General features: G+C 72.7%; 158 protein-coding genes and 1 pseudogene. 83 read left to right on the forward strand and 76 right to left on the reverse strand.

The features are described 5' to 3' along the window. Positions 1-126 precede the first annotated feature (126 nt). Complete coding sequence (gene rsgA / locus ACIBTU_RS31530) at positions 127-1266, reverse strand: ribosome small subunit-dependent GTPase A (protein WP_399130055.1); 1140 nt, start codon at positions 1264-1266, stop codon at positions 127-129. Positions 1267-1629: 363 nt separating this feature from the next. Between rsgA and ACIBTU_RS31535 the strand changes: the two genes are divergently transcribed. Continuing rightward, on the forward strand, positions 1630-2145 hold the full coding sequence (locus tag ACIBTU_RS31535; RefSeq protein ID WP_399130212.1) for a GTP-binding protein: 516 nt from the start codon (positions 1630-1632) through the stop codon (positions 2143-2145). Between the two features lie 21 nt (positions 2146-2166). Here ACIBTU_RS31535 and ACIBTU_RS31540 read toward each other — a convergent pair whose 3' ends face one another. Together ACIBTU_RS31540 and ACIBTU_RS31545 are read right to left on the reverse strand one after the other, a co-directional pair. Next, positions 2167-2544, reverse strand: coding sequence for a MerR family transcriptional regulator (locus ACIBTU_RS31540; protein WP_399130056.1), 378 nt, complete (start codon positions 2542-2544; stop codon positions 2167-2169). 36 nt (positions 2545-2580) lie between these two features. Beyond that, positions 2581-3603: an MDR family NADP-dependent oxidoreductase gene (locus ACIBTU_RS31545; protein ID WP_399130057.1), complete on the reverse strand. Its 1023-nt coding sequence runs from the start codon at positions 3601-3603 to the stop codon at positions 2581-2583. Between the two features lie 214 nt (positions 3604-3817). On the opposite strand from ACIBTU_RS31545, the gene ACIBTU_RS31550 reads away from it, so the two are divergent. The 8 genes from ACIBTU_RS31550 to ACIBTU_RS31585 all read left to right on the forward strand — a co-directional run bounded on the left by ACIBTU_RS31550 (position 3818) and on the right by ACIBTU_RS31585 (position 12544). Continuing rightward, entirely contained in the window at positions 3818-4444 is a 627-nt protein-coding gene (locus tag ACIBTU_RS31550; protein ID WP_399130058.1) for a helix-turn-helix domain-containing protein, read from the forward strand. Between the two features lie 67 nt (positions 4445-4511). After that, the gene (locus ACIBTU_RS31555; RefSeq protein WP_399130059.1) at positions 4512-5711 is read left to right on the forward strand and encodes an NAD(P)/FAD-dependent oxidoreductase; all 1200 of its coding nucleotides are present in this window, start codon (positions 4512-4514) and stop codon (positions 5709-5711) included. Then, a complete protein-coding gene (locus ACIBTU_RS31560; RefSeq protein WP_399130060.1) occupies positions 5708-6073 on the forward strand; it encodes a (2Fe-2S)-binding protein in 366 nt (121 codons plus the stop codon). Before ACIBTU_RS31555 ends, ACIBTU_RS31560 begins: the two co-directional genes overlap by 4 nt. Further along, on the forward strand, positions 6070-7539 hold the full coding sequence (locus ACIBTU_RS31565) for an FAD-dependent oxidoreductase (RefSeq protein WP_399130061.1): 1470 nt from the start codon (positions 6070-6072) through the stop codon (positions 7537-7539). The genes ACIBTU_RS31560 and ACIBTU_RS31565 overlap by 4 nt, the downstream gene beginning before the upstream one ends. A gap of 68 nt (positions 7540-7607) precedes the next feature. Next, complete coding sequence (locus tag ACIBTU_RS31570) at positions 7608-8543, forward strand: dihydrodipicolinate synthase family protein (RefSeq protein ID WP_399130062.1); 936 nt, start codon at positions 7608-7610, stop codon at positions 8541-8543. Then, on the forward strand, positions 8540-9541 hold the full coding sequence (locus tag ACIBTU_RS31575; protein WP_399130063.1) for a proline racemase family protein: 1002 nt from the start codon (positions 8540-8542) through the stop codon (positions 9539-9541). Before ACIBTU_RS31570 ends, ACIBTU_RS31575 begins: the two co-directional genes overlap by 4 nt. A 52-nt stretch (positions 9542-9593) precedes the next feature. Beyond that, positions 9594-11084, forward strand: a complete 1491-nt coding sequence (locus ACIBTU_RS31580; protein WP_399130064.1) for an amino acid permease — start codon at positions 9594-9596, stop codon at positions 11082-11084. Continuing rightward, positions 11081-12544, forward strand: a complete 1464-nt coding sequence (locus tag ACIBTU_RS31585) for an aldehyde dehydrogenase (NADP(+)) (protein WP_399130065.1) — start codon at positions 11081-11083, stop codon at positions 12542-12544. The genes ACIBTU_RS31580 and ACIBTU_RS31585 overlap by 4 nt, the downstream gene beginning before the upstream one ends. Here ACIBTU_RS31585 and ACIBTU_RS31590 read toward each other — a convergent pair. From ACIBTU_RS31590 to ACIBTU_RS31600, 3 genes are all read right to left on the reverse strand, one after another. Then, entirely contained in the window at positions 12534-12944 is a 411-nt protein-coding gene (locus ACIBTU_RS31590; protein ID WP_399130066.1) for an Imm7 family immunity protein, read from the reverse strand. The genes ACIBTU_RS31585 and ACIBTU_RS31590 overlap by 11 nt on opposite strands. Positions 12945-12978: 34 nt before the next feature. After that, the gene (locus tag ACIBTU_RS31595) at positions 12979-13917 is read right to left on the reverse strand and encodes a hypothetical protein (protein WP_399130067.1); all 939 of its coding nucleotides are present in this window, start codon (positions 13915-13917) and stop codon (positions 12979-12981) included. Between the two features lie 71 nt (positions 13918-13988). Then, positions 13989-15446 (reverse strand): APC family permease, encoded by a 1458-nt coding sequence (locus tag ACIBTU_RS31600; RefSeq protein WP_399130069.1) that lies wholly within the window; start codon positions 15444-15446, stop codon positions 13989-13991. Between the two features lie 360 nt (positions 15447-15806). Between ACIBTU_RS31600 and ACIBTU_RS31605 the strand changes: the two genes are divergently transcribed. After that, on the forward strand, positions 15807-16313 hold the full coding sequence (locus ACIBTU_RS31605) for a nuclear transport factor 2 family protein (protein ID WP_399130071.1): 507 nt from the start codon (positions 15807-15809) through the stop codon (positions 16311-16313). Then, complete coding sequence (locus tag ACIBTU_RS31610; protein WP_399130072.1) at positions 16310-17146, forward strand: SDR family NAD(P)-dependent oxidoreductase; 837 nt, start codon at positions 16310-16312, stop codon at positions 17144-17146. The genes ACIBTU_RS31605 and ACIBTU_RS31610 overlap by 4 nt, the downstream gene beginning before the upstream one ends. Positions 17147-17276: 130 nt before the next feature. Here ACIBTU_RS31610 and glyA read toward each other — a convergent pair whose 3' ends face one another. From glyA to ACIBTU_RS31625, 3 genes are all read right to left on the reverse strand, one after another. After that, the gene (gene glyA / locus ACIBTU_RS31615) at positions 17277-18530 is read right to left on the reverse strand and encodes a serine hydroxymethyltransferase (protein ID WP_399130073.1); all 1254 of its coding nucleotides are present in this window, start codon (positions 18528-18530) and stop codon (positions 17277-17279) included. Positions 18531-18604: 74 nt separating this feature from the next. Then, complete coding sequence (locus ACIBTU_RS31620) at positions 18605-19801, reverse strand: NAD(P)/FAD-dependent oxidoreductase (protein WP_399130074.1); 1197 nt, start codon at positions 19799-19801, stop codon at positions 18605-18607. A 134-nt stretch (positions 19802-19935) separates the two neighbouring features. Continuing rightward, positions 19936-20256: a bifunctional 3-phenylpropionate/cinnamic acid dioxygenase ferredoxin subunit gene (locus ACIBTU_RS31625; RefSeq protein ID WP_399130076.1), complete on the reverse strand. Its 321-nt coding sequence runs from the start codon at positions 20254-20256 to the stop codon at positions 19936-19938. Between the two features lie 313 nt (positions 20257-20569). Here ACIBTU_RS31625 and ACIBTU_RS31630 point away from each other — a divergent pair, with 313 nt between their 5' ends. The 9 genes from ACIBTU_RS31630 (at position 20570) to ACIBTU_RS31670 (ending at position 32881) form a co-directional block, all read left to right on the forward strand. Next, the gene (locus ACIBTU_RS31630; protein ID WP_399130213.1) at positions 20570-21313 is read left to right on the forward strand and encodes an IclR family transcriptional regulator; all 744 of its coding nucleotides are present in this window, start codon (positions 20570-20572) and stop codon (positions 21311-21313) included. A gap of 291 nt (positions 21314-21604) precedes the next feature. Then, a complete protein-coding gene (locus ACIBTU_RS31635) occupies positions 21605-22690 on the forward strand; it encodes an S-(hydroxymethyl)mycothiol dehydrogenase (RefSeq protein WP_399130077.1) in 1086 nt (361 codons plus the stop codon). Beyond that, positions 22687-23319, forward strand: a complete 633-nt coding sequence (locus ACIBTU_RS31640; protein WP_399130078.1) for an MBL fold metallo-hydrolase — start codon at positions 22687-22689, stop codon at positions 23317-23319. Before ACIBTU_RS31635 ends, ACIBTU_RS31640 begins: the two co-directional genes overlap by 4 nt. 74 nt (positions 23320-23393) lie before the next feature. Further along, complete coding sequence (locus ACIBTU_RS31645) at positions 23394-25865, forward strand: FAD-dependent oxidoreductase (RefSeq protein ID WP_399130079.1); 2472 nt, start codon at positions 23394-23396, stop codon at positions 25863-25865. Positions 25866-25915: 50 nt separating this feature from the next. Beyond that, complete coding sequence (gene solA / locus ACIBTU_RS31650; RefSeq protein WP_399130080.1) at positions 25916-27073, forward strand: N-methyl-L-tryptophan oxidase; 1158 nt, start codon at positions 25916-25918, stop codon at positions 27071-27073. A gap of 11 nt (positions 27074-27084) precedes the next feature. Further along, positions 27085-28215, forward strand: a complete 1131-nt coding sequence (locus tag ACIBTU_RS31655; protein ID WP_399130081.1) for an aromatic ring-hydroxylating dioxygenase subunit alpha — start codon at positions 27085-27087, stop codon at positions 28213-28215. Continuing rightward, complete coding sequence (locus tag ACIBTU_RS31660) at positions 28208-29674, forward strand: aldehyde dehydrogenase family protein (protein WP_399130082.1); 1467 nt, start codon at positions 28208-28210, stop codon at positions 29672-29674. Before ACIBTU_RS31655 ends, ACIBTU_RS31660 begins: the two co-directional genes overlap by 8 nt. Positions 29675-29708: 34 nt before the next feature. Continuing rightward, positions 29709-31298, forward strand: coding sequence for an APC family permease (locus ACIBTU_RS31665; protein ID WP_399130083.1), 1590 nt, complete (start codon positions 29709-29711; stop codon positions 31296-31298). Further along, entirely contained in the window at positions 31295-32881 is a 1587-nt protein-coding gene (locus tag ACIBTU_RS31670) for a GMC family oxidoreductase (protein WP_399130084.1), read from the forward strand. Before ACIBTU_RS31665 ends, ACIBTU_RS31670 begins: the two co-directional genes overlap by 4 nt. 652 nt (positions 32882-33533) lie before the next feature. On the opposite strand, the gene ACIBTU_RS31675 is transcribed toward ACIBTU_RS31670, so the two are convergent. Genes ACIBTU_RS31675 through ACIBTU_RS31685 form a run of 3 tightly spaced genes read right to left on the reverse strand, consistent with a single transcriptional unit; the run spans position 33534 to position 36319 of the window. Further along, positions 33534-34589 carry an ABC transporter substrate-binding protein gene (locus ACIBTU_RS31675; protein ID WP_399130086.1) on the reverse strand — a complete coding sequence of 352 codons (1056 nt, stop codon included), beginning with the start codon at positions 34587-34589 and terminating at the stop codon, positions 33534-33536. A 55-nt stretch (positions 34590-34644) separates the two neighbouring features. Next, positions 34645-35520 carry an ABC transporter permease gene (locus tag ACIBTU_RS31680; protein WP_399130087.1) on the reverse strand — a complete coding sequence of 292 codons (876 nt, stop codon included), beginning with the start codon at positions 35518-35520 and terminating at the stop codon, positions 34645-34647. Next, positions 35510-36319, reverse strand: coding sequence for an ABC transporter ATP-binding protein (locus ACIBTU_RS31685; RefSeq protein ID WP_399130088.1), 810 nt, complete (start codon positions 36317-36319; stop codon positions 35510-35512). Before ACIBTU_RS31685 ends, ACIBTU_RS31680 begins: the two co-directional genes overlap by 11 nt. A gap of 223 nt (positions 36320-36542) precedes the next feature. Here ACIBTU_RS31685 and ACIBTU_RS31690 point away from each other — a divergent pair, with 223 nt between their 5' ends. Both ACIBTU_RS31690 and ACIBTU_RS31695 read left to right on the forward strand, forming a co-directional pair. Next, complete coding sequence (locus ACIBTU_RS31690) at positions 36543-38186, forward strand: ATP-binding protein (protein ID WP_399130089.1); 1644 nt, start codon at positions 36543-36545, stop codon at positions 38184-38186. After that, the gene (locus ACIBTU_RS31695; RefSeq protein WP_399130090.1) at positions 38183-38875 is read left to right on the forward strand and encodes a response regulator; all 693 of its coding nucleotides are present in this window, start codon (positions 38183-38185) and stop codon (positions 38873-38875) included. Before ACIBTU_RS31690 ends, ACIBTU_RS31695 begins: the two co-directional genes overlap by 4 nt. 19 nt (positions 38876-38894) lie before the next feature. Here ACIBTU_RS31695 and ACIBTU_RS31700 read toward each other — a convergent pair whose 3' ends face one another. From ACIBTU_RS31700 to ACIBTU_RS31740, 9 genes are all read right to left on the reverse strand, one after another. Then, on the reverse strand, positions 38895-39122 hold the full coding sequence (locus ACIBTU_RS31700) for a hypothetical protein (RefSeq protein ID WP_399130091.1): 228 nt from the start codon (positions 39120-39122) through the stop codon (positions 38895-38897). A gap of 79 nt (positions 39123-39201) precedes the next feature. Continuing rightward, on the reverse strand, positions 39202-39675 hold the full coding sequence (locus ACIBTU_RS31705) for a hypothetical protein (RefSeq protein WP_399130092.1): 474 nt from the start codon (positions 39673-39675) through the stop codon (positions 39202-39204). A gap of 30 nt (positions 39676-39705) precedes the next feature. Next, a complete protein-coding gene (locus ACIBTU_RS31710; protein ID WP_399130093.1) occupies positions 39706-42072 on the reverse strand; it encodes a beta-N-acetylglucosaminidase domain-containing protein in 2367 nt (788 codons plus the stop codon). 239 nt (positions 42073-42311) lie between these two features. Continuing rightward, positions 42312-42995, reverse strand: coding sequence for an N-acetylmannosamine-6-phosphate 2-epimerase (locus ACIBTU_RS31715; RefSeq protein ID WP_399130094.1), 684 nt, complete (start codon positions 42993-42995; stop codon positions 42312-42314). Then, a complete protein-coding gene (locus tag ACIBTU_RS31720) occupies positions 42992-43927 on the reverse strand; it encodes an ROK family protein (RefSeq protein ID WP_399130095.1) in 936 nt (311 codons plus the stop codon). The genes ACIBTU_RS31715 and ACIBTU_RS31720 overlap by 4 nt, the downstream gene beginning before the upstream one ends. Next, positions 43924-44883 (reverse strand): dihydrodipicolinate synthase family protein, encoded by a 960-nt coding sequence (locus ACIBTU_RS31725; protein ID WP_399130097.1) that lies wholly within the window; start codon positions 44881-44883, stop codon positions 43924-43926. The genes ACIBTU_RS31720 and ACIBTU_RS31725 overlap by 4 nt, the downstream gene beginning before the upstream one ends. A 163-nt stretch (positions 44884-45046) precedes the next feature. Beyond that, entirely contained in the window at positions 45047-46507 is a 1461-nt protein-coding gene (locus tag ACIBTU_RS31730; protein WP_399130099.1) for an exo-alpha-sialidase, read from the reverse strand. 77 nt (positions 46508-46584) lie between these two features. After that, positions 46585-47574, reverse strand: coding sequence for an acetylxylan esterase (locus tag ACIBTU_RS31735; protein ID WP_399130100.1), 990 nt, complete (start codon positions 47572-47574; stop codon positions 46585-46587). 332 nt (positions 47575-47906) lie between these two features. After that, a complete protein-coding gene (locus ACIBTU_RS31740) occupies positions 47907-48659 on the reverse strand; it encodes a FadR/GntR family transcriptional regulator (RefSeq protein ID WP_399130101.1) in 753 nt (250 codons plus the stop codon). 162 nt (positions 48660-48821) lie between these two features. Here ACIBTU_RS31740 and ACIBTU_RS31745 point away from each other — a divergent pair, with 162 nt between their 5' ends. The 4 genes from ACIBTU_RS31745 to ACIBTU_RS31760 all read left to right on the forward strand — a co-directional run bounded on the left by ACIBTU_RS31745 (position 48822) and on the right by ACIBTU_RS31760 (position 54435). Then, complete coding sequence (locus ACIBTU_RS31745; protein ID WP_399130102.1) at positions 48822-50420, forward strand: ABC transporter substrate-binding protein; 1599 nt, start codon at positions 48822-48824, stop codon at positions 50418-50420. 84 nt (positions 50421-50504) lie between these two features. Next, positions 50505-51455, forward strand: a complete 951-nt coding sequence (locus tag ACIBTU_RS31750; protein ID WP_399130103.1) for an ABC transporter permease — start codon at positions 50505-50507, stop codon at positions 51453-51455. Continuing rightward, positions 51455-53425, forward strand: a complete 1971-nt coding sequence (locus ACIBTU_RS31755; protein ID WP_399130104.1) for a dipeptide/oligopeptide/nickel ABC transporter permease/ATP-binding protein — start codon at positions 51455-51457, stop codon at positions 53423-53425. Before ACIBTU_RS31750 ends, ACIBTU_RS31755 begins: the two co-directional genes overlap by 1 nt. A 47-nt stretch (positions 53426-53472) precedes the next feature. After that, positions 53473-54435, forward strand: a complete 963-nt coding sequence (locus tag ACIBTU_RS31760) for an oligopeptide/dipeptide ABC transporter ATP-binding protein (protein ID WP_399130214.1) — start codon at positions 53473-53475, stop codon at positions 54433-54435. A 5-nt stretch (positions 54436-54440) separates the two neighbouring features. On the opposite strand, the gene ACIBTU_RS31765 is transcribed toward ACIBTU_RS31760, so the two are convergent. Beyond that, entirely contained in the window at positions 54441-54902 is a 462-nt protein-coding gene (locus ACIBTU_RS31765; protein ID WP_399130105.1) for an Lrp/AsnC family transcriptional regulator, read from the reverse strand. Positions 54903-55035: 133 nt separating this feature from the next. On the opposite strand from ACIBTU_RS31765, the gene ACIBTU_RS31770 reads away from it, so the two are divergent. After that, positions 55036-56049 carry an asparaginase gene (locus tag ACIBTU_RS31770; protein WP_399130106.1) on the forward strand — a complete coding sequence of 338 codons (1014 nt, stop codon included), beginning with the start codon at positions 55036-55038 and terminating at the stop codon, positions 56047-56049. 232 nt (positions 56050-56281) lie between these two features. Here the strand turns inward: ACIBTU_RS31770 and ACIBTU_RS31775 are convergent, their stop codons facing one another. The 3 genes from ACIBTU_RS31775 to ACIBTU_RS31785 form a co-directional block, all read right to left on the reverse strand. Continuing rightward, positions 56282-57616 (reverse strand): radical SAM protein, encoded by a 1335-nt coding sequence (locus ACIBTU_RS31775; protein WP_399130215.1) that lies wholly within the window; start codon positions 57614-57616, stop codon positions 56282-56284. Positions 57617-57694: 78 nt separating this feature from the next. Then, positions 57695-58411 (reverse strand): pyridoxamine 5'-phosphate oxidase family protein, encoded by a 717-nt coding sequence (locus ACIBTU_RS31780; RefSeq protein ID WP_399130107.1) that lies wholly within the window; start codon positions 58409-58411, stop codon positions 57695-57697. Between the two features lie 227 nt (positions 58412-58638). Next, a complete protein-coding gene (locus ACIBTU_RS31785) occupies positions 58639-60102 on the reverse strand; it encodes an FAD-dependent oxidoreductase (protein ID WP_399130108.1) in 1464 nt (487 codons plus the stop codon). A gap of 195 nt (positions 60103-60297) precedes the next feature. Here ACIBTU_RS31785 and ACIBTU_RS31790 point away from each other — a divergent pair, with 195 nt between their 5' ends. Beyond that, on the forward strand, positions 60298-62364 hold the full coding sequence (locus tag ACIBTU_RS31790; protein WP_399130109.1) for an NAD(+) synthase: 2067 nt from the start codon (positions 60298-60300) through the stop codon (positions 62362-62364). 50 nt (positions 62365-62414) lie between these two features. On the opposite strand, the gene ACIBTU_RS31795 is transcribed toward ACIBTU_RS31790, so the two are convergent. Further along, positions 62415-63392 carry a GlxA family transcriptional regulator gene (locus tag ACIBTU_RS31795; protein ID WP_399130110.1) on the reverse strand — a complete coding sequence of 326 codons (978 nt, stop codon included), beginning with the start codon at positions 63390-63392 and terminating at the stop codon, positions 62415-62417. Between the two features lie 70 nt (positions 63393-63462). Here ACIBTU_RS31795 and ACIBTU_RS31800 point away from each other — a divergent pair, with 70 nt between their 5' ends. Both ACIBTU_RS31800 and ACIBTU_RS31805 read left to right on the forward strand, forming a co-directional pair. Next, complete coding sequence (locus ACIBTU_RS31800) at positions 63463-64416, forward strand: NADP-dependent oxidoreductase (RefSeq protein ID WP_399130111.1); 954 nt, start codon at positions 63463-63465, stop codon at positions 64414-64416. A gap of 100 nt (positions 64417-64516) precedes the next feature. Further along, positions 64517-65419 carry an SAM-dependent methyltransferase gene (locus tag ACIBTU_RS31805; RefSeq protein ID WP_399130112.1) on the forward strand — a complete coding sequence of 301 codons (903 nt, stop codon included), beginning with the start codon at positions 64517-64519 and terminating at the stop codon, positions 65417-65419. Here the strand turns inward: ACIBTU_RS31805 and ACIBTU_RS31810 are convergent. Continuing rightward, positions 65409-66089: a TetR/AcrR family transcriptional regulator gene (locus ACIBTU_RS31810; RefSeq protein ID WP_399130113.1), complete on the reverse strand. Its 681-nt coding sequence runs from the start codon at positions 66087-66089 to the stop codon at positions 65409-65411. The genes ACIBTU_RS31805 and ACIBTU_RS31810 overlap by 11 nt on opposite strands. A 135-nt stretch (positions 66090-66224) precedes the next feature. Here ACIBTU_RS31810 and ACIBTU_RS31815 point away from each other — a divergent pair, with 135 nt between their 5' ends. The 3 genes from ACIBTU_RS31815 to mmuM are packed head-to-tail and all read left to right on the forward strand — an operon-like array spanning position 66225 to position 69477. After that, a complete protein-coding gene (locus ACIBTU_RS31815; protein WP_399130114.1) occupies positions 66225-67175 on the forward strand; it encodes a carbon-nitrogen hydrolase family protein in 951 nt (316 codons plus the stop codon). Further along, entirely contained in the window at positions 67172-68563 is a 1392-nt protein-coding gene (locus ACIBTU_RS31820) for an APC family permease (RefSeq protein ID WP_399130115.1), read from the forward strand. Before ACIBTU_RS31815 ends, ACIBTU_RS31820 begins: the two co-directional genes overlap by 4 nt. Then, on the forward strand, positions 68560-69477 hold the full coding sequence (gene mmuM / locus ACIBTU_RS31825; protein WP_399130116.1) for a homocysteine S-methyltransferase: 918 nt from the start codon (positions 68560-68562) through the stop codon (positions 69475-69477). Before ACIBTU_RS31820 ends, mmuM begins: the two co-directional genes overlap by 4 nt. A gap of 25 nt (positions 69478-69502) precedes the next feature. Here mmuM and ACIBTU_RS31830 read toward each other — a convergent pair whose 3' ends face one another. After that, the gene (locus ACIBTU_RS31830; RefSeq protein WP_399130117.1) at positions 69503-70156 is read right to left on the reverse strand and encodes a ThuA domain-containing protein; all 654 of its coding nucleotides are present in this window, start codon (positions 70154-70156) and stop codon (positions 69503-69505) included. 88 nt (positions 70157-70244) lie between these two features. Here ACIBTU_RS31830 and ACIBTU_RS31835 point away from each other — a divergent pair, with 88 nt between their 5' ends. Beyond that, positions 70245-70625, forward strand: a complete 381-nt coding sequence (locus tag ACIBTU_RS31835) for a VOC family protein (RefSeq protein ID WP_399130118.1) — start codon at positions 70245-70247, stop codon at positions 70623-70625. Here ACIBTU_RS31835 and ACIBTU_RS31840 read toward each other — a convergent pair. Together ACIBTU_RS31840 and ACIBTU_RS31845 are read right to left on the reverse strand one after the other, a co-directional pair. Continuing rightward, positions 70598-71314, reverse strand: coding sequence for a helix-turn-helix domain-containing protein (locus ACIBTU_RS31840; RefSeq protein WP_399130119.1), 717 nt, complete (start codon positions 71312-71314; stop codon positions 70598-70600). The two genes, ACIBTU_RS31835 and ACIBTU_RS31840, sit on opposite strands and share 28 nt — an antisense overlap. Beyond that, entirely contained in the window at positions 71311-72240 is a 930-nt protein-coding gene (locus tag ACIBTU_RS31845; protein WP_399130120.1) for an AraC family transcriptional regulator, read from the reverse strand. Before ACIBTU_RS31845 ends, ACIBTU_RS31840 begins: the two co-directional genes overlap by 4 nt. 81 nt (positions 72241-72321) lie before the next feature. Here ACIBTU_RS31845 and ACIBTU_RS31850 point away from each other — a divergent pair, with 81 nt between their 5' ends. Beyond that, a complete protein-coding gene (locus ACIBTU_RS31850) occupies positions 72322-73173 on the forward strand; it encodes an SDR family oxidoreductase (protein WP_399130121.1) in 852 nt (283 codons plus the stop codon). Positions 73174-73185: 12 nt separating this feature from the next. On the opposite strand, the gene ACIBTU_RS31855 is transcribed toward ACIBTU_RS31850, so the two are convergent. Beyond that, a complete protein-coding gene (locus ACIBTU_RS31855) occupies positions 73186-74358 on the reverse strand; it encodes a YihY/virulence factor BrkB family protein (RefSeq protein WP_399130122.1) in 1173 nt (390 codons plus the stop codon). Positions 74359-74440: 82 nt separating this feature from the next. On the opposite strand from ACIBTU_RS31855, the gene ACIBTU_RS31860 reads away from it, so the two are divergent. From ACIBTU_RS31860 to ACIBTU_RS31870, 3 genes are all read left to right on the forward strand, one after another. Then, positions 74441-76087, forward strand: coding sequence for an acyl-CoA dehydrogenase family protein (locus ACIBTU_RS31860; protein ID WP_399130123.1), 1647 nt, complete (start codon positions 74441-74443; stop codon positions 76085-76087). A 250-nt stretch (positions 76088-76337) separates the two neighbouring features. Continuing rightward, entirely contained in the window at positions 76338-77627 is a 1290-nt protein-coding gene (locus ACIBTU_RS31865; protein WP_399130124.1) for a GAF domain-containing protein, read from the forward strand. 14 nt (positions 77628-77641) lie between these two features. Further along, positions 77642-78265 carry a DUF1266 domain-containing protein gene (locus tag ACIBTU_RS31870; protein WP_399130125.1) on the forward strand — a complete coding sequence of 208 codons (624 nt, stop codon included), beginning with the start codon at positions 77642-77644 and terminating at the stop codon, positions 78263-78265. Between the two features lies 1 nt (position 78266). On the opposite strand, the gene ACIBTU_RS31875 is transcribed toward ACIBTU_RS31870, so the two are convergent. Together ACIBTU_RS31875 and ACIBTU_RS31880 are read right to left on the reverse strand one after the other, a co-directional pair. Next, a complete protein-coding gene (locus tag ACIBTU_RS31875) occupies positions 78267-79808 on the reverse strand; it encodes a right-handed parallel beta-helix repeat-containing protein (protein ID WP_399130126.1) in 1542 nt (513 codons plus the stop codon). A 480-nt stretch (positions 79809-80288) separates the two neighbouring features. Beyond that, on the reverse strand, positions 80289-81320 hold the full coding sequence (locus ACIBTU_RS31880) for a M36 family metallopeptidase (RefSeq protein ID WP_399130127.1): 1032 nt from the start codon (positions 81318-81320) through the stop codon (positions 80289-80291). Positions 81321-81433: 113 nt separating this feature from the next. Between ACIBTU_RS31880 and ACIBTU_RS31885 the strand changes: the two genes are divergently transcribed. From ACIBTU_RS31885 to ACIBTU_RS31940, 12 genes are all read left to right on the forward strand, one after another. Next, positions 81434-82018 (forward strand): GNAT family N-acetyltransferase, encoded by a 585-nt coding sequence (locus ACIBTU_RS31885; protein ID WP_399130128.1) that lies wholly within the window; start codon positions 81434-81436, stop codon positions 82016-82018. A gap of 363 nt (positions 82019-82381) precedes the next feature. Next, on the forward strand, positions 82382-84079 hold the full coding sequence (locus ACIBTU_RS31890; protein WP_399130129.1) for a nitrite/sulfite reductase: 1698 nt from the start codon (positions 82382-82384) through the stop codon (positions 84077-84079). After that, positions 84076-84255, forward strand: a complete 180-nt coding sequence (locus ACIBTU_RS31895; RefSeq protein ID WP_399130130.1) for a hypothetical protein — start codon at positions 84076-84078, stop codon at positions 84253-84255. Before ACIBTU_RS31890 ends, ACIBTU_RS31895 begins: the two co-directional genes overlap by 4 nt. Continuing rightward, complete coding sequence (locus tag ACIBTU_RS31900; RefSeq protein ID WP_399130131.1) at positions 84252-84962, forward strand: phosphoadenylyl-sulfate reductase; 711 nt, start codon at positions 84252-84254, stop codon at positions 84960-84962. Before ACIBTU_RS31895 ends, ACIBTU_RS31900 begins: the two co-directional genes overlap by 4 nt. Beyond that, entirely contained in the window at positions 84962-85531 is a 570-nt protein-coding gene (gene cysC / locus ACIBTU_RS31905; protein WP_399130132.1) for an adenylyl-sulfate kinase, read from the forward strand. Before ACIBTU_RS31900 ends, cysC begins: the two co-directional genes overlap by 1 nt. Next, entirely contained in the window at positions 85528-86466 is a 939-nt protein-coding gene (cysD, locus tag ACIBTU_RS31910; protein WP_399130133.1) for a sulfate adenylyltransferase subunit CysD, read from the forward strand. Before cysC ends, cysD begins: the two co-directional genes overlap by 4 nt. A gap of 2 nt (positions 86467-86468) precedes the next feature. Then, positions 86469-87818, forward strand: coding sequence for a sulfate adenylyltransferase subunit 1 (locus ACIBTU_RS31915; protein WP_399130135.1), 1350 nt, complete (start codon positions 86469-86471; stop codon positions 87816-87818). A gap of 239 nt (positions 87819-88057) precedes the next feature. Beyond that, a complete protein-coding gene (locus tag ACIBTU_RS31920; RefSeq protein WP_399130136.1) occupies positions 88058-89167 on the forward strand; it encodes an aliphatic sulfonate ABC transporter substrate-binding protein in 1110 nt (369 codons plus the stop codon). 36 nt (positions 89168-89203) lie between these two features. Further along, a complete protein-coding gene (locus ACIBTU_RS31925; protein WP_399130137.1) occupies positions 89204-89995 on the forward strand; it encodes an ABC transporter ATP-binding protein in 792 nt (263 codons plus the stop codon). Continuing rightward, positions 89982-90902, forward strand: a complete 921-nt coding sequence (locus ACIBTU_RS31930; protein ID WP_399130138.1) for an ABC transporter permease — start codon at positions 89982-89984, stop codon at positions 90900-90902. Before ACIBTU_RS31925 ends, ACIBTU_RS31930 begins: the two co-directional genes overlap by 14 nt. 7 nt (positions 90903-90909) lie before the next feature. Beyond that, on the forward strand, positions 90910-91647 hold the full coding sequence (locus tag ACIBTU_RS31935) for a sirohydrochlorin chelatase (RefSeq protein WP_399130139.1): 738 nt from the start codon (positions 90910-90912) through the stop codon (positions 91645-91647). A gap of 34 nt (positions 91648-91681) precedes the next feature. After that, positions 91682-92665, forward strand: a complete 984-nt coding sequence (locus ACIBTU_RS31940; protein ID WP_399130140.1) for a tetratricopeptide repeat protein — start codon at positions 91682-91684, stop codon at positions 92663-92665. A gap of 6 nt (positions 92666-92671) precedes the next feature. On the opposite strand, the gene ACIBTU_RS31945 is transcribed toward ACIBTU_RS31940, so the two are convergent. Then, positions 92672-93661 carry a helix-turn-helix domain-containing protein gene (locus ACIBTU_RS31945; RefSeq protein WP_399130141.1) on the reverse strand — a complete coding sequence of 330 codons (990 nt, stop codon included), beginning with the start codon at positions 93659-93661 and terminating at the stop codon, positions 92672-92674. Between the two features lie 80 nt (positions 93662-93741). Here ACIBTU_RS31945 and ACIBTU_RS31950 point away from each other — a divergent pair, with 80 nt between their 5' ends. Beyond that, on the forward strand, positions 93742-95019 hold the full coding sequence (locus ACIBTU_RS31950; protein WP_399130142.1) for an MFS transporter: 1278 nt from the start codon (positions 93742-93744) through the stop codon (positions 95017-95019). Positions 95020-95021: 2 nt separating this feature from the next. On the opposite strand, the gene ACIBTU_RS31955 is transcribed toward ACIBTU_RS31950, so the two are convergent. Both ACIBTU_RS31955 and ACIBTU_RS31960 read right to left on the reverse strand, forming a co-directional pair. Next, on the reverse strand, positions 95022-95603 hold the full coding sequence (locus ACIBTU_RS31955; protein WP_399130144.1) for a TIGR03086 family metal-binding protein: 582 nt from the start codon (positions 95601-95603) through the stop codon (positions 95022-95024). Positions 95604-95658: 55 nt separating this feature from the next. After that, on the reverse strand, positions 95659-96669 hold the full coding sequence (locus ACIBTU_RS31960; protein ID WP_399130145.1) for a ketopantoate reductase family protein: 1011 nt from the start codon (positions 96667-96669) through the stop codon (positions 95659-95661). 62 nt (positions 96670-96731) lie between these two features. On the opposite strand from ACIBTU_RS31960, the gene ACIBTU_RS31965 reads away from it, so the two are divergent. Continuing rightward, entirely contained in the window at positions 96732-97640 is a 909-nt protein-coding gene (locus ACIBTU_RS31965; RefSeq protein WP_399130146.1) for an aldo/keto reductase, read from the forward strand. A gap of 16 nt (positions 97641-97656) precedes the next feature. Here the strand turns inward: ACIBTU_RS31965 and ACIBTU_RS31970 are convergent, their stop codons facing one another. The 6 genes from ACIBTU_RS31970 to ACIBTU_RS31995 form a co-directional block, all read right to left on the reverse strand. Continuing rightward, a complete protein-coding gene (locus ACIBTU_RS31970; protein ID WP_399130147.1) occupies positions 97657-98232 on the reverse strand; it encodes a DUF1697 domain-containing protein in 576 nt (191 codons plus the stop codon). 97 nt (positions 98233-98329) lie between these two features. Further along, a complete protein-coding gene (locus tag ACIBTU_RS31975) occupies positions 98330-99538 on the reverse strand; it encodes a S8 family peptidase (RefSeq protein WP_399130148.1) in 1209 nt (402 codons plus the stop codon). Between the two features lie 374 nt (positions 99539-99912). Next, the gene (locus tag ACIBTU_RS31980; protein ID WP_399130149.1) at positions 99913-101037 is read right to left on the reverse strand and encodes a CDP-alcohol phosphatidyltransferase family protein; all 1125 of its coding nucleotides are present in this window, start codon (positions 101035-101037) and stop codon (positions 99913-99915) included. Between the two features lie 206 nt (positions 101038-101243). Further along, a complete protein-coding gene (locus ACIBTU_RS31985) occupies positions 101244-102554 on the reverse strand; it encodes an ABC transporter substrate-binding protein (RefSeq protein WP_399130150.1) in 1311 nt (436 codons plus the stop codon). Next, positions 102554-103384, reverse strand: coding sequence for a carbohydrate ABC transporter permease (locus ACIBTU_RS31990; protein WP_399130151.1), 831 nt, complete (start codon positions 103382-103384; stop codon positions 102554-102556). The genes ACIBTU_RS31985 and ACIBTU_RS31990 overlap by 1 nt, the downstream gene beginning before the upstream one ends. Continuing rightward, positions 103384-104325 (reverse strand): carbohydrate ABC transporter permease, encoded by a 942-nt coding sequence (locus ACIBTU_RS31995; protein WP_399130152.1) that lies wholly within the window; start codon positions 104323-104325, stop codon positions 103384-103386. Before ACIBTU_RS31995 ends, ACIBTU_RS31990 begins: the two co-directional genes overlap by 1 nt. Before the next feature lie 187 nt (positions 104326-104512). Between ACIBTU_RS31995 and ACIBTU_RS32000 the strand changes: the two genes are divergently transcribed. Further along, a complete protein-coding gene (locus ACIBTU_RS32000) occupies positions 104513-105394 on the forward strand; it encodes a phosphotransferase enzyme family protein (protein ID WP_399130216.1) in 882 nt (293 codons plus the stop codon). A gap of 9 nt (positions 105395-105403) precedes the next feature. Here the strand turns inward: ACIBTU_RS32000 and ACIBTU_RS32005 are convergent, their stop codons facing one another. The 5 genes from ACIBTU_RS32005 to ACIBTU_RS32025 form a co-directional block, all read right to left on the reverse strand. Next, positions 105404-106129, reverse strand: a complete 726-nt coding sequence (locus ACIBTU_RS32005) for a 3'-5' exonuclease (RefSeq protein ID WP_399130153.1) — start codon at positions 106127-106129, stop codon at positions 105404-105406. A 91-nt stretch (positions 106130-106220) separates the two neighbouring features. After that, positions 106221-107489: an SAV2148 family HEPN domain-containing protein gene (locus ACIBTU_RS32010; RefSeq protein ID WP_399130154.1), complete on the reverse strand. Its 1269-nt coding sequence runs from the start codon at positions 107487-107489 to the stop codon at positions 106221-106223. Positions 107490-107603: 114 nt separating this feature from the next. Next, positions 107604-108941 carry a copper amine oxidase gene (locus ACIBTU_RS32015; RefSeq protein WP_399130155.1) on the reverse strand — a complete coding sequence of 446 codons (1338 nt, stop codon included), beginning with the start codon at positions 108939-108941 and terminating at the stop codon, positions 107604-107606. A gap of 61 nt (positions 108942-109002) precedes the next feature. Next, entirely contained in the window at positions 109003-109794 is a 792-nt protein-coding gene (locus ACIBTU_RS32020) for a Tat pathway signal sequence domain protein (RefSeq protein ID WP_399130156.1), read from the reverse strand. A gap of 46 nt (positions 109795-109840) precedes the next feature. Beyond that, positions 109841-111151, reverse strand: a complete 1311-nt coding sequence (locus tag ACIBTU_RS32025; RefSeq protein ID WP_399130157.1) for an MFS transporter — start codon at positions 111149-111151, stop codon at positions 109841-109843. 81 nt (positions 111152-111232) lie between these two features. Between ACIBTU_RS32025 and treY the strand changes: the two genes are divergently transcribed. Beyond that, entirely contained in the window at positions 111233-113626 is a 2394-nt protein-coding gene (treY, locus tag ACIBTU_RS32030; protein WP_399130158.1) for a malto-oligosyltrehalose synthase, read from the forward strand. A gap of 21 nt (positions 113627-113647) precedes the next feature. Here the strand turns inward: treY and ACIBTU_RS32035 are convergent, their stop codons facing one another. Continuing rightward, positions 113648-115456 (reverse strand): cytochrome P450, encoded by a 1809-nt coding sequence (locus ACIBTU_RS32035; protein ID WP_399130159.1) that lies wholly within the window; start codon positions 115454-115456, stop codon positions 113648-113650. A gap of 227 nt (positions 115457-115683) precedes the next feature. Between ACIBTU_RS32035 and ACIBTU_RS32040 the strand changes: the two genes are divergently transcribed. Beyond that, positions 115684-116937: a M14 family zinc carboxypeptidase gene (locus ACIBTU_RS32040; protein WP_399130160.1), complete on the forward strand. Its 1254-nt coding sequence runs from the start codon at positions 115684-115686 to the stop codon at positions 116935-116937. A 22-nt stretch (positions 116938-116959) separates the two neighbouring features. Here the strand turns inward: ACIBTU_RS32040 and ACIBTU_RS32045 are convergent, their stop codons facing one another. Next, complete coding sequence (locus ACIBTU_RS32045; protein ID WP_399130161.1) at positions 116960-117400, reverse strand: SSI family serine proteinase inhibitor; 441 nt, start codon at positions 117398-117400, stop codon at positions 116960-116962. Between the two features lie 128 nt (positions 117401-117528). Next, complete coding sequence (locus tag ACIBTU_RS32050; RefSeq protein WP_399130162.1) at positions 117529-118080, reverse strand: FHA domain-containing protein; 552 nt, start codon at positions 118078-118080, stop codon at positions 117529-117531. Between the two features lie 164 nt (positions 118081-118244). On the opposite strand from ACIBTU_RS32050, the gene treZ reads away from it, so the two are divergent. Continuing rightward, entirely contained in the window at positions 118245-119990 is a 1746-nt protein-coding gene (gene treZ, locus ACIBTU_RS32055) for a malto-oligosyltrehalose trehalohydrolase (RefSeq protein ID WP_399130163.1), read from the forward strand. 83 nt (positions 119991-120073) lie between these two features. Here treZ and ACIBTU_RS32060 read toward each other — a convergent pair whose 3' ends face one another. Next, a complete protein-coding gene (locus ACIBTU_RS32060; RefSeq protein WP_399130164.1) occupies positions 120074-120970 on the reverse strand; it encodes an aminoglycoside phosphotransferase family protein in 897 nt (298 codons plus the stop codon). A 6-nt stretch (positions 120971-120976) separates the two neighbouring features. Beyond that, entirely contained in the window at positions 120977-122104 is a 1128-nt protein-coding gene (locus ACIBTU_RS32065) for an aminopeptidase P family protein (RefSeq protein ID WP_399130217.1), read from the reverse strand. A 262-nt stretch (positions 122105-122366) separates the two neighbouring features. On the opposite strand from ACIBTU_RS32065, the gene ACIBTU_RS32070 reads away from it, so the two are divergent. Continuing rightward, positions 122367-123122 (forward strand): metallophosphoesterase, encoded by a 756-nt coding sequence (locus ACIBTU_RS32070; protein WP_399130165.1) that lies wholly within the window; start codon positions 122367-122369, stop codon positions 123120-123122. 25 nt (positions 123123-123147) lie between these two features. Here ACIBTU_RS32070 and ACIBTU_RS32075 read toward each other — a convergent pair whose 3' ends face one another. The 3 genes from ACIBTU_RS32075 to cyc2 all read right to left on the reverse strand — a co-directional run bounded on the left by ACIBTU_RS32075 (position 123148) and on the right by cyc2 (position 128241). Continuing rightward, entirely contained in the window at positions 123148-123399 is a 252-nt protein-coding gene (locus ACIBTU_RS32075; protein WP_399130166.1) for a PDZ domain-containing protein, read from the reverse strand. A 603-nt stretch (positions 123400-124002) separates the two neighbouring features. Further along, positions 124003-125916, reverse strand: a complete 1914-nt coding sequence (gene phsA, locus ACIBTU_RS32080) for an O-aminophenol oxidase PhsA (RefSeq protein ID WP_399130167.1) — start codon at positions 125914-125916, stop codon at positions 124003-124005. A 90-nt stretch (positions 125917-126006) separates the two neighbouring features. Next, entirely contained in the window at positions 126007-128241 is a 2235-nt protein-coding gene (cyc2, locus tag ACIBTU_RS32085) for a germacradienol/geosmin synthase Cyc2 (RefSeq protein ID WP_399130168.1), read from the reverse strand. 120 nt (positions 128242-128361) lie between these two features. Between cyc2 and ACIBTU_RS32090 the strand changes: the two genes are divergently transcribed. Further along, positions 128362-128982: a chorismate mutase gene (locus ACIBTU_RS32090; RefSeq protein WP_399130169.1), complete on the forward strand. Its 621-nt coding sequence runs from the start codon at positions 128362-128364 to the stop codon at positions 128980-128982. Positions 128983-128989: 7 nt separating this feature from the next. On the opposite strand, the gene ACIBTU_RS32095 is transcribed toward ACIBTU_RS32090, so the two are convergent. Continuing rightward, positions 128990-129778 (reverse strand): pentapeptide repeat-containing protein, encoded by a 789-nt coding sequence (locus ACIBTU_RS32095; RefSeq protein ID WP_399130218.1) that lies wholly within the window; start codon positions 129776-129778, stop codon positions 128990-128992. 185 nt (positions 129779-129963) lie between these two features. On the opposite strand from ACIBTU_RS32095, the gene ACIBTU_RS32100 reads away from it, so the two are divergent. Both ACIBTU_RS32100 and ACIBTU_RS32105 read left to right on the forward strand, forming a co-directional pair. Beyond that, entirely contained in the window at positions 129964-130740 is a 777-nt protein-coding gene (locus ACIBTU_RS32100; RefSeq protein WP_399130170.1) for an alpha/beta fold hydrolase, read from the forward strand. Next, positions 130737-131984 (forward strand): cytochrome P450, encoded by a 1248-nt coding sequence (locus ACIBTU_RS32105; RefSeq protein ID WP_399130171.1) that lies wholly within the window; start codon positions 130737-130739, stop codon positions 131982-131984. Before ACIBTU_RS32100 ends, ACIBTU_RS32105 begins: the two co-directional genes overlap by 4 nt. Positions 131985-132059: 75 nt before the next feature. Here ACIBTU_RS32105 and zapE read toward each other — a convergent pair whose 3' ends face one another. Next, positions 132060-133175, reverse strand: coding sequence for a cell division protein ZapE (zapE, locus tag ACIBTU_RS32110; RefSeq protein ID WP_399130172.1), 1116 nt, complete (start codon positions 133173-133175; stop codon positions 132060-132062). A gap of 36 nt (positions 133176-133211) precedes the next feature. Here zapE and ACIBTU_RS32115 point away from each other — a divergent pair, with 36 nt between their 5' ends. The 4 genes from ACIBTU_RS32115 (at position 133212) to msrB (ending at position 136777) form a co-directional block, all read left to right on the forward strand. Continuing rightward, on the forward strand, positions 133212-134024 hold the full coding sequence (locus tag ACIBTU_RS32115; protein ID WP_399130173.1) for a pyrimidine reductase family protein: 813 nt from the start codon (positions 133212-133214) through the stop codon (positions 134022-134024). Between the two features lie 133 nt (positions 134025-134157). Continuing rightward, the gene (locus tag ACIBTU_RS32120; protein WP_399130174.1) at positions 134158-134631 is read left to right on the forward strand and encodes an indole-3-glycerol phosphate synthase; all 474 of its coding nucleotides are present in this window, start codon (positions 134158-134160) and stop codon (positions 134629-134631) included. Between the two features lie 339 nt (positions 134632-134970). Next, positions 134971-136365 carry a UDP-N-acetylmuramate--L-alanine ligase gene (gene murC, locus ACIBTU_RS32125; protein ID WP_399130175.1) on the forward strand — a complete coding sequence of 465 codons (1395 nt, stop codon included), beginning with the start codon at positions 134971-134973 and terminating at the stop codon, positions 136363-136365. A 4-nt stretch (positions 136366-136369) separates the two neighbouring features. Continuing rightward, the gene (gene msrB, locus ACIBTU_RS32130; RefSeq protein WP_399130176.1) at positions 136370-136777 is read left to right on the forward strand and encodes a peptide-methionine (R)-S-oxide reductase MsrB; all 408 of its coding nucleotides are present in this window, start codon (positions 136370-136372) and stop codon (positions 136775-136777) included. Between the two features lie 13 nt (positions 136778-136790). Here msrB and ACIBTU_RS32135 read toward each other — a convergent pair whose 3' ends face one another. After that, positions 136791-137729, reverse strand: coding sequence for a hypothetical protein (locus ACIBTU_RS32135; protein ID WP_399130177.1), 939 nt, complete (start codon positions 137727-137729; stop codon positions 136791-136793). A gap of 252 nt (positions 137730-137981) precedes the next feature. On the opposite strand from ACIBTU_RS32135, the gene ACIBTU_RS32140 reads away from it, so the two are divergent. From ACIBTU_RS32140 to ACIBTU_RS32160, 5 genes are all read left to right on the forward strand, one after another. Beyond that, entirely contained in the window at positions 137982-139367 is a 1386-nt protein-coding gene (locus ACIBTU_RS32140) for an alkaline phosphatase PhoX (RefSeq protein ID WP_399130178.1), read from the forward strand. 58 nt (positions 139368-139425) lie between these two features. Further along, a complete protein-coding gene (locus ACIBTU_RS32145) occupies positions 139426-139815 on the forward strand; it encodes a VOC family protein (RefSeq protein WP_399130179.1) in 390 nt (129 codons plus the stop codon). Positions 139816-139993: 178 nt separating this feature from the next. After that, positions 139994-140830, forward strand: coding sequence for a PPK2 family polyphosphate kinase (locus ACIBTU_RS32150; RefSeq protein ID WP_399130219.1), 837 nt, complete (start codon positions 139994-139996; stop codon positions 140828-140830). Between the two features lie 77 nt (positions 140831-140907). Further along, on the forward strand, positions 140908-141792 hold the full coding sequence (locus tag ACIBTU_RS32155; RefSeq protein ID WP_399130180.1) for an ABC transporter substrate-binding protein: 885 nt from the start codon (positions 140908-140910) through the stop codon (positions 141790-141792). Between the two features lie 155 nt (positions 141793-141947). Further along, the gene (locus ACIBTU_RS32160; protein WP_399130181.1) at positions 141948-142814 is read left to right on the forward strand and encodes a polysaccharide deacetylase family protein; all 867 of its coding nucleotides are present in this window, start codon (positions 141948-141950) and stop codon (positions 142812-142814) included. 16 nt (positions 142815-142830) lie between these two features. Here the strand turns inward: ACIBTU_RS32160 and ACIBTU_RS32165 are convergent, their stop codons facing one another. Continuing rightward, on the reverse strand, positions 142831-143499 hold the full coding sequence (locus tag ACIBTU_RS32165; RefSeq protein ID WP_399130182.1) for an ABC transporter: 669 nt from the start codon (positions 143497-143499) through the stop codon (positions 142831-142833). 817 nt (positions 143500-144316) lie between these two features. Further along, positions 144317-144935 (reverse strand): annotated as a pseudogene (locus ACIBTU_RS32170) (ATP-binding cassette domain-containing protein); the annotation flags it as partial. Between the two features lie 59 nt (positions 144936-144994). Between ACIBTU_RS32170 and ACIBTU_RS32175 the strand changes: the two are divergent. The 4 genes from ACIBTU_RS32175 (at position 144995) to ACIBTU_RS32190 (ending at position 149893) form a co-directional block, all read left to right on the forward strand. After that, entirely contained in the window at positions 144995-145750 is a 756-nt protein-coding gene (locus tag ACIBTU_RS32175; RefSeq protein WP_399130183.1) for a peptidyl-tRNA hydrolase, read from the forward strand. A gap of 124 nt (positions 145751-145874) precedes the next feature. After that, the gene (locus tag ACIBTU_RS32180) at positions 145875-147200 is read left to right on the forward strand and encodes a DUF692 domain-containing protein (protein WP_399130184.1); all 1326 of its coding nucleotides are present in this window, start codon (positions 145875-145877) and stop codon (positions 147198-147200) included. A 159-nt stretch (positions 147201-147359) separates the two neighbouring features. Beyond that, positions 147360-148136: a TIGR04222 domain-containing membrane protein gene (locus ACIBTU_RS32185; protein ID WP_399130185.1), complete on the forward strand. Its 777-nt coding sequence runs from the start codon at positions 147360-147362 to the stop codon at positions 148134-148136. A gap of 122 nt (positions 148137-148258) precedes the next feature. Continuing rightward, a complete protein-coding gene (locus tag ACIBTU_RS32190) occupies positions 148259-149893 on the forward strand; it encodes an alpha/beta hydrolase (protein ID WP_399130186.1) in 1635 nt (544 codons plus the stop codon). 87 nt (positions 149894-149980) lie between these two features. Here the strand turns inward: ACIBTU_RS32190 and hemQ are convergent, their stop codons facing one another. Together hemQ and hemG are read right to left on the reverse strand one after the other, a co-directional pair. Beyond that, on the reverse strand, positions 149981-150715 hold the full coding sequence (gene hemQ, locus ACIBTU_RS32195; RefSeq protein ID WP_399130187.1) for a hydrogen peroxide-dependent heme synthase: 735 nt from the start codon (positions 150713-150715) through the stop codon (positions 149981-149983). Between the two features lie 4 nt (positions 150716-150719). Next, a complete protein-coding gene (gene hemG / locus ACIBTU_RS32200) occupies positions 150720-152258 on the reverse strand; it encodes a protoporphyrinogen oxidase (protein WP_399130188.1) in 1539 nt (512 codons plus the stop codon). A 148-nt stretch (positions 152259-152406) separates the two neighbouring features. On the opposite strand from hemG, the gene ACIBTU_RS32205 reads away from it, so the two are divergent. Then, complete coding sequence (locus ACIBTU_RS32205; protein ID WP_399130189.1) at positions 152407-153369, forward strand: DUF4349 domain-containing protein; 963 nt, start codon at positions 152407-152409, stop codon at positions 153367-153369. 37 nt (positions 153370-153406) lie between these two features. Then, complete coding sequence (locus ACIBTU_RS32210; RefSeq protein WP_399130190.1) at positions 153407-154795, forward strand: FAD-dependent oxidoreductase; 1389 nt, start codon at positions 153407-153409, stop codon at positions 154793-154795. 153 nt (positions 154796-154948) lie between these two features. On the opposite strand, the gene hemE is transcribed toward ACIBTU_RS32210, so the two are convergent. Continuing rightward, positions 154949-156028, reverse strand: a complete 1080-nt coding sequence (gene hemE / locus ACIBTU_RS32215) for a uroporphyrinogen decarboxylase (RefSeq protein WP_399130191.1) — start codon at positions 156026-156028, stop codon at positions 154949-154951. A gap of 188 nt (positions 156029-156216) precedes the next feature. Here hemE and ACIBTU_RS32220 point away from each other — a divergent pair, with 188 nt between their 5' ends. From ACIBTU_RS32220 to ACIBTU_RS32245, 6 genes are all read left to right on the forward strand, one after another. Next, complete coding sequence (locus ACIBTU_RS32220) at positions 156217-156840, forward strand: DUF3000 domain-containing protein (RefSeq protein ID WP_399130192.1); 624 nt, start codon at positions 156217-156219, stop codon at positions 156838-156840. A 295-nt stretch (positions 156841-157135) separates the two neighbouring features. Next, the gene (locus ACIBTU_RS32225; RefSeq protein WP_399130193.1) at positions 157136-157798 is read left to right on the forward strand and encodes a LuxR C-terminal-related transcriptional regulator; all 663 of its coding nucleotides are present in this window, start codon (positions 157136-157138) and stop codon (positions 157796-157798) included. Between the two features lie 99 nt (positions 157799-157897). After that, positions 157898-159142 (forward strand): HRDC domain-containing protein, encoded by a 1245-nt coding sequence (locus tag ACIBTU_RS32230; protein WP_399130194.1) that lies wholly within the window; start codon positions 157898-157900, stop codon positions 159140-159142. Between the two features lie 79 nt (positions 159143-159221). Next, the gene (locus tag ACIBTU_RS32235) at positions 159222-159959 is read left to right on the forward strand and encodes a ferritin-like domain-containing protein (protein WP_399130195.1); all 738 of its coding nucleotides are present in this window, start codon (positions 159222-159224) and stop codon (positions 159957-159959) included. A gap of 329 nt (positions 159960-160288) precedes the next feature. After that, positions 160289-161506: a thiolase family protein gene (locus ACIBTU_RS32240; RefSeq protein ID WP_399130196.1), complete on the forward strand. Its 1218-nt coding sequence runs from the start codon at positions 160289-160291 to the stop codon at positions 161504-161506. Further along, entirely contained in the window at positions 161503-163632 is a 2130-nt protein-coding gene (locus ACIBTU_RS32245; RefSeq protein ID WP_399130197.1) for a 3-hydroxyacyl-CoA dehydrogenase NAD-binding domain-containing protein, read from the forward strand. The genes ACIBTU_RS32240 and ACIBTU_RS32245 overlap by 4 nt, the downstream gene beginning before the upstream one ends. 108 nt (positions 163633-163740) lie before the next feature. On the opposite strand, the gene ACIBTU_RS32250 is transcribed toward ACIBTU_RS32245, so the two are convergent. The 5 genes from ACIBTU_RS32250 to ACIBTU_RS32270 form a co-directional block, all read right to left on the reverse strand. Beyond that, entirely contained in the window at positions 163741-164802 is a 1062-nt protein-coding gene (locus ACIBTU_RS32250; protein WP_399130198.1) for an NlpC/P60 family protein, read from the reverse strand. A 35-nt stretch (positions 164803-164837) separates the two neighbouring features. After that, complete coding sequence (locus tag ACIBTU_RS32255; RefSeq protein WP_399130199.1) at positions 164838-165320, reverse strand: poly-gamma-glutamate biosynthesis protein PgsC/CapC; 483 nt, start codon at positions 165318-165320, stop codon at positions 164838-164840. Next, on the reverse strand, positions 165317-166816 hold the full coding sequence (gene pgsB, locus ACIBTU_RS32260; RefSeq protein WP_399130200.1) for a poly-gamma-glutamate synthase PgsB: 1500 nt from the start codon (positions 166814-166816) through the stop codon (positions 165317-165319). The genes ACIBTU_RS32255 and pgsB overlap by 4 nt, the downstream gene beginning before the upstream one ends. Positions 166817-166820: 4 nt before the next feature. Further along, complete coding sequence (locus ACIBTU_RS32265; RefSeq protein WP_399130220.1) at positions 166821-169079, reverse strand: HAMP domain-containing protein; 2259 nt, start codon at positions 169077-169079, stop codon at positions 166821-166823. Positions 169080-169355: 276 nt separating this feature from the next. Then, complete coding sequence (locus ACIBTU_RS32270; protein ID WP_399130201.1) at positions 169356-170579, reverse strand: CapA family protein; 1224 nt, start codon at positions 170577-170579, stop codon at positions 169356-169358. A 20-nt stretch (positions 170580-170599) separates the two neighbouring features. On the opposite strand from ACIBTU_RS32270, the gene ACIBTU_RS32275 reads away from it, so the two are divergent. After that, positions 170600-171580, forward strand: coding sequence for a hypothetical protein (locus tag ACIBTU_RS32275; protein ID WP_399130202.1), 981 nt, complete (start codon positions 170600-170602; stop codon positions 171578-171580). After that, complete coding sequence (locus ACIBTU_RS32280) at positions 171577-171924, forward strand: NTP pyrophosphohydrolase (RefSeq protein ID WP_399130203.1); 348 nt, start codon at positions 171577-171579, stop codon at positions 171922-171924. The genes ACIBTU_RS32275 and ACIBTU_RS32280 overlap by 4 nt, the downstream gene beginning before the upstream one ends. A gap of 42 nt (positions 171925-171966) precedes the next feature. Here ACIBTU_RS32280 and ACIBTU_RS32285 read toward each other — a convergent pair whose 3' ends face one another. The 8 genes from ACIBTU_RS32285 to ACIBTU_RS32320 all read right to left on the reverse strand — a co-directional run bounded on the left by ACIBTU_RS32285 (position 171967) and on the right by ACIBTU_RS32320 (position 182409). Beyond that, positions 171967-173097 (reverse strand): hypothetical protein, encoded by a 1131-nt coding sequence (locus ACIBTU_RS32285; protein WP_399130204.1) that lies wholly within the window; start codon positions 173095-173097, stop codon positions 171967-171969. A gap of 92 nt (positions 173098-173189) precedes the next feature. Continuing rightward, a complete protein-coding gene (locus tag ACIBTU_RS32290; RefSeq protein WP_399130205.1) occupies positions 173190-174698 on the reverse strand; it encodes an amino acid permease in 1509 nt (502 codons plus the stop codon). A gap of 147 nt (positions 174699-174845) precedes the next feature. Then, positions 174846-176768, reverse strand: a complete 1923-nt coding sequence (gene dxs / locus ACIBTU_RS32295; RefSeq protein ID WP_399130206.1) for a 1-deoxy-D-xylulose-5-phosphate synthase — start codon at positions 176766-176768, stop codon at positions 174846-174848. Positions 176769-177037: 269 nt separating this feature from the next. Next, on the reverse strand, positions 177038-177415 hold the full coding sequence (locus tag ACIBTU_RS32300) for a hypothetical protein (protein WP_399130207.1): 378 nt from the start codon (positions 177413-177415) through the stop codon (positions 177038-177040). Positions 177416-177670: 255 nt separating this feature from the next. Then, the gene (locus tag ACIBTU_RS32305) at positions 177671-178960 is read right to left on the reverse strand and encodes a sugar ABC transporter permease (RefSeq protein WP_399130208.1); all 1290 of its coding nucleotides are present in this window, start codon (positions 178958-178960) and stop codon (positions 177671-177673) included. Next, entirely contained in the window at positions 178957-179748 is a 792-nt protein-coding gene (locus ACIBTU_RS32310; protein WP_399130209.1) for an ATP-binding cassette domain-containing protein, read from the reverse strand. The genes ACIBTU_RS32305 and ACIBTU_RS32310 overlap by 4 nt, the downstream gene beginning before the upstream one ends. Positions 179749-179963: 215 nt before the next feature. Beyond that, on the reverse strand, positions 179964-181088 hold the full coding sequence (locus tag ACIBTU_RS32315; RefSeq protein WP_399130210.1) for a sugar ABC transporter substrate-binding protein: 1125 nt from the start codon (positions 181086-181088) through the stop codon (positions 179964-179966). Between the two features lie 121 nt (positions 181089-181209). Further along, positions 181210-182409, reverse strand: coding sequence for an ROK family protein (locus ACIBTU_RS32320; RefSeq protein WP_399130211.1), 1200 nt, complete (start codon positions 182407-182409; stop codon positions 181210-181212). Positions 182410-182688 lie beyond the last annotated feature (279 nt).

Raw genomic sequence — 182688 nt, forward strand, 5'->3', positions numbered from 1 at the left:
CCGCGCCCCTGAGATGCACACCCTTCGGGTGGCATCTCCCCGATGAGGCGCAGCCTCATCAGGGGCGCGGGGAACTGCGCGAGAAGCCCCACCGGGCAGCACTCGGCGACGAGCCGAGAACCGCCCCTACAGAGGCCGGCCCTGCTTCAAGCGGACCGCGGCACGGCCCTGGGCCCCCCGCGCCTTCCACTCCCTGCGCAGCTCACCCCGGACCCGCGCATCGGCCCGAGCGACAAGCCGCCGGTTCTCCCGCAGCAGCTTGCGGTAACTGTCGAGCCGCCGCTGATGCAACCGCCCGTCGGCCAGCGCAGCGACCACCGCACAGCCGGGCTCCGCCTCGTGCGCGCAGTCGTGGAACCGGCACTGCTCCGCCAGCTCCGTGATCTCCGCGAAGACCTGCTCGACCCCGGCCTCGGCGTCGTAGAGCCCGACCCCGCGCAGCCCCGGCGTGTCGATGAGGACGCCGCCGCCGCTGAGCACGAACAGGTTCCGGGTGGTCGTGGTGTGCCGGCCCTTGCCGTCGATGTCCCGTACGGCCTGGACCTCCATGACGTCGGCGCCGACCAGCGCGTTGGCGAGGGTCGACTTCCCGGCGCCCGAGGCGCCGAGCAGCACGGACGTCCCGCCGGCCACGACGGAGCGCAGCACGTCCACGCCGTCGCCGTCGCGGGCGCTGACGGGGAGCACCTGGACGCCGGGCGCGGTGTTCTCGACGTCGGAGACGAGGTACGACAGGCCGAGGGGGTCGGGCACGAGGTCGGCCTTGCTGAGCACGACGACCGGCTGCGCCCCGCTCTCCCAGGCCAGCGCGAGGAACCGCTCGACGCGGCCCAGGTCGAGCTCGGCGGCGAGGGAGACGGCGATGATCGCGTGGTCGACGTTAGCGGCGAGGATCTGCCCCTCGGACCGCTTGGACGAGGTGGACCGCACGAAGGCCGTGCGGCGCGGCAGGTACGCCCGGACGTAGCGCGGGTCGGCGCCCTCGGGATCGACGACGGCCCAGTCCCCCGTGCAGATGACCTTCATCGGGTCACGGGGAACGACGAACTCGGTGTCGGCGCGGACGACGCCGTCGGCGGTGACGACATCGCACTGCCCGCGGTCGACGCGCACCACCCGCCCGGGCAGGAGCCCCTGCTCGGCGTACGGAGCGAACTCCGCGTCCCAGCCGGTGTCCCAGCCGTACGGAAGAAGGGACGACGAGAAATCAGAGGAAGACGAAGAAGACGAAGACGACGAAGAAGAGGTGGAGCTGGAGGAAGACAAGGGGTGACCCTTCACATGGGTGGCCCCGGCATCGCGCACGCACAGGCATGCACGGAAAGAAGAGGGTGAGGTCAGCCGGCGGCCACGGAGGTGGAGTTGACGAACTTCCGGATGCGGGCAACGCCCGTCGCAGCGACAGTCATCGGTCGACACCTCCCGGGTCACACATGGGTCAGAGGCAGCGGCAGCCGCCTGAACGACCACGACCATAACCACCCCCACCGACGGCGCGCCACTGATTTTCGACGGGGTGGCGGCCGGGCACGCCGGAGCGCACCAGTAGCCTGCAACGGCATTCGGCGGCGAAGGAAAGAGGCAGTTCTCATGTGGGGTAGGCGGCGGAGCAACGGAACGGGTCCCTTGGTGCGGGCGGCGGTCGTCGGCGCGCAGGGGCACGGGAAGAGCACGCTGGTGGGGGCGTTGCCCGCGGCGCTGTCCGAGGAGTTCGGCCCGTCGCCCGATCCGGAGGGGCAGTTCGTCACCTCGCGCGGCCCGTACCACCTGCACGACTGCCCCGGCCTGGACGACTTCAGGTCCCGACTCGCGGTCGGAGTCGACCAGTTCGCGGGCGTCCTCCTCGTCGTCTCCGCCGAGGACGGGCCGCTGCCGGAGACCCGTGCGTACGCGGCGGCGGCGCGGGAGGCGGGTGTGGCCCGGATCGCGGTGTACGTCAGCAAGTGCGACCTGGTCGAGGCCGAGGAGATCGCGGAGCTGATCGGCCTGGAGACCCTCGAGATGCTCGGCGAGGAGGGCTACCCGAAATACAAGGTCCCAATGATGTTCAGCTACGCGCTGGACGCCGCCCGCGACCCCAAGTCCAAGAAGGGCCGCCGCGGCCTGGTCCAGCTGGCCCAGACCCTGGACACCCCGTTCCGCTGACCTGCGTGGAGCGAGGCCGCGTCACCCCACGCTCTGCGGGGCCGCGATCTGCCGGACCAGGGTGTCGCGCAGTGCCGTCAGTCTGCTGATCTCCGCGTCGAGCGCGTCGATCCGGAGTTGGACGACACCCGGGGCCGCCCCGGGCGCGGGGGCGGTGCAGCGGCGGGTGGGGTCGGCGAGCAGGAGGTCGATGCGGTCGGCGCAGGCGCGGACGTCCTGCACGGTCAGGCCGAGGGAGAGCAGATGCCGGATGACGCGGATCCGGGCCACGTCCCGCTCGGCGTAGACCCGCTGGCCGGTCCCCGTGCGGCGCGGGGCGGGCAGCAGGCCCCGCTCCTCGTAGAACCGCAGCGCGCGCGGGGTGGTGCCGGCGGCGGCCGCCGCGTCTCCGATACGCATCCGAAGTCTCCCTCGCCCTCACCCGGTACCGCTGGTTCAGATCTCGACCACCAGGGTTCCGAAGTGCCGCCCCTGGTGCAGTTCCTGCAACGCTCCCGGGGCCCGATCGATGCCCGGCAGCGTCACGTACGGGTAGACGAGTTCCCCGGTCCGCAGCCAGGAAGTCAGCCGCTCCCGCCACTCCTCCTCCACTCCCGGGTGCTCGGAGTCCTGGTAGCCGGACAGCGACACCGCCCGCTTGACGATCCCGAACGTGTCGATCGACACCGGTGACGTGCCGCCCGCCAGGTTCGGGTCGAACTGGCCCGACAGCGCCCCGACCAGGCCCACCCGTGCGCCGTGCCGCGCCGACGCGAGGGCCGCGGTGAGCTGTTCGCCCCCGACGTTGTCGATGATCACGTCGTAGCCGTCCGGTGCGGCCTCGGCGAGCGCGTCGGCGAGGGGCCCGGCCCCGGGCACCACGACGGCGTCGTACCCGAGTTCCCGCCGCAGCCGTTCGGCCTTGCCGGGGCTGCGGGTCGTGCCCACGACCCGTCCGGCGCCGAGCAGCCGGGCCACCTGTCCGGCCAGCGAGCCGACGCCGCCCGCCGCGCCCGTCACCAGGACCGTCTCGCCCGCGCGCAGCCGGGTCAGCCGGGTCAGGGCCCCGTAGGCGGCGGACGCCGTGGACAGCAGCGCCACCGGGTCGGGATGCCCCTCGGGCACGACCCGCACCGTGTCCGCGCCGACCACCGCGTACTCCCGCCAGCCGAGCAGGTGCGTGACCAGGGTCCCGACCGGTACGCCGGTGGTGCCGGGCCCGGCGCCCACCACTTCGCCGAGCGCCGGGCCGAACAGGGGCTCGCCGGGCTTCAGGGCCGGCACCTGGAACCCTTCCGCCTCCTGCGACACGAGGGTGCGCAGCCCCGCGAACACGAGGAACTGCCGGTTGCGGACGAGGAGCTGACCGGCTCCGGGGCGGGGCACCGGCGCCTCGGCGACCCGGAAGTGCTCCGGGGCCGGCAGACCGGTGGGGTTGCTGACGAGCTGGACTTCGCGACCGAGGGACGGTGCGGACATGGGTGACCTCCGGGGCCGTGGCCGTAGTGCCTGAACGGGTGCCGGGACGCTAAACCCTGACGTACGGGTGAGAGGCAAGGAGAGGACCGTGTCGTCGCGTCGCCAGGACGTGGACATCCGCGCGCCCGACACCGCATCCTGCTCTGTAGACCGAACGAAGCACACTGCGGGCGTACGGTATATCGAACGCAGGCTGAAGAGAAGGGGGAGAGGCGTGAGCGACTCCGAGAACTCGATCCGGGGCATGCTGGCCACGAATCTGAGACGGGCCAGGACCGAGCGGGGACTGTCGATCTCCGAGCTGTCCCGGCGTTCGAAGATCGGCAAGGCGACGCTGTCGCAGCTGGAGTCCGGCACGGGGAACCCCACGATCGAGACGGTGTTCAGCCTCTCGCGCGTCCTGGAGGTGGCCGTCTCCGACCTCCTCGACGCCCGCCCGCCCGGGGGCCTGACCGTGGTCCGCGCCGAGGAGGTGGAGGTGCTCAGCGGCGAGGGGGTCGACCTGCGCCCGCTGCGCCGCATCGAGACCGGCGAGGCCGTCTTCGAGGTCTTCGACCAGCGCGTTCGCGCCAAGTGCCGTCAGGAGTCGCTCGGTCACGTCGGCACCGAGCACACCATCGTGCAAACCGGCCGGCTCGGCGTGCAGGTCGACGGGCACGAGGTGGAACTGGGGCCCGGGGACTACGTCGGCTTCGACGCCGCGTCCCCGCACAGCTACACGGCGCTCGACGACGACGTGCACTCGGTGCTGCTGCTCCAGTACCGCGCGGACCAGCGGCTGCACCTGTCCGACCCGACACTGGACTCCCCCTCCCCCTCCTCCGAAATCCGTCCGACGTGACCGTTGACACGTTCTGAACCCTCGCCGTACGTTCCCAGTGTTCGCTTTACCGAACACGGAGGGTTCGATGTACGGAACACGCGTGGCGGTGCTGGGCGCGGGCATCGTCGGCGCCGCCTGCGCTCGCGAGCTGGCTCTGGCCGGGCTCGAGGTCACCGTCGTGGACCGCGGCGGCGCGGCGTCGGCGACCACCTCGCACGGCGAGGGCAATGTGCTGGTCTCCGACAAGGGCCCGGGCCCCGAGCTCGAACTCGCCCAGCTCTCCCGGACGTTGTGGCCGCAGATCCTCGCCGCGGTCGCCGAACGCTCCGCCCGGGCGGCGCACGCCGTCGAGTGGGAGCCGAAGGGCGGCATCGTCGTCGCGACCACCGGCGCCGGGGCCGAAGGACTGGCCCGGTTCGCCGCCGAGCAGCGCGCGGCGGGCGTCCGCGCCGACGTCCTCGACGCGCGGCAGCTCGCCGAGGCCGAGCCGCAGGTGACCCGCGAGCAGACAGCCGCCCTGCACTACCCCGAGGACGCCCAGGTCCAGCCCGCCGGAGCGGCCGCCGCGCTGCTCGGCGACGCGCTCGCCGCGGGCGCGACCCTGCACACGGGCCGCGAGGTGCTCGGCGCGGTCGTCCGGGGCGGCCGGATCACCGGGGTCCGCACCTCGTCCGGCCTGCTGGAGGCCGACTGGTTCGTGAACGCGGCGGGCCCCTGGTCCGGCGAACTGTCCGCCCGGCTCGGCGCCCCCGTGGACGTCCGGCCCCGCCGCGGCGACGTCCTGGTGACGACGCCGCTGCCGCCGACGGTCTTCCACAAGGTCTACGACGCGGACTACGTGGGCGCGGTCGGCAGCAGCGCCGAGGACCTGCAGACCTCCGCGGTCGTGGAGTCCACCCGCGGCGGCAGCGTGCTCATCGGTTCCTCGCGCCGCCGGGTCGGCTTCGACGACCGGCTGCGTCCCGAGGTCCTGTCGGCCGTCGCCGCGAAGGCCCTGCGCCTGTTCCCGGCGCTGGCCGGGGTCCCGGTGATGCGCGCGTACGGCGGCTTCCGGCCCTACGTCCCCGATCACCTCCCGGTCATCGGCGCCGATCCGCGTCTCGACGGCCTGTGGCACGCGGGCGGCCACGAGGGTGCCGGAATCGGGCTGTCCGTGGGCACGGGTCGGCTGCTGCGGAACCTGATGCTGGGCGAGCCGACGGACCTGGACGCGTCCCCGTTCCGCGTGGACCGGCCGGCCGTGCTGGGTACCGGCGCCCGCCCCTTGAGTGAGGAGTCGATATGAGCCCCCGACGTGTCCGTGCCGGGTCCGACGCGGTGCGCCGGCGGGACCGGCCGCTGCGGATCACCGTCGACGGCGAGCCGGTCGACGGGATCGCCGGGCAGACCGTCGCGGGCGTCCTGCTCGCCGCCGACCGCCTGGCGTGGCGCGAGGGCCGCTCCGGCGCGCCGCGCGGGGTGTTCTGCGGGATCGGCGTCTGCTTCGACTGCCTGGTGACGGTCGGCGGGGAGCGGGACGTGCGGGCCTGCCGCCGCCGCGCCCGGGACGGCGACGTCGTCACGACCCAGAGCCGACGCGCCCCCGACCCGGAACGCGCCCCGGCCGACCCCGATACGCCCGACACCCTTGGAACGGAGGGCTCATGACGGTCCGTCATGTCGTGATCGTCGGCGCGGGCCCCGCGGGTCTCGCCGCCGCCGGGACCGCCCTGGCCGCCGGCGCCCGGGTCACCCTGATCGACGCCGCCGACCGGCCCGGCGGCCAGTACCACCGGATGCTGCCCGAGGCGTACGAAGCGGCCCGGCCCGAAGTGCTGCACCACGGCTGGCGGGCCTTCGACCGGAGCCGCCGCCGGGTGCTCGGCCACCCGCGGTGCGCCTGGTGGTCCGACACCTCGGTGTGGGCGCTCGAACGTCCGGACCCCGAGCGGCCCGGCCCGCCGCGCGTGCACGTCCTGTGCGGCCCGGCGGACTCCGGCGGCCGGCGCCGCCGCACGCTCGACCCCGACGCGCTGGTGCTCGCGGCCGGCGCCCACGACCGCGTACTCCCGTTCCCCGGCTGGGAGTTGCCCGGCGTGTTCACCGCCGGCGCCGCGCAGGCGCTCGCGAAGGGCGAGCGGGTCGTGGTCGGCGACCGGGTCGTCGTGGCGGGCACCGGGCCGTTCCTGCTGCCCGTGGCCGCCTCGCTCCTCGAAGCGGGCTCGCGGGTCCTCGAGGTCCTGGAGGCCAACACGCCGGGCACCGTCGCCCGCGGCTGGTCGCGACGGCCCTGGCAGCTCGCCGCGCAGGCCGCGAAAGGCGGTGAACTCGCCGAGTACGCCGCCCTGTTGCTCCGCGGCCGGGTGCCGTACCGCACCGGCCGCACCGTGGTCGAGGCGCGCGGCGACGGCCGGGTCGAGGAGGTCGTCACCGCGCGGCTGCGCGCCGACTGGTCGGTCGTCCCGGGCAGCGAGCGCACGCTGGCGGTGGACGCGGCGTGCGTGACGCACGGCTTCAGCCCCCAGCTGGAGCTGCCCGTGGCCGCCGGATGCGCGCTGCGCGGCGGGTCCGGCGGGGAGTTCGTGGAGGTCGACGCCGACCAGGCCACCACCGTCCCCGGCGTCTACGCGGCCGGGGAGATCACCGGTATCGCGGGCGCCCCGGCCGCGCGGGCCGAGGGCGCGCTCGCCGGGTGGCTGGCCGCCGGTGGCGATCCGGAGGCGGCCCCGCTGCGGCCGCTGCGGCGCGGCCGGGACCAGGGCCGCGCGTTCGCCGCGCGTCTGGCCCGCGCGCATCCGATCGGCGCGGCCTGGCCCGAGTGGCTGCGCCCCGACACGGTCGTCTGCCGCTGCGAGGAGGCCGACTACGCCTCCTTGTGCCGGGCGGCCGCGCGTCCGGAGAGCGGCTCGGCGCGGGTCGCGAAGCTGGAGACGCGCGCGGGGCTCGGCCCCTGCCAGGCCCGGATCTGCGGGCCCACGGTCGCGGAGCTCGACGCCCGGCTGTCCGGGGCGCCTTCGGAGTGCCCGGTCGAGGGCCTGCCGGCGCCCGCGTCGCACCGGCGCCCGATCGCCCAGCCCATCCGGCTCGGCGACCTGGCCGCGCCGCCCGAGCCGGCCGAGCCGCAGCACCCCTGAACCACCCCTGAGTCACCCCTGAACCACCTCTGAATCCCTATCAGTTCCCTTCATCAGGAGCAGAGTTCATGAGCGAAACCCAGAAGAAGTCACTGTCCCTCGGCGGCGTGATCGTGGCCACCGCTCTCCCCTACTACGAGGACGGCTCCGCCCCGGCCGGTCTCGCCGTGGACTACGACCGGTACGCCGACCACTGCCGCTGGCTCGTGGAGAACGGCTGCCGCGGCGTCGGCCCGAACGGCTCGCTCGGCGAGTACTCCTCGCTGACCGACGACGAGCGCCGCAAGGTCGCGCGGACCGCGAAGGAAGCGGTCGGCGACACGGGCGTCGTGGTCGTCGGCGTGCACGGCGTCGGCTCGCACCAGGCCAGGTACTGGGCCGAGATCGCCGCCGAGGACGGCGCGGACGGCCTGCTCTGTCTGCCGCCGACCATGTACCGCGCCAACCGGGGCGAGGTCCTCGCCCACTTCGAGGCGGTGGCCTCCGTCGGCCTGCCCGTCATGGTCTACAACAACCCGATCGACACCAAGGTCGACCTGACCCCGGACCTGATCGCGGAGATCGCGCGGATCGAGAACGTGGTCGCCGTCAAGGAGTTCTCCGGCGACGTCCGCCGCGTCCTGGAGATCAAGGAGCAGGCCCCCGGTCTGGAGATCGTCAGCGGCGCCGACGACGTCGTCCTGGAGAGCCTCCTCATGGGCGCCACCGGCTGGTTCGCCGGCTTCCCGAACGTGTTCCCCGCCGAGTCGGCCCGCCTGTACGAACTGGCCACCGCCGGCAAGCTGGAGGAGGCCCGCGCGCTGTACGAGCCGCTGGTCGCCGCGTTCCGCTGGGACTCGCGCACCGAGTTCGTGCAGGCCATCAAACTGGGCATGGAGCAGGTCGGCCGGTACGGCGGCCCGTGCCGTCCGCCGCGCGGCCCGCTCACCGCCCGGATGCGCGAGCAGGTCGAGGCCGACATGGCCCGCGCGATCGCCGCGCTGGAAGAGCGGTCCGCCCGATGAGGTCGGTCCGCACGATCAGTGCCGTCGACTCGCACACCGAGGGCATGCCCACCCGAGTCGTCACCGGCGGGGTGGGCCCGATCCCGGGCGGCACGATGGCCGAGCGCCGCCGGTACGCCGTGGAGCACCTGGACGGGCTGCGCCGGTTCCTGGTCGACGAGCCGCGCGGGCACTCCGCGATGAGCGGCGCGATCCTCCAGCCGCCGACCCGGCCGGACGCCGACTGGGGCGTGCTCTACATCGAGGTCAGCGGCTTCCTGCCGATGTGCGGGCACGGCACGATCGGCGTGGCCACGGTCCTCGTCGAGACGGGCATGGTCGAGGTCACCGAGCCGGAGACCCGGGTCCGCCTCGACACGCCCGCCGGGCTCGTCGAGGCACGGGTCACGGTGCGGGACGGCCGCGCCGAGAAGGTCACGCTGCGCAATGTGGACTCGTTCGCGCTCGAACTCGACGCGTCCGTCAAGGTGCCCGGTCTCGGTGAGGTCCGGTACGACATGGCGTACGGCGGGAATTTCTACGCGATCGCCGAACTCGCCCCGTTGGGGCTGCCGTTCGACCGGGCGCGCAAGGACGAGATCCTCGCCGCGGGCCTGGCCGTCATGAAGACGATCAACGAGCGGAACCGTCCGGTGCACCCGGCCGACCCGCTCATCGGCGGCTGCAAGCACGTGCAGTTCCTCGCCCCCGACTCCGACGCGCGGCACTCGCGCAACGCGATGGCGATCCACCCCGGCTGGTTCGACCGCTCCCCCTGCGGCACCGGCACCTCCGCGCGCATGGCCCAGCTCCACGCGCGCGGCGAACTGCCCCTGCGCACCGAGTTCGTGAACGAGTCGTTCATCGGCACGCGGTTCACCGGCCGGCTCCTGGAGACCGCCGAGATCGGCGGACTCCCCGGTGTCGTCCCCGAGTTCTCCGGCCGGTCCTGGATCACCGCCACCGCGAACTACCTGCTCGACCCGAGCGACCCGTTCCCCCACGGGTTCGTGCTCTAGCGCATCCCCCGCACCCCTACGCGCCCCTACGTATCCACGGAGGGAACCCCCCGTGTCCCGTTCGACACCCGTCATCCGCCCACCGAGAGCGGCCCCGAGCGGCGGCCTGTTCTCCCGGCAGGGCATCTTCCGACTCAAGCCCGTCTCCTCCTCCGAGGAGGAAGAGACGGGCGGCCTGCGCCGGACCATGGGACTGTGGCAGCTCGTCGCCCTCAGCCTCGGTGGCCTGGTCGGCGCCGGCGTCTTCTCCCTCGCCGGTGTCGTCGCCCACGAGGACGCCGGGCCCGGCGTCCTGATCTCGTTCCTCGTCGCCATCATCGCGAGCACGGCCGCCGCGCTCTGCTACGCCGAGTTCGCCGGCGTCATCCCGAAGGCCGGCTCCGCCTACACGTACTCGTACGCCGCGCTCGGCGAGGTCGTCGGCTGGCTCATCGGCTGGGACCTGCTCCTGGAGTACACGGCGATCGTCGCCGTGGTCGCCATCGCGGTGTCCGGCTACTTCTCGTACATCCTGGAGCGGGTCGGGATCGACCTGCCGTCCTGGATGCTCGGCGCGCCCGGCACCGGCCCCGGGCACAAGGTCGACCTGTTCGCCGCCGTGCTCTGTCTGCTTCTCGCCTTCGTGCTGTCGCGCGGCACCAAGGAATCGGCCCGCTTCGAGACGATCCTCGTCGTCGTCAAGCTCGGCATCGTCGCCCTGGTCGTGATCGCGGGCGCCTTCCACATCTCGGCCGGGAACTACACGCCGTTCCTGCCGTTCGGGCTCGGCGGCGCGTTCACCGGCGCCGCGACCGCGTTCTTCGCCGTGTACGGCTACGACGCGATGAGCGCGGCCGCGGAGGAGAGCGCCGAGGCGAAGAAGGTGCTGCCGAAGGCGATCGTGATCTCGCTGGCCATCGCCGCCGTCATCTACCTGCTGGTGTGCCTCGTGCTCCTCGGCATGCAGGACTACCGGGACATCGACACGCAGAGCCCGTTCTCCAGCGCGCTCGGTGCCGTCGGACTCGGCGGGCTCGGCATCGTCGTCGCGGTCGGCGCGATCATCGGCATCACCACCTCCGCGTTCGCCAACATGCTGGCCGTCTCCCGCGTCTGGTTCTCCATGAGCCGCGACGGGCTGCTGCCCCGCTACTTCGCGAAGAACCACGAGAAGCGGCACGTGCCGACGCGGGTGATCTGGCCCGTGGGCGTCGGCTCCGCGCTCATCGCCGGCCTCCTGCCCATCCGGGAGGCGGCCGACCTCACCAACATCGGCATCCTGGCGGCCTTCACGGTCGTCGCGATCGCCATCGTGGTCCTGCGCCGCACCCGCCCCGACCTCCCCCGCTCCTTCCGCACCCCGCTGGTCCCCCTGGTCCCGGCGATCGGCGTGGCCTTCTCCCTCTGGCTCATCGCCAACCTCGACTGGGTCACCTGGGTGCGCTTCGCCGTGTGGATGGTCCTCGGCCTGATCCTCTACTTCTCCTTCGGCGTCCGGCACTCGGAGGAGAACAAGCCCCGAGTCGCCACGCAGGAAGACCTGCCGGAAAGGACGGCGTCATGAACACGGACCGCGCCATGAACACCGTCGCGCGTGACCCCGACGAGGCCGTGACCGCCGCCGCCGGTGCGGTCGCCGGGTGGGCCGGGGCGGCACCCCGGGAGCGGGGGCGGGCCCTGGAGACGGTCGCCGACGCACTGGAGGCGGAGCGGGAGGAGCTGGTCGCGCTCGCCGACTCCGAGACGCACCTCGGCACAGCCCGGCTCACGGGCGAGCTGAAGCGAACCGCCTTCCAACTCCGCTTCTTCGCCGAGGAGTTGCGCGAGGGAAGGTTCCTCGACGTGCGGATCGACCACGCCGATCCGCAGTGGCCCACCGGGCCGCGTCCCGAACTGCGCCGGTTCCGCACCGCGATCGGCCCGGTCCTGGTGTTCGGAGCCAGCAACTTCCCGTTCGCGTTCAGCGTCGCCGGCGGCGACACCGCGTCGGCCCTGGCCGCGGGCTGCCCGGTCGTCGTCAAGGCACACCCGGGGCACCCCGGGCTCTCCCGCCGCACCGCCGAGATCGTCGGTGCGGCACTGAGCAAGGCCGGTGCGCCGGACAGCGTGTTCGGACTGGTCGAGGGCGAGCGGGCCGGCGTGGACGCGCTGCGCCACCCGCTGCTGCGCGCCGCCGCGTTCACCGGCTCCGAGCGCGGCGGTCTGGCGCTGGCCCGGATCGCCGCCGAACGACCCGAACCCGTCCCGTTCTACGGAGAGTTGGGCAGCGTCAACCCGGTGGTCGTCACCCCGGCGGCGGCCCGTGCCCGCGGTGCGGAGATCGCCGAGGGGTACGTCGGGTCGCTCACGCAGGGCGCGGGGCAGTTCTGCACGAACCCGGGTCTGCTGTTCGTGCCCGCCGACGGTCCGGTGGACGAGATCGTACGGCGGCTGCGGGCCGCCCCCGCCGCGCCGATGCTCGGCGACTGGATCAGTGACGCCTACGTCGCCGGGGCGGACCGGCTGGCCGCGCTGCCCGCGAGCAGCCGGCTGGTGTGGCCGAAGGACGGGGCGTCGGCGGCGCCGCGGCTGCTCGGCATGGATCTGGCGGACTTCGCCGGGGACGTGCGGGTCGCCGCCACGGAGTGCTTCGGCCCGCTGGGTCTGGTCGTCACGTACGAGCGGCTCGCGGACGTGGCGGCCGTGATCGCCTCGCTGCCCGGGCAGCTCACCGCCTCCCTCCACGGCGAGCCCGAAGAGGGCGACGCGCTCACGGAACTGACGGCCGCGCTGGCCGAACGCAGTGGCCGCGTGCTGTGGAACCAGTGGCCCACCGGGGTCTCGGTCACGCACGCGATGCAGCACGGCAGCCCGTTCCCCGCCACCACCGCGCCCACCACCACGTCCGTCGGCACCGCCGCGATCGAGCGGTTCCTGCGCCCGGTCGCCTACCAGGCGTGGCCGCAGGACCTGCTGCCACCGGCGCTGCGCGACGGCAACCCGTGGGGGGTGCCGCAGCGGATCGACGGACGCCTCACTCCGTGACGGGGCCCGGCGTGACGGGGTCCTCCAGCGTCGGGACGCACGGGGACAGCAGTGGCTCCGTGTGCTCGGTGACCGCGCCCCGGACGAGCCGGAACACCCGGACCGCGTTCGCGTGCTCGGGGTCCTCGTCGTCGAGCACGTGCAGGAGTCCGTAGGAACCGGGGGCGACCCGCCCCACGTGCCGGAAGAGGGCGACGACGTCCGGTGGGGAGCGGTGGTTGGAGTGGCCGCCGAGGTGGAGGAACGGCTCGCCGTTCATCCACCTCAGGTCGAGCAGATACGGACTGGCCAGCGCGTCGACGCGGGTGCGCAGTGCGTCGACGGTCCGGCGCAGCCGGCCCGCGTCCTCGTCCTCGCCCGCGCTCTCGCGGACCGTGATCCAGCCGTGGTACTCCAACACGCGCCGATCCTAAGGCGTGTCCGCTCAGCCGCCCTCAGCGCGAGAGCGTCTGGTCGCGCCAGCGGATGTACTGCTCGTCGGGGTCTCCGGTGTAGGACCAGGGGACGTCGGTGGCGCGGTTGTCGAGCAACTGGAAGACCTCGCCCAGGCGTTCGGTGAGGCCGGCCTTGGTCAGGCCGTGGGCCAGGTGGTTGAGGTCGGCGACGTCCTGGGCGCCGGGGACGCGGTGGGTGATCCACTTGTCCAGCGCCGTGGTCAGGTCGCGGCGCGCCTGTTCGTCGCTCCAGTGGTGGCTCAGGCCGAGCGAGCCGCGGCCCTCCTCGGCGACCCGGTGCCGGTAGTGCTCGGCGCGGGCCACCTGGGTGAGGACGGCGAGCGGGGACCCGTTCGGCGTGTAGGCGGCGGCGTCCCAGGCGAAGTTGAGGGCCTGCCCGTAGGAGCCGTGCCAGCGCGCGGACAGGAACCGCAGGGCCTGGTGGTGGCCCTCGCGGTGGTACGGGTCCCGGGCGAGCAGCTCCTTCCACCAGGCGTGCATGTCGGGATGCCCGCCCGGGTACAGCCGGCCCAGCGCGACCAGCGAGACCCAGGGGTAGGGGTCGGCGGGGGCGAGGGCGGCGGCCCGGTGGCAGAGCCAGGCGGCGCTGTCCAGGCGTGCGGCGCCCGTGTCCTCCCCGGCCCGCGCGGCGGCGAACATCCGCATCACCTCGGTCTCGGCCCGCAGCACGGCGGCGTCCGGGTTGTGCGGTTCCGAGGCCTGCCAGAGGTCGACGGTGCGCCGGCCGGCCGCCGCGTCGGCGAGCAGCCGGATGCGGTGGGCCCGCCGGTCCCAGTCGCCGGGCGTGCGGGCCAGCAGGTCCCGGGCGCCCTCCCACCGGCCGAGCAGCATGTCCTGCCGGCCGTCGGCCAGCGCCCGGTCGCCGAACGCCGGGTCGTAGTCCGGTGTGTGCCGCTCGCGGCGCAGCCAACCTGCCATGACGAGATCCCCCTGAATGCGTGGCGTTCGGAACGGTTCAGAAACCGGAGCGGTTCAGAAACCGGAACCGTTCAGAAGTCGGTGAGGACGCCGTCCCTGCGGCCCCCAACGGCGGCCGTGACCGGCTCCGCTCCCTCCAGCGCCTCCTCGGCGGCCTGGACGTCCCGCGGATTCAGCGGCCGCGGCCTGAAGTACGAGCGCCCGCCCTGGATCCGGGCGACGGTCACCGGGATCAGGCCCAGGGCCAGCGACCCGAGTCCGATGGCCAGTTGGGCGGTGTTCATGTCCGGGATCGACACGGCGAAGATCCATACGTTGAACAGCGCGCCGGCCAGCGGCCAGAGCCCGAGCAGCAGGAGCTTGCCGGCCGAGCGGAACAGCTCCCGGCGGTAGGCGACGACGACGGCGATGCCGGCGAGCGCGTAGTAGAAGGTGATCAGCAGGCCGATGCCGACGAGGGCGTCCTCGAGGATGCCGAATCCCGTGCCCAGCAGGGCGATCAGGCCGAGGACGAGCACGGAGAGCGCCGCGACGAGCAGCGTCGACATCATCGGCGTCTGGCGCTCGGGGTGGATCTGCCCGAGGAAGGACGGCACGGTGCGGTCGCGTCCCATGGCGAACAGCGTGCGGGTCGCCTGGAGCAGCGTCGTCTCCAGGGTCGCGACGGTGGACAGGAGCAGGGCGAGGACGAGCAGGTCTCCGCCGACGCCCGGCAGGGCCGCGTCGCCGAAGGCGGTGAGGAAACCGGCGCTGTCGGCCCCCGCGGCGGGTCCGAGCAGGACGTTCGCGCTGACCGCGACGAGGAGGAAGGAGGCGGCGGTGACGAGGAGGCCGATCAGTCCGCCGCGTCCGGCGCCGCCGCGCCCGCGCCGGGTCTCCTCGCTGAGGTTGGCCGTCACGTCCCAGCCCCAGAACAGCGCGCCGGCGATGAGCGCGCCCGCGGTGAAGCTGTGGGCGGCGTCGAAGTGCCCGAAGCCGAACCAGGAGAGGGAGAAGGACGCGGCGTGCCTGCTCTGCGTCAGCGCGGCCACGGACACGACGACGAGCAGGAGGAGCTGACCGCCGACGGCGACGGCCCGGGCGCGTGCGCCGAGCCGGGTGCCGAACGCGACCAGGGCCGCGATCAGCAGGAACCAGCCGAGTCCGACGCCGGTGGCGAGACCCTCGTTGCGGGCCAGGTCCTCGCCGAACAGGGACAGCGTGGCCGCGCCCGCCGGCTGCGTCGAGGAGATCATGAAGACGGTCGTCGCGACGACCACGGCCCAGCCGCACAGGAAGCCGAGGAACGGGTGGAGGGTGCGCGCCACCCAGGAGTAGGTGGCGCCGGAGTTCACGTCCAGGCGGCCGAGGTGGCGGAACGCGAGCGCGATGCCGAGGGTGGGCACCGCGCAGTAGAGCAGCACGGCGGGGGCGGCGAAGCCCACGGCGGCCATCAGCGCGGGGGCCATGGCCATCGCGGTGTAGGCGGGGCCGCAGCCCGCGATCGCGAGGACGATCGAGTCGAACGTCCCCAGACTCCCTGTTCTCAACCCGCTTTTGTTACTGGCCCCGTTGTGCACCGGTTGCGCCTCTCCTAGCCGTCCGCGGCCCTTGTCGGCCGTTCTCGGCCGATCTCGGCCGTGACGTGAGCCGGATCATGCCCATGACCGGTGAGTAGCACAAGACCAGATCTGCGCTTTCCCGCAGAACGAGTCCAATCCGACGCTCATTCCGTCGAGTTGATCATCGATGGCTACGGATTTCGTTGTGCCCCTGCATCGCTTTTCAGACGGCTCTGTTCGGCTCTGGACGGCTCTGGACGGCTCCCGCTGACCGGGAGCGGGCGTGGCCCGTGCGGCCGGCCGATGCCTAACGTCGCCGGACCACCACTCACCCCGAGGAGTCCGGCCATGTCGTCCGAGTCCACCGCCGGCCTCGCCGAGCGCGTCGCGCGCATCGAGGCGAGGCAGGAGATCGAGGAGCTCAAGTACCGCTATCTGCGGGCCTGCGACCAGAAGGACCTCGAGGGGTTCCGCGCCTGTTTCGTCCGCGAGGGCGCCGACATCGACTACGGCGAGCTGGGCGCGTTCGCGACCGTGGACCAACTGGTCGGCCTCTTCCGGCAGATCGCGCTGGCCCGCGACGAACAGGGCCACCAGGTCCTGGACATGCACCACGGCGTGCACCCGGAGATCACCTTCCGCTCCCCCACCGAGGCGACCGGCCGCTGGACCCTGCGGTTCCGGCAACTGAACCTCGTGGACCGCACGGAGCGGGTGCTGTGCGGCGAGTACGACGACCGGTACGTCGTGGAGGACGGGGCCTGGCGCCTGGCCAGGCACCACTTCCGCAGCCTCTGGTCGCTGACGCGCCCGCTGCCCGAGGGGTACGTCGTCGACGAGGGAGGACTACTGTGAGCGACACCGCCACACCACGCGTCGCACTGGTCACCGGCACCGGAAAGGGCGTCGGCCGGGGCATCGCCACCGCGCTCGGCGCGCAGGGCTGGACCGTGTACGTCACCGGCCGCGGGGAGCCGGACCCCGGCGGCCCGCAGGCGGAGACCGCGCGCCGGGTCACCGAGGCCGGCGGCGAGGGCGTCGGCCTGCGCTGCGACCACCGGGACGACGCCCAGATCGAGGCGCTGATCGCCCGGATCACGAAGGAGCGGGGCCGGCTCGACCTGCTGGTCAACAACGTGTGGGCCGCGCCCGAGGACATGGCCGGCTTCGAGGACCCGTTCTGGACCCGGCCCGTCACCGACTGGGAACCGCTGATCGGCGTGGGCCTGCGCGCCCACTACGTCGCCGCCGTCCACGCGGCCCGGCACATGGTGGAGCGGGGCAGCGGACTCATCGTCAACATCTCCTCGTTCGGCGCCCGCGCCCCGCTGCACTCGGTGCTCTACGGCGTCTCCAAGGCGGGCCTGGACAAGATGGCCGCCGACATGGGCCACGAGCTGGCCTCCGCCGGGGTGTCGGCGGTGTCGTTGTGGCCGGGCCTCGTCCGCACGGACGGCCTGGTCGAGGCCGGGGTGGAGGAGGTCGCCGGGTTCAGGCTGGCCGACGCGGAGTCCCCCGAGTTCGTGGGTGCGGTCATCGCCCGCCTCACGGACGACCCCCGGCTCCACGAGCGCAGCGGCCACACCTTCGTCGTGGCCGAGCTGGCCGAGGAGTACGAGGTCACCGAGGCGGACGGACGCCGCGCCGCCTCGCACCGCGCGGCCTTCGGCGGCGGCCCGCTGTACTGACCGCGGCGTCCGCCCGCTACGGATTTCGTCGTCCTGCGCATCGGCTTCGCCGGGGGCACGTCGGGGGCCGGGCTGTATCCATGTCCATGTCCATGTCCATGTCCGGTGTCCGGCCCCTCCGGCGCGGTCTTTACAGGCCGGGGTACAGCGGGTGCTTGTCGGCGAGCGCGGTGACGCGGGCCTTGAGCGCGGTGGCGTCGTAGGCCGGCTTGAGGGCCTCGGCGATGACGTCGGCGACCTCGCGGAAGTCGTCGGCGTCGAAACCGCGGGTGGCCAGCGCCGGGGTACCGATGCGCAGGCCGGAGGTGACCATCGGGGGGCGCGGGTCGTTCGGAACGGCGTTCCGGTTGACCGTGATGCCGACCTCGTGGAGGCGGTCCTCGGCCTGCTGTCCGTCCAGGTCGGACTCGCGCAGGTCGACGAGGACGAGGTGGACGTCGGTGCCGCCGGAGAGCACGTTCACGCCGTGCTTGCGGGCGTCCTCGGAGGTCAGACGCTCGGCGAGAAGGCGAGCGCCTTCCAGTGTGCGTTCCTGCCGCTCCTTGAACTCCTCGCTCCCCGCGACCTTGAACGAGACCGCCTTCGCCGCGATCACATGCTCCAGCGGGCCGCCCTGGAACCCGGGAAACACCGCGGAGTTGAGCTTCTTCGCAAGGTCCTTGGTGCGGGCCAGGATGATGCCGCCGCGCGGGCCACCCAAAGTCTTGTGCGTTGTCGAGGTGACGACGTCGGCGTACGGGACCGGGTTGGGGTGGAGTCCGGCGGCGACGAGGCCGGCGAAGTGGGCCATGTCGACCCACAGGAACGCCTCGACCTCGTCGGCGATGCGGCGGAACTCGGCGAAGTCCAGCTGACGCGGGTACGCCGACCAGCCGGCGATGATCACCTTCGGGCGGTGCTCCTTGGCCAGGCGCTCGACCTCGGCCATGTCGACCAGGCCGGAGTCGTCGACGTGGTAGGCGACCACGTCGAACTGCTTGCCGGAGAAGTTCAGGCGCATGCCGTGGGTAAGGTGACCGCCGTGCGCGAGGTCCAGGCCCAGGATCGTGTCACCGGGCTTGGCCAGCGCGAACAGGGCCGCCTGGTTCGCCGAGGCGCCCGAGTGGGGCTGGACGTTGGCGTACTCGGCGCCGAACAGGTCCTTGACCCGGTCGATCGCGATCTGCTCGGTCACGTCCACGTACTCGCAGCCACCGTAGTAGCGGCGGCCGGGGTAGCCCTCGGCGTACTTGTTGGTGAGGACCGAGCCCTGGGCCTCCATGACGGCGACCGGAGCGAAGTTCTCCGACGCGATCATCTCCAGGGTCGACTGCTGGCGCTTCAGCTCGGAGTCGACGGCGGCCGCGACATCCGGGTCGAGCTCACGCAGGGAGGTGTGCAGCACGAATACTCCTCGGCTCAGAAATACGGAGATGCGGAGATGCGGAGTTACGGAGTTGCGGAGATGCGTACGGGCGGTCAGAGGGCGGCCGCGACCGGCCCGGCGGCGACGGCGGGTGCCGTCGACTGCGTCTCGGCGCGGGACAGTTCGCGCCGGACGCGGGTGAACGGGCGCGGCCGGTTCATCGCGAGGGCGGCCGTCGTGCGGCCCTCCCGCTCGTAGAGCGCGAGGAAGCTGCCCTCCTCGATCGTGCCCTCGACGATGCGCGGCACGTCGCCCTCGCGCCGGCGCCCGGCGAACTGGATGCGGGAGCCGTACTGGTCCGACCAGAAGTAGGGCAGTGGGCGGGCGTGTTCCACCGTGCGGCCCGCGAGGAGGTTCCGTACGGCGACCCGGGGCTGGGCGGTGGCGCTGGTCCAGTGCTCCGCGCGGGCGCCGGCGACGCGGGCCACGTCGCCGACCGCGACGACGTGGGGCAGGGCGGTGACGCAGCCGTCGTCGCAGAGGACGCCGTCGTGGAGGGCGAGGGTGGACCCGGCCAGCCACTCGGTGTTGGGCACCGCGCCGATGCCGACGACGACCACGTCGGCCGGGAGCACCCGGCCGTCGGCGAGCCGCACCCCGGTGACCGAGGGGTTGCCTTCGAGGGCGGCGACGCCGGTCCCGGTGAGGAGCGTGGCGCCGCCGCGCTCGTGCAGGGTGGAGCAGACGGCGGCCATGTCGGGGCCGAGCTGCGGCAGCATCGGCAGGGGCGCGGCCTCGACGACGGTGACGTCGTGGCCGAGGGCGACGCAGGAGGAGGCGGTCTCGGCGCCGATGAACCCGCCGCCGATCACCACGACGCGCTGCGGACCGCGCAGCAGGTCGGCGCGGAGCGCGCGGGCCTCGTCGAGGGTGCGCAGGGTGTGCACGCCGGCGGGCGTGGGGCCGGGCAGGCGGCGGGCGCGGGCGCCGGTCGCGATGACGAGGCCGTCGGTGGAGACGGTGCGGCCGTCCTCCAGGAGGACGATGCGGCCGCGGGCGTCGAGGCCGCGGGCCCGCACCCCGAAGATCCACTCGGCGCCCAGTTCGAGGGTCTCGGCGTCGTCGGAGAGGGCGAGGTCGCTCTCCTGCGCCTTGCCGGACAGGAAGTCCTTGGACAGCGGGGGGCGGTCGTAGGGGCGGTGCGGTTCGTCGCCGACGATCACCAGTCGGCCGTCGAAGCCCTGGGCCCGCAGTTCCCGGGCGGCGTACAGTCCGGCGAGCGAGGCGCCCACCACGGTCACGGTCCTCATGAGTCTCTGCCTTTCGCGTCCGTCGTGCGGTGTGGTGCGGTGCGGTGCGCGCCCGGCGGGGTGTGGAGCTCGCCGTTTCCGGGCGGGGGTGCGTCGTTGCCGGGCGGGGGTGCTGTGTCGCCGGCCGGGGTGCGTCAGGCCGCGCTGGTCTCCGCGGCCGCGGGGTGGACGTGGATCATGCCGTCGTCGACGGTCACCCGGTGCGTGCGGACCGGGCGGCGGGCGGGGGCGCACGTGGGCACGCCCGTCCGCAGGTCGAACGACGCCTCGTGGAGCGGGCATTCGACCAGGCAACCCTCGAGGAATCCCTCCGAGAGGGAGGCATCCTGGTGGGTGCAGGTGTCGTCGATGGCGTACAGCGAGCCGTCGGTGTGGAACACGGCGATCGGCGGCATGCTGTCGATGCGGACGGACTCCCCCTCGGGGAGGTCTTCAAGGCGGCAGACGGGAATCATGCGTCCCCCTCGTTGTTCTGGACCGACCGGTAACCTATTGTTTCGCATCACGCACTCAAGAGCGCCATGCGCAACAGAATCCGGTCGGGATGCCCGCCGCGTCAAGGGCTTCTCGCAGATGCGGCCCGCCAAGGGGCCGCCAGGTGGTGAGAATTCAGTTATGCCTCACGAGAAGAAGCAGGTCAGGAAGGGTGCAGCGAGCAAGTCCAGCACGGGCGGAAACAGCCGCGTCAGAGCCGTCCGGACGCCCTCCGAGGCGTCCGAGCTCCTGAACCCGGCTCCCGACAAGCCGGCCAAGGGTGCCGCCGGCTCCGTGCAGTCCGTCGACCGGGCGATCAGCGTCCTGGAGAGCCTCGCGCGACGCGGCGAGGCCGGCGTGACGGAGATCGCCGACGAACTGGGGGTGCACAAGTCCACGGCGTTCCGTCTGCTCGGCGTCCTGGAGAACCGCGGCCTGGTCGGCCAGGCCAAGGACCGGGGCAAGTACTACCTGGGCGCCGCGATGCTGCGCCTCGCGGGCGCGGCCGCCGCGCGCCTGGACATCTCCCAGGAGGGCGGCCCGGTCTGCCGCGAACTGGCCGACGAGCTGGGCGAGACGGTGAACATCGCGGTCCTGGACGACGACGCCGCGGTCAACATCATGCAGGCGCGCGGCGCCGCCTCCGTCACCGCGCAGAACTGGCTCGGCCGGCGCACCCCGCTGCACGCCACGTCCAGCGGAAAGGTCCTGCTCGCGCACCTTCCCCCCACCCTGCGCGAGGGGATGGCGGCACGCAGCCTCGCGCGGTTCACCCCGCACACGATCGTGGGCACGGCGGCGATCCGCGGCGAACTGGAGGCCGTGGACCGGCGGGGGTACGCCGTCGCCGTGGAGGAGCTGGAGATCGGGCTCGCGGCGGTCGCGGCGCCGGTCCGTTCGCACGACGGCAAGGTCATCGGCGCCCTCAGCGTCTCCGGGCCGGTGTACCGGATGACCGAGGAGCGGCTCGCCGTGGTCGCCGAGCACACGGCGGCGGCCGCGGCGGAGCTGTCGCGCCGGATGGGATACGCCTGCTGAGGACGCCTTTCCCGCCGTACGCAGGGTGATCGCACACTGATCGCGTACCGAACGCATACTGAACGCGGAGTCAGGAAAGCCTGGCTCCGCGTTCTTTTCGGTTTCCGCCGCGTTTCCGGCGCGTTCCTCGTGCGCCTGGATGCGCCGGGGTGCGCCGGGTCGTGCGCCCGCCGGTCTCGCACCTCTTGAGAACAACCTCTTGACGGACCCACGCCGCGTTCCCAAGATGTGTCTCGTCGTTCCTCATAGCGCAACGATTCGTACGATGCGCAACAGCAAGGGGGTTGGGTCGTGCCACACGAGGTCCGTGCCGTCGTCGCTCTGCAGAAGGGCGCACCCGTAGAGGTGCAGACGATCGTCGTTCCCGATCCCGGACCGGGCGAGGTCCTGGTCAAGGTGCAGGCCTGCGGGGTCTGCCACACGGATCTGCACTACCGGGAGGGGGCCATCAACGACGAGTTCCCCTTCCTGCTCGGCCACGAGGCGGCGGGCACCGTCGAGGAGGTCGGCGCCGGCGTCACCGACCTCGCCCCCGGCGACTACGTGGTCCTCGCCTGGCGCGCGCCCTGCGGCTCCTGCCGCTCCTGCCGCCGCGGCCGCCCCTGGTACTGCTTCGACTCGCGCAACGCGACACAGCCCATGACCCTGCTCGACGGCACCCCGCTCACCCCGGCCCTGGGCATCGGCGCCTTCGCCGAGAAGACCCTGGTCGCGGCCGGGCAGGCGGTGAAGGTCGACGCGGCCGCCCGGCCGGAGGCCGCGGGTCTCATCGGCTGCGGCGTGATGGCGGGGTACGGCGCCGCGGTGAACACCGGCAACGTGCAGCGCGGCGACACCGTCGCGGTCATCGGCTGCGGCGGGGTCGGGAACGCGGCGATCGCGGGCGCCTGCCTCAACGGCGCGCGCAAGGTGATCGCCGTCGACATCGACGACAAGAAGCTCGACCAGGCCGAGAAGTTCGGCGCCACGCACACCATCAACTCGAAGGGCACCGACCCCGTCGAGGCCGTGCGGGCGCTCACCGACGGCTTCGGCGTGGACATCGCGATCGACGCGGTGGGCCGGCCCGAGACGTACAAGCAGGCCTTCTACATGCGCGACCACGCGGGCACCTTGGTCCAGGTCGGCGTCCCGGACCCGGAGATGAAGGTCGAGATCCCGCTCATCGACCTGTTCGGCCGGGGCGGCGCCCTCAAGTCCTCCTGGTACGGCGACTGTCTGCCGACCCGCGACTTCCCGTTCCTCATCGACCAGTACCTGTACGGGCTGCTCGACCTGAACGCGTTCGTCACCGAGACGATCTCGCTCGACAAGGTCGAGGCGGCCTTCGAGAAGATGCACCACGGCGACGTGCTGCGCTCGGTGGTCGTCCTGTGACGGCGGCGGCCGCCGGCTCCGTGCGCGTCGAACGCGTGGTCACCTCCGGGACGTTCAGCCTCGACGGCGAGACCTTCGACGTCGACAACAACGTCTGGCTGATCGGCGACGACACCGAGGTGCTCGTCGTCGACGCCGCGCACGACGCGCCCGCGATCCTCGCCGCCGTCGCGGGCCGCCGGGTCGTCGCCGTCGTCTGCACGCACGGCCACGACGACCACATCGGCGCCGCCGTCGCGCTCGCCGGGGCGAGCGGCGCCCCGGTCCTGCTGCACCCCGCCGAGCAGGAGCTGTGGCAGACCGTGCACGGCGACCGCAAGCCCGACGCCGAACTCGCCGACGGGATGCGCCTGTCGGTGGCCGGCGCCGAGGTCCGTGTGCTGCACACCCCGGGCCACACCTGGGGCAGTTGCAGCCTGTACGTCCCCTCGCTCGGTGCTGTGTTCACCGGCGACACCCTGTTCCACGGCGGCCCGGGCGCGACCGGCCGCTCCTACTCCGACGCGCCGACGATCGTGGCCTCGATCCGCGACCGGCTGCTCACCCTCCCGGACGACACCGTCGTCCACACCGGCCACGGCGCGCACACGACGGTCGCCGCCGAGCGGCCCCACGTGCCCACGGCCTGAGGCGCTCCCGCCTCGCCGCGAGGCGGGCCCGCCCCCTTCTTTCTCCCTGCCGTCCCCACCACCCGAGGAGGGGCATGTCCAGCACGTCCAGCACCCCCGAATCCGCCGCCGCCCGCGGCCCCCGCGTCGTCGTCATCGGCGCCGGCATCGTCGGCTGCTCCCTCGCCGACGAACTCACCGCCCGCGGCTGGTCCGACGTCACCGTCCTCGAACAGGGGCCGCTGCCCGCTCCCGGCGGCTCCACCTCGCACGCCCCGGGCCTCGTCTTCCAGACCGGCCCGTCCAAGACCCTCACCGCGTTCGCCCGGTACACCGTGGAGAAGTTCAACTCCCTCGAAGTGGACGGGCTTTCCTGCTTCAACCCGGTCGGCGGCCTGGAGCTCGCCACCACCGAGGAGCGCTGGGCCGACCTGCACCGCAAGGCCGGCTGGGCCGCCTCCTGGGGCGTGCGCGGCGAGCTGGTCTCCGCCGCCCGCTGCAAGGAACTGTGGCCGCTCGTCGACGAGTCGAAGGTCCTCGGCGGTTTCCACACCCCCGACGACGGCCTGGCCCGCGCCGTGCTCGCCTGCCGCGCGCAGATGACCCGCGCCCAGGAGCGCGGCGCCACCTTCCTGGAGCGGCACACCGTCACCGGCATCGAACAGGAGGACGGCCGGGTCACCGGCGTCGTCACCGACCGCGGCACGTTCCCGGCCGACCACGTCGTGTCGGCCGCCGGCTTCTGGGGCCCCGTCATCGGCCGCATGGCCGGCATCGACATCCCCCTGCTCCCGCTCGCCCACCAGTACGCGAAGACGAAGCCGCTGCCCGCGCTCGAAGGCGTCAACGACCCGCGCACCGAGGCGTCGAAGCCGATCCTGCGCTTCCAGGACCGCGACCTGTACTTCCGCGAGCACACCGACCGCATCGGCATCGGCTCCTACGCCCACAAGCCGCTGCCCGTCGACCCGTTCGCGGTGCCCGGCTACGACGCGGCCCGCGCCAAGAACATGGACATGCCCTCCTCGTACCCGTTCACCGAGGAGGACTGGGCCCCCAGTTGGGAGGACTGCCGCCGGCTGCTCCCCGCCCTGCGCGACGCCGAGATCGAGGAAGGCTTCAACGGCGTCTTCTCCTTCACCCCCGACGGCATGCCGGTCCTCGGCGAGAGCCGCGACCTGCGCGGCTTCTGGCTCGCCGAGGCCGTGTGGGTCACCCACTCCGCCGGTGTCGCCAAGGCCGTCGCCGAGTGGATGGTCGACGGCCGGCCCTCGCTCGACCTGCACGAGTGCGACCTCACCCGCTTCGAGGACGCCCAGCGCTCCCCCGCCTACGTGCACGACCGGGGCGCGCGGCAGTTCGTCGAGGTCTACGACGTCATCCACCCGCTCCAGACGATGGAGCAGCCGCGCCCGCTGCGCGTCTCCCCCTTCTACGCCCGTCAGCAGGAGCTCGGCGCGCACTTCCTGGAGGGCGGCGGCTGGGAGCGCCCGCACTGGTACGAGGCCAACGCCGACCTGGCGGCCGACGTGCCCGAGCGGGACGCGTGGGCGGCCCGGCACTGGTCGCCGATCGCGGCGGCCGAGGCACGGGTGACCCGCGAGAAGGTCGCCCTGTACGACATGACGCCGCTGCGCCGCCTGGAGGTCACAGGCCGGGGCGCGCTGGACTTCCTGCAACGCATGACGTCCAACAACCTCGCCAAGAAGCCCGGCGCCGTCACCTACACCCTGCTCCTCAACGAGGACGGCGGGATCCGTTCCGACCTCACCGTGGCCCGGCTCGCCCCGGACCGCTTCCAGGTCGGCGCCAACTCCCCCACCGACCTCGACTGGCTGCTCCGGCACGCCCCCGACGACGTACAGGTCAGGGACATCACGTCCGGCACCTGCTGCATCGGCGTGTGGGGCCCGCTCGCCCGCGCCCTCGTCCAGCCCCTGACCCGCGACGACTTCTCGCACGAGGGCTTCGGCTACTTCCGCGCGAAGCAGACCCACCTCGGGCACGTCCCGGTCACCGCGATGCGCCTGTCGTACGTGGGCGAGCTGGGCTGGGAGCTGTACACCACCGCGGACCTGGGCCTGCGCCTGTGGGACACGCTGTGGGAGGCCGGACAGGAGCACGGCGTGATCGCGGCCGGCCGCTCCGCGTTCAACAGCCTGCGCCTGGAGAAGGGGTACCGCTCCTGGGGCCACGACATGACCGAGGAGCACACCCCGTACGAGGCCGGCGTCGGCTTCGCCGTCCGCATGGACCGGGGCGACTTCGTCGGCCGGGCCGCACTGGAGGCGCTGCCCGAGCCGCGCCGCAGGCTCACCGCGCTGCTCCTGGACGACCCGGCGGCCGTGGTCCTCGGCAAGGAGCCCGTCCACGTGGACGGCGCCCCGGCCGGTTATGTCACCAGCGCCTCCTACGGCTACACGCTGGGCCGCTGTGTCGCGTACGCGTGGCTGCCGCCGCTGGAGCCCGGCACCGGGGTGCACGTCGAGTACTTCGGCGAGAAGGTCCCGGCCACCGTCGCCGAGGAGCCCCTGTTCGACCCGAAGATGACCCGGATCCGCCGCTGACGCCTCTTCCCGGTCTCCCCAGCCCCTGCGATCCCCCGGAGGCATCCAGAATGTCGCCCACCTACGACGTGATCGTGATCGGCCTCGGCGGCATGGGCAGCGCCGCCGCCCACCATCTGGCGGCGCGCGGCGCCCGTGTCCTCGGCCTGGAGAAGTTCGGCCCCGCCCACAGCCGCGGGTCCAGCCACGGCGGGTCCCGGATCATCCGGCAGGCCTACTTCGAGGACCCCGCGTACGTGCCGCTGCTGCTGCGCTCGTACGAGCTGTACGAGGAGCTGGAGCGGGCCACAGGGCGGGAGGTCGCCACCCTGTGCGGCGGCCTCATGCTCGGCCGGCCCGACTCCCGCGCCGTCGCCGGCTCGGTGCACTCGGCGCGGCAGTGGGACCTGCCGCACGAGATCCTCGACGCGCCGGAGATCCGCCGCCGCTTCCCCACGCTGAATCCGAACGACGACGAGATCGCCCTGCACGAGGCGCGCGCCGGCCTCGTCCGCCCGGAGAACACGGTCGTCGCCCACCTCCAGCTCGCCACCCGCGCCGACGCCGACCTTCACTTCAACGAACCGATGACCCGCTGGGAGCCCCTCGCGGGCGGCGGCGTGCGGGTGCACACCGCCGAGAACGCGTACACCGCGGACCAGTTGGTGATCTGCCCCGGCGCCTGGGCGCCGCAGCTGCTCACCGATCTCGGGGTGCCGTTCACCGTCGAGCGACAGGTCATGTACTGGTTCCAGCCCACCGGCGGCGTCGAACCGTTCCGCCCCGACCGGCACCCGGTCTACATCTGGGAGGACGCGCGGGGCGTGCAGATCTACGGGTTCCCGTCGATCGACGGCCCGGATCTCGGCGCCAAGGTCGCCTTCTTCCGCAAGGGCACCGAGTGCAGTCCGGAGACGATCGACCGGGAGGTGCGCGCCGACGAGATCGACGCCATGGCGGAGCACATGTCCCGTCAGATCCCGAGCCTCCCGGGCACCTTCCTGAAGGCCGCGACCTGCATGTACTCCAACACGCCCGACGAGCACTTCGTGATCGCCCGGCACCCCGAGCACCCCGATTCCGTCACCGTGGCCTGCGGTTTCTCCGGCCACGGCTTCAAGTTCGTGCCGGTGGTCGGCGAGATCGTCGCCGACCTCGCCCTCGACGGCGCCACCGAGCACCCCATCGAGCTGTTCGACCCCAACCGCCTCGCCGCCGCGCCCGCCTGAGGAGTACGCACGTGACGACGACCCCCGTCGCCCCCAGCCTGGTGTCCACCCTGCCCGGGCGTTACTACACCGACCCCGACCTGTTCCGCCTGGAGCAGGAACGGATCTTCGAGACCATGTGGTTCTGCGCCGTGCGCAGCGCCGACCTCGACAAGCCGGGCGCCTTCCGCACCGTGCAGATCGGCCGGGAGAGCGTCCTGATCACCCGGTCCCGCACCGGTGAACTGCGCGCCTTCCTGAACACCTGCCGGCACCGCGGCGCCCGGATCTGCACCGAGGAGTCCGGCGAGGTCCGGCGCAACCTCCAGTGCCCGTACCACGCCTGGACGTACGACCTCGACGGCAAGCTCGTCGCGGCGCCGAACCTGACGAAGATGCCCGACGTCGACCGCGCGCAGTACGGCCTGGTGAAGGTCGCGCTGCGGGAGTGGCTCGGCTACGCCTGGGTGTGCCTGGCCGACGAGCCGCCCTCCTTCGAGGAGACGGTGATCGGCGCGGCCGTGGAGCGCCTCGGCGACGTGGCCTCCATCGACCGGTACCGCACCGAGGACCTGGCGCTCGGCCGGCGCATCACCTACGACGTGAAGTCCAACTGGAAACTGATCGTCGAGAACTTCATGGAGTGCTACCACTGCGCGACGATCCACCCCGAACTCACGGAGGTGCTCCCCGAGTTCGCGGACGGCTACGCGGCTCAGTACTACGTGGGCCACGGCGCCGAGTTCGGCGACGACGTCAAGGGCTTCACGGTCGACGGCAGCGAGGGCTTCGAGCGGCTGCCGGAGGTCGCCGACGGCCAGGACCGCCGCTACTACGCGATCACCGTCAAGCCGACCGTGTTCGTCAACCTGGTGCCGGACCACGTGATCCTGCACCGCATGTTCCCCGTGTCCGAGGACCGCACGATCGTCGAGTGCGACTGGCTGTACGCCCCGCGGGTCGTGGAGTCGGGCGCCGACGTGTCGAAGTCGGTGGAGCTGTTCCACCGGGTCAACCTCCAGGACTTCGAGGCCTGTGAGCGCACCCAGCCGGCGATGTCCTCGCGCGCCTACCGCGACGGAGGTGTCCTGGTGCCGACCGAGCACCACATCACGATCTTCCACGAGTGGCTGACCCGGCAGCTGGGGGTGGACCATGTCTGATCTGTACATCGACGGCGTCTGGACCTCCGCGCGCGAGGGGCGCGGCCGGGAGATCCGCTGCCCCGCCGACGGCTCGCTGGTCGCCGTCGTGGACGAGGCCGGGCCCAAGGACACCCTGGAGGCGATCGGCGCCGCACGGCGCGCCTTCGACAAGGGGCCCTGGCCGCGCACCACGGCCGCCGAGCGCGGCGATCTGCTGCTGCGCGTCGCGGACCTGCTGGCCCGCGACAAGGCCGCGCTCGCCCGCGCCGAGTCCCTCGACACGGGCAAGCGGTTCGTCGAGAGCGAGTACGACATCGACGACATCGTGAACTGCTTCCGGTACTTCGGGCGGCTCGCGGCGATCGACGACGGCCGCGTCGTCGACACGGGCGTGCCCGACGCCGAGAGCCGGATCGTGCACGAGCCGGTCGGTGTCTGCGCGCTGATCACGCCGTGGAACTATCCGCTGCTCCAGACCGCGTGGAAGGTGGCGCCCGCGCTCGCCGCCGGCAACACCTTCGTCCTCAAGCCGAGCGAGCTGACCCCGCACACCGCGATCCACCTCGTGCGGCTGCTCGAGGAGGCCGGGCTGCCGCCGGGCGTCGCGAACCTGGTCCTCGGGGCCGGCCCCGAGGCGGGCGCCCCGCTCGCCGACCACCCGGACGTGGACCTGCTCTCCTTCACCGGCGGGCTGCGCACCGGGCGGCTGCTGATGGCGGCCGCGGCCGGCACGGTCAAGAAGGTCGCGCTCGAACTCGGCGGCAAGAACCCCAACATCGTGTTCGCCGACGCCGACTTCGAGACGGCCGTCGACATGGCGCTCACCGCGGTGTTCCTGCACTCGGGGCAGGTCTGCTCGGCCGGGGCGCGGCTGCTCGTGGAGGACTCGCTGCACGACCGGTTCGTCGACGAGGTGGTGCGCCGGGCCCGGGAGATCCGGCTCGGCGGCCCCTTCGACGAGCGGGCGCAGACCGGTCCGCTGATCTCGGCGGGCCATCTGGAGAAGGTCGAGGCGTACGTCGCCCGCGGTGTCGCGGAGGGGGCGGTGCTGCGCTGCGGCGGCGCCCGGCCCGACGGGGAGGCGTACGAGAAGGGCTTCTACTTCCCGCCGACCGTGCTCGACGCGTGCACAGCCTCGATGTCGGTCGTCCAGGACGAGTCGTTCGGGCCGGTCCTGACGGTCGAGCGGTTCACGAGCGAGGACGAGGCGGTGCGACTGGCCAACGACACGATCTACGGTCTGGCCGGCGCTGTCTGGACGAGCGACGAGGCCAAGGCCCGCAGGGTCGCGGCGGGGCTGCGGCTCGGCACGGTGTGGATCAACGACTTCCACCCGTACGTGCCGCAGGCCGAATGGGGCGGCTACAAGCAGTCGGGCACCGGCCGTGAGCTGGGCCCCGCGGGGCTCGCCGAGTACCGCGAGACGAAGCACATCTGGCGCAACACCCGCCCGGCCCCGCAGGGCTGGTTCGCCTGATCCAGACGTGACTCCCCCACTCAAGGAGACGTCGATGCACCCACGTTCCGACAGCAGAACTTCTGACACCAGTACTTCTGACGACAGCGAGCTCGCGGAGTTCGGGTACCGGCCCGAACTCAAGCGCACGCTCGGCAGCTTCCACACCTTCGCCGCGGGCATCAGCTACATCTCGATCCTCACCGGCACCTTCCAGCTCTTCTACTTCGGCTACGCGAACGGCGGCCCGGCCTACTGGTGGTCCTGGCCCATGGTGTTCGCGGGCCAGGTGACGGTCGCCCTGTGCTTCGCCGAGCTGGCCGCCCGCTATCCGGTCGCCGGATCGGTCTACAACTGGGCGAAGAAGGTGGGCAATCCGCACATCGGCTGGCTCGCCGGCTGGATGATGCTCCTCGCCTCGGTCGTGTCCATCGCGGCCGTCGCCCTCGCCTACCAGCTGACGCTGCCGCAGATCTCGTCCTTCTTCCAGTTCGTCGGGGACGGCACGGGCACGTACGACGTGGCCACGAACGCCGTGATCCTCGCTTCCGTACTGATCCTTTTCACCACGCTCGTCAACGCGTTCGGCGTGAAGCTGATGGCCACCATCAACACCGCCGGTGTCTTCATCGAACTGGTCGCCACCGTCGTCCTCATCGTCCTGTTCGCGGTGCACATCGTGCGCGGGCCGCAGGTGGTGACGCAGACCGCGCACACCGGGGACGGCCAGTCCTTCGGCTATCTCGGCGCCTTCCTCGTCGCCTCGCTCGCCTCCGCGTACGTCATGTACGGCTTCGACACCGCGTCCTCGCTCGGCGAGGAGTCCCTCGACCCGTCGCGCAACGCGCCGCGCGCCATCATCCGCTCGATCGTCGCCTCGTTCGTCCTCGGCGGACTGATCCTGCTGCTCGCCCTGATGAGCGTCTCCTCGCTGCACGGCGAGAAGCTCTCCTCGGACGGACTGCAGTACGTGGTGCTCGACGTGCTCGGCCCGACAGCCGGCAAGGCCATGCTGTGGTGCGTGCTCATCGCCGTGACGGTGTGCGCGCTGGCCGTGCACACGGCGGCGATCCGCCTCGCGTTCGCGATGTCCCGGGACAACAACCTGCCCGCGTCCTCGCTGCTCGCCCGGGTCAGCCCGCGTTTCAAGACACCGGTCGCGCCCGCCGTGATCATCGGGGTGCTGTCGCTCGGGATCCTCGTCGTGAACATCCGCCAGCCGCAGATCTTCACGGTGGTCACCAGCATCGGCATCGTCATGATCTACATCGCCTATCTGCTGGTCACCGGGCCGATGCTGGTGGCGCGGCTGCGCGGGAAGTGGCGGCCCGCCGACGGCGGCCGGTTCTCGCTCGGCCGCTGGGGCCTGCCCGTCAACGTCCTCGCCGTGCTGTGGGGCGCGGGCATGACCGTGAATCTGCTCTGGCCCCGCGCGGCCGTCTACAACGCCACCGCGCCGTTCCACTGGTACCTGCGCTGGGGCGCGTTCCTGTTCGTCGGCGTGATCGGCGCGGGCGGGTTCGCCTACTACTGGTTCGTCCAGCGGCACCGCACCTGCGTCCTCGCCGAACACGCCGCGCGGGCCGACGGGTCCGCCGCTCCCTCCCTCCCCGACGCCCACCCGGAAGAGGTCACCACCCGATGAGCACCGACGCGAGCAACGACGCCACCACAGCCACCGATGTCTTCGACTACGTCGTCGTCGGCGGCGGCACCGCGGGCAACGTCGTCGCGGCCCGCCTGACCGAGGACCCGGACGTCACGGTCTGCGTCCTGGAGGCCGGACCGAGCGACGTCGGCGACGACAACGTACTGCGGCTCGACCGCTGGATGGGCCTGCTGGAATCCGGCTACGACTGGGACTACCCGGTCGAACCGCAGTCCAGCGGCAACAGTTTCATGCGGCACGCCCGTGCCAAGGTGCTCGGCGGCTGCTCCTCGCACAACTCCTGCATCGCCTTCTGGGCGCCCGCCGAGGACCTCGACGCGTGGGCCGCCGGCGGCTGTACGGGCTGGGCCGCGGCCGACCTGTTCCCGCTGTACAAGCGGTTGGAGAACAACGACGCCCCGGGCGACCACCACGGCCGCTCCGGGCCGGTGAAACTGCGCACCCTCAAGGGCGCCGACGACCCGTGCGGCACGGCCCTCCTGGAGGCCTGCGCGCAGGCGGGCATCCCGACGACACCGTTCAACACGGGCACGACGGTCGTGCGCGGCGCCAACTGGTTCCAGATCAACTCGGACGAGAACAACGTCCGGCAGTCGTCCTCGGTCGCGTACCTCCACCCGGTCATGGGCCGCCGCCCCAACCTCTCCGTCCTGACCGGCGTCCGCGCCAAGAAGCTGGTCTTCGAGGGGCGGCGCTGCGTCGGCACGGAGTACCTGGACCCGGACCAGATCCACACCCGCACGGTCCGCGCCCGACGCGAGGTCATCGTCTCCTGCGGCTCGATCGACACCCCGAAGCTGCTGATGCTGTCCGGCATCGGCCCGGCCGCGCACCTGCGCGAGACCGGTATCGACGTCCTGGTCGACTCGGCGGGCGTCGGCCAGAACCTCCAGGACCACCCCGAGGGCGTCATCATGTGGGAGGCGCGGCAGCCGATGCCCACCCGGTCCAGCCAGTGGTGGGAGGCGGGCATCTTCTACGACACCGAGCCCGGCCTCGACCGGCCCGACCTGATGTTCCATTACGGCTCCGTGCCCTTCGACATGAACACGGCCCGGCACGGCTACCCCACCACCGAGAACGCCTTCTGCCTCACCCCGAACGTGACCCGCGCCCGCTCCAAGGGCACCGTGCGGCTGCGCACCCGCGACTACCGGGACAAGCCGAAGGTCGACCCGCGCTACTTCACCCACGAGCACGACGTCCGCGTGATGACGTACGGCCTCAAGCTGGCCCGGCGCATCGCCGAGCAGCCCGCGCTCGCCGGCTGGAAGGGCGCGGAGCTGGCCCCCGGCCCGGACGTACGCACCGACGACGAGCTCCTCGACTACATCCACAAGACCCACAACACCGTCTACCACCCCGCCTGCACGGTGAAGATGGGCGCCGACGACGACCGCCTCGCCCCGCTCGACGCCCGCCTGCGCGTCAAGGGCGTCGAGGGCCTGCGCGTCGCCGACGGCTCGGTCATGCCGGACCTCGTCACGGTCAACCCGTGCATCACGACGATGATGATCGGCGAAAAATGCGCCGACCTCCTGAAGTCCACCCACCACTGACCCCGCGCCCCCGACGCCCCGGGCCCCCTGCACGCCGACCGGCGCCAGGGGGCCCGCCCATGCGTGCCTTTCCGCGGGGCGCGTACTCGGGCCCGGTCCGGGGACAAGGAACGGGGGGCGGTCCCAGTCGGGGCCGAGCAGGGTGCCCGCCTTCTGCACCACCAGAAATGCTCATCGTGGTGGAGGAGTTGGCAGGGCAGACCCAGCGCGGGGCGCGCGCAGCGCATGTGTGGCCGGTACGGGGCCAGGGGCCTGGCCTGGCCTGGCCTGTCGTGGAGCACGGGGCGCGGGTCGTGTCGGTGGAGCCCCTGATCACGTAAGCCCAGGCCCGACACTGGACCGACCCGGCCCGCTCGGTGCCGGAGGCACGCTCGCGCTGTGGTGGAACGACTCGGATGCGACGGTGCCCTGGATCACGGACCAGGACACGCGCCTGTTCGGCAAGAACGGCGGAACCGGGCCCGATCCACAGGCCCGGTTCCGCCGGCTGCCGGCCGGGGTTCGGCTTCGCGACCCGGCAGGTGAGCTGGTTCCGTCCACAACAGCTACTCGACGCCAACCCACCTGACTGCCCTCACGGACCTCGACAGATTCTTCGCCCAGTTGGTTCCGGCCCAGGCGGGCACCGACGAGTTCCTGACCGCCTGACGGGTCAGCCGGTCTTCTCCACGAAGTCGGTCGTGTAGGTCTTCTTCAGGTCGATCGTGGCGTCCTTCAGGTTCGGGTTGAAGGACTTCAGGACGCGCTGGACCGTCGCGGGGCCGTCGGCCGGCATGCGGCCGTCCTTCGTGAACATGGGGAGCGTGCTCTCGATGGCCTGTGCGTAGAGGCCCTCGCCGCCCTGCGCGTAGTCGCTGGGCATCTTCGCGGCGATCTCCTTCGCGCTGTGCGTGGACATCCACTTGAGGGTGCGGACGAAGGCGTTGGTGAGCTTCTGGACGGTCTCCTTGTGACCGTTCACCCAGTCCGTGTTCATGTAGAGGCTGGAGGACGGGTACAGGCCGCCGAGCGCCTGCTTCGAACCCTCGGGGGTGCGCATGTCGACGAGGACCTTGCCGAGCTTCTTGTCGAGGATCTGCGCGACGGTCGGGTCGGTGGTCATGCCGCCGTCGATGGAGCCCTTCTGCAACGCCGAGATGAAGGTCTGGCCCGCGCCGACCGCCACGTTCGTGAACTGGTCGACGGCGACGCCGTCGTGGACGGCGAGGTACTTGGTGAGGAAGTCGGTCGAGGAGCCGAGGCCGGTCACGCCGAGCTTCTTGCCCTTGAAGTCCTTCGGCGACTTCAGGTCGCCCGCCGCCTTGTTGGACACGATCTCGACCTCGCCGGGCGTCTGGGCGAGCTGCACGACGGACTCGACGGACTTGCCCTTGGTCTGGAGGTCGAGGGTGTGGTCGTAGAAGCCGACGACGCCCTGGACGTTCCCGGCGACGAGGGAGGTGGTGGCGTCGATGCCGGCGGGCTCGCTCAGGAGCTCCACGTTGACGCCCTCGTCCTTGAAGTAGCCGAGGCGCTGGGACAGCATCGCGGGCAGGTAGATGACCTTGTCGATGCCGCCGACCATGATCTTGACCTTCTCGCCCTTGCCGCCTCCCCCGCCCTCGGTGGCCTTCGAGGAGACCTCGTCGGCGCAGCCGCTCAGCGCGGTGAGGGCGACGAGGGCCGCGGTGGCGGCGGTGAGGCGGACGGTGAGCCTGTTACGGGACATGCGGGACATCAGCGCTCCTGGAAAGGGAAACGGGGGACGGGGGTGCGGGAGGGGATCAACGGGCTTCCGTGTCGGCCGGCTTCCAGCGGAAGAGCTTGTTCTCGAGGAAGGTGAGCAGCGACTCGGCGAGCAGCGCGACGACGGCGAGGATGACCATGGCCGCGTAGACGCCGGCGGAGTTGAAGGTGCCCTGGGACGCGGAGACGAGCAGGCCGATGCCCTTGGTGGCGCCGATGTACTCGCCGACGATCGCGCCGATGAGGGCGAAGCCGAAGCTGACGTGGAGGCTGGTGAAGATCCACGAGGTGGCGGCGGGGATGACGACCTGGAAGGTGACCTGCCGGTCGCGGGCGCCGAGGATGCGGGCGTTGTCGATGAGGTGCCGGTCGACCTCGCGGGCGCCCTGGAAGGCGTTGAAGAAGACGGGGAAGAAGACGAGGACGACGGCGGAGGCGACCTTCGAGGCGGGTCCGAGGCCGAACCAGATGAGGAAGATCGGGGCGAGGACGATCCGGGGCAGCGCGTTGAGGACCTTGATGTACGGGCCCATGACGTCGGCCAGGAAGCGGACGCGGCCGAGCGCGATGCCGAGCACGACACCGGCGACGACGCCGACGACCCAGCCGAGCAGGGCCTCGTAGAGCGTGTACCAGATCTGTTCGAGCAGGGAGCCCTGCGGGGTTCCGTGCAGGGCCCACTGCTGGATCTGGTCCCAGATCTTCGAGGGCATCGAGAAGTTGAACGGGTCGATGATCCCGGCGCGGGAGAACCACTCCCAGACGCCGAGGACGAACACGAGGACGGCGGCGCGGGCGAGGAGGACGACGGCGCGGCGGCGGCGTGCGGCGCGGGCCCGTTCGGCGGTGCGGGCGGACACCGGGGGGTCCGTCTTCGCGAGGGGTACGGCGCTCGCGGTGGTGTCAGGCGACATGCTGGGCGCCCCTCTCGCGGGTGATGCGGACTTCCTCGCCGAGCGAGGACCAGATCTCGCGGTAGATCTCGACGAAGCGGGGTTCCAGGCGGATCGACTCGACGCGGCGCGGGCGCGGCAGGTCGATGGTGAAGACCTCCTTGACCGTGGCGGGGCCCGCGGTCATGACGACGACCTTGTCGGCGAGGGCGATGGACTCCTCCAGGTCGTGGGTGACGAAGACGACGGAGGAGCCGGTGCCGGCCCACAGCTCCATGAGCTCGTCGGACATGAGGGCGCGGGTCTGGACGTCGAGCGCGGAGAACGGCTCGTCCATGAGGAGGATCGACGGGTCGTTGACGAAGGTGGCGGCGAGGGCGACGCGCTTGCGCTGGCCGCCGGACAGCTGGTGCGGGTAGCGGTCCTCGAAGTCGGTCAGGCCGACCCGGGCCAGCCACGCGCGGGCCCGCTCCTTCGCCTCCGCCTTGGGGACGCCGCGGAAGCGGGGGCCGGCCATGACGTTGGACAGGACGGTCCGCCAGGGGAAGGTGGCGTCCTGCTGGAAGACGAAGCCGACCCGGTCGTCGATGCCGCGCACCGGGGTGCCGGACAGCATCACCTCGCCGTCGGTCGGCTCCTCCAGGCCGCTGACGAGGGTGAGGGTGGTCGACTTGCCGCAGCCGGTGGGGCCGACGACGGCGACGAACTCGCCCTGCTGGACGGTCAGATCGAGATCGTGGACGGCGGTGTGGGAGGCGCCGGAGGGAGTGCGGAAGGCCTTGCGCACCCCGCGCAGTTCGATGGCCGGACTGGAAGTCATGCCGCGGACGTTAGAAACGGCCGGGGCGCGGCGGAAGTTTTCTCCGGCAACCGCGGATTGTGCGCGTAAAACGGATTCTGCTCATTGTGCCGACGGCCTCGGCGCCGGGTCCCGCCGGAACTCTTCCCAGGTCAGACCGGGCCGGTTACGGTGCGGGCACCCTCGCGAAACGTCCGGTCGCGCGGGGAAGTTCCCGAAGGCAGGTCGAAAGCAGGTGTCAAAAGTGGCCCGCTTGCGCATCGGCTGGCCGAGGCAGGTGTTCGCCCAGGTCCTCATCGCCCAGCTGCTCATCACGACCGGGGTGCTGCTGCTCCTGACGGGCCTGTTCCTGCAACCGCTGCGGACCCAGCTCGACGATCAGGCCGAGCATCAGGCGCTGGCCGTCGCGCAGACCACGGCCGCCGACCCGCAGGTCGCCGAGGGGCTGCTGACGACGCGGGCGGACGCCGGCGGGCCGGTGCAGCGGCAGGCGGAGCGGACGCGGCGGGCCACGGGCGCGCTGTACGTCGTGGTGATGGACCGGCGCGGGATCCGCTGGTCGCACACGGACGCGCGGCAGGTCGGGCACCGCGTCTCGACGGATCCCTCGATCCCGCTGCACGGACGGGTCGCCCTGGAGGTCGACCGGGGCACGCTGGGGCGGTCGGCGCGGGCGAAGGTGCCGCTGCGGGACGCGACGGGGGACGTGATCGGGGCGGTGTCGGTGGGCATCGCGTACTCCGGGGTGCAGGACCGGCTGCTGTCGGCGCTGCCCGGGCTGCTGCGGTACGCGGGCACGGCGCTGGCCGTCGGGGCGTGCGCCGCGTTCCTCGTGGCCCGGACCCTGCGCAAGCGCACCCACGGGGTGTCCGTCGCCGACATCGCGGCGCTGCTCTCGGAGCGGGAGGCGATGCTGCACGCGGTGCGCGAGGGCGTCATCGCGCTGGACGGGCGCGGGCGGGTGCGGCTGGTGAACGACGAGGCCGCGCGGCTGCTCGCGCTGGAGGACGGGGCGGAGGGGCGGGGCCTGGCCGAGGTGCTGCCGCCGGGCCGCTCGCGGGACGTGATCGCCGGGGAGGTGACGGGGCGGGACCTGCTGACCGTGCGGGAGAACCGGGTGCTCATCGCGAACCGGATGCCGACCCCCGACGGCGGCGCGGTCGTCACGCTCCGGGACCGCACCGAGGTGGAGCTCCTGGGCCGTGAACTCGACTCCATCAAGGGCCTGTTGGACGCTCTGCGCGCCCAGGACCACGAGCACGCCAACCGGCTGCACACCGTCCTCGGCTTCCTCGAACTCGACCTGCCCGAGCGGGCGCGCAGCTACGTCGCCGGGCTGACCCGGGCGCGGCGGGCCTCCGCCGAGGAGTTCGCGGAGCGGGTGCGGATGCCGATGGTGTCGGCGCTGCTCGTGGGCAAGTCGGCGATCGCTTCGGAGCGCGGTGTGACCCTGCGCCTGTCCGACCGCACGCACCTGCCGACGGGCCTCATCGACGCGCGGGACGTCGTCACGGTGCTCGGCAATCTCATCGACAACGCGCTCGACGTGGCCGGCGGCGGGCGCACCGCGCGGCCGGTGGTGGAGGTGGAGGCGTTCGTGGAGCGGGACACGGTCGTCGTACGGGTCAGCGACAACGGGCCGGGCGTGCCCGTGGAGTTGCGGGACACGATCTTCCAGGAGGGCTGGAGCACCAAGGAGTCCCCCGCGCACCGCGGGCGCGGTCTCGGCCTCGCCATGGTGCGCAGTCTCGCCGAGCGCTACGGCGGGACCGCGCGCATCGCCGCGCGGGCCGGCGGCGGCGCCGTCTTCACGGTCACCTTCCCCGACATCGTGTCCCGGCCCGTGCCGGCCCCGCACCCGTCCGTCCTGGCTGGAGAACCCTCATGATCGATGTCCTCGTGGTGGACGACGACTTCCACGTCGCGGAGATCAACGCCGCCTACGTGGAGAAGACCCCGGGCTTCCGCATCGTGGGCACGGCGCACACGGCCCTCCAGACGATGCGCCTGCTCGAGTCCCGCGACGTCGACCTGCTCCTGCTCGACCACTACCTCCCCGACCGCACGGGCCTCGACCTCGTGCGGGCGCTGCGCCGGCAGGGCGTGCGCAGCGACGTCATCATGGTCACGGCCGCCCAGGACGTCGAGGTCGTGGAGGCGGCGCTGCGCTACGGCGTCCTGCACTATCTCGTCAAGCCGTTCACCTTCGACGGCCTGCGCTCCCGCCTGGAGAGCTACGTCGAACTGCGCCGCTCCCTGCGGGACGCGGGCGGCCGCACGGCGCCGGGCCAGCAGCGCATCGACCGCATCTTCGGCGCGGTCCGCACCCCGCCGAGTGCCGCCGCGCCTCCGGCGAAGGGCTGGTCGGGCCCCACCGCGGACCTGATCTACCAGGTGATCGCCCGGTCCGAGACCCCGCTCTCGGCCCAGGAGGTCGCCTTCCGCGCCGGTCTCAGCCGCTCCACGGCCCAGCGCTACCTCCGCCACCTCCAGGACACCGGCACCCTCCAACTGACCCTCCGCTACGGCGACGCGGGCCGTCCTGAACACCGCTATCGGGCGAGCGGCACGCTCTGAGCGCGCCGGCGGGTCCGTCTCAGGACTTCGGGGCGCGGTGGAGTTTGATCTCGCGGTTGACGAAGAGGTGGACGTAGCCGCAGCGCCAGCAGATCAGGCCCGTCGCGGTCTCGTCGGCCCAGGCCAGGTTGAAGAGTTCACCGCCCGTGCTGTTCAGTTTCACGCCGCGCTCGCGGAACAGGTCGCTCTCGCAGACCTGGCAGGTGATCCACATCTCGCCCAGTGAGGCGCGTACGGGCTTGGCCATGGTCGTTCCCCCCGTCGTTCGGTCCAGCGATCATGCATCGGGCCCGCGCGCCGGTGAAGACAATTGAGCAACTCCTGAGCTACCGGGGCGGGAAGCGGAACGGGACGCCGAGGTGCGCGGCCAGCGCCCGGCCAGCCTCGGTGGCGCGGGGGCCCGGGTTCTCGTACACCAGCGCGAGGGAGGCTTCGCCGGGCGGGGAGTCGAGGACCGCGACGAGTTCCACGAACCAGTCGTGGACGGTGTCGCCGTCCCAAACGGCCTCGATCGCGAGGACCCGGCCGGGGTGCGCGGCGGCGCGGGCCGCGAGGGCGGGGACGTCGAGAGGGTCCGGCGGGCGGTGTGCGACGCGGTCGCCGAGCGCCTCGTAGCGGGCGTGGATCTCCAACTGCGCCTCGTGCAGGCCGAGGCCCTGGGCGCGCAGGGCCTCCCAGAGGGTGCGGACCGCGAACATGCGGCGATCGCTCAGCACATCGGCGTCGACCGCGCGCCGGGTCGGTTCGTCGGCGCGGGCCCACCAGCCCGCGGGGGCCGGTGAGCCCGCGTCGTCATTCATACGGGGGATCTTGTCATGGCTGCGAAGGGCTCAGACAGCCGTGCCGTAGACGCCCATTTCGTAGATCGAGTAGCCCCAGGTCGAGTTCCGCTTCACGCCCTGCATGCGGACGTACGTGGCGGCCTCGCCGCCGGTGAGGCGGACGACGTCCGTGCCGCAGGCGGCCGGGGTGCGGGTGGCGGCGGTGGTCCAGTGGACGCCGTCGGCCGAGGTCTCGATCCGGTACTCGGTGGCGCAGGCGTTCTCCCAGGCGAGGGTCACCGCGGCGACCTTCGTGGGGGCGGCGAGTTTCACCTGCACCCAGGAGTCGTCCGCGTAGCCGGAGGCCCAACGGGTCTGGTTCGAGCCGTCGTTGACGTTGGCGGCCTTGAGGCGGTCCAGGTTCTGCTCGACGCTGGAGGCGGTGGCGGTGCCCTTGAGCGCGAGGTTCTCGGAGCCGTCCGCGGAGCCCCACAGCTCGATCACCATGTCGGCCTGGACGAGGAACGTGTCGAGAACGCCGTCGGCGACCTTCACGGGCGCCTTGCCCCAGGTGTTGCGGGCGGGGTCGACCTTGACGGCGGTGGCCTGTTCCTGCAGCTCACGGGCCTGGCCGAGGAGGGTGCGGGCGCGGTCCTCGTCGCCGTCGAGGCGGGCGTCGAGCGCGTCGAGCATCGTGACGGTGGCCTTGCCCCACAGCGCGGTCGCGTCGAGCCACGGCCCCGCGTCGGTCACGAACCCGGGCTGCACGGAACCGGCGCGGATCCGCCCCGGCGCCGCCGCGATCTCCTGCGCGTAGGACCGCAGCCCCGCGATGGCCGCGTCCCGCTCCCCCGCCTTCCAGCGGGTCCAGAACCGGTCGATGCGGGCGTCGAGTTGCGGCGCCTGCGCCTGCCACGGCTTCGGCCCGAAGGTGGGCGCGAGGTGCTCCAGGTCGGCGAAGACCCGCAGCGCTCCGGCGGCCTCGCGGTCACCGCCCGCGAGGTAGTCCATGGCCTGCTTCCAGGTGGCGTCCGCGTCGTAGGCGCGGTCGTTCCAGGCGAAGGAGGCGGAGCCGAAGACGGCGACCTTGCTGGCGTAGGGCTGGTTCATCGGGTTGGCGACGATGCCGCTGAGATGCTCGGACAGACCCGCCTCGCGCTTGTCGTACGGGGCGAGCAGCAGCCGGCCGCTGGTCTGGCCGTAGTCGTTGACCGGGTAGTTGTCCCAGACGAAGACCTTGCGGCCGAACAGCTGGGAGGCGGCGTCGGCCTGCGCGTTGGTGATGGAGGGCGGGACGACGTCGGTGCCGGTCCACATGACGACGACGGCCGGGTCGAGCGTGGCGCGCATCGTCTGCTTGTACGCGGTGTCGGTGAGGTCGCCGTACTCGGTGGGCACCATCTGGAGCGGGTGCGCGCCCTCGTGCGTGGCGACGAAGTTCTTCTGGACGTCGTTCAGCAGGTCGACCTGGGCCTTGGCCGCGGCGGCGCGGCCGGGCGCCCCGTACGCGGTCTGGTCGCCCGCGCAGTTCCACTTGGTGTAGCTGATGTCGTCGAGCGGGATGGAGAAGGCCCGCACGCCGAGGTCGTAGACGGCCTGGAGCTTCTTCTTCAGGGCGGCGCGGTCGGCCGGGTCGGAGTAACAGATGGAGCCGCCCGGGGAGACGGCGAAGGTGAAGCGCACGTGGTTGGCGTCCGCGCGCCCGACGAGCTTGCCGAGCTCGTCGATCTTGTCGGCCGGGTAGGGGTCGTGCCACTTGTCGCGGTGGTAGGGGTCGTCCTTGGGCGCGTAGACGTAGGTGTTGGCCTTGACGTCGCCGTAGAAGTCCATCTGGTCGAGGCGTTCGGCGGGCGACCAGGGCTGTCCGTAGAAGCCCTCGATGGTGCCGCGCAGCGGCATCGCCGGCCGGTCCTCGACGCGGGCGCCCGCGATGCGCCAGACGCCGTCGGCGCGGACGAACAGCTGGCGCAGGGTCTGCACGGCGTAGAACTGTCCGGCGGCGTCGGCCCCGGCCAGGGTCACCTGCCGGTCGCCGTCGCGGACGGCGACGCGCAGGGCGTAGCCCTCGGCCGCGTCGGGGGCCTCCGTGTCGCCGAGGGCGGCGGCGATGTCGGGACGGTCGGCGGGGCCGAGCCGGAGGACCAACTGCCCGTGCGGCAGGGCCGCGCCGGGGGCGAGCACGTCGACGCGGTCGGCGCCGTGGGCCTTCAGCTCGCGCACGAGGCGCTCGCGGGCGGCGGTGTCGGTGCGGGCGTCGACGACGAGGGCGACGCGACCGGTGACCTCGGCGTCGCCGCCCTCGCGGGCGATCTCCCGGGGCGCGGGGGCGACGGAGGGCAGTGGCCGCTGCGCGGCGGCGGCCCGGGGCTCGGGCGCGGCGTGCGCGGCGGGGCCGAGGGCGGCGAGCTGGCCTGCGGCGAGGGTGGTGGCCAGCACGGAGATGCTGAGCAGACGGGATCTTCCGGGGGTTCTCTTCACGGGTCTCCGATCCGTTCGACGTCCGCCCGCCGGTGCTGGGCAGCGGCGGGCGGCATCAAGATCTGTCTTTTTACGCTCGGTTGACGAGTATTCAGAGCAGAAAGGAGCATGCGGAGTGGCGCCCGCCACCGTGACACAGCTTCCGCAACATGTCTAGACCTATTGGTCTATACCATGACAGGGGTGGTGGTGCGGGATCAGAGGACGCCGCCGAGCCCCGCCGCGAACAGCCGGGTCAGTGCGGTCGGGGCCGTGATGGCCGTGCCGACCACCACGCTCGCGGCGCCCGCGGAGAGCGCCGCGCCTGCCTGCGCCGGGGTGGCGATGCGGCCCTCCGCCACGACCGGCACGGAGACCGCCGCGGCGAGTTTGGCCACCAACTCGAGGTCGGGATCGTCCTGTTGCGGGGAGCCCGGTACGTACCCGGAGAGCGTCGTGCCGACGAGGTCGGCTCGGTCCCGGGCTGCCGCGACCCCCTCGGCCAGGGTCGACACATCGGCCATCACCAGGGCGCCCGCGCCGTGCACGGCAGTGACGAGCTCGGCGAACGTACCGCCGTCCGGGCGTGGCCGGTCGGTCGCGTCGGCGGCGACGACGGCCGCGCCCGCCTCGACGAGTGCCAGGGCGTGGCGCACGGTGGGTGTGATGTGGACGCCGGCGTCCCCGTCCTTCCAGAGGCCGATCACCGGCAGGTCCACGGCGGCGGCGACGGCTGCGACCACCTCCGGTTCGTTGACCCGGACGGCGGCGGCCCCGCCCGCCTCGGCCGAACGGGCCATCCGTACGAGGGTGTCGGTGTGCCGCATCGGATCTCCGGGCGGCGCCTGGCAGGACACGACGAGACGGCCGGCGAGGGCGGCGAGCAGGGGGCCTTCGGTCATTCGGGGACTCCGGTGGTGCGCGGGATGTGCAGGGGCAGGGTGCGGGTGAGGGCGGCGGCGCCGAGGATCGCGGCATCGTGACCGACCGCGGGCGGACGGATCACCAGATCACGCAGTGGCTCCATGAGTTCGGCGGTGAACGCCGCCGTCAGGGCGTCCCCGTACAGGGCACCGATCCGTGGGACACCGCCCGCCACGACGACCCGGTCGGGGCCGAGCGCGTTGGCGAGGCCGCCCAGGACACGGCCTACGGCGCGGGCGCCTCGGGTGATCGCGGCGGCGGCCTGCGCGTCGCCCTGTGCCGCCCGCTCCGCGACCCGCTGGAGGGGGCCGGGTTCGGTGCCGGTCACCCGGGCGTAGCGGGCGGCGATGGCGGGGCCGGCCGCGACGGCCTCCAGGTGCCCCTCGGCGCCGCAGGTGCAGGCCAGTCCGGCGGCCTCCGGTACGGGCAGGTGACCGAGGTGCCCGGCGATGCCGCGGCGGCCGTGCACCATGCGGCCGTCGGTGGCGACGGCGCCGCCCACTCCGGTGCCGACGGCCACGTAGAGCAGGGACGCCCCCGGTGCGTCGGCGAGTTCGGTGCCGGCGGCCGCTCGTACGTCGTTGTCACAGGCCACGGGCAGTCCCGTGCGGGCGGCCAGGCCGGATCCGAGGGCGGTGCCGGCCCAGCCCGGGAGGGTGTCGGTGGCGCTGGTGACGGTGCCCGAAGCCGGGTCGATGACCCCGGCCGCGGCGACCCCGACGGCCGTGGCGTGTGGCCCGCGTACCGCCCTGGCGGCGTCGGCCAGCGCTTCGAGCACGGCCTCTGGGCCGTCGGCGGCCGGGGTGGGCAGCCGGTGCCGGGCGAGGACGGCGCCGTCGGGCGCGACGAGAGCGGCGTCGATCTTGGTGCCGCCCAGGTCCAGACCGACGACCGGCGGGGCCGCGGTCATCGGACGGGGAGCAGGCCGGCCGCCCGCAGCCGGGTCTCGACGAGCGCCACGGCAGTGTCGTCCAGCGGGATCTGCGGGGCGGCGGTGGCGCCGTGCGCGATGACCCCGAGGAGGCGCAGGGCGTGCTTGAAGGCTCCGATGGCCGAGGAGTTGCGGCCCATCTCGGCCTCGGGGCCCGCGTCGACGAGGCCGAACAGGTCGACGAGCCGCTCCTGCTCCTTGACGGCGGTGTCGAGGTCGCCGCCGCGCACGGCGTCGTAGAGGCGGACGTACCCGGCCGGGTCGACGTTGCCGAGGCCGGGGACGACGCCGTCGGCGCCCGCCAGAAGGGCTGCGTCCACGGTGAGTTCGGAACCGGTGAGCACACTGAAGGTGGGGGCGGGTCCCTCGGCACGGCCGTGCCGGCCGCCGAGCTCGACGAGCAGGCGGCGCAGCGAGCCCTCGTCGCCGCTGCTGTCCTTGAGCCCGGCGAGCGTGCCGTCCTCGGCGAGTTCGCGGACCAGGGCGCCGGGCAGCTTGCTGTGCACGGAGACCGGCAGGTCGTAGGCGAACAGCGGGAGTTCGCCGTGCTCGCGCACGGTGCGGAAGTGGCGGGCGATCTCTGCGGGGTGGGTGCGGGCGTAGAAGGGGGCGGTCGCGACGAGGCCGTCGGCGCCGAGCGCGCGGGCGGCGCGGGCGTGCTCCACGACACGGGGGGTGGTCATGTCGATGACCCCGGCGAGGACGGGGACTCGCCCGGCGGCCGCCTCGACGACGGTCTCCAGGGCCACGGCACGCTGCCGGTCGGTGAGAAAGGCGACCTCACTGCTGGAGCCCAGCGCGAAGAGGCCGTGCACGCCGCCGTCGACGAGATGCCCGACGAGCCGCGCGAGAGACCCGGTGTCGACCTCACCGGCAGGGTCGAGCGGAGTGCAGACGGGCGGCACGACGCCGCGCAGGGGGTGGGACCAGGGCATGGGAACTCCAGGTGGTGCAGGGGTGGTTCGGGATCGGGTGGGGTGCGTCCGGCGGGGCCGCGGGCCCGTCCGGCGGACCCACCGCCGGACGGGGCCCGCAGGCCCACGGTGCCGATGCGCACCGCTGTCGCGGCGGGTGCGCGACCTGTGGACCGGCCGCCGGTCAGGGCGCGGTGACGGTCAACTTCGCGTCGCCGTAGGCGTGTTGGCGGCCACGGACCGCGTAGTCCGCAGTGGCCGTCAGTGTTGCGGGCGTCGCGTCGGCCGGGGCGGTCACCGGGATCTTCAGGGTGGCGCCCTGGCCCGGCTGGAGAGCCGGGAACTCGGTCGTCGGGGCCGTGTATCCGGCCGGGAGGCGGAGGGTGACGGTGCCCGCCGGGAGGCTGACGTCGTTCTGGCTGACGACGCGGACCGGGACCTCCGTCGTCGCGCCCGCCTTCAGGGCCGTCGGGGTGATCGTGACGGGCGCACAGACCCCGGCGAGCCACTGGAGGTCGAAGGAGGAGTAGGTGATGTGCCGGTAGTCGGCGCGCTCCCACAGCAGACCCATGCCCGGGTTCGGTGCGGTGCCGTCGCCGAGCGGGGTCAGGGTCGAGTAGGCGGCGGAGCCGGCCTCGACGGTCTTCCTGACCGGCCAGTTCTGCCCGTTGTCGCAGGACAGCCGGACGGTGAGGTTCTTGCGGCCGCCGGTGGTGGCGGTGTTGCTGAACATCAGCCACGAGGCCCGCGGATGCGAGGGCGCCACATCGGGGGCGAAGCGGGTGATCGATCCGTTGTTCGCGGGGTCGGGCAGTTCGGTGTCCTGCTGGAACGGGGTGTAGGTGACGCCTCCGTCGCTGGAGTAGGCCACCGTGCGGTACGGCGCGGAGCGGTTGTTGAGCATGACGCGGCCGTCGGACAGCTCGACGGTCTTGTTCTCGTCGCCGCCGGGGCCGACGGGTGTCCCCGTCCTCCAGGTGGCGCCGTGGTCGTCGCTGTAGGCGCTGACCGCGTAGTTGGCGCCGTTGTTCCGGATGGCGTACTGCTGGACGAGCCGCCCCTTGTACGGGCCGCGGCGCAGCTGGACACCCTCGCCGGAGGAGGCGAACATGCCGCCCCAGGCCGGGTTCTTGATGTCGGCGGTGATCCGTTCGTGCTTCCAGGTGCGGCCGTTGTCGTCGGAGTAGCTGTAGTCGGCCTGGAGGACGTTCGGGTCGGTCTCGTCGTTGCCGGTGGCCGAGCCGAAGAATCCCTGGTTGACCCCGGCCGCGTAGAAGAGGAAGACCCGGCCGGTCTCACGGTCGACGAGGAGGCTGGGGTCGCCGTACCCCTGGGGCGCGGCATCCTTCCGGACGACCTGCTGGGGCTGCCAGGTGGCGCCGCCGTCGGTGGAGCGGCGGATCACGATGCCGATGTTGCTGGGCAGGTCGGCGAGGGTGGGCCGGGCGTCATAGGCCGCGATGAGGGTGCCGTCGGTCGTCTTCGTGAGGGCGGGGATGCGGTAGTACGGCGATCCGGTGCCGGCGGTCGCCAGATCCTGCGAGGTGAGGGTGCCGGCCCCGGCGCCGTGGGCGGTGGTCGTGGTGGCGGCGACGACGGCGAGCGCCGCGGCGAGCGTGCCCAGGGTGACTCTTCGCTGCTGCATGTACGGACCTCTTCTCGGGTGGACGGTACGAGCGGGAGCACTGCGGAACGGGTGGTCGTACGAAGGCGCGCCGGCGCTCAGGGCGCGGCGAGCGCCGGCAACGTGCGCAGCCAGTCGAGCTGGACGCGCCGATGGTGGGCGCCGCCGCCCTCGTGGCCGTTGAACTCGTAGACGCGTACGTCCTTGGGGCCGCCGTAGCGGTGGTAGGCGGCGAAGCACGTGGACGGCGGGCAGATGTCGTCCATCATCGCGACGGAGAACAGGGCAGGGGCGGTGGCGCGCGGGGCGAGCACGGCCGCGTCGACGTGGGCAAGGGTGCGGAACACGGTGTCGGCGCGGTCGCGGTGCAGCGCGAGGTAGGCGGCGATCTCCGGGTACGGTCCCGCGCTTGCGATCCGCGCGCCGCGCCGGATGTCGCACAGGAAGGGGACGTCCGGCATGACTCCGGCGAGCCCGGGGACGAGCGCGGCGACGGCGAGCGCGATCCCGCCGCCCTGACTGACGCCAGTGACGACGACGCGCCCGGGGTCGACCGCCGGATGGGTCCGCACGGCGTCGACGGCGCGTACGGCGTCGGTGAACACCCGCCGGTAGTAGTGCTGTCCGGGGTCCTCGACGCCGCGGGTGAGGAAGCCGGGCACGGCGCCGGGCTCCCCCGCGCCCGGGTCGGGCGTGTCGCCGGGGGCGGCGGACCAGCCCTGGCCGCGGGTGTCGACGACGAGGTGGGCGTACCCGGCGGCGGCCCAGAGGAACTGCTCGTGGGCGAGGCCCCGGCCGCGTCCGTAGCCGAGGAACTCGACGACGCAGCCCAGGGGTTGCCGGGGCGCGGCCGCCGGCAGGTGCAGCCAGCCGCGCACGGGTTCACCGGCGTGCCCGGGGAACGTGACGTCGTACGTCGTGATCTGGCTGAGCCCGGTGTCGACGAGGGTGAACTCCGCCCGGGCCGCGGCACCTTGGCCGCGCTCGGCGTCCAGGGTGCGGGCCCAGAAGGCATCGAGTCCCGCGGGTTCGTCGAGCTCGGGCCGCAGCGCCAGGCACTCGGCGAGGGAGAGGTCCGTCAGTGGCATGTGGTGGGCCCCGGGGTGTGGTGGGCGGCGGGCGGGGCCGGGTGGTAGCAGGACGGGGAGGTGATTCCTGCGCACCCGGCGCCCTCTGAGGCGCGGCAGGGTGGCGAGCGGGGCAGACAGCGCCCAGTGGTACGGCCGTCCCGGCCGCGGCCGGTCGAGGGACCGACAACCAGGGACAACGGACGTCTGATGTCTGCTGTCCCGGGACCTTAGGGTCTGCCGTACAGGGACGTCAAGTGCCAGGACGCGCCGCACAGTTGTGGCGCTCCACCCGGGGGCACACAGCAGCGACGCCCGCCCCCAACGGGACGGACGCCGCAGAAAACCGCAGGTCAGCGCCGGGCGCGGGCCTCCGCGATCCGCTGCCGCACCGGCTCGTAGTGATCACGGAGCGCGGCCGCGAACTCGCCGGCGTCCCGGGCGCGCACCGCGTCCACGATGCGCTGATGATTGGCGACGGTTGTGTCGCCGTGCTCGCTGGTGAACACGTCGAGGTGCGGCGCCACGATCACGTAGACCTCCCAGAACGCGGCGGAGAGCTGGCCGATCAGGTCGTTGCCCAGCGGGGCGACGAGCTGGGCGTGGAAGGAGCGGTCTGCGGCCATGAAGTCGTGGGCGTCACCCGCGCCCGCCGCGCGCATCGTGTCGACGAAGACCTGGAGACGGTCCGCCTCCTCGCCCCCGAGGGCGCCGACGAGCCGCTCGGCCATCCCGCGCTCGAACAGCTCGCGCACCTCGATGAGGTCGGACATCACCTGGAAGTCGTCGTCGGGGCTGAGCAGTCCGCGGAAGGTGAGGCTCTCCACGAGGGCGGACAGGCTCAGCCGCCCCACGTAGGTGCCGTAACCGTGGCGGACCTCGACGATGTCGAGCGCGGTGAGGATCCTGATGGCCTCCCGCACGCTGGAGCGGCTCGCGCCGAGAGCCTCGCACAGGGCGGGCTCGGTCGGCAGCGGGTCGCCGGGGCGGAGCTTGTTGCTCAGGATGTACGTCTTGATGCCGTCGACGACTTCCTGCCTGAGCGGTTGACGTGCCGCCCGGGGCTCCGGCGCGACCGGTTTCACCGGCGCCTGTTCCCTCGCCACCTCTTGACCCCTCTCCTTGACCGGACTACCTTCCCACACTATCAAGGCATCGGACGTCTGACGTCCTACGCCCGACTGGTGAGGCCTTGACCACACTTTCCGCCGGAGTGACCACCTCTCTGGCCATTCTTCAGTCACCCCCTTGTCCGTCTGGAGGACTCCTTGCCCTCGCGCAGCGCAGCCGGCGTCGACCGCCGCACCTTCCTGAGATACACGAGCGCCATCGGTGTGACGACCGCGGCCACCACCGGCCTGACCGCCTGCGGAGGTCCCGCCTCCAGCGGCGACGGGGCGGGCACGTCCGGCGCCGGCGGCGCCGACACCATCGAGGCCGGTCTGTCGTACCCGCTCTCCACGGGCTTCGACCCGATGATCACGTCCGGCGCCACCCCGTACGCCGCGAACATGCACATCTTCGAAGGCCTGGTGGACCTCGACCCGGCCACCCTCGTCGCCCGCCCCGCGCTGGCCACCGAGATGCCGAAGAAGATCAACGCGACGACCTACCGGGCGACGCTGCGCAAGGGAGCGACCTTCCACGACGGCTCCCCGGTCACAGCCGAGGACGTCGTCTTCAGCTTCGAGCGCGTCCTCGACCCGGAGAACGCCTCGCTGATGGCGCAGTTCGTGCCGTTCATCGACTCCGTCGAGGCGGTCGACGCGAGCACGGTCGAGTTCAAACTGAAGTTCGCCTTCGCGCTGTTCCCGTCCCGCATATCCGTCGTACGGATCGTCCCGAAGAAGATCGCCGGCAAGGACGCCAAGGCCTTCGACGCCAATCCGGTGGGCTCGGGCCCGTACCGCTTCGTCTCCGCGGTCCGCGAGGACAAGATCGTGATGGAGGCCTACGACAAGTACAACGGGCCGCACCAGGCCAAGGCCAAGAAAATGGTGTGGCGGCTGATGGCCGACCCGTCCGCCCGGGTCAGCGCCCTGCAGTCGGGCCGCGTCCAGGCCATCGAGGACGTGCCGTACATCGACATGAAGGGCTTCACCGGCAAGAACAAGGTGGAGTCGGTCCAGTCGTTCGGCCTGCTGTTCCTCATGTTCAACTGCAAGGACGATCGGTTCGCCGACCAGCGGGTGCGCCAGGCACTGCACTACGCGCTCGACACCGAGAAGATCATCAGGACGGCCCTGCTCGGCAACGCCGAACCGGCCACGGGCTACGTCCCGGCGACGCACCCCGACTACCAGAAGGCCGCCACGGTCTACACCCACGACGTCGCCAAGGCGAAGAAGCTGCTCGCCGAGGCCGGGGCCGGAAAGCTGTCCTTCACCCTCCTGCTCACGGACACCGGCTGGGTCAAGGACATCGCCCCGCTCATCAAGGAGAGCTGGGACGCGGTCGGGGTCGACGTCAAGCTCGACATCGCCCAGTCCCCCGCCCAGTACGCGAAGGTCGACCAGGGCGACTTCCACGCGCTGGCCGCCCCGGGCGACCCTTCGGTCTTCGGCAACGACGCGGACCTGCTGCTGCGCTGGTTCTACTACGGCTTCTGGCCCGAGAAGCGCTACGGCTGGGCCGGCTCCGCCCCGTACAAGAAGGTGAGGTCGCTGCTCGACAAGGCGGCGAGCACGGGCGACGCCGGGAAGCGCAAGGAGCTGTGGAGCCAGGTCACCGATCTGGTCGCCGAGGAGGCCGCGCTCTATCCGGTGCTGCACCGCAAGCTGCCGACCGCCTGGGACTCCACGGCCCTGACCGGTTTCCGGCCGCTGCCGACGACCGGCCTGTCCTTCGTCGACGTCGGGCGCTCCTGACCGCGCACCGCCCAGGCCGCCGGGCCCGCACACTCCCGTCACCCCGGGAGCGGGTCCGGCCCCGACCGCTAGGAACCCCTCACGATGGTTGCTTTCCTCCGGCTGGCGCTGCGCCGCGTCGCGATGATGCCGGTGATGATCCTCGGGATCGCGCTGCTGGTCTTCGTGGTCCTCCAGTTCTCCCCCGTCGACCCCGCCTACAACGCCCTCGGCGACAGTGCGAGCCCCGAGGCGCGCGCCGCGTTCGCGCACGCCCAGGGTCTCGACGACCCGCTCCCGGTCCGGTACGTCCACTTCCTCGGGCAGTTGCTGCACGGCGACCTCGGCGTGACGGTGCCGCCGAGCCGGCCCGTCGCCGAGCGCATCGCGACGGCCTTCCCCCTGACCCTCCAGCTGACGGTGCTCGGCCTCACGCTCGCGATCGCGCTCGCGCTGGTCGCCGGCGTCATCAGCGCCGTGTACCGCGACCGCTGGCCCGACCAGGTCTTCCGGGTGCTGTCCATGGCCGGCATCGCACTGCCGTCGTTCTGGCTGGGGGTGCTGCTCATCCAGCAGTTCGCGCTGAACAACCCGGTGTTCCCGACGGGTGGTTATGTGAACCCGGCGGACTCCTTCCCCGGCTGGCTGCGCTCGCTCGCGCTGCCCGCGATCTCCCTCGCCCTGCCCGTCGCCGCGTCGCTCGCCCGGCTCATCCGCACGTCGATGGTGACCGAGCTGGACCGCGACTACGTGCGCACCGCCCGGGGCAGCGGCCTGCCGCCGTTCCTCATCATCCGGTCGGTGCTGCGCAACGCCCTGGTCACGCCGCTGACCGTGCTCGGCGTCAAGGTCGGCTACCTGCTCAGCGGCGCCGTCGTCATCGAGGCGATCTTCGACCTGCCCGGCATGGGCAAGCTGATCCTGGAGGGCGTCACCGGCGGTGACGTCGCGCTCGTCCAGGGCACCGTGCTCACCATCGCCATCGCGTTCCTCGTGGTCAACGTCGTCGTCGACCTGCTCTATCTGCTCGTCAACCCGCGCATCAGGACGGTGTGATGTTCGCTCCACGCTCTCTGGCCGAACGCCTCGCCCGGCCCGGCGCGCGCCTGCGCCGGCTGCCCGTCGTCTCGAGGATCGCCCTCGGCATCCTGCTCGTCGTCGTCCTCGGCGCCCTGTTCGCCCCGCTGCTCACCCAGGACCCGCTGGCCACCGGTGTGCCGGCCCGGGCGCCGGACGCCGCCCACTGGTTCGGCACCGACCGGGCCGGGCGCGACGTCTTCGCCCGCGTCGTGCACGGCGCCCGCTACTCCCTGGTCATCGGCTTCGGCGCGACGCTGCTCGCCCTCGTCCTCGGCTCGGTCCTCGGCGCACTCGCCGCGACCTCCCGCAAGCTCGCCGACGAGTCGGTGATGCGCACGCTCGACGTCGTCATGTCGTTCCCGCCGATCGCGCTCGCCGCCGTACTCGTCGCGGTGTTCGGCCCGAGCGTCCCCGTCATCGTCTTCACCATCGCCTTCGTCTACGCGCCGTCGCTGGCCCGGGTCGTCCGGGCCAACGTCCTGGAGCAGTACGGCGAGGACTACGTGGCCGCCGAGCAGGTCATCGGCGCCCGCCGCGGGTACATCGTCGCCCGGCACGTCGCCGTCAACTGCGCGGCCCCGGTCCTGGTGTTCGCGACGGTCATGGTCGCCGACTCGATCATCTTCGAGGCGAGCCTGTCGTTCATCGGTGCCGGTGTGCAGGACCCCGACCCCAGCTGGGGCAGCGTCCTCGCGTACGGCCGGCAGATCCTGCTGTCGGGCGGCTGGTGGGCCACCTTCTTCCCCGGCCTGTGCCTCCTGGTCACCGTGCTCGCGCTGAACATCCTGTCCGAGGGCATGACCGACGCGGCGGCCGCGCCCGACACCTCCCGCACGGGCGGCACGGAGGACTCCGGCGCCCCGGCCCAGGTCATCGCCGACCAGGCCGAGGTGGACTCCGCCCTGTCTCAACTGGCTTCCAGAATACGTGAGTCGAAGCCGGCGGTGCCGCCGCTCGCGAAGGACGCCACCGAACTCCTCGTCGTACGGAACCTGTCGATCCGCTTCCCGGACCGGTACGGCGACACGAAGGTCGTCGACAGCATCTCGTTCACGGTCCGCGAGGGCGAGACGCTCGGCCTCGTCGGCGAGTCCGGCTGCGGCAAGTCCGTCACCAGCCTGGCGGTCATGGGCCTGCTCGCGCGCAACGCGGTGGCCGGAGGAGAGATCCTGTACCGCGGCCGCGACCTGCTGACGATGTCCCCGCGCGAGCGGCGCGCCCTGATGGGCCCGGAGATCGCGATGGTCTACCAGGACGCCATGTCGTCCCTGAATCCGTCCGTGCTCGTCGGCGCGCAGCTGAAGCGGCTCACCTCGCGCGGTGGCACCCGCACCCCCGCCGAGCTCCTCGACCTCGTGGGCCTGTCCCCCGAGCGCACCCTGCGCAGCTATCCGCACGAACTGTCCGGCGGCCAGCGCCAGCGCGTCCTCATCGCCATGGCGCTGTCCCGCAGCCCCCGGCTGCTCATCGCGGACGAGCCGACGACCGCGCTCGACGTCACCGTGCAGGCACAGGTCGTCGAGCTCCTGGTCCGGCTCCGCGACGAACTGGGCTTCGCGATGGTCCTCGTCTCGCACGACCTGGCCCTGGTCGGCGACCTCGCCCACCGCGTCGCGGTGATGTACGCGGGTCAGATCGCCGAGGCCGGTGACACCCGGGCCCTGCTGACCGACCCGGCGCACCACTACAGCCGGGGGCTGCTGGGCTCGGTCGTGTCCCTGGAGTCGGGGGCGCGGCGGCTGCACCAGATCGGCGGGGTCGTCCCGGCACCGAAGGCGTTCGGCGCCGGCTGCCGGTTCGCCTCCCGGTGCGCGGCCGCGACCCAGCTGTGCGCGAGCACACCGCCGCCCTCGGCCGCCCGCGGCGGCCGGGCCGACCACGCGTTCGCCTGCCACCACCCCGCCGACGCCGCGCACGCGGCCGCACCCCTGGGGAGCACCCGATGACCCTCGCGCAGCCCGCCCCGGACACCCGGGCGTCCGCGTCGGCCCCGCTGATCCGGCTCGACGGCGTCCACGTGCGGCACAAGGCCCGCAGCGGCGGGGTCTTCCGCCGCGACTCCGTGTACGCGCTGACCGACGCCTCGCTCGAAGTGCGGCGGGGCGAGATCACCGGCCTGGTCGGCGAGTCCGGCTGCGGCAAGTCGACGCTGGCCCGCGTCGTCACCGGCCTGCAGCGGCCCACCGAGGGGCAGGTCGGTTTCCGCGGCACCGACCTGTGGTCCCTCTCGGACGCCGAGCGGCGTACGGGCTTCGGCCCGGCGGTGGGAGTCGTGTTCCAGGACCCGTCGACGGCGCTCAACCCGCGCCTGCCCGTCCGCAGCATCCTGCGCGACCCGCTCGACGTGCACCGCCGCGGCACACCCGACGAGCGCGAGGCGCGGGTGCGTGAACTCCTCGACCTCGTCGGCCTGCCCGGGCACACCCTGGACGCGCTGCCCGGCCGCCTCTCCGGCGGCCAGCGCCAGCGCGTCGCCATCGCCCGCGCACTGGCCCTGGAGCCGGAACTGATCGTCGCGGACGAGCCGACCAGCGCGCTGGACGTCTCGGTGCGCGCGCAGATCCTGAACCTCCTCACGGACCTGCGCGAACGCCTGGGTCTCGGCATGGTGTTCATCTCGCACGACGTGCAGACGGTGCGCCATCTCGCCGACCGGATCGCGGTGCTGTACCTCGGCCGGGTCGTCGAGGAGGGGCCGGCCGCCGCGGTCGCGGGCGCACCCCGGCACCCGTACACACAGGCGCTGCTCTCGGCGACGCCGAGTCTGCTGGAACGGCCGGAGCGGATCGTGCTGCAGGGCCCGATCCCGTCGGCGACGAACCCGCCGTCGGGCTGCCCCTTCCGCACGCGCTGCTGGAAGGCGGACGAGGCGTGCGCGGAGGTGTTCCCGGCACAGTCGACAGCCTCGACGGGCGACCGGCGCTGGCACTGCGTCCACCCGCAGGAGGCCGGATAGAGGGATCAGGGGCGGTCGGGGACCGGCAGCCCCTTCGGCTCCTTGATCCGCTTCATGATGATCTGCGAGTTGACCTCCGTGACGCCGTCGAGGGCCGTCAGCCGCTCGATCCACAGGCGCTCGTACTCGGCGAGGTCCGCGACCGCGATCCGCAGCAGACAGCCCGGACTGCCGAAGAGCCGGTACGCCTCGATGACGTCCGGGATGTCCTGGAGTGCGCGCTCGAACGCCTCCACGGACTCCCGGTCGCGGCGCACCTCGATGGAGACGAGCACCTCGAAGCCGCGGCCGACCGCCTCGGGGTCGATGATCGCGCGGTACCCCTGGATGACGCCGTCCTGCTCCAGCTGACGCACGCGCCGCATGCAGGGCGACGGGCTCAGGCCCACCCGCTGGGCGAGCTCCTGATTGCTGAGCCGCCCGTCCGCCTGGAGCTCGCGCAAGATATTCAAATCAATCCGGTCCATCGAGCAATTATTCATCATGCTACGCGCGCAGAGGCGGCAACTTCGCAATCCAATTGCGCGACGTTCGATTTACCCTTGCGAGATACCCCTCCTGTCACGCGCCCGTGACCCCGCGACCCGTGAGGCAGCCGCCATGGACACCAAGCACATCACCCTCATCAGCACCGGCGGCACCATCGCCAGCCGCTGGCAGGGCACCGGATACGCCGCCGACGCGGGCGGCGACACCGTCCTGGCCAGCGCCGCCGTGCCCGACGGGGTCGAGGTACGGGTGATCGACCTGTTCAACGTGAACAGCTCGCGGATGACCACCGAGCGCCAGCTCACGCTGCTGCGCACGGTGCGGGAGGTCCTCGCCGACCCCTCGGTCGACGGCATCGTCGTCACGCACGGCACGGACACCCTGGAGGAGTCCGCGTTCCTGCTCGACCTGCACCACGACGACCCGCGCCCGGTCGTCTTCACCGGCGCGCAGAAGCCGCTCGGCGCGACGGACGGCGACGGTCCGGGGAACATGTACGACGCGCTTCAGGTGGCCGCCTCCGTGCGCGACCTCGGCGTGCTCGTCGTCTTCGACGGCAAGATGCACGCCGCGCGCGGCACCGTGAAGACGCAGACCCTCGCGGCGGACGCCTTCTCCGACCCGTCGGCCGACACGCCGGTGGGCCGGCTCGGCTTCGGGCGGGTCGACGTCCGGCGCGTCCCGGAGCGGCCCGCGCCGCTGGCCGTCCCGGCCGACGGGACCCCGATACCGCGCGTCGACATCGTGATGCACCACAGTGACGCCGACCCGGCGCTGTTCGAAGCGGCGATCGCGGCGGGAGCGCGCGGGATCGTCCTGGTGGCGACCGGGGCGGGGAACGCGACGCCGGAGTTCGTCGACGCGGTGGACTCCGCCGTGCGGGCGGGTGTGCTCGTCGCCGTCTCCACCCGGGTGCCGGCCGGGCCTCTGGCCGAGATCTACACCGGGGGCGGGGCCGTGGACCTGGTGGCGGCCGGGGCGGTGCTCTCCGGGGTGCTGCGGGCCGGGCAGACCCGGGTGGCCGTCCTCTCGGCGCTGCTCTCCGAGGGTTCGGCGGATGTCCGGGTGAAGCTCGTGCGAGAGCTGCTCGGCGTGTCCGAGGGGGCCGTGGCCCAGGCGGCGTGACGCCGTAGCTCCGCCGGCTTCTTCGCCGGGTGCGGCTTGCGTCGTGGCTGGTCGCGCCCCGCGGCGGAGCCGCTTGCCGACACAGCCCCGCGCCCCTGAAGGCATGCGCTGCGCGCAGCCTTCATCGGGGAGATGCCACCCGAAGGGTGTGCATCTCAGGGGCGCGGGGAACTGCGCGGCCCGCCCCCACCGGGCCGCGGCGTGTCACGCAGCGGCAGCGCCACGGCGGGGGTCAGATCTCGACCGACTCCGTGTTGGGGGCGAGGCTGTCCATGAAGGAGCTGACCGAGAAGACCGCGCGGCCGGCGCCGGCCGGACCGTATCCGGGCGGGGACGAGAGGCCGAACTCGTCCATCGTGGAGCGGTACGCGTCGAGCAGCCGGATGTGGTACTCGAGCGGCGCCCCCGCCGGGTTCGCCTTGCCGAGCGGGGTCGTCGGCTCGGGGCACCAGGTCGTGAAGCGCGGGGTGATGCCCTGCGACATGAAGAAGCGCAGGCCCTCGGTCGTGGAGGCGATGGCCTCGTCGACCGTCTTGAAGCCGAAGGGCTCGGCCATCTCCACACCGGCGACGAAGTTGGGGATCACGTTGCGCGCGCCGAAGATGTCGGCCGAGTCGAGGATCCGCTTGTGCCACTCGTCGCGGCCGACGTACCGCTCCTTGCCCGGGCAGTACATCTTGAACAGGTACTCGTCCCACACCTCGTAGTTGGGGTGGTAGATCTGGATGCCGTAGTCCTTGAAGCGCTGGACGTCGTCCTTCGGCAGCGCCTGGGCGACGACCTTGCCGATCCAGCGGCCCGGGAAGTGCTCCTCGATGGCCTTGGCGTACCGCCCGTAGAAGTCCGCTTCGTCGAGCCCCTGCACCTTGGACGTGATGGCGCCGCCGGTGAGGGTGTAGGCGGTGGAGGACTTCGCCGTGTCGTACTGGTCGATGATCGAGAGCGCCTCGAGGACCTCGTCGACGTCCTTCACGCCCGTGTAGGGGCGGCCCGCCGCCTTGTGCTGGCGCCAGTTGTGGTTGATGTCGCAGTACTGGCACTCCTCCTTGGCGCCGAAGTACTGGCAGACGCGGAAGGCGGTCAGGTAGATCAGGTAGCCCCACTGGATGGTGGGGGCCACCTCCATGACCGACTTCCCGTTCGAGAGCTTGTGGCGGTAGTACTCCGGCATCGGAGGGACGCCCACGTCCGCGATGCGCTTGCCGTCGAGGTAGAGGCCGAGCAGGCCGTCCTCGCCCGCAGCGACGCGGTACGGGGAGGCCGGGTTCACGCGGACCGAGACGACCGTGCGGCGCAGGTCGTAGGGGCCGCCGGTGAGGACGATCTCCTCCGGCGGGCGGCGCAGGGCGGCCTCGCCGAGCTCCGGGAGCGTGCCGTGGTCGAACGAGAAGATGAAGTACGACTTGGGCTTGACCTCGCCGCCCTCGTTGTCGCTGAGCGCCGACGGGTCGAACGCGACGCCGCCCCGGAGCAGGTCCTCCTTGAAGACCGCCTCCTTCGGAACGTGCGGGAAGCGCTCCATCAGGTCCTCGACCAGTGCCGTGCGGCTCTCCGCCTTGTCGGCCATCCCGTCCATCCCTGCACCCACTCCTCGTTCGCTGCCGGGCCGTGCTTCGACCTCTCACGGTATGCCCCCGGTTGTCCCTCAGCCCTGGCGGGTCCCCGCTCGGGCCGTGATGTGGGCCGGTGCGGTGATGCCCACGGGGAGCGCCGGATCCGCCGTGGGGGCGCCCCAGCGGGAGTTCAGGGGCAGCACTCCGGCCCACAGGCCGAGCGCGGCGTCGGGCGAGTCGGCGTCGTCCGGGGGGCCGTCGCTGATCTTGACGGAGGCCTCGTCCAGGGGAAGGGCGAGGAGGGTGGTCGCGGCGAGTTCCTTGCGGCTGGGGCGACGGGCGTAGTCCCACTGGCCCGGGGCCGTGTGCTCGGTGAGGATGCGCAGGCCCTCGGTCTTCTCGGCGTCGTCGGTGACCTGGCGCGGGGTGCCGTAGATCATCGCGCAGCGGTAGTTGACGCTGTGCTCGAAGACGGAGCGGGCCAGGACGAGGGCGTCGACGTGGGTGACGGTGACGCATATCGTCGCGTCCGGGTCGGCGGCGAGGCTGCGGCTGGCGACGGAGCCGTGGAAGTACAGGTGCTCGTCGTCGCGTCCGTAGACGGTCGGTACGACCATGGGGACGCCGTCGACCACGACGCCGAGGTGGCAGACGAAACCGGCGTCGAGGACGGCCTCGAGCTCCGAGCGCTCGAAGCGGGCCTTCTCCTTCATGCGGCGCAGGCGGGTGCGGTCGGTCGGGGCCAGGGTGCGGTTCCGGGCGTCGCCCGGGGTGTCGCTGTCGGTGCGTGGCGGTTCTGTGTGGGTCATGCGGCGGAACAGTACCGGGCGCCTCCGGCGGTTGATCATCGGGCCTGGGTGGGGAGTTGGGGCTGGTGGGGGGCATGTCCGGGTGCGTGACTCCGTCGGCCTCGGCTACGGCGTCGCCGCCGTAGGGGCCGAACACCATCGCCGGCCGCCGCGCCGTCGTGGCTGGTCGCGCAGTTCCCCGCGCCCCTTGTGGGGCGCGTCCGCAGCGGTGCCGACGAGGTGCCGGGCTATGCCTGCGCGGCCTCGTGGCCGGCGCGGCGGCCGAAGAAGGTGCCGTCGCCCAGCGAGGCCCCGCTGGCGTAGCCGCCCGTGGCGATGCCTGTCGTGGCGCGGCCGGCGGCGTAGAGGCCGGGGACGGGGGCGCCGTCGACGTGGAGGACCCGCCCCTCGGTGTCGGTCGTCAGGCCGCCGAGGGCGAAGCCCGCCGTACGGGGGCCGAGGTCGACCGCGCCGAGGGGGCCCTTCAGGGGGCGCAGCCAGGCCGCCGCCTTGTGGTGGACGGGGTCGCGGCCCTGTTCGGCGTGGCGGTTGTAGAGGTCGAGGGTCGATTCCAGGGCGCCTTCGGGCAGGCCCATGGCGGCGGCCAGCTCCGTGGGGGTCTCGGCGACGACCGTGGGGGCCGTGCGCAACTGCTCGGCGGCGCGGGTCGCGGCGTCGGCCTCCTCGAAGCCGGTCTCGTCGAGGACGAGCCAGCACCCGTTGCCCTGGTTCAGGAGAGCGGCCTGCCCGATGCGGCCGGCGTAGGTGTCCTCGTTGATGAAGCGCTGCCCGTGGGCGTTCACGACGATGCCCCGGACCAGGTGCTGCGGGTCCACGCCGACGGCGACCTCGCAGGCGTCGAGATGGCTGACCTGCGCGCCGAGCGCCTGGCCGAGCCGGATGGAGATGCCGTCGTGCTCCTCGACGGCGGCGCCGGGCCGCCCGCTGAGCCGGGGCGTGTGCGCGCCGACCATGGCCGCGTCGTAGGTGAAGGAGCCGGTGGTGAGGACGACGCCGCGCCGGGCGCGGACGTGGAGGGTGCGGCCGAAGGAGCGGGCCCGCACCCCGCACACCCGGCCGTCGGCGGCGACGACGAGTCCGTCGACGCGGGTGTCGTAGCGGGCGGTGACGCCGAGCCGGGACGCGGTGCGCACGAGGGGTTCCATGAGGAGCCGGCCCCGGCCCTGCTCGCCGTTCGGGGCGCCGGTGAGCGGCCCTTCGCAGGGCAGGTGCCCGCGCGGCGCCGGGTCGGCGATCTCCGGGAACGGGTGGGCGTTCTCACCACCCGAGTACATGAGCCCCTCGTCGCCGTACGCCTCCCAGGCCGGCTCTCCGAAGAACGCCGGGCGGAAGGCCACCGCGCAGGTGCCGGTGAGCCAGTCGTAGTGCTCGGGGCTGCCCTCGCTGTAGAGGCCGATCTTGTGCGGGTCGCCGCCGGGGCCGAGCGCGGCGGTGAGGAACGCGGCCATGTTCGCGGGGGTGTCCTCGTAGCCGCAGGCCTGTTGGAGCGCGGTGCCGCCGCCGAGGTAGATGAACCCGCCGGACAGCGCGGCGGCCCCGCCCCAGCCGCCGGCGCGTTCGAGGACGAGGACCTCGGCGCCCTCCTGCGCGGCGGCGACCGCGGCCGCCGCGCCCGCGACGCCGTATCCGGCGATCACCACATCCGCGTCGGCGTCCCACTCCGGAACCGTGTTCTCGTCGATCGGCCGCATCCGTACGCTCCTGAAGCTGAGGCTGCTCGTGGACGTGCTGGAGGCTAGGGGCCGCGGCGGGTCGGACGCGGCCGGCGCTCCCGGTCAGCGGGATCGCGGGGTCGCCGTCCGGGGCGTACGTACCGAAGTCCCGGCCCTCGGAGGGCGGACGGGTCCCGCCGCGCAGCGCCCAGGGGCGGTTGACATGATGGGCGGGTGAACTTCCGCTCGATCTACTCCCAAGGTTTCGCCCGCGTCGCCGCCTGCACGGGGCACGCCGCGATCGCCGACCCGCTCGCCAACGCCGAGGCGGTCCTGCGCCAGGCGGGGCAGTGCGCGCGGGACGGCGTCGCGGTCGCCGTCTTCCCCGAGCTGGGCCTGACGGGCTACTCGATCGAGGACCTGCTGCTGCAGGACCCGGTCCTGGACGACGTCGAGGCGGCGCTCGCCGAGGTCGTGGCGGGCTCCGCGGACCTGATGACGGTGCTCGCGGTGGGCGCCCCGCTGCGCCACCGGCACCGGATCTACAACTGCGCGGTCCTGATCCACCGCGGCCGGGTCCTCGGCGTGGTCCCGAAGTCGTACCCGCCGAACTACCGGGAGTTCTACGAGCGCCGCCAGATCGCGGGCGGCGACGACGAGCGCGGCGGCACGATCCGGGTCGGCGGCGCGGAGGTGCCGTTCGGCACGGATCTGCTGTTCGCGGCCGAGGACGTGCCGGGGCTCGTGCTGCACGCCGAGGTGTGCGAGGACATGTGGGTGCCGGTGCCGCCGAGCGCCGAGGCCGCGCTCGCCGGGGCGACGGTGCTGCTGAACCTGTCGGGCAGTCCGATCACGGTGGGCCGCGCCGAGGACCGCGGGCTGCTGTGCCGCTCGGCGTCGGCGCGCTGCCTGGCCGCGTACGTGTACTCGGCGGCGGGCCTCGGGGAGTCGACCACGGACCTGTCGTGGGACGGCCAGACGATGGTCTACGAGAACGGCGCGCTGCTCGCCGAGACGGAACGCTTCGCGCAGGGCGACCAGTTCGCGGTGGCGGACGTCGACCTGGACCTGCTGATGCAGGAGCGGCGCCGGATGGGCACGTTCGACGACAACCGCCGTACGCACGCGGCCCGCACCGGCGACTTCCGCCGGGTCGGCTTCGAACTGGCGGCGCCCGCGACGGACTTCGGTCTGCGCCGCCGCGTCGAGCGCTTCCCGTTCGTGCCGGCGGACGCCGAGCGGCTCGCGCAGGACTGCTACGAGGCGTACAACATCCAGGTGTCGGGGCTGGTGCAGCGGCTCGGCGCGATCGGGAACCCGAAGGTCGTCATCGGGGTCTCGGGCGGTCTGGACTCGACGCACGCGCTGATCGTGGCGGCCCGTGCGATGGACCGCGCGGGGCGCCCGCGCACCGACATCCTCGCGTACACGATGCCGGGCTTCGCGACGAGCGACCACACGAAGTCGAACGCGCACCGGCTGATGGAGTCCCTCGGGGTCACCTCGGCCGAGCTGGACATCTCCGACACGGCGCGGCTGATGCTGAAGGAGATGGGCCACCCCTTCTCCGCGGGCGAGCCGGTCTACGACGTCACGTTCGAGAACGTGCAGGCGGGTCTGCGCACCGACTACCTGTTCCGGCTCGCGAACCAGCGCGGCGGCATCGTGCTCGGCACCGGTGACCTGTCCGAGCTGGCGCTCGGCTGGTGCACGTACGGCGTCGGCGACCAGATGAGCCACTACAACGTGAACTCGGGTGTGCCGAAGACGCTGATCCAGCATCTGATCCGGTGGGTGGTCAGCAGCGGGCAGTTCGGCGACGAGGCCGGCAAGACGCTCACGGCGATCCTGGACACGGAGATCAGCCCCGAGCTGGTGCCGGGCGAGGAGCTGCAGTCCACGGAGTCGAAGATCGGCCCGTACGCGCTGCACGACTTCACGCTGTTCCACGTGCTGCGGTACGGGTTCCGGCCGACGAAGATCGCGTTCCTGGCGTGGCACGCGTGGCGGGACCAGGCGGCGGGCGCGTGGCCGCCCGGCTTCCCGGAGAAGGACCACAAGGAATACGACCTCGCGGAGATCCGGCACTGGCTGGAGTACTTCTGCAAGCGCTTCTTCCAGTTCGCCCAGTTCAAGCGGTCCGCGATGCCGAACGGGCCGAAGGTGTCGGCGGGCGGTTCGCTGTCCCCGCGCGGCGACTGGCGGGCCCCGTCGGACGGGAACGCGCGGGCGTGGCTGCGGGATCTGGAGCGCTGGTCACCGGCCGAGGTCGAGGCCCAGGGGGCACCGGCCGAGCGGTGACCGGTCGGCGGATGACACCGTGACCGGTCGGGCAGCGACGCTGTGACCGGTCAGGCGGTGACCTGGAAGGTGCGGCGGTAGGCCTGCGGAGTGACGCCGATCGCCGCGTGCAGGTGCCGGCGCAGCGAGGCGCCGGTCGCGAAGCCGACCTCGGCGGCGATCCGGTCCACGGGCAGCTCGCTGGCCTCCAGGAGGTGGCGGGCCCGCTGCACCCGCTGCTGGATCAGCCAGCGTCCCGGACTGGTGCCGGTCTCCTCCTGGAAGCGGCGGGCGAAGGTGCGCGGGCTCATCCGGGCGTGCGCGGCGAGCTCACGCAGGGCGAGCGGCCGGTCGAGGCGTTCCAGGGCCCAGGCGCGGGTGGCGGCGGTGCCGGCGTCCGGCTCGGGCGGCACGGGACGCTCGATGTACTGGACCTGGCCTCCCTCGCGCCAGGGCGGCACCACACAGCGCCGGGCGACCTGGTTGGCGACGGTGCTGCCGTGGTCGGCGCGGACGATGTGCAGGCACACGTCGAGTCCGGACGCGGCGCCCGCCGAGGTGAGCAGGTCACCGTCGTCGACGAACAGCACGTCGGGGTCGAGCGGCACCTGCGGGAACATGCGCCGGAACACGTCCGTGAGCGCCCAGTGCGTGGTCGCGGGCCGGCCGTCGAGGAGCCCGGCGGCGGCGAGCGCGAAGGCACCGGTGCAGATGGACACGATGCGGGTGCCGGGCCGGATCCGGCGCAGCGCCTCCAGGACCGGCGCGGGCGGCGCGGCGGTGATCCGGCTCAGGTCGTAGGGCGGGACGACGACGGTGTCGGCGTGGTCGAGCGCCTCGGGGCCGTGCTGCACGGTGATCGTGAAGTCGGCGTTGGTGGCGACCGTGCGGTCGTCCGTCGCCGCACAGGTGATCACCTCGTACGCCCCGTCGACCTCGGGGAAGACCCGGTTGGGGATGCCCAGCTCGAAGGGGTAGACGCCGTCGAGCGCGAGAACGGCGATCCGGTGCGGCGGAGCGGTCCTGAGGACGGTGTCGATGACGGCCATGGCACGATCGTATCGCTTGATGACCATCTTGCCATTGCCCGCGCGGCGGCGCCTCGCGCACGCTTGGTCCATGACCGAGAACAAGACGATGCGCGCCGTCCGCCAGGAGACCCTCGGGGGTCCCGAAGTCCTTCAGACGACCGACCTGCCCCGGCCGGTGCCGGGCGTCGGGCAGATCCTCGTCGCCGTGCACGCGGCCGGGGTGAACCCGACGGACTGGAAGCACCGCAGGTTCGGAGCGTTCCTCGGCGAGCCGCCGTTCGTGCTCGGATGGGACGTGTCGGGGGTCGTCGAGGCGGTCGGCATCGGCGTCTCCCTGTACGCGCCCGGCGACGAGGTGTACGGGATGCTGCCGTACCCGTACGGGGCGGGCTCGCACGCCGAGTACGTGACCGGGCCGACCCGCGCCTTCGTGCCGAAGCCGGCCGGCCTCGGCCACGTCGAGGCGGCGGCGCTGCCGCTCGTGTCGCTGACGGCCTGGCAGGCACTGGTCGACAACGCGGACGTGCGGCCCGGGCAGCGGGTCCTGGTCCACGCGGCGGCGGGCGGCGTCGGGCACGTCGCGGTGCAGATCGCGAAGGCGCGCGGCGCGTACGTGATCGGCACGGCGAGCGCCGCCAAGCACGACTTCGTACGGGGGCTCGGCGCGGACGAGGTGATCGACTACCGCACCGCGGACTACGTGAAGGAGGTGCGGGACGTGGACGTCGTGCTCGACACGCTGGGCGGCGAGGACCGGCTGCGCTCGCTGGAGGTGCTGCGGCCGGGCGGCGTCCTGGTGTCGATCCTGCCGGGCGGTATGGACGAAGTGACGCGCCGGGCCGAGGAGTTGGGGGTGCGCGCCGTGGACATGCTGGTCGAGCACGACCAGGCGGGTATGTCGGCGGTGGCGGCTCTGGTGGAGTCGGGGCGGCTCCGGGTGCACGTGTCGGGCACGTATCCCCTGGCCGATGCGGCGCAGGCGCACGCCGAGGGGGAGACGGGGCGGGTGACGGGGAAGTTGGTGCTCAGCGTGCGGCCGTAGGTGTCGCTTCCGGGCGCGGGTGCGTGGGGCCGGCCGCGCGGTTCCCCGTACAACGAGCAAGGGCGCGGCGGAACTTCGACGGGCCCGCTACCGTGTGCCGATGACTGATGCCACACCGTCCCGCACCGACGCCGAGGCATGGCAGAAGGTGCGGGAGCGGATAGACACCACGCGCCCCCACCCGGCCCGCGTCTACGACGCCCTCGTCGGCGGCAAGAACCACTACGCGGTCGACCGGGCGGCGGCGACCAAGGCCCTGGGTCACAACCCGCGCGGCTACCTCGACGTACGGCACAACCGGGACTTCATGCGGCGCGCGGTGCTGCACCTGACGCGGGATCACGGACTGCGCCAGTTCCTCGACATCGGCACCGGCCTGCCGACCAGGCCGAACGTGCACGAGATCGCCCAGGGCGTCGAACCGGCGTCCCGGGTGGTCTACGTGGACCACGACCCGGTGGTGCTCGCGCACGCGCGGGCCCTGCTGTCCGGCGGGCCCGAGGGCCGGACCGCCTATCTCGATGCGGACCTGCGCGAACCGGCCGCGATCCTGAAGGGCGCCCGCGACACCCTGGACCTGGACCGGCCCGTGGCGCTGGGGCTGGCGGCGGTGCTGCACTTCGTGCCCGAGCCCGAGGCGTCCAGGATCATGGCCGAGCTCGCGGCGGCCCTGCCGTCGGGCAGCGCGGTGTTCCTCAGTCACCTGACGGCCGACCTCAACCCGGACACGATCCTGCCGGGTCTGAAGGCGACGGGCCTGCCCTTCACGCTGCGTACACGCGGCGAGGTGCTGCGCTTCCTCACGGACAACGGCCTGGAGCCCCTCGACCCGGGCGTCGTCCCCGTGCACCACTGGCGCCCGGACGGCACCTGGCGGCACACCGAGCTGGAGGAGACGGAGGCGTCCGCACTCGACCCGCTGGAGCGGGCCGCCCGGCGCGGCATCGGCGATGTCCGGGACGAGGACATCAACATCTACGGAGTCGTGGCGCTCAAGCCGTGAGAGCCGCCTCCGTCGTGGCGATGAGCGCCTCGACGGCGGTGTCGTAGATCGTCTTCTGGCCGACGGCGGCGAGCGCGTCGCGGTGGGCCCGGGTCACGGGGTGGTCCCCCTCGGGGGCGCGCGCGTAGACCCGGGTCCAGGCCGTGGCGTCCTTCTCCTGCGCGTCGGGATCGAGGGTGGCGAGGGCCGCCGCGTGCGCGCACAGGCCGAGGCACGTGTCGACGAACGTGCGGTAGAGCAGCACCGCGCGGTCCGGTGCGGCGCCGGAGCGGGCGAACGCGGTCAGCAGCAGCTCCACCGTCAGCTGCTCGGCGGGGCCGCCGGTGGTGCGGGCGAAGGTCAGTACGGTGATCGCCGGGTGGGCGGTCTGGACCCGCCAGGTGACCTCGGCGAACCGGCGCAGCGTGTCCTGCCAGGCCTCGTCGTCGGGCACCTCGCCGAGCTCCGCGCGCGACATCTCGATGGTGCGCTCGCAGCAGGCGAGCAGCAGTTCGTCCTTGTCGCGGTAGAGGCGGTACAGGGCCGCGACGTCGACCTCGAGCTCCTGGGCGAGCTTGCGCATCGTCAGGCCGGCCACGCCCTCGCGCGCGGCGAGCCGGAACGCGGCGTCCACGGCGGCCTCCCTGCGCAGGGTCCTGCGCTCACGCCGGCCGGTGTCCTGCTTCGCCATGTCTCGGTCTCTCCTCGGGTCTTCGACCGCCGACCCTAGCGCCCCGGCGGCACACCCACCGGCCTCGGCGTTCTCGGCGGCAAAAGTGTCAACACCGTTGACAACAGTGTTGCGCATCGGGTTCGGTGTGCCCTCATGAGCCGCCATCTGCGCCTGGCACTGGTCCAGGCAGCCGCCCAGTCCCTGGAGGACTTCGCCGCGGGCCTGCGCCTGCGCATGAAGTCCCCGAACGCCGCCGATCTCGTCGTCTACCCCGAGGCGCACCTGTACTCGCTGGGCCTGGACTCGATGTCCGAGGAGGAGATCCGCGCGGCGTACGCCGAGCCGCTGGACGGTCCGCGCGGCCGGTTCCTCGCCGGGCTCGCCCGGGAGCTGGGGATCTGGCTGGTGCCGGGGACCGTGCTCGAACAGGCCGAGGACGGCCGGGTGTTCAACACGGCCGTCGTGTACGACCCCGACGGTGAGCTCGTCGCGAGCTACCGGAAGATCTTCACCTGGCGCCCCTACGAACCCGTCGACGTGGGCCGCGAGTTCGTGGTCTTCGACATGCCCGGGTACGGCCGGGTCGGCCTGTCGGTCTGCTACGACAGCTGGTACCCGGAGGTCACCCGGCATCTGGCCTGGATGGGCGCCGAGCTGGTCGTCAACGTCGTCCAGACCCCGACGACGGGCCGCGCCCAGGAGGTCCCGCTCAACGTCGCGAACGCGATCGTGAACCAGGTCTGGGTCGCCAGCGTGAACGGCGCGAGCCCGACCGCGCACGGCCGCAGCCTGCTCGTGGACCCCGAGGGACACGTCCGGGCCGAGACCGTCGGCATGGACGAGGCGACCCTGGTGAGCGTCGTCGACTTCGACCGCGTCGCGGCGGCCCGAAAGTTCGGCACGTCCGGCGACTCCTGGCCCTGGGACCACTTCGCCGAGGGCGACACCCCCCTGGAACTTCCGCTCTACAACGGCCGGATCGACCCAGCGACCTGGCGCCCGGCGATCTCCCCCGAGACCCCGGCGGACCTGCGCCCGGCCGGCCCCCTCGTGCACCGGCGCCCTGCCTCGGAGCGGACCACCTCGGAGAGGACGGCGTCATGAGCGGCGGAAAGCCGGTGGAGCTGACCGGGCGGCTCTCGCTCGCGTCGGTCGTGACGTTCGGGCTCGCCTACATGGCGCCCAGCCTCGTCATGGTGATCTTCGGGGTGATCGCGGCGGAGAGCGCGGGCACAGCCCCGACCGCGTTCGCCGTGGCGACCTGCGCGATGTTCCTCACCGCGCTCAGCTACGCCAAGATGGCGCGCCACCACCCCGCTTCGGGCTCGGCGTACGCGTACGCGCGCACGCTGCTCGGCGCCCCGGCGGGCTTCCTCGTCGGCTGGGCGGTGCTGCTCGACTACCTGTTCCTGCCGATGGTCGCCTGGCTGGTGCAGTCGGTGTTCCTCCACGCCCAGTTCCCGGCGGTGCCGGTGTGGGTGTGGATGCTGCTGAACGCCGGGCTGACGACCCTGGTCAACATCATCGGGCTCGCCCTCACCGACCGGGTCAACAAGGTCCTCACCGCCCTCGCCGTGTTCCTCGTCCTGCTGTTCGTCGCGTACTGCCTGGTCCACCTCGGGCACCACGCCCCGGCCTCCTACACGGCGCCCGTCTGGAACGCGGACACGAGCCTGGGCGGGGTGTCGGTCGCAGCGGCCGTCGCCGCGTACTCCTACCTGGGCTTCGACGCCGTGACGACCCTGTCCGAGGAGACCCGGGACGCCTCCCGCACCATCCCGCGCGCCGTCGTCCTGGTCGTCGCGATCGGCGGGCTCCTGTTCGCCGGGGTGGCGTACGTGATGCAACTGGTGCACCCGGGCGGGGTGTTCGACGACCCGGAGATCGCCGCGTACACGATGTCCGTCGAGGTGGGCGGGCAGACCTTCGCGGACTGGACGAACATGGCCGGGATCGTCGGCGGATTCGCGTCCGGGCTCGCGGTGCAGCTCAGCTCCAGCCGGCTGCTGTTCATCATGGGCCGGGACGGGGTGCTGCCGCGCCGGGTCTTCGGCGTCCTGAACCCGCGTACCGGGACGCCCGTCCTGTGCCTGCTGCTCACCGGCGCGGTCTGTCTGGTGGGCCTGGACATCTCGGTGGCGACGGCCACGTCGTTCATCAACTTCGGCGCCTTCCTCGGCTTCACCGTCGTCAACGTGTGCGTGATCGTCCACTTCGTCCGGCACCGGAGGGCGGCGGCGGGCGGTGCACAGGTCCCCGGGATTCTCGACCTCCTCGGGTACGTGATCGCGCCGGCGCTCGGCGCCTGCGTCACCGTGTACCTCATGACGCAGCTGAGCGGGGTCGCCCTGACGATCGGCGGCTGCTGGCTGGCCCTCGGCGTCGGCTGGCTGCTGTGGCTGACGCGCGGCTTCCGGCGGCCCACCCCCGAGATGGGCCTCGCGGACCGCCCGGCGGCGCCGGCGGCCGCGGAGCTATCGTCGGAGGCATGATCCGGAACACCGCGTTCACCGAGGCGCTCGCCGCCGCGCCGCTCGTCCTCGACGGCGGGATGTCGAACCAGCTGGAGGCGGCCGGGCACGACCTGAGCGACGAGCTCTGGTCCGCCCGGCTGCTGGCCGAGGACCCGGCGGCGATCGTCGCCGCGCACCGGGCGTACTACGCGGCGGGCGCGGACGTCGCAATCACCGCGAGCTACCAGGCCACCTTCGAGGGGTTCGCCCGGCACGGGGTCGGGCGGGAGCGGGCCGGCGAACTCATCGCGTCCAGCGTGCGGCTGGCCCGGGAGGCGGCCGGCGCGGAGCCCGGGAACGGGGGGCGGCCGCGGTTCGTGGCCGCGTCCGTCGGGCCGTACGGGGCGATGCTGGCCGACGGGTCCGAGTACCGGGGGCGCTACGGGTTGAGCGTCGGCGAACTGGAGGCGTTCCACCGGCCGCGGCTCGAGGTCCTCGTGGAGGCGGGGCCGGACGTGCTGGCGCTGGAGACGGTGCCGGACGCGGACGAGGCGGCGGCGTTGCTGCGGATCGTGCGCGGGGCGGGAGTACCGGTCTGGCTGTCGTACAGCGTCGCCGAGGGGCGGACGCGGGCGGGGCAGCCGCTGGAGGAGGCGTTCGCGCTCGCCGCGGACGTCGACGAGGTCGTGGCCGTCGGGGTCAACTGCTGTGCGCCCGAGGACGCGGACGAGGCGGTACGGGTCGCTGCGCGGGTCACCGGGAAGCCCGTCGTGGTGTACCCGAACAGTGGGGAGCGGTGGGACGCGGTGGCCCGGCGCTGGCGCGGGGAGTCGACGTTCGGGGCGGAACGGGTGGGCGGCTGGTGTGCGGCGGGGGCCCGCTTGATCGGGGGTTGCTGCCGGGTGGGCCCGGACGGCGTCTCCGCCATCGCCGAGACGCTGACGTCACGCTGAACGTGACGCGGCTGTGCCCGGGCCGCTAGGAGTCGACTCGGGCCGCCCAGGTCACCGCCGCCGCCAGATGCGTGCGGAAGGCCGGGTCCTCATAGGCGGAGGAGGCGTGGCCCAGGGAGGTGTAGAAGACGCGGCCCGCGCCCTGGGAGCGGCACCAGATCAGGGGGTGGGCGGGGCCCGTCCGGGCGCCGGAGTAGGAGGACTCGTCCGCGCGGGCCAGGACCCGGACGGCCGGATCGCGCGCGGGGTCCGCGTCGAAGTCGTACCACTCGTCCGTGCACTCCCAGACGGAGGGAAGGTGGCGCGTCGCCGGGTGGGAGCGGTCGGCGACGAGGACGCGGCCGGGCTGGTACGCCGGGTGCCCCGCGAAGCGGGCGCCCAGCAACTCCCCGAAGTACGGCCACCCGTACTCCGTACAGGCCGCCGCGTGCACTCCCACGAACCCCCCGCCCCCGTCCACGTACGCCGCCAGCCCCTCCCGCCCCGCGTCCGTCAGCACCTCACCGCTGGTGGAGAGGAAGACGACCGCCCGGGGCCGCGCCCCGAGCGCACCGGCGAACTCGTCCGGGTCCTCGGTGTGCCGGACGGCGAACCCCAGTTCGCCCAGCACCTCCACGGCCCGGGGGATCGACGCGTGCCGGTACTCCGCGGTGCGGGTGTAGACGAGGATCTCGACCATGCCGGGACCTTAGCCAGGACAGCGCACCGTGCGGGCCGCGTCCGATCCGTACAAGACCCGTGCCGCACCCCGTCCCTACCGTGGCCGCATGAGCAACGAGAACTCCGTGCGTCTGGACGCCATCGGCGTCGCCACCTCCGACCTGCCCGCCGCACTCGCCTTCTACCGCCGGCTCGGCCTGACCTTCCCCGAGGGCGCCGAGCGGCTGCCGCACGTCGAGGCCGAACTGCCGGGCGGCATCCGGCTGATGTTCGACCCCGTGGAGAGCGCGAAGGACCTCGGGCGAGGGCGCGTGGGGCTGGCCTTCCTGTGTACGGGCGGCGCGGCCGGGGTCGACGCGAAGTACGCGGAGCTGACCGGGGCCGGGCACCACGGTGAGACCGAGCCGTGGGATGCCGACTGGGGGCAGCGGTACGCGGTCGTGCACGACCCGGACGGGAATCAGGTCGATCTGTTCGCCTGGTTGTGAAACCCCGCCGGGGTGCGGCCCGTCAGTGTCTTCACGTCGCGGGTCAGATGGGCCTGGTCGGTGTAGCCGGCGCGGGCCGCCGTCTCGGCGAGGGGGACGCCCGCGCGGGCGAGCGCGAGGGCCCGTTGCAGACGCAGGACGCGGGCCAGCGTCTTGGGGCCGTAGCCGAACGCGGCGAGGGAGCGGCGGTGCAGCGCCCGCGCGCCGAGCCCCGTCTCCGCGGCCGTGCCGGCGACGGTGCGCCCCGCGTCGAGGGCCTTGACGACGTGCGCGAGCAGCGGGTCGGGCGGCCCGGCGGCGCCCGCGATCCGGGCCGCCTCGGCGGCGAGCGCCGCGCCCGGGTCGGCGGCCGCGTCGATCCGCTCGGTGATCCGGCGGGCCTCGGCGGCGGTCCACAGGTCGGCGAGGTCGACGCGCCGGTCGCGCAGTTCGTGCGCGGGGACGCCGAGATAGGCGGGCGCGGTGCCGGGGGCGAAGCGGACACCGGCGTAGCGGCGCCGCTCCCCGGGCCCCGCGGGGTGCGCCCGTGTGTCGGGTCCGGCGACGAAGAGCCGGCCCGCGCTCCAGATGAGGTCCATGCAGCCGTCGGGCAGCACGGACGCCCCCGTCTCGGCGACGGCGCCCGTGGTACGGGTCCACAGGACGGCGCCCGGCACCGGACAGGCCCGTTCCCGGTACGGCCCGCTCATCCCCGGTACTCCTGCGGGCTGACCCCGTACTCCCGCTTGAACGCGCCGGACAGGGCGAACGCGCTGCCGTAGCCGACCTGGCGGGCGATCGCGGCGATGGTCAGCCCGCTGTCGCGCAGCCGGTCGGCGGCGAGCGCGAGCCGCCACCCGGTCAGGTACGTCATCGGGGGCTCGCCCACGAGATCCGTGAAGCGGCGGGCGAGCGCCGCGCGCGACACCCCGGCCTTCTCGGCGAGCGCGGCGACTGTCCACGGGTGCGCGGGGTCGTCCTGGACGAGACGGAGCGCGGGGCCGACGACGGGGTCGCCGAGCGCCCGGTACCAGGCGGGCGCGTCGGCCTCGGGGCGGGAGAACCAGGCGCGCAGCGAGGAGATGAGCAGCAGGTCGAGGAGCCGGTCGAGGACGACGTCCTGGCCGGGTTCGTCCCGGGTGATCTCGTCGGCGACCAGCGGGGTGAGCGGGCACTGCCACACCTCGGTGGGCAGGACGAGCAGCGGCGGCAGCGCGTCGAGCAGACGCCCGCTGAGCTCGCCGCGCATCTGGTAGGTGCCGATCAGCATCTTCGCCGGGCCGTCCGGGGACTCGCCCCACTCGCGCACGCCGAGCGGCTTGTAGCGGCCGACGTGCGCGGGTCCGAGCGGACGGCACTCCTGGCCGGGGCCGATCTCGGCGCGGGGCACGGTCGCGGGGTCGTCGCAGCAGACGTACGGGTCGGGGCCGCGGGCGATCGCGATGTCGCCGGGGCGGACACGGCAGGGCGCGCCGTCACCGCCGGGCAGGATCCAGGCGTCGCCCTCCACCATGATCATCACGGTGAGGGGTGCCTCGTCGGCGATCCGTACCGACCACGGCGGCTCGAAACAGGCCCGCATCATGAAGGCCCCGCGCGCCCGTGGCCCCTCGAGAAGACCTGCGAGTACGTCCATGGCCCCGAGCGTAGACGGACGCGTATGGGCGTGAGCGGCTCGCCGATGTTTCCGTGCCCCGGACCGCAGTTGAGTAGAGGCATGACAGCGAACGAGAACGTGACGCGGACAGTACTGGTGACCGGGGCGACCGGTCGGACGGGCGGCCGGGTGGCCGAGGCGGCGCGGGCCGCCGGGCTCGAGGTGCGGGCGGCCTCGCGGTCGGGCGCGGTGCGCTTCGACTGGGCGGACCCGGCGACGTGGGACGCGGCGCTCGACGGCGCCGACGGGGCGTATCTGGCGTACCCGTCGGACATCGGGGCGCCGGACGCCGCGCCCGCCGTGGGGGCGCTGGCGCGGCGGGCGGTGGAGCTCGGGGTGACGCGGCTGGTGCTCCTCTCGGCGCGCGGCGAGGACCAGGCGCGGCCGGCGGAGGAGGCCTTCCTCGCGGCGGGCGGGCGGGCGACGGTGCTGCGCTGCGCGTGGTTCCACCAGAACTTCAGCGAGGGCCCGCTCGCCGAGCAGGTCGGCGGCCCCGAGCTGGTGTTCGCGGCGCCGCCGGAACTGCGCGAGCCGTTCCTCGACGTACGGGACATCGCGGACGTGGCGGTGGCGGTGCTGCGGGACCCGGCGGGGCGGTGGGCGGGCCGGGCGCTGGATCTGACCGGGCCCGAGCTGCTGACCTGGGGCGAGGCGCTGGCGGCGGTCGCGGCGGCGACGGACACGGAGAAGGCCTACGTGGGTGTGCCGGCGGCGGCGTACGGGGACGCGCTGCGCGGGTTCGGGGTGCCGGAGGAGGAGGTGGGGTTCCTGGTGGAGCTGTTCGAGACGCTGCTCGACGGGCGCAACGCGGCGCTGAGCGGCGACGTGGAGCGGGTCCTCGGGCGGGCTCCACGCCGCTTCTCGGAGTTCGCGGCGCGGGCGGCGTCCGCCGGCGCGTGGAAGCGCGCCTGAGCCGGACCGCCCCTAGTCCGTGTCGTGGTCGCGCGGGGTGTCGTGGTTCTGGGAGGTGTCCTCGGGCTGCGGATGTTCGCGCCGCGTGTGGGTGCGCAGGCGGGACGTCACGTCCTCCGGGGGCAGGAACTTGGACCAGCGCTCGGGGAACTCCGAGGGCATGTCGGGGTCGTCGGGGTCGTGCTCGTCGTTGCGGTGCGCGGCCCAGGCGATGAACTCGGCGGCGACGGCCTCGCGGTGAAGCTCGTTCGCCTCACGGGCGGCGGCCGTCGCGACGGACGGCCAGACGCGGTCGATCGCCGCGTTGACCGCGGCGCCGACGAGCACCGCGAACGCCGAGACGCCGATCCACAGCAGGACGGCGACGGGCGCGGCGAGGGAGCCGTAGATCGTGGGGCCCTCGATGGTGTTGGTGAGGTAGAGGCGGAGCAGGAAGCTGCCGGGGATCCACATCGCGAGGGCCACGAGGGCGCCGGGCACGTCCTCGATCCAGGGCGAGCGCACGGGGACGGACACGTGGTAGAGCGTCGTCAGGAAGGAGACGGACAGCACCAGGACGACCGGCCAGTACAGGACCTGCACGACCGTCTCGGACCAGGGCACCAGCGCGATCACCGCGTCCGGGCCCGCGATCATCAGCGGCAGCGCGATCGAGCCGACGACGATGCCCACGAGGAAGAGCAGGAAGGCGAGCAGCCGGGTCTTCACGATGCCGCGCACGCCGTCGAGCCCGTACATCACGGTGACGGTGTCGACGAAGGTGGAGACGGCCCGGGAGCCCGACCACAGGGAGATGAGGAAGCCGATGGAGATGACGTCGGGGCGGCCGCCCTTGATGACGTCGTCGAGAATCGGTTCTGCGATCTCCTTGACGCCCTCGTCGGTCAGGACGGTGCGGGACGCCTCCAGGATGTTGTCGCGGACGCCGGCGATGGTGTCGGCGCCGGTCCAGGTGTCGACGTAGGCGAGCAGGCCGACGAGCGAGAGCAGCAGGGGCGGCACCGACAGCAGGGTGAAGAACGCCGCCTCGGCCGCGAGGCCCAGGATGCGGTACTCCATGCACGAGTTGACGGTGTCCTTGAGCAGCAGCCAGGCGGTCCTCCGCTTCGACACGTTCCGGTAGAGAGCTCGGGCCCGGTGGAGACGGCCGGACGGCCGCTGGGGCGATTCACTTGCTGGCTGCACGCCCTAACGTTATCCGGCGCGCGGCAGTCCCCGGCCCCCCGGTGTCCGGGGCACCGCCCGGCCCGGCGGTAGGTTCGCCGACATGGCAGCGAGCACGCACACGGTCACCAACCAGCCCCCACCGCTGACGGCGTACGACGTCTTCGGCACCGACCTGGCGCTGGTGGAGGGCGTGGACCGGCATCTGGACCCGGAACACGCGGACGCCGCGCGCCGGGAGCTGACCGCGCTGGGCCTCGCGGCGGGCAGCGCGCAGGTCCAGGAGTGGGGCCGGCTCGCGAACGAGCGTCCGCCGGTGCTGCGCACCCACGACCGCTACGGGCACCGGATCGACGAGGTGGAGTTCGCTCCGGCCTGGCACCGGCTGCTCGGCAAGGGCGTCGGCGCGGGGCTCACCTCCGCGTGGGGCCTGCCGGGCGGTCATCTGCGGCGCGCCGCCGCGTTCCTGGTGTGGTCGCAGGCGGAGGCGGGCCATCTGTGCCCGCTGTCGATGACGTACGCGGCGGTGCCCGCGCTGCGCGCCGCACCGGACCTGGCTGCGGTGTGGGAGCCGCGGCTCGCCTCGGCGGTCTACGAGTCCGGGCTGCGGCCCGCGGGGGACAAGGCGGGCGCGCTGCTCGGCATGGCCCTGACGGAGAAGCAGGGCGGCAGCGATCTGCGGGCGGTGACGACGCGGGCGGAGCCGGTGGGCGGCGAGGACGGGGCGTACCGGCTGACGGGGCACAAGTGGTTCTGCAGCGCGCCGATGTCGGACGGTTTCCTGGTGCTCGGGCAGGCGGCGGACGGGCTGACGTGTTTCCTGGTGCCGCGGGTCCTGGACGACGGCACCCGCAATCCGTTCGCGCTGCAACGCCTCAAGGACAAGCTGGGCAACCGCTCGAACGCGTCGGCCGAGGTGGAGTTCGACGGGACGTGGGCGCTGCGGGTCGGCGACGAGGGGCGGGGCCTCGCGACGGTCATGGAGACGGTGGCGGCGACCCGGCTGGACTGCGCGCTCGGCTCGGCGGCCCTCATGCGGCAGGCGGTGGCGCAGGCGATCCACCACTGCACGTACCGCACGGCGTTCGGCGCGCCCCTGGCCGAACAGCCGCTGATGCGCAACGTGCTGGCCGATCTGGCGCTGGAGTCGGAGGCGGCGACGACGCTGGTGCTGCGGCTCGCGGCGGCGCTGGACCGGGCGGAGGCGGGCGACGAGCGGGAGCGGGCGCTGCTGCGGATCGCGGTGCCCGCCGCCAAGTACTGGGTGACGAAGCGGTGCACACCGCTGGTGGCCGAGGCGCTCGAGTGCCTCGGCGGCAACGGGTACGTGGAGGAGTCGGGGCTGCCCCGGCTGCTGCGCGAGTCGCCGCTCAACTCGATCTGGGAGGGCTCGGGCAATGTGCAGGCCCTCGACGTGCTGCGGGCACTGCGGACCGGGCCGGGGGCCCTGGACGCGTTCCTGATCGAGCTCGGCCGGAGCCGGGGCGCCGACCACCGGCTCGACGCGGCGGTGCGGGGCCTGCTGACCGAACTCGGTGACCTGGACGGGGTGGAGGCGCGCTCGCGGCGGCTCGTCGAGCGGATCGCGCTGGTGCTGCAGGGTTCGCTGCTCGTGCGGTTCGCGCCGGACGAGGTGGCGGACGCGTTCTGCGCGGCGCGGCTCGGCGGGGACGGGGGCGCGGCGTTCGGGACGCTGCCGCACGGCGCGGATCTCGCCGGGATCGTGGAGCGGGCGCGGCCCGTGGAATGACCTGGAATGAACGGGAGTGCCCCGGCCGCGGGACACGGGTGGGGGCACGGGTGCGGGGATGGTGCTGCGCCGACACGGCACCATCCCCGTCCGTCCGTACCAGTTTCAAACGCCGTACGGTTGTTCGCCAGGGTTGCAGGGGGTTGCAACGTTCCTTCGGAAGTCGCCTCCCCGTACGGCGCGGCGGTGCACGATGGGCGTGCCTCCCCCCAATGGCCCGCACATCTCTCCGTACACGTAGGAATCAGGCATGGACCAGGAGTCGACGATCGACCTGACGCGGCTGTCCGCGATGGACGCGGCGCGCGCGGCGCGGATGCTCAAGGGGGTGCGGGACGCGACGCTGTCGGGGCACCGGCCCCGGGTCAGGCCGCGCCCGGTGATCCACGAGTCCTGGGGGCGGATGCTGCGCGGCGGCGTCGACCCGGACCACGATGTGCGGCGCGGGCTGCTCGGGGTCGACGAGGTGGAGGAGCGCCGGCAGGCCTCGCCGCTGCTGCCGGTGCTGCCCGTGCTGCGGGAGGCGCTGGTCACGGTCGCGGAGGCGGCGCAGCACATCATGGTGGTGAGCGACGCGGACGGCCGGATCCTGTGGCGCGAGGGGCATCCGACGGTGCTGCGCATGGGCGACCGGCTCGGTTTCGAGGTGGGCGCACACTGGGCCGAGGACGTCGTCGGGACGAACGGGGTGGGCACGCCGCTGGTCACCCGGCGCCCGGTGCAGGTGTTCTCCGCCGAGCACTTCGTGCGCTCGCACCATCCGTGGACGTGCACGGGCGCGCCGATGACCGACCCTCGGGACGGGCGGCTGCTCGGGGTGGTGGACGTGAGCGGCCCGCTGGAGACGATGCATCCGGGGACGCTGTCGTGGGTGCACGCGGTGGCGCAGCTCGCGGAGGCGCGGCTGCGGGAGCGGCATGTGAACGGTCTGGAGCGGCTGCGGGCGGTCGCGGCGCCGGTGCTCGCCCGGATCGGCGGCCGGGCGCTCGTGGTCGACGCGCACGGCTGGACGGCGGCGGTCACCGGGATGCCGCTGCCGGACCGGGTGGCGCTGCCCCGGGCGCCCGCCGAGGGGTCGTGCTGGATCCCCTCGCTCGGGCCGTGCACGCTGGCGCCGCTGGCGGGCGGCTGGCTGGTCCGGCCGCGGCGCTCGGACCAGCCGCGGACCGCGGTCCGGGTGGTGCTCGACGTGAGCCGGCCGCGCCACTGGTCGGTGCGGGTGTGGGGCGCGGCCGGGTCGTGGACGCACGAACTGAGCCCGCGGCACGCCGAGTTGCTGTATCTGCTCGCGCTGCGCCGGGAGGGGCGCACGGCGTCGGGCCTGGCCGAGGACCTGTTCGGCGATCCGGCCCGCACGGTGACCGTGCGGGCGGAGCTGTCCCGGGTCCGGCGCTATCTGGGCTGTCTGCTGGAGCACCGCCCGTACCGGTTCCCCGAGGACGCGGAGGTCGAGGTGGTGATGCCCGCCGACATCCGGGATCTGCTGCCGCACTCGACGGCGCCCGCGGTGGTCGCGGCCCGGGGCGGGTTCGACGGGTAGTACGCTCCGCGCCCATGCTTCGGTTCAGACTCAGGCCCAGGACGGAACGCAGGTACCGCACGCCGCTCGGCGCCCACCAGTTGTGGATGGTGTCGCTGAGCGCGCCGGTGAGCCGGGACCGGGACGCGTCCCGTACGACGCTGTACCCGTTCACGCGGATCGACGACGACAAGGCGCGGCGCTGGCTGGCCGAGCAGTGGGAGATCGCGACGCGTGAGGAGCTGCTCGGGCGGCTCGGCGGGCTCGCCCGCTCCGGGTACCGGGCGTCGGCCCGCGCGCGGTTCGGCGTGGAGCCGCTGGCCTGGGACATGGCCCTGTACACGGACATCACGCGGCGCGGCTTCGGCTGCGGTCTGCTGGACGAGTCCGACGCGTGGAACCTGCTGAAGAACGTGGTGCCGCAGCTCGCCCGGACCTACGACTCGTGGCAGGAGTACGGGGAGCACTATCTGCTCGGGCGGCGGATCTGGCGCGAGGACCTGAGCGGCCGGGGGTCGGCGACGGAGGCCCTGCCCGCGCCGCAGACCGTCGCGGACGCGCATCTGGCGGCCCTGCTCGATCCGGCCGACCGGAGGAGCCCGTGGAACCTCGTTCCGTGGGACGCCATCCGGCGGCCGGACCGGCCGGTGGGGCGGTGACTCAGCCGGCGTTCAGGGCGCCGATGGAGACGGGGCCCTGGGCGGCGACGGGGTTCCCGGCGTAGTCGCGGGGGCCCGCGTCGGGGTGCGGTGCTCCGGCGCCGATGACGGGCGAGCCGGCCGACGGGGTGTAGGCGGTGGCCGCGTCGGCGAGGCCGGTGGCGGTACCGGGCGCGGTGAGCCGCGGGTCGGCGCTGACGCCGCCCGGGTTGTCCGGGACGGAGCCGACGCCGTACAGCGCGTTGTGCGACAGGGTGACGCCGCCCGAGCGCAGGTTGAGGTTCGCGGTGCCGGCGCCCGCCTTCTGGACGACGTTGTCGACGAAGGCGATCTCGTGCCGGTTGGTGGTGTTCTCGTTGACGACGGTCTGGCTGACGCCGTCGCCGACGTAGATGGTGTTGTGCAGGAAGCGGACGTCGGAGAACGTGCCGCGGCAGGTCTCGATGCCGCGGAAGTGGTCGTTCTGGCTGACGTTGAAGCGGATGACGGCGTCGGAGAGGCTGCCGTCGGCGGTGCAGACGAGGAAGAAGCCGCCCGCGTTGTCGTGGCTGTAGTTGTACTGGAAGACGGTTCCGTTGGTGCCCTCGTCGACGTCGTACGCCATGCCGTCGCGGGTGGTCTCGCCGCCGGAGGTGTCGTTGTACTGGAAGACGGTGCCGTCCGCGTTGTACGGCCACATGCCCGCGTTGTAGCCGGCCGAGCGGCGCTGGAAGCCGCGCAGGGTGTTGTGCTCGACGAGGGCGCCGTCGGTGACGGTCATGACGATGCCGTCGCCGCCGAGGTCGGAGAGCGTGTTGCCGCGCACGACGACGCGGGTGGACGGGGTCCAGGCCGGGCCGCCGGGCTTGTAGTCGCTGATGCCGGGGCGCTGGCTCCAGGTGGAGGAGACGCGGATGCCGCCGCGGTCGATGTGGTCGAGGCGGTTGTTCTCGACGCGGACGTCGTCGAAGCGGCTGGGCACACGGGTGCCGGTGGCGGCGAAGAGGATGCCCTCGGAGCCGTTGGCGTCCTTGGTGTCGTCGCCGAGCACGTCGTGGATGGTGAGGTTGCTGATGCGGTAGTGGGTGCCGGTGCCGTAGTCGTCGAGGAGGACGCGGACGCCGCGGCGCTTGGTGCCGGGGTTCGCCGCGTTGGTGATGTCGAGGTCGGACAGTTCGATCCACTGGGTGTTGCGCAGCAGCACGGCGTCGACGGCGCCGTTGCCGTCGACGACGGGCTTGGCGGCGGCCGGGTCGCCGTAGGCGCCGATCCGTACGGGGGCTCCGGCGCGTCCGGCGCCGGCCGGCGCGAGCGTGCCGACGCACCGGGTGCCGCGCTTGAGCACCACGGAGTCGCCGGGCCGCAGCCGCTGCCCGTTCACGGCGGCCAGACTCCGCCAGGGCGTCTTCGCGGTGCCGGTCTCGGGCAGCCCGTCGGGGGCCTGGCAGTCGACATGGTGGACGCGGGGGTCGTCGTGCGGGGCGGCGCCGGCGGCGGGCGCGGTCCCCAGCACCGCCGCCACGCAGCCCGCGGCGGCGAGCACTGCGGTCGTGATCCGTCTCATGCGCCACAGGCTCCCGGCTGCGCCCGCCACTGGACATGGACAAACGCGCCCGACGCGTGGACATCCGAACCGACACCGGCCGCGGCGCCGACCGGCCGGGGAGCGCGGTCACCCCGATGCCCGGCCTCTTCGGGAAGCCGCCGCCCGGACACCCGGCCTGTGCCGGAGCCCGCCGGAACGCGGGACAACCTCCGGACCCTCACCCTCACCCCAGGGCCCGGCCCCTCAGAACGGCCGCCGCCCGGACACCCGGCCCGCGCCGGGGATGACCGGAGCCCTGGACAACCTCACGCCCCTCCCCCAAGCCCCGGGCCCGGCCGGGGTGGCCAGGAGGGGAGGCGGGCGCCGGCCCGCGGCGGGGCGCGTCGTCTCCGGGTCGGGCGGGCGGTCCGGGCGCCGGAAAGCGCCCGGGCTCACGCAGACGGGTCCGCCCCTTGGACAGGCGTCCAAGGGGCGGACCCGCACCGGAGTCGCCGGGGATCAGACGCCCGGGATGCCGCGGGCGGCGAACGCCGCGCGGACCGTCGACGCCGCCTTCGCGCCGTACATCTTCTCCGCCGTCGCGATCGTCGCCTCCGCGGCCGCGGCGAAGCTCGTGTCCGGGGCGAAGTCGAACTGCGCGTTCACGATGATCCGGTCGGCCGTACGGGCGCCCAGGGCGCCGCGGATGTCGAACAGGGCCCGCGACCAGATCTCCCCGTCCGCGTGCACCTCGCCGACCTTGTCCGCGTACGTCTTGTCGGTGTCGACGCGGCGCAGGCAGTGCGGGGCGGAGGAGGTGTACGAGGTGGAGTCCCAGTCGCCGACGCAGGCGAGGTCCGCCTTGCGCGGCCAGCCGTACTTGGCGTCGGCGTGGTCACCGACGGCGACGGCGAGGTAGTCGCCGAACGCCTCGCCGATCGAGCCGGCCTCCTCGGAGGTGCCGAAGCCGGGCACCTGGGCGTTGTGCACGGCGTGGCCGTACTCGTGGACGATCACCTCGGCGTCCTCGGCGTCGTCGACGCCGCCCTTGCCGAAGCGGATCTCGGCCTTCTTGTCGGTGAAGAAGGAGTTGTCCGCGCCCCACTGGTTGATACGGACGGGCTGGACGCGGTCGTTGGCGCCGCGCAGCTCGCTGCCGAAGCCGAGCGACTGCAGGTACTCCTGCGCCTCGTTGACCCAGAAGTAGGCCATGACCTGCTCGAACTGGTCGTCGTGCCGGGTGTACGTACCGGCGTCGGCGACCTTCGCGGAGGCGCCCGTGTCCGATCTGATGGCGGCCCATTTACCGGAGAGGCCGCCGCTTGCGTCGAGGTTCCGCAGGGCGGCGGAGGCGTAGGCGGCGTCCGGGATCGCGGACGCGGCGTCCTTGCCGTCGGTCAGGGTCTGGTCGCCGGAGGACTGGACGGGGTTGACCATGAAGACCCGGCCCTGCGGCGCCGCGGGCGCGGCGAGGGCGGGCGAGGCGAGCGTGGAGAGGGCCACGGTGAGGGTGGCCGCGGCGAGCAGACCGCGGGGTGTGCGGTGGGACATCGAACATCCTCCGAGTGGATGGGACGTGGGAGGTGACTTGCTGCGCGTCGCGGATCCTCCCGCATCCTGAACACCCTTGGCCAGAGTCTGTCCGACATGATCCGATGAGTGACATGAACAGCAGCACCACCACCGTCACCACCTGGTCGCTCGAACAGACCTCCCCGTCCGATCTGCGCCCCGCCGCCCCGCCCGCGGGGGACACCCTGCGGATCGTGCGCGCGGAGGTCCCCTCCTCCGAGTTCAGCCGCTACCTGTACGCGTCCGTGGGCGGCGACATCAAGTGGATCGACCGCCTCGGCTGGACGTACGCCCAGTGGGAGGAGCAGCTCGCGCGTCCCGGCACGGAGACCTGGGTCGCGTACGACCGGGGCACGCCGGCCGGGTACGTGGAGCTGGACGCGCAGGACGACGGCGCCGTGGAGATCGTGTACTTCGGCCTGATCCCCGCCTTCCGGGGCCGCCGGATCGGCGGACACCTGCTCTCGTACGGGATCGCGCGGGCCTGGGACCTGGCCGAGCGGTGGCCCGAGCGGACGCCGACGAAGCGGGTGTGGCTGCACACGTGCAGCCTCGACGGCGAGCACGCGATGGCGAACTACGAGAAGCGCGGCTTCCGGCTCTTCCGGACCGAGACGGCCGAGGAGCCGCAGGTCGTGACGCCCGGCCCCTGGCCCGGCGCCTTCCCGGCGGTCTGAGCCGCCCACCCCCGCGCCCAACCCTGAGCGCGATACGGGCACAAGGGGAGCTTTCGCCCGCCCGCGATGTGACCGGCGCCACCATCTTCCACAATGCGAGACATTCTCGTCCATATTTTGGACGATGGTGGACCGGGCCCAAAGTCCCATGACACGCTTCCGTCATGTCTACAGCTGGAACCGCCTTGGTGAGTCGACGCCACGTCGACTTCGGCCGCATGTCCAGCGCCATCTGTCCGGCGCGCTGACCGCACAGCACCGCCGCGTCTCCCGCTTCACCCGTCACCCCTGCGCACCGCCGCGCCTCAGCGCGAAGTGTGCTGCTCAGAGCCGCCCTCAGCCTTTCTTGAAGGACGTACACCCATGGCTGCCACCCCCGAAAAGCCCGCTACCGCCGCGCCGCGCCGCAAGGTGAGCCGTCACCGCGGCGAGGGCCAGTGGGCCGTGGGCCACCACACGCCGCTCAACGGCAACGAGCAGTTCAAGAAGGACGACGACGGTCTCAATGTGCGGACACGCATTGAGACGATCTACTCCAAGCGCGGTTTCGACTCGATCGACCCCAACGACCTGCGTGGACGCATGCGCTGGTGGGGCCTGTACACCCAGCGCAAGCCCGGCATCGACGGCGGCAAGACGGCCGTCCTGGAGCCGGAGGAGCTGGACGACCGCTACTTCATGCTGCGCGTGCGCGTGGACGGCGGCCGGCTCTCGGTGGCGCAGCTGCGCACCATCGGCGAGATCTCCGAGCAGTACGCGCGCGGCACCGCCGACATCACCGACCGGCAGAACATCCAGCTGCACTGGATCCGCATCGAGGACGTCCCCGCGATCTGGGAGAAGCTGGAGGCCGTGGGCCTGTCCACGACCGAGGCGTGCGGCGACTGCCCCCGCGTGATCATCGGCTCCCCGGTGGCCGGCATCGCCGCCGACGAGATCATCGACGGCACGCCCGCCGTGGACGAGATCCACGACCGCTACATCGGCAACAAGGAATTCTCCAACCTGCCGCGCAAGTTCAAGACCGCGATCTCCGGGTCCCCGGTCCAGGACGTGGTCCACGAGATCAACGACGTGGCCTTCGTCGGTGTCCAGCACCCCGAGCACGGGCCCGGCTTCGACGTGTGGGTCGGCGGCGGCCTGTCCACCAACCCCAAGCTCGCTCAGCGTCTGGGCACCTGGGTGCCGCTCGACGAGGTGGCGGACGTCTGGGCGGGTGTCGTCGGCATCTTCCGCGACTACGGCTACCGGCGGCTGCGCACCCGCGCCCGTCTGAAGTTCCTGATGGCCGACTGGGGCCCGGAGAAGTTCCGCCAGGTCCTGGAGGACGAGTACCTGGAGCGCAAGCTGGTCGACGGCCCGGCGCCCGCCGAGCCCTCGCAGAAGTGGCGCGACCACATCGGTGTCCACCAGCAGAAGGACGGCCGCTTCTACGTCGGGTTCGCCCCGCGCGTCGGCCGGGTGGACGGCACCACGCTCACCAAGATCGCCGAACTGGCCGGCGCGCACGGCTCGGACCGGCTGCGCACCACCGTCGAGCAGAAGATGATCATCCTCGATGTCGCCGAGGACCAGGTCGACTCGCTCGTCGCGGGTCTCGAGGCGCTGGACTTCCAGGTCAAGCCGTCGCCGTTCCGGCGCGGCACGATGGCCTGCACCGGCATCGAGTTCTGCAAGCTGGCCATCGTCGAGACCAAGGGCCGCGGCTCGCTGCTCATCGACGAGCTGGAGCGCCGCCTCCCGGACTTCGACGAGCCGCTCACCATCAACCTCAACGGCTGCCCGAACGCCTGCGCCCGCATCCAGGTCGCGGACATCGGCCTCAAGGGCCAGCTGGTCCTGGACGACCAGGGCGAGCAGGTCGAGGGCTACCAGGTGCACCTCGGCGGCGCGCTCGGCCTCGAGGCCGGCTTCGGCCGCAAGGTCCGCGGCCTGAAGGTCACCTCGGCCGAACTGCCGGACTACATCGAGCGGGTGCTCAAGAACTTCCAGGCGGAGCGCGAGGACGGCGAACGCTTCGCGACCTGGGCGGCCCGCGCGAGTGCGGAGGCCCTGTCGTGAGCGAGCGTGCCGCCCCCTTCTTCTGCCCGTACTGCGGCGACGAGGACCTTCGTCCGAACGAAGAGGGTCACGGCGCCTGGGAATGCGGCGCGTGCAACCGAGCCTTCCAGCTGAAGTTCCTCGGGCTGCTCGCCCAGGGACTCCGGCGCACCAATGGTGGAGGGGAACAGATATGACGACGGCTCACATCACCTCGGACACGGACGAGTTGAAGGCGCTCGCCGAGCAGGCCGGGCGCGACCTGGAGGACGCCTCCCCCCTGGAGATCCTCCGGTGGGCGACGGAGACCTTCGGCGCGCAGTTCTGCGTGACCTCATCCATGGAGGACGCGGTCGTCGCGCACCTCGCCTCGCGGGCGATGCCCGGCGTCGACGTCGTCTTCCTCGACACCGGCTACCACTTCGAGGAGACCATCGGCACCCGCGACGCCGTCGAGGCCGTGATGGACGTCAACGTCATCACGCTCACCCCGCGGCAGACGGTCGCCGAGCAGGACGCCGAGTTCGGCCCCAAGCTGCACGACCGCGACCCCGACCTGTGCTGCGCGATGCGCAAGGTGCAGCCCCTCCAGGAGGGCCTGGCCGGCTACACGGCGTGGGCCACGGGCCTGCGCCGCGACGAGTCGCCGACCCGGGCGAACACCCCGGTCGTCGGCTGGGACGAGAAGCGCCGCAAGGTGAAGGTCTCCCCCATCGCCCGCTGGACCCAGGACGACGTCGACGCGTACGTCACCGAGCACGGCGTGCTGACCAACCCGCTCCTCATGGACGGCTACGGCTCGGTCGGCTGCGCCCCGTGCACCCGCCGCCTCCTGGAGGGCGAGGACGCCCGCGCCGGACGCTGGGCGGGCCGGGCCAAGACCGAGTGCGGACTGCACGGCTGATGACGACGGCACCAGAGACTTTGGAGAAGCAAGTGACCGGAGCCACCATCTGGCTCACGGGTCTGCCGAGCGCCGGCAAGACCACGATCGCCAACGAGCTGGCCGCGACGCTGCGCGCCGAGGGCCGCACCGTCGAGGTGCTCGACGGCGACGAGATCCGTGAGTTCCTCTCGGCGGGCCTCGGCTTCAGCCGCGAGGACCGGCACACCAACGTGCAGCGCATCGGCTTCCTCGCCGAACTCCTCGCCCGTAACGGCGTGCTCGCGCTCGTCCCGGTCATCGCGCCGTACGCGGACAGCCGCGAGGCCGTCCGCACCCGCCACCAGGGCGCCGGCACCGCCTACCTGGAGGTGCACGTGGCCACACCGCTCGACGTGTGCTCCGTGCGCGACGTCAAGGGCCTGTACGCCAAGCAGGCCGCCGGTGAACTGAAGGGCCTCACCGGGGTCGACGACCCCTACGAGGTGCCCGAGTCGCCCGACCTGCGCATCGAGTCGCAGAACCAGACCGTGCAGGAGTCCGCGGCAGCGCTCCGCGCGCTGCTCACCGAGAGGGGTCTCGCCGCATGACGACCGTAGCTTCGAACGTCTCCGAGGAGACGGACAGCCCCTACGCGCTCAGCCACCTCGACGCGCTCGAGTCCGAGGCCGTGCACATCTTCCGCGAGGTCGCGGGCGAGTTCGAGCGGCCGGTGATCCTCTTCTCCGGCGGCAAGGACTCGATCGTCATGCTGCACCTGGCGCTGAAGGCGTTCGCCCCCGCGGCGATCCCCTTCTCGCTGCTGCACGTGGACACCGGGCACAACTTCCCCGAGGTCCTCGCCTACCGCGACCGCGCGGTGGCCGAGCACGGGCTGCGCCTCCACGTCGCCTCGGTGCAGGAGTACATCGACCGCGGCGCGCTCAAGGAGCGCCCGGACGGGCTGCGCAACCCGCTGCAGACGACGCCGCTCACCGAGCGGATCCAGTCGGAGAAGTTCGACGCGGTCTTCGGCGGCGGCCGCCGCGACGAGGAGAAGGCCCGCGCCAAGGAGCGGGTGTTCTCGCTGCGCGACGAGTTCTCCCAGTGGGACCCGCGCCGTCAGCGCCCCGAGCTGTGGCAGCTCTACAACGGCCGCCACGCGCCCGGCGAGCACGTCCGCGTCTTCCCGCTGTCCAACTGGACCGAGCTCGACGTGTGGCAGTACATCGCCCGCGAGAACATCGAACTCCCCGAGATCTACTACGCGCACGAGCGCCCGGTCTTCAAGCGCTCCGGCATGTGGCTGACCGCCGGTGAGTGGGGCGGTCCCAAGGAGAGCGAGCCGGTCGAGACCCGCCTGGTGCGCTACCGCACGGTCGGCGACATGTCCTGCACCGGCGCCGTCGACTCCGACGCGACGACGATCGAGAAGGTCATCACCGAGATCGCCGCGTCCCGGCTCACCGAGCGGGGCGCCACCCGCGCCGACGACAAGATGTCCGAGGCCGCGATGGAAGACCGCAAGCGCGAAGGGTACTTCTAGACATGAGCACCACCACCCCTGCCGAGGAGCTGGCCGGACTGTCGGCCACCACCCTGCTGCGCTTCGCGACCGCGGGCTCCGTCGACGACGGCAAGTCCACCCTGGTCGGCCGGCTGCTGCACGACTCCAAGTCGGTCCTCGCCGACCAGCTGGAGGCCGTCGAGCACGCGTCGCGTTCGCGCGGCGCCGCCGAGCCGGACCTCGCACTGCTCACCGACGGTCTGCGGGCCGAGCGCGAGCAGGGCATCACCATCGACGTCGCCTACCGCTACTTCGCGACCCCGCGCCGCCGCTTCATCCTGGCGGACACCCCGGGCCACGTGCAGTACACGCGGAACATGGTGACCGGCGCCTCCACCGCCGACCTCGCGGTCGTCCTCGTCGACGCGCGCAACGGCGTCATCGAGCAGACCCGCCGGCACGCCGCCGTGGCCGCGCTGCTGCGCGTCCCGCACGTGGTGCTCGCGGTCAACAAGATGGACCTCGTCGACTACGAGGAGTCCGTCTTCGCGAAGATCGCCGAGGACTTCACCGCGTACGCGTCCGACCTGGGCGTCCCGGAGATCACCGCGATCCCGATCTCGGCGCTCGCCGGCGACAACGTCGTGGAACCGTCCGCCAACATGGACTGGTACGGCGGCCCGACGGTCCTGGAGCACCTGGAGACGGTCCCGGTCAGCCACGACCTGGCGAGCTGCCACGCGCGCCTGCCCGTGCAGGTCGTCATCCGGCCGCAGACCGCCGAGCACCCCGACTACCGCGGCTACGCGGGCCAGATCGCCGCGGGCACCTTCCGCGTCGGCGAGTCCGTCACCGTGCTGCCCTCGGGCCGCACGTCGAAGATCGCCGGGATCGACCTGCTGGGCAAGCCGGTCGACGTGGCCTGGACCCCGCAGTCCGTCACCCTCCTCCTTGAGGACGACATCGACATCTCGCGCGGCGACCTGATCGTGCCGACCCACGACGCGCCCGCCACCTCGCAGGACGTCGAGGCGACCGTGTGCCACGTGGCGGACACGCCGCTGACCGTGGGCCAGCGCGTCCTGCTCAAGCACACCACCCGCACGGTCAAGGCGATCGTCAAGGAGATCCCGTCGCGGCTCACCCTCGACGACCTCTCCCAGCACCCGGAGCCCGGGCAGCTCGTCGCCAACGACATCGGCCGCGTCAAGGTCCGTATCGCCGAGCCGATCGCCCTCGACTCCTACGCGGCCTCGCGGCGCACGGGCTCGTTCCTGCTGATCGACCCCTCCGACGGCACCACGCTCGCGGCCGGCATGGCCGGTGAGGCGTTCGCCGCCGAGCCGGAGCCCGCGGCCGCGGCCGCGGACGACGAGGGCTGGGACTTCTGACCGCCATGGCCCTCATCGACTACTACGGGACGTTCGCCAAAGAGGGCGGCCGCGTCGGCAGCGGCGCCCTCGGCAGCGGACAGGGCGGGGTCGCGCGATGTGCGTGCTGACGTACGCGCACTGCCTGCGCGCCCTCACCCCCCGCACCCCGTACGCCCTTCGACGACATCGAAGACCTGCCGACCTCCCGGCCACACCCTGACCGTGTGACCGCCGGGCCAACGAGAGGAAACCCTCCCGTGCCTGCCAACTTCCCTTCCCCGAAGCGACGTTCGCTGCTCGCTCTGACCGTCCTGCCCCTGCTCGCGCTCACCGCGACGGCCTGCGGCTACGGCTCCGAGGCCGACAGCACCAAGGAGAACGTCGCCGCGAAGGGCAAGGCCCTCTCCGCCGACACCGTCAAGATCGGTTACTTCGGGAACCTGACCCACGGCACCGCGCTCGTCGGCCGCCAGCAGGGCCTCTTCCAGAAGGAACTGAAGGGGACACAGGCGAAGTACTCGACCTTCAACGCGGGCCCCGCCGAGATCGAGGCGCTGAACGCCGGCTCCATCGACATCGGCTGGATCGGCCCCTCCCCCGCCATCAACGGCTACACCAAGTCGCAGGGCAAGTCGCTGCGCATCATCGGCGGTTCGGCGTCCGGCGGCGTGAAGCTCGTCGTGAACCCGAAGAAGATCAAGTCGCTGAAGGACGTCAAGGGCAAGCGGATCGCCACGCCGCAGCTCGGCAACACCCAGGACGTCGCGTTCCTGAACTGGGTCGCCGAGCAGGGCTGGAAGGTCGACGCCAACTCCGGCAAGGGCGACGTGTCCGTGATCCGCACGGACAACAAGATCACCCCGGACGCCTTCAAGTCCGGCTCCATCGACGGCGCGTGGGTCCCCGAGCCGACCGCCTCCAAGCTGGTCGCCGAGGGCGGCAAGGCGATCCTCGACGAGGCCGACCTGTGGCCCGGCAAGAAGTTCGTGATCACGAACATCATCGTGTCGCAGAAGTTCCTGAAGGAGCACCCGGACGTCGTCGAGGCGGTGCTGCGCGGCTCCGTGAAGACCAACAAGTGGATCACCGCGAACCCGGACGAGGCGAAGGCGGCGGCCAACAAGCAGCTGGAGCAGGACTCCGGCAAGGCGCTGCCCGCCGAGGTCCTCGACCCGGCGTGGAAGTCCATCGCGTTCACGGACGACCCGCTGGCCGCGACGCTCGACTCCGAGGCGGCGCACGCCGTGAAGGCCGGCCTGCTGGAGAAGCCGGACCTGGCCGGGATCTACGACCTGAAGCCGCTCAACAAGGTCCTCGCGGCCGAGGGCGGCACGAAGGTCGACGACGCCGGTCTCGGCACCAAGTAGCCCACTGCCCAACCCAGTTCCCAGGAGGTGACGACCATGGCGACCATCCTCGCCAAGGCTGCCGACTCCGCCGCGGTGGCGGACGGCAAGGCGACCCGGATCGAGCATGTCTCGAAGTCCTTCGCCACACCCGCCGGCCCGCAGCTCGTCCTGGACGACATCAGCCTCGATGTCGCTCCGGGCGAGTTCGTCACCCTCCTGGGTGCCTCGGGCTGCGGCAAGTCGACGCTGCTCAACCTGGTCGCGGGGCTCGACGCCCCGTCGGCCGGCTCCATCGCGACGGACGGGCGGCCCGCCCTGATGTTCCAGGAGCACGCCCTGTTCCCGTGGCTGACCGCGGGCAAGAACATCGAGCTCGCCCTGAAGCTGCGGGGCGTGCAGAAGAACGAACGGCGCGAGCGCGCCGAGGAGCTGCTCGAGCTGGTCCGGCTGCAGGGCGCGTACGGCAAGCGCGTGCACGAGCTGTCCGGCGGCATGCGCCAGCGGGTGGCGCTGGCCCGGGCGCTCGCGCAGGACGCACGGCTGCTCCTGATGGACGAGCCGTTCGCGGCGCTCGATGCGATCACCCGGGACGTGCTGCACGGCGAGCTGACCCGGATCTGGGAGGAGACCCACCTCTCGGTCCTGTTCGTCACGCACAACGTGCGCGAGGCGGTGCGGCTCGCGCAGCGCGTGGTGCTGCTGTCCTCCCGGCCCGGCCGGATCGCCCGCGAGTGGACCGTGGACATCCCGCAGCCGCGGCGCATCGAGGACCCCGAGGTCGCCGAACTCTCCGTCGAGATCACCGAACAACTGCGTGGGGAGATCCGCCGCCATGGCAAGGACTGAACCGACGGCCACCGCCACGGTGGAACCCGCCGACGCGGTCGCCGCGAAGGACGACCTCGCGGGTCTGGAGGCGGGCCTGGACGCGCTGGAGACGGTGCAGTCCGGGCGCACCCCGTTCTCGAAGACGTTCCGCGAGAAGATCTTCCCGCCGCTCACGGCGGTCGTGCTGGTGATCCTGCTCTGGCAGGGCCTGGTCTCGTTCGGCGTCGTCGACGACCCGACGAAGCTGCCGCCGCCGTCGGCGGTGTGGGACGAGGTCGAGAACGCGTGGCTCAAGGGCGAACTGCTCGGCTACATCTGGACCAGTGTCTCGCGCGGCCTGCTCGGCTTCTTCTTCGCGCTGCTCATCGGCACCCCGCTGGGCCTGCTGGTGGCGCGGGTGAAGTTCGTGCGCGCGGCGATCGGCCCGGTCCTGTCGGGCCTGCAGTCGCTGCCGTCGGTGGCGTGGGTGCCGCCGGCCGTGCTCTGGCTGGGCCTGGACAACTCGATGATGTACGCGGTGATCCTGCTCGGCGCGGTCCCCTCGATCGCGAACGGTCTGGTCTCCGGTGTCGACCAGGTGCCGCCGCTGTTCCTGCGGGCCGGGCGGACGCTCGGCGCGACGGGCGTACGCGGCCTGTGGCACGTCGTCCTGCCCGCCGCTCTGCCCGGTTATCTGGCCGGTCTGAAGCAGGGCTGGGCGTTCTCGTGGCGCTCGCTGATGGCCGCCGAGATCATCGCGAACTCGCCCGACCTGGGCGTGGGCCTCGGCCAGCTCCTGGAGAACGGCCGCACGGCCAGCTCCATGCCGATGGTCTTCCTCGCCATCCTCCTGATCCTGATCGTCGGCGTCGTCATCGACCTGCTGATCTTCAGCCCGCTGGAGCGGCGCGTCCTGCGCAGCCGCGGTCTCCTCGTCCGGAGCTGAGCACGCCATGTCCCGCCCCGTCCTCCTGGTCATCGCCCACGGCAGCCGCGACCCGCGGCACGCCGCGACGGTGCACGCCCTCGTCCGCGAGGTGCGGGCCCAGCGGCCGGGGCTGCGCGTGGAGACCTCGTTCCTGGACTTCAACGTGCCGGGCCCGCTCGCGGTCCTGGAGTCCTTGGCGGCGGAGGGCGTCCGCGACGTGGTCGCCCTCCCCCTCCTCCTCACCCGGGCGTTCCACGCGAAGTCCGACATCCCGGCGGTCCTCCGGCAGGCCCCGCCCACCCTGCGCATCCACCGCGCGGACGTCCTGGGCCCGTCCCCGCTCCTCCTCTCCGCCCTGGACCGCCGTCTGTACGAGGCCGGCCTCACGCCGGCCGACAAGCCCACGACCGGGGTCGTCCTGGCCTCGGCGGGCTCCACCGACCCGGAGGCGATCGCAGTGATCGCAGAAATCGCGCGGGAGTGGCGGCACACCGGTTGGTGCGCCGTGCGGCCTGCGTTCGCCTCCGCATCCCTTCCGCGCACCGAGGACGCCGTCCGCGCCCTGCGCGCCCTCGGCTGCCCCCGCGTGGCCGTCGCCCCCTACGTCCTGGCCCCCGGCCGCCTCCCCGACCGCATCACAGCGGGCGCGACCGAGGCGGACGTCCTGGCGGGGGTACTCGGCCCGGCGCCGGAGGTGGCGCGGGTACTGATCGAGCGCTACGAGGAGGCGTTGGCCGGCGAGTTGGCGGCGCTGGGGGCCTGAGGACACCCGGGAGACCTGCGGTTATCCTCGGCGCGTGCCGAACACGTCAGCCTCAGCCTCAGTGGGCCTCGCCCGGGTGCTGGCCCACTGCGGGGGCGACCCCGCCGAAGCCGTACGCCATCTCGCGGCCGCCGTCGCCGCCGCGCCCTCGGACCCCGAGTCCTACGCCGTCCTCGCGGACCTCTGGCGGGAGCGGCCCGCCGATCTCGCCGCGGTCGTCGACGGCGGGAACTCCCTGCCTTCGGTCCTCGCGCTGTCGTACGTCGGTTTCCTGCGGGGCGACATGGACACCGCCGCGCTGGCGATGGGCTCGGTCACGGGCGCGCGGCCCGATGTCGCGTGGGCCGACGCCCCCTGGTTCGGGGACGACCGGTTCCTGGGCGCGGTGAGCGCGGACGCGCTGGCCGAGGCCGCGATGCGGACCATGGACCACGGCCACGACCTGGACACCGAGGGTATGCGGGAGCGGGTGCGGCCCTGGCGCGCGGCCTTCGACGCCGTCGTCGCCGACCGTCCCGCGGCGGAGGCGCTCGCCCGGATGGCGATCATGCTGCGGGCCTGTGGTCTCACCGACGCGTCCCTGGAGCTGTGCGACCGGGCGGACGCCGTCGAGCGGGTGATGTTCACGGAGGTCGTGAGGGCGGGCACGTGGCGCAAGGTGGGAGACACCGAGCGGATGGTCGCGGCGTTCGAGCGGGCCCTCGTCCTCGACCCCGCCAACTGGTCGCTCCACCTCGACCTGGCTGATGTACATGCCGAGCAGGGCGACTTCGCCGAGGCCGCGCGCCTGGCCGGTGAGGGGTTGCGGCACGAGCCCGGCGAGCCCGCCCTGCGCGCGGCCGCCGCCGCGTACCGCGCCCGGCACACGGGCGATCCGGCCGATCTGAGCGCGCTCGTCGAGGCCGCGCCACTGCTGCCGAACCCCGCGTACCGGGACCTGCTGATCGACTTCGCGTGCGCGGGGCCGGGGCTTCCGGCCGAACTCGTGGCTGCCGCCCGCGGACTCCAGGACGGCTGAGCGAGTTCAGCCGCACAACCGCTCCCCCAACTCGCTGCGCGCGTACCGGACGCTGCGGCCGTTGCGGGTGCGCTGGAGGAGGCCCGCGTCGTAGAGGACGGAGAGGTGCTGGCTCACCGCGCCGGGGGTGACCGACAGGCGGTGGGCCAGTTCGGTCGTGGACGCCGGGTCGGCGAGGAGGAGCAGGATGCGGGCGCGGGGTGCGCCGAGGAGGCGGGTGAGGGCGGCGTCGGTGGCCGGAGGCGGGGTCTCGGAGATCGTGGCGCGGCCGCGTGCCGGGTAGCTGAGCAGGGGCGGCAGTGTGGGGTCGATGTTCGTGTGGGCGCCGAGCGCGAACATCGTGGGGATCACGACGAGGCCCCGGCCGCCGATCTCGATGTCGGCGGTGGGCCACGGGTGGCCGTCGCCCTTCTTCCTGATGGTGAGCACCTCGCCGTCCCAGGTGAGCCGCGGGTCGAGGCTGGAGAACAGGCCGCCCGCGCCTTCCTCCGCGAGCACCTTGCCGCGGTGGGCGAGGTCGGCCTCGAGCACCGAGTGCACGCGCGGCCACCAGTCGGGGGCGAGGCAGGTGTGCCAATAGGCGTCCAGGGCACGGCAGATGTGGTCGAGGAGCCGCTCCGGGTCGGCGAGTCCGTCGCGCAGGACCGGAGGGAGGGCGTCGGCGTCGACACCGTACGCGGCGGTGAACTGGGGGCGCAGGAGTGCGGGTGGGGTGGTGCGCAGCTCGTCGAGCTGGCGGGCGAAGACGGGGCGCGGGCGGTCGGGGCGCGGGGTGAGGAAGTCCGGGATCCACAGGCGCGGGGCAATCAGCGCGGCGAGCAGGTCGGCGTCGTCGAGGCGGTGGAAGGCGGGGCCGAGCCGGCGCAGCCAGGGGCGCTGGTGCGGGTACCGGGCGGAGTCGCGCCAGCAGCGCAGCGAGTAGACGGCTTCCTGGAGCGGGGAGTACGCGAAGGAAGTGCGGGCCAGATCGCCGACGACGAAACGGAACTCGATCATCCGGTCGCCTCCTCCCGGTGAGGGTTTAGTCAGAGGCTAAAGGAATGTCGCCGGGGCGGGTGGGCCGGTTCGCTGGGGGCATGACCTCGTCACCGCCGGTCCCGTCCGCTGTCTCCGCTCCCGAGCGGACACCCGCCACCCGCTTCGCCGGGCTCCTGCCGACCGATCCGCAGTTGCTGCGCCTGTCGTTGCTGACGCTGCTCAACGCCTTCGGGCGAGGCCTGTTCTTCCCCGTCAGCGTCCTGTACTTCACCCGCGTCGTGGGCCTCGGCGCCACCTCGGTGGGCGTGGGCCTGACGATCGCGGGCCTGTTCGGCATCGCGGCCGGGGTGCCCGCGGGCCGGGCCTCGGACCGCTGGGGGCGGCGCCCGGTGCTGACCGTGCTGTGGGTGGGGTGCGGGGTGACGCTGGTCGCGTACACGGTGGTCGGCTCGTACGCCGCCTTCCTGGCGACGGCGATCGGCTACGCGGCGCTGTGCCAGGCGAGCATGGGGGTGCGCAACGCCCTGTACGCGGACGTGCTGCCGCCCGCGACGCGGGTCGAGGGGCGGGCGCATCTGCGGATGGTCACCAATGTGGGCATGGGGGTCGGCGGCGCGTTCGGCGCGCTGGCGCTCCAGGCGGACAGCCGGGCCGGGTACACGGTGCTGATCCTGGTGGACGCCGTCGCGTTCGCGGTGTCGGCGCTGATGGTGCTGCGGCTGCCGGGCACCGCGGGCCGGAAGGCGGAGCGGGACACGCCGGTGGGCAGCCGCTGGCGGGCGGTACGCGATCTGCCGTACCTCGCGGTGACCTGCTCGAACGCTGTACTGGCCCTGCAGTACAGCCTGTTGGAGGTGGGGCTGCCGCTGTGGATCGTGCAGCACACCGAGGCGCCGCGCTGGACGGCGGCCCTGCTGATGATCCTCAACTGTGTGCTGGTGGCGCTGTTGCAGGTGCGGGTCACCCGGGGCGTGGAGGACCTGCCGGGCGCGGTGCGGGCGATGCGGCGCTCCGGGCTGCTGCTGGCGCTGTCGTGCGCGGCGTTCGCCTGCGCGGCGGGCCTGTCGCCGATGGCGGCGCTCGGGGTGCTCGTGGTGGGCGCGGTGGTGCAGGTGCTCGCCGAGGTGCTGTCGGCCGCGGGCGGCTGGACGGTGGGCTACGGGCTGGCCGACGCCCGCGCGCAGGGCGTCTACCAAGGCGTGTTCAACTCGGGTCAGGCCGCGGCGACGATGGCGGCGCCCGCCCTGGTGACGGTCACCGCGATCGAGCACGGCCCGCTGGGCTGGGCCGTGCTCGCGGTGCTGTTCGTCGGCGCGGGCCTGGGCATGGCCCCCGCGGTGCGCCGGGCGCGGCGGGACGCCTGGCGCGGCGAGTGACGTCAGCGCGGGTCGCGTCCGCTGAGGGCGAGGGCGCGGGTGAAGTCCGAGGCGCCGTCGGGGAGTTCGACGGCGGCGCCGAAGCCCTCGTACTGGCGGTACATCTCGGCGTTCGCGGTGACCACGTCGAGGATGACGGCGCCCGCGGCGTCGGAGACCTTGAAGTCCTGGCCGGTGGCGTGGGCCACGTCCCAGCCGTGCAGGGCCAGTTCGAGCAGGAGCAGGGCGGCGACCTCGGGTGCGGCCTGCTGGGCGAAGCCGAGGTCGATCTCGCCCTCCCACGCGGCAGGCTCGGCCCAGGCGGCGACGGCCCGGTCGAGCTGGGTGGCGAAAGCGGCCGCCCACTCGGGGTCGGTGGTGAAGTCGCGTGCGGTCAGTTCGTCGGGGAGCGCCTTGCGCAGGGCGCGGTGCTCCAGGCCGTGGGAGCCGTAGAGCACCCAGTGGTTGACCAGCGTCCGCACGTCCCAGTCGCCGCAGCCGGACGGCTCGCCGAGCCTGTCCTGCCCGACACCGGCCGCGACGCGGGCGGACTCGGCGGCACACTCGCTCAGGTGGGGCTGTACGTTCTCGCGTCGAAGTTCCATGTCCCCGACCCTACGGAACGGCACCGCGCCGCCGCTTGAAGAAACGCGACAGGTGTCAGCGCGCGGCCCGCGCGTCGACGGCCGCGGTCAACTCGGCGACGGGTGTCGCGCCCGGTGGGCGGCCCTGGCGCGCGGCGTCGTCGGCCCGTTCGCGGAGCACGTCGTTGACGGGCGTGGGGACGCCGTGCTCCCTGCCCAGGCGGCCGATCTCGCCGTTGAGCCAGTCGGCCTCGATCGTGCCGGTGCCGCGTTTCAGCGACTGCCAGGAGGAGCCGCCGCCGCGCGGGATCCCGTCGAAGGGCTCGAGCCGGATCCGGTCCCCGCGCCGGTCCCGTTCCTCCTCCGGGGAGGCGTACGGGATGCCGGCGGCGGCCAGGACGGCCTCGCCCTCGGCCCGTGCCCTCGCGTGCAGGGCCTGGGTGGCGTCGGAGGTCCGCTCTCCGCACAGCGCCTCGATCGCGTTGGAGAGGTTGGCGAGGAGTTTGGCGTACTTCCAGCGCATGACGTCGCCGACGACCGGGGCGTCGAAGCGGGAGCGCTTCAGATCGGCGGCGATCTCCCGCGCCTTGTCGTCCGCGCCGGCCGGATAGCCGCCGAGGTGGAGGATGCCGGTGAGCGGGGTGCCGTCGGCGCGGACGATGCCGGGTTCGACGAAGGTGGCGGGCAGCCAGACGCACATCGCGTACACGTGCCGGAAGGCGCGCGCCGCGAACCGCTCGCTCGCGACGCCGTTCTGCGCGCACACGAGCGGGAGCCGCTCGGCGGCGGTGCCCCCGCCGTCGACGGGGCGGCCGGCCCAGGCGTCGAGCGCGGCGACGCTGTCCTGGGTCTTCACGGCGAGCAGCAGGACGTCGTCGGCGCGCAGGGTGCCGAGAGCCTCGGGCCCGTCCACGACCGGGGGCCGCAGGGTGTGTTCGCCGTCGGGGGTCCGCAGGCGCAGGCCGTGGGCGCGCAGCGCCTCGTACTGGCGGCCGCGGGCGACGAGGACGACGTCGTGTCCGGACTGGGCGAGGCGCCCGCCGATGGCTCCGCCGACCGCGCCTGCTCCGATGATCACGTAGCGCATGGGGCCGAGCCTGCCACGGGATTCGGGATCCCGAGTGGTCCTCGATCGGATACGGTCGAAGGATGTCAGCCTCCACGCAGCCCACCGCCTCCACGCACCCCACCGCGCCCGCGCCGCACCCCGCCCCCGAGTTCCTCCTCGGCGGTGATCTGCCCGTGCGGCGGCTCGGGTACGGGACGGTGCAGCTGGCGGGTCCCGGCGTCTGGGGGCCGCGCGGCAGCGACGCGGAGGCGACGGCCGTGCTGCGGCGGGCCGTCGAGCTCGGTGTGACGCTGGTCGACACGGCGGACAACTACGGTCCGGGGCTCGTCGAGGAGCGGGTCGCGGCGGCGCTCCACCCGTACGCGAAGGGTCTGGTCGTCGCCACGAAGGGCGGCGTCGTGCGTACGTCGGCCGAGGCCTGGCACGTCGAGGGGCGGCCCGAGCGGCTGCGCGCGATGTGCGAGGAGAGCCTGCGACGGCTGCGCACGGACCGGATCGACCTGTACCAGCTGCACCGCTTCGACCCCGAGGTGCCGATGGCCGAACAGCTGGGCGCGCTGCGGGAGTTGCGGGACGCGGGCAAGGTGCGGCACGTGGGCCTGGACTCGGTGACGGCCGAGCAGTTGCAGGCGGCGCTCGATCTGGACATCGTGCCGATCGTGTCCGTGCAGAACCGCTACAACGTCCTGGACCGGGCGTCGGAGCCGCTGCTGAAGCTGTGCGAGGCGCGGGGCATCGCGTTCCTGCCGTGGTTCCCCCTGGGCAACGGCAGCCTCACCGACCAGCCGGAGTGCGCCGCGATCGCGCGGGCACACGGCGCGACCCCGTCACAGATCGCGCTGGCCTGGCTGCTGCACCACTCCCCCGTGCTGTGCCCGACGCCGGGCACGGGCTCGGTCGCGCACCTGGAGGAGAACCTGGGGGCGGCGTCGATCCGGCTGACGACGCGCGAGCTGGGCCGGCTGGACGCGCTCACTCTGGCGGCGTGAGCTACGGCGACGTGAGTTACGGCGACGTGGACTCCGGCGCCGTGAGCTCCACGAGCTTCTCCACGGTGTTCCAGTTGCGGCTGGTGGCGATCAGGCCCCGGTTGAGCGCGGCACTGGAGAGGCGGGCGCCCAGCTTCGAGGTGCCGAGTCCGGTGGGCGTGTAGAGATAGAGGGCGCGGTCGCCGAGGCGGAAGTCCTCGGGGGCGTAGGCGGCCGGGTCGACGGCGGCGAAGCGCTCGGCGGTGACCGGCTCGGAGAAGTACGTGACGTGCAGCTGCCTGCCCTCCAACTCCGCGGCCGGGAAGGGGCATTCGTCGCGCACGGCGGTCAGGTAGGCGTGGTCGCGCACGACGACCTCGACGGTGAAGCCGAACTCGGCCGCGATCGCCGCCTCGATCTCGCGGGCGAGCACGTCGTCGTCACGGACCCGCGCGGTGAAGGCCGCGTTGCCGCTCTGCAGATAGGTCCGCACGTCGGTGTGGCCCAGGCCCTCGATCAGCGGCCGCAGCCGCGCCATCGGGACCTTCTTCGCCTTGACCTTGCCACCCACGTTGATGCCGCGCAGCAGCGCCGCGTATCGCTTCACCGTCATGCGCACACCCTAAGCGGGCCGGGTCCCATGAGGCCGAAGCGGCCGCCGCGCCCCGTGGGGGTGAGCACGACGGCCGCCGTTCGGTACAGCCGGGGTGTTACTCGACGATCTTCAGGAGCTTGTTCGGGGTGCCCTCGGTCGCGTTCTTGATCGCGTCCGGGGTGGCACCGTCGGTGAGCGCCTTGGCGACGTCGGCCGGGGCGGCGTCCGGGTGGCCCGCGAGGTAGACGGCGGCGGCGCCGACGACGTGCGGGGTGGCCATGGACGTGCCCGAGATGGTGTTCGTGGCGTCGTCACCCGTGTTCCAGTCGGACGTGATGTCCGAGCCGGGGGCGTAGATGTCCACGATCTCACCGTAGTTGGAGAAGTCGGACTGCTCGTCGTCCTTGGTGGAGGAGGCGACCGTGATGGCCTCCGGGACGCGGGCGGGGCTGGACTGCGAGGCGTCGGACGACTCGTTGCCCGCCGCGACGGCGAAGGTGACACCGGACGCGATGGACTTCTGGACCGCGGCGTCGAGCGCCTCGTCCGCGCCGCCGCCGAGCGACATGTTGGCGACGGAGGGACCCTGGTGGTTCTGGGTCACCCAGTCGATGCCGGCGACGACCTGCTCGGTGGTGCCGGAGCCCTGGTCGTCGAGGACGCGGACGGCGACGATCTTCGCCTTCTTGGCGACGCCGTGGGCGTCACCGGCGATGGTGCCGGCGACGTGCGTGCCGTGCCCGTTGCCGTCGTCGGCGCTGTCGTCGTTGTCCACGGCGTCGAAGCCGTAGGAGGCGCGACCGCCGAAGTCCTTGTGGCTGATGCGGACACCGGTGTCGATGACGTACGCGGTGACGCCCTCGCCGGCGGAGTCCGGGTAGGTGTACTTGCTGTCGCCGGCGGTGTCCGCCTGGTCGATGCGGTCCAGGCCCCACGACGGCGGGTTGTCCTGGGTCGCGTCGATGTGGAACTTCTTGTTCTGGACGACCTTGTCGACCGACTTGTCGGCGGCGAGGCGCTTGGCCTCGGTCTCCGACAGGCCCTTGACCGAGAAGCCGTTGACGGCGGACTTGTAGTTCCGCTTGAGGGTGCCGCCGTACTCCTTGGCCAGGTCCTTCTTGGCGTCGGCGCCGGCCTTCTTGTCCAGCAGCACGATGTAGCTGCCGGAGACGGCGCCCTTGGCGTCGAGGCCGTAGACCTTGCCCTCGGCGGGGGCGGCGGCGCCGGCGAATCCGCCCGTGAGGACGGTGACGCCCACGGCGGTGGCAGCGGTGGCTATCGCAGCGGTCAGCTTGATGGAGCGGCCACGCTTGTGAGTTGCCATGAAGAGGGGTCTCCTCGTGGTGTGTGGGGGGATGTGAAGTTCTGCGCACAGGACAGCGTGCGCGCACGGTTCTACGCGCGTGGGGGCGCGCAAATTCGTGCAACCTCGGTCAATCTCCGGAAGATGTCCCGGGGTTGGGACGAAACCCTGTCCGATTGACGCGATCAGATCAAGGCCTACATACACCTGTGACTTGTTCAACAAGGTTCTGTAATAACAAACAAGACAGATCGGCCAAGCAGAGCAGCAATTCGTGCCAGGACGACAGCACTTGACAGCAAACGAAAGAGGCCCGCGTCAGGTGACGCGGGCCCCCACTTGTGAAGAAAACCGGGGCGAACCCGGGGAAGAACCCGGGAACGTTTCGGGAGGGATCAGGCGACGGCGGACAGCCCGTTCTCCCTGGACTCCCCGGGCTCCCCGGACTCCCCGTTCTCCCCGTTCTCCCGCCGCTGCTCCGACTCCTCGAACGAGGCGAGGGTGCGGCCGAAGTCACGGGTGGACAGCAGCAGCTTGTAGATGATGGCGAGTTCGAAGACGAGCAGCAGGGCGCCCGCGACGACGGTCGCGCCGATCACCTGGTCGACGAGCGGGCCGATGATGAAGACGGCCATCTGGAACTCGATGCCGCTGACCAGGTGCGTGCGGATGCGGTGCCGCAGCAGGAAGGAGCGGAAGCGCAGGTAGATCGGGAAGCGGCTGCGGAACTCCTGGTGCAGGTCCACGACCTGGGCCTTGCGCCGCTTGGCGGGCTCCTCCTCGCCGCCGTCCTGCGCCTCGCCGGCCGCGGCGGTCTCCTGCCGCTCCAGAACCTCCCCGGACTCCCCGGACTCCAGGGCCTCCTCGGCCTCCTCGGCCTCCTCGTCGCGGGCGTCCTGCGAGGCGGTACGCAGGTCCTGCTCGATGTCGGCCTCGGGGTTGGCCCGCAGCAGGTCCTCCATGAACGCGATGCCCGCCGCGTTCTCGGCCCGACGGGCCGCGCGCATACGCGACTTGATCTGCTTGCGCATCGTGTGCCGGGTCTTGAAGATCTCCAGCGAGTTGATGTAACGCAGGCCGTCGAGGAAGACGACGACCACCGCGAGCCACACGTAGATGAGCTCACCGGTGCGGTGGTACTGGCCGGCCATGAGCGCCACGGCGCAGGCCATGACGCGGATGCGGTCGAAGATGTAGTCGAGCCAGGCGCCGAAGACGGAGCCCTGGCCGGTGAGCCGGGCGACCTTGCCGTCCATGCAGTCGAGGATGAAGCTCAGGTGGTAGACGACCGCGCCCAGGATCAGCCAGCGCCAGTCCCCCATCGCGAAGCAGGCGGCCGAGACCAGGCCGAGCAGCAGGGCTCCCCAGGTGATCTGGTTCGGCGTGATGCGCGTCCATCGGGCCGTCAGCCGCACGAGCGGCGTGGCGACCGGATCGACGAGCAGCACGGTCCACCAGGCGTCGCGCTTCTTCTGGGTGACGCGACGTACCTCGTGCAACGGCGGTATGTCTCGGGGCATCGTGCCGACCATCTTTCCCTCTGTTCAGAACATGTTCACCTCACGCTAGGAAGCGGTTTCAGCAAGATTCAAGATGCTCGGTGCACAACCTTTACCTGGGGGTAACGGTCGTACGGGGCAACCGGATCCAGGAGAGCTGCAAGGCGATCCGTCGTTACCCGAGCGTTACCCGCCGGAGCGGGTCCCGCGCCTCCCCCCGGTGCCGGCTACCGCTGGTACCGCGCCAGGACCAGGTTCCCGTCCTCGACCAGACGGCGGCGCAGTTCACCGAGGCCGATCGCCCCGCTGTAGTACTCCTGGAGCGCGGGGGTGGCCACCTTGTCCTTCCACTCCGGATAGCCCCGCACCGACTGGGCCGGCGCCGGGCCCAGGTGCGCGGCGAGGGCCGTGCCGACGGCCCAGTCGTCCTTCGCGGTGCGCAGCGCCGGGTCTTTCAGGGCCTCGGTGGCGGTGGGCAGCATCCAGTCGCCGCGCGCGAGCCGCACCATGTTCTCCGGCCGCAGCAGGAAGTCGATGAACCGCGCGGCCTCCTTCTTGTGCGGGCTGTCCTCGGCGACCGACAGGGTCTGCGGACTGACGCCCTGGGCGAGCCCGTCGGCCCCGGCCGGTGCGGGCAGCACCTGCCAGTCGAAGCCCTTCGGTGCCTGCTGCGCGATCTGCTGACGGTAGGAGAAGCCGAGCGGGACCATCGCGTACTTCCCGGCGAAGAAGCCGGGCAGGGTGTCGGATCCCCCCATGCCCAGGGTCGTGCCGGAGGCGCTGCCGTCGCTGTTCACCTGGTCGTGAACGGTCTGCGGCACGACGGCGTCGGCGGCCCCGAAGCGGAGAGTGACCTTGCCGTCGGCCCCGCGGTGGAACAGCCGGCCGCCCGCCGAGAGGGACAGGTTGAGGGTCGCCGACACGGGTTCCTTGAGCGGCCAGGCCACCCCGTAGCGGCCCTTGCCGCCGAGCTCGCGGGTGACCGCGCGGAACTCGTCCCACGTCCACGGGTGCGCGGGCGTCGGCACCCGCACCCCGGACGCCTTCAGCAGCTTCGCGTTCGCGACGAGGACCCGCGGCTCCTGGAGGAACGGCACGCCGTACACGCCGTCGCCGAAGGTCGCCGTCTCCCAACTGCGCTGCGGGATGTCGGACTTGAGGCGGGCGGGGAGGTACGGGCGCAGGTCGGCGAGGTAGCCGCCGTACGCGAAGTCGGCGAGGTCGTCGGAGGCGTCGTGGATGATGTCGGGCGCCTCGCCGCCCTCGAAGGAGGTGAGGAGCTGGTCGTGGACGCTGTCCCAGCTGCCCTGGACGTACTTCACGCGGATGTCGGGGTGGAGCTCGTTCCACTCCGCGACGAGCTGCTTGTTGGCGTCGACGGACTCCTTCTGCCAGGCGAGCGACTGGAACTCGAGGGTGATCCGGCCGCCGCCGTCCGCCCCGTCGCCGGAGTCGCCGGTGCAGCCGGCGAGGAGCAGGGTCAGGGACGCGGCGAGCGCGGTCAGGGTCGTCCGGAGCCCGGTGACACGACGGGGCATCACTTCACCGCCCCGGCCAGCAGGCCACCGGTGATCCGCCGCTGGATCACCGAGAAGATCAGCAGCGACGGCAGGGTCGCCAGGAACGCGGCGGCGGCGAGCGGCCCGAGGTCGGCGACGCCCTCGGCGCCCAGGAAGTGGGTGAGGATCACCGGCAGGGTCTGCCTCTCGGGCGACTTCATCAGGACCAGCGCGAAGAAGAACTCGTTCCAGGCGGTCACGAATGCGAACAGGCCGGTCGCGACGATGCCGGGCATCAGGAGCGGCGCCGTCACGGAGACGAGGATCCGCAGTCGGCCGGCGCCGTCGACGGCCGCCGCCTCCTCCATCTCGCGCGGCACGGCCCGTACGTAGCCGACGAGCATCCAGAGCGCGAAGGGCAGCGCCCACACCACGTAGACCATGATCAGGCCGGGCAGGGCGTTGATCAGGTGCAGGTTCTTGAGGATCAGGAACAGCGGGATGATCACCAGGACGAAGGGGAAAGCCTGGCTGACCACGACCCAGCCGGTCGCCGCCCGCGACAGGAACGAGCGGCGGCGGGCCATCACGTAGGCCATCGGGGTCGCGATGACGATGGCGATCAGGGCGGCGGACACGGCGACGAGCAGCGAGTTCCCGGCGGCGCGCAGCAGCGGCTGCTCGTCGAAGGCCTGCCGGAAGTTGTCGAGGGTGGGGTCCTTCGGGATCCAGGTGGGGTGCAGGCTCGCGAGTTCGCGCGGCGGTTTGAACGCGGTGGAGATCAGCCACAGGAACGGGAAGGCGAGGAAGACCAGATAGGCGAGGAGCGCGAGGTACTGGCCCGCGCGGGCGGGCTTCGAGGTCCGCATCACCGCTCGTCGCCTCCCTTCAGCCGGCCCACGAGATAGAGGGCGAGGAGCACGGAGATCACGGCGACCATGACGCAGCCCATCGCCGCCGCGTAGCCGAACTGGCCGTAGCGGAAGGCCTCTTCGTACGCGAACAGCATCGGCAGTCGGGTGCGGCCGCCGGGGCCGCCGTTGGTCAGGACGTAGACGAGGGCGAAGGAGTTGAAGTTCCAGATGAAGTTGAGCGCGGTGATGGCGAGGGCGACCGGGCGGATCGCGGGCCAGGTCACCGTGCGGAAGCGGCGCCAGGCGCCGGCCCCGTCCATGGCGGCGGCCTCGTGCAGCTCGCGCGGGGTGTTCTGCAGTCCGGCGAGCAGGGCGACGGTGGTCTGCGGCATGCCCGCCCAGATGCCGACGACGATGACGGCGGGCAGCGCGGTGGCGAGGCCGGTCAGCCAGTCCCGGCCGTCGCCGAGACCGAGGTCCGCCAGCGTCTGGTTGAGGACGCCCGCGTCCGGGTGGTAGACGAGCCGCCACATGATGCCGACGACGACCTCCGGCATCGCCCAGGGGACGATCGCGAGGGCCCGCGCCAGCCAGCGGAAGCGGAGGTTCTGGTTGAGCAGCAGGGCCAGGCCGAGCGCGAGCAGGAACTGCGGCACGGTCACGCCGAGGGCCCAGAGCAGGCCGATGCGGAACGAGTCCCAGAACAGGGTGTCGTGCAGCAGGTCGCGGAAGTTGAGGGCGCCGACCCACTGGGTGGGCTCGGTGCGGCCCGACTGGGCGTCGGTGAGCGAGAGGCCGATCCCGTACAGGAGGGGGCCGACGCTCAGGACGAGGATGGGCAGCAGCGCGGGCAGCACCAGGAACCAGGCGCCCCGGTCCTGCGGGGGTCCGGCGCCGCGTGGTGCGCGGGCCGGGCGGTCCGTGGTGGGTCGCTTCACTGTGGTCGCCGTGGTCACCGGTGCGACTCCTTCGGGCCGGTTCGGGCGGTTCGGACGGCACGTGCGGCTTCCGGCCGCCCCGGCGGCCCCTGCCATGACCCTCCATGGCTCTGTCATGGTCGTGACAGCGTCCTGTGACGTCAAGACATTCGGACGAGTGCGAGACTGAGCTGGTATCTCAGGCAGGAAGCGCAGGAGGCTCATGATGGACGAGGCACGGGCACGGGACGTGCTGGCGCGCGCGGGTGTGGTGGACGGACCGGTGTCCGGCGCCCGGCTGCTCGCCCTCGGGGAGAACGCGGTGTTCGCCGCCGGGGACCTCGTCGTCAAGGTGGGCCGGGACAGCGGCACGGGCGGGGCCGAACTGCTCGACCGGGCGCGCCGCGAGGTGGCGATCGCCGGGTATCTGGCCGAGTACGGGGTGCCCGCGGTGCGCGCCGCGAAGGACGACGTGCTCGTGGTCGACGGGCACCCGGTGACCGTGTGGCACCGGATCCCCGACGCGGTGCGGCCCGCCGAACCGCGCGATCTGGCCGAGCTGCTGAGGTCGGTGCACGCGCTGCCCGAGCCGGTCGGCATCGCCCTGCCGCGGCGGGAGTTGCTGGGCGGGGTCGAGCGGTGGCTGCGGCTTGCCGGGGACGCGGTCGATCCGGCGGACGCGGAGTATCTGCGGGAGCGGCGGGACGGGTTCGCCTCCGCAGCAGCCTCGCTCACCCCGCACCTCACCCCCGGGCCGATCCACGGGGACGCCCTGCCCCGCAATGTGCACATCGGTCCCGACGGGCCGGTGCTCGTCGACCTGGAGACCTTCTCCTCGGACCTGCGCGAGCACGATCTCGTGGTGATGGCGCTGTCCCGCGACCGGTACGGGGTGCCTGCGGCGGCCTATGACGCGTTCGTCGGGGCGTACGGGTGGGATGTGCGGGAGTGGGAGGGGTGTTCTGTGCTGCGGGGCGCCCGGGAGACCGCGTCCTGTGCGTGGGTCGCGCAGCATGCGCCGAGCAACCCGAAGGCCCTGGCCGAGTTCCGTCGGCGGGTGGCGTCCTTGCGGAACGGAGACCCGGCCGTTCGCTGGTACCCGTTCTAGCTCCGGTGCTCAGGCCACGCTGGGATCCGCGGCGAGCTCGCGTATCGGCCACACCGGGTCCACCGTCGCCGTCTCGTCGCCCTTGCTTCTCAGGAAGGCCTGGAAGTCCGTGGCCCACTGCGCGTACCAGTCCACCTGACGGCGGTGCAGTTCGGCGGGGCCGAGGGCGGCGACCTTCGCGTGGCGTTCGCCTATCGCGCGGGCCAGCCGGGCCGCGGCCAGGGCGTCGGCCGAGGCGTCGTGCGCGGTGTCGAGCGTGACGCCGTACTCCGTGCAGACCGCCTCCAGGTTCCGCTTGCCCCTGCGGTAGCGGTCCACGCTGCGGTCGATCGTGTACGGGTCGACGACCGGGGCGGGGTCGAAGCCCAGCCGCTCGCGCAGCGAGGGCAGCCCGTACCGGGCCAGCTCGGCGGAGAGCAGCGTCAGGTCGAACGTCGCGTTGTACGCCACCACCGGGACGCCGGTGCGCCAGTACCCGACGAGGACCTCGGCGATCGCGTCGGCGACCCGGTCCGCCGGCTCGCCCTCGGCCCGCGCCCGCTCGTCGCTGATGCCGTGCACGGCGACCGCGTCGGCGGGGATGGGGACGCCCGGGTCCGCGAGCCACTGGCGGTGCCCGAGCACCGCGCCGTCCCTGACCTCGATGACCGCGCCGGTGACGATGCGCGCCTCGCGCGGATCCGTCCCCGTCGTCTCCAGGTCGAAGCCGATCAGCAGCTCCCGGTGCCAGCCCATGGCAGCCCCCTTCTCGTGGTGCGTTCCCCCAGTGGCCACCACCTTCGCACGGGCCACTGACAATCGGTCCGGCACCCCGATCCCGCGGGGTCTACGAGACCGGTCGCGCGTCCGCCCAGGCCTGCTCGAATTCATCGCGGTATGTCACGAAGAGTCCGTTCTCCCCCGTGTCGGGGGAACGGCCCGAGCGGAGCACGCGGCCCCCGCCGCGCAGGACGAGCACCGGCGCTTCCATGCCGCGGGCGCGCCGCAGATAGGTCTGCACGACGGCGACCCCGTCCGAGCCGTCCCCGTCGACGAGGTACGCGGTGAAGCGCGGGGTCTCGTCGAAGACCTGGATCTCGAAGGCCCCGGGGTCGCGCAGCCGGGCCCGCACCCGCCGCATGTGCAGGATGTTCATCTCGACGGCGCGGCTCAACTCGCCCCTTTTGAGTCCCAGTTCCCTTTCGCGGCGTTTGACCGCGCTGGAGGCCGGGTTGAGGAAGAGCAGACGGACGCGGCAGCCGGACTCGGCGAGCCGGATCAGGCGGCGGCCGGAGAAGTTCTGCACCAGCAGGTTGAGCCCTATGCCGATGGCGTCGAGGCGGCGGGCGCCGCCGAACAGGTCCTCGGCGGGGAACTGGCGCAGCAGCCGCACCCGGTCCGAGTGGACGGCGACCACGTCCGCGTACCGGTCCCCGACGAGGTCCTCGACGGCGTCGACGGGGAGTCTGCGGGCGGACGGCACGTCCGACCCGGCGCCGAGTATCTCCAGCAGGCGTGCGGAGGCGCGCTCGGCCTGGGCGAGGACGGCCTCGGACAGGGCGCGGTTGCGGGAGACCACATTGCGCGTGACCTCCAGCTCGTCGAGGGCGAGCTCCACGTCGCGCCGGTCATCGAAGTACGGCTCGAAGCACGGCCAGTGCTGGACCATCAGCTCCCGCAGCTGCGGAAGGGTCAGGAACGACAGGACGTTGTCGTCCGCCGGGTCGAGGAGGTAGCCCTTGCGGCGGCTGACCTCGCGCACGGCGACGGCTCGCTGCACCCACTCCTGCCCGGCGGGACCGGCGGCGGCGACCACCCAGTCGTCGCCGTGCACGGGCTCGTAGACGGGCCGCAGGACGGCGGCGACGACGGCACGCAGCCGCTGCTCCACCAGGTTCAGCCAGATGTAGGCGCGGCCGGCGCGCTGCGCGCGTGTGCGCACCTCGCGCCAGGCCTCGGTGCCCCAGTCCAGTTCGGGTCCGATCTGCGAGCCCATGTCCAGGGGCCGGGCCAGCGACACCGCTCCGGGCGGGATGTCCGCGGAGGCCGCCCCCTGGCCGTCCTGGCCCTCGTGACCCTCGTCGCCTGGGGGCAGCTCCAGCCCTCCCGAGCTCACCCGCTCCGCACCGCCTTCCGCCCCCGAGCCGTTTCGCGCCTTCCCCTCGGCAACGATCAAGGAAGGGTACTCCGGGAGCGGGCGGCGGTGCAGCCCGATGCGGGCGTCAGTTTCTCAACTGCCGTTTCGGGGAACCCCGTTCCGGTCCGCCAGGTCGGCGGGCGTGAGCGGATTCATAGCGGTCACGTCCCTGGGGGCCAGCGAGAACCCCTGCCAGTGGACCGGCATGGGCTGCTGGTCCTCGTCCCGGGCGATGTGGTGGAACCCTATGTTGACCCAGGTGACCGGGTGCGTCAGCGTCTGGCCGCCGACCCACTTGTCGACGCTCTTCCCGCCGCAGTGGTCCGAGAGGTTGTCGCTCGCGTACTGCTCGCACTTGTTGTACTCGGTGAAGTACACGTCGTGCCGGGTGAAGGAGCGCCCCGGGTACTTGTTGGAGCGGCCGGGGACGAACTCGTAGGAGCGGGGGTGCCCGTCCTTGTTCTTGCCGGCCTTGGAGACCACGCGCCACCAGCGCATGTCCTTGACGTCACCGGCGAGTTCCTTGGTGACGGGGGTGCGGGTCGTCTTCGTGGTGGGCGAGCCGGGGCCGCGCGGCGGGGTCACCTTGGAGTCGTACTGCTCGACCTTGGCCTTGGGCGAGCCGTCCAGGCCGAAGTTGAGCCGCCAGAACACGTTGTGGCTGTGGCTCTCCGCGTAGGCGGTCGCGCCCTTGCCGATGGGCCACCCCTTGCCGTCGGTGCCGTCGTAGTCGTACGGGGAGAGGGCGCCGGTCGCGCCGACGTTGGAGGTGATGGTGCCGTCGGAGGAGAAGCGCCACTCGGTGATGTACTCGTACCAGGACGCCTTGTTGACCGTGTAGACGAGCAGGTCCTTGCCCTGGGCGCTGTAGAGCTTCCCGCTGCCGCCGGTCGATCCGTCGTCGCTGAGCCGGTACGCGTGCCCGCGCGCACGCGTGGTGGCGCACAGGCCCTTCACGTCGCCGTTGTCGGGGACCTTGACGGTCTTGATGGTGCCGCCGGGGCACTCGGCGGGCCGCAGGTTCTGCAGGGCCACGCCGAAGTCGGTGCCGGTGATGTCGTCGTACTCGGCCTGGCCGTCGTCGTAGGGGACGTGGACCTGGGCGAGGCGGGCGCTGGTGAGGACCTTGATCGGCGTGGCCTCGCCCTTGGGCTGGTAGCTGACGTCGTCGAGGACGAGCCCCGCCAGCGTGTTGTAGTGCCAGCACATGCGCCAGGTGGTGCCGCCGTCGAGGGTCTGCTCGATGCGGTACGCGGCCGAGCAGGCGGGCGCGGCGGCGGCCCGCTGCGGGGCGGCGGGGGCGGCCTGGGCGGCGGGGCTCGTGGCGAGCGCGGTGCCGAGCAGGGCGGTGACGGCGAGGCCGGACAGGGCGGACGCGCGGCGTCTGCGGGGCCCACGGCCGGTGGATGTCCTGGTGGGTGTCTCGGGCATGCGGAAGTGCTCCCTCGTGCAGGAGAAGATGTCGGAGGTCAGGAGGGCCGTGCGGCCCGGCTCAGCGGAGACGGCCGACCGTGCGGTCGCTGAGGTCGACGACGAGGGCGCGCGTGTCGATCCACGGGCCGCTCCTGACCTTGGTGATGACGCGCAGGCAGCGGTGCGTGCCGCACGCGGCGAGGTCCGCCGGCACGTTCGCGACCGTGCCCTTGCGGAAGACCATGCCGCTGAGCTCCAGCTGACCCGGCTCGGTGAGCTTCTTGCCGGTGGCGTCCTTGTAGTCGGCCCGCAGGTCGGCGCCGAGGCGGTCGCCGATCAGCAGCTGGGCGGCCTCCGTCAGTTCGTCCTTGCCGGGAGGCGGCTGCACTCCGTGGTCCGTGCTGGTGTCCTCGACCTTGCCGGTGTCCAGGTTGACGGTCTTCGTGACGACCGCGTCGCTCTTGTAGTCGTAGTAGACGACGTCCGCGCGGCGCTGGGCCGCGGCCGCGCCGCTCAGGCGCGGGTCGGTCTCCGTCAGGTTCGTCGACAGGTGCTCCGGGCCCCGGTCGCCCTCGACGTCCAGGGCGTTCCTGCGCAGATTGCCGCCCGCCACCGCGAGCTGCTCGGCGCGGTCGATCTCGGCGTCGGTGAGCGGATCGCGTCCGACGCCCTTCTCCCCCTCCTGCGGTGCGGCCTCTACGGTGCCCTCCGGGGCCACCGCGTCCCGCTGAGCCGCTGCCGCCTTGGCCGCGTCCCCCGCGGCTCCGGCGTCGTCGGGCAGGCTGACGCCCACCGCCACGGCGGCTCCGGCGACCGCGAGGGCCACCCCTGTCACCAGCTTGCCCAGATGGCGTCTTGCTAGCGCGCGCACATCTTCCCCCTGCTTCCCCGCCGGGCCGCCTCGGGCGGGCCCGGCCTCACGTGGTCGACCGGTAAGAGGGGTCCAACTCCGGTGTGGTTCCGTCGATTTCGGTGAGATCGGGCGGCAACGTCCGTACCCGCAGGGCGACGAAGAAGGCGAGGGCGGCGGCGAGGCTGCCCACGGTGAACGCGGCGGCGGGGCCGTACGCCTGGGCGAGGCGTCCGGCGACGGCGAGCGTGACGGCCTGGCCGCCGACGAAGGCGCTCGCGGCGACCGTCATGCCCTCGGCGAGCCGGGCGCGCGGCACGGCCCGCTCGGTGAGCCCGAACGCGGTGATGAGGTTCGGGGCGAACAGGGCGCCGAACAGGGTCACGAAGACGTAGAGGAGCGGCAGGGTGTGCGTCGCGATCAGCGGGAGCGACAGGAGGGCAGCGCCCGCCGTGGCGACGCGCCAGCGCAGCGGCAGGGTGAGGCGCGCGGGCACGGCGGCCATGGACAGGCCGACGACGGCGCTCATGACGCCCATGGCGGCGTAGACGAGTCCGGCCTGGTCCTCGTGCCCGAGTTCCTGGGTGAGCGCGGTGATCCCGGCGCCGAGGCCGCCGAGCAGGACGCCGAGCAGGACGAGTCCGAGCCGTACGAGGTGCACCTGACGCGGCATCCGGGGACGCGCGGCACGCGCGCGTGCGGATCCGGCGGGGCGGTCGGCGCGGGGGACGGCGGTCGCGGTCGGGTGCAGGGCGAACCAGGTGCCGCAGACCGCGACCAGCAGGGCGGCGGCGCCGAACGCGTAGGCGGGGTGGGCTACGACGGAGGCGACACCGATGAGGGCGGGGCCGAGGACGAACGACAGCTCGTCCGCTGTCGACTCCAGGGAGAGCACGGCGTCCACCGTCCGTTCCCCGCCGCCCGCGCGGCGTACGAGCGCGACACCGCGCGCGCGGGCGAGCGGTCCGATGCCGGGGACGGTGGCGCCCGCGAGGACGGCGAGGGCGCCGAGGAGCGGTGTGGCGAGGTGCTGGAGCGCGCCCAGGGTGTAGCCGGCGATCGCGAGGGCGTTGAGCAGGGAGGCGACGAGGACGACGGGTCGCTGGCCGCGGCGGTCGGCGAGCCGGCCGACGAACGGGCCGAGGGCGACCTGCCCGAGCGCGAGGGCGCAGGCGACGGTGCCGCCGGTGGCCAGCGAGCCGCTGGTGCGGGTCACCAGGAGGACGCTGCCGAACTGGATCACCGCGACCGGCAGCCGGCCGAGGAAGGACACGAGCGGCAGCAGCCGGCCGGTGGCGGCGAGCACCTGCCGGTACGTGTCGAGGGTGCGCTCGGTGCGGATGCCGGTGCCGGGCGTCTGGGTGCGGGTGCCGGTCATCGTCCGACGTTAACGACCGCCGTTCGCCCGCACGCATGGGGGAATGACACGAAAGCCGCCCGCGCGGGTACGTAGCTTCGCATGACCCCTCAGCGCGCCAAGGTCCCGACCGCCACGTACCGCCTCCAGCTGCAGCCCGCCTTCGGGTTCTCGGCCGCGGCGCGGGCGGTGCCGTGGCTGGCGGGGCTCGGGGTCTCGCATCTGCACCTGTCGCCGGTCCTGGAGGCGGTGCCCGGCTCGACGCACGGCTACGACGTGGTGGACCACGGGCGGGTGCGGGCGGAGCTGGGCGGTGAGGAGGGGCTGCGGGCGCTGGCCGCACGGGCGCACGAGCACGGGCTCGGCCTGGTGGTGGACATCGTGCCGAACCACATGGCGGCGTCCGTGCGGCACAACCGGCCGCTCATGGAGGTGCTCCGGGAGGGGCCCGCGTCCCCGTACGCGCGCTGGTTCGACGTCGACTGGGCGGCGCAGGACGGCCGGATCATGCTGCCGGTGCTCGGGACACCGCTGCGGGACGCGATGGCGCACTTGTGGGTGGACGGGGATGTGCTGCGCTACCACGAGCACGTGTTCCCGCTGCGCGAAGGCACGCGCGGGCTGCCGCTGCCGCGCCTCCTGGAGGCGCAGTGGTACCGGCTCGCCTGGTGGCGGCTGGCCCGCGCGGAGCTCAACTACCGGCGGTTCTTCACCATCTCGGACCTGATCGCGGTGCGCGTGGAGGACCCGGAGGTGTTCGCGGCGACCCACGTGACGGTGCTGCGCCTGATGGTGGAGGGGGTCGTGGACGGGCTCCGGGTGGACCATCCGGACGGGCTCGCCGATCCGGGCGGCTATCTGCGCCGCCTGTCCGAGGCGACGGCCGGCCACTGGACGGTCGTGGAGAAGATCCTCGCGGACGGCGAGGAGCTGCCCGCGGCGTGGCCGGTGGCCGGCACGACGGGCTACGACGCGCTGCGGCGGATCGACGGCCTGTTCACGGACCCGGAGGGCGCTCAGTCGCTCGAAGGCCACTTCCGGCGCTTCACGGGCGCGCGGGACGACCTGGGCGGGCACTGGACACCCACGGTGCGGCGGGCGGCGCGGCACGTGGTCACGTACGAGCTGGCCGCCGAGGTGGAGCGGCTGGTGCGCGAGGCGGCCGCCCTGTGCGCGGCGGACCCCGCGCTGCGCGACCACGCCGTGTGGGCGCTGCGCACGGCGGTGCGCGAACTCCTCCTCCGCGTCCCCGTCTACCGGCCCTACGCGTCCGGGGGCGACGCCCCCGAGACGGTGCTGACCCCGGCGGACGCGACGGCGGCCAAGGAGGTGTTCACGGTGCCGGAGGAGGCCCGAGCGGTCGACACGGTACGGGAGTTGGCGCTGGGGCGGCACGGGCGGGACCCGGCGCACACCGCGTTCCGCGACCGGTTCGCGCAGACGGCGGCGGCGCTGCGGGCGAAGTCGGTGGAGGACTCGGCGTTCTACCGGTACACGCCGCTGCTCTCGGCCCTGGAGGTGGGCGGGGAGCCGGCCGCCCCGGCGGTGACCGCGGACCGCTTCCACGCGTACTGCACGCGCATGCTGCGGGACTGGCCGGACGCGTCGACGGTGCTGTCGACGCACGACACGAAGCGCAGCGCCGACGTGCGGGCCGCCGTGTCGGTGCTCTCGCAGTGCCCCGACCGGTGGGCGGCCCTGCTCGACGAGGTCACGGCGCGGACCGCGCACGACGACCCGGAGCGCCCCGGGCCCGGGGCGGCGTGGGCCGCCTGGCAGACCGTGGCGGGGCTCGGCCCCGCCGACCCGGAGCGCGTGCAGGAGGCGATGCTCAAGCACGCGCGCGAGGCGGGTCTGGACACGACGTGGACGGAGCAGGACGCGGACTACGAGGAGGCGCTGCGGGCCTTCGTCGCGGCGGGCCCGTGCGGGCCGCCGGGCGAGGCCGTGCTGCGCCTCATGGCGGAACTGCGCCCCCACGTACGGGCGAACGTGCTGGGCGCGGCCCTCGTCCACCTGACGATGCCGGGCGTCCCCGACCTGTACCAGGGCACCGAGCGGGAGTACCGGGCCCTGGTCGACCCGGACAACCGGGCCCCGGCCACGTTCGGGGAGCCGGGCGGGGCGGACGCGGACGGGCTCTCGGCGGAGGCGGACGGGCTCTCGGCGGAGAAGGAGTCGCTCACCCGGACCGTCCTCGCGCTGCGCCGGGACCACCCGGAGTGGTTCGGGGGCAAGGGCACGTACGAACCGCTGACGGCGCGCGGCCCGGGCGCGGAGCACTGTGTGGGCTTCACGCGGGCGGGCCGGGTGGCCGTGGCGGCGACGCGCCTGTCCCTGCGGCTCGCGGACGCGGGCGGCTGGCGCGACACCGCCCTTCCGCTTCCGGAGGGCACCTGGGCCGAACTCCTGGGCGCGGAGCGGAGGTTCTCGGGGCACGCGCGCGTGGCGGAGCTGTTCGCGGACCGGCCGGTGGCGCTGCTGGTCCGGGTGTGACGGGTGTGACGGGTGTGAGGCTCAGTCGAGGCGGACCCGCAGGGACGACGGGGCCCGGGTGAGGAGGCCCTCGGGGGTGGGGCGGAAGTCCGGGGCCCAGCGCAGGTGCGGGAGGGCGGACAGGAGGGCGCGCAGGCCCGTCCGCGCGGTGAGCCGGGCCAGTCGGGCGCCGAGGCAGGCGGGGCCGGGGTCGGGCGGGGTGCGGAACAGGTCGTAGCGGTCGGGGTCGGGGAACCGGGCGGCGTCCCGGCCCGCCGCGCCGACCAGGCAGGCGACGGTGGCCCCTGCCGGTATCGTGCCGCCGCCCGCCGGGACCGGGGCGAGGGCGTGGCGCAGCACGATGTGCGGGGCGGGGTCGCGGCGCAGCGACTCGGTCCAGGCGGCGTCGGCGAGGTCGGGGTCGGCCCGTACGAGGTCCAGTTGGGCGGGGTGGTCGAGGAGGTTGGCGAGGAGCGCGGCCAGGGCCCCGTCGGTCGCCCGGCCGCCCGCGCCGAGCAGCACCGCGACGAGCCCGGTGACGGCGGTGTCGGACAGCGGCCCGTCGTCGGCGGGGGCGGCGCACAGCACGGACAGCAGGTCGGTCCCGGGGTGCGCGCGGCGGCGTACGGCATGGGGGCGGAGCAGGGTGTGGAGCGCGGCGGTGTCGAGTCCGGTGCGGTGCCGCGCGGTGATGTGTGCGGTGGTCTCGTGGGGCAGGCCGAGCGCGGCGACGACGGCGGCCGCGGGCAGCCACCGGCAGAACTCGGCGACGAGCTCGGCCTCCTGGCGGCGGGCGAGGCGCCGGGCGAGCACATGGGCGGTGCGTTCGGTGCCGGCCGCGAGGGCGTCGAGGGCCCGGGCCTGGAGCGCCGGGGAGAGCAGGGCGCGGCGTGCGGCGCGGGGGAGGTCCTCGGGGTGACCGGGGGCTGTGCGCGGGTCGTCGTGCCGACGTCCGGGGGACGGACGGGACCACGTGTACGGATCACCGGAGGCTGCCGACGGGGACGCTGCCCCCAGGTCGATCCCGCCGTCGAGCGGGCGCAGGCCGGACCGCTCGTCCGACGGAGGTGCGTACGGATCGCGGGCCACCGCCGGGCGTGCCGAGAGCGGGCCGCCGCCCGCGTGCCCGGCGCCGAGGGGCTCGTCGTGGCCGTCCGCGTACGGGCCCACGCCGCCCGGCCCGGGAGAACCACCGCGCGGGGCGGAGGCGACGCCCGCGCACGCGGCGCCGAAGGACGCGTCCCGCACGCGCGCGTGGCGGTCATCGGCCCCGTCCGGGGCCGCGTCGAACAGCGGGAGCGGTGCCGCGGTGGCGGCTGCTGGCCCGGCACCACGGACCCCGCGACCGTACGGCCCGGCGCCCGGCGCGAGCGGCGCCAGGCGGGGGTCCGCGAGGGCGGACATCACGTCGGCATGGCGGCTCAGCAGCCAGGCGCCGAACGGCTCGTCGTACACGAGGGGGTGCGTGTCGCGCAGGCGGCGGTACAGGGGGTACGGGTCGCGGGCCACCGCCGGGTCCGTGAGGCTCGGCGGGTGGGGCGCGGTTCGCGCGGTTCGCGCGGTTCGCGCGGTTCGCGCGGGAGACCCGGGCGCGCTCGCGTCCGGTCCGGTGGGGCACAGCACCGGGACACCCCCAGGGCCGGGCGCGCACGGGGCGGCGCGCGAATGCTCCCAGCGCACCACCGGGTCCGGGCCGGCGCAGCCCCCGGCGGGCCGTACGGGTGAGGCGGCCGCGGCCCGGTACGGCGACGTGGCGCGCGGCAGGTCCACGACGCGCACGGCGGCGCCGGTCGGCTCGACGCGGGCGAACACGGCCAGGGCGCGGCGCCAGGGCGCGCCCACGGTGAGCACGACTGGTCCTCGCCGACGGCCCCGGTGACGATGTGGGCCCGCCCGGTACGTCCACGCCCGTCCCCGCCCGTCACCGCCCGTCCCCGCTGTCCGAGGCTGTGGGCGAGACCTTCCTCACCCTCGCCGGACGCTGCCTGCACCGGCGGCGAGGGAAGCGACCGGCCTTCTTGACACCGGCGGCCGGGCGTGGGGTACTGCGGATTGCTGACGCGGGAGCACCAACGGGGGTGAGTCACCTGACGGAGCAGCGGTACCCCAACTCGGCCGAACTGGCCCGGTCGGCAAGGGAGCTGACGGCTCACCGGCCCGACCTCTGCCGCCTGCGGGAGATCGGCACGTCCCGGGCGGGCCGTCCGCTGCACCTGCTGTCCGTCGGGCACGATCCGCGCACCGTGCTGATCGTCGCGGGCGCGCACGCGAACGAGCCGACGGGCGGCGCCACGGCGCTGCATCTCGCCCGGCGGGCCCTGGTGGACAGATCGCTCCGCGAGGACCGGTCCTGGCACTTTTTGTTGTGCGCGGACCCGGACGGTGCGGCCCTGCACCGCACTCCGGCTCCGCGCACACTGCTCGAGTACCACCGGCACTTCTTCCGGCCCGCGGGCGAGGAGCAGCCGGAGTGGTCCCCTTCGGTGCTGCCGCCGGACCGGCTGCCGCCCGAGACGCGGGCGCTGACCGGGATCATCGACGAGCTGCGCCCTTATCTCCAGGTGTCGCTGCACGGCACCGAACTCGGCGGCAGCTGGGTGCAGTTGACCCGGGACATCCCCGGTCTGGCGGAGCCGTTCGCGAAGTCGGCGGCGGAGCTGCACATCCCGGTGGAGACGGGCGCGTCCGACGCGGCGGGCTGGCCGGCCTCGGGACCGGGCGTGCACGTGATGCCGGCGCCGGACGCGCGCGCCGCGTTCCCGAGCCTGCCGGACGACGCCCGGCACTCGACCTGGCACCACGCCCACCGCTACGGCGGCTCGACGGCGATCGTCGAGGTGCCGATGTGGGCCAGCGACCTGGTCGACGACCCGGCCCCGCACCCCGCGCCGGAGCGGGCCATGCGCCGCCTGTCGCAGCGGCTGAGCCGGGACACCCGCTGCGTGGAGGCGGTGCTCGCGCAGGCGCTGCCGCGGCTGCCCGACACCGGGGGCCCGCTGCTGCGGGCGGCGCGCTGGGCGCTGGCCCTGGTGCCGGGTCTCGCGCGGGACTGGGCGCAGCCCCCGCCGCCGGACGCGACGATGGCGTACGTCGGGAGCATCGACGCGTTCGCCCGGCGGCTGCCGCTGCGGGCCGCAGCGATGCTGCTGCGGGTCCTGGAGGAGGCCGGCGACGAGGCCGCGCCCCGGCTCGACGCCCTGGTCACGGACTGGTGCGAGGGGTACGCGGAGCGGTTCGGGGCGCGCTGGGTGCCGCTGGCCCACCAGGTGGAGCACCAGGCGCGGACGACGATCGCGGCGGTGCGGCACGCGCGCGCCGAGGGCGACGTGTGAGCCGCCCCCGGCCGGCCGCGCGTCAGCCGGCGATGCGGAAGACGGAGCCGGTGGAGGCGTACAGCACGCAGTCGCTGGCGAAGTTGCGGGCGTAGGCGACGCGCCGGCCGTTCCACATGCCGTGCGCGTACGCGGTGAGCGGCTTGTAGATCATGGGGCAGGAGGTCTCCTCGTCGACGTGCACCTGGTTGATGTCACCGGCGACCTCGGCGAGTTCGGCGCAGGCCCGCTCGGTGCGCGGGTGGTCGCCGCGTTCGGCGGTGCAGTCGAGGAGGGCGCTGGTGGTGGCCCCGGTCGGGCCGTCGCCCTGCATGACGGTCACCCGCACCCAGTTCCCGGTGTCGGTGGGCGGGGCGTCCGGCGGCGCCGCCTGCGCGCCGGCGGCGGTCGTGCCGAGCAGGGCGGCCGCTGCCGCCGTGGCCAGCAGGGCGCGGCGCGCCGTCGTGAGCGTGGCCTTGACCATGGGGTGTCACCGTTCCTCGCGTTCGGGAGTGCGCGCGGGCGGGGGCCCGCGGTGCATCCCTGACCGCGCGGGTGGGCGCGCCCCACCGGGCACACGGCCGTTTCCCCCGAACGGGACGGCGTGGCGCGTCAGTCGGCGGACAGCCGGAACGACATGTGGCCGAAGGCGACCTGGTCGCCGTCCCGGACGACGGCGGCGCCGACCACCCGCCGGCCGTTCACCGTCGTGCCGTTCGTGGAGCCGAGGTCGCGCAGCACCCACAGGCCGCCCTGCGAGGTCAGCTCGGCGTGCACCCGGGAGACCGACTCGTGGCTGAGCCGCAGCCGGTTGGCCGGGTCGCGGCCGATGCGCAGCGGGTACGGGTCGCCCTGCCGCGGCAGCATCAGCTTGGGCAGCCGCTCCACGGTCCAGGCCCGGCGCATCCGCACCGTGAACCCGGAGACCGCGCCGACGGCCCCGACCACGGCCCGGGTCCAGCGGCCCTCGGTGCGCAGGTCGGCGGTGAGCGCGGCCAGTTCGTCGGGCCGGCGGGCGGCGAGGGCCAGCTCCATCCGGCGGACGAACGTGTCGTGGGAGAGCCGGCCGAGCGCGACACCGTCCTTGAGCACCTTCAGCGCACGGTCCCGCTCGGCGTCGGAGAGCCGCGCGGGGTGCGTGTGGTGTTCGAACGATGACGTCACACCGAGATTGTCGGGCAGCGGAGGGCGGAGTGTCCAGAAAACGAAATGCGTCGTGTCCGTACCCTGACGATTCGGCGCCGGGCCCGGGCGAATCCACCCCCTGAGGATCATTCCTGGCGCACGATGGACCCCTCGTCACCGTCTGATCGCGAGGAGAACGCTCCGTGCAGTTCGAGGTGTGGGCACCACAGGCCGAGCGGGTCACGCTGCACTGCGAGGGCGCCACTCGCGCGTTGGCGCGGGTGACCGGGAGAGCCGGCTGGTGGGCGGGCGAGGCGGAGGCGTCGGACGGCGCGCGGTACGGGTTCGCGCTCGACGACGGACCGGTGCTGCCCGACCCGCGCTCGCGCCGTCTGCCGGACGGCCCGGACGGGCTGAGCGCGGTGGTCGACCACGACCTCTACGCGTGGCGCACGGACGGGGCCGGGCAGGGGCTGCCCGGCGCCGTGCTGTACGAGCTGCACGTCGGCACGTACACGCGGGAGGGCACGCTCGACGCGGCCGCCGCGCACCTGGGCGAGCTGGCCGAACTGGGCGTGACGCACGTCGAGCTGATGCCGCTGTGCCCGATGCCGGGGCGGCACGGCTGGGGCTACGACGGGGTCGCCCCGTGGGCGGTGCACGAGCCGTACGGCGGCCCCGAGGCGCTGAAGCGCTTTGTCGACGCGGCGCACGAGCTCGGGCTCGGGGTCGTCCTCGACGTGGTGCACAACCATCTGGGCCCGTCCGGGAACCATCTGGGGGCGTTCGGCCCGTACTTCACGGACACGGCGCGCACCCCGTGGGGCGACGCGGTGAACCTGGACGCGCCCGGCTCCGACGAGGTGCGGGACTACTTCGTCGGCAGCGCGCTGGCCTGGCTGCGCGACTACCGGCTCGACGGGCTGCGCCTGGACGCGGTGCACGAGCTGCGCGACCGGCGCGCGCTGCCGTTCCTGGAGGAGCTGTCGGCGGCCGTGGACGCGCTCGCTCAGGAGCTCGGCCGGCCGCTGTTCCTGATCGGCGAGTCCGACCTGGCCGACCCGCGGCTCGTCACGCCGCGCGAGGAGGGCGGGACCGGGCTGCACGGGCAGTGGAACGACGACGTCCACCACGCGGTGCACGCCGCCGTCACGGGCGAACGGCAGGGCTACTACGAGGACTTCGCGCGGGCTCCGATGGCGGCGCTGGCGAAGACGCTGACGCACGGCTTCTTCCACGACGGTACGTACTCGACGTTCCGGGGGCGGCACCACGGGCGCCCGGTCGACCGGGCGCGGATGCCCGCGCACCGGTTCGTCGCCGCGACCCAGACCCACGACCAGGTCGGCAACCGGGCGCGGGGCGAGCGGCTGGCCGCGCTCGCCGCGCCCGGGCTCCTGGCGTGCGCGGCGGCGCTCGTGCTGACGGGGCCGGCCACGCCGATGCTGTTCATGGGTGAGGAGTGGGCGGCGAGCACGCCGTGGCAGTACTTCACGGACCACACGGATCCGGCGCTGGCGGACGCGGTGCGCAAGGGGCGGCGGCGGGAGTTCGCGGCGCACGGCTGGGCGGAGGCGGATGTTCCCGATCCGCAGGACCCGGCGACGCGGGAGCGGTCCTGTCTGGACCGGTCGGAGCGGACGGTCGGCGAGCACGCGCGCGTGCTCGCCTGGTACCGGGAGCTGATCGCGCTGCGGCGGGAGCGGGCGGATCTGCGGGATCCGGATCTCGCGGCGGTACGGGTCGCCTTCGACGAGGCGGGGCGGTGGATCGCCTATCGGCGGGGGGACGTGCGGGTGGCGGTGAACCTGTCCGAGGTGCCGGTGTCGATTCCGCTCGGTCGTCCTGTCGCGCGGGTGCTGGCCGCGTGGGAGCGGGTGGAGGGGGCCGGCGCGGAGGGAGTCCTGACGGTGCCGCCCCATTCGTGCGTGATCGCCGAGGCGCCGTAGGGGGTTGCGCGTTCATCGCGGCTGCGGGCCGGTGGTCGAGATCCGGGCGGCGGAGCTGCGGCGCGTGGTCGGGAAACCCCGGGTCACTCCGACACCAGCTCCAAAAGAATGGGCTCCCAAGCCCGTTCGACCCCGCGACCCCAACGACCCACCTCCGCCCCGGAATCCAGCCCCACCAGCACGTCACAGCGCCCGAGCCAGAGCCCCCGCAGACAGATACGGGCCCCGCACCCGGCCAGGGTCGCCGCCCGCACCGCGGCCCGCGCTCCCACGGACACGACCAGCCCGGCGATGTCCTCGGCCACGTCACCGATCACCGCGTCGCCCCACCCGAGCACCCCGCGCACATGCCCGTCGGCGGCGACCCGCAGCCGCTCCTCCGTGAGCCCGTGATGGACGAGCGCCGCCCCGGACTGCGGCCCGAGCTGGGCGACGGCCCGTGCCGTGAACTTCCGCAGCCGCGTCGCGTCGAACTCCCCCTGTTCGTCGAGCCGTTGCGCCGCGCCCCCGGCCTCGCGGCGCACGTTCTCCAGGGAGCGCGGCGCGACGGTGGGCACGCCCAGCGGCACGGCCCGTTCGACGGGGACCGCGCGCAGCCCCGTGAGCAGTTCGGCGAGGTCCTCCTCGCCGAGCGCGGTGACGTCCTGGATCCGGGCCGGTTCACCGGGGACCCGGGTCTCGACGACGCAGACGAGCCCGGGCGCCCACTCCCCCGCCGCGACACCGACCGGCAGCGCGACGGGCAGGTGCGGGCGGACGAGATCGCGCAGCCGCACCTCGCGCCGCAACCACCGCCCGGCCCGCGCGTCGAGGGCGAACCGCAGCACGTGCCGGTCGCCGACCCACCAGGAGACCACCCCCGCGCCACCGGCGCCGGGCGCTTCGACAGGACGTACCTCGGCGGTGGCGCCACCGTCCGGGAGCAGGCTCTTCAGGACGCGGCGCACCGTCTCGTCGGTGGGGTGCGGGGTCGGCGGCACGGCGGATCAGTCCACGATCGCCATGTCCCGCGCGGTGGCGTTGAGGCGCCGGCCGCCGTCCGGGGTGACGGTGACGATGTCCTCGATGCGCACACCGAAGCGGCCGGGCAGGTAGATGCCGGGTTCCACGGAGAAGCACATGCCGGGCACGAGCTCCTGCTCCTCTCCCTCGATCATGTACGGAGGTTCGTGCGTGGTGACGCCGATGCCGTGGCCGGTGCGGTGGATGAAGTACTCGCCGTACCCGGCGTCGGTGATGACCTTGCGGGCGACGCGGTCGACGTCCTGACAGGCGATGCCGGGCCGCACGGCCTCGCACGCGGCGCTCTGCGCGGCGCGCACGATGTCGTGGACCTCGCGCTCCTCGGCGGTGGGTTCGCCGACGTGCACGGTGCGGCTGGTGTCGGAGCCGTAGCCGTGCTTGAGGCCGCCGAAGTCGAGGACGATCATGTCGCCGCGCTCGATGACCCGCTCGCCCGCCTCGTGGTGCGGGTTGGCGCCGTTGGGCCCGGAGCCGACGACGGTGAAGTCGACCTGCGAGTGCCCGAACCGCTTGAGCAGGTCGGACAGGTCACCGGCGATGTCGTTCTCCGTGCGCCCCGCGAAGGCGACCTTCTTGATCTCCTCGTACGTCGCGTCGGCGGCGGCGCCGGCCGCCGCGAGCCGCTCCAGCTCGGCGGCGTCCTTGACGGCGCGCAGCATCGGCAGGGATTCGGTGAGGGACACGTAGGAACTGTCGGGGAGCGTCTTCTGCAACCCGAGCAGGTGCATGGCCCAGGCGTTGTCGCTGACGCCGAAGCGGCCCGCGCCGTCCAGCAGCGGGGCCGCGACCTCGTACGGGTTCTTGCCGTCGGTCCAGTCGCGCAGGGTCATCGCGTCCGCGCCGGCGGACCGGGCGGCGTCGGGGGCCTCCAGGGTCGGCACGACGAGCGTGGGCTCCTGCCCCGGGGCCAGGACCAGGAGGGTGAGCCGCTCGGTCTCGGCGGTCACGTGGTAGCCGGTCAACCAGACCAGGTCGGGGCCGGGTGCGACGAGCACCCCGGCGAGCCCGGCGTCGGCGGCGGACTGCGCGGCACGGTCCATCCGGGCCTTGTAGTCGGCGGCGGTGAAGGGCGCGGGTGTGCCGGTCGTCATGTCCGGTGCCTCCATACGGTGCGCGGTGTCCATCGCGAGATCGTCGCGGAGCGGAACGATACGTCCACGGGCAGCATCCTGCCCGCCCTCGCAGGACCGCGCGAGTCCGTTCCCGCACCCGCGGCCCCGAGCCCATCCTCGCTAACGTTTGATGATTGCCCAACCATTAGTACTAATGCTTGAATTAGCCTGACCCGTTAGAAACACGTCGGACGGTTTCGGTGTGTACCGGAACATGTCAGCCCATGGAGGACCTCCAGCCATGCTCGTACTCGCCCAGATCAGCGATCTGCACCTCGACGGCACCGCGCGCGCGACCGAGCGGGCCCACCGGGTGACGGAGCGTCTGCGGGCGCTGCCGGGACCGGTCGACGCCCTGCTGGTCACCGGCGACATCGCGGACCACGGCGCCGAGTCCGAGTACGAGGAGGCCGCCGCGCTGCTCGGACTGCGCGGCGGGCCCGCCCTGCCCTTCCCCGTCCTGACCTGCCCCGGCAACCACGACGTGCGCCCCGCCTACCGCAAGGCCCTGCTGGGCGAGCCCGCCGCGGACGGCCCCGTGAACCGGGCGCACCGGATCGGCGGCGCCGCGATCCTGATGTGCGACTCCAGCGTGCCGGGCGCCGACGAGGGCGACCTCGACGAGACGACGTACGCCTGGATCGAGGCGGAGCTCGACGCCCTGGACGGCGGCACCCCGGTGCTGCTCGCCTTCCACCACCCGCCGGTCGCCCTGCACCACCCACTCCCGGACCGCTATCAGCTGGGCCGCCCGGGCCGGCTCGCCCGGCTCCTGGAACGGCGCCCGGAGATCGCCGCACTCATCACCGGCCACGCCCACAGCCCGGCGGCGACCTCCTTCGCCGGCCGGCCGCTGCTCGTGGGCCCGGGCGTCACCTGGACCCTGCGCCTGCCCTGGGAGGGCGAGCAGATCGCGGACCGGGACGCCCCGGTGGGCCTCGCCTTCCACGTCCTGGACGACGAGCACCGCCTGACGACCCACTTCCGCACGGTCTGAACCCGCCGCGCCCGCGCCGGGAGCCTCAGGTGACGACACCCGGCACGACCGTCAGGTCCTGCCGTCCGCCGCCGTCGTGACGGACCTTCACACGGAGCTCCCGGCCGGGCCGGGCGTCCGCGACGAGGGCGGCGAGGTCGCTCGCCGAACCGATCGCGTCCACCCCCAGCCCAAGGAGCACGTCCCCGCGCACCAGCCCCGCCGTGTAACCGGGCCCCGGCACATGCACCGCCACGACCAGCGCCCCCGGCCCGCCGGGCGCGTCGACGACCTCCACGCCGAGACTGCCGCGCGCGGACGCCCGACCCTGACCCGGCGCCGTCGCCCCCGCGGGCGGCGCCGACGGCCCGGACGGCCGCGCGGACGCCGGCCCCGATACGCCAGGCACCCCTGCCCCTGACGTCCCTGGCATCCCCAGCCCCCCTGCCGTCCCCGAGGGCGCCGCCTGCTGCGCCTCCCGCATCTCGGCCATCCTGCTCAGCGCGATGACACCGGCTCCGACGGTGCCGAGGCCGATCCCGGCGAGCACCAGGACCACGGCGCAGCACAGCCCGGTCAGCCAGGTGACGAGCCGTCGGCCGCGGCGTCGCGCCGCATGCGGCCGCCGTTTGGGCCTCGGCTCCCGGGCCGTGTCGCCTGAACCACCGGAACCATCGGAACCACCGGAGCCCCCAGAAGCACCGGATCCTCCGGATCCCCCGGACGGGCCGGAACCCGGCAGGGACTTGGGACGCAACGCGGTCTGTTCCCTCACTCGCTCACCTCCGTGGCTCGCCCGTCCCCCGGCCGGAGCTCTACCCTCCGGGCGGGCGCGTCACGTTCCTCGAACGAGTGAGCATGCCGGGCCGTGCTCGAACACGGCCCGGCACGACCACCCCGCCTATCCCCCGTGACCCCCGTGACCTCCCCCGTGGTCCCCGCCGTGCCCGGCGCCGTGGTCGAACTTCAGCGCCTCCTTCGGCATCACGACGAAGGGCCGCATCATCCCCATGTCCTCGTGCTCCAGCAGATGGCAGTGGTACATGAACCGCCCGTACGCCCCGTCGAAGCGCCCCATGACGCGGAGCATCTGCCCGGGCAGCGCGCGGAAGACGTCCTTGTACCCCTGCTCGTTCGGCGGGACCGGGACCGCGCCACCGGGCTCGGGACGGACCGGCTTCGCCGTGCCGCCCGTCGTCACGTCGAAACCGGAGACGTCGTACACGTCGCGGCCGAGAATCTGGAAGTCGGCCAGATGGATGTGCATGGGGTGCACCACCGGCGGGTTCACCGCGAGGTTCAGGAAGCTCCACTGCTCGTGAGTGCCCTCGGCGAGGGTGAAGCCGAGCCCGTCGTTGAACGTCCTTGCGGTGCGCCGGTAGGTCTTCACCGCGCCCTCGGCGTCGGCGACCTGGATGATGCCCTCGGCGGGCAGGCTCAGCCCCTCGGGCTCCTCGATCTCGGTCATCTCCCAGATCTCGGGATGCCCGCCGCCGCCCTTGGTGGCCGGCGGGGTGAGCACGATCAGCCGGTGCCCGTGCTCGATGTCGTGCGTCAGCCGCCGGAAGGACCCCGAGAGCACCTCGGGCAGGGTGAACGGGTCCGGGGCGCACGACTCCCCCACGCGGAACTCGAGCACGTGCGGGTACGGCACGTCGCCCGCCGGATCGGGCACGCCCGGTGCCTCGTTCCGCCCCTTGTTGACGAGGCGGACGCGGCGGCCGGCGAGCGCCCCGAAGTCGATCAGCAGGTCCATCCGCTCGGCCGGGGCGATGGTGAGCACCGGCAGCGCCCCTTCGAAGTCGACCGGCACCGGGCGCGGCAGCAGCCCGCCGTCGCTGCCGATCTGCTTCAGGACCCCGGGCACGACCTCCCCGTCCTCGTCGACGAGCACGAGGTCGAAGATGCGCGCGTTCGACGCGTTGACCAGGCGGAAGCGGTGCCAGGCCGGGTCCACCTCGGCGTACGGCCAGATCCGGCCGTTGACCGTCGTGTACGGGCCGGTGAACGGGATGGAGACCGGCTTGCCCGTCTCCGGGTTCGCCGCCTGGACGATGGCGGTCTTGTGCAGCAGCCGCCCGTTGAGCACCCCGTCCTCGTCCGTGTCCAGGTTCCGGTCCGCGAGCAGGAGCGGTATCTCGCGCTCGCCGGAGGGCAGCCCCAGGGCGTCCTCCTCGTCGTCCCGGACGAGGTAGGTGCCGTACAGGCCCGTCTGCACGTTCCACCGCGTGATGTTCATGGCGTGGTCGTGGTACCACCACTGGACCGCCTGGTGGTCGTTCGGGTACTCGGCGAGCTGGGCGTCGCCAGTGCCCACCGCGTTGTCCGCCCAGCCGTCGTTGCCGCCGCCCGTCTGGGCGCCGTGCAGATGGGTCACGGACCAGGCGGGCAGGGCCGCCACGTCCTCGTTCGGCGGCGCGCCCTCGCGGCCCGGGCGGGTGGTCGGGCTCGGTGCGGCGATCGGCACCTCCACCGCCGTGACGGGATACTCTCCGCCCTTCGGTATGCGGTTCGTCCACGCGATGCGGACCCGCTGTCCGCGCCGCACCTCGATGGTCGGGCCCGGCACCGTGCCCTCGTACCCCCACATGAGGGTCGGCGGGAGCTGCGGGTGCAGCCGCTGCCAGGTGGGGCGCAGGGCGATCTCGGTCTCCCTGCGCACGTCCCCGGCGGCGGGCCGCAGTACCGGTGGCACGGTCAACGGCGCGACGTACGGCGCCAGTTCCGCTCCCCCGGCCCCTAATCCTGTCCCGGACGCCGCGCCGGTCTGTGCGGGCTCGATGCCGGTCTGTGTGTGCTCGATGATGTCGGTCAAGGCAAGAACACCCCCGTGTGTTCTCCTGCGTTCCCCCGTTGTACGGCCGGTCAGTGGCCGTGAGCCGCGCCGTGCGGCGCTCTCACCTCTCTAGACGACCCGCGTTCCGGCGAAGTTCCCTGAACCGCCCATTCCGGACGCGAAGTTCCGGAAACCGCCGAGCGGCGGTGCGGGGATCCGGTCGGGCACGAAGCCGTGGGCGCGGCCGGCCAGGTGGTCGGCGCGGTAACGGTCCACCTCGGCGTGCCAGTTGAGGATGCCTGCCGTCCAGTTCCGCAGGTCCTCGACGTAGCCGTCCATCGCCTTGCGTGCCGCGCGGGACAGCCGCAGGTCGCGGTAGAGGACGGGGAGTTCGTTCGCGGTGATGTGCTCGAACTGGCGCATGCGCTGGGTCATCAGGTCGTTCACGATCGCGAGCGCCTTCGGGTAGTCGATGCCGAAGAAGGTCTGGACGACCAGGATCGCGTTGTGGATCTCCCCCTCGTACTCGATCTCCTTCTGGTACGAGTACACGTCGTTGAGGAGGCAGGCGTAGTCGATCGCCGCGTTCTCCAGGGCGCGCACCGGTCCGCTGCGGTACACCTCGGGCGGCACGGCCGGGCCGTGGCCCATGCGGCACAGGCTGATCGTGAGGTCGGAGCCGAAGGTGGCGCGGCGCATCTCCAGGTAGTCGACCGGGTCGGGGACCCGGTTCTGGATCTGGTTGGCGAGCTCCCACACCCAGCTTTCCGTCATCACGTCGACGGACGCCTTCACGGTGCGCTTCTGATCGGGCGTCATGGTGGCGGTGGTGCGCCGCCACAGGTCCGTCAGGCCGCGCTCCACGGCGTTGACCGGCACCACCGGCGTCTCGTCGCCCTCGACGGGCATGCAGGCGGACAGCCGGGCCGTGCACGCCTTGGCGGCGGCCAGGTCGCGCCGGTGCCCGAAGATGAGCGGGTAGTAGTCGTCGCCGTACGTGCCCCAGGCCAGCCACTGGGCGTTGAGGTCGAGCGCCTCCGCGTCGCTGTCGGGGGCGATGCCCGCCGCGCACAGCGCGAGGTCGCAGGAGGCCAGCTTGTCCTCGTCCCAGACGCCCTCGGACAGGATGCCCATGCGGTGCGCCCAGGGCACGAGCCGGGCGCGGGCACCGGCCAGTTCCGGGTTGAGCCGCAGCGTGAACGGCATGTGGATGTCGGGGATCCGGGACGGCCCGACCTTCTGGTACGGCACGTGCGTGTAGGCACGCAGCCGCTGCGCGCCGAGGTCCTTGAGGAGGCCGACCGGGTCGGTGGTCCCGGCGCCGATGCCGGACGGCCCGAACAGGGGCGCGGTGGCGGGCGGCACCTCCTTGTTCATGTAGCGGCTGGACTTCATGTGCCACGCGTGGCCGCCGGACTGCCAGTCCGTCAGGCCCTGTGTGTACGCGGCGACGGCGGCGACCTCGGCGGGGGTGAGCGCGTGCTCGGCGGCGAGGGCGGGCACCTCGGTGAGCGCGGTGTGCTCGAACTGGTGCAGCCGCGAGGTCAGTACGTCGTTGACGGCCTCGGCCGCCTCCTGGGTGGTGCAGCCGAAGAAGGTCTCCAGGACGAGGACGCCGTTGCTGAGCTCCCCCTCGTCGCGTACCTCGCGCTCGTAGGAGAAGAGGTCGTTGCGCAGGTGGACGGCGTCGGAGAACGTCTCCATGAGGACGCGCAGGGGCCGGGAGCGGGCGACGGCGGCGGGGACCTCGGCGGTCGCGTACTCGACGAGTCCGGCCGACCAGGGGGCGCCGCCCACCTTGCGGCGCATCTCGATGTACTCGACGGGGTTGGCGATCCGCCCCTCGTTGATGTTGGACAGCTCCCACATCGACTCGTTGAGCAGGTGCTCGGTCGACTCGGCGAAGCGGCGGCGCCAGTCCAGGGACATGGCGGGCACGGTGCGCCGCCACAGGTCGATCAGGCCCGCCTCGACCGGGTTCTCCGGCTCGGGCGCGGGTGCGGCGAGGTCCATCGGCATGAAGAGCGGCAGGCGCTCCAGGTGGTGCTTGCCGGCCTCCCGGTCGTTGGTGCGCTTGTACATGTCGAGGAAGTGGTCGTCGAAGAAGAAGACCCACACGTACCAGTCGGTGATCAGCGACAGCGCGGGTCCGTCGCAGTCGGGGTGGGTGTGCGCGCACAGCAGGCCGTAGTCGTGCGCGTCGAGGTCGCTCCGCTCCCAGACGCCGCTTCCTTCGAGCATGCCCATCTCGCGCGCCCACGCGGCGGAGTGGGCGCGCGCCTCGTCGAGGTGGGGGTTGAGCCGCGCGCGGTACGGCATGTAGAAGCGCGGCAGGTGGAACGGCTGCGAGGACTGCTCAGTCATGTGCGCGGCCCTACCCGGGGGCCGACACCCTCATCCGCGGCGGGGCACATGATCGTCCTATTGCGTGAACAGACGCCTGTTCGGGGCGATTTCGGGGACGCGGCGCGCTATACCCGTCCCGTGCCGAAGACGCCCGTACGTCCTGCCCTGTCCCCTCGCCTGCTCGCCGCGGGCCTCGCCGCCGTGCTCGCCCTGGGCGGCGCGGCCCTCCCCGCGACCGCGTCGGCCGCGCCCCCGCCCCGTACCGCCGCCGCGACCCCGCACGCCCTCACCGGGGTCGCCTCGCTCGCGGCGGACCGGCTCGCGCTCGCCGACAAGGTGGCGGCCGCGAAGTACGGGACGTCGGCGCCGATCGACGACCCGGCGCGCGAGCGGCAGGTCCTCGACGACGTGGCCCGCCGGGCGGCGGCGCTCGGTCTCGACCCGGCGTGGGCGCAGGCCGTGTTCCGCGACCAGATGGAGGCCAACAAGCAGGTGCAGCGCGGCCTGTACGCCCGCTGGGACGCGCATCCCGAGGAGCGGCCCGCCGAGCGCCCGGACCTCGCGAAGGAGGTCCGCCCGGCGCTCGACCGCATCACGGCCGCGCTCCTCGACGCCCTGCGCGCGAGCGCCCCCGCCCGTACGTCACCGGCCTGTACCCCGCTGCTGACCTCGGCGGCCCTGCGCGCGGCGCACACGCACGGGTTCGACACGCTGCACGCGGGCGCGCTGGCCCGCGCGCTGCCTTCGGTGTGCGCCTAGCGGGCTGCTACGCCCAGTGCGCGGGCCGCTCCAGCCCCTGCGGCACGCGCGTGGTGGCGTCGCCGCGGGCCGCGTTGAGCTGGGCCTGGGTGAGGAACAGGGCGCCGGTGAGGTCGGCGCCGGTGAGGTTCGCGTCGCGCAGGTCGGCGCCGATGAGATCCGCGTGGCGCAGGTCGGCGCCGGTCAGGTCGGCGGCGACGAGGAGGGCTCCGCGCAGGGTGGCGCCGCGCAGGTCGGCCTTGCGCAGGCGGGCGCCCATGAGGTCGGCGCCCCGGTGGTTCTTCTTGCGGCCCGGCACCTGGGCGCGGACGAGATCACTGGCCTTGAGGAGCAGCGTGTTGACCTCGTCGCGGATCGCGGGCACGTCGGCGGCGAGCAGTTCCCCGGCGCTCGCGCGGGTGAGCCGCTCGAGGTCGGCGCGGGCCCGCTCGGCGTCGCGGTGCACGGGCCGGGCCCGGTCGAGGTCCAGCACGTCGGTCAAGTACCAGAGCAGTTCGTGCAGATGGCGCATGACGGGGAAGACCTCGTACATCTGCCGGGCGCTCTCGGGCCGTTCGCGCCAGCTGACGCCTTCGTAGGTGACCTGCGAGACCTTCTGGCCCGCGCCGAAGCAGTCGAAGACGGTGCACCCCGGGTACCCGCTGTCGCGCAACTTGGTGTGGATGCCGCACCGGAAGTCGTCCTGGAGGTTGCGGCACGGCGAACCCGCCGCCTTGTTCGCCGCGAAGTCGTGGGACTTGGCGAAGGGCAGCGCGACGCAGCACAGGCCGAAGCAGTCGCCGCAGTCGGCGACCAGATCGAGGCGCCGGCGGGCGGTGGAGGGGGCCTCGGCGGCAACGGGGTCGGGCGTGGTGCGGGGGGTTTCGCGGGAGGTCACGCCCCCATTGTCGCCGATCGCCCCCGCGCGCCCTCTTGTGGCCTTCGCGGCCCCGCGTCACCGTGGACGGCGTCCGGCACCGCCCCTCACCCCTGGGAGTCGACGTGGCCTCCTCCTTCGTCCTGCCGCACGCACTGCACGGCGACGGTCCGCACAAGGTGATCGCCGTTCACGGCTGGTTCGCCGACCGCTCGGCCTACGCGCCGGTCGTCCCCGATCTGGACCGTGCGTCCTTCCAGTACGCGCTGGTCGACCTGCGCGGCTACGGGGAGGCGAAGGACACCCCGGGCGCGTACACGACAGCGGAGGGCGCGGCCGACGTGCTGGACCTCGCGGACCGGCTCGGCTGGGAGCGCTTCTCGCTGATCGGGCACTCGATGGGCGGCAGCGTGGCCCAGCGCGTGGTCGCGACGGCCCCGCACCGGGTGCGGCGGCTCGCGGGCGTCTCGCCGGTCCCGGCGTCGGGTCTGCCGCTCCCGCCCGAGCAGTGGGAGTTGTTCTCCACGGCGGACACGAAGCCGGAGCACCGGCGGGCGATCCTCGACGTCACCACGGGCGGCGTGCGCCCGGCGGCGTGGCTGGACCGGATGGTGGAGCGTTCCCTCGCGGTCAGCGACGTGAAGGCGTTCCGTGCCTGGCTCGACTCGTGGAGCGGCGACGACTTCCACGCCGACCTGGAGGGCTGTACGACCCCTGCCCTCACCGTCACCGGCCAGCTCGACCCGGCGCTGTCGGCGGAGCTGATGCGCGGCACGTGGCTGCGCTGGTTCACCCGCGGCGAGCTCGTCGACCTGCCCGTGTGCGGCCACTACGCGATGGACGAGGCGCCGCTCGCGCTGATCAGGGTGGTGGAGGACTTCCTGCGGGCGGACGGCGCGTGAGCGGCGCGGTGCCGGACGTCTTCGACCCGCGGCTGTACGGTCACGGCGTCCCGCACGACCGGTACCGCGCCCTGCGCGACCGGCACCCCGTGGCCCGGCAGGCGGAACCGGCGGTCCTCGGCTGGCCCGAGGGCCCCGGTTTCTGGGCGGTGACCCGGCACGCGGACGTGGTGCGGGTCCTCAAGGACGCGGAGACCTACTCGTCGTTCCTGGGCGCCACCCAGATCCGCGACCCGGACCCGGCGGACCTGCCGTTCATCCGCGGCATGATGCTCAACCAGGACCCGCCGTCCCACGGCCGGCTGCGCCGCCTGGTCAGCCGGGCGTTCACGCCGCGCCGGGTGGAGGCGTTCGAGAGCGCGGTGCGTGAGCGGGCGGCGTCCCTGCTGGCCAAGGCCCTGGAGCCCGACGGCGCGGACACGGTGGACCTGGTCGGCACGGTCACCGACGACTACGCTCTGCTCAATCTCGCGGACCTGCTCGGTGTCCCGGAGTCGGACCGGGGGCTGATGCTGCACTGGACGCGCCGGGTCATCGGCTACCAGGACCCTGACGAGGCTGTCGAGGCGACCGCGGCCACGGAGGGCGGCCCGCCGGTGAACCCGCGCTCCCCGTCGGCGCTGGCCGACATGTTCGCGTACGCGGACGACCTGTCGGCCCACAAACGCGCGCACCCGGCCGACGACATCATGACGACGCTCGCCACGGACCCGGACCTGACGCCGCCCGAGCGCCAGATGTTCTTCTTCCTGCTCACGGTCGCGGGCAACGACACGGTGCGCAGCGCGGCCCCGGGCGGCGTGGCACTCCTGGCCGGGGACCCGTCCGCCTACGAGCGGCTGCGTTCGGGCCGGGCCGCCACGGCGACGGCCGTGGACGAACTGCTGCGCCGCCACCCGCCGGTGCTGACCTTCCGCCGCACGGCGGCCCGGGACACGACGCTCGCGGGCACGCGCATCGCGAAGGGCGACAAGGTCGTCGTGTTCCACGCGTCCGCCAACCACGACGAGCGGGTCTTCCCCGACCCGTTCCGCCTGGACCTGGACCGCTCCCCCAACCCGCACGTCTCCTTCGGCGACGGCCCGCACGTCTGCCTCGGCGCCCATTTCGCCCGGCTCCAGCTGCGCGTGCTCCACGAGGAGCTGGTCCGGGCGGCGCCGGAGCTGCGACTCGCGGAACCGCCGCGCCGGCTGGTGTCGAACTTCATCAACGGGATCAAGGAGCTGCGGGTGGTGCGGAGCTGAGCGCCCGACGGGCGTGCGGCCCACGTCCGGGAGTACGCGGCGCAGGCCCTCGGTCCGGGGGCCTGCACGTCCGGCTCAGCTGCGCACGAGTCCCTTGGCGTCGCGGGCCAGGGCCGTCAGGCGGGATATCGCGCGGAAGTACTTCTTGCGGTAGCCGCCGTTCAGCATCTCCTCGCTGAACAGCTGGTCGAAGGGCTCGCCCGAGGCCAGGACCGGGATCTCGCGGTCGTAGAGACGGTCGGCGAGGACCACGAGGCGCAGGGCGGTCGACTGGTCGGGGATCGCGCCGACCTCGGTGAGGCAGACCGCCGTGAGATGGTCCGTCAGGGCGCCGTAGCGGCTGGGGTGCACGCGCGCGAGGTGCTCGAGGAGGTGCGGGAAGTCGTCGAGCGAGGCGCCCTCGGTGGCGTACGCCGCCTTCGTGACCTGCTCCTCGGAGTACGGGGGCGGGGCCTCGGGCAGACCGCGGTGGCGGTAGTCCTCGCCGTCGATGCGCAGCGGGCGGAAGTGCGCGGACAGGCCCTGGATCTCGCGCAGGAAGTCCGCGGCGGCGAACCGGCCCTCGCCGAGCTTGCCCGGCAGCGTGTTCGACGTGGCGGCGAGGGCGACGCCCGCGTCGACCAGCTTGCCGAGCAGGCTGGAGACCAGCACGGTGTCGCCCGGGTCGTCGAGCTCGAACTCGTCGATGCACAGCAGTCGGTGGCCGCTCAGGGTCTTCACGGTCTGCTGGAAGCCCAGCGCGCCCACCAGGTTCGTCAGCTCGACGAAGGTGCCGAACGCCTTCTGCTCGGCGGGTGCCGCGGTGGCGTGCCACAGGGAGGCGAGCAGGTGGGTCTTGCCCACGCCGTAGCCGCCGTCGAGGTAGACGCCGCGCGGGGCGCTCGGCGCGAGGGCCGCCTTCCGGCCGAAGCCGAACAGGCCGCGCTTCTTGCCGGCGCCGTCGGCGGGCGCACCGAGCCCGGCGGCGAAGGAGCCGAGGATCTGGACGGCCTGCGTCTGGCTCGGCTGGTTCGGATCCGGGATGTACGTCTCGAAGCGGGCCGAGCTGAAGCGCGGCGGCGGCACCATCTCGGCGACGAGGCGCTCCGCCGGGACGTGCGGTTCGCGTGCGCACAGGGACAGCGGGCCCGCGTCGGTCAGGGGGGCGGTACCCGCATGGCGGATGTCTGCTGCTTCGGTGGAGGACGACACAGCTCCTCAGTCTAGGTGCCGTGCCAGACTGCACCCATGCGACGCCTGTTCCCTGTGACGTACGAAACAGCAGATCACCAGGGCCGGGAGGGGCGGGACGGCCCCACGGACGGTGAGTGGGGCCTCGACGCGCTCGCCGACGCCTACGCCTACCCCGACCTGGCCGAGGGGGACGTGTGGCTGCGCGCCAACATGGTCTCCACCCTGGACGGCGCGGCCCAGCACGACGGCCGCTCCCAGCCCATCTCCTGCCCGACCGACATGCGGATCTTCGGCGTCCTGCGCGGACTCGCCGACGTGGTCGTCGTCGGGGCCGAGACCGTCCGTCTGGAGGGGTACCGGCCGGCCCGCGCCCGGGAGGCCTTCGCGGCGCGGCGGGAGGCGGCGGGGCAGGGTCCGGTCCCGTCGATCGCCGTGATCACCGGCAGCCTGAACCTGGACTTCACCCTTCCGCTCTTCACGCAGCCGCTGGTCCCGACGTACGTGATCACCGGCGCGGGGGCTCCGCCCGACCGGGTCGAGGTGGCGCGCCAGGCGGGCGCGGAGGTGCTGATCGCGGGCGAGGGCCGGGCGGTGGATCCGGACCGCGCGGTGAAGGCGCTGGCCGAGCGCGGGCACCGGCGGCTGCTCACGGAGGGCGGGCCGCGGATGCTGGGTCAGTTCGTCGCCGCGCAGGTGCTCGACGAGCTCTGTCTGACGCTCTCGCCGATGCTCACGGCGGGCGACGCGCAGCGCATCGCGAGGGGTTCCACTCTTGCCGTGCCGGAACGTTTCGACCTGGCATCTCTTCTGGAGGAGGACGGATTCCTCTTCTCCCGGTACCGGTGTCGCCGACACTCGACGGAATGAGTCGTTCCGTTTCGCTTCCGCTGGGCACACTAAAACTCGCAGACCCCGTGCGGCCACGGGGCAGGATGGTTTCCGCAGGTCCCCAGTGACCCGCTCCCGGGCGGGCCACGGTAGGAGAAGAAGGGCGCCCGTCGTGTTCACGAGCGTATTGATGATCGAGAAGGCCCTGACGTCCGCCGACGTGGAGTTCGTCACGACCTTGCACGGCGACGAAGAGGTCTCCTTCCACGTGTTGCTCCAGCCCCGCGGAGACCAGGCCGACCGCCTGCTGCGGGCCATCGACGACGTCGCGATGGGCGAACTGGACGAGGCGGCCAAGGAACGTGACGTCCCCGAGGGCGACGACGCCAGAGGCCCCGCCGAGCAGGCCCTCGCGGTCTCGCTCACGGCCCTGCACCAGGCCGGCTGCGCCGCCGAGGGGAGCCTCGTCGAGGACCACCCGCTCGACGCGCTGAAGACCCAGGTGGACGAGGTCGACGCGGACGAGGTCATCGTCCTCACCGACCCGCACTACGTCGAGGAGTTCTTCCACCGCGACTGGGCCTCCCGAGCCCGCCACAAGGTCGGCGTCCCGGTCCTCAAGCTCTTCTCCCACAGCAAGGCGTAGCGCCTGCCGGCGGGACCGGGTCCGGCCGGGCCGGGGCGCGGCGCGGCGCGGGCTTTCGGCGGCCCGGCGCCGGGGAGCGCGGTCCGTTGGGGCGGCCGCCCGGAGAGCCACCCACCGGACCGCCCGCGGCCTGCACCACTGGGCCCGCCCGCGGCCCCCTTCACCGAGCCCACCCACGACCCCGTTCACCAAGCCCGCCACATACCGCTCCCCGCCCCGGGGTGCGGGACGGGGCCTGTCGAGGCAATAGGCTGGGGCGGGGCCGTGGTCGTTGCGAGCGCGGACCCGGCACGGCCGGTACGTCACCGGCACCTCAGAGGACTCAGGGGAGACACACCTATGGCACCGGGCCTTCCTACCGCCATGGACCGACCGCACTTCATCGGCATCGGCGGCGCCGGAATGTCGGGCATCGCCAAGATCCTCACCCAGCGCGGCGCCCGCGTCGCCGGCAGCGACGCGCGCGAGTCCGCGACCGCCGAGGCCCTGCGCGCGCTCGGCGCCACGGTCCACATCGGGCACGACGCCGCGCACGTCGCCCCGGACACCACCGCGATCGTGGTCTCCTCCGCGATCCGCGAGGACAACCCGGAGCTGGCCCGCGCCAAGGAGCTCGGCATCCCCGCCGTGCACCGCTCCGACGCCCTCGCCGCCCTCATGGACGGCCTGCGCCCCATCGCGGTGGCCGGCACCCACGGCAAGACCACCACCACGTCGATGCTCGCGGTGTCCCTGTCCGCCCTCGGCCTGAACCCGTCCTACGCGATCGGCGGCGACCTCGACGCCCCGGGTTCGAACGCGCTGCACGGCGAGGGCGACATCTTCGTCGCCGAGGCCGACGAGTCGGACCGCAGCTTCCACAAGTACGCGCCGGAAGTCGCGATCATCCTCAACGTCGAGCTCGACCACCACGCCAACTACGCGTCGATGGACGAGATCTACGACTCCTTCGAGACCTTCACCTCGAAGATCGTCCCAGGCGGCACCCTCGTCATCGCCGCCGACCAGGCCGGCGCCGTCGAGCTCACCCGCCGCATCCGCGACACGACGTCCCTCAAGGTCGTCACGTACGGCGAGTCGGAGTCCTCCGACATCCGCATCCACAAGATCACCCCGCGCGGCCTCGCCAGCGAGGTGACGGTTCTGCTCGACGGCAAGCTGCTCACCTTCACCGTCTCGGTCCCCGGCCGCCACTACGCGCACAACGCGGTCGCGGCCCTCGCCGCGGGCGTCGCCCTCGGCATCCCGGCCCGGAACCTGGCCTCCGCGCTCAAGGCGTACACCGGCGTCAAGCGCCGCCTCCAGCTCAAGGGCGAGGTGAACGGCGTACAGGTCATCGACTCCTACGCCCACCACCCCACCGAGATGACGGCCGACCTGGAGGCCATGCGTTCCGCCGCCGGCGACGCCCGCATCCTCGTCCTCTTCCAGCCGCACCTCTTCTCCCGCACCCAGGAGCTCGGCAAGGAGATGGGCGACGCCCTGGCCCTCGCCGACGCCTCCGTCGTCCTCGACATCTACCCGGCCCGCGAGGACCCGATCCCGGGGATCACCAGCGCCCTGATCATCGACGCGGCCCGCGCCGCGGGCGCCGACGTGCAGGCCGCGTCGGACAAGGACGCCGCCGTCGCCGCGATCGCGGGAATGGCCAAGCCCGGCGATCTCGTTCTCACCATGGGCGCGGGCGACGTCACGGAGCTCGGCCCGCGGATCCTGACCCACCTGGAGGGATGAGCACATGTCGTACGACGTCGAGAAGCCGGACGAGCAGTGGCGCGCGGAGCTGAACCCGGCGGAGTACGCGGTACTGCGCCAGGCCGGCACGGAGCCCGCCTTCGTCGGTGAGTACACGGACACCAAGACGCAGGGCGTCTACTCCTGCCGCGCCTGCGGCGCCGAGCTCTTCACATCCACGGAGAAGTTCGAGTCGCACTGCGGCTGGCCGTCCTTCTACGACCCGAAGGACTCGGACGCCGTGGAGCTGATCGAGGATCGCTCGCACGGCATGGTGCGCACCGAGGTCCGCTGCTCCCGCTGCGGCTCCCACCTCGGCCACGTCTTCGAGGGCGAGGGCTACGCCACCCCGACGGACCAGCGGTACTGCATCAACTCGATCTCGCTGCGGCTGACGCCCGAGTCCGACTGACCCCCGCTCGCTCTCAGCCCGGGCCGCGCCCGGCCCCGGAACGGTCCCGCTCGGCCATCTGCCTGATGACCCCGAGCGGGATCGCCGTGTTCCGGGCCGCGTCCTCGGCGGTGCCGCGATCGCGCAGCAGCGTGACGAGGACGTGCGCGGGCAGCCGGGAACAGCGGGCGGCCGCCGCCCGAACGGCCGCCTCGGGGTCGTCGAGGAGCCGGACCGCACCGAGGCGGCTCAGGCGTGGGTCCACCGCGGCACGGAGGCGGACCTCGTGGTGCGGGTCCAGGGTGAAGCGTTCGACGAGTTCCGGCGTGGAGTCCGGGTCGTCCAGGGCCAGTCGGCGCATCCGCGGATCACTGTCGCCGGCGTACCGCAGGAGGCCGGCCTGCGGGCAGTCCGGATGGGCGAGCAGGGCGTCGATCGACTCCGCGGGCAACGGGCGGCCGTGGAACCGCCGTGTGCGGACCATGAGGTCGACGCGGAGGTCGTCGGGCAGCGCCGGGTTGGACAGCAGCCCGGTCGCCCACCGTTCCCGTGTCGCCGGCAGCACCCGGAGCCTGCCGAACAGCCCCTCCCACGCCGCGGCCCGCTCCTCGTCGCTCTCCGCCCGTGCCAGGCGCCGGGCCCGCCGCTCCTGGTGGGCCGGCAGGTCGTCGATGACGATCAGCCAGATCTCGTACTCCTCGGTGGTGACGCCGAGGAGGGTCCGCCCGTCCGAGGAGAGCGTCAGGAACTCCGGGCAGCGGGGCTGACTCCGCAGCACCTCCGCGAGCCGCCACTCCTGTCCGAGCCGGACCCGGAACCAGCCGCCGTCGCCCAGGGTGACGAGGAAGCCCCCGTCCTCCTCGTCGAACAGGCCGTGCGCGGTGGCCAGCCGGAACCACTCCGCGTCGGTGGCGGCGAGCGGATCGGCGGAGTCGAGCCGGACGACGGCGGTCGGTACCGCGTCTCCCGCCACGATCGGACGCAGCGCCGCCCGGGTCGGGACGGCACCGGCTCCGCCACGCCTGCCGCCCGCGTCCTCCAGGCCCGCCTCGGCAAGCCTGGCGGACGCGGGGGGGTGAGGTCCATGGCCTCGATCCTGGCACAGGGGCAGAAGTCCCCGGGCCTCCGTCCGGGGAGCGTGCTACGCGCGTGGTTCCCGTGGCGAAAGTCGCGTGATAGACACAGCCGGGTCACAGTTCCTGTCCGCCAGCAGGAGGTTGCACCCATGTCACGCACGTCAGATGCACGGCAGTCCGCGACACGACGTCAGATGCTCGCCCGGACCGGCGCGTTGGGCGCGGGCATCGCCTTCGCCGGGAGCCTCGGGGAGCTGTTCGCCGGTTCGGCGGCGGCGCAGGGCCGCAGCGGTTACGGCGACCTGGTGTCCGACCCGGCCGGGCTGCTCGACCTGCCGAAAGGCTTCCGCTACAAAGTCCTCTCGCGCGAGGGCGATCCACTGCGCTCCGGCGAGGGCAAGGTGCCCAGCAACCACGACGGCATGACCGCCCTGAAGGGTAGAGGCGGCCGGGTCCACCTGGTGCGCAACCACGAGAACCGGGTCACCGCGAAGATCGGCGTCCCGACCGTCGAGGGACTCACCTACGACCCGATGGGCAAGGGCGGCTGTACGGCCCTCACCCTCGACCGCGACAACAACGTGCTGTCCGAGCGGGTCGGCATCGCCGGCACGGCGGTCAACTGCGCGGGCGGGCCCACCCCGTGGGGCACCTGGCTGACCTGCGAGGAGACCGAGGACAAGGCGGGGACGAACGGGTACACGAAGGACCACGGCTTCATCTTCGAGGTCGACCCGGCCGACCCCCACCGCTCGGGCGCGGTGCCGCTGACCGCGATGGGCCGCTACCAGCACGAGGCGATCGCGATCGATCCCCGGCGCGGGATCGTGTACGAGACCGAGGACGCGTTCCAGTCGCCGTTCGGCCTCTTCTACCGCTTCCTGCCGAACCGGCCCGAGGGCGGTCTCGGTTCGCTGCGCGCGGGCGGCCGGCTCCAGGCGATGCGGGTTCCGGGGGTGCCGGACCTGTCCGCCGTCCAGGAGACCGGCGCGAGCTTCGACGGAATCGAGTGGGTCGACGTGCCCGACCCGCTGGCCGCGCAGACCCCGATCCGCAACCAGGACTTCGGCCCGAAGGGCATCACCCACGCCCAGAAGCTGGAGGGCTGCTACTGGGGCGGCAACTGCGTCTACTTCGTGTCCTCGTACGCGCGCAGCCGCGAGGGCTCGGCCGGCGACCACTTCGGGCAGATCTGGCGCTACGACCCGGCCGCCCGCCGCCTCACCCTCGTGATCGTCTTCGGGCCCGGCACCGACCTCCAGCTGCCCGGCGAGGAGCCGGACAACATCTGCCTCGCGCCGAGCGGCGGCCTGATGGTGTGCGAGGACGGCGCGGGCGCGCAGCACGTGTTTGGCGTGACACGCAAGGGTGAGGTGTACGCGATGGCGCGCGGGCGGCAGAACATCGGGACGCCGGACGCGCCGGAGTGGGGCGAGTTCGCGGGCGTCACCTTCTCGCCCGACGGCGACACGATGTACGTCAACTGCTACACGCCCGGTACGACGTTCGCGGTGACCGGCCCCTGGCACCGTTAGGGTCGGTCCGCCCGCGGGTTCTCCCGGGCGACCGGGAACCCGCGGGTGGAGGCCTGACATGACCAGCAAGTTCACGGAACTGGCGATCGACTGCGCCGATCCGGAGGGGCTCGCCGGGTTCTGGTGCCTCGTGCTCGGCTACGTGGTGCAGGGGCGCGAGGAGGGCGTGGTGTCGATCGGCTCGCCCCAGGTGCCCGAGGGCAAGGAGCGGCCGGGTCCGGTGCCGCCGACGCTCACCTTCGCGCGCGTGCCCGAGGGCAAGGCCGTGAAGAACCGGCTGCACATCGACGTGAACCCGACCGACACGGGCCAGGCCGGCGAGGTGGCCCGGCTGCTCTCCCTCGGTGCCCGGCCCGCGGACGTCGGTCAGGGCGACGACGTCAGCTGGGTGACCCTGCACGACCCGGAGGGCAACGAGTTCTGCGTGCTGGCCACCCGCTGTCCCTGAGCGGCCCGGGGCACGGGCGCGAGCCCGGTGCGGGTGGCGGGCGGGCCCGGCGCCGAGCAGGATCGGGAGCACCTGCTCCGGTCCGAGAGGTCCGGTCCGAAAGGGGTGCGCGGTGGCGAAGAACGGCGGCGAGAAGGGCGCGGGGAAGACCGGGAGGAAGCAGCCGGGGCCCGTACCGCTGCGCGAGCTGCTGCGGGTGCCCGTGGGCGAGCGCGTCGACCTGTCGTCCTACGACACGGCGGGTACGCCCGGCGGCCCGCGCGACAAGGCCGAGGGTGTCGCGGCGAGCGCCCGCGCGGGCGAGCGGCTCGCGGAGCTCCAGGAGCGGTTGTGGGCGGCCGGTTCGGCGGGCGGCGACCGGCGCCGGGTGCTGCTGATCCTCCAGGGCATGGACACCAGCGGGAAGGGCGGCACGGTCAAGCACGTGATCGGCCACTTCAACCCGTCCGGCTGCCGCATCAAGGCCTTCAAGGCGCCGACGGCGGACGAGCTCAAGCACCCGTTCCTGTGGCGGATCGCGCGGGCACTCCCCGAGCCGGGCGAGATCGGCATCTTCGACCGCTCCCAGTACGAGGACGTCCTGATCGCCCGTGTGCGGGACCTGGTCCCGCGCGACCGGCTGGCCCGCTGCTACGAGGAGATCAACCGCTTCGAGCGGTCCCTCGCCGAGGACGGCGTGACGGTCGTGAAGTGCTTCCTGCACATCTCCTACGCGCAGCAGAAGCGCCGCCTCCTGGAGCGGCTCGACAACCCGGACAAGTACTGGAAGTTCGACCCGGGCGACATCGAGGACCGGGCGCTGTGGCCCGCCTACCAGGAGGCGTACGAACTCGCCCTGGAGCGCTGCTCCACGGAGACGGCCCCCTGGTACGTGGTCCCCGCCGACCGGAAGTGGTACCGGAACTGGGCGATCAGCCGTCTCCTCCTGGAGCATCTGGAGGAACTCGATCCGCAGTACCCGAAGGCGGACTTCGACGTGGCGCAGTGCCGGGACCGGCTGCTGGCGATGCCGTGACGTGAACGCGCCGCACGACGCCCGCACTTGGGGCGCCGGCCCACATGCCGCGCCGGTCGCGTGGGCAGGGTGGCCCTATGACTTCACCATCCGCACACACATGGGAATTCACCGACGACCGCGGTCACCGGGCCGCAGCCCCCGGCGTTCCGGAGCGGATCGTCGCGTACATCCAGGCCGGAGCCGGGCTGCACGATCTCGGGGTGACGCCTGTCGGGATCTTCGGCTCGTACCACGACGGGGAGCGGGCGGACCGGGCGAAGGCCGGCGGGCTGCCGCTCGGGGACGTGGCGTATCTGGGGGCGGGCGCGGGGCTCGGCCTCGACGACGTGCTCGGGGTGCGCCCGGATCTGGTGGTGGCGCTCACCTACGGGGGCGGGCAGGTGTACGGGATCGAGCCGGACACGGCGAAGCACCTGGAGGAGCAGGTCCCGGTCGTGGTGTTCGACGTGGGCCAGGGGCGGAGCCTGGCGGACGTGCGGGAGCGGTTCGCGGAGCTCGGCGCCTCGCTCGGGGCGGGCGAGGCGCCGGCCGCCGGGGTGGCGCTGGCGCGGGCCGAGCGGGAGCTGGCGGAGGCCGCGGGCGCGGCGGGCGGGGTGCGGGTGCTCGCGCTGTCGCCGGGCGGGCCGGACAGCGTGCATCTGGCGCGGCCCGCGAAGTGGCCGGACCTGAGCGCGCTCACCGCCCTCGGCGTCGCGACGGTCGAGCCGCCCGAGGGCCCGGGGGCCAACTGGCACACGGGCGGCTGGCCGGACGCCGCCGCGCTCGCCCCGGACGTCGTCCTGCTGGACGCCCGGGCGAACGCGGCACCGGAGGCGGCGTACGGGACGGACCCGGCGTGGGCGGAGCTGGCCGGCCGGGCGGCGGTCCTGCCGTGGAACCCGGAGATCCCACCGAGCGCGACGGCCCACGCGACGCTCCACCGGACCCTGACGGAGGCGCTGCGCGCACGACGGGCCTGAGCCGGGGGCCGCGTGAGCCGAGCCGAGGCGACCCCGAGCCAGGGCAGCAGACGCCGAGCGCGGCCTTGCGCCGGTCGGAGCAATGACGTGGGGGGCACGGGGCGGGGAGCCGAGGCCTGCCCGGTATGACGCATTTGTAGGCTTATCGTCTCGGCGTGATCACCTCCGTACGCCGCACCGTGTCGACCTGCGTCCTCGCCGCCCTCGCCCTCGGTGCCGCCGGCTGCTCGGGCGGCGGCACCGGGCCCGCGCACCCCGCCCGCGCCGACCGGCCCGCCCAGAGCCCGACGGCCGCCCCCTCCCCCGCGGGCGCGCCCACGCTCGCCCCCGGGCCCGGGGGCCTCACCCGTGTCTTCAAGAACGCGCCCCGGTCGAAGGAGCGCGTCGTGGCGCTGACCTTCGACGCCGACATGACCGCCGACCAGGGTCCGCGGGCGGCGGCCGGCGAGCACTTCGACCACCCTCAGCTCATCTCCACGCTCCGCAGACTGAAGGTGCCGGCCACGGTCTTCATGACGGGGCGCTGGGCCGACCAGTACCCGGCCGAGGCCCACGACATCGGCGCCGACCCGCTCTTCGAGGTCGCCAACCACTCGTACAGCCACTACGCCTTCACGGACGACTGCTACGGCCTGCCCACCGTGCCGCCGGACCGGATGCGCACGGACGTCGAGCGGGCCTTCACCGCGTTCCGCAAGGCCGGGGTCGAGCACGTCGTGCCGTACTTCCGCTTCCCCGGGGGCTGTTACGACAAGCGGGCGCTGCGGGCCCTCACCCCGGCAGGGGTCACGGCCGTGCAGTGGGACGTGGTGAGCGGCGACGCGTTCGCCACCGACGCGGACGCGGTGGCGCGGCAGGTCCTCGACGGGGTGCGGCCGGGTTCGGTCGTCGTCCTGCACTGCACGCGCAGCGCGGCCCCGACGACGGAGCGCGTGGTGCGCACGGTCGTGCCGGAACTGCGCAGGAAGGGCTACCGGTTCGTACGCGTCTCCCAGCTGATCGGGGCCGCACGCCAAGAGTGAGCGACGTGCCCTCCGGTCAACGGCGGGACGCCAGGGCGCAGGCCGCCGCCGCGCAGGCCCCCGCCAGCACGGCCGCGCCCAGGAAAGGCAGCGCGGGCAGCGGGATCTCGCCCCGCTGGGAGCCGGTGATCAGGGCCGTCACGGCGGAGCGTGCCGGGGAGCCGGGGGCCACGAGGGCGAGCAGGGTGCCGAGCAGGAGCGTGGCCACGCCCGCCCCGGTGCCCCGGATCACCGGCCACGTGGTCAGGGCGCCCACCGCGGTGCCGGCCAGGGCGCAGGTCCAGGCCGCGAGGAGTCCGGCGCCGGCCGCGGGCAGTACCGCGATCCGCACCCGGTGGTCCGTGCTCACCCCGTCCGCGAGGAGCGCCACGAAGAGGGTGGCGAGGGCGCCGAGCAGGGCGGTCGCGAGCAGGGCGGTGAGCAGGCTCGCGAGGTGCGCCCGCCACGGCGTGGTCGCCGCGGCCGTGCAACCGCGGGCCGCGGGCGGCTCGTTGGAGACGCAGATCCGGGCCAGCCAGGCGCCGGCCGGCAACAGGCCCGCCGCCGCGTAGCCGAGCGAGTCGAGGACCGGCTGCCCGCCCTGGAGGCCGATCGCCAGGACCGCCGCGTACAGCACGACGGGCGCGAGCCAGCGCTGGGAGCGCAGCAGGAGTCCGGACTGGTAGGCGAGCAGGGCCGTGGTCATCGGGGCTCCGTGGAGGTGGGCGATTCGGTTCGGACGGCGACGACGTGCCACGGCGGCCGAGCTCCCAGCAGCGCGCGCAGGACGGCGTCGGAGTGCGAGGCGGGCGTGGTGACCCGGACGGTACGAGCGTCTAGGCGGGTCAGGGTGTGCGGCTGCGGGAGGCCGGTCGGCTCGTGCCCCGGCCTGGTCGCCTCCACCACGACGGAGCACCTCTCGGCGGCGTCGGCCGCGCCCGCCGGACCGCCTGGATCGTGGTCGACGTGCTCGAGGCCGGTCCACGCCGCGTCGGCCGTGCCTGACGGAGATCGCGGATCATGGTCGAGGTGGCCGGTGCCGCCGCCCGCCGCGCGCCCGGCCACGCCCGCCTCCGGCACGGGCGCGACCCGGCCCCCGGCGACCTCGCACACCGTGTCCTCCGCAACCCCCGGGTGGCGCGGATCGTCGTCTACGCGGACGACGGCACCGTCGGCCCCCGCATGCCCGGAGCCAACCCCCTCCAGCGCGCCGCGGACGGCGGGATCGAGGCCCGAGAACGTCGAATCCGACGCAGGCGACACCCGGCCCCCACCGCTCTCGCACACCGCCTCGGCCGCCCCCGCCGGACGGCGCGGGTCATGGTCGACGGCCCCGTCGGCCGCCACGCGCTCCGCCACGCCCCCCTCCAGCTCGCCGCGCGCGGCGGGATCGAGGCCCGAGAACGTCGAATCCGACGCAGGCGACACCCGGCCCCCACCGCTCTCGCACACCGCCTCAGCCGCCCCCGCCGGACGGCGCGGGCCCGCCCACTCCCCGGCCGCCACACGCGCAACCCGGCCCTCTGCCACCTCGTACACCGCGTCCGCCGCGCCCGCCAGGCGGTGCGGGTCGTGGTCGACGTAGACGACGGTGCCGCCCGCCGCCGTGCGTTCGGCCACGGCCCGGTCCAGTTCGTCGCGGGCGGCGGGGTCGAGGCCCGTCCACGCCTCGTCCAGGATCAGCAACTCCGGTGCGGCGAGGAGCGCCTGGGCGACGGCCACCTTCTGGCTGCTGCCCTTGGAGAGCTCGGCGAGCGGGGTGTCCGCGTACGCGGCGGCGCCGAAGCGCTCCAGTTGTTCGCGGGCCCGCCGGCTCGCCTCGGCGCGGGCCAGGCCATGGATGCGGCCCAGGTGGGTGAGGTAGCCGAGCGCGGTGAACGGCAGGGCGCCGGGGAAGCGTTCGGGGACGTAGGCGGTACGGGGACGGCCCAGGACGCGGCCGGTGCCGGGGGCGTCGATCCCCGCCATGACGCGCAACAGGGTCGATTTCCCCGAGCCGTTGGCTCCGCGCACCCGGATCAGGGCGCCGGCCGGCACGTCGAGGTCGACGTCGCGCAGGACCCAGGGTCCGCGGAGTCCGTAGCGGCGTCCGACGCGGCGGAGGGCGAGCGGTCCCGTGGGCGGTGCGGTCGGGGTCGGCATGGCGACCATCGTGGCGCATCACGGCGGCGTGTGGGGCGGCGGCTGGCAGACTGGTGGGTGTGACCAGCGACGACGCCCTGAGCCAGGACCTTCCGCCCGCCGACAGCCCGTTCCGCTCCGAGCCCACCGCGCGGGACGAGGCGCCGCAGTTCGTGCTGCCGCTCGTGGCGCGGATCGAGCGGGCCGAGCCGCCGGCGCGCACGGCCGCCCTGGAGACCGCGGCGCGCGCCGTCCTCGTGCTGCTGTCCGACGACCGCGCGCTCGGCGACGGGGAGTGGGCGCAGGCCGTACGGGACTGGCAGGACGCGCGGATCCGCAAGGTGGTGCGGCGGGCCCGGGGCGCCGAGTGGCGGCGTGCCGAGGCGCTCGACGGCATCACGGTGACGGGCGGCGGAGCGGAGGTGCGGGTGTTCCCGCCGGTGCCGCTGGACGGCTGGCCCAAGGACCTGGCCCGCCTCCAGGTGTCCGGCACGGACCTCGACGACCCGGAGCCGCCGCCCGCCCCGGACCCGGCGGCGCCGGTCCTCTGGCTCAACCCCGACCTCGGGATGACGGCGGGCAAGGCGATGGCGCAGGCCGGGCACGGCGCGCAGCTGGCCTGGTGGGCGCTGTCCGAGCCGCAGCGCAAGGAGTGGCGCGAGGCGGGCTTCCCGCTGTCGGTCCGCACCGCCGACCCGGCCCACTGGGAGCCGCTGACCCGGGCCGGCCTTCCGGTGGTCCAGGACGCGGGCTTCACGGAGATCGCGCCGGGTTCCTGCACGGTGGTGTCGGAGGGCGGCACCCAGTACGCGCCGCTGGGCCGCGTGACGCGGTAGTCCCGGCCCCGGCCGAACCTCAAATGTTGCTCTGAACGTCCTCCCTCGTGGATTCGGGCACACGCCGCGGGGTCATGACATCTGCACGCGGCAGCACGATCACGCGCGGCAGAGGGGGACGGACATGGAGCGCCTGACAAGGCTGGGCACCGGGATCGGCTGGCGGCCGGAGATCGCGGAGATCGTCGAGGCCATGCCCGGCATCGACTGGGTCGAGGCCGTCGCCGAGAACGTGTGCCCGGGCCATCTGCCCGAGTCGCTGGTGCGGCTGCGCGAGCGCGGCGTCACGGTCGTGCCGCACGGCGTCTCCCTCGGCCTCGGCGGCGCGGACCGGCCCGACGAGGCGCGGCTCGCGGATCTCGCGGACCGCGCGGAGGCGTTGGGCGCGCCGCTGGTCACCGAGCACATCGCCTTCGTACGGGCCGGCGGCGAGCGCACGGCTTCGCCGCTCCTGGAGGCCGGGCACCTGCTGCCCGTGCCGCGCACCCGGGACGCGCTCGACGTGCTCTGCGCGAACGTGCGGATCGCGCAGGACGCGCTGCCCGTGCCGCTCGCGGTGGAGAACATCGCGGCGCTGTTCTCCTGGCCGGGCGAGGAGATGACGGAGGGCCAGTTCCTGTACGAGCTGGTCGAGCGCACCGGGGTCCGGCTGCTGATCGACGTCGCGAACCTGCACACCAACCACGTGAACCGGGGCGAGGACCCGGCGAAGGCGCTGGCCGAGCTGCCGGTCGAGGCGATCGCGTACGTCCACGTGGCGGGCGGCTTCGAGCGCGACGGGGTCTGGCACGACAGCCACGCCCACCCGGTCCCGGAGCCGGTCCTGGACATCCTGGCCGACCTGGCCTCCCGGGTGAGCCCGCCCGGCGTCCTGCTGGAGCGTGACGAGAACTTCCCGGACGACCCGGCGGAACTGGGCCGCGAGGTGGAGCGGATCCGCGCGGTGGTGGCGGCATCGGGCCCGGCCGGGCCCGGCCACCCGGCCGAGCGGCCCGCCCCGGCCCCCGATCCCGCCCCCGAACCCGTCGCCGAGTCCAGGCGCGGGCGCGTCGCCCTCGCCCAGGCCGCTCTGCTGTCCGCGCTGGTGGCCGGTACGCCCGCGCCGGAAGGGTTCGACCGGGGGCGGCTGGCGGTGCAGGCGCGGGCGCTGGCCGGGAAGCGGGCCGATGTCGTCGCCAAGGTGGCGCCCGAGCTGCCGGAGATCCTGGGCGCGTCCGCGTACCGGGCGGCGTTCCTGGGGTACGCGCAGCGGCGGCCGATGACGGGCGGCTACCGGCGGGACGCGCTGGACTTCGCCGAGGACCTGCTGCTGGGGCAGCGGGTCGCGGAGCCGGGGGCCCGGCGCCGGCTGACCGACTGGTGGCTGGAGCGCTCGGGTCCGGCCCCGCTCTCGGGTCGCCCGGTGGCACGGGCCCTGCGGGCCGCCCGGTTCGCGCTGCGCCGGGGCTGAGCCGCTCATCGGGGAATTGCCGCCAGCGCCGCGGCAGACGCGGACACGTGGGCGGTCCGCGCTGCCCCGGCCTCCCCCGTACCGCCCCGGGCGGAAAATCTCGTCCGCATATTGAACGGGCCATAGCGGTTACCCGGAGTCCTGTCGTAGAAACTCCCCATGTTCTGGCTCCTGTTCCTGGTACTGGCCGGCGGCCTCGCCCTGGTCACGTGCGGGCGGCTGTGCCTCGCCGCCGTGCGGGCCGCCGACGCCGAGCGCGCCGCGGGCGACGGCGACGGCCCGCACGAGCGGGTGCTGTCCCTCTACGAGACGGCGTTCCTCTCGGGCGGCCCGCGCCGCGTCGCGGACGTGGCACTCGTGTCGATGGCGCGCAACCGCCGGCTGCTGCTCGCGCACACCGGCTGGGCGACGGTCGTCGACCCGGTCGGCGTCGACGACATGGAGCGCTCCGTGATCGGCGCGATCGGCCCGCAGGGGCAGTCGCGGATCGCTCCGGTGCGCTCGGCCACGGCGTCGGGCGACGCCGTGCGCACGCTGACCGCGCGTCTCGTGGCGGCCGGCCTCGCCACCCCGGACACCACCCGCACCACGGTCGCCTCCGGCGTGGCCCAGGTGAAGGCGGCGGCCGTGACCATAGCGGTCCTGGCGGCGGTCGCGACGCTGATGCCGGGTCAGGAGCCGCCCAGGAACATGCCGGTGGCGCTGTGGTTCCTGCTGCCGCTGCTGCTCACCCTGTGCTGCCTGTTCGTCGCCCGGTTCGAGATCCACCCGTACACCCACTGGGCCTCCCCCACCGGTCAGCGCCTGCTCTCCGCCCTGCCCGACGGCACGGGCAGTCTGCTCGCGGTGGCGCTGCGCGGGGTGCCGGCGGTGGACGACCCGGCGCTGCGGTCCGCGTTCGCCCACCCCGCACGCGACCCCGGGGACCGTCTCTGAGACGTACGGGTCCGGCGGCGCATCGGGGTCATTGATCCGACACCGGCGACCCGGTGCTTTACTTCGCCAACTGCCGCCCCAAGGATCCCTTTTGTTCACGACGAAAGGGATGAACCCGAGCGATGAGAGCAGCAGCGTCCGCCTCCGCCCGCTACGCCGCCGCGGGATCGCTGGTCCTGGCCGCGTTCGCGGCCGCCCCCGCCCCCGCCGCGGGCGCCCTGCCCGCGGGCCCCGACGACGCCCGCGCCCGGGGCACTGCGCTCGCCGCCGAGCGGGCCGCGGCCGCCGGGATCCGGTTCGGCGCCTGCCCGGCCGCCGAGAACCTGCCGGAGCCGCTGACCTGCGGCACCGTCACCGTCCCGCTCGACTACGCCCGCCCCGACGGCAAGAAGATCAAGCTCACCGTCAGCCGGGTGAAGGCCACGGGCAAGGCGGGCGGGAAGAAGGTGCCCCGGCAGGGCTCGTTCGTCTTCAACCCGGGCGGCCCCGGCGGCAACGGCATGTACTTCCCGCTCGCCGGGATGATGCCGGAGTGGAAGCGCATCGGCGCCGCCTACGACCTCGTCGGGTACGCGCCGCGCGGCGTGGGCCGCTCCGCTCCGCTGTCCTGCCGGGACCCGAAGCACCTCGGCAAGGGCCCCACGCTCGCGCCGACCCACCCCTCGGAGTCGTACAAGAAGGAGCGGATCGCCCGCGCGAAGTCGTACGCGCGGGGCTGCGCCGAGCGCAATCCGGACCTGGAGCACTTCACGACGCTGAACAACGCCCGGGACCTCGACGTCCTGCGGGCCGCGCTCGGCGAGCAGCGGCTCACGTACATGGGTGCCTCGTACGGGACCTACATCGGCGCCGTGTACGCGACGCTGTTCCCCTCGCACGTGCGCCGGATGGTGTTCGACTCGGCGGTCGACCCGTCGCCCGGGCGCGTCTGGTACCGGAACAACATGGCCCAGTCCGCCGCGTTCGAGCGCCGCTGGGCGGACTTCCGCACCTGGGTCGCCGAGCACGACGACACGTACGGCCTGGGGAAGACGCCCGAGGCGGTGGAGCGGACCTACGAGGAGGTCCGGGCGGAGCTCGCGCACACGCCCGCCGGGAAGAAGGTCGGCCCGGGCGAGCTGCAGTCCGCGTTCCTCCAGGCCGGCTACTACGACGACTACTGGCCGATCCGGGCGCTGGCCCTGTCCGAGTACCGGGCGGGCAATCCGGAGCCGCTGATCGGCCAGGCCGCGCCGGTGGCCTCGCCGATCGCGGCGAAGGAGAACGAGAACGCGGGCGCGGTCTACACGGCCGTCGAGTGCAACGACGCGCCGTGGCCGGAGGACTTCCGCGTCTGGGACCGCGACAACACGCGACTGGCGCGCGTGGCCCCGTTCGAGACGTGGGACAACGCGTGGACGAACCTGCCCTGCGCCTACTGGAGCGGCCCGCGGCAGCGGCCGCTCGACGTGCGGACGCTGCCGGGCGCGCTCCCGCCGACGCTGATCCTCGCCGCGGAGCGGGACGCGGCGACGCCGTACGCGGGCGCGAAGGAGATGCACCGGCGGATCGCCGGGTCGGTCCTCGTGACCGAGCGGGACGCGGGCACGCACGGCGTGGGCGGTGGCCCGAACGCCTGTGTCAACGGGCATCTGGACGCGTACGTCCTTGAGGGGCGGCTGCCCGAGCGGCGGGCCGCGTCCTGCGCGGCGCACACGGCGCCCACACCGCTGGGCTCGGGCGGACCGCCGGAGAAGGCGCTGCGGGCGGCCCGGTGACCCGCGCGTGAGCACGAGTGAGGGGCGGGGCCGTCGTGGCCCCGCCCCTCACTCATGACGCGTGAGTCATGTGCCTGCCGCGGACGCTCAGGCGAGACCGGCGACCAGGTCGGCGACGCTCTTGCGGCGGCCCGTGTAGAACGGGACCTCCTCGCGCACGTGCCGGCGGGCCTCGGAGGCGCGCAGGTGACGCATCAGGTCGACGATGCGGTCCAGCTCGTCGGCCTCGAAGGCGAGGATCCACTCGTAGTCGCCGAGCGAGAACGAGGCGACCGTGTTGGCCCGCACGTCCGGGTAGCCGCGGGCCATCTTGCCGTGGTCGGCGAGCATCTTGCGGCGCTCGTCGTCGGGCAGCAGGTACCACTCGTAGGAGCGCACGAACGGGTAGACGCTCACGTAGTTGCGGGGCGTCTCGTCGGCCAGGAACGCCGGGATGTGCGAGCGGTTGAACTCGGCGGGGCGGTGCAGCGCCATGTTCGACCACACCGGCTCCAGGGCGCGGCCCAGCTTCGTGCGGCGGAAGAGGTTGTACGCCTCCTGCAGCTGGTCGGCGGTCTCGGCGTGCCACCAGATCATGAGGTCGGCGTCGGCGCGCAGGCCGGACACGTCGTAGGTGCCGCGGATCGTGACGTCCTTCGCGGCGAGCTGGTCGAACAGCTCCTGGACCTCGTCCGCGTAACCCGCGCGGTCCTCCGGCAGGACGTCCTTCAGCTTGAAGACGGACCAGAGGGTGTAGCGGATGACCTCGTTGAGGTCCTTGGCGAGCTTGCCCTTGTTCGGGATCCGGGCAGCCTCGGGGGTGGTCGTGGTGTCGTCGCTCATGCCGTCATTCTCCCGCTCCGCCGTGCAGGCTCTGCACCGGGTTCGCCTCCAGGGCCGCGCGGCCGCTCGCGTCGCCGCGCAGCTCGTCCACGGCGGCGTACGCGCTCGCGATGCAGGCGGGCACGCCGACGCCGTCGTACGCGGCGCCGCACACGGCGAGGCCGGGCAGCTGCCCGATGAATCCGCGGATCCGGGCGACCTTGTCCGTGTGCCCGACCGGGTACTGGGGCAGGCCGTCCTGCCAGCGCGTCACGTGCGAGGCGACGGGCGACGCGTCCAGGCCGGTGGCCTCGCGCAGGTCGTGCCGGGCCACGCCCACGAGGTCGGCGTCGTCGCGGCCGAGGTCCTTCTCGTCGCCGTAGCGGCCGACGGAGGTGCGGACGAGGTGCAGGTCCGGGTTCTCCTCGGCGATCCAGCCCCACTTCTGGGAGGCGAACGTGGCGGCCTTGATGGTGTGGCCGTCGACGGGCGGTACGAGGAATCCGCTGCCCTCGGGGAGTTCGGCCGTGTCCTTGGCGTAGGCCAGGGTGATCAGGGCCATGGAGGCGTACTCGATGCCGCGCAGTTCCTGGGAGGCCATGGGGGCGGCCGTGCGCAGGAGGCCCGCGGCCGGGGTCGCCGGGAGGGCGACGATCACCTGGTCCGCCTCGTAGGTGCGGCCGGACTCGGTCACGACGCGCCACAGGGGTGCGGGCCTCGTCGCCGTCCGAGCGCCGTCCTGGGCCGAGCGCGCGCTGCCCCGCGCCCCCAGGGTGACCGCTCGTTCCCCGAACACGATCTTGGCGCCCCTTCGGCGGACCGAGTCGGCGACCGCCTCCGGGAGCGTGCCGATGCCGCCCTCGATGCCCATGAAGACCGGGCCCGCCTGCTGGGTGCGGGCCGTCTTGGCCTGGAGGGCCCGGACCGCCGCGGTGAGGGAGCGGTGGTGGCGGGCCTCGGCGAAGAGCTGGGGGACGGCGCTGCGCAGGGAGATCTTGTAGGCGTCACCCGCGTAGACACCGCCGAGCAGCGGTTCGACGAGGCGGTCGACGACCTCGCGGCCGAGCCGGGCCGCGACGTACTCGCCTACGGCGACGTCCTCGCCCATCTCGGTGGGCGGCAGGTCGGCGTCGAGCTCGATGCGGCGCAGGCCCTCGTCGGAGAGGACGCCGGCGAGCGCCTCGGCGGTGCCGGGGACGCCCATGACGTGGCCCTTGGGCATGGGGCGCAGCGCGCCGCGGGTCCACAGGGAGGCGGTGGCGGTGCCCGGTGGCTGGAGCCGGTCGCCGAGGCCGACCTCGCGGGCCAGGCCGACCGCCTCGGGGCGGCGGGCGAGGAGCGACTCGGCGCCGAGGTCGACGCGGGCGCCGGCGATCTCGCCCGCGCGGAGCTTGCCGCCGAGCCGGTCGGAGGCCTCCAGGACGGTGACCCGTACCGGTTCTTCCCCGTCGAGCAGCCGGTGGGCCGCCGCGAGTCCGGTGATGCCGCCGCCGATGACGAGGACGTCCTTCTGCCGCCCGCTCGCCGTGGATGTGTCCGCTTCCGGTGTCTCCGCTTGGTGCATGTCCCCACTCTCTCAGAAGGGATCCGGCTCACCGACGTGTCCCTAACGTGACCGCTTCGGGACCGTGCGGCAACCACCCGAAGGGCGGCTCGCGCGTCGAAGGGGGCGTCCATGTCGGTTCCGTTCCACGGGTCCTGGGGGTACGTCCATGCGTGCTGGTGCTGCACGACGGCTGCGGCCGGTTCATGTTCTGGTGGTGCCGTTGCTCGGCGCCGTGCTGGCGGTCGCGGGCTGTTCGGCGGGCGGCGACTCCGGCGCGTCGGAAAAGGCGGCCGCGGCCGACGCCAAGTCCGGGGGCGGGTCCGCCGCGCGGGACGGCGCGGCGGCGCCGTCCGGCGAGTCGGCGGCGAGAAGGTCGCCGAAGCTGACCGGGGTCCACATCATCCGCACCGCGCATCTGTCGGTCCGGGTGAAGGACGTGCCGCAGGCGCTGGAGCGGGCGCGGTCGCTGGCCGAGGAGGCGGGCGGCATCGTCGGCAGCGAGACCACCGACCGCGACGGCCACGGCCGCGAACGCACGCTGGTCACCCTCCGGGTGCCGCAGGAGTCGTACGCGGACGTGCTGGAGCGGCTGTCGGGCAGCGGGAAGCTGCTGGAGCGAAACGTGACGGCGAAGGACGTCACCGACCAGGTCGTCGACGTGGACAGCCGGATCAAGTCGCAGCGGGCCAGTGTGGCGCGGGTGCGGGAGCTGATGGACCGGGCGACGAAGCTGAGCGACGTGGTCACGCTGGAAGGCGAGTTGAGCAACCGTCAGGCCGAGCTGGAGTCGCTGCTCGCGCAGCAGGCCTCGCTGAAGGACCGGACGACGCTGGCCACGATCACGCTGCGGCTCACCGAGTCGGCGCCCGCGGGGGCCGGTGACGGGGACGACGGGCCCGGCTTCCTGGACGCGCTGGCGGGCGGCTGGGGCGCGTTCGTGTCGGTGCTGCGCTGGATCGGGATCGCGCTGGCCGCGGTGCTGCCGTTCGCGGCGGTCCTGGCGCTCGCCCTGTTCCTGTGGCTGCGGGTGCTGCGGCCCCGGCTGCCGCGCCGCCCCGCGCCGGCGGCGCCGCGGCCGGGATCGCTCCCCGCGCACCCGGCGCGCGGGTCCGACGACGAACGGGAGTGACGCGGCCCGGCGCGGTGCGCGCACGTAGCGTGGGCGCATGAGTGCTGGAGAACGTGTGCGTGAGCGGCTCGTGGTCATCGGCGGCGACGCGGCGGGCATGTCCGCCGCGTCGCAGGCACGCCGGCTGCGCGGCCCCGACGAGCTGGAGATCGTGGCCTTCGAACGGGGGCACTTCTCGTCGTACTCGGCGTGCGGCATCCCGTACTGGGTGGGCGGCGACGTCGAGGACCGCGACGAGCTGGTCGCGCGTTCGCCCGAGGAGCACCGGGAGCGCGGCATCGATCTGCGGATGCGGACCGAGGTCGTGGAGATCGACGTGGCCGGGCGCCGGGTGCGGGCGCGCGAGGTGGACGGCGCGGCCGCGTACTGGACCTCGTACGACCAGCTCGTGATCGCGACCGGGGCGCGGCCGGTGCGGCCGCGGCTGCCGGGGATCGACTCGGCGGGTGTGCACGGGGTGCAGACCCTGGACGACGGGCAGGCGCTGCTCGACTCGCTGCGGGCGGCGACGGGGCGGCGGGCGGTCGTCGTCGGGGCCGGGTACATCGGGGTGGAGATGGCCGAGGCGCTGATCCGCCGGGGCTACGAGGTGACGGTCGTGAACCGGGGCGCCGAGCCCATGTCGACGCTCGACCCCGACATGGGGTGCCTGGTGCACGAGGCGATGACCGGGCTCGGGGTCACGATGGTCGACGACGCCGAGGTCACGAAGATCCTCGCCGGGGACGACGGGCGGGTGCGGGCGGTGGCCACGCGGGACGCCGAGTACCCGGCGGACGTGGTGGTCCTCGGCATCGGGGTGCGGCCCGAGACCTCGCTGGCGCGGGCCGCGGGGCTGCCGGTGGGCGAGTCCGGCGGGCTGCTCACGGATCTGTCGATGCGGGTGCGCGGGCACACGGACATCTGGGCGGGCGGCGACTGCGTCGAGGTGCACGACCTCGTCTCGGGGCGCGAGCGGCACATCGCGCTCGGCACGCACGCGAACAAGCACGGGCGGATCATCGGGACGAACGTGGGCGGCGGGTACGCGACGTTCCCCGGGGTCGTGGGCACGGCCGTCAGCAAGGTGTGCGACCTGGAGATCGCGCGGACGGGACTGCGGGAGAAGGACGCGCGGCGGGCGGGCCTGCAGTACGTGACCGTGACCGTGGAGTCGACGGGGCGGGCGCGGTACTACCCCGGGTCGGCGCCGATGACCGTGAAGATGCTGGCCGAGCGGGGCACGGGGCGGCTGCTCGGGGTGCAGATCGTCGGGCGTGAGGGGGCGGCGAAGCGGGTCGACGTCGCGGCGGTGGCCCTGACGGCAGGCATGACGGTGGAACACATGACCTCCCTCGACCTCGGCTACGCCCCACCCTTCTCCCCGGTCTGGGACCCGATCCTGGTCGCGGCCCGCAAGGCGGTGGGAGCGGTCCGGGACGCCTGACCGGCGTGACCCGGCCTCCGCTCAGGGCCCCTGGGGCACGCGGAGCGTGCCTTCAGGGGCGCGGGGAACTGCGCGAGAAGCCCCACCGGGCGGCACCCGGCGACGATCCCACGCCCCTACGGCGGCGGGCCGCGGCCGACGGGAAGGTGAGGGCTACTTGGCCGTCTGCGTGTGGACGTGGTCCACGAGGCGGGTCAGGGCGTCGGGGTTCGTCGTGGGGAGGACACCGTGACCGAGGTTGAAGACGTGGCCCTCCAGACCGGACGCCGCGTCGAGCACCTCGCGGGTCTTCGCCTCGACCGCCTCCCGCGTGGAGAAGAGGATCGCCGGGTCGAGGTTGCCCTGCAGCGCCTTGCCGGGGCCGACGCGCCGGGCGGCCTCGTCGAGCGGGACGCGCCAGTCGACGCCGACGACGTCCGCCCCGGCCTCGCCCATGAGCCCGAGCAGCTCACCGGTGCCGACACCGAAGTGGATGCGCGGGACGCCGTACCCGGCGACGGCGTCGAAGACCTTCTTCGAGGCGGGCATGACGGAGCGGCGGTAGTCGACCGGGGCGAGCGCGCCGACCCACGAGTCGAAGAGCTGCACGGCGCTGGCGCCGGCCTCGATCTGCACCTTAAGGAACGCGGAGGTGATCTCGGCGAGCCGGTCGAGCAGGTCGGCCCACAGCTGCGGGTCGCCGTACATGAGGGCCTTGGTGTGCTCGTGGTTGCGGGACGGCCCGCCCTCGACCAGGTAGCTGGCGAGGGTGAAGGGCGCGCCGGCGAAGCCGATGAGCGGGGTGGAGCCGAGCTCCGCGGTGAGCAGGCCGATGGCCTCGGTGACGTAGGCGACGTCGTCCGGGGTCAGGTCGCGCAGCTGCGCGAGGTCCGCGCGGGAGCGGATCGGGTTCGCGACGACGGGGCCGACACCGGGCTTGATGTCGAGGTCGATGCCGATGGCCTTGAGCGGCACGACGATGTCGCTGAAGTAGATCGCGGCATCGACCTTGTGGCGGCGCACCGGCTGCAGCGTGATCTCGGCGACGAGCTCCGGCCGCATGCAGGACTCGAGCATGGGGATGCCCTCGCGCACCTTCAGGTACTCCGGCAGCGAGCGCCCGGCCTGCCGCATGAACCACACCGGCGTGTGCGGCACGGGCTCGCGCCTGCACGCCTTGATGAAGGCGGATTCCCTGGTGGCTTCGATCGTCGCTGACGGCTGCTGGCCCGTGGCCTCGGTATTGGCACTCACACCGGAGAGTCTCGCACGGCCGCCGGGCGGGCCGAGACGGTGTCCTTGGCGGGTGTCCCTGCCTGCGCGCGGCGCGACTTCCCCTTAATCTTCCCCGCATGGCTGCGGCTCAGGGACGACGGTCGGACGGCCCGGACGGGCGGTCCGGGATGAGTGAATCGGTGCGGGAGGGGCAGAACGCTCGGGACATGAACGCTGCACAAGAGGACGACCCCACCCCAATCCCGTTCCGCACGGCGGTCGACGCCCTGCGGTCCGCGCGACTGCGCCCGGAGATCGAGATCGATCCCACCCGCCCGCCGCAGCGCCTCGCCCCCTACTCGTACGCGCTGGAGGCGGCCGTCGTCGACGGCGAGGAGGATCTGGCCGACGGCCGGCTCGTCCTGCTGCACGACCCGGCCGGGCACGAGGCCTGGCACGGAACGTTCCGCCTGGTGACGCTGGTGCGCGCGGAGCTCGAACCGGAGATGGCGGCCGATCCGCTGCTCCCCGACGTGTGCTGGTCGTGGCTGACCGGCGCGCTGCAGGCCCGCGGGCTGGGCTACGGCGAGCCGTCGGGCACGGTCACCCGGGCCAGTTCGCACTACTTCGGCGGGATCGGCGACCGGCCGGCCGCCTCGCAGATCGAGATCCGGGCGTCGTGGACGCCGCGCGAGGGGCTCGGCGGGGTACCGGACACGGCGGCGCATCTCGCGGCGTGGTGCGAGCTGCTGTGTCAGGTGGCGGGGCTGCCGCCGGTGCCCTCGGGTCAGCCCGGGTCGGACGGCTCGGTGGTGACGCTGCCTCAGCGCCGGGGGCCGCGCCCGTCCTGAAAGGTGTTGTGTGCAGGGGCTTTTTTCGGCCGCGTCGGGCGAGTGTCCGACGCGGCCGACGCTCGTTTGCCCCCACGGGACGATCACGGCCGCTCCGGTTCGGATCGCTTCGATCTTCGTTCGATCTTCGGATGATCGATAGTGCGTCCGAATTGCGTGAATTGTTACTCACCAAATCGTGATCTTTCTCTAAAGCCAGGCAGGTTTGGTGCCGAAGACCTCTGTGACCTTGAAAGCACGGTTCATCCCGGCTTCATCCCCAGAGCCGGCTCCGTCCCGCACCCCAGGAGGCCTGGTGTCCGTTCTCCTCGAGCAGCCCTCAAGCCTGGTCGCCTACCGCCCGAACAAGCCCACCGCGATGGTGGTCGTGGCCGACCCGCGCGTCCGCTCCACCGTCACCCGCCATCTGTGGGCGCTCGGTGTTCGCGACGTCATCGAGGCCTCGTCCGTCGCGGAGGCTCGTCCCCGCATCGGCAACCCCCGTGACATCTGCGTCGCAGACGTCCATCTCCCCGACGGCTCCGGCCTCACCCTTCTCTCCGAGACCCGGGCGGCGGGCTGGCCCAACGGCCTGGCCCTGTCCGCCGCCGACGACATCGGCGCCGTGCGCAACGCCCTCGCGGGCGGAGTGAAGGGCTACGTCGTCACGGGCACCCGGAACAACGTCGGACTGCCCACCCGCCCCGGCGCCGCCCCGATCGGCTCCGCCGCCGCCCGTATGCACCGCCGCCCCCCGGGTGCCCCGAGCCACCCGGGCGGTTACCGGGAGCTGTCGGGCCGTGAGGTGGAGGTCCTGCGGCTCGTCGCCGAGGGCCAGTCGAACAAGGCGATCGGCGTCTCCATGGGCCTGTCCGCCCTGACCGTCAAGAGCCACCTCGCCCGCATCGCACGCAAGCTCGGCACGGGCGACCGGGCCGGAATGGTGGCGGTCGCCCTGCGCACCGGAATCATCCACTGATCGCAGACTGGCCGGATCCTTCCGGTTTACGCACCTTCAGCGCCCGTCGACGGAACGTTCCGTCGACGGGCGTCGTCGGTTGACAGATACCCTTGACAGGTGACAGACGCCCAAGAGACCGCAGCAGCCAGCACCCCGACCGAAGGGACAGCGGTCCCGCTGCTCGAGCCGCGCGAGGGCATCCCGCCGGTGATCGCCGACGAGGCCGCGCTCGCCGAGGTGGTCGCGGCCTTCGCCGCGGGCACCGGCCCGGTCGCCGTCGACGCCGAGCGCGCGTCCGGCTACCGCTACGGGCAGCGCGCCTACCTGGTGCAGCTGCGGCGTGAGGGCGCGGGCTCCGCGCTGATCGACCCCGTCGCCTGTCCCGACCTCTCCGCCTTCGGCGCCGCCGTCGCCGACGCCGAGTGGGTGCTGCACGCCGCGACGCAGGACCTGCCGTGTCTGCGCGAGATAGGCATGATCCCGTCGAAGCTGTTCGACACCGAGCTGGCCGGGCGTCTCGCCGGGTTCCCCCGGGTGGGGCTCGGCGCGATGGTGGAGAACGTGCTGGGCTACGTACTGGAGAAGGGCCACTCCGCGGTCGACTGGTCGACGCGGCCGCTGCCCGAGCCCTGGCTGCGCTACGCGGCCCTCGACGTGGAGCTCCTGGTCGACCTGCGCGACTCGCTGGAGAAGGAGCTCGACCGGCAGGGCAAGCTCGACTGGGCCCACCAGGAGTTCGACGCCATCGCCTCGGCCCCGCCCGCACCGCCCCGCAAGGACCCCTGGCGCCGCACCTCCGGCATGCACAAGGTGCGCCGGCGCCGGCAGATGGCGGTCGTACGGGAGCTGTGGACGGCGCGGGACAAGGTCGCGCAGCGGCGTGACGTGTCGCCGGGCAAGGTGCTCGGGGACGCGGCGATCGTCGAGGCCGCGCTCGCGCTGCCGGCGAACGTGCACGCGCTGACCGCGCTGCCCGGCTTCGGGCATCGGATGGGCCGCCGTCAGCTGGAGCAGTGGCAGGCCGCGGTGGACCGGGCGCGGGAGCTGCCCGAGTCGGAGCTGCCGCAGCCGGGGCAGCCGCTGACCGGTCCCCCGCCGCCGCGCGCGTGGGCGGACAAGGACCCGGCGGCCGCGGCGCGGCTGTCCGCGGCGCGGGCCGGGGTGTCGGCGCTGGCCGAGCAGCTGAACATGCCGCAGGAGAACCTGATCACGCCCGACACGGTCCGCCGTGTCTGCTGGGAGCCGCCGGTTCCCGCGGACCCGGACGCGGTGGCGGCGGCGCTGGCCTCGCACGGGGCGCGGCGCTGGCAGGTCGAGCAGGTGACCCCGCTCCTGGTGAAGGCGCTCGCCACCCGCGTGTGAGCGCTCCCGCCCGGCTCTGTTGCAGGATCCGGACATCGCCGCGGTGTCGGACGCGCTCGGGGATCACTAGTTTCTGAGCATGTTCAAAAATGGGCGGGGAGAGCTCCGGCAGGAGTGCGGGGCGTACGCGGACTGGGTGCGGGACTTCGAGGAGGCGCGGGAGCGGCGGGCCGCGCTGGGAGACCCGGACTGGACGCGTGGGGCCCGGCTCCCCCGCGCCCTCGTCCGTAGCGTGCAGCGCTTCCAGGTCGGGGAGGACGGGGACGGGGGCGCGCTCCTCGCGAAGGCGGCGCGGGCCGGCGATCCCTCGTACACGCGGGCGGCGCGGCTGTTCGTGGCCGAGGAGCAGAACCACGCGCGGCTGCTCGCCGGAGTGCTCGGCGCGGCCGGGGCCGGCACGCTGCGCTCGCACTGGAGCGACGCGGTGTTCGTGCGGCTGCGCCGGCTGCTCGGGCTGCGGCTCGAACTGCTGGTGCTGATGATCGCCGAGGTCGTGGCCCTCAGGTACTACCGGGCGCTGCGCGACGGCGCGCCCGATCCGCTGCTCGCCGAGGTGGCCGGCCGGATACTGGCCGACGAGGAACGCCATGTGCCGTTCCACTGCCGACGGCTGCGGGAGGGCTTCGCCCGGCTGCCGCGGCCTGCGGTGCGCCTGGTCACCGGGGGCTGGCGGCTGCTCCTCGTCGGGGCCGCGTGGGTGGTCGCCGCCGATCACAGCGGGGCCCTGCGCCGCTGCGGCGTGACCCGCCGCGCCTTCGTCCGCGACACAGCCGGCATCGGCAGGGGGTTCGCCCGTGACGTCGCCGGGTGCCGCTGAGTGGGGGCTGGTCGCGCAGTTCCCCGCGCCCCTAGAGGCGAACGGCTTCGCCGTTCAGCCTCTATCGGGGAAATGCGACGCGAAGCGTCTGCATTTCAGGGGCGCGGGGAACTGCGCGAGACGCCCCACCGGCCCGCAGCCGCCGACTGCACAGAACCCGGCAGACGAGGAGGCGGGACCCGTTCCGGAGCGGCAGCGGAAGTGTGACGTTCGCCGCTCCGGGCGCGGGGGCTGGGCAGCATGGTTACTCGCAAGTAGCATGAAGGGGTGAGCGCGCGCTCAGGTGCGCGCCGCGGCAGTGCCGTCCCGCATCTTGGAGGAGAGCCATCGTGCCTCGTACCGTCAGGGACGTCGTCTTCGTCGACGGCGTCCGCACCCCGTTCGGCAAGGCGGGCCCGAAGGGCATCTACCACGAGACCCGGGCCGACGACCTGGTCGTCAAGGCGATCCGCGAGCTGCTGCGCCGCAACCCGGCCCTCGACCCGGCCAAGATCGACGAGGTCGCCATCGCCGCGACCACGCAGATCGGCGACCAGGGTCTGACCCTCGGCCGCACGGCCGGCATCCTGGCCGGGCTGCCGCAGTCCGTCCCCGGCTACTCGATCGACCGCATGTGCGCCGGCGCGCTGACCGCCGTGACGGCCACCGCGGGCTCCATCGCGTTCGGCGCCTACGACGCCGTCATCGCCGGTGGCGTCGAGCACATGGGCCGCCACCCCATGGGTGAGGGCGTCGACCCGAACCCGCGGTTCGTCAGCGAGAAGCTGGTCGACGAGTCCGCCCTGTTCATGGGCATGACCGCCGAGAACCTGCACGACCGCTACCCGACCATCACCAAGCAGCGCGCCGACGAGTACGCCGTGCGCTCGCAGGAGAAGGCCGCGAAGGCGTACGCGAACGGCAAGATCCAGCAGGACCTGGTCCCGATCTCCGTGCGCAACACCAACGCCGAGGTCGGCGAGACCGGCTGGGGCCTGGTCACCGCCGACGAGCCGATGCGCCCGGGCACGACCCTGGAGAACCTCTCGGGTCTCAAGACGCCGTTCCGTACGCACGGTCGCGTCACGGCCGGTAACGCCGCGGGTCTCAACGACGGCGCCACCGCCTCGATCATCGCCTCCGAGGACTTCGCCCGGGAGAACAACCTCCCGGTCAAGATGCGCCTCGTCTCCTACGCCTTCGTGGGCGTCGAGCCGGAGGTCATGGGCTACGGCCCGATCCCGGCCACGGAGAAGGCTCTCGCCAAGGCGGGTCTGTCGATCTCGGACATCGGTCTGTTCGAGATCAACGAGGCCTTCGCCGTGCAGGTGCTCGCCTTCCTGGAGCACTACGGCATCGCCGACGACGACGCGCGTGTCAACCAGTACGGCGGCGCCATCGCGTTCGGCCACCCGCTCGCCTCCTCCGGCGTCCGTCTGATGACGCAGCTGGCCCGCCAGTTCGAGGAGCAGCCCGAGGTCCGTTACGGCCTCACCACCATGTGCGTCGGCTTCGGCATGGGCGCGACGGTCATCTGGGAAAACCCGCACTTCGAGGGGGACAAGTGAGCACCACCGCCGAGCTTCTGAAGGGTGCGGCCGAGCTGTTCCCCGGCGAGGTCGTCACGTCCGCGCACGTACGGCACCTCGAACTGCCCCACGGTGCGGGCCGCTTCGCCCTCATCACGCTGGACAACGGCTTCGACCACACCAAGCCGACCACCTTCGGCCCGGGTTCGCTCGCGAACCTGAACCTCGCGATCGACCAGGTCGAGGCGGAGGCCAAGGCCGGTGAGATCGTCGGTGTCGGCATCACCGGCAAGCCGTTCATCTTCGCCGTCGGCGCCGACCTCAAGGGCGTCGAGCTGCTGAAGAAGCACGACGACGCGCTCGCCATCGGCAAGGGTGGCCACGAGGTCTTCAAGCGCCTCTCGGGTCTCGCCGTGCCGACGTTCGCGTACTACAACGGTGCCGCGATGGGCGGTGGCGTCGAGGTCGGTCTGCACTGCTCGTACCGCACCGTCTCCAAGGCGCTGCCCGCGTTCTCGCTGCCCGAGGTCTTCCTCGGTCTGGTCCCCGGCTGGGGCGGCTGCGCGCTGCTGCCGAACCTGATCGGTGCCGACAAGGCCGTCTCGGTCATCATCGAGAACAGCCTGAACCAGAACAAGCAGCTCAAGGGCAAGCAGGTCTTCGAACTCGGCATCGCGGACGCGCTGTTCGAGGGTGCGGACTTCCTGGAGCAGTCGCTGATCTGGACGGCGAACGTCCTCAACGGTGACGTCAAGGTCGAGCGCGCCGGCATCGACCGCGGTGAGGCCTGGGACCAGGCCGTCGCGCGCGGCCGGTTCATCGCCGACTCCAAGGTGCACGGCGCGGCCCCGGCCGCCTACCGCGCCCTGGAGATCATCGCCGCCGCCAAGGACGGTGACCTGCAGGCCGGGTTCGACGCCGAGGACAAGGCGCTCGCCGACCTCATCATGGGCGGCGAACTGCGCGCCGGCATCTACTCGTTCAACCTGGTGCAGAAGCGCGGCAAGCGTCCCGCCGGCGCCCCGGACAAGAACCTGGCGCGCCCGGTCACCAAGGTCGGCGTCGTCGGCGCCGGTCTGATGGCCTCGCAGCTCGCCCTGCTGTTCCTGCGCCGCCTCGAGGTGCCGGTCGTCCTGACCGACATCGACCAGGAGCGCGTCGACAAGGGTGTGGGCTACGTCCACGCCGAGATCGACAAGCTGCTCGGCAAGGGCCGCGTCAACCAGGACAAGGCCAACCGCCTCAAGGGCCTGGTCTCCGGTGTCCTGGACAAGGCCGAGGGCTTCTCCGACGCGGACTTCATCATCGAGGCCGTCTTCGAGGAGATCGGCGTCAAGCAGCAGGTGTTCGCCGAGGTCGAGGCCGTCGCCCCGGCGCACGCGATCCTCGCCACCAACACGTCGTCCCTCTCGGTCTCCGAGATGGCGTCGAAGCTCAAGCACCCCGAGCGGGTCGTCGGCTTCCACTTCTTCAACCCGGTCGCGATCCTCCCGCTCCTGGAGATCGTGCGCGGCGAGCAGACGGACGACGCGGCGCTCGCCACGGCGTTCGGCGTCGCCAAGAAGCTGAAGAAGACCGCCGTTCTCGTGAAGGACGCCCCGGCGTTCGTCGTGAACCGCATCCTCACCCGCTTCATGGGCGAGATCCAGAACGTCATCGACGAGGGCACCTCCGTCGAGGTCGCCGAGAAGGCCGTCGAGCCGCTCGGTCTGCCGATGTCGCCGCTGGTTCTCCTCGAGCTGGTCGGCCCGGCCATCGGTCTGCACGTCTCGGAGACCCTGAACCGCGCCTTCCCGGAGCGCTTCACCGTGTCCCCGAACCTCGCGGCCGTCGTCAAGGCCGGCAAGCGCGGCTTCTACGTCTACGACTCGGGCAAGCCGGAGCTGGACCCCGAGGTCGCCGCGCTCCTCAAGCAGGGCGATGTCGTCCTGACCGAGGAGCAGGTCCGCGACCGCGTGCTCGACGCCGTGGCGCAGGAGATCGGCCTCATGCTGGAGGAGGGTGTCGTCGCCGAGGCGCAGGACATCGACCTCTGCCTGATCACCGGTGCGGGCTGGCCCTTCCACCTGGGCGGCATCACGCCGTACCTGGACCGTGAGGGTGTCTCCGAGCGCGTGAACGGCAAGAAGTTCCTGGAGTCGGGCGTCGCCAGCGTTCCCGCGTAGCGGGTCGCCGCCTGACCGGCCGGACGGCTGAGGGGCGCGGGTGACTGCGGATCAGTTGGTGCTGATCCTCAGTCCCCCGCGCCCCTTCGCGCGTTGTCCCGCGGGTCGTTACAGGCGCTTGGCGCTGCGCAGCAGACCGGCGTAGAAGCCGTTGCCGTCGATGCGGGAGGCGCCGCCCTTGTCGCCCATGGTCGGCCCGTTGACCTCCTTGCGGCTGGAGACGAAGACGCGGTGGCCGTCGGTGTCCGTGCCGAGGTACAGGGCGACGTGGTCCATATGGTTGCCCGTGCGGTGGTCCATCTTGAAGAAGAGGAGATCGCCGGGCTGTACGACGTCGATGTTCTTCGGGCGCGTGTACCAGGGCGCGGGGCCCTGGAGCTTGATGACGTCGACGCCGATGTCGGAGCGGGCCATGCCGTCCGCGGTGCGCCGCAGTCCGTCGCCGATCTTGTTGGTGGCGGCGAGCGGGAAGCGGCCCCGGTAGCCCCAGATCATGCGCATGAACCCGGAGCAGTCGAGCGAGCGCAGGCGCTCCTGGTGGGCCTGCAGGGTGGTGCCGTCGCGGAAGGTGTACGGCGTCCCGAGGTAGTCGTAGAAGTCGTTCTGCTCGAGGCGGTCGACGCCGTCCTCCTTGAACGGGCCGAAGAACGCGTCACCCGCGTACTGGAGTCCCTCGTCGTCCTTCTTCACCGGCGCGCCCTCCACGTACTGGAAGGCGTACGCGAAGATGTCGTCCTCCTCGCTGCCGTAGAACTCCTTGAACCAGTCCTTGAACCACTTCTCGTTCTCGGCGCCCTTGCGCCAGGTCTCCGGCATGAGACGCACCCAGTCCTCCGTCACGACGCGGGACTTGGTGTTGGCGGGCTCGCTGAAGGTGCGGGAGGGGCCCTTGAGGGTGGCGGTGCGGGCGCCGTCGGTGAACGTGGCGAGCACCTGGCCGGCCTCGCCGCGCAGCACGGTCCGCTCGGGGTTCTTCAGCCGCTCCCAGGTCTGCTTGCCGCCCTTCTGCCCGGTGCTCGACTGGAGCTGCGGGGAGTCGGTGACGGCCTGCACGGCGGGCGCCTTGGCCTGCTCGTCCTTCTTCAGCTCGACGGTGAGCCAGCCGCTGGCGCCGAGCAGGGCGAGCACGGTGACGGCGTGCAGGACGGGGCGCTTCTTCTTGGGGGCCATGGGGTCTGCTCCGGTCGCAGTCGAAGGGTCGGCGGTCAGGCGGACGGCATGAAGCCGAGGAGAATGCCCGCGGTCAGGACGACGTACGCCATGAGCGTCACGGAGCCGGTCGCGAGGAGGGTGGGTCCCTTCGGCTGGCGCACCAGCTGGTAGCCGATGAGGCCGGGCACGATGAAGCCGAGGGTCTGGTTCGCGTACATGAGCGGGAACTCCAGGGAGAGCACGATCATGACCGTGGCCTGGAGGGTGACGCCGAGCAGCACGACGGCCGCGAACAGCCGCTTGCCGTAGAGGATCACGAACTTCTGCATCAGCAGGGTGCCGGCGTACGTGAGGACGGTGACGCCGACGACCATCGCGGCGCGCTGGAGGTCCTCGACGAGGGTGAGGGCCAGCCAGCCGGGGGTGATCATGCCGCCGGGCGACAGGTTCGTGGTCAGGTAACAGACCAGGGAGAACAGCAGGCCGATGGCGATGCCCACCGCGGCGATCTCGGGGGTGAGGACGGAGGGGATCAACGGTGCTGCTCTCCTGCGGGGTCGTGCCACGGGTCGTGCGCGTCGGCGGGCGGGGCGGGTGGCACCACGGGCTCGAACAGGCCGCGCGGGGCGGCGGGTTCCGGGCGGGCGCCCTGGTTCTGCTGCGGGGGGTACTGCTGCGGGTACGGGTTCTGGGCGTCGCGCTGGACCGGCACCGCCGGGGGCGCCGCGTACCGGTTCTCGTACGCCTGCGGGTACTGCTGGTACGGGTCGATGCGCGGGGCGTACAGCTGGACCGTCTCCACGTGTTCGCGCTGCGGCGCGGCAGTGACTTCCTCGACGGTGTCGGCGGTGTCGTCCGCGGGGAGCTCGGCGAGGTACTCCAGGAGGTGCTCGCCCTGGCCGTGGATGTTGCCGATGGCCACGAGCGAGGAGTCGGGGCCGAGGCGGCCGAGCAGCTGACCCATGAACTCGTCGGGGTCGCGGCGGTCGCCGCCGAGGTCGACGGCCCGGTCGCGGTAGGCGGCGGGGATCGCGTCGATCGCGGACTTGGCGGGGTGGCCGATGACGAAGACGTGCTCGGGGTCGAGCTCGGGGATGATCTCGCCCATCTGCCCGTTGCGCTCGACGCGGTCGGGGCGGCAGTTGATGACGACGCTGAGCGGCCGGTGGACGGCGCCGAGGTCGAGCAGCTGGTTGATGTTCATCAGCGTCGACTCGGGGTCGTTGGCCGCGAAGACGTTGGCGAAGCGGAGCTTCTTGTCCTCGGGCGTGCGGTAGCGCTCGACCGAGAGGACGCCCGGGTCCGGCGGGGCGTCGTACATGCCCTGGAGCGCGGTGGCCCGGTCGACGCCGAGGAGGTCGGCGACGACGAGGGCGATGGCGACGTTCTCCTTGAACGTGAACCAGCTGAAGCCGCGCAGCTCCTCGTCGGTGACCATCTCCGGGTCGGCGTAGACGAGCCGGCAGTTCCGGGCGTCCGCCTCCTCCTGGAGGATGTGGAAGCGGTCGACCTCGGCGGTGACGCAGATGCCGTTCTCCGGCATGGAGCGGCACAGGGAGCGGGCGACGTCGTCGAGGGTGGGGCCCATCTCGGCGAGGTGGTCCTCGCGGACGTTGCACAGCACGCCGATCGTGGAGCGGATCAGCTTGGACTGGTTGATCTCCTGGAGCGCCGGCATGACCGCCATGCACTCGATGACGAGCGCGTCGGGGTGGTAGGCGGCGGCGCGCCGCACGATGCCGATCTGCTCGACGACGTTGGCGATGCCGAACTTGCGGTAGACCGGCTCCTCGGTGGCGTCCGGGTGGATGAAGCGGGCGGCGGTGCCGGTGGTCTTGGCGACCGTGGTCAGGTCGCCGCCGCGCAGGGCGCCCGCGCACAGGCGGGTGATGGAGGACTTGCCGCGGATGCCGTTGACCAGCACGCGGGTCGGTATGTGGTCGAGGTTGGTGAAGTGGCGCCGCTGTTCGATCACGCCGGCGATCAGCAGGACGGCGCCGCACACCACGAGCACGACGTAGAGGAAGAGCACGGTGTTACTGGTTCCTTCCGGCTCCGGCGGGGCTGCGTGGGGCGCCGCCCGGCCGTCGCTGCTGGTGCCGCTGTCCCTGCAACTGCTGGCGTACGAGTTCGAGGCTGCGCGCGACGGCGCCGACCTCGTCGTGGTGGCGCGGGAACAGCACGGTCTTGCGGTCTCCGTCGGCGAGTTCCTCGGCCTGCCGGGCGAGGGCGCGCAGCGGACGGACGACGACGATGTGCAGCCAGCCGAGGCAGGCCGCGGCGGCGGTGATGCCGAGGAGTCCGGCGAGGACCGTGCGGTTCTGCCGGGTGTACTCGGGGATGGCGAGGCCGGAGGCGGGCTGCCAGCTGACGACGGTCCAACCGAGTTCCTTGGCGGCGCCGCCGCCGACGAACGGGGCGGCGGCCGCGATGCGGATGTCGCCGCCGTCGCGGAAGAGGACGCCACTGGGGCGCGCGCTCAGGCCGACCTTCTGGTTGGTGCCGTCGACGAGTTCGTCGAGGCGGCTGCCCGGCAGCTTCTGGAAGGCGAGGTAGCCGGTGTTGCCGCCGATGACGCGGCGTCGCTCGTCGACGATGCGGACGTCGCCGAGGCCGGGCCGCTTGAGCAGCGCGTTCAGGAAGTCGAGGCGGAACTCGCCGACGACGGCGCCGCCGCCCCGGCCGGGCAGTCCCGCGGTGCCGACGACGACCGGCTTCTTGCCCTGGTCGTCGAGGACCCGGACGGGCCGGGTCGAGGGGGCCTTCCCGGCGGGGCTGTGGACGTCGCCGCCGGCCTTGGCGACGACGGCGCCGTGCGCGTCGAGGACGTACAGGGAGTCGTACCGCTGGTGCTCGTTCATGGTCTGGCGGAGCACCTCGGTCATCTCGGACGGCTGGGTGCGGTCGCCGAGCAGCGAGGCCACGGACGCGAGGTCGGCGTGGCCCTCGTTGAGGGCGCGGCGCACCCGGTCGCTGAGGGTGTCCGTGCGTTCGCGCTGGTCGTTGACCATCTGCTGGGGGACGACGACGGTGTCGCCGGCCCGGTTGAGCAGGAGCAGCAGCGGGCCGCTCCACACGAGCAGGAGCACGGCGGCGACGGCGAGCAGGGCGCGGGCGCCGAAGCGGCGGTGCCCGGCGGGGGCCTGGTCGGCGCCGGCCTCGGGGCTCTCGCCGAGCAGTTGGCGGCGCAGCCGTTCGAGGGCGGCGCCGATCCGGGCGGCCTCGCCGCGCCGGGGCACGGTGACCGGGCGGGTGAGGTCGCCGCGGGTGAGGCGGCGGCTCTCCAGGAACAGCCGCAGCAGCGGGCGCTGCACCGTGCCGAGCAGGAAGGCGACGGTGAGGCCGCCGATGACGAGGAGCGCCGCCGCGGCGAGGAGGCCGAAGACGGGGCTGGTGGTGACCTTCGGGTCCTCGGCGACCTTGGTCATGGCGACGACGCTGAGGCCGAGGCCGGTCGCGACGGTGGCCTCGCCGGGCTCGGAGGCGGCGAGCGTCGCGTAGCCGGCGATCTGGCGTTCGCCGAGGTAGCGGTCGCCGGTGAGGCTGCCGCTGACGCCGAGGTAGCCGCCGGAGCCCGGATCCTTGGACTTCACGGGGTGCTGGCCGGCGCGGTCGGCGGCGGTGGCGGCGAAGGACTTCAGCTGGCGGTTCGACTCCTTGACCTCGGCGCGCTGGAGGTCGGTGAGGACCTGCTCGGGCTCGGGGATGCCGTCGCTGCTGAGGACGGTGCCGGTGGCGTCGATGACCGCGATGGAGCGGAAGTTGCCGAGGCTGATGCCGGGGAACTTGAGGCTGGTGGAGGTGACGAGCAGCTGCTGCGGCTGTCCCTTCCAGGCCAGCAGGGCGAAGGAGAGGAGGCGGGTCTCGCCGTTCTGGAGGCGGACCATGCGCGGGGCGAGGCCGTTCTCGGCGGCGAGCTTGGTGCGGTCGACGGCGGTCAGCGGCACGTTCTCGCCGCGGGCGGCGAGGAGTTTGCCGGACTGGATCTCGACGACGGCGCTGCCGGTCCACTTCTGGTAGACGTTGCCGATCTTGTCGAGGACGGCGTCGGCGGACACCGGGTCACCGGCGCTGAACAGGGCGGCGGTCCGCGTGAGGTCGGTGACCCCTTCGTCGACGGAGGCGCGCAGGGCGATGGCGCCGTCCTCGGCGAAGTGCTGCTGGGACGTCATGACGGCCTTCGGTACGCGGTCGTCGGAGACGCGTCCGAGGGTGAGGGCGGTGATGCCCGCGAGAGCGAGGAGCAGGGCCGACAGCACGGCGATGGGTGGACGTATGCCACCCAGCAGGGACATGTCGGCACGTCGGCGGACCTTGTGCCGCCGCTTCGTGCGCGAAGCGGCCAACGGAGGGCTCCTCTTCTCGGGGAACTGGCTGAAAGCAGGACTGGCTGAAAGCAGGACGGACCCCGCGTGCGCCTGAGCGCGGGCACGCGCGGAACGATCCGGAGGTCCGACTTCCGGAACTGGACAAGGGTTGTAAAGAAGTGAGCGATTGTGAGCCAAGTCACGCAGAAGCGGACGTTTGGTGATCAGAACCGGGTCACGACCGGGGCCGGGAGGGCCCCGCGCTCACTCCGGCAGGCTCTCCAGCGGGGCCAGGCCGTCGTCGGCCGCCCCGCGGTTCAGCATCGTGCCCTCGGTGCGCTCGAACGCGAGGCGGTAGCGGGCGCGCTGCTGCGCCGTCAGCCCACGGTCTTCGCGCAGGGCGGCGGCCACGTCGATCAGCCGGTGATCCTCGACAGCCCCCTCCGGCAGCTTGCCCGCCTCGTCCGGGTCCGGCGGGATCTCGGTGAAGGTCGGCACGTACCTGGCCCGCACGTCCCAGTCGCCGCCCGCGCGGGTGAACTCGAACCAGCCGATGACGCCCTCCTCGGTCAGGCCGGTGGGCACGTCGTGCCGGGCGACCTCGTTGCCGAGCCCGTAGGCGATCCAGGTGCCGTCCACCTTCTCCATCGGCTGGACGACGTGCGCGTGGTGGCCGATGACGAGGTTGATCCCGGTCCGCTCGGCGATCTGGCGGCCGAGCCGGAGCTGGGAGCGGCTCGGGTTCGGCTGGTTCTCACGGCCCCAGTGGATGGAGAGGATCACGACCTCGGCGCCGGCCGCGCGGGCCCGCTTCTCGGCGGCGGCGATCCGGTCCAGGTCGATCTCGTTGGCCAGCCAGGGCTTGTCCTTGGGGATCTCGTTCCCGTTGAAGCCGAACGCGTAGGCGATCTGGGCGACCTTCACACCCTTGACGTTCATGATCAGCGGCTTGGCGGCCTCGGCGGCGCTGCGCGCGGAGCCGGTGTGCTTCAGGCCCGCCGCGTCCAGCACGTTCAGGGTGTTCACGACGCCACCCACGCCGTGGTCCAGCGTGTGGTTGGAGGCGGTGGAGCAGGTGTCGTAGCCGATGTCCTTGATCGTCGTGGCGATCTGCGGCGGCACCCGGAAGGCGGGGAAGCTCTCGAAGGGGCCCTCCGGCCTGCCCGCGACCGGCTCGAAGTGACAGATCGCCAGATCGGCCTTGCTGATGACGGGCCGGACACCGGCCATCATGGGGCCGAAGTCGAGCCCCTTCTCGCCCTTGCCCGTCGCCTTCGCGTCCTTGCGGGCCTGCTCGGTGAGCTGGGGGTGGATGAGGATGTCGCCGGCGGCGGCGACGGTGAAGGTCGGCTTGCCACCCGCGGCGGCCTCGTCCTCGTCCGAACCGAACGGCCCGCAGGCCGCGGTGCCCGCGAGGAGGACGGCGAGAGCGGCGCCGGATATGCCGATGCGGCGGCGACGGGAGGCGGAGCGAGGGCGTCTGATCACCGAGCTATCTTTATACAACTATGACGGCCAACCGGACGAATACGGTAACAATTGCAATAATCCTCGGCCTCACCCTCGCCGCGAGCGCCCTGCTCACCGCCTGCGCCGGCGGCCGGGACGACACCGTGGACGCCTCCGACACGCGCGCCGACGCCCGTACGGGGACCGATCTGCTGGACCGGGTGACGGACTGGACGGCACGCTTCGGCCCGGACACGGGGTACCGCCCGCCCACCCGGCGCGACCGGACCGCGCTCGCGCACGCCGTCGGCCTGCTGCTCGACGGACGGCGCGGACAGGCCGAAAAGGCCTTGTCCGACGAGGACTTCACCCTGCGCACGGTCGTCGACGCCGCGCACGGGAAGCGGTACACGGAGATCGCCGACCGGTCCGACGAGGGGCCCGCGCCGCGCGGCTGGGGCCGGCTGTACGTCGCGGACGACGGCACGCCGAAGAACCGCCGCTGGACGGTGCAGGTCCCGCACCCGGTCGCGGACCGCGACACGGAGCGGGTCGGCGTGGGGGTCCTGCGCGGCACACCGGGCGGCATCCTGCTGATTGCAGGCGCGCATCGCAAAGCAGGTGTCGGGGACGCGGCGGACGTCGCGCACCGCCGGGACACCGTGTTCGACGCGATCGTCGACGAGCTGGCGGGGCGTTCGCTCCCCGCGGTGCAGGTGCACGGGTTCGCCGATTCCTCCGCTCCGGACGAGGACGTGATCGCCTCGACGGGCAGCGGCTCGATCGCCCGCCCGGAGGGCCGCCGGCTCGCGGACGCGCTGCGGCACGAGGGCTTCTCCGTGTGCCGTGCCTGGACGCGCTCCTGCCCCCTCGAGGGCCGGACGAACGTGCAGGGCCGCGGGGCGTCGGCGGACGGGGTGCCGTTCCTGCACGTCGAGCTGAGCAACCGGATCCGTACCGACGAGGGGCGCACCGCCCGCGCCGTCACCGCGCTCGGCCGGGTCACCGGGCAGTGGCGCCGAGGGGACGGCCGGTCGTGACGACGCTGGTGGTGGACGGTGCGAACGTGGTCGGGTCCGTCCCCGACGGGTGGTGGCGCGACCGCAAGGGCGCCGCGGTCCGGCTCCGCGGCCGCCTGGTGGACTACGCGGCCGCGCATCCGGGAACCGACGTGGTCCTGGTCGTCGAAGGGGCCGCGCGCGGGGTCGAGTCCGTGCCCGGGGTGCGGGTGGAGTCGGCGCCGGGCAGCGGGGACGACCACATCGTGGAGCTCGTGGAACGGCTCGGCGGGCCCTGCACCGTGGTCACCGCCGACCGTGAACTGCGCTCCCGGGTGGAGGCGCTGGGTGCGCGGACCGTGGGGCCGCGCACCGTGCGGCCCTAGGGTCTTTCGCTCCCTGATCCAGCCTGATCCAGACGAAAGACCCTAGAGCCGCCGCCAGTCGGGTGACAGGGTGAGGCCGGGCCCGTCCGGGTCCTGGCGGGTCAGGCGCGGCGCCCCGTCGGCGCCGCGGATCGCGACGACGACGCGGCCGAGGGCGTCGAGCGCCAGGGCCGGGTCGCCGGTGCAGGCCACGCCCGTGTCGGACCACCACATGCCGTGCTCCTCGGCCTCGGTGGCGCAGACGCCGAGCAGCAGCGTGCCGGCCGCCCCGCGCTGGGCGAGGACCGTGCAGTCCTGGCCGTCGACGCGGGCGCGCAGGGCCGCGAGGGCGCCGTCGCCGGGCGATCCGCCGAGCGGTAGGGCGGGCCCGCCGCGCCGGTGGGCCACGACCGAGGCGGAGTCCGGGTCGGTCCAGTAGTAGGTGAGGCGCCCGGGGCCGGTCTCCAGGGCCGTGCCGGACCCGGCCAGCGCCGCGCACTCCTGCGGGGCGTCCACGGGACTGAGGGCACCGTCCGGAACGTCCTGGACCCAGTGCCGTACGCCCTGATCCGAGGGCACGGCGACCTCCACGTGCCCGTCCGAGGTGGCCGCGGGGACCGGGCCGTCGCCGAGGCGGGAGCCGCGCAGGTCCTCCCAGCGCCCCCACGTGCCGTTCTTCTGCTCGCGGCGCAGCTGCAGCCCGCGCCCCGCGTTGCGCAGGAAGACGAAGACGGTGCCCCGGGTGTCGACGGCGGCGGTGGGCACGCCGGCCTTCCGGCCGTTCTCCGCGGTGCGGTACGGATTGCCCAGCGAGCGCCACTCGGTGACGGGGCGTCCGGACTGGTACTGGATGGCGTGCACGATCTCGACGCCGGGATCGTCGGCGCGCGGGCGCCGGGCGAAGAGGTGCACGATCCCGTCGGCGCCCTGCGCGATCACGTGGTCGGTCAGGTGCGCGGCCGGGAAGAAGTCGGGGCCGGTCCACTCGGGGCCGCCGGGCCGCCGCTCGGTCCAGCGCAGCAGCCCGTCGTCGGAGGGTGCGTGGAGGGTGAGTCTGCCGTCCTTGCCCCGGGTGAGCCAGCGGCCGCGGGCCGTCCCCGAGAGCGGGTGCCCTATCGCGTCCCCGGTGTCCTCGGCACTCGTGCCGCCGACGGCGCGGGCAAGGCCCGCGGAGTCCGTCCCCCTCCTCCGCATGGCTGGGTTCACCTTCCCGTTCCCGCCGCGTCGACTGCACGGCATCCCCGCTCGACGCGCCCATCATAGGCACGCGTCGAACGCTTCTGCGATCAGCGCTTGCCGGGGTTCAGGCGGCTGTTGCGGCGCCCGTAGAGGAAGTAGACGACCATGCCGATGACCATCCACACGCCGAAGCGGAGCCAGGTCTCGCCCGGCAGGTTCAGCATCAGCCACAGGGACGCGGCGATGGAGACGATCGGGAGGACCGGGACCCACGGGGTACGGAAGGCGCGGGGCAGGTCGGGGCGGGTGCGGCGCATCACCATCACGCCGACCGCGACGACGACGAAGGCGAACAGGGTGCCGATGTTCACCAGCGTCGCCAGCTCGTTGATGCTGGTGAAGCCGGCCACGATCGAGATGATCACGCCGAGCAGGATGGTCGGCCGGTACGGGGTGCGGAACTTCGGGTGGGTCTTGGAGAAGAAGCGGGGCAGCAGTCCGTCGCGGCTCATGGCGAAGAAGACGCGGGTCTGGCCGAGCAGCAGGATCAGACAGACCGTGGTGAGGCCGATGGCGGCGCCGAAACTGATCACGCCCGCGTAGAAGGGATGCCCGGCGGCCTTGAACGCGTCGGCGAGCGGGGCGCTGACGGACAGTTTCGTGTAGTGCTCCATGCCGGTGACGACGAGGGCGACGGCCACGTACAGGACGGTGCAGATGAGGAGCGAGCCGAGGATGCCGCGGGGCATGTCGCGCTGGGGCAGCTTGGTCTCCTCGGCCGCGGTGGCCACGACGTCGAAGCCGATGAAGGCGAAGAAGACGATGGACGCGGCGGTGAAGATGCCCATGACGCCGAAGTTGGTGGGCTCGTAGCCGAACATCAGCTGGACCAGCGGGGACGTCTCCCAGCCGCCGCCGGTCTCCGGGGTGACGGCCTTGGGGATGAACGGCTTGTAGTTGTCGCCGACGATGAAGAACAGGCCGGCGACGATCACGATCATCACGACGGTGACCTTGATGGCGACGACCAGCGCGGTGATCCGCGCGGACAGCTTCATGCCGAGGACCAGGACCGCGGTCAGGACGAGGACCAGGATGAAGGACAGGATGTCGAAGGTGCCGCCCGGCACGTCCGGCCCTTCGAGTGACGCCGGTAGGTGCCAGCCGATGTTGTCCATCAGGGAGCGCACGTAGCCGGACCAGCCGACGGCGACCACCGCCGTGCCGAGCGCGAACTCGAGGACCAGGTCCCAGCCGATGATCCAGGCGGGCAGCTCGCCGATGGAGGCGTACGCGAAGGTGTACGCGGATCCGGCGACCGGCACGGTGGACGCGAACTCCGCGTAGCACAGCGCCGCGAGCGCGCAGACGATGCCGGCGGCGACGAAGGCCAGCGCGGTCGCGGGTCCCGCGTTCTCCTTGGCCACCTTGCCGGTGAGCACGAAGATGCCGGTGCCGATGATGACGCCGACGCCGAAGACGGTCAGGTCCCAGGCGGACAGGGACTTCCTGAGCGCGTGCTCCGGTTCCTCGGTGTCGCGGATCGACTGCTCGACCGACTTGGTCCGGAACAGGGACTGGTTCCCGTTCCCGTTCGACTGCTGGTCGACGCTCATCGGCGTACCTCCGTACCCATGGCCGTACGCCCATGATTGGGGCAGTCGGCGACGGGCGCGCGTCGAGACCGGGGCCTTTCACACGATCGGGCCGGTCGTGACCTCCTGTGGAGGTCACGCCGGCCCGGGGGCGTGCGCGGGTGCGGGTCAGTCGCGGGCGGGCTCCGCGACGGGGGCCGTCTCGCGCTCGTAGCGGCCGTCGAGCTTCGCCACGAGACCGGTGACCTGGCGGGCGATGTCCGGGGCGGTCAGGCCGATCTCGGCCATGATCTCCTTGCGGGAGGCGTGGTCGAGGAAGCGCGGCGGGATGCCGAAGTCGCGCAGCGGGACGTCGACGCCCGCGTCGCGCAGCGCCTGGGCGATGGCGGAGCCGACGCCGCCGACCCGCGAGTTGTCCTCGACGGTGACGACGACCCGGTGGCGCTCGGCCATCGGGGCGAGGGCCTCGTCGACCGGCTTGACCCAGCGGGGGTCGACGACGGTCGTGGTGATGCCCTGTTTGTCGAGCAGACCGGCGATCTCCAGGCACATCGGGGCGAGCGCGCCGACGGAGACGAGCAGGACGTCGGGCCGGTCGCTGCCGGGCTCGCGCAGGACGTCCATGCCGCCGGCCTTGCCGACGGCCTCGACGGCGGGGCCGACGGCGCCCTTGGAGTAGCGCACGACGGTCGGCGCGTCCTCGACCTGGACGGCCTCGCGCAGCTGGGCGCGGACCTGGTCGGCGTCGCGCGGGGCGGCGATGCGGATGCCGGGGACGACCTGGAGGATCGACATGTCCCACATGCCGTTGTGCGAGGCGCCGTCCGTTCCGGTGATGCCCGCCCGGTCCAGGACGAAGGTGACGCCGCACTTGTGCAGGGCCACGTCCATGAGGAGCTGGTCGAAGGCGCGGTTGAGGAACGTCGCGTAGACGGCGAAGACCGGGTGCAGTCCGCCCGCGGCGAGGCCGGCCGCCGAGGTGGCGGCGTGCTGCTCGGCGATGCCGACGTCGTAGACCCGCTCGGGGAACTCCTCGGCGAACTTCTTCAGGCCGACGGGCTGGAGCATCGCGGCGGTGATCGCGACGATGTCCTCGCGCTCGCGGCCGAGGCGGACCATCTCGTCGCCGAAGACGGAGGTCCAGTCGGCGCCGGACGCCTTGATCGGCAGGCCGGTGTCGGGGTGGATGGGGCCGATGCCGTGGAAGCGGTCGGCCTCGTCCTCGACGGCCGGGCGGTAGCCGCGGCCCTTCTCGGTGAGGCAGTGCACGATCACGGGGCCGCCGAAGCGCTTGGCGCGGGTCAGCGCGGACTCCAGGGCCTCGATGTCGTGGCCGTCGATCGGGCCGACGTACTTGAGGCCGAGGTCCTCGAACATGCCCTGGGGCGAGATGAAGTCCTTGAGGCCCTTCTTGGCACCGTGCAGGGTCTCGTAGAGCGGCCGCCCGACGACGGGGGTGCGCTCGAGGATGTCCTTGCCGCGGGCCAGGAAGCGCTCGTAGCCGTTCGTGGTGCGCAGGGTGGCCAGGTGGTTGGCGAGGCCGCCGATCGTGGGGGCGTAGGAGCGCTCGTTGTCGTTGACGACGATGACGAGGGGGCGGTCCTTGGCGGCCGCGATGTTGTTGAGCGCTTCCCAGGCCATGCCGCCGGTGAGGGCGCCGTCACCGATCACGGCGACGACGTGGTCGTCGGCGCGGCGCAGCTCGTTGGCCTTGGCGAGGCCGTCGGCCCAGCCGAGGACGGTGGAGGCGTGCGAGTTCTCGATGAGGTCGTGGTCCGACTCGGCCTGCGCCGGGTAGCCGGACAGGCCGCCCTTCATCTTCAGCTTCGAGAAGTCCTGGCGGCCGGTGAGCAGCTTGTGCACGTAGGACTGGTGGCCGGTGTCCCACAGGACCTTGTCCTTGGGCGACTCGAAGACGCGGTGCAGGGCGATCGTCAGCTCGACGACGCCGAGGTTGGGGCCGAGGTGGCCGCCGGTCTTCGAAACCGCGTCCACGAGGAAGGTCCGGATCTCTCCCGCCAGCTGGTCCAGCTGCTCCAGGCTGAGCCGGTCCAGATCGCGCGGTCCCGTGATGCGGGTCAGCAGCGGCACCCGTGCCTCCTTGCAATAGAGCTATTCGAGCCGTTCCGGGCTTGTCCAGTCTAATGTTCCGCCTTTGCGCGGGACGCACCGGCGGTGAGGTGTACGTCACGCGTTCGGCTGTACCCCATAGCGGCGTTCCTACGACATGACTGTGCCCGGCACCGTCGTTGGCGCCGGGCACAGGTCTCCGGAGAGCGTCACACCCTCCCGAAAAGGAGACCAAAGCATCCAAATCAAACTTTAATACCGAAAAAGCCGAGCTTGTACTAGCCGATCAGTCAGGACTCAGTCCAGTCTGAGCACAGGTCCAAAGGCTCATCGCCCTCATATTTCCCCACCTGAACACCAACATCAGTGATACCGCCACCGTCGCTCGCATACGTATCCTTGAAGATATAGCCATTATCGGCACCATCAAGGTCCTTATACCAACTCCAGTATTTGATCTCTCCAGATGCATTCTTCGTCAAGAGACGAGCCCGAGCATGGTGACCATCCGCCTCCGTATCAGAAACGCCAATCCGAAGATCAATACGAGTTGAACTGACCGGAGTGTAGTTCACGTAGCCCTCAGCCCCATAAACAGAGCATTGGAGATGGCGGGTGTAAGCGCTGGCAGGCGAGGCAGAAATCCCGACCACTACAGCCGAAACCACACCCACCATAGTCGCCTTAACTCTGAAGCCCGACACTCCACACCCCTAAACTCAAGTTAAATCAACGAAAATAAGCATCACTGATTCAACACGAAGCATGTGGATCACGCAAGCCCCAGCCTCGAACTCTTCACCCGAGGAATGAGCCACCGAAGGGTGGGATACACCTACCTCAAAGAGGATATGCACAACAAAGGCGGATTGCCCCATAAATTCACACACTGAGGCAATCCGTAATCCGAACCGGATGGCTTGCTAGGCGCGACCGGCCGACTTCTGGGTCTTGCGGGTGATCGAGTCGATGACGACCGTGGCGAGAAGCACACCACCGGTGATCATGTACTGGATCGGCGTCTCGATGCTGTTCAGGGAAAGGCCCGACTGGATGGACTGGATCACCAGCACACCGAGCAGCGCGTTCCAGACCCGGCCCCGGCCGCCGAAGAGGCTGGTACCGCCGATGACAGCCGCCGCGATGACGTTCATCAGCAGGTCGCCGGTGCCCGCGCCCTGGTTCGCGGCGTCGATCTTGGAGGCCCAGAAGAGGCCGCCGACCGCGGCGAAGAAGCCGGAGATCGCGAAGACCGAGATGCGCACCGCAGAGACGTTGATACCCGCGCGGCGGGACGCCTCGACGCTGCCGCCGAGCGCGAAGACCTTGCGGCCGTACGAGGTGCGGCGCAGCAGGAAATCGCTGCCCACGAGGGCGATGGCGAACAGCAACGTCGCGAGCGGCAGGCCCTGGTACTGGTTGAAGATCACAGCGGTGCCGAAGGCACCGATCGCGAGCAGGCCCGTACGCAGCAGGATGTCGCTCAGCGGTCGCGACGGGATGCCTGCGGCCTCGCGTCGGCGGTTGCTGAGGAAGACCGGCACGAAGTACGCGACGACCGCGAGAAGCGCGAGGCCGTAGGCCGCGGCGACATCGGAGAAGTAGTACTTGGTGAGGTTGCCGACGATGCCGTCGTACGGAGTGTTGATCGTGCCGTTGGAGCCCAAGATCTGGAGCATGAAGCCGAGCCAGAACAGCAGGCCGGCCAGAGTGACGGCGAAGGCGGGGGCGCCGATGCGGGCGAAGAAGAAGCCGTGGACGGCTCCGATGACGGCACCGGCCGCGAGCGCGGCGAGAACCGCGAGCCAGGGGTTGATCCCGTGGGTGACGCTCATCACGGCGAAGATCGCGGAGGAGACACCGGAGACGGAGCCGACCGACAGGTCGATCTCCCCGAGCAGCAGCACGAAGATGATGCCGATCGACATCATGCCGGTGGCGACCATGTTGACGAAGACGTCGTTGAGGTTGCCCGCGCTCAGGAACCGCGAGTCCAGGCTCTGGAAGATCGCGCAGATGACGATCAGGCCGATGACGACCGGGATCGCGCCGAGCTCACCGGCGCGCATCTTGCGCCTGAACTCGCTGATGTAGCCCGCGAAGCCCTGCTCGCGCACCAGCAGCCGGGGGTCGACGGCGGTGACGGCGTCGGCCGCGGCGGCCGGGGCTGCCACGGAGCCTTCGGGGGCTGCCTTGGTCTTGTCGATGCTCACTTCTGAGCCTCCGCGTTGCTGCGCGCCGCACGACGGGTCACGGCGTTGTCCGTGGCACCGGTGATGGCGGAGATGATCTCTTCCTGCGAGGTGCTCTTAACCTCGAACACACCGTTGTTGCGGCCGAGCCGCAGTACGGCGACCTTGTCGGCGACGGCCTTCACATCGGCCATGTTGTGGCTGATGAGGATGACCGCGTGCCCGCGCTCGCGCAGCCGCTCGACGAGGTCGAGGACCTGGGCGGTCTGCTCGACGCCGAGGGCGGCGGTGGGCTCGTCGAGGATGACCAGCTTGGGCTCGCCGAGCATGGAGCGGGCGATGGCCACGACCTGGCGCTGACCGCCGGAGAGCGAGGCGATCGGGATGCGCACGCTCGGGATGCGGATCGACAGGGTCTTGAGCAGCTCCATGGAGCGCCGCTCCATCTCGACCTCGTCGAGCACGCCGCGCCGCTTGAGCTCACGGCCGAGGAACAGGTTGCCGACGACGTCGATGTTGTCGCACAGCGCGAGGTCCTGGTAGACGGTCGCGATGCCGAGGTTCTGGGCGTCGTGCGGCTTGTTGACCGTGACGGGCTTGCCGTCCCACTCGATGACACCGTCATCGATGGGGTGCACGCCGGCGATCGTCTTGACCAGGGTGGACTTACCGGCGCCGTTGTCGCCGACGAGGGCGACCACCTCTCCGGCGTGGACCTCGAGCTCGACGTCGGTGAGCGCCTGGACGGCACCGAATCGCTTCGAGACCCCGCGCAACGCCAGCACAGGCGTAGCGGACACGTGAACCATCTCCTTCGCCGCCAAAGGCCTGACCCGGCGGGAGGTTGTACCAGGAAGAATGAGGGGGGTGCTGTTCCGTCCGGCGCCTCGCCGTTGAGCTTTGCGGGGCTGTCGGCGGCGGGGCGCCGGACGTGTTTTCCACGGGAGCGCTGCTTCACTGAGCACGCAAGTCCCGTAAGAGATCAGGTCGTTGAGCCGCGACGGCGGCTCAGGCCCGGAGTGGGTTACTTCAGGCCGGCCTTGTCACAGGCGGCCTTGTACGCCGACGTGCAGATCTCGTCGAGGGTGTAGTAGCCCTCCTTGACGACCGTGTCCTTGATGTTGTCCTGGGTCAGGGAGACGACCGGGACGATGACCGCGGGGATGCCCTTGTCGGTGTCGCTGTCGACGGTGCCGGTGGCGATGGAGCTGTCGAGCTTGCCGTCCTTGGCGATCGAGACAGCCATCTTGGCGACGGTCTCGGCCTCCTGCGGGTACGACTTGAAGACGCTCATGTACTGCTCGCCCGACACGATGCGCTGCACACCCGCGAGCTCGGCGTCCTGGCCGGTGACCGGCGGGAGCTTGGAGACGCCGTGGCTCTTCAGGGAGGTGATGATGCCGCCCGCCATGCCGTCGTTGGCGGAGTAGACGCCCTTGATCTTGCCCTTGCCGAGCGAGGAGATGGCGCCGTCCATGTTGGTGGCGGCGTTCTCCGGCTTCCACTCCTTGGTGTCGTAGGACTTGGCGATGTCCACCTTGCCCTTGAGGACGGAGAGGGCGCCCTTCTTGAAGTCGGCCGCGTTCGGGTCGGTGCTCGCGCCGTTCATCATGACGATCTTGCTGCTGGGCTTGGCGTCCCCGCCCATGGCCTTCAGCAGGGCCTCGCCCTGGGTCTTGCCGACCTCCTGGTTGTCGAAGGAGGTGTACGCGGCGATCGGACCCTGCGCCAGGCGGTCGTAGGCGACGACCGGGATGCCCTTGTCCTTGGCCTTCTTCACGCCCGAGGCGACGGCCTTGTAGTCGACCGCGTCCAATATCAGGACGTCGACCTTCTTGGTGATCATCGTGTCGATCTGCTGCGACTGCAGGCTGGCGTCCTGCTTGGCGTTGAGGTAGTCGACCTTGCCCTTGCCGTTGGTCAGGTCGCTGATCTGCTTCTCGATGATCGGCTTGTCGAACTTCTCGTAGCGAGCCGTCTGGTTCTCCGGCAGCAGCAGGCCGACGGTGATGGCGTCGCCCTTCTTGCCGGCGGTCTTCTCGGTGTCGCTCTTGTCGCCCGACTCCTTCGCGCTGCCACAGGCGGCGAGGGACACGGCCATGGCAGTGGCACAGAACGCAACGGCGGCACGACGCATACGCGTGTTCACTTCAGAAACCTCCCTGACGAGGCCGCGACGTTGCGGCCGAGGTAGCGGAAAGTCAACTCGGCCGCAACATCATCGTCAAGGAGTAAATCCTTAACGAGATGGCAACGGTGTCATGTGTTCTCTAAGTGAAGACAGGCGTGGGCGCGGACGCGGTGCCGTCCAAAAGGGTTGAATCCCCCATCTCGCTGAGGGCCAGGGCGAGCGCCCCGAGCACCTCCGCGCGACCACCCAACGCTCCCGGCAGGACCGAGAGTTGACGCGCGGCGCTCGGGATCGCGTAGCGGCTCACCGACTCCCTTATGGGGCCGAGGACCAGCTCCCCGGCCTCCGCCAGATCGCCGCCGAGGACGACCCGGGAGGGGTTCAGCAGATTGCAGAGATTCGCGACGCCGGAGCCGATGTGACGGCCCACGTCGGCGATGACCCGGCGGCAGCCCGGGTCGCCGTCCCGGGCGAGCCGTACGACGCCCTCCATGGTCAGGTCGGTGCCGTGGCTCGACTGGAGCAGCTGGAGCACGTAGCGCGCCGCGGTGAAGGTCTCCAGGCAGCCGCGGTTGCCGCAGCGGCAGACCGGGCCCGACTCGTCCAGCGTGATGTGCCCGATCTCGCCCGCCGTGCCGCCCGGGCCGCGGTAGATCGAGCCGTCGATCACCAGACCGGCGCCGACACCGCTCGCGACCTTGATGTACGCCAGGTCCCGCACCCCGCGCCCGCTGCCCCAGACGAGCTCGCCGAGGGCGCCCAGGTTCGCGTCGTTGTCGACGTGCACGGGCACGCCCAGGCGGCGGCCCAGCTCCTCGGCGGGCTTGGTGCCGGTCCAGCCCGGCAGGATGGACGTGGAGCCGAGCGTGCCGCTCTCCACGTCGATCGGGCCCGGGACGCCGAGTCCGACGCCCGCGACCTTGGAGCGGTCCACGCCGGTCGCCGCGACCAGGCGCTCGACCAGCTGCTCGGCGCGGTCGAAGCCCTGCGCGGCGCTCGCGTCGACGTCCAGCGGCTCGGCCTCCTCGGCGAGCACCTGGTGGGCCAGGTTGCCGATCGCGACGCGCAGGTGCGTGTGGCCGAAGTCGACGCCGATGACGATGCCCGCGTCACCGCTGAGCGACACGCTGCGGGCCCTGCGTCCGCCGGCCGAGGTGGGCGTGACCTCGACCGTCCCCCCGTCCTTCAGCTCCCGGACGATGTTGGAGACGGTCGCCGCGGACAGACCCGTCGTACGGGCGATCTCGGCCTGCGTGAGCGATCCGGCGAGGCGCACGGCGCGCACGACCCGCTCCAGATTGGCCCGGTGCAGCGACGACTGCGACCCCGGAGTCTCCATTGACTCATCCCACCCTTTAGCCCTTTGGCGGGCGGCCCCCGTGAATGAGCCGTCCGTGGCCCGCGTCACACGGACAGTGACCGGGCCTTGTACAAGTTATGAACTCCAAGCTCCGCTGAAGGGGCCCATGGCGTCAAGCCCTTGACAGAAATCGGTTCCTATACCGATACGCACGTAAGACAGGGGTGGGGGGGGGGGGGGGGGGGGGGGGGGGGGGGGGGGGGGGGGGGGGGGGGGGGGGGGGGGGGGGGGGGGGGGGGGGGGGGGGGGGGGGGGGGG

This window comes from Streptomyces sp. NPDC050145, from assembly GCF_044460245.1.
In the GTDB taxonomy this organism is placed as follows: domain Bacteria; phylum Actinomycetota; class Actinomycetes; order Streptomycetales; family Streptomycetaceae; genus Streptomyces.

What these genes read in the sequence shown, in the direction of transcription:
- ACIBTU_RS31540 (WP_399130056.1), bottom strand. Translation starts at nt 2,544, where the DNA reads ATGCGTATCGGAGACGCGGCGGCCGCCGCCGGCACCACCCCGCGCGCG.
- ACIBTU_RS31545 (WP_399130057.1), bottom strand. Translation starts at nt 3,603, where the DNA reads ATGTCCGCACCGTCCCTCGGTCGCGAAGTCCAGCTCGTCAGCAACCCC.
- ACIBTU_RS31555 (WP_399130059.1), top strand. Translation starts at nt 4,512, where the DNA reads ATGTACGGAACACGCGTGGCGGTGCTGGGCGCGGGCATCGTCGGCGCC.
- ACIBTU_RS31560 (WP_399130060.1), top strand. Translation starts at nt 5,708, where the DNA reads ATGAGCCCCCGACGTGTCCGTGCCGGGTCCGACGCGGTGCGCCGGCGG.
- ACIBTU_RS31565 (WP_399130061.1), top strand. Translation starts at nt 6,070, where the DNA reads ATGACGGTCCGTCATGTCGTGATCGTCGGCGCGGGCCCCGCGGGTCTC.
- ACIBTU_RS31570 (WP_399130062.1), top strand. Translation starts at nt 7,608, where the DNA reads ATGAGCGAAACCCAGAAGAAGTCACTGTCCCTCGGCGGCGTGATCGTG.
- ACIBTU_RS31575 (WP_399130063.1), top strand. Translation starts at nt 8,540, where the DNA reads ATGAGGTCGGTCCGCACGATCAGTGCCGTCGACTCGCACACCGAGGGC.
- ACIBTU_RS31585 (WP_399130065.1), top strand. Translation starts at nt 11,081, where the DNA reads ATGAACACGGACCGCGCCATGAACACCGTCGCGCGTGACCCCGACGAG.
- ACIBTU_RS31595 (WP_399130067.1), bottom strand. Translation starts at nt 13,917, where the DNA reads ATGGCAGGTTGGCTGCGCCGCGAGCGGCACACACCGGACTACGACCCG.
- ACIBTU_RS31605 (WP_399130071.1), top strand. Translation starts at nt 15,807, where the DNA reads ATGTCGTCCGAGTCCACCGCCGGCCTCGCCGAGCGCGTCGCGCGCATC.
- ACIBTU_RS31620 (WP_399130074.1), bottom strand. Translation starts at nt 19,801, where the DNA reads ATGAGGACCGTGACCGTGGTGGGCGCCTCGCTCGCCGGACTGTACGCC.
- ACIBTU_RS31625 (WP_399130076.1), bottom strand. Translation starts at nt 20,256, where the DNA reads ATGATTCCCGTCTGCCGCCTTGAAGACCTCCCCGAGGGGGAGTCCGTC.
- ACIBTU_RS31645 (WP_399130079.1), top strand. Translation starts at nt 23,394, where the DNA reads ATGTCCAGCACGTCCAGCACCCCCGAATCCGCCGCCGCCCGCGGCCCC.
- solA (WP_399130080.1), top strand. Translation starts at nt 25,916, where the DNA reads ATGTCGCCCACCTACGACGTGATCGTGATCGGCCTCGGCGGCATGGGC.
- ACIBTU_RS31660 (WP_399130082.1), top strand. Translation starts at nt 28,208, where the DNA reads ATGTCTGATCTGTACATCGACGGCGTCTGGACCTCCGCGCGCGAGGGG.
- ACIBTU_RS31665 (WP_399130083.1), top strand. Translation starts at nt 29,709, where the DNA reads ATGCACCCACGTTCCGACAGCAGAACTTCTGACACCAGTACTTCTGAC.
- ACIBTU_RS31670 (WP_399130084.1), top strand. Translation starts at nt 31,295, where the DNA reads ATGAGCACCGACGCGAGCAACGACGCCACCACAGCCACCGATGTCTTC.
- ACIBTU_RS31675 (WP_399130086.1), bottom strand. Translation starts at nt 34,589, where the DNA reads ATGTCCCGTAACAGGCTCACCGTCCGCCTCACCGCCGCCACCGCGGCC.
- ACIBTU_RS31680 (WP_399130087.1), bottom strand. Translation starts at nt 35,520, where the DNA reads ATGTCGCCTGACACCACCGCGAGCGCCGTACCCCTCGCGAAGACGGAC.
- ACIBTU_RS31685 (WP_399130088.1), bottom strand. Translation starts at nt 36,319, where the DNA reads ATGACTTCCAGTCCGGCCATCGAACTGCGCGGGGTGCGCAAGGCCTTC.
- ACIBTU_RS31695 (WP_399130090.1), top strand. Translation starts at nt 38,183, where the DNA reads ATGATCGATGTCCTCGTGGTGGACGACGACTTCCACGTCGCGGAGATC.
- ACIBTU_RS31700 (WP_399130091.1), bottom strand. Translation starts at nt 39,122, where the DNA reads ATGGCCAAGCCCGTACGCGCCTCACTGGGCGAGATGTGGATCACCTGC.
- ACIBTU_RS31705 (WP_399130092.1), bottom strand. Translation starts at nt 39,675, where the DNA reads ATGAATGACGACGCGGGCTCACCGGCCCCCGCGGGCTGGTGGGCCCGC.
- ACIBTU_RS31715 (WP_399130094.1), bottom strand. Translation starts at nt 42,995, where the DNA reads ATGACCGAAGGCCCCCTGCTCGCCGCCCTCGCCGGCCGTCTCGTCGTG.
- ACIBTU_RS31720 (WP_399130095.1), bottom strand. Translation starts at nt 43,927, where the DNA reads ATGACCGCGGCCCCGCCGGTCGTCGGTCTGGACCTGGGCGGCACCAAG.
- ACIBTU_RS31725 (WP_399130097.1), bottom strand. Translation starts at nt 44,883, where the DNA reads ATGCCCTGGTCCCACCCCCTGCGCGGCGTCGTGCCGCCCGTCTGCACT.
- ACIBTU_RS31730 (WP_399130099.1), bottom strand. Translation starts at nt 46,507, where the DNA reads ATGCAGCAGCGAAGAGTCACCCTGGGCACGCTCGCCGCGGCGCTCGCC.
- ACIBTU_RS31735 (WP_399130100.1), bottom strand. Translation starts at nt 47,574, where the DNA reads ATGCCACTGACGGACCTCTCCCTCGCCGAGTGCCTGGCGCTGCGGCCC.
- ACIBTU_RS31750 (WP_399130103.1), top strand. Translation starts at nt 50,505, where the DNA reads ATGGTTGCTTTCCTCCGGCTGGCGCTGCGCCGCGTCGCGATGATGCCG.
- ACIBTU_RS31755 (WP_399130104.1), top strand. Translation starts at nt 51,455, where the DNA reads ATGTTCGCTCCACGCTCTCTGGCCGAACGCCTCGCCCGGCCCGGCGCG.
- ACIBTU_RS31765 (WP_399130105.1), bottom strand. Translation starts at nt 54,902, where the DNA reads ATGGACCGGATTGATTTGAATATCTTGCGCGAGCTCCAGGCGGACGGG.
- ACIBTU_RS31770 (WP_399130106.1), top strand. Translation starts at nt 55,036, where the DNA reads ATGGACACCAAGCACATCACCCTCATCAGCACCGGCGGCACCATCGCC.
- ACIBTU_RS31775 (WP_399130215.1), bottom strand. Translation starts at nt 57,616, where the DNA reads ATGGCCGACAAGGCGGAGAGCCGCACGGCACTGGTCGAGGACCTGATG.
- ACIBTU_RS31780 (WP_399130107.1), bottom strand. Translation starts at nt 58,411, where the DNA reads ATGACCCACACAGAACCGCCACGCACCGACAGCGACACCCCGGGCGAC.
- ACIBTU_RS31785 (WP_399130108.1), bottom strand. Translation starts at nt 60,102, where the DNA reads ATGCGGCCGATCGACGAGAACACGGTTCCGGAGTGGGACGCCGACGCG.
- ACIBTU_RS31795 (WP_399130110.1), bottom strand. Translation starts at nt 63,392, where the DNA reads ATGGCCGTCATCGACACCGTCCTCAGGACCGCTCCGCCGCACCGGATC.
- ACIBTU_RS31800 (WP_399130111.1), top strand. Translation starts at nt 63,463, where the DNA reads ATGACCGAGAACAAGACGATGCGCGCCGTCCGCCAGGAGACCCTCGGG.
- ACIBTU_RS31805 (WP_399130112.1), top strand. Translation starts at nt 64,517, where the DNA reads ATGACTGATGCCACACCGTCCCGCACCGACGCCGAGGCATGGCAGAAG.
- ACIBTU_RS31810 (WP_399130113.1), bottom strand. Translation starts at nt 66,089, where the DNA reads ATGGCGAAGCAGGACACCGGCCGGCGTGAGCGCAGGACCCTGCGCAGG.
- ACIBTU_RS31815 (WP_399130114.1), top strand. Translation starts at nt 66,225, where the DNA reads ATGAGCCGCCATCTGCGCCTGGCACTGGTCCAGGCAGCCGCCCAGTCC.
- ACIBTU_RS31820 (WP_399130115.1), top strand. Translation starts at nt 67,172, where the DNA reads ATGAGCGGCGGAAAGCCGGTGGAGCTGACCGGGCGGCTCTCGCTCGCG.
- mmuM (WP_399130116.1), top strand. Translation starts at nt 68,560, where the DNA reads ATGATCCGGAACACCGCGTTCACCGAGGCGCTCGCCGCCGCGCCGCTC.
- ACIBTU_RS31830 (WP_399130117.1), bottom strand. Translation starts at nt 70,156, where the DNA reads ATGGTCGAGATCCTCGTCTACACCCGCACCGCGGAGTACCGGCACGCG.
- ACIBTU_RS31835 (WP_399130118.1), top strand. Translation starts at nt 70,245, where the DNA reads ATGAGCAACGAGAACTCCGTGCGTCTGGACGCCATCGGCGTCGCCACC.
- ACIBTU_RS31840 (WP_399130119.1), bottom strand. Translation starts at nt 71,314, where the DNA reads ATGAGCGGGCCGTACCGGGAACGGGCCTGTCCGGTGCCGGGCGCCGTC.
- ACIBTU_RS31845 (WP_399130120.1), bottom strand. Translation starts at nt 72,240, where the DNA reads ATGGACGTACTCGCAGGTCTTCTCGAGGGGCCACGGGCGCGCGGGGCC.
- ACIBTU_RS31850 (WP_399130121.1), top strand. Translation starts at nt 72,322, where the DNA reads ATGACAGCGAACGAGAACGTGACGCGGACAGTACTGGTGACCGGGGCG.
- ACIBTU_RS31860 (WP_399130123.1), top strand. Translation starts at nt 74,441, where the DNA reads ATGGCAGCGAGCACGCACACGGTCACCAACCAGCCCCCACCGCTGACG.
- ACIBTU_RS31865 (WP_399130124.1), top strand. Translation starts at nt 76,338, where the DNA reads ATGGACCAGGAGTCGACGATCGACCTGACGCGGCTGTCCGCGATGGAC.
- ACIBTU_RS31870 (WP_399130125.1), top strand. Translation starts at nt 77,642, where the DNA reads ATGCTTCGGTTCAGACTCAGGCCCAGGACGGAACGCAGGTACCGCACG.
- ACIBTU_RS31875 (WP_399130126.1), bottom strand. Translation starts at nt 79,808, where the DNA reads ATGAGACGGATCACGACCGCAGTGCTCGCCGCCGCGGGCTGCGTGGCG.
- ACIBTU_RS31880 (WP_399130127.1), bottom strand. Translation starts at nt 81,320, where the DNA reads ATGTCCCACCGCACACCCCGCGGTCTGCTCGCCGCGGCCACCCTCACC.
- ACIBTU_RS31885 (WP_399130128.1), top strand. Translation starts at nt 81,434, where the DNA reads ATGAACAGCAGCACCACCACCGTCACCACCTGGTCGCTCGAACAGACC.
- ACIBTU_RS31890 (WP_399130129.1), top strand. Translation starts at nt 82,382, where the DNA reads ATGGCTGCCACCCCCGAAAAGCCCGCTACCGCCGCGCCGCGCCGCAAG.
- ACIBTU_RS31900 (WP_399130131.1), top strand. Translation starts at nt 84,252, where the DNA reads ATGACGACGGCTCACATCACCTCGGACACGGACGAGTTGAAGGCGCTC.
- cysC (WP_399130132.1), top strand. Translation starts at nt 84,962, where the DNA reads ATGACGACGGCACCAGAGACTTTGGAGAAGCAAGTGACCGGAGCCACC.
- cysD (WP_399130133.1), top strand. Translation starts at nt 85,528, where the DNA reads ATGACGACCGTAGCTTCGAACGTCTCCGAGGAGACGGACAGCCCCTAC.
- ACIBTU_RS31915 (WP_399130135.1), top strand. Translation starts at nt 86,469, where the DNA reads ATGAGCACCACCACCCCTGCCGAGGAGCTGGCCGGACTGTCGGCCACC.
- ACIBTU_RS31925 (WP_399130137.1), top strand. Translation starts at nt 89,204, where the DNA reads ATGGCGACCATCCTCGCCAAGGCTGCCGACTCCGCCGCGGTGGCGGAC.
- ACIBTU_RS31930 (WP_399130138.1), top strand. Translation starts at nt 89,982, where the DNA reads ATGGCAAGGACTGAACCGACGGCCACCGCCACGGTGGAACCCGCCGAC.
- ACIBTU_RS31935 (WP_399130139.1), top strand. Translation starts at nt 90,910, where the DNA reads ATGTCCCGCCCCGTCCTCCTGGTCATCGCCCACGGCAGCCGCGACCCG.
- ACIBTU_RS31945 (WP_399130141.1), bottom strand. Translation starts at nt 93,661, where the DNA reads ATGATCGAGTTCCGTTTCGTCGTCGGCGATCTGGCCCGCACTTCCTTC.
- ACIBTU_RS31950 (WP_399130142.1), top strand. Translation starts at nt 93,742, where the DNA reads ATGACCTCGTCACCGCCGGTCCCGTCCGCTGTCTCCGCTCCCGAGCGG.
- ACIBTU_RS31955 (WP_399130144.1), bottom strand. Translation starts at nt 95,603, where the DNA reads ATGGAACTTCGACGCGAGAACGTACAGCCCCACCTGAGCGAGTGTGCC.
- ACIBTU_RS31960 (WP_399130145.1), bottom strand. Translation starts at nt 96,669, where the DNA reads ATGCGCTACGTGATCATCGGAGCAGGCGCGGTCGGCGGAGCCATCGGC.
- ACIBTU_RS31965 (WP_399130146.1), top strand. Translation starts at nt 96,732, where the DNA reads ATGTCAGCCTCCACGCAGCCCACCGCCTCCACGCACCCCACCGCGCCC.
- ACIBTU_RS31970 (WP_399130147.1), bottom strand. Translation starts at nt 98,232, where the DNA reads ATGACGGTGAAGCGATACGCGGCGCTGCTGCGCGGCATCAACGTGGGT.
- ACIBTU_RS31975 (WP_399130148.1), bottom strand. Translation starts at nt 99,538, where the DNA reads ATGGCAACTCACAAGCGTGGCCGCTCCATCAAGCTGACCGCTGCGATA.
- ACIBTU_RS31980 (WP_399130149.1), bottom strand. Translation starts at nt 101,037, where the DNA reads ATGCCCCGAGACATACCGCCGTTGCACGAGGTACGTCGCGTCACCCAG.
- ACIBTU_RS31985 (WP_399130150.1), bottom strand. Translation starts at nt 102,554, where the DNA reads ATGCCCCGTCGTGTCACCGGGCTCCGGACGACCCTGACCGCGCTCGCC.
- ACIBTU_RS31990 (WP_399130151.1), bottom strand. Translation starts at nt 103,384, where the DNA reads ATGCGGACCTCGAAGCCCGCCCGCGCGGGCCAGTACCTCGCGCTCCTC.
- ACIBTU_RS32000 (WP_399130216.1), top strand. Translation starts at nt 104,513, where the DNA reads ATGGACGAGGCACGGGCACGGGACGTGCTGGCGCGCGCGGGTGTGGTG.
- ACIBTU_RS32005 (WP_399130153.1), bottom strand. Translation starts at nt 106,129, where the DNA reads ATGGGCTGGCACCGGGAGCTGCTGATCGGCTTCGACCTGGAGACGACG.
- ACIBTU_RS32015 (WP_399130155.1), bottom strand. Translation starts at nt 108,941, where the DNA reads ATGCCCGAGACACCCACCAGGACATCCACCGGCCGTGGGCCCCGCAGA.
- ACIBTU_RS32025 (WP_399130157.1), bottom strand. Translation starts at nt 111,151, where the DNA reads ATGACCGGCACCCGCACCCAGACGCCCGGCACCGGCATCCGCACCGAG.
- treY (WP_399130158.1), top strand. Translation starts at nt 111,233, where the DNA reads ATGACCCCTCAGCGCGCCAAGGTCCCGACCGCCACGTACCGCCTCCAG.
- ACIBTU_RS32045 (WP_399130161.1), bottom strand. Translation starts at nt 117,400, where the DNA reads ATGGTCAAGGCCACGCTCACGACGGCGCGCCGCGCCCTGCTGGCCACG.
- ACIBTU_RS32065 (WP_399130217.1), bottom strand. Translation starts at nt 122,104, where the DNA reads ATGACGACCGGCACACCCGCGCCCTTCACCGCCGCCGACTACAAGGCC.
- ACIBTU_RS32070 (WP_399130165.1), top strand. Translation starts at nt 122,367, where the DNA reads ATGCTCGTACTCGCCCAGATCAGCGATCTGCACCTCGACGGCACCGCG.
- cyc2 (WP_399130168.1), bottom strand. Translation starts at nt 128,241, where the DNA reads ATGACTGAGCAGTCCTCGCAGCCGTTCCACCTGCCGCGCTTCTACATG.
- ACIBTU_RS32115 (WP_399130173.1), top strand. Translation starts at nt 133,212, where the DNA reads ATGCGACGCCTGTTCCCTGTGACGTACGAAACAGCAGATCACCAGGGC.
- murC (WP_399130175.1), top strand. Translation starts at nt 134,971, where the DNA reads ATGGCACCGGGCCTTCCTACCGCCATGGACCGACCGCACTTCATCGGC.
- msrB (WP_399130176.1), top strand. Translation starts at nt 136,370, where the DNA reads ATGTCGTACGACGTCGAGAAGCCGGACGAGCAGTGGCGCGCGGAGCTG.
- ACIBTU_RS32140 (WP_399130178.1), top strand. Translation starts at nt 137,982, where the DNA reads ATGTCACGCACGTCAGATGCACGGCAGTCCGCGACACGACGTCAGATG.
- ACIBTU_RS32145 (WP_399130179.1), top strand. Translation starts at nt 139,426, where the DNA reads ATGACCAGCAAGTTCACGGAACTGGCGATCGACTGCGCCGATCCGGAG.
- ACIBTU_RS32155 (WP_399130180.1), top strand. Translation starts at nt 140,908, where the DNA reads ATGACTTCACCATCCGCACACACATGGGAATTCACCGACGACCGCGGT.
- ACIBTU_RS32165 (WP_399130182.1), bottom strand. Translation starts at nt 143,499, where the DNA reads ATGACCACGGCCCTGCTCGCCTACCAGTCCGGACTCCTGCTGCGCTCC.
- ACIBTU_RS32180 (WP_399130184.1), top strand. Translation starts at nt 145,875, where the DNA reads ATGGAGCGCCTGACAAGGCTGGGCACCGGGATCGGCTGGCGGCCGGAG.
- ACIBTU_RS32185 (WP_399130185.1), top strand. Translation starts at nt 147,360, where the DNA reads ATGTTCTGGCTCCTGTTCCTGGTACTGGCCGGCGGCCTCGCCCTGGTC.
- ACIBTU_RS32190 (WP_399130186.1), top strand. Translation starts at nt 148,259, where the DNA reads ATGAGAGCAGCAGCGTCCGCCTCCGCCCGCTACGCCGCCGCGGGATCG.
- hemQ (WP_399130187.1), bottom strand. Translation starts at nt 150,715, where the DNA reads ATGAGCGACGACACCACGACCACCCCCGAGGCTGCCCGGATCCCGAAC.
- hemG (WP_399130188.1), bottom strand. Translation starts at nt 152,258, where the DNA reads ATGCACCAAGCGGAGACACCGGAAGCGGACACATCCACGGCGAGCGGG.
- ACIBTU_RS32205 (WP_399130189.1), top strand. Translation starts at nt 152,407, where the DNA reads ATGCGTGCTGGTGCTGCACGACGGCTGCGGCCGGTTCATGTTCTGGTG.
- ACIBTU_RS32210 (WP_399130190.1), top strand. Translation starts at nt 153,407, where the DNA reads ATGAGTGCTGGAGAACGTGTGCGTGAGCGGCTCGTGGTCATCGGCGGC.
- ACIBTU_RS32220 (WP_399130192.1), top strand. Translation starts at nt 156,217, where the DNA reads ATGAACGCTGCACAAGAGGACGACCCCACCCCAATCCCGTTCCGCACG.
- ACIBTU_RS32235 (WP_399130195.1), top strand. Translation starts at nt 159,222, where the DNA reads ATGTTCAAAAATGGGCGGGGAGAGCTCCGGCAGGAGTGCGGGGCGTAC.
- ACIBTU_RS32250 (WP_399130198.1), bottom strand. Translation starts at nt 164,802, where the DNA reads ATGGCCCCCAAGAAGAAGCGCCCCGTCCTGCACGCCGTCACCGTGCTC.
- ACIBTU_RS32265 (WP_399130220.1), bottom strand. Translation starts at nt 169,079, where the DNA reads ATGTCCCTGCTGGGTGGCATACGTCCACCCATCGCCGTGCTGTCGGCC.
- ACIBTU_RS32275 (WP_399130202.1), top strand. Translation starts at nt 170,600, where the DNA reads ATGACGGCCAACCGGACGAATACGGTAACAATTGCAATAATCCTCGGC.
- ACIBTU_RS32285 (WP_399130204.1), bottom strand. Translation starts at nt 173,097, where the DNA reads ATGCGGAGGAGGGGGACGGACTCCGCGGGCCTTGCCCGCGCCGTCGGC.
- ACIBTU_RS32290 (WP_399130205.1), bottom strand. Translation starts at nt 174,698, where the DNA reads ATGAGCGTCGACCAGCAGTCGAACGGGAACGGGAACCAGTCCCTGTTC.
- ACIBTU_RS32310 (WP_399130209.1), bottom strand. Translation starts at nt 179,748, where the DNA reads ATGGTTCACGTGTCCGCTACGCCTGTGCTGGCGTTGCGCGGGGTCTCG.
- ACIBTU_RS32320 (WP_399130211.1), bottom strand. Translation starts at nt 182,409, where the DNA reads ATGGAGACTCCGGGGTCGCAGTCGTCGCTGCACCGGGCCAATCTGGAG.